This window comes from Grimontia sp. NTOU-MAR1 (assembly GCF_035758505.1).
Classification (GTDB): Bacteria; Pseudomonadota; Gammaproteobacteria; order Enterobacterales; family Vibrionaceae; genus Enterovibrio; species Enterovibrio marinus.
Window position 1 is genome coordinate 2762208 of record NZ_CP142108.1, and the last position, 230686, is coordinate 2992893.

General features: G+C 49.6%; 209 protein-coding genes, 10 tRNA genes, 4 rRNA genes, 1 other RNA gene, 2 pseudogenes and 1 riboswitch (2 of these 227 only partly in view). Of the genes and pseudogenes, 134 read left to right on the plus strand and 92 right to left on the minus strand.

What is annotated here, in order from left to right; translation table 11 throughout:
* The 29 genes from rplP to metA all read left to right on the plus strand — a co-directional run.
* Positions 1-187, plus strand: the 3' end of a protein-coding gene (rplP, locus tag VP504_RS12785; RefSeq protein ID WP_002541420.1) for a 50S ribosomal protein L16. The gene continues 224 nt to the left of window position 1, outside the view; 187 of the gene's 411 nt are visible here — the last part of the coding sequence; the start codon falls outside the window, past its left edge; it ends in the stop codon at positions 185-187.
* Positions 187-378: a 50S ribosomal protein L29 gene (rpmC, locus tag VP504_RS12790; protein ID WP_002541421.1), complete on the plus strand. Its 192-nt coding sequence runs from the start codon at positions 187-189 to the stop codon at positions 376-378. Before rplP ends, rpmC begins: the two co-directional genes overlap by 1 nt.
* Complete coding sequence (gene rpsQ, locus VP504_RS12795; RefSeq protein ID WP_325891506.1) at positions 378-632, plus strand: 30S ribosomal protein S17; 255 nt, start codon at positions 378-380, stop codon at positions 630-632. Before rpmC ends, rpsQ begins: the two co-directional genes overlap by 1 nt.
* A gap of 160 nt (positions 633-792) precedes the next feature.
* Complete coding sequence (gene rplN, locus VP504_RS12800) at positions 793-1164, plus strand: 50S ribosomal protein L14 (protein WP_002541423.1); 372 nt, start codon at positions 793-795, stop codon at positions 1162-1164.
* Positions 1165-1176: 12 nt separating this feature from the next.
* On the plus strand, positions 1177-1488 hold the full coding sequence (gene rplX, locus VP504_RS12805; protein WP_325891508.1) for a 50S ribosomal protein L24: 312 nt from the start codon (positions 1177-1179) through the stop codon (positions 1486-1488).
* Positions 1489-1509: 21 nt separating this feature from the next.
* On the plus strand, positions 1510-2049 hold the full coding sequence (gene rplE / locus VP504_RS12810; RefSeq protein WP_002541425.1) for a 50S ribosomal protein L5: 540 nt from the start codon (positions 1510-1512) through the stop codon (positions 2047-2049).
* 17 nt (positions 2050-2066) lie between these two features.
* Entirely contained in the window at positions 2067-2372 is a 306-nt protein-coding gene (rpsN, locus tag VP504_RS12815; protein ID WP_325891509.1) for a 30S ribosomal protein S14, read from the plus strand.
* A 23-nt stretch (positions 2373-2395) separates the two neighbouring features.
* Positions 2396-2788: a 30S ribosomal protein S8 gene (gene rpsH / locus VP504_RS12820; RefSeq protein ID WP_062667944.1), complete on the plus strand. Its 393-nt coding sequence runs from the start codon at positions 2396-2398 to the stop codon at positions 2786-2788.
* Between the two features lie 10 nt (positions 2789-2798).
* Positions 2799-3332, plus strand: a complete 534-nt coding sequence (gene rplF / locus VP504_RS12825) for a 50S ribosomal protein L6 (protein ID WP_325891510.1) — start codon at positions 2799-2801, stop codon at positions 3330-3332.
* A gap of 9 nt (positions 3333-3341) precedes the next feature.
* Positions 3342-3695 (plus strand): 50S ribosomal protein L18, encoded by a 354-nt coding sequence (gene rplR / locus VP504_RS12830; RefSeq protein ID WP_002541429.1) that lies wholly within the window; start codon positions 3342-3344, stop codon positions 3693-3695.
* A gap of 13 nt (positions 3696-3708) precedes the next feature.
* Positions 3709-4206, plus strand: a complete 498-nt coding sequence (gene rpsE / locus VP504_RS12835; RefSeq protein WP_002541430.1) for a 30S ribosomal protein S5 — start codon at positions 3709-3711, stop codon at positions 4204-4206.
* Between the two features lie 6 nt (positions 4207-4212).
* Positions 4213-4392, plus strand: a complete 180-nt coding sequence (rpmD, locus tag VP504_RS12840) for a 50S ribosomal protein L30 (RefSeq protein WP_002541431.1) — start codon at positions 4213-4215, stop codon at positions 4390-4392.
* Positions 4393-4397: 5 nt separating this feature from the next.
* The gene (gene rplO, locus VP504_RS12845; RefSeq protein WP_002541432.1) at positions 4398-4832 is read left to right on the plus strand and encodes a 50S ribosomal protein L15; all 435 of its coding nucleotides are present in this window, start codon (positions 4398-4400) and stop codon (positions 4830-4832) included.
* Positions 4833-4854: 22 nt separating this feature from the next.
* Positions 4855-6180 (plus strand): preprotein translocase subunit SecY, encoded by a 1326-nt coding sequence (gene secY, locus VP504_RS12850; RefSeq protein ID WP_325891511.1) that lies wholly within the window; start codon positions 4855-4857, stop codon positions 6178-6180.
* Positions 6181-6206: 26 nt separating this feature from the next.
* The gene (gene rpmJ / locus VP504_RS12855) at positions 6207-6320 is read left to right on the plus strand and encodes a 50S ribosomal protein L36 (protein WP_000868186.1); all 114 of its coding nucleotides are present in this window, start codon (positions 6207-6209) and stop codon (positions 6318-6320) included.
* Between the two features lie 147 nt (positions 6321-6467).
* Positions 6468-6824 (plus strand): 30S ribosomal protein S13, encoded by a 357-nt coding sequence (gene rpsM / locus VP504_RS12860; RefSeq protein WP_002541533.1) that lies wholly within the window; start codon positions 6468-6470, stop codon positions 6822-6824.
* Positions 6825-6843: 19 nt separating this feature from the next.
* On the plus strand, positions 6844-7233 hold the full coding sequence (rpsK, locus tag VP504_RS12865; protein WP_002541534.1) for a 30S ribosomal protein S11: 390 nt from the start codon (positions 6844-6846) through the stop codon (positions 7231-7233).
* 30 nt (positions 7234-7263) lie between these two features.
* Positions 7264-7884: a 30S ribosomal protein S4 gene (rpsD, locus tag VP504_RS12870; protein WP_002541535.1), complete on the plus strand. Its 621-nt coding sequence runs from the start codon at positions 7264-7266 to the stop codon at positions 7882-7884.
* Between the two features lie 23 nt (positions 7885-7907).
* On the plus strand, positions 7908-8897 hold the full coding sequence (locus VP504_RS12875; RefSeq protein ID WP_251877232.1) for a DNA-directed RNA polymerase subunit alpha: 990 nt from the start codon (positions 7908-7910) through the stop codon (positions 8895-8897).
* A 35-nt stretch (positions 8898-8932) separates the two neighbouring features.
* On the plus strand, positions 8933-9319 hold the full coding sequence (gene rplQ / locus VP504_RS12880; RefSeq protein ID WP_002541538.1) for a 50S ribosomal protein L17: 387 nt from the start codon (positions 8933-8935) through the stop codon (positions 9317-9319).
* A 951-nt stretch (positions 9320-10270) separates the two neighbouring features.
* Positions 10271-11821: ribosomal RNA gene (locus VP504_RS12885) — 16S ribosomal RNA — on the plus strand.
* 170 nt (positions 11822-11991) lie between these two features.
* Positions 11992-12067 (plus strand) — tRNA-Glu (locus VP504_RS12890).
* 2 nt (positions 12068-12069) lie between these two features.
* Positions 12070-12145, plus strand: a tRNA-Lys gene (locus tag VP504_RS12895).
* Positions 12146-12175: 30 nt separating this feature from the next.
* Positions 12176-12251 (plus strand) — tRNA-Val (locus VP504_RS12900).
* Positions 12252-12744: 493 nt separating this feature from the next.
* Positions 12745-15631, plus strand: a 23S ribosomal RNA gene (locus VP504_RS12905).
* Between the two features lie 245 nt (positions 15632-15876).
* A 5S ribosomal RNA gene (rrf, locus tag VP504_RS12910) occupies positions 15877-15992 on the plus strand.
* Positions 15993-16148: 156 nt separating this feature from the next.
* Positions 16149-16224: transfer RNA gene (locus VP504_RS12915), tRNA-Thr, on the plus strand.
* A gap of 14 nt (positions 16225-16238) precedes the next feature.
* Positions 16239-16354 (plus strand): 5S ribosomal RNA (rrf, locus tag VP504_RS12920).
* The 16S, 23S and 5S rRNA genes sit together here with 4 tRNA genes alongside, the layout of an rRNA operon.
* Positions 16355-16504: 150 nt before the next feature.
* Positions 16505-17458 (plus strand): homoserine O-acetyltransferase MetA, encoded by a 954-nt coding sequence (gene metA, locus VP504_RS12925; RefSeq protein ID WP_325891512.1) that lies wholly within the window; start codon positions 16505-16507, stop codon positions 17456-17458.
* Between the two features lie 41 nt (positions 17459-17499).
* Here metA and VP504_RS12930 read toward each other — a convergent pair whose 3' ends face one another.
* A complete protein-coding gene (locus VP504_RS12930; protein WP_325891513.1) occupies positions 17500-18834 on the minus strand; it encodes a cation:proton antiporter in 1335 nt (444 codons plus the stop codon).
* 194 nt (positions 18835-19028) lie between these two features.
* Here VP504_RS12930 and metH point away from each other — a divergent pair, with 194 nt between their 5' ends.
* A complete protein-coding gene (gene metH, locus VP504_RS12935) occupies positions 19029-22703 on the plus strand; it encodes a methionine synthase (RefSeq protein ID WP_325891514.1) in 3675 nt (1224 codons plus the stop codon).
* A 230-nt stretch (positions 22704-22933) separates the two neighbouring features.
* Here metH and lysC read toward each other — a convergent pair whose 3' ends face one another.
* Positions 22934-24283 (minus strand): lysine-sensitive aspartokinase 3, encoded by a 1350-nt coding sequence (gene lysC, locus VP504_RS12940; RefSeq protein WP_325891515.1) that lies wholly within the window; start codon positions 24281-24283, stop codon positions 22934-22936.
* 102 nt (positions 24284-24385) lie between these two features.
* Positions 24386-24561, minus strand: a riboswitch (Lysine riboswitch).
* Positions 24562-24779: 218 nt separating this feature from the next.
* Here lysC and VP504_RS12945 point away from each other — a divergent pair.
* Positions 24780-25898 carry a pyridoxal-phosphate-dependent aminotransferase family protein gene (locus tag VP504_RS12945; RefSeq protein WP_325891516.1) on the plus strand — a complete coding sequence of 373 codons (1119 nt, stop codon included), beginning with the start codon at positions 24780-24782 and terminating at the stop codon, positions 25896-25898.
* A gap of 49 nt (positions 25899-25947) precedes the next feature.
* Here VP504_RS12945 and VP504_RS12950 read toward each other — a convergent pair whose 3' ends face one another.
* From VP504_RS12950 to VP504_RS13045, 20 genes are all read right to left on the minus strand, one after another.
* Positions 25948-27600 carry a lipid A core--O-antigen ligase gene (locus VP504_RS12950; RefSeq protein WP_325891517.1) on the minus strand — a complete coding sequence of 551 codons (1653 nt, stop codon included), beginning with the start codon at positions 27598-27600 and terminating at the stop codon, positions 25948-25950.
* A 44-nt stretch (positions 27601-27644) separates the two neighbouring features.
* Positions 27645-30479 (minus strand): excinuclease ABC subunit UvrA, encoded by a 2835-nt coding sequence (gene uvrA / locus VP504_RS12955; protein WP_325891518.1) that lies wholly within the window; start codon positions 30477-30479, stop codon positions 27645-27647.
* A gap of 160 nt (positions 30480-30639) precedes the next feature.
* Positions 30640-31506, minus strand: coding sequence for a UTP--glucose-1-phosphate uridylyltransferase GalU (gene galU / locus VP504_RS12960; protein ID WP_325891519.1), 867 nt, complete (start codon positions 31504-31506; stop codon positions 30640-30642).
* Between the two features lie 140 nt (positions 31507-31646).
* Positions 31647-32960, minus strand: coding sequence for a flippase (locus tag VP504_RS12965; RefSeq protein WP_325891520.1), 1314 nt, complete (start codon positions 32958-32960; stop codon positions 31647-31649).
* A 9-nt stretch (positions 32961-32969) separates the two neighbouring features.
* Complete coding sequence (locus VP504_RS12970) at positions 32970-34688, minus strand: SLC13 family permease (protein WP_325891521.1); 1719 nt, start codon at positions 34686-34688, stop codon at positions 32970-32972.
* 3 nt (positions 34689-34691) lie between these two features.
* Positions 34692-35735, minus strand: a complete 1044-nt coding sequence (locus tag VP504_RS12975; protein ID WP_062705583.1) for a glycosyltransferase family 4 protein — start codon at positions 35733-35735, stop codon at positions 34692-34694.
* Positions 35735-36547, minus strand: a complete 813-nt coding sequence (locus tag VP504_RS12980) for a putative capsular polysaccharide synthesis family protein (protein WP_325891522.1) — start codon at positions 36545-36547, stop codon at positions 35735-35737. Before VP504_RS12980 ends, VP504_RS12975 begins: the two co-directional genes overlap by 1 nt.
* Positions 36544-37788 (minus strand): O-antigen ligase family protein, encoded by a 1245-nt coding sequence (locus tag VP504_RS12985; protein WP_325891523.1) that lies wholly within the window; start codon positions 37786-37788, stop codon positions 36544-36546. The genes VP504_RS12980 and VP504_RS12985 overlap by 4 nt, the downstream gene beginning before the upstream one ends.
* The gene (locus tag VP504_RS12990) at positions 37772-38824 is read right to left on the minus strand and encodes a glycosyltransferase (protein ID WP_325894045.1); all 1053 of its coding nucleotides are present in this window, start codon (positions 38822-38824) and stop codon (positions 37772-37774) included. Before VP504_RS12990 ends, VP504_RS12985 begins: the two co-directional genes overlap by 17 nt.
* Positions 38825-38882: 58 nt before the next feature.
* Positions 38883-40292, minus strand: coding sequence for a sulfate adenylyltransferase subunit CysN (gene cysN / locus VP504_RS12995; RefSeq protein WP_325891525.1), 1410 nt, complete (start codon positions 40290-40292; stop codon positions 38883-38885).
* 57 nt (positions 40293-40349) lie between these two features.
* A complete protein-coding gene (cysD, locus tag VP504_RS13000; RefSeq protein WP_325891526.1) occupies positions 40350-41267 on the minus strand; it encodes a sulfate adenylyltransferase subunit CysD in 918 nt (305 codons plus the stop codon).
* Positions 41268-41279: 12 nt separating this feature from the next.
* Positions 41280-42251 (minus strand): DHH family phosphoesterase, encoded by a 972-nt coding sequence (locus tag VP504_RS13005; RefSeq protein ID WP_325891527.1) that lies wholly within the window; start codon positions 42249-42251, stop codon positions 41280-41282.
* A gap of 30 nt (positions 42252-42281) precedes the next feature.
* The gene (locus tag VP504_RS13010) at positions 42282-44501 is read right to left on the minus strand and encodes a GumC family protein (protein WP_325891528.1); all 2220 of its coding nucleotides are present in this window, start codon (positions 44499-44501) and stop codon (positions 42282-42284) included.
* A gap of 63 nt (positions 44502-44564) precedes the next feature.
* Positions 44565-45089 (minus strand): polysaccharide biosynthesis/export family protein, encoded by a 525-nt coding sequence (locus tag VP504_RS13015; RefSeq protein ID WP_442788878.1) that lies wholly within the window; start codon positions 45087-45089, stop codon positions 44565-44567.
* Positions 45086-46294: an outer membrane beta-barrel protein gene (locus VP504_RS13020; RefSeq protein WP_325891529.1), complete on the minus strand. Its 1209-nt coding sequence runs from the start codon at positions 46292-46294 to the stop codon at positions 45086-45088. Before VP504_RS13020 ends, VP504_RS13015 begins: the two co-directional genes overlap by 4 nt.
* Before the next feature lie 10 nt (positions 46295-46304).
* On the minus strand, positions 46305-47702 hold the full coding sequence (locus tag VP504_RS13025; RefSeq protein ID WP_325891530.1) for an undecaprenyl-phosphate glucose phosphotransferase: 1398 nt from the start codon (positions 47700-47702) through the stop codon (positions 46305-46307).
* A gap of 412 nt (positions 47703-48114) precedes the next feature.
* Positions 48115-49407 carry an HlyD family type I secretion periplasmic adaptor subunit gene (locus VP504_RS13030; RefSeq protein ID WP_325891531.1) on the minus strand — a complete coding sequence of 431 codons (1293 nt, stop codon included), beginning with the start codon at positions 49405-49407 and terminating at the stop codon, positions 48115-48117.
* Entirely contained in the window at positions 49404-51113 is a 1710-nt protein-coding gene (locus VP504_RS13035; RefSeq protein WP_325891532.1) for a type I secretion system permease/ATPase, read from the minus strand. Before VP504_RS13035 ends, VP504_RS13030 begins: the two co-directional genes overlap by 4 nt.
* 126 nt (positions 51114-51239) lie before the next feature.
* Complete coding sequence (locus VP504_RS13040) at positions 51240-51650, minus strand: hypothetical protein (RefSeq protein WP_062705556.1); 411 nt, start codon at positions 51648-51650, stop codon at positions 51240-51242.
* A 268-nt stretch (positions 51651-51918) separates the two neighbouring features.
* Positions 51919-52596 (minus strand): LuxR C-terminal-related transcriptional regulator, encoded by a 678-nt coding sequence (locus VP504_RS13045; protein WP_062705554.1) that lies wholly within the window; start codon positions 52594-52596, stop codon positions 51919-51921.
* 355 nt (positions 52597-52951) lie between these two features.
* Between VP504_RS13045 and VP504_RS13050 the strand changes: the two genes are divergently transcribed.
* The gene (locus tag VP504_RS13050; RefSeq protein ID WP_062705552.1) at positions 52952-53482 is read left to right on the plus strand and encodes a single-stranded DNA-binding protein; all 531 of its coding nucleotides are present in this window, start codon (positions 52952-52954) and stop codon (positions 53480-53482) included.
* Positions 53483-53555: 73 nt separating this feature from the next.
* Here VP504_RS13050 and VP504_RS13055 read toward each other — a convergent pair whose 3' ends face one another.
* Positions 53556-54434, minus strand: a complete 879-nt coding sequence (locus VP504_RS13055) for a LysR family transcriptional regulator (RefSeq protein WP_325891533.1) — start codon at positions 54432-54434, stop codon at positions 53556-53558.
* 147 nt (positions 54435-54581) lie between these two features.
* On the opposite strand from VP504_RS13055, the gene csrD reads away from it, so the two are divergent.
* From csrD to tldD, 24 genes and pseudogenes are all read left to right on the plus strand, one after another.
* Positions 54582-56534: an RNase E specificity factor CsrD gene (gene csrD / locus VP504_RS13060; protein WP_325891534.1), complete on the plus strand. Its 1953-nt coding sequence runs from the start codon at positions 54582-54584 to the stop codon at positions 56532-56534.
* A gap of 136 nt (positions 56535-56670) precedes the next feature.
* On the plus strand, positions 56671-58131 hold the full coding sequence (locus VP504_RS13065; protein ID WP_325891535.1) for an MSHA biogenesis protein MshI: 1461 nt from the start codon (positions 56671-56673) through the stop codon (positions 58129-58131).
* The gene (pilO, locus tag VP504_RS13070; protein ID WP_325891536.1) at positions 58128-58784 is read left to right on the plus strand and encodes a type 4a pilus biogenesis protein PilO; all 657 of its coding nucleotides are present in this window, start codon (positions 58128-58130) and stop codon (positions 58782-58784) included. The genes VP504_RS13065 and pilO overlap by 4 nt, the downstream gene beginning before the upstream one ends.
* Positions 58768-59091: a hypothetical protein gene (locus VP504_RS13075; RefSeq protein ID WP_062705544.1), complete on the plus strand. Its 324-nt coding sequence runs from the start codon at positions 58768-58770 to the stop codon at positions 59089-59091. The genes pilO and VP504_RS13075 overlap by 17 nt, the downstream gene beginning before the upstream one ends.
* A 47-nt stretch (positions 59092-59138) precedes the next feature.
* Positions 59139-60707 (plus strand): pilus (MSHA type) biogenesis protein MshL, encoded by a 1569-nt coding sequence (gene mshL / locus VP504_RS13080; protein WP_325894048.1) that lies wholly within the window; start codon positions 59139-59141, stop codon positions 60705-60707.
* Between the two features lie 9 nt (positions 60708-60716).
* Positions 60717-61547 (plus strand): ExeA family protein, encoded by an 831-nt coding sequence (locus VP504_RS13085; protein WP_325891537.1) that lies wholly within the window; start codon positions 60717-60719, stop codon positions 61545-61547.
* Positions 61548-61553: 6 nt separating this feature from the next.
* Complete coding sequence (locus VP504_RS13090) at positions 61554-62636, plus strand: tetratricopeptide repeat protein (RefSeq protein WP_325891538.1); 1083 nt, start codon at positions 61554-61556, stop codon at positions 62634-62636.
* Positions 62626-64342 (plus strand): annotated as a pseudogene (locus VP504_RS13095) (GspE/PulE family protein). The gene VP504_RS13090 and the pseudogene VP504_RS13095 overlap by 11 nt, the downstream one beginning before the upstream one ends.
* The gene (locus VP504_RS13100; protein WP_325891539.1) at positions 64342-65559 is read left to right on the plus strand and encodes a type II secretion system F family protein; all 1218 of its coding nucleotides are present in this window, start codon (positions 64342-64344) and stop codon (positions 65557-65559) included. The pseudogene VP504_RS13095 and the gene VP504_RS13100 overlap by 1 nt, the downstream one beginning before the upstream one ends.
* On the plus strand, positions 65560-66165 hold the full coding sequence (locus VP504_RS13105) for a hypothetical protein (RefSeq protein ID WP_325891540.1): 606 nt from the start codon (positions 65560-65562) through the stop codon (positions 66163-66165).
* Positions 66162-66614 (plus strand): type II secretion system protein, encoded by a 453-nt coding sequence (locus VP504_RS13110; protein WP_062705532.1) that lies wholly within the window; start codon positions 66162-66164, stop codon positions 66612-66614. Before VP504_RS13105 ends, VP504_RS13110 begins: the two co-directional genes overlap by 4 nt.
* On the plus strand, positions 66595-67074 hold the full coding sequence (locus VP504_RS13115; protein WP_325891541.1) for a type II secretion system protein: 480 nt from the start codon (positions 66595-66597) through the stop codon (positions 67072-67074). The genes VP504_RS13110 and VP504_RS13115 overlap by 20 nt, the downstream gene beginning before the upstream one ends.
* Positions 67061-67666: a type IV pilus modification PilV family protein gene (locus tag VP504_RS13120; protein ID WP_325891542.1), complete on the plus strand. Its 606-nt coding sequence runs from the start codon at positions 67061-67063 to the stop codon at positions 67664-67666. Before VP504_RS13115 ends, VP504_RS13120 begins: the two co-directional genes overlap by 14 nt.
* A complete protein-coding gene (locus tag VP504_RS13125; protein WP_325891543.1) occupies positions 67666-68412 on the plus strand; it encodes a PulJ/GspJ family protein in 747 nt (248 codons plus the stop codon). The genes VP504_RS13120 and VP504_RS13125 overlap by 1 nt, the downstream gene beginning before the upstream one ends.
* Positions 68402-68839, plus strand: coding sequence for an MSHA biogenesis protein MshP (locus tag VP504_RS13130; protein WP_325891545.1), 438 nt, complete (start codon positions 68402-68404; stop codon positions 68837-68839). Before VP504_RS13125 ends, VP504_RS13130 begins: the two co-directional genes overlap by 11 nt.
* Complete coding sequence (locus VP504_RS13135; RefSeq protein WP_325891547.1) at positions 68836-71931, plus strand: DUF6701 domain-containing protein; 3096 nt, start codon at positions 68836-68838, stop codon at positions 71929-71931. The genes VP504_RS13130 and VP504_RS13135 overlap by 4 nt, the downstream gene beginning before the upstream one ends.
* Before the next feature lie 116 nt (positions 71932-72047).
* Entirely contained in the window at positions 72048-73091 is a 1044-nt protein-coding gene (locus VP504_RS13140) for a rod shape-determining protein (RefSeq protein ID WP_062705524.1), read from the plus strand.
* Between the two features lie 32 nt (positions 73092-73123).
* Positions 73124-74047: a rod shape-determining protein MreC gene (gene mreC, locus VP504_RS13145; protein ID WP_325891548.1), complete on the plus strand. Its 924-nt coding sequence runs from the start codon at positions 73124-73126 to the stop codon at positions 74045-74047.
* A complete protein-coding gene (mreD, locus tag VP504_RS13150) occupies positions 74040-74528 on the plus strand; it encodes a rod shape-determining protein MreD (RefSeq protein WP_039849728.1) in 489 nt (162 codons plus the stop codon). The genes mreC and mreD overlap by 8 nt, the downstream gene beginning before the upstream one ends.
* A gap of 12 nt (positions 74529-74540) precedes the next feature.
* Positions 74541-75128, plus strand: a complete 588-nt coding sequence (locus VP504_RS13155) for a Maf family protein (RefSeq protein ID WP_325891549.1) — start codon at positions 74541-74543, stop codon at positions 75126-75128.
* Positions 75125-76594, plus strand: coding sequence for a ribonuclease G (rng, locus tag VP504_RS13160; protein WP_325891550.1), 1470 nt, complete (start codon positions 75125-75127; stop codon positions 76592-76594). Before VP504_RS13155 ends, rng begins: the two co-directional genes overlap by 4 nt.
* A 17-nt stretch (positions 76595-76611) precedes the next feature.
* Positions 76612-80487, plus strand: a complete 3876-nt coding sequence (locus tag VP504_RS13165; protein WP_325891551.1) for a YhdP family protein — start codon at positions 76612-76614, stop codon at positions 80485-80487.
* A gap of 3 nt (positions 80488-80490) precedes the next feature.
* Positions 80491-81309, plus strand: coding sequence for a carbon-nitrogen hydrolase family protein (locus VP504_RS13170; protein WP_062705515.1), 819 nt, complete (start codon positions 80491-80493; stop codon positions 81307-81309).
* Between the two features lie 81 nt (positions 81310-81390).
* Positions 81391-82836, plus strand: a complete 1446-nt coding sequence (gene tldD, locus VP504_RS13175; protein ID WP_325891552.1) for a metalloprotease TldD — start codon at positions 81391-81393, stop codon at positions 82834-82836.
* Positions 82837-82880: 44 nt separating this feature from the next.
* Here the strand turns inward: tldD and yjgA are convergent, their stop codons facing one another.
* Positions 82881-83411, minus strand: a complete 531-nt coding sequence (gene yjgA, locus VP504_RS13180; protein WP_062705512.1) for a ribosome biogenesis factor YjgA — start codon at positions 83409-83411, stop codon at positions 82881-82883.
* A 137-nt stretch (positions 83412-83548) separates the two neighbouring features.
* Here yjgA and pmbA point away from each other — a divergent pair, with 137 nt between their 5' ends.
* Positions 83549-84889, plus strand: coding sequence for a metalloprotease PmbA (pmbA, locus tag VP504_RS13185; protein ID WP_325891553.1), 1341 nt, complete (start codon positions 83549-83551; stop codon positions 84887-84889).
* A 60-nt stretch (positions 84890-84949) separates the two neighbouring features.
* Here the strand turns inward: pmbA and VP504_RS13190 are convergent, their stop codons facing one another.
* The 13 genes from VP504_RS13190 to VP504_RS13250 form a co-directional block, all read right to left on the minus strand.
* Positions 84950-86002, minus strand: coding sequence for an acyltransferase (locus VP504_RS13190; RefSeq protein ID WP_325891554.1), 1053 nt, complete (start codon positions 86000-86002; stop codon positions 84950-84952).
* 236 nt (positions 86003-86238) lie between these two features.
* Positions 86239-87606, minus strand: coding sequence for a magnesium transporter (gene mgtE / locus VP504_RS13195; protein ID WP_325891555.1), 1368 nt, complete (start codon positions 87604-87606; stop codon positions 86239-86241).
* Positions 87607-87727: 121 nt separating this feature from the next.
* Positions 87728-88003, minus strand: coding sequence for an HPr family phosphocarrier protein (locus VP504_RS13200; RefSeq protein ID WP_062705498.1), 276 nt, complete (start codon positions 88001-88003; stop codon positions 87728-87730).
* Complete coding sequence (gene rapZ / locus VP504_RS13205; RefSeq protein ID WP_062705496.1) at positions 88000-88851, minus strand: RNase adapter RapZ; 852 nt, start codon at positions 88849-88851, stop codon at positions 88000-88002. Before rapZ ends, VP504_RS13200 begins: the two co-directional genes overlap by 4 nt.
* Positions 88852-88871: 20 nt before the next feature.
* Complete coding sequence (gene ptsN, locus VP504_RS13210; RefSeq protein ID WP_062705494.1) at positions 88872-89315, minus strand: PTS IIA-like nitrogen regulatory protein PtsN; 444 nt, start codon at positions 89313-89315, stop codon at positions 88872-88874.
* 2 nt (positions 89316-89317) lie between these two features.
* Positions 89318-89605, minus strand: coding sequence for a ribosome hibernation promoting factor (hpf, locus tag VP504_RS13215; protein WP_062705492.1), 288 nt, complete (start codon positions 89603-89605; stop codon positions 89318-89320).
* A gap of 26 nt (positions 89606-89631) precedes the next feature.
* Positions 89632-91122, minus strand: coding sequence for an RNA polymerase factor sigma-54 (locus tag VP504_RS13220; protein ID WP_325891556.1), 1491 nt, complete (start codon positions 91120-91122; stop codon positions 89632-89634).
* Between the two features lie 87 nt (positions 91123-91209).
* A complete protein-coding gene (gene lptB / locus VP504_RS13225; RefSeq protein ID WP_325891557.1) occupies positions 91210-91935 on the minus strand; it encodes an LPS export ABC transporter ATP-binding protein in 726 nt (241 codons plus the stop codon).
* A 6-nt stretch (positions 91936-91941) separates the two neighbouring features.
* Positions 91942-92451, minus strand: coding sequence for a lipopolysaccharide transport periplasmic protein LptA (gene lptA / locus VP504_RS13230; RefSeq protein WP_325891558.1), 510 nt, complete (start codon positions 92449-92451; stop codon positions 91942-91944).
* Positions 92432-92998 (minus strand): LPS export ABC transporter periplasmic protein LptC, encoded by a 567-nt coding sequence (lptC, locus tag VP504_RS13235; RefSeq protein WP_062705483.1) that lies wholly within the window; start codon positions 92996-92998, stop codon positions 92432-92434. The genes lptA and lptC overlap by 20 nt, the downstream gene beginning before the upstream one ends.
* On the minus strand, positions 92995-93552 hold the full coding sequence (gene kdsC, locus VP504_RS13240; RefSeq protein ID WP_325891559.1) for a 3-deoxy-manno-octulosonate-8-phosphatase KdsC: 558 nt from the start codon (positions 93550-93552) through the stop codon (positions 92995-92997). Before kdsC ends, lptC begins: the two co-directional genes overlap by 4 nt.
* Positions 93552-94517: a KpsF/GutQ family sugar-phosphate isomerase gene (locus VP504_RS13245; RefSeq protein WP_062705478.1), complete on the minus strand. Its 966-nt coding sequence runs from the start codon at positions 94515-94517 to the stop codon at positions 93552-93554. Before VP504_RS13245 ends, kdsC begins: the two co-directional genes overlap by 1 nt.
* An 11-nt stretch (positions 94518-94528) precedes the next feature.
* Positions 94529-95491 (minus strand): calcium/sodium antiporter, encoded by a 963-nt coding sequence (locus VP504_RS13250; protein ID WP_325891560.1) that lies wholly within the window; start codon positions 95489-95491, stop codon positions 94529-94531.
* Positions 95492-95891: 400 nt separating this feature from the next.
* Here VP504_RS13250 and mlaF point away from each other — a divergent pair, with 400 nt between their 5' ends.
* From mlaF to murA, 7 genes are read left to right on the plus strand one after another with little or no spacing between them, the layout of a single operon-like run.
* The gene (gene mlaF, locus VP504_RS13255; RefSeq protein WP_325891561.1) at positions 95892-96689 is read left to right on the plus strand and encodes a phospholipid ABC transporter ATP-binding protein MlaF; all 798 of its coding nucleotides are present in this window, start codon (positions 95892-95894) and stop codon (positions 96687-96689) included.
* Positions 96690-96697: 8 nt separating this feature from the next.
* Complete coding sequence (gene mlaE / locus VP504_RS13260) at positions 96698-97468, plus strand: lipid asymmetry maintenance ABC transporter permease subunit MlaE (protein WP_198159443.1); 771 nt, start codon at positions 96698-96700, stop codon at positions 97466-97468.
* 4 nt (positions 97469-97472) lie between these two features.
* Positions 97473-97949: an outer membrane lipid asymmetry maintenance protein MlaD gene (gene mlaD / locus VP504_RS13265; RefSeq protein ID WP_062705470.1), complete on the plus strand. Its 477-nt coding sequence runs from the start codon at positions 97473-97475 to the stop codon at positions 97947-97949.
* A gap of 4 nt (positions 97950-97953) precedes the next feature.
* Positions 97954-98601: a phospholipid-binding protein MlaC gene (gene mlaC, locus VP504_RS13270; protein WP_325891562.1), complete on the plus strand. Its 648-nt coding sequence runs from the start codon at positions 97954-97956 to the stop codon at positions 98599-98601.
* A complete protein-coding gene (locus VP504_RS13275; RefSeq protein ID WP_062705466.1) occupies positions 98598-98921 on the plus strand; it encodes an STAS domain-containing protein in 324 nt (107 codons plus the stop codon). The genes mlaC and VP504_RS13275 overlap by 4 nt, the downstream gene beginning before the upstream one ends.
* A 2-nt stretch (positions 98922-98923) precedes the next feature.
* Complete coding sequence (ibaG, locus tag VP504_RS13280; RefSeq protein WP_325891563.1) at positions 98924-99181, plus strand: BolA family iron metabolism protein IbaG; 258 nt, start codon at positions 98924-98926, stop codon at positions 99179-99181.
* 16 nt (positions 99182-99197) lie between these two features.
* A complete protein-coding gene (gene murA, locus VP504_RS13285) occupies positions 99198-100454 on the plus strand; it encodes a UDP-N-acetylglucosamine 1-carboxyvinyltransferase (RefSeq protein WP_325891564.1) in 1257 nt (418 codons plus the stop codon).
* Between the two features lie 71 nt (positions 100455-100525).
* Here murA and degS read toward each other — a convergent pair whose 3' ends face one another.
* From degS to zapG, 3 genes are all read right to left on the minus strand, one after another.
* Positions 100526-101590 carry an outer membrane-stress sensor serine endopeptidase DegS gene (gene degS / locus VP504_RS13290; protein ID WP_062705459.1) on the minus strand — a complete coding sequence of 355 codons (1065 nt, stop codon included), beginning with the start codon at positions 101588-101590 and terminating at the stop codon, positions 100526-100528.
* Positions 101591-101730: 140 nt separating this feature from the next.
* Positions 101731-103098, minus strand: coding sequence for a Do family serine endopeptidase (locus tag VP504_RS13295; RefSeq protein ID WP_062705457.1), 1368 nt, complete (start codon positions 103096-103098; stop codon positions 101731-101733).
* A gap of 87 nt (positions 103099-103185) precedes the next feature.
* Complete coding sequence (gene zapG, locus VP504_RS13300) at positions 103186-103599, minus strand: Z-ring associated protein ZapG (protein ID WP_062705455.1); 414 nt, start codon at positions 103597-103599, stop codon at positions 103186-103188.
* 181 nt (positions 103600-103780) lie between these two features.
* On the opposite strand from zapG, the gene zapE reads away from it, so the two are divergent.
* The 8 genes from zapE (at position 103781) to sspB (ending at position 110134) form a co-directional block, all read left to right on the plus strand.
* Positions 103781-104884 carry a cell division protein ZapE gene (gene zapE / locus VP504_RS13305; RefSeq protein WP_325891566.1) on the plus strand — a complete coding sequence of 368 codons (1104 nt, stop codon included), beginning with the start codon at positions 103781-103783 and terminating at the stop codon, positions 104882-104884.
* A gap of 233 nt (positions 104885-105117) precedes the next feature.
* Entirely contained in the window at positions 105118-105546 is a 429-nt protein-coding gene (gene rplM, locus VP504_RS13310; RefSeq protein ID WP_002537332.1) for a 50S ribosomal protein L13, read from the plus strand.
* A gap of 12 nt (positions 105547-105558) precedes the next feature.
* Entirely contained in the window at positions 105559-105948 is a 390-nt protein-coding gene (gene rpsI, locus VP504_RS13315) for a 30S ribosomal protein S9 (RefSeq protein WP_002537334.1), read from the plus strand.
* 392 nt (positions 105949-106340) lie between these two features.
* Positions 106341-106931 (plus strand): ubiquinol-cytochrome c reductase iron-sulfur subunit, encoded by a 591-nt coding sequence (gene petA, locus VP504_RS13320; protein ID WP_062705451.1) that lies wholly within the window; start codon positions 106341-106343, stop codon positions 106929-106931.
* Positions 106931-108196 carry a cytochrome b gene (locus tag VP504_RS13325; RefSeq protein WP_325891567.1) on the plus strand — a complete coding sequence of 422 codons (1266 nt, stop codon included), beginning with the start codon at positions 106931-106933 and terminating at the stop codon, positions 108194-108196. Before petA ends, VP504_RS13325 begins: the two co-directional genes overlap by 1 nt.
* Entirely contained in the window at positions 108193-108930 is a 738-nt protein-coding gene (locus tag VP504_RS13330) for a cytochrome c1 (protein WP_325891568.1), read from the plus strand. Before VP504_RS13325 ends, VP504_RS13330 begins: the two co-directional genes overlap by 4 nt.
* An 86-nt stretch (positions 108931-109016) precedes the next feature.
* The gene (gene sspA / locus VP504_RS13335; RefSeq protein ID WP_062665988.1) at positions 109017-109652 is read left to right on the plus strand and encodes a stringent starvation protein SspA; all 636 of its coding nucleotides are present in this window, start codon (positions 109017-109019) and stop codon (positions 109650-109652) included.
* Complete coding sequence (gene sspB, locus VP504_RS13340) at positions 109652-110134, plus strand: ClpXP protease specificity-enhancing factor (RefSeq protein ID WP_325891569.1); 483 nt, start codon at positions 109652-109654, stop codon at positions 110132-110134. The genes sspA and sspB overlap by 1 nt, the downstream gene beginning before the upstream one ends.
* A gap of 309 nt (positions 110135-110443) precedes the next feature.
* Here the strand turns inward: sspB and VP504_RS13345 are convergent, their stop codons facing one another.
* Genes VP504_RS13345 through VP504_RS13360 form a run of 4 tightly spaced genes read right to left on the minus strand, consistent with a single transcriptional unit; the run spans position 110444 to position 113782 of the window.
* Positions 110444-110992, minus strand: a complete 549-nt coding sequence (locus VP504_RS13345; RefSeq protein WP_325891571.1) for a BON domain-containing protein — start codon at positions 110990-110992, stop codon at positions 110444-110446.
* Between the two features lie 2 nt (positions 110993-110994).
* The gene (locus VP504_RS13350; protein ID WP_002537348.1) at positions 110995-111585 is read right to left on the minus strand and encodes a phosphoheptose isomerase; all 591 of its coding nucleotides are present in this window, start codon (positions 111583-111585) and stop codon (positions 110995-110997) included.
* A 3-nt stretch (positions 111586-111588) separates the two neighbouring features.
* On the minus strand, positions 111589-111957 hold the full coding sequence (locus VP504_RS13355; protein WP_325891572.1) for a YraN family protein: 369 nt from the start codon (positions 111955-111957) through the stop codon (positions 111589-111591).
* Positions 111941-113782, minus strand: a complete 1842-nt coding sequence (locus VP504_RS13360; protein ID WP_325891573.1) for a penicillin-binding protein activator — start codon at positions 113780-113782, stop codon at positions 111941-111943. Before VP504_RS13360 ends, VP504_RS13355 begins: the two co-directional genes overlap by 17 nt.
* 55 nt (positions 113783-113837) lie before the next feature.
* Here VP504_RS13360 and rsmI point away from each other — a divergent pair, with 55 nt between their 5' ends.
* From rsmI to lpxC, 17 genes are all read left to right on the plus strand, one after another.
* Positions 113838-114698: a 16S rRNA (cytidine(1402)-2'-O)-methyltransferase gene (rsmI, locus tag VP504_RS13365; protein ID WP_325891574.1), complete on the plus strand. Its 861-nt coding sequence runs from the start codon at positions 113838-113840 to the stop codon at positions 114696-114698.
* Positions 114699-114753: 55 nt separating this feature from the next.
* Positions 114754-115133: RNase P RNA component class A (rnpB, locus tag VP504_RS13370), an RNA gene on the plus strand.
* A gap of 295 nt (positions 115134-115428) precedes the next feature.
* Complete coding sequence (gene mraZ / locus VP504_RS13375) at positions 115429-115887, plus strand: division/cell wall cluster transcriptional repressor MraZ (protein WP_325891575.1); 459 nt, start codon at positions 115429-115431, stop codon at positions 115885-115887.
* Positions 115888-115899: 12 nt separating this feature from the next.
* Positions 115900-116853 carry a 16S rRNA (cytosine(1402)-N(4))-methyltransferase RsmH gene (rsmH, locus tag VP504_RS13380; RefSeq protein ID WP_325891576.1) on the plus strand — a complete coding sequence of 318 codons (954 nt, stop codon included), beginning with the start codon at positions 115900-115902 and terminating at the stop codon, positions 116851-116853.
* The gene (gene ftsL, locus VP504_RS13385; protein WP_325891577.1) at positions 116853-117167 is read left to right on the plus strand and encodes a cell division protein FtsL; all 315 of its coding nucleotides are present in this window, start codon (positions 116853-116855) and stop codon (positions 117165-117167) included. The genes rsmH and ftsL overlap by 1 nt, the downstream gene beginning before the upstream one ends.
* A gap of 1 nt (position 117168) precedes the next feature.
* Positions 117169-118917: a penicillin-binding transpeptidase domain-containing protein gene (locus VP504_RS13390; protein ID WP_325891578.1), complete on the plus strand. Its 1749-nt coding sequence runs from the start codon at positions 117169-117171 to the stop codon at positions 118915-118917.
* Complete coding sequence (murE, locus tag VP504_RS13395) at positions 118917-120404, plus strand: UDP-N-acetylmuramoyl-L-alanyl-D-glutamate--2,6-diaminopimelate ligase (RefSeq protein WP_325891579.1); 1488 nt, start codon at positions 118917-118919, stop codon at positions 120402-120404. The genes VP504_RS13390 and murE overlap by 1 nt, the downstream gene beginning before the upstream one ends.
* Positions 120401-121765 carry a UDP-N-acetylmuramoyl-tripeptide--D-alanyl-D-alanine ligase gene (locus VP504_RS13400; protein WP_325891580.1) on the plus strand — a complete coding sequence of 455 codons (1365 nt, stop codon included), beginning with the start codon at positions 120401-120403 and terminating at the stop codon, positions 121763-121765. The genes murE and VP504_RS13400 overlap by 4 nt, the downstream gene beginning before the upstream one ends.
* Positions 121759-122841 carry a phospho-N-acetylmuramoyl-pentapeptide-transferase gene (gene mraY / locus VP504_RS13405; RefSeq protein WP_002537368.1) on the plus strand — a complete coding sequence of 361 codons (1083 nt, stop codon included), beginning with the start codon at positions 121759-121761 and terminating at the stop codon, positions 122839-122841. Before VP504_RS13400 ends, mraY begins: the two co-directional genes overlap by 7 nt.
* Positions 122842-124194 carry a UDP-N-acetylmuramoyl-L-alanine--D-glutamate ligase gene (gene murD / locus VP504_RS13410; RefSeq protein ID WP_325891582.1) on the plus strand — a complete coding sequence of 451 codons (1353 nt, stop codon included), beginning with the start codon at positions 122842-122844 and terminating at the stop codon, positions 124192-124194. It begins immediately after the preceding gene.
* The gene (gene ftsW, locus VP504_RS13415) at positions 124191-125396 is read left to right on the plus strand and encodes a cell division protein FtsW (RefSeq protein ID WP_325891583.1); all 1206 of its coding nucleotides are present in this window, start codon (positions 124191-124193) and stop codon (positions 125394-125396) included. The genes murD and ftsW overlap by 4 nt, the downstream gene beginning before the upstream one ends.
* Positions 125374-126438, plus strand: a complete 1065-nt coding sequence (gene murG / locus VP504_RS13420) for an undecaprenyldiphospho-muramoylpentapeptide beta-N-acetylglucosaminyltransferase (RefSeq protein ID WP_325891584.1) — start codon at positions 125374-125376, stop codon at positions 126436-126438. The genes ftsW and murG overlap by 23 nt, the downstream gene beginning before the upstream one ends.
* Before the next feature lie 11 nt (positions 126439-126449).
* Positions 126450-127913, plus strand: coding sequence for a UDP-N-acetylmuramate--L-alanine ligase (gene murC / locus VP504_RS13425; protein WP_325891585.1), 1464 nt, complete (start codon positions 126450-126452; stop codon positions 127911-127913).
* Between the two features lie 207 nt (positions 127914-128120).
* A complete protein-coding gene (locus VP504_RS13430) occupies positions 128121-128897 on the plus strand; it encodes a cell division protein FtsQ/DivIB (protein ID WP_325891586.1) in 777 nt (258 codons plus the stop codon).
* An 11-nt stretch (positions 128898-128908) separates the two neighbouring features.
* On the plus strand, positions 128909-130165 hold the full coding sequence (gene ftsA / locus VP504_RS13435) for a cell division protein FtsA (protein WP_002537378.1): 1257 nt from the start codon (positions 128909-128911) through the stop codon (positions 130163-130165).
* A 33-nt stretch (positions 130166-130198) separates the two neighbouring features.
* Positions 130199-131380, plus strand: coding sequence for a cell division protein FtsZ (ftsZ, locus tag VP504_RS13440; RefSeq protein WP_325891587.1), 1182 nt, complete (start codon positions 130199-130201; stop codon positions 131378-131380).
* Positions 131381-131500: 120 nt separating this feature from the next.
* Complete coding sequence (gene lpxC, locus VP504_RS13445; RefSeq protein ID WP_039849731.1) at positions 131501-132418, plus strand: UDP-3-O-acyl-N-acetylglucosamine deacetylase; 918 nt, start codon at positions 131501-131503, stop codon at positions 132416-132418.
* Positions 132419-132490: 72 nt separating this feature from the next.
* Here lpxC and VP504_RS13450 read toward each other — a convergent pair whose 3' ends face one another.
* On the minus strand, positions 132491-132955 hold the full coding sequence (locus tag VP504_RS13450; RefSeq protein WP_325891588.1) for a DUF721 domain-containing protein: 465 nt from the start codon (positions 132953-132955) through the stop codon (positions 132491-132493).
* A gap of 431 nt (positions 132956-133386) precedes the next feature.
* On the opposite strand from VP504_RS13450, the gene secA reads away from it, so the two are divergent.
* Together secA and mutT are read left to right on the plus strand one after the other, a co-directional pair.
* Complete coding sequence (gene secA, locus VP504_RS13455) at positions 133387-136113, plus strand: preprotein translocase subunit SecA (RefSeq protein ID WP_325891589.1); 2727 nt, start codon at positions 133387-133389, stop codon at positions 136111-136113.
* A gap of 60 nt (positions 136114-136173) precedes the next feature.
* Complete coding sequence (gene mutT / locus VP504_RS13460; RefSeq protein WP_325891590.1) at positions 136174-136578, plus strand: 8-oxo-dGTP diphosphatase MutT; 405 nt, start codon at positions 136174-136176, stop codon at positions 136576-136578.
* 54 nt (positions 136579-136632) lie between these two features.
* Here the strand turns inward: mutT and yacG are convergent, their stop codons facing one another.
* The 8 genes from yacG to nadC all read right to left on the minus strand — a co-directional run bounded on the left by yacG (position 136633) and on the right by nadC (position 143752).
* Entirely contained in the window at positions 136633-136830 is a 198-nt protein-coding gene (yacG, locus tag VP504_RS13465) for a DNA gyrase inhibitor YacG (RefSeq protein ID WP_325891591.1), read from the minus strand.
* A gap of 15 nt (positions 136831-136845) precedes the next feature.
* Positions 136846-137586: a cell division protein ZapD gene (gene zapD / locus VP504_RS13470; RefSeq protein WP_325891592.1), complete on the minus strand. Its 741-nt coding sequence runs from the start codon at positions 137584-137586 to the stop codon at positions 136846-136848.
* A gap of 12 nt (positions 137587-137598) precedes the next feature.
* Positions 137599-138198 (minus strand): dephospho-CoA kinase, encoded by a 600-nt coding sequence (coaE, locus tag VP504_RS13475; RefSeq protein WP_325891593.1) that lies wholly within the window; start codon positions 138196-138198, stop codon positions 137599-137601.
* Between the two features lie 3 nt (positions 138199-138201).
* Positions 138202-139071 carry a prepilin peptidase gene (locus VP504_RS13480; RefSeq protein ID WP_325891595.1) on the minus strand — a complete coding sequence of 290 codons (870 nt, stop codon included), beginning with the start codon at positions 139069-139071 and terminating at the stop codon, positions 138202-138204.
* A 156-nt stretch (positions 139072-139227) separates the two neighbouring features.
* Positions 139228-140451, minus strand: coding sequence for a type II secretion system F family protein (locus VP504_RS13485; RefSeq protein WP_325891596.1), 1224 nt, complete (start codon positions 140449-140451; stop codon positions 139228-139230).
* 11 nt (positions 140452-140462) lie between these two features.
* Positions 140463-142157: a type IV-A pilus assembly ATPase PilB gene (pilB, locus tag VP504_RS13490; RefSeq protein WP_325891597.1), complete on the minus strand. Its 1695-nt coding sequence runs from the start codon at positions 142155-142157 to the stop codon at positions 140463-140465.
* 5 nt (positions 142158-142162) lie between these two features.
* Complete coding sequence (locus tag VP504_RS13495; RefSeq protein ID WP_325891598.1) at positions 142163-142624, minus strand: type IV pilin protein; 462 nt, start codon at positions 142622-142624, stop codon at positions 142163-142165.
* Positions 142625-142846: 222 nt separating this feature from the next.
* Positions 142847-143752, minus strand: a complete 906-nt coding sequence (nadC, locus tag VP504_RS13500) for a carboxylating nicotinate-nucleotide diphosphorylase (protein WP_325891599.1) — start codon at positions 143750-143752, stop codon at positions 142847-142849.
* Positions 143753-143956: 204 nt separating this feature from the next.
* On the opposite strand from nadC, the gene ampD reads away from it, so the two are divergent.
* The 5 genes from ampD (at position 143957) to lpdA (ending at position 151957) form a co-directional block, all read left to right on the plus strand.
* The gene (gene ampD / locus VP504_RS13505; protein WP_325891600.1) at positions 143957-144499 is read left to right on the plus strand and encodes a 1,6-anhydro-N-acetylmuramyl-L-alanine amidase AmpD; all 543 of its coding nucleotides are present in this window, start codon (positions 143957-143959) and stop codon (positions 144497-144499) included.
* Positions 144500-144834: 335 nt separating this feature from the next.
* Positions 144835-145608 carry a pyruvate dehydrogenase complex transcriptional repressor PdhR gene (pdhR, locus tag VP504_RS13510; protein WP_062705405.1) on the plus strand — a complete coding sequence of 258 codons (774 nt, stop codon included), beginning with the start codon at positions 144835-144837 and terminating at the stop codon, positions 145606-145608.
* Between the two features lie 96 nt (positions 145609-145704).
* Entirely contained in the window at positions 145705-148377 is a 2673-nt protein-coding gene (gene aceE, locus VP504_RS13515; RefSeq protein ID WP_325891601.1) for a pyruvate dehydrogenase (acetyl-transferring), homodimeric type, read from the plus strand.
* A gap of 14 nt (positions 148378-148391) precedes the next feature.
* Positions 148392-150317 carry a pyruvate dehydrogenase complex dihydrolipoyllysine-residue acetyltransferase gene (gene aceF / locus VP504_RS13520; RefSeq protein WP_325891602.1) on the plus strand — a complete coding sequence of 642 codons (1926 nt, stop codon included), beginning with the start codon at positions 148392-148394 and terminating at the stop codon, positions 150315-150317.
* 209 nt (positions 150318-150526) lie between these two features.
* Complete coding sequence (lpdA, locus tag VP504_RS13525) at positions 150527-151957, plus strand: dihydrolipoyl dehydrogenase (protein ID WP_062705399.1); 1431 nt, start codon at positions 150527-150529, stop codon at positions 151955-151957.
* Positions 151958-152007: 50 nt separating this feature from the next.
* On the opposite strand, the gene VP504_RS13530 is transcribed toward lpdA, so the two are convergent.
* Both VP504_RS13530 and VP504_RS13535 read right to left on the minus strand, forming a co-directional pair.
* The gene (locus VP504_RS13530; RefSeq protein WP_325891603.1) at positions 152008-153330 is read right to left on the minus strand and encodes an IS4 family transposase; all 1323 of its coding nucleotides are present in this window, start codon (positions 153328-153330) and stop codon (positions 152008-152010) included.
* Positions 153331-153465: 135 nt separating this feature from the next.
* Positions 153466-155374, minus strand: a pseudogene (locus VP504_RS13535) (methyl-accepting chemotaxis protein).
* Between the two features lie 79 nt (positions 155375-155453).
* Here VP504_RS13535 and VP504_RS13540 point away from each other — a divergent pair.
* On the plus strand, positions 155454-157724 hold the full coding sequence (locus VP504_RS13540; RefSeq protein WP_325891604.1) for a patatin-like phospholipase family protein: 2271 nt from the start codon (positions 155454-155456) through the stop codon (positions 157722-157724).
* A 227-nt stretch (positions 157725-157951) separates the two neighbouring features.
* Positions 157952-160549, plus strand: a complete 2598-nt coding sequence (acnB, locus tag VP504_RS13545) for a bifunctional aconitate hydratase 2/2-methylisocitrate dehydratase (protein ID WP_325891605.1) — start codon at positions 157952-157954, stop codon at positions 160547-160549.
* Positions 160550-160619: 70 nt separating this feature from the next.
* Here acnB and VP504_RS13550 read toward each other — a convergent pair whose 3' ends face one another.
* The 3 genes from VP504_RS13550 to VP504_RS13560 form a co-directional block, all read right to left on the minus strand.
* The gene (locus tag VP504_RS13550; RefSeq protein ID WP_325891606.1) at positions 160620-161771 is read right to left on the minus strand and encodes a glycerate kinase; all 1152 of its coding nucleotides are present in this window, start codon (positions 161769-161771) and stop codon (positions 160620-160622) included.
* 21 nt (positions 161772-161792) lie between these two features.
* A complete protein-coding gene (locus tag VP504_RS13555; protein ID WP_325891607.1) occupies positions 161793-163151 on the minus strand; it encodes a GntP family permease in 1359 nt (452 codons plus the stop codon).
* Between the two features lie 114 nt (positions 163152-163265).
* On the minus strand, positions 163266-164396 hold the full coding sequence (locus VP504_RS13560; protein ID WP_325891608.1) for a CdaR family transcriptional regulator: 1131 nt from the start codon (positions 164394-164396) through the stop codon (positions 163266-163268).
* Positions 164397-164555: 159 nt separating this feature from the next.
* Between VP504_RS13560 and VP504_RS13565 the strand changes: the two genes are divergently transcribed.
* From VP504_RS13565 to VP504_RS13590, 6 genes are all read left to right on the plus strand, one after another.
* Positions 164556-164933, plus strand: a complete 378-nt coding sequence (locus VP504_RS13565) for a YacL family protein (RefSeq protein WP_325891609.1) — start codon at positions 164556-164558, stop codon at positions 164931-164933.
* Positions 164934-165214: 281 nt separating this feature from the next.
* The gene (gene glnK / locus VP504_RS13570) at positions 165215-165553 is read left to right on the plus strand and encodes a P-II family nitrogen regulator (RefSeq protein WP_002537421.1); all 339 of its coding nucleotides are present in this window, start codon (positions 165215-165217) and stop codon (positions 165551-165553) included.
* 21 nt (positions 165554-165574) lie between these two features.
* Complete coding sequence (locus VP504_RS13575) at positions 165575-166804, plus strand: ammonium transporter (RefSeq protein WP_325891611.1); 1230 nt, start codon at positions 165575-165577, stop codon at positions 166802-166804.
* Positions 166805-166965: 161 nt separating this feature from the next.
* Positions 166966-167982: a Fe(3+) ABC transporter substrate-binding protein gene (locus tag VP504_RS13580; RefSeq protein WP_325891613.1), complete on the plus strand. Its 1017-nt coding sequence runs from the start codon at positions 166966-166968 to the stop codon at positions 167980-167982.
* Between the two features lie 59 nt (positions 167983-168041).
* Entirely contained in the window at positions 168042-169673 is a 1632-nt protein-coding gene (locus tag VP504_RS13585; protein ID WP_325891615.1) for an ABC transporter permease, read from the plus strand.
* Positions 169670-170698: an ABC transporter ATP-binding protein gene (locus VP504_RS13590; protein ID WP_325891616.1), complete on the plus strand. Its 1029-nt coding sequence runs from the start codon at positions 169670-169672 to the stop codon at positions 170696-170698. Before VP504_RS13585 ends, VP504_RS13590 begins: the two co-directional genes overlap by 4 nt.
* A 71-nt stretch (positions 170699-170769) precedes the next feature.
* Here the strand turns inward: VP504_RS13590 and VP504_RS13595 are convergent, their stop codons facing one another.
* Complete coding sequence (locus VP504_RS13595) at positions 170770-171375, minus strand: TetR/AcrR family transcriptional regulator (RefSeq protein WP_325891617.1); 606 nt, start codon at positions 171373-171375, stop codon at positions 170770-170772.
* Positions 171376-171621: 246 nt separating this feature from the next.
* Between VP504_RS13595 and hpt the strand changes: the two genes are divergently transcribed.
* On the plus strand, positions 171622-172155 hold the full coding sequence (gene hpt / locus VP504_RS13600; protein WP_325891618.1) for a hypoxanthine phosphoribosyltransferase: 534 nt from the start codon (positions 171622-171624) through the stop codon (positions 172153-172155).
* A gap of 71 nt (positions 172156-172226) precedes the next feature.
* On the opposite strand, the gene can is transcribed toward hpt, so the two are convergent.
* Positions 172227-172874, minus strand: a complete 648-nt coding sequence (gene can / locus VP504_RS13605) for a carbonate dehydratase (protein ID WP_325891619.1) — start codon at positions 172872-172874, stop codon at positions 172227-172229.
* Positions 172875-173214: 340 nt separating this feature from the next.
* Between can and VP504_RS13610 the strand changes: the two genes are divergently transcribed.
* From VP504_RS13610 to VP504_RS13620, 3 genes are read left to right on the plus strand one after another with little or no spacing between them, the layout of a single operon-like run.
* Positions 173215-174867 (plus strand): SulP family inorganic anion transporter, encoded by a 1653-nt coding sequence (locus VP504_RS13610; RefSeq protein WP_325891620.1) that lies wholly within the window; start codon positions 173215-173217, stop codon positions 174865-174867.
* Positions 174868-174884: 17 nt separating this feature from the next.
* Complete coding sequence (locus tag VP504_RS13615) at positions 174885-175808, plus strand: ABC transporter ATP-binding protein (protein WP_325891622.1); 924 nt, start codon at positions 174885-174887, stop codon at positions 175806-175808.
* Positions 175805-176575, plus strand: a complete 771-nt coding sequence (locus VP504_RS13620) for an ABC transporter permease (protein ID WP_325891623.1) — start codon at positions 175805-175807, stop codon at positions 176573-176575. Before VP504_RS13615 ends, VP504_RS13620 begins: the two co-directional genes overlap by 4 nt.
* Positions 176576-176637: 62 nt before the next feature.
* Here the strand turns inward: VP504_RS13620 and panC are convergent, their stop codons facing one another.
* The 8 genes from panC to thpR all read right to left on the minus strand — a co-directional run bounded on the left by panC (position 176638) and on the right by thpR (position 183131).
* A complete protein-coding gene (gene panC, locus VP504_RS13625) occupies positions 176638-177516 on the minus strand; it encodes a pantoate--beta-alanine ligase (RefSeq protein ID WP_325891624.1) in 879 nt (292 codons plus the stop codon).
* A 13-nt stretch (positions 177517-177529) separates the two neighbouring features.
* Positions 177530-178324 (minus strand): 3-methyl-2-oxobutanoate hydroxymethyltransferase, encoded by a 795-nt coding sequence (panB, locus tag VP504_RS13630; protein ID WP_325891625.1) that lies wholly within the window; start codon positions 178322-178324, stop codon positions 177530-177532.
* Between the two features lie 50 nt (positions 178325-178374).
* A complete protein-coding gene (gene folK / locus VP504_RS13635) occupies positions 178375-178857 on the minus strand; it encodes a 2-amino-4-hydroxy-6-hydroxymethyldihydropteridine diphosphokinase (RefSeq protein ID WP_325891626.1) in 483 nt (160 codons plus the stop codon).
* The gene (gene pcnB / locus VP504_RS13640; protein ID WP_325891627.1) at positions 178854-180221 is read right to left on the minus strand and encodes a polynucleotide adenylyltransferase PcnB; all 1368 of its coding nucleotides are present in this window, start codon (positions 180219-180221) and stop codon (positions 178854-178856) included. Before pcnB ends, folK begins: the two co-directional genes overlap by 4 nt.
* A 104-nt stretch (positions 180222-180325) precedes the next feature.
* The gene (gene gluQRS, locus VP504_RS13645) at positions 180326-181198 is read right to left on the minus strand and encodes a tRNA glutamyl-Q(34) synthetase GluQRS (protein ID WP_325891629.1); all 873 of its coding nucleotides are present in this window, start codon (positions 181196-181198) and stop codon (positions 180326-180328) included.
* 74 nt (positions 181199-181272) lie between these two features.
* Entirely contained in the window at positions 181273-181722 is a 450-nt protein-coding gene (dksA, locus tag VP504_RS13650) for an RNA polymerase-binding protein DksA (RefSeq protein ID WP_165013509.1), read from the minus strand.
* Between the two features lie 131 nt (positions 181723-181853).
* Complete coding sequence (gene sfsA, locus VP504_RS13655) at positions 181854-182564, minus strand: DNA/RNA nuclease SfsA (RefSeq protein WP_325891630.1); 711 nt, start codon at positions 182562-182564, stop codon at positions 181854-181856.
* A 30-nt stretch (positions 182565-182594) separates the two neighbouring features.
* On the minus strand, positions 182595-183131 hold the full coding sequence (gene thpR / locus VP504_RS13660) for an RNA 2',3'-cyclic phosphodiesterase (protein ID WP_325891631.1): 537 nt from the start codon (positions 183129-183131) through the stop codon (positions 182595-182597).
* Positions 183132-183211: 80 nt separating this feature from the next.
* Between thpR and hrpB the strand changes: the two genes are divergently transcribed.
* Both hrpB and mrcB read left to right on the plus strand, forming a co-directional pair.
* Entirely contained in the window at positions 183212-185668 is a 2457-nt protein-coding gene (hrpB, locus tag VP504_RS13665) for an ATP-dependent helicase HrpB (RefSeq protein ID WP_325891633.1), read from the plus strand.
* Positions 185669-185678: 10 nt separating this feature from the next.
* A complete protein-coding gene (gene mrcB / locus VP504_RS13670; RefSeq protein WP_325891635.1) occupies positions 185679-188024 on the plus strand; it encodes a penicillin-binding protein 1B in 2346 nt (781 codons plus the stop codon).
* Between the two features lie 103 nt (positions 188025-188127).
* Here mrcB and VP504_RS13675 read toward each other — a convergent pair.
* Positions 188128-188203, minus strand: a tRNA-Thr gene (locus tag VP504_RS13675).
* Positions 188204-188340: 137 nt separating this feature from the next.
* A tRNA-Phe gene (locus VP504_RS13680) sits at positions 188341-188416 on the minus strand.
* A 361-nt stretch (positions 188417-188777) separates the two neighbouring features.
* Here VP504_RS13680 and VP504_RS13685 point away from each other — a divergent pair.
* The 12 genes from VP504_RS13685 to VP504_RS13740 are packed head-to-tail and all read left to right on the plus strand — an operon-like array spanning position 188778 to position 200709.
* Positions 188778-189056 (plus strand): STAS domain-containing protein, encoded by a 279-nt coding sequence (locus VP504_RS13685; RefSeq protein ID WP_062705885.1) that lies wholly within the window; start codon positions 188778-188780, stop codon positions 189054-189056.
* 31 nt (positions 189057-189087) lie between these two features.
* On the plus strand, positions 189088-189447 hold the full coding sequence (locus VP504_RS13690; protein ID WP_062705882.1) for a response regulator: 360 nt from the start codon (positions 189088-189090) through the stop codon (positions 189445-189447).
* A 22-nt stretch (positions 189448-189469) separates the two neighbouring features.
* Positions 189470-191539, plus strand: a complete 2070-nt coding sequence (locus VP504_RS13695) for a chemotaxis protein CheA (protein ID WP_325891636.1) — start codon at positions 189470-189472, stop codon at positions 191537-191539.
* A 9-nt stretch (positions 191540-191548) separates the two neighbouring features.
* The gene (locus tag VP504_RS13700; protein ID WP_062705876.1) at positions 191549-192055 is read left to right on the plus strand and encodes a chemotaxis protein CheW; all 507 of its coding nucleotides are present in this window, start codon (positions 191549-191551) and stop codon (positions 192053-192055) included.
* A gap of 10 nt (positions 192056-192065) precedes the next feature.
* Entirely contained in the window at positions 192066-192539 is a 474-nt protein-coding gene (locus tag VP504_RS13705) for a chemotaxis protein CheW (protein WP_325891637.1), read from the plus strand.
* Between the two features lie 5 nt (positions 192540-192544).
* On the plus strand, positions 192545-194932 hold the full coding sequence (gene aer2 / locus VP504_RS13710; RefSeq protein WP_325891638.1) for an aerotaxis transducer Aer2: 2388 nt from the start codon (positions 192545-192547) through the stop codon (positions 194930-194932).
* Positions 194933-194934: 2 nt separating this feature from the next.
* Entirely contained in the window at positions 194935-195786 is an 852-nt protein-coding gene (locus VP504_RS13715; protein ID WP_325891639.1) for a CheR family methyltransferase, read from the plus strand.
* A gap of 44 nt (positions 195787-195830) precedes the next feature.
* On the plus strand, positions 195831-196472 hold the full coding sequence (locus VP504_RS13720; protein WP_325891641.1) for a chemotaxis protein CheD: 642 nt from the start codon (positions 195831-195833) through the stop codon (positions 196470-196472).
* Positions 196472-197515, plus strand: coding sequence for a protein-glutamate methylesterase/protein-glutamine glutaminase (locus VP504_RS13725; RefSeq protein WP_325891643.1), 1044 nt, complete (start codon positions 196472-196474; stop codon positions 197513-197515). The genes VP504_RS13720 and VP504_RS13725 overlap by 1 nt, the downstream gene beginning before the upstream one ends.
* A complete protein-coding gene (locus tag VP504_RS13730; RefSeq protein ID WP_325891644.1) occupies positions 197508-198689 on the plus strand; it encodes a methyl-accepting chemotaxis protein in 1182 nt (393 codons plus the stop codon). The genes VP504_RS13725 and VP504_RS13730 overlap by 8 nt, the downstream gene beginning before the upstream one ends.
* An 8-nt stretch (positions 198690-198697) precedes the next feature.
* Complete coding sequence (locus VP504_RS13735) at positions 198698-198997, plus strand: STAS domain-containing protein (protein WP_325891645.1); 300 nt, start codon at positions 198698-198700, stop codon at positions 198995-198997.
* A gap of 20 nt (positions 198998-199017) precedes the next feature.
* Positions 199018-200709, plus strand: coding sequence for a SpoIIE family protein phosphatase (locus VP504_RS13740; RefSeq protein ID WP_325891646.1), 1692 nt, complete (start codon positions 199018-199020; stop codon positions 200707-200709).
* A 177-nt stretch (positions 200710-200886) separates the two neighbouring features.
* On the opposite strand, the gene VP504_RS13745 is transcribed toward VP504_RS13740, so the two are convergent.
* The 7 genes from VP504_RS13745 to mutY all read right to left on the minus strand — a co-directional run bounded on the left by VP504_RS13745 (position 200887) and on the right by mutY (position 204073).
* A tRNA-Asn gene (locus tag VP504_RS13745) sits at positions 200887-200962 on the minus strand.
* Positions 200963-201002: 40 nt separating this feature from the next.
* A tRNA-Phe gene (locus VP504_RS13750) sits at positions 201003-201078 on the minus strand.
* Between the two features lie 35 nt (positions 201079-201113).
* A tRNA-Thr gene (locus VP504_RS13755) sits at positions 201114-201189 on the minus strand.
* Between the two features lie 73 nt (positions 201190-201262).
* Positions 201263-201338: transfer RNA gene (locus VP504_RS13760), tRNA-Phe, on the minus strand.
* Between the two features lie 136 nt (positions 201339-201474).
* Positions 201475-202593: a membrane-bound lytic murein transglycosylase MltC gene (gene mltC, locus VP504_RS13765; RefSeq protein ID WP_325894049.1), complete on the minus strand. Its 1119-nt coding sequence runs from the start codon at positions 202591-202593 to the stop codon at positions 201475-201477.
* 114 nt (positions 202594-202707) lie between these two features.
* The gene (locus VP504_RS13770; protein ID WP_062666114.1) at positions 202708-202980 is read right to left on the minus strand and encodes an oxidative damage protection protein; all 273 of its coding nucleotides are present in this window, start codon (positions 202978-202980) and stop codon (positions 202708-202710) included.
* 10 nt (positions 202981-202990) lie between these two features.
* Positions 202991-204073 (minus strand): A/G-specific adenine glycosylase, encoded by a 1083-nt coding sequence (mutY, locus tag VP504_RS13775; RefSeq protein WP_325891647.1) that lies wholly within the window; start codon positions 204071-204073, stop codon positions 202991-202993.
* 180 nt (positions 204074-204253) lie between these two features.
* On the opposite strand from mutY, the gene trmB reads away from it, so the two are divergent.
* The 3 genes from trmB (at position 204254) to VP504_RS13790 (ending at position 206843) form a co-directional block, all read left to right on the plus strand.
* Positions 204254-204970 (plus strand): tRNA (guanosine(46)-N7)-methyltransferase TrmB, encoded by a 717-nt coding sequence (gene trmB / locus VP504_RS13780; protein WP_325891648.1) that lies wholly within the window; start codon positions 204254-204256, stop codon positions 204968-204970.
* Positions 204971-205074: 104 nt separating this feature from the next.
* Positions 205075-205995 carry a glutaminase B gene (glsB, locus tag VP504_RS13785; protein WP_325891649.1) on the plus strand — a complete coding sequence of 307 codons (921 nt, stop codon included), beginning with the start codon at positions 205075-205077 and terminating at the stop codon, positions 205993-205995.
* A gap of 86 nt (positions 205996-206081) precedes the next feature.
* Positions 206082-206843: a DUF2884 family protein gene (locus VP504_RS13790; RefSeq protein WP_325891650.1), complete on the plus strand. Its 762-nt coding sequence runs from the start codon at positions 206082-206084 to the stop codon at positions 206841-206843.
* A 341-nt stretch (positions 206844-207184) separates the two neighbouring features.
* On the opposite strand, the gene VP504_RS13795 is transcribed toward VP504_RS13790, so the two are convergent.
* The 8 genes from VP504_RS13795 to VP504_RS13830 form a co-directional block, all read right to left on the minus strand.
* Positions 207185-209137 (minus strand): DUF3857 domain-containing transglutaminase family protein, encoded by a 1953-nt coding sequence (locus VP504_RS13795; RefSeq protein ID WP_325891651.1) that lies wholly within the window; start codon positions 209135-209137, stop codon positions 207185-207187.
* Between the two features lie 59 nt (positions 209138-209196).
* The gene (gene hemW / locus VP504_RS13800) at positions 209197-210348 is read right to left on the minus strand and encodes a radical SAM family heme chaperone HemW (protein WP_325891653.1); all 1152 of its coding nucleotides are present in this window, start codon (positions 210346-210348) and stop codon (positions 209197-209199) included.
* Between the two features lie 6 nt (positions 210349-210354).
* A complete protein-coding gene (locus VP504_RS13805; RefSeq protein ID WP_325891654.1) occupies positions 210355-210954 on the minus strand; it encodes an XTP/dITP diphosphatase in 600 nt (199 codons plus the stop codon).
* An 89-nt stretch (positions 210955-211043) separates the two neighbouring features.
* Entirely contained in the window at positions 211044-211478 is a 435-nt protein-coding gene (locus VP504_RS13810; protein WP_325891655.1) for a DUF4426 domain-containing protein, read from the minus strand.
* A gap of 94 nt (positions 211479-211572) precedes the next feature.
* Positions 211573-211884 carry a DUF167 family protein YggU gene (gene yggU / locus VP504_RS13815; RefSeq protein ID WP_325891656.1) on the minus strand — a complete coding sequence of 104 codons (312 nt, stop codon included), beginning with the start codon at positions 211882-211884 and terminating at the stop codon, positions 211573-211575.
* A gap of 3 nt (positions 211885-211887) precedes the next feature.
* A complete protein-coding gene (locus tag VP504_RS13820) occupies positions 211888-212454 on the minus strand; it encodes a YggT family protein (protein WP_062705825.1) in 567 nt (188 codons plus the stop codon).
* A 9-nt stretch (positions 212455-212463) separates the two neighbouring features.
* Positions 212464-213282 (minus strand): pyrroline-5-carboxylate reductase, encoded by an 819-nt coding sequence (gene proC / locus VP504_RS13825; RefSeq protein ID WP_046304352.1) that lies wholly within the window; start codon positions 213280-213282, stop codon positions 212464-212466.
* Positions 213283-213328: 46 nt separating this feature from the next.
* The gene (locus tag VP504_RS13830) at positions 213329-214033 is read right to left on the minus strand and encodes a YggS family pyridoxal phosphate-dependent enzyme (protein WP_325891657.1); all 705 of its coding nucleotides are present in this window, start codon (positions 214031-214033) and stop codon (positions 213329-213331) included.
* A 26-nt stretch (positions 214034-214059) separates the two neighbouring features.
* On the opposite strand from VP504_RS13830, the gene VP504_RS13835 reads away from it, so the two are divergent.
* Positions 214060-215097, plus strand: coding sequence for a type IV pilus twitching motility protein PilT (locus tag VP504_RS13835; protein ID WP_325891658.1), 1038 nt, complete (start codon positions 214060-214062; stop codon positions 215095-215097).
* A gap of 2 nt (positions 215098-215099) precedes the next feature.
* On the plus strand, positions 215100-216209 hold the full coding sequence (locus tag VP504_RS13840; protein ID WP_325891659.1) for a PilT/PilU family type 4a pilus ATPase: 1110 nt from the start codon (positions 215100-215102) through the stop codon (positions 216207-216209).
* Positions 216210-216260: 51 nt separating this feature from the next.
* Here the strand turns inward: VP504_RS13840 and ruvX are convergent, their stop codons facing one another.
* The 7 genes from ruvX to metK all read right to left on the minus strand — a co-directional run bounded on the left by ruvX (position 216261) and on the right by metK (position 221718).
* On the minus strand, positions 216261-216692 hold the full coding sequence (ruvX, locus tag VP504_RS13845) for a Holliday junction resolvase RuvX (RefSeq protein WP_325891660.1): 432 nt from the start codon (positions 216690-216692) through the stop codon (positions 216261-216263).
* Positions 216693-216701: 9 nt separating this feature from the next.
* Entirely contained in the window at positions 216702-217265 is a 564-nt protein-coding gene (locus VP504_RS13850; RefSeq protein WP_325891661.1) for a YqgE/AlgH family protein, read from the minus strand.
* 110 nt (positions 217266-217375) lie between these two features.
* Positions 217376-218323 carry a glutathione synthase gene (gene gshB, locus VP504_RS13855; RefSeq protein WP_325891662.1) on the minus strand — a complete coding sequence of 316 codons (948 nt, stop codon included), beginning with the start codon at positions 218321-218323 and terminating at the stop codon, positions 217376-217378.
* Positions 218324-218352: 29 nt separating this feature from the next.
* Positions 218353-219084 (minus strand): 16S rRNA (uracil(1498)-N(3))-methyltransferase, encoded by a 732-nt coding sequence (gene rsmE / locus VP504_RS13860; protein ID WP_325891663.1) that lies wholly within the window; start codon positions 219082-219084, stop codon positions 218353-218355.
* 75 nt (positions 219085-219159) lie between these two features.
* Positions 219160-219852 carry an endonuclease gene (locus VP504_RS13865; RefSeq protein WP_325894050.1) on the minus strand — a complete coding sequence of 231 codons (693 nt, stop codon included), beginning with the start codon at positions 219850-219852 and terminating at the stop codon, positions 219160-219162.
* 130 nt (positions 219853-219982) lie between these two features.
* A complete protein-coding gene (locus VP504_RS13870) occupies positions 219983-220474 on the minus strand; it encodes a SprT family zinc-dependent metalloprotease (RefSeq protein ID WP_325891664.1) in 492 nt (163 codons plus the stop codon).
* A gap of 89 nt (positions 220475-220563) precedes the next feature.
* Complete coding sequence (gene metK, locus VP504_RS13875) at positions 220564-221718, minus strand: methionine adenosyltransferase (RefSeq protein ID WP_325891666.1); 1155 nt, start codon at positions 221716-221718, stop codon at positions 220564-220566.
* A 385-nt stretch (positions 221719-222103) separates the two neighbouring features.
* On the opposite strand from metK, the gene tkt reads away from it, so the two are divergent.
* The 7 genes from tkt to gcvH all read left to right on the plus strand — a co-directional run.
* Positions 222104-224101: a transketolase gene (gene tkt / locus VP504_RS13880; protein ID WP_325891667.1), complete on the plus strand. Its 1998-nt coding sequence runs from the start codon at positions 222104-222106 to the stop codon at positions 224099-224101.
* A gap of 170 nt (positions 224102-224271) precedes the next feature.
* Positions 224272-225300 carry an erythrose-4-phosphate dehydrogenase gene (gene epd, locus VP504_RS13885; RefSeq protein WP_325891668.1) on the plus strand — a complete coding sequence of 343 codons (1029 nt, stop codon included), beginning with the start codon at positions 224272-224274 and terminating at the stop codon, positions 225298-225300.
* Between the two features lie 70 nt (positions 225301-225370).
* Positions 225371-226534 (plus strand): phosphoglycerate kinase, encoded by a 1164-nt coding sequence (locus VP504_RS13890; protein ID WP_325891669.1) that lies wholly within the window; start codon positions 225371-225373, stop codon positions 226532-226534.
* 220 nt (positions 226535-226754) lie between these two features.
* The gene (fbaA, locus tag VP504_RS13895; protein ID WP_325891671.1) at positions 226755-227831 is read left to right on the plus strand and encodes a class II fructose-bisphosphate aldolase; all 1077 of its coding nucleotides are present in this window, start codon (positions 226755-226757) and stop codon (positions 227829-227831) included.
* Positions 227832-228188: 357 nt separating this feature from the next.
* Positions 228189-229085: a small-conductance mechanosensitive channel MscS gene (mscS, locus tag VP504_RS13900; RefSeq protein WP_325891673.1), complete on the plus strand. Its 897-nt coding sequence runs from the start codon at positions 228189-228191 to the stop codon at positions 229083-229085.
* A gap of 244 nt (positions 229086-229329) precedes the next feature.
* On the plus strand, positions 229330-230163 hold the full coding sequence (mscS, locus tag VP504_RS13905; protein ID WP_325891675.1) for a small-conductance mechanosensitive channel MscS: 834 nt from the start codon (positions 229330-229332) through the stop codon (positions 230161-230163).
* Between the two features lie 255 nt (positions 230164-230418).
* Positions 230419-230686 carry the 5' portion of a glycine cleavage system protein GcvH gene (gene gcvH, locus VP504_RS13910; protein WP_325891676.1) on the plus strand. The gene runs 125 nt beyond the window's last position, so the window shows 268 of its 393 coding nt (coding positions 1-268); the start codon lies at positions 230419-230421; its stop codon lies off the right edge, out of view.

The window sequence follows — 230686 nt, forward strand, 5'->3', positions numbered from 1 at the left end:
CAAGCCTCTGGAAGTTCGTCAGGGTAAAGGTAAGGGTTCTGTGAGCTACTGGGTTGCACAAATCCAACCAGGTAAAGTCCTGTACGAGATGGATGGTGTTTCTGAAAGCCTTGCTCGCGAAGCATTCGAGCTGGCTTCTCGTAAACTACCTATCAAAACCACTTTCGTAACTAAGGCGGTGATGTGATGAAAGCACAAGAACTTCGCGAAAAGAGCGTAGAGCAGCTGAATGAAGAACTGTTGGGTCTGCTGCGTGAGCAATTCAACCTGCGCATGCAAGCGGCTACTGGTCAACTTCAGCAAACTCACACTCTGAAGAACGTTCGTCGCGATATCGCACGTGTTAAAACCGTTCTGAACCAGAAGGGCAACGCATAATGAGCGACAAAATCCGTACTCAACAAGGTCGTGTAATTAGCGACAAGATGGATAAATCTATCGTTGTTGCTATCGAACGCCAGGTGAAACACCCAATCTACGGTAAATTCATCAAGCGTACGACAAAACTGCACGTTCATGACGAAAACAACGAGAGCGCACAAGGCGATACCGTTGAGATCCGTGAGTGCCGTCCACTGTCTAAGACTAAGTCTTGGACTCTGGTACGCGTAGTTGAGAAAGCGCGCCTGTAAGGTAAGCTTTCCAGCGATAAAAAACAAAGCGGCTCCCTTTACGGAGCCGTTTATTTTTTATCTACCCATCTTCAAAAAATAGTGTTATTATTCGCCGCCCTTGTAATGAGGCAGCCCGACCCGAGATGGGTCTAGATGTAATAACAGCGGAGCACTAACAATGATCCAAATGCAAAGTATGCTGGATGCAGCCGATAACTCCGGCGCTCGCAGCGTAATGTGTATTAAGGTGCTGGGTGGTTCACACCGTCGCTACGCCCATATCGGCGACGTCATCAAAGTTACCGTTAAAGATGCAATTCCACGCGGTAAAGTTAAAAAAGGTGATGTCCTGAAGGCGGTTGTAGTTCGCACCCGTAAAGGCGTTCGTCGTCCAGACGGCTCTGTCATTCGCTTCGACCGTAATGCTTGTGTACTGTTGAATAACACTACTGAGCAACCAGTCGGTACCCGTATCTTTGGTCCTGTGACACGCGAACTTCGTGGCGATAAGTTCATGAAGATTGTGTCTCTGGCGCCAGAAGTTCTGTAAGGAGCGGTTAAAATGGCAGCTAAAATCCGTCGTAATGACGAAGTTATCGTTCTTGTCGGTAAAGACAAAGGCAAGAAAGGTAAAGTAAGTAAGGTTCTGACCACCGGTAAAGTTATCGTTGAAGGTATCAACCTGGTTAAGAAACACCAGAAGCCTGTTCCGGCTCTGGGCATCCAAGGCGGCATCGTAGAAAAAGAAGCTGCAGTGGACGTTTCTAACGTTGCTATCTACAACGCGGCAACTGGTAAGGCAGACCGTGTAGGCTTCCGATTCGAAGACGGCAAAAAAGTTCGTTTCTTCAAATCGAATGGCGAAATTATTTAAGTAATTCTGGAGTAGTACACTATGGCGAAACTGCATGATTACTACAAAGAGACTGTTGTAAAAGAACTGGCTGAAAAGTTCGAATACAAGAGTATCATGCAAGTCCCAAGGATCGAAAAGATCACCCTGAACATGGGTGTGGGCGAAGCAATCAACGACAAGAAACTGCTTGAGAACGCAGCATCTGACCTAGCATCAATCACAGGTCAGAAGCCGCTAATCACTAAAGCACGCAAGTCTGTTGCTGGCTTCAAGATCCGTGAGGGCTACCCAATTGGCTGTAAAGTAACCCTGCGTGGCGAGCGTATGTGGGAATTCCTAGAGCGTCTGATTTCAATCGCTCTTCCACGTGTGCGTGACTTCCGTGGCGTTAGTTCGAAATCATTCGACGGTCGCGGTAACTATAGCATGGGCGTTCGTGAGCAAATCATCTTCCCAGAGATCGACTACGACAAAGTAGATCGTATCCGTGGTCTTGATATTACTATCACGACTACAGCGGCGACTGATGAGGAAGGTCAAGCTCTGCTGGCTGCCTTTAACTTCCCATTCCGTAAGTAAGGTGAAGGGTTACTGTAATGGCTAAGCAATCAATGAAAGCGCGCGAAGTAAAACGCGCGAAGCTGGTAGCAAAGTTCGCTGAGAAGCGTGCTGCACTAAAAGCTATCATCAAAAACGTTAACGTGTCTGAAGAAGAGCGTTGGGATGCTGTCCTGAAGCTTCAAACTCTACCGCGTGATTCTGCTAAGTCTCGTCAGCGTAACCGCTGTAACCAGACTGGTCGTCCACATGGCTACCTGCGCAAATTCGGCCTGAGCCGAATCAAGGTTCGTGAAGCTTGCATGAAAGGCGAGATTCCGGGTCTGCGTAAGGCGAGTTGGTAATTGAATCACGGGAGTAAAGACTTATGAGCATGCAAGATCCGATTTCGGATATGCTGACCCGCATCCGCAACGGTCAGGCAGCAACCAAAGTTGCTGTTAAGATGCCTTCGTCAAAGCTGAAAGTGGCAATTGCTGAGCTGCTGAAAGCTGAAGGTTATGTGGCTGACTACGCTATTTCTGGCGAAGTAAAGCCTGAGCTGGAAGTTACTCTGAAGTACTTCGAAGCTAAACCAGTTATCGAGCAAATCCAACGTGTAAGCCGTCCAGGTCTGCGCATCTATAAGAAAAAAGATGAGCTGCCTTCTGTAATGGGTGGTCTGGGTATTGCTGTAGTATCAACTTCTAAAGGTTTGATGACCGACCGTGCAGCTCGCAAAGCGGGTCTGGGCGGCGAAATCATCTGCTACGTAGCGTAAGGAGTAGGAAATGTCTCGTGTTGCAAAAGCACCCGTAGTAATTCCTGCCGGCGTAGAGGTGAAACTGAACGGTCAGGAAATCACTGTTAAAGGTAGCAAGGGTGAACTGACCCGCGTTATCAACGATGCAGTGGAACTAAGCCAAGAAGACAACGCTGTGAAGTTCGCACCACGCGAAGGTATTGCTAAAGCTAACGCTCAAGCAGGTACTGCACGTGCACTGGTGAACAACATGGTTGTTGGTGTTACTGAAGGCTATACCAAGAAACTGATCCTGAAAGGTGTTGGTTATCGTGCAGCAATGAAGGGTAACTCAGTCGCTCTGACTCTGGGTTTCTCTCACCCTGTTGAACACGAACTGCCTGCAGGCATCAAAGCAGAATGCCCAAGCCAAACTGAAATTGTTATCACTGGTGTTGATAAACAAGTAGTTGGTCAAGTAGCTGCTGACATCCGCGCATACCGTCAACCTGAGCCTTACAAAGGCAAAGGTGTTCGTTACTCTGACGAAGTTGTGCGTACTAAAGAAGCTAAGAAGAAGTAAGGTAACACTATGGATAAGAAAATTGCTCGTATCCGTCGTGCGACCCGAGCGCGTCGCAAGATTGCTGAACTGGGTGCGACTCGCCTAGTGGTACACCGTACTCCACGTCACGTGTACGCACAGGTTATCGCGGCAAATGGCTCCGAGGTAATCGCAGCTGCTTCTACCGTAGAAAAAGCGATCCGTGAGCAAGTGAAGAGCACCGGTAACAAAGAAGCCGCAGCAGCAGTAGGTAAAGCTATCGCTGAGCGTGCGAAGGAAAAAGGCATCGAATCTGTTGCTTTTGACCGTTCCGGTTTCCAATACCACGGCCGCGTGGCTGCACTGGCAGATGCTGCCCGTGAAGCTGGTCTGAAATTCTAAGGTAGGCGGAAAGATGGCTAACGATAAACAACAAAGTGATTTGCATGAGAAGCTGATTGCTGTCAACCGTGTTTCTAAAACGGTTAAAGGTGGTCGCATCTTCAGCTTCACCGCTCTGACTGTAGTCGGTGATGGCAATGGTCGCGTAGGTTTCGGTTACGGCAAAGCCCGTGAAGTACCTGCTGCTATCCAAAAATCAATGGAAAAAGCGCGACGTAACATGGTTACTGTTGCGCTGAACGAAGGTACTCTTCACCACGCTGTTAAAGGCCGCCACACTGGTTCTAAAGTGTACATGCAGCCTGCTTCAGAAGGTACGGGTATCATCGCAGGTGGTGCGATGCGTGCGGTTCTAGAAGTTGCGGGTGTTCGCAACGTTCTGGCAAAAGCATACGGTTCTACTAACCCAATCAACATTGTTCGCGCAACGATCGATGGTTTGGGTGGTATGAAGTCTCCAGAAATGGTAGCTGCTAAGCGCGGTCTGCCAGTTAACGAAATTCTGGGGTAATTCGACATGGCTAAAACTATCAAAGTAACTCAGACTCGTAGCTCTATCGGTCGTTTGCCGAAGCATAAAGCTACCCTGCGTGGCTTGGGCCTACGTCGCATCAACCACACTGTTGAACTTGAAGATACTGCTTGCGTACGTGGCATGATCAATCAAGTTTACTACATGGTTAAAGTGGAGGAGTAATCACAATGCGTCTGAATACTCTATCTCCGGCTGCGGGTTCAAAGCCTTCTAAGAAGCGCGTTGGCCGTGGTATCGGTTCAGGCCTGGGCAAAACTGGTGGCCGCGGTCACAAAGGTCAGAAATCACGTTCAGGTGGTTCTGTACGTCCAGGTTTCGAAGGTGGTCAAATGCCTTTGAAACAGCGTCTGCCAAAATTTGGTTTTACTTCTCGCAAGAGCCTGACTGCGGCTGAAGTTCGCCTGAGCGAACTGGCTAAAGTTGAAGGTGACGTAGTAAGCCTTGAGACACTGAAAGCTGCAAACGTAATCACTAAAGACATCCGTACGGCGAAAATCGTACTGTCTGGTGAGATTGCACGCTCAGTGACTGTTAAAGGTCTTCGCGTTACTAAAGGCGCTCAAGCTGCAATCGAAGCTGCTGGCGGTAAAATCGAGGAATAATTAGCTCGAGGACGAGGTACAGATGGCAAAACAACCAGGACAAAATTTTAGTAGTGCAAAAGGTGGACTAGCGGAGCTGAAAAGCCGTCTACTCTTTGTGGTAGGTGCGTTGCTCGTATTCCGCGCCGGTTCTTTTGTGCCAATTCCTGGTATTGACGCTGCTGTACTTGCCGATCTGTTCGAACAGCAACAAGGGACCATCATTGAACTGTTTAACATGTTCTCTGGTGGTGCTCTTGAGCGTGCTTCTATCCTAGCGCTGGGCATCATGCCGTATATTTCGGCATCGATCATTGTCCAATTGCTTACGGTAGTTCATCCAGCCTTAGCTGAGTTGAAGAAAGAAGGGGAGTCTGGCCGTCGTAAGATCAGTCAGTACACCCGCTACGGTACGCTGGTATTGGCAACCTTCCAAGCGATTGGTATCGCTACAGGCTTGCCAAGTATGATTCCGGGTCTGGTTGTAAACCCAGGCCTTGGATTCTACTTTACCGCTGTTGTGAGCTTGGTCACTGGCACCATGTTCCTGATGTGGTTAGGTGAACAGATCACTGAGCGTGGTATCGGCAACGGTATTTCCATCATAATATTTGCTGGTATCGTTGCAGGATTGCCATCCGCTATCGGACAAACAGCCGAGCAAGCGCGTCAAGGTGAATTGCACGTGCTTCTTCTTCTGTTGATTGCGGTAATTGCATTTGCAGTAATTGCGTTCGTTGTGTTTGTAGAGCGTGGTCAACGTCGAATCGTTGTTAACTACGCGAAACGTCAGCAAGGCCGTCGTGTCTTTGCTGCGCAAAGCACACACCTGCCATTGAAATTAAACATGGCAGGCGTAATTCCAGCAATTTTTGCATCAAGTATTATCCTGTTCCCAGGCACACTGGCTCAATGGTTTGGCCAGAGTGAACAGTTGGGCTGGTTGGCGGATGTGTCATTGGCACTGAGCCCTGGTCAACCACTGTATGTAATTCTTTATGCTGCTGCGATTATCTTCTTCTGTTTCTTCTACACGGCGTTGGTTTTCAACCCGCGTGAGACAGCAGACAATCTGAAGAAGTCTGGTGCATTCGTACCTGGTATTCGCCCGGGCGAGCAGACTGCGAAGTACATAGATAAAGTAATGACTCGATTAACCCTAGCGGGGGCGTTGTATATCACCTTTATCTGTCTGATCCCCGAGTTCATGATGATTGCTTGGAACGTACGCTTCTACTTTGGCGGTACTTCCCTACTTATCGTAGTCGTGGTAATCATGGACTTTATGGCTCAAGTTCAGACACATCTGATGTCTCAACAATATGAGTCCGTGTTGAAGAAAGCCAATCTGAAAGGCTACGGCCGATAACAGATTGACATTTACGGAGTTTAGCAATGAAAGTTCGTGCTTCCGTTAAGAAAATCTGCCGTAACTGTAAAGTTATCAAGCGTAACGGTGTAGTTCGCGTGATTTGCAGTGAGCCAAAGCACAAGCAGCGCCAAGGCTAATAGCAGAATATTTTTCTTGCAAAATTTAGGCAGGCTGGCTACATTAGCCAGCCCACCTTTTGTGTGTGCAAAAGAAGTGGTATAGCCGCTGCGTATCCTAAACGGGCTCTGCAGCGGTTCTTCTTGATAAAGTACTAGGAGTGAATAGTGGCCCGTATTGCAGGCATTAACATTCCTGATCAGAAGCATGCTGTAATCGCACTGACTGCGATCTACGGTATCGGTAAAACCCGTTCAAAAGCTATCCTAGCTGAGACTGGTATTGCTGAAAGCACTAAGATCAGTGAACTAACTGAAGAGCAGATCGATCTACTGCGTGATGGCGTTGCCAAGTACACTGTAGAAGGTGATCTACGTCGTGAAGTTTCCATGAACATCAAGCGTCTGATGGACCTTGGTTGTTACCGCGGTTTGCGTCATCGTCGCAGCTTGCCACTACGTGGCCAGCGTACGAAGACCAATGCTCGTACCCGTAAGGGTCCGCGCAAGCCGATCAAGAAATAATCGGGGTAGGTAAAGTACTATGGCTAAACAACCAAATCGCGCACGTAAACGCGTACGCAAGCAAGTTGCTGACGGCGTAGCGCACATCCATGCGTCTTTCAACAACACAATCGTAACCATTACTGACCGTCAAGGTAATGCTCTAGCATGGGCTACTGCAGGTGGTTCTGGTTTCCGTGGTTCTCGTAAATCAACTCCGTTCGCTGCACAGGTTGCTGCTGAGCGTTGTGGTGAGATGGCTAAAGAATATGGCCTGAAGAACCTGGAAGTTATGGTTAAGGGCCCTGGTCCAGGTCGTGAATCTACTATTCGCGCACTGAACGCGGCTGGTTTCCGTATCACTAACATTGTTGATGCGACTCCAATCCCACATAACGGTTGTCGTCCACCTAAGAAACGTCGCGTATAACGCTGTTTCTTAGAATTCTGGAGAAAGATCATGGCAAGATATTTGGGTCCTAAGCTGAAGCTTAGCCGTCGCGAAGGTACTGACTTGTTCCTGAAGTCAGGCGTACGCGCGATTGATACCAAGTGTAAAATTGATAACGCCCCAGGCGTACACGGCGCACGTCGCGGCCGTCTGTCTGACTACGGCGTTCAGCTTCGTGAGAAGCAAAAAGTTCGTCGTATCTACGGCGTACTGGAAAAACAATTCCGTAACTACTATAAAGAAGCTGCTCGCATCAAAGGCAACACAGGTGAAAACCTGCTGCAACTTCTGGAAGGTCGTCTAGATAACGTAGTTTACCGCATGGGCTTCGGCGCAACTCGCGCAGAATCACGTCAGCTGGTAAGCCACAAAGCGATCCTGGTAAACGGTAAAGTGGTTAACGTTCCTTCTTTCAAGGTAACGGCCAACGACGTTGTTAGCATTCGCGAGAAAGCTAAGAACCAGGCACGCATCAAAGCAGCTCTTGAAATTGCTGCTCAGCGCGAGCTGCCAACTTGGATCGAAGTAGACAGCAACAAAATGGAAGGCACTTTCAAGCGCCTGCCAGAGCGTTCAGATTTGTCTGCTGACATCAACGAACACCTGATCGTCGAGCTTTACTCTAAGTAAGGCTAAACTAAAGAGAGGACACAATGCAGGGTTCTGTAACAGAATTTCTTAAGCCGCGTCTGGTTGACATCGAACAAGTTAGCTCGACGCACGCAAAAGTAACTCTTGAGCCGCTAGAGCGTGGCTTTGGTCACACCCTAGGTAATGCTCTACGTCGCATCCTACTGTCGTCTATGCCTGGTTGTGCGGTGACAGAAGTAGAAATTGACGGCGTGTTGCACGAGTACAGCACCAAAGAGGGCGTACAGGAAGATATCCTGGAAATCCTGCTTAACCTTAAAGGCCTTGCCGTTAAGGTAGAGGGTAAAGATGAAGTTATCCTAACCCTGAATAAGTCTGGTGCAGGCCCTGTTGTTGCAGGCGACATCACCCACGACGGTGGTGTTGAGATTGCGAACCCAGAACACGTAATCTGCCACCTGACAGATTCAAATGCTGAGGTCAGCATGCGAATCAAGGTAGAACGTGGTCGCGGCTACGTACCAGCGTCAGCGCGTATTCACACTGAAGAAGACGAGCGTCCAATCGGCCGTCTGCTTGTAGATGCAACGTTCAGCCCAGTAGACCGTATTGCTTATAATGTTGAAGCAGCACGTGTTGAACAGCGTACCGACCTCGACAAGCTGGTTATCGATATGGAGACTAACGGTACTCTTGATCCTGAGGAAGCTATCCGTCGTGCAGCAACTATTCTTGCTGAGCAACTGGACGCGTTCGTAGATCTGCGTGATGTACGAGTTCCTGAAGAGAAAGAAGAGAAGCCAGAGTTCGATCCGATCCTACTGCGTCCTGTAGACGATCTTGAACTAACTGTTCGCTCTGCTAACTGTTTGAAAGCAGAAGCGATCCACTACATCGGTGATCTGGTACAGCGTACTGAGGTTGAGCTTCTTAAGACGCCAAACCTTGGTAAGAAGTCTTTGACTGAAATTAAAGACGTGCTGGCTTCACGTGGTCTGTCTCTGGGTATGCGCCTGGAAAACTGGCCGCCAGCATCAATCGCTGAAGATTAATCAGATTCTGATTACTTAGTTAGAAGGATTAGGTCATGCGCCATCGTAAGAGTGGTCGTCAACTCAATCGCAACAGCAGCCATCGCAAAGCGATGTTCAGCAACATGGCTAGCTCGCTGGTAACTCACGAAGTTATCAAAACTACTCTGCCTAAGGCAAAAGAGCTGCGTCGCGTAATTGAGCCATTGATTACCCTAGCAAAGAACGACAGTGTTGCTAACCGTCGTCTTGCATTCGCTCGTACTCGTAACGACGAAGTTGTAGCGAAGTTGTTCAACGAACTGGGTCCACGTTTTGCCTCTCGTGCAGGCGGTTACACTCGCATTCTGAAATGCGGTGTACGTGCCGGCGATAAAGCCCCTATGGCTTACATCGAGTTGGTAGATCGCCCAGAGACAGCTGCAGAAGAAGCAGCTGAGTAATCTCTCGGTTCGTTCAAATAAGAAGCCAGGCTTTAGCTTGGCTTTTTATTTATCTACTCATTCATAAAACAGCCTACGCCCGTTTCTTTCTCTATAACTCTTGACGTCAAGGCTTCAGTTAAACAGTCTTTTCACTTCTACTTCTACTTCTACTTCTACTTCTACTTCTACTTCTACTTCTACTTCTACTTCTACTTATCTAATGACTGAACTGAATTCTCTAACGGATCTGAATTCATTGATTGGCTCAGTTAGTGAATAAGCAATATTGCAAACGTCAAATATGTGTGGGGAGCGGGGAGCCTGACGAGGCTATTACATGGTGCATAACACACTTATGCACAGACTCTTGTGTGTTTTGTGTGAGTAAAATGTGTGGAAATAAGGCTTTCGAGTGAAATATAGCCAAGTGAAGCGATTTTCATAAAAAACCTCAAAAAAGTCCTTGCCAGAATTTCAGACCTCCCTATAATGCCGCCTCACCGACACGGAGAGCGGCTCCCACAGCGGAAACGCCCACTCAAATCGGTACGGCGAAGGCCTCAAAAATTGAGTTGAAATAAACGCTTGACGCGCTGTTTCGAATCAGTAAAATGGCCGCCCGCTTCGGAGGGGAATTCACCCCGAGAGGCAAGTCAATAAGGTGTTTTGAGGGTTGCGAAAGCAACGCTGAAAAATCTCAAAATTTCTTCTTGACTTCATCGCCCGGCAGCGTAAAATTCGCAGCCCTGACGGTGAGAAGCGACGCTTCTTCAAGTCAACGTTCTTTAACAATTTGACCTATGCAATCTGTGTGGGCACTCGTGATTGATAGACAAAAGATTTATCGATGTTTACTGAGTGACCAAACGAAATAACTTCGGTTATATCGGCACAGTCAATTCGTTTTGCTTCTGCTTTTTTAAAAAGCGGAGACAAAACAACAACAGTATTTCATCGAGCCAAAAACTTTAATTGAAGAGTTTGATCATGGCTCAGATTGAACGCTGGCGGCAGGCCTAACACATGCAAGTCGAGCGGCAGCGACAATAAAGATTCTTCGGATGATTTATTGGGCGGCGAGCGGCGGACGGGTGAGTAATGGCTGGGAACCTGCCTGGTAGAGGGGGATAACCACTGGAAACGGTGGCTAATACCGCATGATGTCTTTGGACCAAAGAGGGGGACCTTATGGCCTCTCGCTACCGGATGGGCCCAGTTGGGATTAGCTAGTTGGTGGGGTAAAGGCTCACCAAGGCGACGATCCCTAGCTGGTTTGAGAGGATGATCAGCCACACTGGAACTGAGACACGGTCCAGACTCCTACGGGAGGCAGCAGTGGGGAATATTGCACAATGGGCGCAAGCCTGATGCAGCCATGCCGCGTGTGTGAAGAAGGCCTTCGGGTTGTAAAGCACTTTCAGCCGTGAGGAAGGCATTGTACTTAATACGTGCAGTGTTTGACGTTAGCGGCAGAAGAAGCACCGGCTAACTCCGTGCCAGCAGCCGCGGTAATACGGAGGGTGCGAGCGTTAATCGGAATTACTGGGCGTAAAGCGCATGCAGGCGGTCTGTTAAGCAAGATGTGAAAGCCCCGGGCTTAACCTGGGAAAGTCATTTTGAACTGGCAGGCTAGAGTCTTGTAGAGGGGGGTAGAATTTCAGGTGTAGCGGTGAAATGCGTAGAGATCTGAAGGAATACCGGTGGCGAAGGCGGCCCCCTGGACAAAGACTGACGCTCAGATGCGAAAGCGTGGGGAGCAAACAGGATTAGATACCCTGGTAGTCCACGCCGTAAACGATGTCTACTTGGAGGCTGTAGTCTAGAACTGTGGCTTTCGGAGCTAACGCGTTAAGTAGACCGCCTGGGGAGTACGGTCGCAAGATTAAAACTCAAATGAATTGACGGGGGCCCGCACAAGCGGTGGAGCATGTGGTTTAATTCGATGCAACGCGAAGAACCTTACCTACTCTTGACATCCACAGAAGCCGGAAGAGATTCTGGTGTGCCTTCGGGAACTGTGAGACAGGTGCTGCATGGCTGTCGTCAGCTCGTGTTGTGAAATGTTGGGTTAAGTCCCGCAACGAGCGCAACCCTTATCCTTGTTTGCCAGCACTCGAGTGGGAACTCCAGGGAGACTGCCGGTGATAAACCGGAGGAAGGTGGGGACGACGTCAAGTCATCATGGCCCTTACGAGTAGGGCTACACACGTGCTACAATGGCATATACAGAGGGCAGCGAGGCAGCGATGTGAAGCGAATCCCAGAAAGTATGTCGTAGTCCGGATTGGAGTCTGCAACTCGACTCCATGAAGTCGGAATCGCTAGTAATCGTGGATCAGAATGCCACGGTGAATACGTTCCCGGGCCTTGTACACACCGCCCGTCACACCATGGGAGTGGGCTGCACCAGAAGTAGATAGCTTAACCTTCGGGAGGGCGTTTACCACGGTGTGGTTCATGACTGGGGTGAAGTCGTAACAAGGTAGCCCTAGGGGAACCTGGGGCTGGATCACCTCCTTAACGATACTATTGATGCCAGTGTCCACACAGATTGTATAGGTTGAAAAAGTAAAGAGTGATCGAGGTTCCCAAACCTCGACATTGTGTTTTTCGGTATGATGTTGCTTCTCGCAAGCTCGTCACTCCACTAACACAACGTTAGCGAAACATGTTTCGCTGACAAACGTTGTGTCCCATTCGTCTAGAGGCCTAGGACACCGCCCTTTCACGGCGGTAACAGGGGTTCGACTCCCCTATGGGACGCCACTGGGTCGTTAGCTCAGTTGGTAGAGCAGTTGACTTTTAATCAATTGGTCGCAGGTTCGAATCCTGCACGACCCACCATCTTCACCACAGAGAATGTAAAACGTATGTGGGCGATTAGCTCAGTTGGGAGAGCACCTCCCTTACAAGGAGGGGGTCACTGGTTCGAGCCCGGTATCGCCCACCACATTTCCTTTATGCTACGTTGACGCTTTTCTCGTTTAGTGAACTAAACGTCGAAATACTTCGCCTTGCCTAAAGAAAAAGCACACTCTCTAATCATTTTCTGCAACGGACTCGCAGACCCTTTAAATAACATTTACAGGGTGCGATTTCTTGCCGCCCCAATTCGGGAAGAAAGTCATTAGAAAGTGGTTTTGTACCACGTTCTCTTTACGAGAAATGCTCTTTAAAAATCTGGAAAGCTGACTAAACAAACTGATTCAGTTTGTTTGTAAAAGTTCTCAAATGTTGATTCTTCGGAGTTAACACCAAACACATTCAAGTGTTCTTGGTTTCATCCTTCTCCTAGAGAGGTGATGAACAATATTTGAGTCCGGCGAAATCGTTCATCGCTTTATGTTTCCGCTTTTTAAGAAAAAGCAGAGGCAAAAAGGGTGAACATGTTCTTATAAGAACACCTTGGTTGTTTAAACCTACGAAACCTCTTGGGGTTGTATGGTTAAGTGACTAAGCGTACACGGTGGATGCCTTGGCAGTCAGAGGCGATGAAGGACGTAGTAACTTGCGATAAGCCCAGATAAGGCAGTAACAGCCATTTGAATCTGGGATGTCCGAATGGGGAAACCCACTGGCATAAGCCAGTATCCCACACTGAATACATAGGTGTGTGGAGGCGAACTCGGGGAACTGAAACATCTAAGTACCCGAAGGAAAAGAAATCAATTGAGATTCCGGCAGTAGCGGCGAGCGACCCCGGATTAGCCCTTAAGCGTTTTATGAGTTAGTGGAAGCCTCTGGAAAGTGGCGCGATACAGGGTGATAGCCCCGTACACGACGGCTTGTTTAACGTGAAAACGAGTAGGACGGGACACGTGTTATCTTGTCTGAAGATGGGGGGACCATCCTCCAAGGCTAAATACTCCTGACTGACCGATAGTGAACCAGTACCGTGAGGGAAAGGCGAAAAGAACCCCTGTGAGGGGAGTGAAACAGAACCTGAAACCGTGTACGTACAAGCAGTGGGAGCCTACGTGTTAGGTGACTGCGTACCTTTTGTATAATGGGTCAGCGACTTACGTTATGTAGCAAGGTTAACCGCATAGGGGAGCCGTAGGGAAACCGAGTCTTAACTGGGCGATGAGTTGCATGACGTAGACCCGAAACCGAGTGATCTAGCCATGGGCAGGTTGAAGATTGAGTAACATCAATTGGAGGACCGAACCGACTAATGTTGAAAAATTAGCGGATGACTTGTGGCTAGGGGTGAAAGGCCAATCAAACTCGGAGATAGCTGGTTCTCCCCGAAAGCTATTTAGGTAGCGCCTCGGACGAATACTACTGGGGGTAGAGCACTGTTAAGGCTAGGGGGTCATCCCGACTTACCAACCCTTTGCAAACTCCGAATACCAGTAAGTACTATCCGGGAGACACACGGCGGGTGCTAACGTCCGTCGTGGAGAGGGAAACAACCCAGACCGCCAGCTAAGGTCCCCAAGTTATCGCTAAGTGGGAAACGATGTGGGAAGGCTCAGACAGCCAGGATGTTGGCTTAGAAGCAGCCATCATTTAAAGAAAGCGTAATAGCTCACTGGTCGAGTCGGCCTGCGCGGAAGATGTAACGGGGCTAAGCGATACACCGAAGCTGCGGCAGATATTTATATCTGGGTAGGGGAGCGTTCTGTAAGCCGTAGAAGGTGGTCTGTAAGGGCTGCTGGAGGTATCAGAAGTGCGAATGCTGACATGAGTAACGACAAAGGGGGTGAAAAACCTCCTCGCCGGAAGACCAAGGGTTCCTGTCCAACGTTAATCGGGGCAGGGTAAGTCGGCCCCTAAGGCGAGGCCGAAAGGCGTAGTCGATGGGAAACGGGTTAATATTCCCGTACTGCTGATAACTGCGATGGGGGGACGGAGAAGGCTAGGTGGGCCTCGCGACGGTTGTCGAGGTTCAAGTGCGTAGGTGGGTGTCTTAGGCAAATCCGGGACGCTATACACTGAGACACGATGTCGAGTCACTACGGTGATGAAGTCATTGATGCCATGCTTCCGGGAAAAGCCTCTAAGCTTCAGGTTATCAGGAACCGTACCCCAAACCGACACAGGTGGTCGGGTAGAGAATACCAAGGCGCTTGAGAGAACTCGGGTGAAGGAACTAGGCAAAATGGTACCGTAACTTCGGGAGAAGGTACGCTGCCCATGGTGAAGTCCCTTGCGGATAGAGCTGAGGGCAGTCGCAGATACCAGGTGGCTGCAACTGTTTATTAAAAACATAGCACTGTGCAAAATCGAAAGATGACGTATACGGTGTGACGCCTGCCCGGTGCCGGAAGGTTAATTGATGGGGTTAGACTTCGGTCGAAGCTCTTGATCGAAGCCCCGGTAAACGGCGGCCGTAACTATAACGGTCCTAAGGTAGCGAAATTCCTTGTCGGGTAAGTTCCGACCTGCACGAATGGCGTAATGATGGCCACGCTGTCTCCACCCGAGACTCAGTGAAATTGAAATCGCAGTGAAGATGCTGTGTACCCGCGGCTAGACGGAAAGACCCCGTGAACCTTTACTACAGCTTGGCACTGAACATTGAGCCTACATGTGTAGGATAGGTGGGAGGCTTTGAAACACAGACGCCAGTTTGTGTGGAGCCGACCTTGAAATACCACCCTTGTATGTTTGATGTTCTAACTTAGGCCCCTTATCGGGGTTGAGGACAGTGCCTGGTGGGTAGTTTGACTGGGGCGGTCTCCTCCCAAAGCGTAACGGAGGAGCACGAAGGTGGGCTAATCACGGTCGGACATCGTGAGGTTAGTGCAATGGCATAAGCCCGCTTGACTGCGAGAATGACGGTTCGAGCAGGTGCGAAAGCAGGTCATAGTGATCCGGTGGTTCTGAATGGAAGGGCCATCGCTCAACGGATAAAAGGTACTCCGGGGATAACAGGCTGATACCGCCCAAGAGTTCATATCGACGGCGGTGTTTGGCACCTCGATGTCGGCTCATCACATCCTGGGGCTGAAGTCGGTCCCAAGGGTATGGCTGTTCGCCATTTAAAGTGGTACGCGAGCTGGGTTTAGAACGTCGTGAGACAGTTCGGTCCCTATCTGCCGTGGGCGTTGGATGATTGAGAGGGGCTGCTCCTAGTACGAGAGGACCGGAGTGGACGAACCTCTGGTGTTCGGGTTGTCACGCCAGTGGCATTGCCCGGTAGCTAAGTTCGGCATCGATAACCGCTGAAAGCATCTAAGCGGGAAGCGAGCCTCAAGATGAGTCATCCCTAGGACTTAAAGTCCTCTAAAGGGTTGTTGGAGACGACGACGTAGATAGGTCAGGTGTGTAAGCGCTGCGAGGCGTTGAGCTAACTGATACTAATTGCCCGTGAGGCTTAACCATACAACACCCAAGGGGTTTTGACGGACTCAGAGAGAACCTTGAATGTGCATAACGAGAACAAAGACAGTCACTTTTCAGATGATGGATTTATCCAGCTAGCGCCAAAACAGCGCAGGGATAAAGTACGAAAGCAAGGCATTTTGTGAGCCGAGCGAGGGAGTGTACGACTGTACATGAGCGAGTGAGGGAGCAAAGTAACGCCGCTAGCGTGCTTTATAGCCAGCGGGATAAAGCCACAGAATTTGCTTGGCGACCATAGCGTTATGGACCCACCTGACTCCATGCCGAACTCAGTAGTGAAACGTAACAGCGCCGATGGTAGTGTGGGGTCTCCCCATGTGAGAGTAGGACATCGCCAGGCTTTATTTGCCTATCTTGGTTATTGCTTGCATCTTTTGATACTTGCGATGCTCATGTGTTAACCCACACTGCGCTTCTCAGTTCAAAATCTGCTTCGCATAACATAAGATATCCTAAACAAAGCAGTTCGAATAAGACTTTGTTTGGGTGAATATTTGCTGATATAGCTCAGTTGGTAGAGCGCACCCTTGGTAAGGGTGAGGTCCCCAGTTCAAATCTGGGTATCAGCACCAGAATTTAAATTTTGTCTGGCGACCATAGCGCGATGGCCCCACCTGATCCCATGCCGAACTCAGTAGTGAAACGTTGCAGCGCCGATGGTAGTGTGGGGTCTCCCCATGTGAGAGTAGGACATTGCCAGATACCTCTTCAAACCCGTAGCGGAGACGCTGCGGGTTTTTTCATATCTGCCCCCTGATCAATCTCACAAATGTACTTGAACCGCTAAAGGGGATGTTATAGGGTTAATGGAATTCTAGACGTCTATACATCTTAACGAGGGAGTGATTTAAGATGCCGATTAAAATTCCTGATCAGTTACCGGCGGCCAGTACCCTGCGTCAGGAAAATATATTCGTGATGCCAGAGACCCGAGCTGAAAGCCAAAACATCCGTCCTCTGAAAGTGCTGCTTCTCAATCTGATGCCTAAGAAGATTGAAACGGAAACGCAGTTTATGCGCTTGCTCTCTAACAGCCCACTTCAGGTCGATGTCGAACTGCTGCGTATTGATGACCGACCGAGTAAGAACACTCCCACTGAGCACCTTGATACTTTCTACAGGCAGTTTCAAGGTATCCGTGAGCGCAATTTTGATGGATTGATCGTAACAGGAGCTCCTTTAGGTCTTGTACAGTTCGAGGATGTGATTTATTGGGAACACCTACAGGACATCATGAATTGGGCGAAAGAACATGTCACTTCGACACTTTATGTATGTTGGGCGGCGCAAGCGGGTCTGAAGCTGCTTTATGATTTGCCGAAGAAAACCCGCAGGGAAAAGCTATCCGGTGTGTATTGGCATAAAACGCATAAAGAGCACAGTAAAAACCCAATACTTCGTGGTTTTGATGACTCTTTCCTTGCGCCACACTCTCGCTATGCGGACTTCTCTCCTGAGTTTCTGGCCGAGCATACCGATCTCGATATCCTCGCGACCTCCGCAACTGCCGGCACTTACCTAGCGGCAACCAAAGACAAACGAAACGTGTTTGTCACCGGGCATCCAGAGTATGACTCTCATACGCTACATAATGAATACGTGCGCGATGTAGGGGAAGGTATGGAGCCTGCAGTCCCATCTAATTACTATCCGGATGATGATCCAACACAAGAGCCTTATGTCAGCTGGCGAAGCCATGGGCACATGCTTTTTGCCAACTGGCTTAATTACTGTGTTTACCAGCAAACGCCTTACGACCTCGATCACTTCTCCGAGTCAGCGTTTACCAAGGATGATGATGAATAATAGAAAAGCCTGCGATTGCAGGCTTTTTTGGCTTTTGAGGTTTAGTCCTGAATAACGTCTGTTCTTGGTTCGGTATCTTTATAACTGCTCGGTTTGATTTCCATGTCTCGCTCAGCAACCTTGGATTTCTCAATCATTTTTGTGATTGTTGAGCCTTGTACAAGGATAGAGAACACCACTACTGCATAAGTCATCACTAGGATGATTTCCCGTACATCAATATTCTTTTCAGGCAGTACTATATAGCCTGCAGGTACTGCCATTGCCATGGCTATTGCAAGGCCTCCGCGTAATCCCCCCCAAGTCAGGATTCGCACTGAGTAAGGGTTGTAGTCACGGTAGCGATTGAAGCCAACGTAACAAAGGCGCACGCTGAGATAGCGCGATACCAGCACCAGCGGCACGGCGAATGCCATGATGATCCAGTCTTCCTTATGAAAGCTGAATGTCAGCATGCTCAGGCCGATCAACAGGAAGAGGACACCATTGAGGAACTCATCGACTAACTCCCAGAAGTGGTCGAGATGATCTTCACTTTCTTTTGAAAAGCCGATGTAGCGCGTCCAGTTACCAATCATGATACCTGCAACGACCATGGCGAGCGGTCCAGAAACCCCAATCAGGCTGGCAAATACATAGCCGGCTGTTGGTATGCCTAAGGTTAGTAACAGCTCCATCGAGTGATCGTCGGTGTGGCAAATCAGGTAGTGGAACAGCAAGCCAAGTAAGAAGCCATACACGATGCCGCCAATCGCTTCATGCAGGAAGAGCTCAACGATACCCATCACGGTTGGAGCTTCGGTGCCGAATGCGACGGTGAAGAGAGTGATAAAAATCACCAGGCCAAAACCATCATTGAACAAGGACTCGCCCTCAATCTGCGTCGAGATACGCTTTGGCGCATTGAGCTTTTTAACGATGGCAAGGACAGCGATGGGATCAGTAGGAGAAATCAGGGCGCCAAACAGTAGGCAGTAGATGAAGTCGAATGGAATACCGATGAGCTGGAAGAAGAGCCAGGCGACACCACCGATAAAGAAAGTGGATACGAGTGTTGCTCCAAGTGCCAGCACTGTGATTTCCCATTTCTGGTCTGTAAGGTTGGGCAGTTTTACCCCAAGACCACCGGCGAAAAGTAAAAAACCTAATACGCCTTTCAACAAGAAATCATCGAAGTGAATTTCATTTAGGGTCTCGGCAGCGAGATCTTTTAAATCGAACCAGTTGTTGTGTCCTGAGATAACTATCCCAAGCGAGAGGATAAGGGCACCGGCAGTAATAGCGATAGTTGTCTGCATTTGGCCAATTTTGCTATTGATAAAGGCAATTAGCATGGCTGCTGCAGCGAGAAAGCAGAGTGTTGTATAGACGGTCATTGATGACCCCGTGTAGGCTGAGATTGTGATTCGGAAAGTTGTAACGAAATATAAATCCATGCGGCGCAGAAAACTACAACAAATGTGCGTCAGCGGAGAGGTTAACGCTGTGCTGAGTTTAATTAGACGTCTAGATTTCCATTTGGTCTGTGATACTATGCGAATAGCGAGAAATATAAGAAGGATCTGCGGTTGTGAGTAGTAAGGAAACACTGGAAAAACTGTTAGCGGAACGCATTTTGATCATCGATGGTGGCATGGGCACCATGATTCAGGGCTATAAGCTCGAAGAAGATGATTACCGCGGTGAACGCTTTGCTGATTGGCATTGCGACCTTAAAGGCAACAACGACCTTTTGGTACTCACGCAACCCCAGATGATTAAAGATATCCATGCCGAATATCTTGAAGCAGGCGCGGATATCCTTGAAACCAATACCTTTAACGCGACCACCATCGCCATGGCTGACTATGAGATGGAAAGCCTGAGTGAGGAAATTAACTTTGCGGCAGCCAAGTTGGCACGTGAAGTCGCTGATGAGTGGACGGCGAAAAATCCGGATAAGCCGCGCTTTGTGGCTGGGGTATTGGGTCCAACCAACCGCACCTGTTCGATCTCTCCCGACGTTAACGATCCCGGTTACCGTAATGTCAGCTTTGATGAGCTGGTAACCGCGTACTCGGAGTCTACCCGCGCGCTTATCAATGGCGGCGCTGATCTTATTCTGATTGAAACCATCTTTGACACTCTGAACGCCAAAGCCTGTGCTTTTGCGGTTGAGACCGTTTTCGAAGACATGGGCACCCAACTGCCAGTGATGATTTCCGGCACGATCACAGACGCATCAGGCCGTACCCTGTCAGGCCAAACGACAGAGGCTTTCTATAACTCTCTGCGTCACGTCAAACCGATCTCCTTTGGTCTGAACTGTGCGTTGGGCCCTGATGAACTGCGCCCTTACGTGGAAGAACTGTCACGCATCTCTGAAACCTTTGTTTCTGCGCACCCGAATGCCGGCCTTCCGAATGCCTTCGGTGAATATGATCTGTCTCCGGAGGACATGGCTGCTCATGTGAAAGAGTGGGCGGAAAGTGGCTTTCTGAACATGATTGGTGGCTGTTGTGGTACGGCACCAGAGCACATTCGCCACATGTATGAGGCGACCAAGACGGTTAAGCCCCGTGCATTACCAGATCTTCAGGTAGCGTGTCGCTTGTCAGGCCTTGAGCCACTGACCATTGAAAAAGAAACCTTGTTCATCAACGTTGGTGAGCGTACCAACGTGACAGGCTCTGCGCGCTTCAAGCGTTTGATCAAAGAAGAGCAGTACGATGAAGCGTTGGAAGTGGCACGTCAGCAGGTAGAAAACGGCGCGCAGATCATCGATATCAATATGGATGAAGGCATGTTGGATGCGGAAGCCTGTATGGTGCGCTTCCTGAATCTTTGCGCCTCCGAGCCTGAGATCTCCAAAGTGCCGATCATGGTCGACTCTTCCAAGTGGGAAGTCATTGAAGCTGGCCTGAAGTGTATTCAGGGTAAGGGCATCGTTAACTCCATCTCACTCAAAGAAGGTAAAGAGAAATTCGTTGAGCAGGCGAAGCTGATTCGTCGCTATGGTGCGGCCGTTATTGTTATGGCCTTCGATGAAGTCGGTCAGGCAGAGACCCGTGAGCGCAAACTCGAAATCTGTACCAATGCCTACCGCATTCTGGTGGACGAAGTTGGCTTCCCGCCAGAAGACATCATCTTTGACCCGAACATCTTTGCTGTGGCAACCGGTATTGAAGAGCACAACAACTACGCCGTCGACTTTATCGAAGCGGTTGCGGACATTAAGCGCGACTTACCGTATGCGATGATTTCAGGTGGTGTGTCGAACGTCTCCTTCTCGTTCCGCGGCAACAACTATGTCCGCGAAGCTATCCACGCTGTGTTCCTTTATCACTGTTTCAAGAACGGTATGGACATGGGCATCGTGAATGCCGGTCAGCTTGAAATCTACGATAACGTCCCCGAGAAACTTCGTGAAGCGGTGGAAGACGTGGTACTGAACCGTCGTGACGACAGTACAGAGCGCCTTCTGGATATCGCAGCGGAATACGCGAATAAAGGTGTCGGCAAAGAAGAAGATGCTTCTGCGCTGGAGTGGCGAACCTGGGCGGTAGAGAAACGTCTTGAGCACGCCCTGGTGAAAGGTATTACCGAGTTCATCGTTGAAGACACAGAAGAAGCCCGCGTTAATGCATCTAAGCCGCTTGAAGTGATTGAAGGGCCACTGATGGACGGCATGAACGTCGTCGGCGATCTCTTTGGTGAGGGTAAAATGTTCCTGCCTCAGGTCGTGAAATCAGCCCGCGTAATGAAACAGGCGGTGGCGCACCTTGAGCCTTTTATAAACGCTGAAAAACAGGCAGGCTCCACTAACGGTAAGATTCTGCTGGCAACAGTGAAAGGTGATGTTCACGATATCGGTAAGAACATCGTTGGCGTCGTACTCCAATGTAATAACTACGAAATCATCGACCTCGGCGTGATGGTGCCTTGCGAGAAGATCCTCAAAGTCGCCAAAGAAGAGAACGTCGATATCATTGGTTTGTCCGGTCTTATCACGCCATCGCTCGATGAAATGGTTCATGTCGCGAAAGAGATGGAGCGTCTGGGCTTCGACTTGCCGCTACTGATTGGCGGTGCAACGACCTCTAAAGCCCACACAGCGGTGAAGATTGAGCAAAACTACAATCAGCCCGTGGTGTATGTGAATAACGCATCACGCGCGGTGGGTGTGTGTTCGTCGCTGTTGTCTGAGAAGCTCAAGCCTGGGTTTGTTGAGAAGCTTCAAGCGGATTACGAAGTGGTGCGTGAGCAGCACGCACGTAAGCGCCCACGTACCAAGCCTGTGACGCTTGAAAAGGCACGTGAGAACAAAGTCGCTATCGATTGGGAAAGCTACACACCGCCAGCGCCAGCGAAACCGGGTGTTCATGTGTTTGAAGACTTTGACGTGGCTACTCTTCGTAACTACATCGACTGGACACCATTCTTTATGACCTGGTCATTGGTGGGTAAGTACCCGACCATTCTTGAGCACGAAGAAGTTGGGGAAGAAGCGAAGCGCTTGTTCAAAGATGCTAACGATCTGCTGGATCGCGTTGAACGCGAAGGCCTGATGAAAGCCAGTGGTATGTGTGCCCTGTTCCCGGCAGCAAGTGTGGGTGATGACATTGAAGTCTACACCGATGAATCACGTACCGAGGTTGCCAAGGTGCTGCATAACCTTCGCCAGCAAACGGAGAAACCGAAAGGCTTTAACTACTGCCTGTCTGACTACATTGCGCCAAAAGAGAGCGGTAAAAAAGATTGGATTGGTGCGTTTGCTGTCACAGGCGGTATTGGTGAACGTGAGCTTGCGGACGAATATAAAGCGCAGGGCGATGACTATAACGCCATCATGATTCAGGCGGTGGCAGACCGTTTGGCTGAAGCGTTTGCAGAATACCTGCATGCACATGTCCGTAAGGAGATTTGGGGGTACGCTGCGGACGAGAACCTATCGAACGATGACCTGATCCGTGAGAAATATCAGGGTATCCGTCCTGCTCCGGGTTATCCGGCTTGTCCTGAGCACACAGAGAAAGGCACCTTGTGGGAGTTGCTGAACGTAGAAGAGACCATTGGTATGTCGCTGACCACCAGTTACGCCATGTGGCCTGGTGCATCGGTATCTGGTTGGTACTTCTCGCATCCGGATTCGCGCTACTTTGCCGTTGCGCAGATCCAGGAAGATCAGCGCGACAGCTATGCCGATCGCAAGGGCTGGGATTTGATCGAAGCAGAGAAGTGGTTGGGGCCAAACCTCAACGGTTAATCTCTAATACCAATCACAGTAGGTAGGTGATCAGAAATAGCGCAGGAAAAATGCTCGAGAACAAGGCGAAAAATTTCGATAAGTAGTTCTTCTACAATCAAATTTTTCAACGCAGTTATCGAGCATTTTAACAAGCTAGGATGAGCAGATATTTACTACGATTGGTATAAGATAGTAAAAAGAAAAATGGCGCTCAGTGAGCGCCATTTTTGTATCCACAGAAGAAGAAATTAATCTTCGAACAACTCTTTGTGTAGCGCGCGGACAACTTCTTTAGATTCTGATGTGCTAGTCAGGAAGCAGAGGTTGTGGTTGCTTGCGCCATAACAAATCATACGTAGGTTGTAGTCTTCCAGCGCGCTGAAGATTTTGGCGGCTGCACCTTTTGATTCGCTCATATGGTTACCAATGAGCGCGACCAGACACATGTCTTGCTCGACGGTTACCTTACAAAGCGCAGCCAGTTCCTGTTCTGCCGCTTCAGGCAATTTAGGTGCACCACCTTTGGTGTTGGTTTGATCCAGTGTCAGAGAAACACTGACTTCAGACGTGGTGATGAGATCAACCGACACTTTGTGCTTTGCCAGAATGTTGAACACTTCCGCCAGGAAACCATAAGCATGGAACATATTCAGACTGGTGAGCGTCACCATGGTCTGGTTGCAACGCAGTGCCAGCGCGCGGAAAAGCGGAGATTTCTCTGCTTGATGACGAATCCAGGTACCGCCTTGTTCAGGGGCTTTAGATGAGCCAACGAAGACAGGAATGTCCTGACGCATTGCCGGGATAAGCGTCGCCGGGTGCAGGATCTTCGCACCGAAGTTTGCCATCTCTGATGCTTCACTGAAGCTGATTTCATCGATAGGACTCGCTGCCGGGGCGACGCGAGGGTCAGTACTGTAGATACCCGGAACGTCGGTCCAGATTTCCAGTGACGTTGCTTTTATGGCTTCAGCTAAAAGCGCTGCGCTGTAATCACTGCCACCGCGACCCAGTGTGGTGGTATTGCCTTGTGCATCAGAGCCGATAAAGCCCTGTGTCACAACAACCTTGTCTTCAAACAACGGCGTTAGCACGGTTTCAGCGTGGTGCGCTGTTTCAATCAAATCCGGGGTGGCTTTACCAAACACGTTGTCAGTTTTCAGCACATCGCGGACATCTGCGCGAACAGCATTGATGCCTTTATCGTTCAGCAGGTGGGTAAAAATATGGGTCGACATCAACTCGCCACAAGCGACGAGGGCGTCAGTAATTTTATCTGAAGGTGAAGTTTCTGCCGCCGCAGAGAGTGTTGCTACTTCATCGAGAATTGCATTCACACCTGATGCAACTGCCGGTGCTTCCGGAAGCTGTTTCAGAATGCTGAAATGAATATCGTGCAGTTTTGTCAGCACTTCCTGCTGCCTGTCATTGGCAACACCATTTGCCAGTTCAACCAGTAGATTTGTCACGCCAGAACAAGCGCTAATCACTACCAGTCGAGTGCTCAAATTCCCTTTAATCACCGCTGCACAGTTAGACATAGCTGTGTAGTCGGCTACACTCGTGCCGCCAAATTTTGCGACATTTAATGCGTTCACTTCCCTTCACCTCCCATAATCGCGAATGGAGTAATCCTGAATAAATAAAGTAATTAGTTGGGAGACAGATAGAGGGTGCGAGCGGGCAGGAAGAAAGGGTATTTCTCCAGAAGCGCTCCATCTCCGTTGAGATGACAATCCGAAGGATTCAACCTTCTAGACCGACAACCCAGCCCCCAAGGTCTGGTATTGCCTCGGCGTCTTACCCCCTCATCGGATTGCATTGGAGTTGGGGCTCCGCAATTCGACTACCTGGTAGACGCGCCTCTTCTGTCTCTGCAGAGCACAAACTGTGCTGAGCAAAAATTGCCCTCTATTGATAAATGTTTGTAATGTTATTGTCAACGTTTGTTTGAGTTTCAAGCACCTCTTTTCAGCCGGGTGAAGGACTTTTGCTTGATGATGCTTGGGTTTATTCAACGTTGAGATTTTAGCCAGCCCTATCCGGTGGTAGGGTAAATAGACCCAAGGAACAAAAGGCAATGGAGAGCAAATAATGACAATTTCACGCTTTATCCCACCACAACGTACCCTGATGGGCCCCGGCCCTTCTGATGTTTCGCCACGCGTATTGCAAGCGCTGGCCCAGCCAACGATTGGTCATCTCGACCCTCTTTTTGTGGGAATGATGGATGAAGTTAAATCACTGCTTCAATACGCATTCCAGACCGAAAACGCCTTCACCATTGCGGTGTCCGCCCCGGGCAGTGCAGGGATGGAGACCTGTTTTGTCAACCTGATTGAGCCAGGCGATACGGTGATTGTTTGTCGAAACGGCGTATTTGGCGAGCGTATGCGTGAAAACGTAGAGCGCTGTGGCGCAACAGCGGTAATGGTTGATGACGAGTGGGGCAAGCCTGTTGATCCTGCAAAGGTCGAAGCGGCTTTGAAAGCGAACCCAGAAGCATCGGTGGTCGCGTTTGTACACGCTGAGACATCGACCGGCGCACTCAGTGATGCGAAGACAATTTCGTCACTGGCGCGTGAGCATGGCTGCCTGACGATTGTTGATGCCGTAACCTCTCTTGGTGGTGTACCCCTGCTGGTGGATGAGTGGCAACTGGACGCAGTGTATTCTGGTAGCCAGAAATGTCTCTCCTGTGTACCGGGCTTGTCGCCAGTCACTTTCTCTCCGCGTGCGGTAGAAAAAATGCAGCAGCGTACTGGTAAGGTACAGAGTTGGTTCCTCGATCAAAGCCTGGTGCTTGGTTATTGGAGTGGTGAAGGCAAGCGTAGCTATCACCACACTGCACCAGTAAACAGCCTTTACGCCTTGCATGAGTCTTTGCTGATGCTGAAAGAGGAAGGTCTGGAGAATGCATGGCAACGTCACCGCGATATGCATGAGTTACTCAAAGCCGAACTGGAAGCGCTGAGTGTTAACTTCCTCGTTGATGCTGACCATCGCCTGCCGCAATTGAATGCTGTCGCAGTACCTGAAGGCGTCGATGATGCCGCGGTGCGTGCGAAACTTCTCAATGACTACAATCTGGAAATAGGTGCGGGTCTGGGAGCGCTGGCAGGTAAAGCGTGGCGTATTGGTTTGATGGGTTATGCGGCTAAACGTGAAAACGTAGCCTTATGTGCGAAAGCACTGAAGGATGTGCTTGGTTAAGCGGAATTGAATTGAGAAACGCCCCGCATGAATGCGGGGCGTTTTTGTTTTATTCCGCTGGAAGCTCAGAAAAGTCAGGCTGAAACGTTCGGTACGGGAAAAGCAGCGATGCCTCATCCTTCAACTCTTTGGCGACCGTTTTATGCCCGGTTAGCATCGCCAGCTCAATCAGCGATTGATAGCCGTCGGCATTCGGAGACGTTTCCAGTCGGGAGATTTGTTCCCGCAGGTACAACTCCTGCGCGCGTAGATCCCTGCTTTCAACACTTTCCAGAAACTCCCGCTTTCCTTCCTCTTGCTGATAGAAGTCATTCCACCAAGGGTGGGTTTGATACTGAGTCAGCTTACTATCACGTATTTGATAGGTACGAAGTGCCTGTTCGCCAAGATAGATTGAAGATAACACCAAAACCAGCGAGGTAGTCAGCACCGTGTTAGCAGCGACTTTCATCGGCCGTGGGTATGGCAAAAGTACGCGGCGGTATCTCGCGGTAAGGTTGTCTATCCAGTAAAGCAGCACCACAAACAGCATACCAAGTGCCAGGTTAGTCTCAATGTAGTCTGTCACCGCCATACCAATGAGGGATGGCACAATGATCGCAAGCAGCATCATGCGGGTGCCACTCGGCGCCTCCACCAACTTGCGAATTACCAGCATGAAGAGCAGACCAAAGCTCGCCCAGTAGGCAATCCCGCCCTGAATTAAATTTGCGAGCAGCCAACTGGGATACTTTTGCTGAAGCGGCAGAACATGGCTTTGCTCAACGCCAAACAACAGCTGTGCTCTATTGAGCTGCCCCAGACCTATACCTTCAAACTGAGCCTGTCCCAGTAATGCCCACGCCTGCGACAGCACCTCTAACTCCTTGGCTGAATAACGGGCTGCAAAAAGTGCCGATTGAGGAATACTTCCAAGCTTCCAAGCGATAGCAAAGCCTGCCAATACCGCTAAATTCCATAGACCATGGTGTCTTTTCTGACTGAAACGGAATAAGAATGGCTGACTGAAAATCACCAACACTAAAATCACGGTGATTAGCCAAGGCGATTTCAACGCAGCGAGAGCTGGAATGGTGAGCAGCGGCGTCGCAAGTAAAAGGGCATGAACCGGAATCCAGTTGCGCTTGTACGCTTTAGTCCGCGCTAGCAAATACGCTGACAGCATCAAAGAAGTCAGAAGAACGATGCCTAGTACGTCACTGTTGGTTTTGATGTCTGCAAGGCTCGATGACGAGATCTCACTGATGCTGGGAAGCAACAAAGGAATCGCCAGTAGCCAGCCGCTCAAAAGTGGTAGCCAGAGTAGATATTGCCTCTGAAGGTGATTGAAGCTGAACTGCTGCAGGGTACAGAAAAGCAGTAAAGACAACAGAACGCTAAACCCCTGCCATGCAGCCGAATGCCAGTCAGCGTGAAAATAAAATGATGGTATCAGGGCGAAACTTGCGCTCAGCGCCAGCCATCCAGTCATGATCGTGTGGCTGAAACGGCCTTGTCTTGCCGCTTCCCAAACCCCAAAGCAAACGATGGCAACCGCTAACAAGAGCGTTAAGGCTGTAGCTGGATGTTGAACACCGGAGAAAGCGAGCGGGATTTGGTTAAGAGGTAAGCAGAATAAAAACAGCACAGTCAGCGCGATTAGCACTGGCTTAACCAAAGGTTTTCTGGCCACTTTTGATGGCCAGAGGTTTTGAAATCGCATTGTTTGCATAGATTGTTTTTCACTGGCTCATGCCAGCATCCGCCCTATGATGCCTTTTGTTTGAGCAAAGGTTTCAAGAACCTCGCTGTGTGCGAACCTTTAACCAGAGCCACATCTTCCGGTGTACCTTCGGCTATGATCATGCCCCCGCCACTGCCACCTTCGGGGCCCAGGTCGACAATCCAGTCCGCGGTCTTTATCACGTCCAGATTGTGTTCAATCACCACAATGGTATTACCGTGATCACGCAGTCGATGCAGCACTGTCAGTAATTGCTGGATATCGTGGAAGTGTAGGCCCGTGGTTGGCTCATCCAGAATATACAGCGTCTTGCCGGTATCACGCTTGGATAGCTCACGCGCCAGCTTGACTCGTTGCGCTTCACCACCAGACAGCGTCGTAGCCGCCTGTCCTAGGCGGATGTAAGACAGGCCTACATCCATCAGGGTTTGCAGCTTACGCGCAATGGCTGGTACGGCATCGAAGAACTCGCGGGCATCTTCCACTGTCATCTCAAGGACTTCATCAATGGTTTTGCCTTTATAGCGGATCTCCAAGGTTTCACGGTTATATCTCTTACCTTTGCACACGTCGCACGGTACGTAAACATCCGGGAGGAAGTGCATTTCCACTTTGATAACGCCGTCGCCCTGACAGGCTTCACAGCGGCCGCCTTTCACGTTAAAGCTGAATCGCCCAACTTTGTATCCGCGTGACCGGGCCTCCTGAGTACCGGCAAACAGTTCACGGATTGGCGTGAAAATGCCAGTGTAGGTTGCTGGATTGGAGCGTGGGGTGCGTCCAATCGGGCTCTGGTCTATATCTATGACTTTATCGAAGTGACCCAGACCATCAATGTCCTTGAAAGGCGCAGGCTCACCTGTGGTTGCACCATTCAGTCTCTGGTGGGCAATTTTGTAAAAGGTGTCGTTGATAAGGGTCGATTTACCCGAACCGGATACGCCTGTGACACAGGTAAATAGACCGACCGGAAGCGTCAGATTGACGTTTTGCAGGTTGTTCCCGGTAGCGCCTTTTAGCTTCACGACTTTCTTCTTATCGTAGGTAAAACGCTTGGCGGGGACTTCAATCGCTTTTTTCCCGCTGAGGTATTGGCCTGTCAGCGAGTTTTCATTCTTGATGATTTCTTCATACGTACCTTCAGCAACTATGTGACCACCATGTACACCGGCACCTGGGCCGATATCTATAATGTAGTCTGCCGCGCGGATGGCATCTTCATCATGCTCAACCACCAGTACGGTGTTACCTAGGTTGCGAAGGTGCTCCAAAGTGGCGAGAAGGCGTTCGTTGTCACGCTGGTGAAGACCGATGGACGGTTCGTCTAACACGTACATCACGCCGACCAGACCCGCTCCAATCTGGCTTGCCAGACGAATACGCTGCGCTTCACCGCCTGAAAGAGTGTCGGCGCTGCGTGACAGGTTGAGATAGTTAAGACCGACGTTGACGAGGAAACTCAGGCGGTCATGGATCTCTTTGAGTACCTTATCGGCGATCTGTGCGCGTTGGCCTGTCAGCTCTAAACCTGCAAAGAAGGTCAGTGCTTCATGAATGCTCATTTCACACACGGCAGGGAGGTTGGTGTCACCCACAAAGACATGGCGAGCTTCTTCACGAAGGCGTGAACCGCCGCAGCTTGAACAAGGTTTGTTGGCGATGTACTTCGCCAGCTCTTCGCGAACAGCCATGGACTCCGTATCGCGGTAGCGGCGATTGAGGTTGTTTAAAATACCTTCGAACGGATGCTTACGCACGGTGATGTCACCACGATCGTTCACATACTTAAAGGCAATTTCGGTATTTCCAGAGCCGTTCAGAACCACGTTTTGGATGGTTTTCGGTAAATTCTGCCACGGAGTTTCAATGTCGAATTCGTAGTGATCGGCCAGAGAGCTCAGCATCTGAAAGTAGTAGAAATTTCGACGGTCCCATCCACGGATGGCACCACCAGCAAGGCTGACAGCTTCATTCTGAACCACGCGGTTTTCATCAAAATACTGCTGTACGCCGAGACCATCACAGGTTGCGCAGGCACCTGCTGGGTTATTGAAGGAAAATAGGCGAGGCTCAAGCTCTTGCATGCTGTATCCGCAATGCGGGCAAGCGAAGTTGGCCGAGAAGATGAGATCATCACCGTCACCATCCATAAAGCTGACCACGGCCGTGCCGCCTGTCAGTTCAATGGCTGTTTCGAAAGATTCAGCAAGGCGTTGCTGCAGATCGTCGCGTACTTTGAAGCGGTCTACGACCACTTCAATGGTGTGCTTTTTGTGAAGCTCCAGCGTCGGCGGATCAGAAAGGTCACACACTTCGCCATCAATACGCGCGCGGATAAAACCGTGGGCGACCAAGTTTTCCAGTGTTTTGACGTGCTCTCCCTTACGTTCCTTAACGATAGGGGCCAGTAGCATCATCTTGCTGCCTTCTTCAAGTTCCAGCACCTTGTCGACCATCTGGCTCACGGTCTGTGCTTCCAGCGTCACATTGTGTACCGGACAGCGCGGGTCACCCACACGCGCGTATAAAAGACGCAGGTAGTCGTAAACTTCTGTGATAGTGCCGACGGTTGAACGTGGGTTGTGGGACGTCGATTTTTGCTCGATGGAGATAGCAGGTGACAAGCCTTCAATATGGTCGACGTCTGGCTTTTCCATCAGGGAAAGGAACTGGCGTGCATAGGCAGACAGTGATTCTACATAGCGGCGTTGACCTTCTGCGTACAGAGTGTCAAACGCCAGTGATGACTTGCCTGAGCCTGAAAGGCCCGTGATCACTATCATCTTATCGCGTGGGATCGTCAGGTTAATGTTTTTCAGGTTATGGGTGCGCGCCCCTCTGACGTCTATCGTATCCATGTCTACCTTGCCCTTAGCTCTGAGGCTTGAAGCCTAAAGAAAAAACGAGTGGGGAAGTATCCCACATTATCGCGTAATGAAAAAGAAGAAGGCTGTATAAACATACAGCCTTCTTCAGTGTTGCGACATGTCATTTTAACGGTGGTTCAACCCGAATCGATCAGCCTGTTTTTACCGTTTTTTGAGGTTGGTTCGGTGCATCTGACTTCAGGTAGATATTTTCGTAGCAGTAGTTAGTTGCTTGGATGAAACCTTCTACGCTTCCACAGTCAAAGCGTTCGCCTTTGAATTTGTACGCCAGAACGCAGCCGCTTTGCGCTTGTTTCAGCAGGGCATCGGTGATTTGGATTTCTCCGTTTTTCCCTGGTTCTGTTTTCTCAAGGATATCGAAAATATCCGGCGTCAGGATGTAGCGGCCGATGATCGCTAGGTTACTTGGTGCGGTGCCTTGCTCTGGTTTTTCCACCATGTTGTCAACGCGGTAAAGGTTATCACGCATCTCTTCACCGGAAATTACACCGTATTTGTGGGTTTCATCTTCCGGCACTTCTTCTACCGCGACGATTGAGCAGCGGAACTGCTTGTACAACGCAACCATCTGGGAAAGAACACCATCTTCCAAGTTCACACAAAGGTCATCTGCCAGCACAACGGCAAACGCTTCATCACCTACAAGCTCACGACCAGTCAGGATAGCATGGCCCAGGCCTTTCATTTCTTTCTGGCGGATGTAAGTGAATGACGCAGCATCGATGGTGGCGCGAATATCTTCTAGCAGCGCTTCTTTATTGGTGCCGCTAATTTGATGCTCCAACTCGTAGTTTTTGTCAAAGTGATCCATCAGGCTGTGTTTACCACGACCGGTCACGATACACATACCAGTGATGCCTGCCTCAATGGCTTCGTCTACGCCGTATTCGATCAGTGGCTTGTTAACGATAGGCATCATTTCTTTTGGCATCGACTTGGTGGCAGGCAGAAAACGGGTACCGTAGCCAGCAGCAGGAAATAGACACTTCTTAATCATAGGTTGTCCTTAAAACATTTCATCCAACAATTTGGTCGGAAAGTTAAAAAATTTAGGCGGCAGGGATGTTAACATTAATCAGTTACAATTTGTCTCATTGTTTGATTAAGCGTGCAGAGCGAGTCTTCAACAATATAGGGTTATCCGATAGGCCAAAAGCCGAGTCGTTTTTCGACCTTACGCACAGCCAGAATGTTCTGTGTGCTCACTCCGATACTGACGGCCACCGCTGCGCCAATGATTCCCCATATTGACGTAAATACCAGTATCAAAGTCACGGTGATAGCCCCTGCAAATAGAGTGATATTACGCAAGTCTCTTTCATAGCCACACATGGTGAGAAGAAATCCGACAGATCCAGTCATCACATTGATGGTCTGGCCAACGGCCAGAATAACCAGAAGTTGACCTGATTGTGAAAACTCTTTACCGAACAGTGCCATGATGGTATCCGGCCAGATGAGAACAACCGTCAACACCGGGATAGAACACACTATCATCAGACGGGTAGAAAATTGAGCCAAACGTTTCAGCTCGTCGAGCTTATCTGCTTTGAATAGTGCCGAGAACCTCGGAGCAGCGACGAAATTAATGACCATCAACATAAAGCTGATGAGGAGGGACGTTCGTTGAGCTGCAGAAAAATAGGCGACTTCCTCAGAGGTCACAAACAGACCTACAAACACCACCGACGCCCAAGGTATTGCCTGACTGGTGGCCGAAATCAACCAAAGGTTAGGCACAGATTTCCAAAGTGCTGGCATCTTGCGGTCACTGGTATCGAGGTGATGTGCCGGCACTCGAAACCATAACCACATACCACTTAACACCACTAGCCCGGAGGCAATGACATAAAGCACAGATGCTGTGCCTGCCATTGGACTGGGCTGATAATGGGCGAGCAGCAAGAGAGCGGGTAGTGCAAGGACCGTCACACCAAGTTGCATGGAGCAGACAGAGGCAATGACTTTGCGCGTTGCTTGAAGCGCATAGCCGTTAAGAAAGAACAGGCTGACAAACGGTATCGCCAGAGAAAAATATCTCAGGCTTTCTGTCGCTTCGGGTTTACTAAACACATGGATTGCTAGCCAAGGTGCAGCCAAATAGGTCACTCCACCGACCATCGCTGAGAAGGGTAATACTGCAAACAGTGCATTGGTGAAGACTTGATTGGTTAAGTTCGCATTTTCCTGTTCTCCAGCTAGTCCAATAAACCGCAGAAGAGCGTTTTCCATCCCCATCAGGCAGAGAGTGCCCAGCAAAATCGCAAGACTCATACCAAGGAAAAACAGGCCTGATTGTTCTGCGCCAAGTACCCGTGCGGCAACCACGCTAAGTAAAAACGCCGCAGCAGCAGAGAGAACCCGGAAAATGGCTGCAAGAGCTGCGTGAAACAGAAACTGGCGGCGGGCAGGTTCCATGGATTGAATACGGTGAACAAGTTGAGAAATCATGGAACGGCCTTACCAGGGAAAGACGAAAGGAACAAGAGAAAGCACAAGCACACCATAAACCAGACTCAAAGGCAGCCCGGCTTTAAGGTAGTCTCTCGGCACATAACGACCTGCGGTATAAACCATCAGGTTGGTTTGGTACCCGAACGGTGAGAGGAAACTTGAGCTGGCTGCGAAAGCGACCGTCATGATAAATGGCATAGGATCAATTTGATATTGAGCGGCAATTGCCAAGCCAACCGGAAAGCTTATCGCTGCAGCGGCATTATTGGTGATAAGCTCGGTCATCAACCAGGTGGCAAGATACAAAATGACCAATGCCCCGAAAGCGCCGCCTGCCTGTCCGATGTTCATAATGAAGTTTGCAAGCGTATCTGCAAGCCCTGTCAGGGAAATAGCTTGCGCTAAACCCAAGGCCGAACCAATCACCAGAACCAGCTCAAACGGGAAGCGACGTCTTAAGTCATGAATAGACACCAGACGTGTTCCCACAGCAATGGCCAGCAGCAGAATCAAGCCCTTGTATAGTGGTAGCCAGTCCATAAAGCTAGCCACAAGCGCGGTGATTGCGCCGACACTGAAAAGAAGGGACTGAGAGTGCGAGAGCAGAGCATTGTTTTCCTGTTGCCCCACAAGGATAAAATTCTGAGCCAGGTTTCCCTGCGTGAAAAAATCTTCACCGACAGCCAAAACCAAGAGATCGCCACCTTGGAGTTTTATTTGACCTAAACCGCCACTCATTTGGACCTCACCACGCTTGACGGCGACCACGGCTGCACCGAATTGAGCCCGAAAATTGAGGGACTTTATTGTTTTTCCAGAGATGACTGCATTTGGAGTGACCACCACACTGATGAGGTTGTCAGAGGGAAGTTGTTCGCCCTGTGTTTTCAGCGATAGTCCCTTGAACTTATCTAGTAACGCGGTCGCCTCAAGATCGCCGGAGAAAACTAAGATGTCGCCACCTTGCAGATGTTCAGAGGGAGACACCGGTGAAATGATGTGTTCTCGTCGTACTATCTCGACAAGGAACAATCGCTCCAGATGGCGAAGTCCGCTTTGACCGACACTTTGACCGACAAGTGGTGAGTTTTCATCGAGCTGGGATTCTAAAAGATAAGCCTGGGAGGCTTCGTCCTCATTGCCGCTCCGGCTTGGCAACAGCTTGATGGAGATCAGGGTTATCACCATGACACCAAGGAGAAATAAGGGTAAGCCAATCAATGTGAAGTCGAAAAAGCCAATACCCGGTAATCCGGCATTGAGGGTAAAACCATTCACCAACAGGTTAGTGGAAGTGCCAATTAAGGTCATGGTGCCACCTAAAATAGCAGCATAAGAAAGTGGAATAAGAAGTTTGCTGGCCGGATACGCGCTTCTCGTCATAATTCGCATCAGGGTAGAGACCACGGCTGTATTATTGATAACAGCAGAAAGCAAACCCGCGGAAAGCGTGGTTTGGAATGCGACTTTCCTCAAACTACCACTGGTACACCAGCGACCAAGCGTACTGATAAGCGGTGTGCGCTCAAGTATCACTGAGACCATCACCAGCAATACCAGAGTGATCAGGGCGGTGTTGGTGAAGTTGTTGAAAAGCTGGATAGCAGGCACGATATCGAGCAGTAAGAGTGCAGTAAACACACCACCAAACACCAGAGCTGGACGCAGGTTGGTCAGCAGGAGTGTGATTAGCAGTCCTGCTATCAAAAGTGCTACCACCAACATTGGTCAGGCCTCATAAATCAAGAGCAGAGCATCACGTTGTTTTTCAGCACTGAAATCGTGGTTAAATGCATCAATAGCTTGCTGATAATCTGGATGATCAGGGCGCTGACAATAGGTGACAATTTGCTTGGCCATAGTATCCGGCGAGCTCGCCATAAACGGATAGTGTAGGTTTTGGGTGGCTCCGATAATGCGTAATACCATCGGAATACGAAGCTTTGCGGCTTCAAGAATGGTGAGAGGCATGCCTTCCCACGCGGCAGTATGAAGGTATAAATCGGCATTGTTCAGGGTTTGCATCAGCTGCATGTGGGGGATCATTCCGGTGACCTCCACACCCGCTTCACGAAGTGCTTTTTCCATGTCAGGATCGCCACCACCCAACCAATGCAGTTTGATTTGGGTGGCTTCTGGGTATTCGTTCAGACTGGTAATAGTATCCAGCAGAAACTGCGGGTCTTTTTGTGGTGAGATCCGCCCAACAACCATCACATTGTAGGGGGGCGTTTCATTGTCAGCCTCAAGTGATGCCAATTCCTTATCAAGGTCAGCATAGTTATTAAGGTGTACCGCTTTTTTGGCGCCAAGCGCAAAACCAAGCTCACATTCCCTCTCGCTGCAGCCAGCAATCATGTCGATACGGGATAAGCCTAGTTTCTCAAGGCGCATGTACACTTCCTGCATGAAATCAGAAATGTCCCGGCGTTCAAATGCGTAGCAATGCGGGGTGTAGACAATTGTGGTGTTGCCTTTTTTGGGTAGAAACCGACCCAGAAACCCGGCAAAGCTGGAATGAAGGTGGATCACATCTGGTTGCAGCTGAAGTACCGCTTTTCTCGCTTCACGGAAGAAAGCCAATAATCCCCCTTCCACGGTTTGAACATCATCGAAGAGGGTAGTGATCGCCATACCGGTATCATCATTGGTGCGTAGCCTGGCAAACAGATGATGACGAATCGGGGCCCCTTGGGTCGATTTCGCATAGCTGCAGAGCGCGGTTTGAATACCGCCGCCAAACGCTTCCGTAATATGGAGAACGGTTTTCATTACTGCCCCCATTTCTTCTTAAATTGAGTGATTTCCTCTTCACTGAAGACGGTGCGATACAAAGGCGCATCATAGAGATGGAACAAACGCTCAAAGGGATAGGTTTCTTTAAAGCGTTGATAAAGCGAGGAATACCATTTGTTGGACGCTTCATTGCTTGATTGCAGCTTGAAATCCGGCAGTTCAAGAAACTCACCCAGCACATCTGTTGATTGGTTAATCGCTTCACATTTCATTAGCAGCACATCGCAGCCACCTTGCTCGATACGCCAGTGCGTTTGCGATGGGTCCTGAACATGTTTAAGCACATCAATGTCGAACTGACGCTTTAGTTCCCTATCGAACCAATCGGTGAAGTAATCCAGACGCATCTGGGTTTCAAAGGCATCAGTCAGGTGGCGCAGTGTGGCATCCATATCGCCATGAATGGCTTCATTCTTTTTACCTGCAATGAACTGAATGTGCAGATCCTGGAAGAAACGGGAGACTACGGTAGCTATCGGGTCGCGCACCAGAGTGATGATTTTCAGGTGATCGCGCTTTTGCAAAATGCGTTTGCGGTGCGACAGGGTTAGTTTGTACGCCGCACGAATATGCCAGTCAAAGAAGCACGAAACATCGTCAGTGTTATGGTACATCTGGAACTCTTCGTTATCGTCGAAGGTGTGAATGTGCCAGCTGGGAATATTTGCATGCTCAAGGGATGCTTCAATAGACGATGAGCCAACCTTTCCCATTTGGTAAACCAGGACAAAATCCGGCGCGTTCAAGGTTTGGTCAAAAGCGCGCTGTCGGGCTAGGCTGAACTTCATTTTTTATCCTCTTGAAACTCGATGGTTGAAAGCGGCGTCAAGGCGTCCAGAGATTGCGTTGAAGAAATGGATGCTTCGGGTAAAGGTTTTGGAGCAGTGCGCGTATTGATGAAAAAGGGAAACAGGAACATCAGCATGATGGTGCTGTTTACAGCGACAAAGAGCACCATGGCGAGAATGTAAACCGCCAGCAGAAATGACACCGGGTTGATAAAGCGCTGCCGGAATAGGTGACGAAGACCCAGCAGGAAGCCACCAATAAGAATGGACAGTCCTACCAAGCCATATTCAATCGCCACATCGAGGGCAAAGTTATGGGTGTAGATAGCCAGTTCCTGATTTTGGAAATAGTTAGCGATATAGACCGGTAGCATTTTGGGCCCGACGCCGAATATTGGGTATTCCAGGAACAGAGCAAAACCATTGGCCAGCAGCAGTTTTCGCCATAACTCAGAATCCCAACGCGCCTCATGTTGGTCGGCGAAAAGAATGTCGAATTGGGTAAACTCAAACTTATCGAGAATGGCGTGTGTGCCAACCATATACCAGACAGAAAGCAGTGCCAGCACACAGCCCATCAATCCAAGCGTACCCAGTGCAAAGGCGGTTTGGCGCGAACGTGGATGCGACACGTCACGACAAAACAGCAGATCGCAGGCGATGAGCGCTGCAATGCCTAACAGGGCTTTACGTTCGCCGGACATCAATAGCATGACGGCTGCTACTGCAAGCAGGATATGACCAAAGCGAATCTGGTCACGCAGGATGTAGAGCAGGGCGCAGGTAAACCCGAAGAAATACTTGGTGTTTCCAAGCTTTTTGAAGTCGTTGTACTCGGGGTGCATTAAGTGCCACCCCGCCGTGTAAAGCGCTCCCATAAAGGTATAAATCGCAACAAGACACAGAAAACGAGGAGAAGCTAACAGCCCTGCTTGATGCAGTACACCGAGAAAGGCGGCCACAGAAAGCCACTGGATCATTTCGATAACGACAAGCTTCGGCGGCACACTGCTAATGATCCCGGTTAGCACGATGTAGGCGGCAAAGACAAAAATGAAGCCACCCGCACGCAAGGTCGATTGCAGCAGTTTTCCGCGAATAGCCGTAAGACCAAGAAAGCCGAGCGCAGCGATACCGACAAAGTCTGCAAGATAAAGACTGACACCGGCTACGCTGATTTTTGTGGGGACAAAAAACAGGACAACGGCGAGGGCTGCAGCATGTTCAAGCGATCTTGTCATCCGCTAGCTCCTGATAAGCTTGATAATATTGCTCGCGGAAAGTCTCCAGTTTATAGAGCTGGCAGCGTGACAAAGAACGTTGCGATGCCTGCGTGTATTTCTCAGGGTCTTCACAAATTGAAGCAATCTTTTGAGCAAGTGCTTCGTCATCACCCAAGGGAAACAGATATTCTTCAGTCCCGATCACCTCATCGATGCCTTGGACGTTCGATGCAAGAGCGGGCAATCCTGCGGCCATGCCTTCAACTGCAGCCAGGCCGAACCCTTCGATAATGGTGCTCTGAACATAGATGTTCAGCCCGTCCAAAAACACAGGAATATCAGAGCGCACACCGTGGAAGACCACCCTGTCTTCAAGGCCAAGCTCTTTAACCAATGCTTCATACTCGCTCCGGCGATCGCCATCACCAGCGAGGTGTAGCTCATAACGGGCTGGCAATCTGGCAAGCGCACGTATCAGCGTTGGGTGATCTTTATAAGGGTGGAGTCGGCCTGCCATGCCGATAAGAACAGGCGCATCTTCTGCAGGTGACTGCCTCTCTTGCATGGAAAATTTGCTGAGGTTTATGCCATTGAGGATCACCGAATAGTGCTTCTTCCAATGCGGGAGGAAATCTTCCAGCGCATTTTGTACCTGACCAGTGATGCACACGGTTTTCTGGTAGCGCCAGTAAAGCAGCCATTCGAAAGGCTTCATCCAGATGTGGTCGCGGCGTCGGTTATGTGAGTTGTGCTCGGTTTGAATTCGCTTCTTACCAAACGCTGTTAGCGCTACATAAATAGAGGGAAAGAGGTGGCTATGTACCACATCAGGCCATCTTAAAATTTGCCACTTTTCCTTTAGGGACAGCTTTTTCCAGACGATGCATTCCACACCGGCAGCTTCCAGCTCGCCGGACAGGTCGTTGATATCGTCCAAGATCACGATCTTGCTCTCGTATCCCTCAGGCGTTGGGCACACTAAATCGACGACAAAACGCTGCGCGCCGCCGTTTCGTGACAGATCATTAATAATGTGCAGTACTTTTACCGCCATGGTGGTGCTTCTCTCTTCCCTAGCCTTTAGCGTCAACGTATCCACGTTATCACCCCGATCATTCGACCGATTTGGTTTCCCATTCCGGGTAGTGCTCGCGGATGTAACGGTTCAACGCAATTTCTGCCGCGGTGTAGGTACGTTTTGCTTTTTGTTTATGTGGTGCGTGGAGTGCTTCCACCATGCCTGCTCCCACCGTGATATTGGTGAGACGGTCAATCACAATGAACGCGCCTGTTTTATGGTTAAGGCTGTAATTATCTGCCGCGACCGGTGCATTCAGACGTAAATCCACTTTGCCGATTTCATTCAGTGCCAACTCATTGGCAGACAGCGTTTCGAAGCTGTTGATATCGACTTTGTGTTCAATGCCGGTAATGCGACCTGTCACGTTATGACTGGTGAACTTGAAGTCATAGTCACGTTTGGTCTTCATGGTGTCCTGCGACATCCAGACAATGCTGGCGCTAAGGCTGTCTGTGACAGTAGGGGCGGTGTCTGGATGAACCAGCATGTCACCTCGGGAAATATCGATTTCGTCTGCCAGTGTTACCGTCACGGCATTTTTAGGTGCGACGGCATCAAGCTCGCTGTCATAGGTCACAATAGAGGTTACTGTACTCTGCTGACCAGACGGCATTGCCATCACAGTATCGCCCTTGCGCAGGATGCCGGAAGCAAGAGTGCCGCAGTAACCACGAAAATCGAGATTAGGGCGGTTCACAAATTGAACGGGGAAGCGCATCTGGTCGAGGTTCTGGTCGCGGCTGATTTCTACGCCTTCGAGCAGGCCCATTAAGGATGGTCCCTTGTACCAAGGTGTGTTTTCGCTGGCGCCGACGACGTTATCGCCTGCCAGCGCAGAAATCGGCACATAGCGGACATCTTTGATACCCAGCTGGGAGGCTATTGCCTGATATTCAGCCTGGATGGACTCAAACACGGTTTGGTCAAAGTTCACCAAATCCATTTTGTTCACAGCAACCACTACATGCTTGATACCGAGCAGGCTTACGATGTAGCTGTGACGACGGGTTTGGGTCAGTAGCCCTTTACGTGCATCGACCATCACAATCGCGAGTTCGCAGTTGGAAGCACCCGTCGCCATATTACGGGTGTATTGCTCGTGCCCTGGACAATCAGCGATGATGAATTTACGTTTTTCGGTTGAGAAATAGCGGTAGGCCACATCAATGGTGATGCCCTGTTCACGCTCAGATTGCAGACCATCAACCAACAGCGCCAGATCCAGCGCTTCCCCGGCATTACCGACGCGGGCATTGTCTTTGTGCAGACTGGTGAGGTGGTCTTCAAAAATCAATTTGGTATCGAACAGCAGACGACCAATCAGGGTCGATTTACCGTCATCTACGCTGCCGCAGGTCAGCAGGCGCAGCAACTCCTTGTTTTCATGCTGATGAAGATAGGCTTCGATGTCCGATGCGATCAGCGATGAGCTATGACTCATGAGTCACTCCTTGTGCAGGCAAGCAAATGTTTAAATGGTTTTCGAGGCTTATGGTTTTTAGAAGTAGCCTTCGCGTTTTTTCTGCTCCATGGAGCCCGCCTGATCGTGGTCAATTACGCGGCCTTGCCGCTCTGAAGTTTTGGTCAGCAACATTTCCTGAATAATCTCAGGCAGAGTGGCAGCCGTGGATTCCACAGCACCTGTTAACGGGTAGCAGCCAAGGGTGCGGAATCGCACAGATTTCATCTTCGGCTTTTCTCCTTTTTCCAAAGGCATACGGTCATCATCAACCATGATGAGAGTACCGTCGCGCTCAACCACTGGGCGTTTCTCTGCAAAGTACAGCGGTACAATGTCGATGTTTTCCAGGTAGATGTATTGCCAGATATCCAGCTCGGTCCAGTTGGAGAGCGGGAATACACGGATACTCTCACCTTTGTTCACACGGCCGTTGTATACGTCCCAAAGTTCCGGACGCTGATTTTTCGGGTCCCAGCGATGGTGCTTGTCGCGGAAGGAGTAAACACGTTCCTTGGCGCGGCTTTTTTCTTCATCACGGCGAGCACCACCAAAAGCCGCATCGAAGCCGTATTTATCCAGCGCCTGCTTCAGGGCTTGGGTTTTCATCATGTCGGTATGTTTGGCACTGCCGTGGGTAAACGGCCCCATACCCATGTCCACACCGTCCTGATTGATATGTACCAGCAAGTCGAGGCCGAGCTTTTTGGTCATTTGGTCCCGGAAGGTGATCATCTCCTTGAACTTCCACGTTGTGTCGACGTGGAGAAGCGGAAACGGCGGTTTACCTGGGTGAAACGCTTTCATTGCAAGGTGGAGCATGACAGCTGAATCTTTACCAATAGAGTAAAGCATCACAGGGTTGTCGAACTCTGCGGCCACTTCGCGGATGATATGAATCGACTCGTTCTCAAGCTGTTTAAGATGGGTTTGGTTTAGCGAAATCACATCCGCCATGGTTATTCCTTTTTACGTTGTCAGCTGGTAACGCTGGTGGAAAGCATCAATAAAATCGTTAAGCAACTCTGCCGGCAGGCAGTTAATGCCTGCCGCAGCTTTCCGACCACCGCCCGTTGGGAAAGAGGCTGCCAGTTCGTCAGCGCCGACGCGGTTTTTCAGCGGTGCACGGATGCTAACAAGATAATTACCGTCAGCCTTTGCCGTGATCACCGCGTTGGCGACCTCCGGGTCACGGTTGGTTAAGTCGTTGGAATAGACCCCGCTGATGCGGCGCGCCCAGGCTTCATCTGGCAGCATAAATATGCGGGATCCTGCTCGCTCGGAGTAAGGCATAATCGCCGCAGCTTTTTCGCTGTCACCGATAAAGCCGTCTTCGAGTGTGGCGTAAACGTCCGGACGCTCAGCAATGAAGTTAAACGGTGAAGGGTAGGCGGCCATCAGACGGTAAATCTCCGCCGGCGCGAACAGTAAATCGCTAAGCGAAGAGCCGTAACCGTTATAATTAAGGTAAGTACCAAACTGCATCAATTTGATGCGGTCCTGTCCGCACAGTCCTGACTTGTTCGCCAGTGTGTCGGCGGTGGCAATCATGTTGTCGCCATAGGCACCTACCAGTGCCCACTCGCGGTAACGGCCATCCAGCAGCTTGTCAACAATCAGGCTGGTACAGGTGTTTGCTGCCGTATTGATGTGTGTGGTCAACGAAGGATGGTCCGGCACTTCTCCAGGGTTGTGGTGGTCGGCATAAAATACACGCACACCTTGCGACAATAAGTTGTCCATTGCCGCACGGTTTTTTTCCATCGCGATATCCAGGACGGTCACATCTTGTGCGACAGCAGGGTCGACTTGTTTCAATAGAGCAATATCGCGCTTCACTCCAGTGATCAGTACACTGTCTTTTGGGGAGGCGAGACGAAGCTGAAGCAGAGCGCAAATCCCGTCAGCATCGCCGTTAAAAACATCAAAACTGGTTTTCATTGTTATCGTTAATCCTTGTTCTGAAAGCGATTAACCCGCTTTCAGTGTTTCATCATCCTGCTTGTTATTGTTGTAATAACCATAGTGCAGCTTGTATTTTTCCTCCGCATATTTGGCGGAGAGTTGGTTAAGCACCACACCATCGATGGCGATGTCATGACGAACAAGTTGGCTGATCGAACGATTGACCTGTTTCTCGGTGGTCGCTTCTGCTTTCACCACCAGAATCATGCCGCCGGCAAGACGTCCCAGAATCAATCCGTCACTGACCACCTGAATAGGAGTTGTGTCGAGAATGATTCGGTCATAGCTCTGTTTCAGCTGGTTTATCAGTGCTGAGAACTTAGTTGATCCCAGAAGCTCCTGCGGGTTTTGTGGTAACAGGCCAGCAGGCAAGATATCGAGTTGCGTTACACCATCATGATAGATGCACTCGGTCACTGGAACGCCCATCACCAGTACATTACTTAACCCTGCTTGGTTGCGTGGCAGGCCGTAGCGCTGACCGATAGCTGGCATCCGCATGTCGCAGTCAATCAGAAGTGTGCGTTCCATCTTGGCGAGTGACTGGGCAAGGCTCATCGCCACGGTGGTCTTGCCTTCAGACGGCAGTGAAGAAGTCACTGCAAGCACATTACGTTTGCTGTTGGTCAGCGTCAGCAGGATAGAAGTGCGTATAGTCCGAACCGACTCACTGAATAGCGCTTCGTCCGGATCTAGATAGATAGTGTGATCAAGCGGCGCGTTCTTGAATCGCTTCGCTTTCACTCGGGGCAGAAATCCTAGGTGCTGCAACCCCAGCTTCTCCTCAACATCGTCAGGTTTTTCAATGGTGTTGCGGTAAGCATCCGCTAAAAACGCACCAACGATACCGAGCAGCAGAGCGAATGCGGCGCTGATCACGATCAATTTGCCCGTCTGAGGGCTAGATGGATGTTGAGGGATAGTCGCACGATCTGTGAAGCGCGCGTTTACAGCATCGAAGTCACCAGCCACTGTGGTTTCTTTCTGGCGGTTCAGGAACAAATCGTAAAGTTGACGGTTAGAGTCAACGTCGCGCTTGAGTGACTCGTACTGTGCACGTTTTGCACTGATGTTCTGGTAATCGCTCTTCTTGCTTTCAAGCTCTGCTGCCAGTGCGCGTTCTTGCTGACGTGCACTGTTCAGTTCTTTTTCAATGCCTTGCGCCAGATTATTGATCACCGAGTACATACGCTCGCGGACCGAGTCCAACTGCGCCTGTGCCTGGATCATTTTGTCGTGTTTCGGGCCGTAGCGTTTGGCAAGCTCTGACACCCTGCGTTCGGCGTCGGTTTCGGCGTTTTTCACGTCCCGAACCTGTGGGTGGTTGGATATTTCCGGCACTGTCATCAGGCTGCCGCTGGCGTTGTTCTTCAGTTGGTCAAACAGGCTTTGCGCTGCAACGCGACGCTCACGGGCTTCGTTGACGCGGATAGACAGGTTAGTGAGTTCTGAGCCTGCCAACTGGTCGATGTCATCAAGCTCAATCAGCTGTTCTTCTTTCAGAAAGTTGGTCAGGGCAAGCTCGGCGGCATCCAGATTGTCTTTCAGTTCGGTGAGGCGCTCGGTGATCCAGAACGATGCGGTTTGGGTGGCTACCAAACGGGCTTCCAGATTGGACTCAATGTAAGCCTGACCAAGAGCATTGGCGACTTTCGCTGCCAGTTCTGGGTCGATCGAGCCAAAATGCACATGCACCAACTGGGTGTTGCGGATAGGCTCAATGGTCAGGTGTGATTTGAATTTGTTCAGTACGGCTTCACGTGCCGCTGCGTCATCCGCCATTTCTGATGGCGAAGGGGGCGTAGGCAAGAATTGCTGCAAAGGCCCAATTTGATAAAGGAAGCCGAGCAGTTTTTCGCGGCCTGAAAGCTCGCCAACCTCATTATTAAACTCGCGGATATTGGCAATACCTAGCTCATCAATCACTTTCTCTGCAATATGGTTGGAGCGAAGGATTTCAAACTGAGTCTGGTAATACTCTTTCTGGCTGGTATCTAGGGTATACACCTCTTCGATGGACACCGCTTTGTTGGCTTCTGATTCGATAAGCAGTGTCGCGGTCGCACGGTAAACCGGGGTTATAGCAAGGATCAGTATCGTTGCGATAAGGGTTACCGATGCCACAAACACAGCGATTGGCAGCCAATAACGCAAAATCACACCGGCATAGCGCTTGAGATCGAGGCGCGCTGGTTCACTGGCCGGGTTAGGCTCGATAAGTTTCATGATGTTAGTAGTCCTTTTAATCTTCCGTGCGCAAAAAAGAGCTGTATGGTTTGGCTGGCTTCTTTAAAAGAAGCTCTGATCCACAACGATAATGTCGCCGGGGCCAACAGCTTTTGACAGGCCAACGTTATTTTCTGTTTTGCCGCTCTTGGCTTCTGTCTGCTGAATTTTGTTTCTTGATGCGCGGTCAGTGAAACCGCCGGCAATGGCGATGGCCTTACCAATCGTCAAGCCGGGCTGATAGTCATAGCCGCCTGGGTGATGCACCTCACCGTTAACGTAAAACTTACGGAACTGAATCACATTGACTGTCACTTTTGGGTCAATGAGGTAGTCACCTTTCAAACCTTTTTGAATAATTTCCTGAAGCTGTCCGACTGTTTTTCCAGCTGCTTCCAACCTACCGAGATAAGGATAATCAAACCGCCCACGGGTGCTGAGAAGAATGTCCATGGAGAGGTCTTCTTCGCCATACACTTTGATAGAAATTCTGTCACCGTCATCGAGCACATACTGCTCATTATCAGCATATGCGGTGACTGAAAATGTCAGCAGGGCTACAAGAATAAAGCTAATTCGTTTGATCACAGGCTCACCTCCATGCCGAGAAAAAATCGTGTTTGATCATAACTATAGCCAGTCAACGTAGAGTCGCGCTCAAACCAGTAGGCGCCAGCAGTCATATCCCAGCAGCGGGCAATGCTGTAGGTTGCGCTCACTTCAAACTGGGTATCGTGATCTTTACGAATACCCGGATAGTTATTGGTTCCATATCTAACGGAGGTTGTTGTTGTCACTAGTGGGGTCCATTTATGCTCCCAGTCAAGCTTGATGGATCGATCCTTTACATAGTCAGCATTCAGGTTCGGGTCGCGCGCAAAGTCGCGCCCTTCAAAGCGAAACTCGCTGTAATCAGTCGGTTGCCATTTAAGTCTTAGCTGCCAGCTGAGACCCTGGAAGTTGGAGCGTTGGTCACTGTCGAAGTCTTTATTCTGGAAGCCAAGCAACAGGCGACCTTGAGTCTTACCAGTAACGTCCCAGTCGAGACCTCCATACAGGAAAGTATTTTTATTGTCACGGCTGCCGCCGGGACCCGTAAATAAATGATCGTAGGTGCGGATTTCATGGCGGAATATAGCCAGCGCATGAAAATAGCTCGAGACCGCGTAATAAAACTCTCCCGCCACGTAAGGCATGTCCCAGTTATAAAATTTGGTGTCTACAGTGACGCCATTGGTACGCATGAAAACTTCGTCATCATATTCTTTGGCTTCGAAGCCCAGAATGCCTACCAGACGGCCCGGTGCACCATTAGCGCCATACATATACCGAGCGTTGGCGTCATGACGCCTGAAACGCAAAGGGTCATCCACCCTCAGGCTGGAGCCTTCTGTTAAACCTGTTCCTCGTGCTTCACTGGCGATGCGGTACTTGTAATCAAGGCGAAGACGATGACGGATATCGAAAAGCCAGAATGCGTTGCCGTGCAACTCATGGTTTACGTAATCATCTTCGCTGCTATCAGTAAAACTCACCGCATCCAGTGTGTAATCAAACTGATAGGCTGAGCGGTGTGTTTCAAGTTGGGCAACTACTTCGGGGCTCACTCGGTACATGGCTGAGTCAACCGAATTGGTTTCTGTTCGGCGTACATTGTTATCATGGCCAGCACTGAATTGTAGTGTCGGAATAATGTCTATGCCGTTTTCCGTTTGATAGGTATGTGGCTCTACTGCCAATACAGAGAAAGGGGCAGTAAACAATGAGTAAAACAATACATTACGGCTTTTCACTCACTTCTCCCTAGTACGCCGTCTTGCTGACAAAGCCCTTAAACACGGTGGCGACAACAATCTTGATGTCCATCCACAGTGACCAGTTCTGGATGTATTCCAAATCGAACTGGATACGCTTTTCCATTTTGTCCAAGGTGTCAGTTTCACCTCGGTAGCCGTTGATTTGTGCCCAACCTGTAATACCAGGTTTGACTTTATGGCGCAGCATGTAGCGGTCAACAATGGCGCGGTATTGCTCGTTGTGTGCAACGGCATGGGGGCGTGGGCCCACGATAGACATCCTACCTTGAAGCACATTAAAGAACTGCGGTAGTTCATCAAGTGAGGTACGACGAATGAATACACCAAAAGGTGTGACACGTGGGTCGTCCCTTATGGCTTGCTTAATGTCATCACCATTGTCCATTACTGACATGGAGCGGAACTTCCATACATTGATTTTGTTGCCATCCAGCCCATAGCGATGTTGCTTAAAGATCACCGGACCTGACGATGAGAGTTTCACGCCAATGGCAATGACCAGCAAAACTGGGGAAATCAGGAGCAGGATCATGATGGAAAGTACAATATCTTCCAGACGCTTTGCCCAAGCTGCAATGCCGCTGAAGGGGGTATCGTGGACGCTTAGCGTATGAACATGCCCAATGGTTTGCCAGCGGCTGTGCAACAGGTTGTAAGTGAAAAAGTCCGGTACTAAGTATGTGGTTGTCGTCGTGTCCGCAAATTGATTCAAGTAGCGGGCAATGCGGTCTTTTGCATGCATCGGCATGGCGATGTAGACATGTTGCAACTTACCCTGACGGGCCAGTTCAAGTACATCACTGACTTTTCCCAGCATAGGAGCGGGTAGAGTGCCTTCAATACGATCGCTGTTTCGGTCTTCGTAAAACCCAAGCAATTTCACTCCAAGCGTTTGATTTTTAGTAAACTCATTCGCCAGCTCAATGCCGTTAGCTGTGGTGCCAATAATGACAGCATTGCGGATATTGAAGCCGTGATTACGCAGACGGCTAAGTGCTGCTCGCACGATAAAGCGCCAAAGGACAAGGCCTACTGCGGTGCCTGTAAACCAAAGCGTCATTACGACACGGGAAAACTCAATGCCACTTTTCGAAAAGAAGAAATAGGCAACAAGCAGAAAACAAGCGCCACACCATGGCAGTAATGTCGCGACCATTTGCCCTTGGAAGTTACTGATACGCCAAGAGCGATACAGGTGAGAGCTTTCAGCAAACAACAAGTAGAAAATACAAACTAGCGCTGCAAGATGAAGCCAAGCTTCACTTACTGACCCCAGATAGAGTTGGCTAACAATTGCGAGTGTGCCGCTGATAACGGCCAAGTCACACAGTCGATAGAGGATCGAAAACTCTGCGCCGTGTGTACGAATTTTTCTACTTTCCATTCTTTTGACTTTTTGTTGTGAGAAGCACCAGCCGCGAAATTGTCTGTTGCATTTCCCTTGTAAAGAAACGAGCCATTTATCCAAGACTTGCATTTGAATGAAAATCAATTACAAGTCGCCTAGATTATTGGATATAAGTAAAGCAGCATGTGATAAGCCAGAGAAGATTAAGTTTGTCCGATTTTTGCGTGTGACATTTTTATTATGCTGTTTTTAATGGGTTTTTTATAGTGTTGACGGGTATGGATAATGAGGGTGGGGAGTGAGCTTTGTTCCACAATAAGGATGGTTTTGTATGGTTAATAAGACCATGTATTAATTAGTCAGCGCTTCTTTCTCATTAAGATTTGGTCGCTTGTCATCACCACTCAGCTTTTAATTGTAAAAAAGACTGAGTGGCGGTTGATGAATATCATTGTTCACGGAATGCGCGATTAAAGCTCTCTGTGATTGGTTTCATTAGATATTCGATTGGCGTGCGGGGTTCGGTCAGCAGCATGACCTCTGCCTGCATACCCGGGTACAGCTCAATACCTTCTAATATGTCGCTAACATTATCAATGAGCCTGACCCGGGCAAGGTAGTAAGCGAGTCCCGATTGCTCATCAATCAGGCGGTCAGCGGACACTGTCAGGAGTTCACCATCTAACGGTTTGACGCTTCGCATACTCAGAGCGGTCAAACGGATCTGTGCTTTCATGCCAGAGCGGACCTGATCGATGTCGGAAGGGTCGACCTTGGCTTCAATCACCAAGCCCTCGTTGCTGGGTACAATGTCGAGTAAAGGCTGTCCCGGCGTGATAACCCCTTCTTCGGAAAAGACCTGCAGGTTCAGCACAGTGCCTGATAGTGGCGCGGAGATCGTGGTGCGGTTAAGGATGTCTTTCGCCGCTGCGATTTGTTCATCCAACGCGTAGCGCTCCTGTCGACTTTCACGTAGTCCTTCAACGATCTCTTTGATACGTTCCAGCTCCTGTTCTTTGAGCTGGGCTTGGTTCTCGGCGACATTCTGAGCCAGTCGGCTTGCATTTGCTTGTAATTGGCTAATGGTGCTGAGAATTTGGGCTTCTTCCCGCTCAAGTCTCAGTACCTGGGTCTTACTCACGTAACCTTTCTCCGCGAGTTGGCGGTTGCCGTCAATTTCTTCACCAATGATTGACAGACGACGCTTTTCGATTTCCAGACGCTTTTTCTGGCCTTTCAGCTCGGCATGGCTCTGAGCTAGCTGCTTATTGATGATCTCCTTCTGAGACTCAGAGAAACCACTTCGGGCAGTGAAGATTCGCATCTGGTTGATGAGCAGCTCTTCCACTTTTGGATTATCACGCTCAGCTTCAAGTTCTTGTGGAAAGGTGATAGTTGCAAGGTTGTCGCGCTCGGCGATCAGGCGGGCTTCACGAGCCAGCGCATTTCGCTGCCTAGAGGTTAATTGGTCCAACTGGGCTTGTGGCTGGGTTTTGTCGAGATAGATCAATGGCTGGCCTTTGTCGACAGTCGCCCCTTCAGTGACCAGCATTTTTTCAATTATGCCACCTTCAAGGTGCTGGACAGTTTTGCGCTGGCTATCGACTGTTACCACACCTTGAGCAATAGACGCACCTTCCAGTGGGCTAAAAATAGACCAAATGCCAAAGGTGCCGAAGAAAAGGGCAATCGTTCCCAAGCCGATGATAATCAGGCGGTTGGTGGATGGGATCTCATTCATTTTTGGCCTCCTTTCTGAGCGATGGCTGCACTTTGCTCAAGGAGGGGTTTCAGTACTTCGTCACGTTCACCGAACGCGCGGATTTGAGCATCCTGAAGAACCAATAGCTTGTCCATAGACTGCATCATGCTCGGTCTGTGCCCGACCAGTACGATGGTGGCCTTGCGGGACTTGAGGTACGCAATCGCGCGTTGCAGTGCGGCTTCACCGACACCATCGAGGTTGGCATTGGCTTCATCCAGCACAATCAAACTTGGGTTGCCATAAAGTGCACGGGCAAGAGCGATACGCTGGCGCTCACCACCGGAAAGTCCCAAGCCACGCTCACCAACGACTGTGTCATAGCCTTTTGGCTGGCGAAGAATAAGCTCATGGCAACCGGCCAGTTTGGCCGCATGGATGACCATATCCGGGTCACCTTCAGACATACGGGCAATATTCTGGCGAAGAGTGCCAGGGAAGAGCTCCACATCCTGGGGTAAGTAGCCGCAATGTGGACCTAAATCGTCAGGGTCCCACTTGGCTACGTCCATATTATCCAGACGCACGGTACCGGCTGTCGGTGTCAGGTTGCCAAGCATCAGACGCGCGAGCGTTGACTTGCCGGTTCCAGAAGGGCCGATAATGCCGAGCGCCTCGCCAGGGTCCAGCTTGAAATTAATACCGTGCAGCACAGGCTCAGCGCCGCCCTGATGGAAGTAAGTGACTTTCTCTACCGATATCAGGCCCTTTGGTTTTGGTAATGGCATAGATTTCGCGCGTTCCGGAAAGGCAGGGATCTGTTCTTTCAGGCGCTGGTAACTTTGACGCGCAGAAATCGCTGTCCCCCAGGCACTAATCGACTGTTCTACCGGCGCCAGCGCCCTTGCCATCAGGATTGAACCTGCAATCATGGCCCCTGCCGTCATTTCGTTTTGAATGACAAGGTATGCGCCCACACCCAGCATAGAGATTTGCAGTAACATACGTATGAATTTAGAAGTGGCGGTCAGCAATGCACCTTTAGAGTTCGCCGTGACTTGCCCCTGAATACTCTCGCTGTTGAGTGACGTCCAGCTTTTGATGAAGTTTGGCATGATGCCCATGGCTTCAATTGCATCTGCATTTCGCGCTGCAGACTCCGCCTGTTGCATCGCAAGGATGGACACCTCATTAGCCTTTTTGTGCGCCTGACGGGTCGCCATGTCATTGATGATGGCGATAGCAAACAGGATCAAAGCACCGACGGTCGCAATCACACCAAGGATAGGGTGAAGCAGGAAAACAAAGCCAAGGAACACAGGTGTCCAAGGCGCATCGAGGGCTGGAATGATGGCATTGCCACCGATGAAGGCGCGGATAGCTGCAATGTCCCGAAGACTTTGCACTGAAGCGGAAAGGCCCTGACGAAGCTGAAGGGCAATGCTGCCACTTAAGATATCTGGAGACAGGCTTTCATCAAACCAGGCCCCAATTCTCACCATCAGACGGGTTCGCACATTTTCGAGCACTGCCATGGTTAATAGGGCAAAAATGGTGATCATGCTGAGAAGCAGCAGAGTGTCGACGGAGCGGGAACTGATCACACGGTCATAAATCTGAAGCATGTAAATAGGCAAACAAAGCACCAGTATGTTGATAACAAAGCTGAATGCGATAACAAAAACCAGTGCCTTTTTACATTGCCCAAGCGTGTTTTCTAATTGCTTTTGTGTAGTGAGAGACATGTTTTATCCGATGACGTTGCATCGCTATACGTTTGGATACAGCCACGTAGCGAAAGGTTTAATGAGCCCCAAAAAAAACAACCAGCATAGGAAGATACTGGTTGCTTTGAGTATAGCTTGTCTAAATTAGGCGATAATAAAGTCATCTGCTGACCGGTCTGTCGCAGTGTTTAGGGTAAAGCTTGAGCCAAAAGCTAGATTAGCGAGGGTGTTATTGCCCACTTGAGAGCGATCTAGCGAAGCGAAATTAGTACCGGCGGTCAGCGTGTCGATACCCGCTTCGAAAACTATTGTACAACTATCATCATTGCCTTCGCCTAACAGGTACTGCAAAGAGAAAGAACCTGCGCTTTCACCGCCTTTCAGAAAATCTTCGCCTGTCTCCCCGATAAAGATACCTTTACCAACACCATGAAAGATCTCGTCATGACCAGCGGAGTCTAAGATTCGATTACGACCAAACAGACCGCTGATGGCATAAGCGTTGTTCGTTCTTTCCAGTGAATCTGGATTATTCGTTCCGACCATGTCAGCCATTACCATGTCCTTTAGATACGACCTACCTTTGTCTTTAAGATGTGCAGGTGATTTTTCGCTTCTTAGCATCTGCGGCTGACAGGCAGTTAAGGCTTTACCCAACAAGCCGCGATGTCACTTTGCAGGAATTGCGCTGAGAAATTTGTCTCAATAGTGAATTAATGGGCGAGGTTACTATCTGATCTGTACGACATTTTATCTGTAAAGTGTGAGGCTCAGTCTAGCATGTTAAGGTTTCGAGCTTAGGTGTAAGGGAGGTCAGGGAGATTTAGCCCTGATAGTCTAGGCCAATAACAGACAGATTGTTTTTGGCCCAAAACACGGCTTGAACACGGTTTTTCACATTGATCTTCTTAAAGATATTGTAAAGGTGCGATTTAACTGTGTGTTCCGACACAAACAAGCTGTCGGCAATTTCGCTGTTAGAAGCGCCTGTTACCAGCTTACGGAGGATTTGTTGCTCACGATTGGTGAGGCAAATCTCCGAATAGTCGATGGCGTTGTTATTATTCTGTTGGTAGTAGTGAATGAGCTCTGCCAATTTTTGACGTGGCAGCCAGTACTCACCTGACAGCATTTTTTCGATGCCGTGGCAGAGGTGCTCTAAATCGTCTTCTTTCTTGAATACGCCTTTGATAAAGGGCCAGCTAGCTAACTCTTTCGCGGAAAGGTCATGAGCATTAAACAGCGCAAAAACATGTTGCTCGCTGAAAGGGGCTAGGCTTTGCTTCACAAAGCTGACGGTATCGCCTTCAAATGAACTCAAGTCAATCAACACCAAACCGGAAGACGTAGAGAGTTTCTCACTGATTTCTTGTTTCTCTACCAAAGACACGGCGCTCTTAATTTCCTTCTCCAGACATGAAATCAGTGCTGTGATCGTCATGCTTGGTTCTGAAACAAGAAGTATCGTGTATTTGTCTGAGGTGGTTTCGATGTTCTGCATGTGTATCCTTAAATGCCTGTAACTGTGCGAATGGCTTCTTCGCGGTTTCTACCCGTTTATGAAAACGTATTCGCAGCATTCTAAAGCTCAATCACAAAGTGGTTCGTATCATTTTTAGAACTAACAACTGAAGCTTTGTGTGTAAACGTGCTCAAACTCTTTTTTAGTTTAATACAATTTGTTTTCAGACGCTTATTTCTGCGTAACAGATTTCATTCTTACATTGTAGATTTCATCAGGTTGCATTTCAGTCACACTGTTGACATTAAAGGTTGTGACGATTTTTTTAGCTTCTGCTATCATCGCCATTTACCGTCACCCACGTGATCAATAAATAAAGGTTTGGGAGCAAAATATGGCCAGCCGTGGAGTAAATAAAGTTATCTTGATTGGCAACTTAGGTAACGATCCTGAAGTTCGCTACCTGCCAAATGGTGGAGCGGTTGCTAATTTGACCGTTGCAACCTCAGAAACGTGGCGCGACAAAAACACGGGTGAAAACAAGGAAATGACCGAGTGGCACCGTGTGGTAATGTACCGTCGCTTGGCTGAAATTGCCGGTGAATACCTAAAGAAAGGCTCGAAAGTGTACCTGGAAGGTCGCCTGCAAACCCGTAAATGGCAGGGACAGGATGGTCAGGACCGTTACACAACGGAAATTGTTGCTAACGAAATGCAGATGCTGGACAGCCGTTCAGGTGGTGGCGTGGGTCAAGGTGCGCCAATGCAGCAGCAACCACAGCAAGGTGGTTGGGGTCAGCCGCAACAGCCTCAGCAGTCAAACTACCAGCCGCAGCAGCAACCTGCGCAACAGCAGCAGCCACAGCAACAGGCACCTCAGCAGTACAACGACATGCCAGATTTCGACGACGATATCCCGTTCTAGGCTGGCGAGATTGAAATATTTACAAACCCCGCTTCTTGCGGGGTTTGCTTTATCTGGTGCTTTGATAGTGTTTTCAGTGTCCGACTTTCTGCTTCAGAAAATCAATAAACAGCCGCGTTTTGGTGTGGTTGTACTCAAGCTTTGGGTAATAGGCGTAGGCGGCACTTTTTGGCTGACGCACGTCTGGCAGCACCGGCACCAGTAATCCCTGATCCAACTCCTTTCTAACCGTCACATCGCCTACCAGAATAATGCCAAGTCCAGCCACGGCTGCATTCACCAAGGCCTCTGGGTTGGGGGAGACGAAGTTTCCACTCAAACGCAACTTTCGCCCATGTTCAAATTCATGTTCTTGTGGGTGGCTGGTGGAGCCATATAGCAGACAATTGTGATGCAAGAGCTGCTCTTGATCGGCAATAGGTGGGTGTTGCGCGAGATAAGTCGGTGAAGCAAAAAAACGAGGCTGGAAATCAAACAGCTTAGTGGCGATAAAGCTCGCAGAGTTGAAATCTGCCAGCTCCCGGGTGATTACCACATCCAGGTTGGGGTCAGGCAATTGCCCCGGTGCAAGGGTGTGCAACTCTACCTGAATATTGGGATAGGCTGAAAGAAACTCACCGATATTGTTAACCAACAGCCGGCTTCCAGTCGCAAGCGGAGCGCCAATCCGCAGCACGCCGCTAACTCCACCGTAGGTGGAGGTGGTTTCAGAAACCAATTGTGTCCAATCGTCTAAAAGTAGTTTCCCGCGCTGATAAAAAAGTCGGCCTGCATCGGTCATGGTCAAAGTGCGGGTGGTGCGCTTTAACAGCTGAACGCCAAGCTGATTCTCTAGCCAGGCTAATCGCTTGGAAAGGGCGGAGCTCGATGTATTGAGCTTAGTTGCAGCTTGAGCCAGCGAGCCCATTTCTACCACAGTGACATAACTTTTCGCGCAGGTAATCCAATCCATTTATTGACTCATTTAACAACCGAGTATCGACTTTGCGTTCACTTTCATAACAGGAAGAACGATAATAACTAAATTGTTTGCGTGAAACAGTGTAAAGCCATCATTTTGCTGACAAGGGCTCAGCAAAAGCCTTCATTTGGATAGTACATGAGAAAAGTTGCCGGGATGAAGCTGACCAACCGATTGGTCGCTTTTGTAACGCTTATTGTTGTTTGCGCCATGTTCGTGCTTTTTATAGGTGGCGCTATTAGTTTTCGTAAATTGGGGACGGACTTTCTCTCCCATTATCTCAGTAAAGTTGTGGTTGAAATTGATCATGCGATTGCTAACCCAACATCCAATGAAAATATTGGCTTGTGGTTGCCTCAACTTTTAAAAGCCAGCGATATTGTCGAATTGGAAATCACCAGTAAGACGGGTCTTTTGTATCGTTACGAACAGATCCACACAACAGCCCAGCCCATGGAGATCATTGAAAACAGGTACGATCTTCCAAGTAATCCCGGTTTCTATATCAACATTAAATCTGTTCCTCCATATGCTGACTTTGCTTATTCCATCGGAGCAATGTCTTCACTGTCACTTGCGGTACTGGTCATTGTGCTCGCTCTTTCCTGGGGTATTCGCTGGCTTAGAATTCAGCTTCTCGGTGCTGAGCTTTTAGAGCACCGAGGAAGGTTAATTTTGGCTGGCCGGGCAGAAGAAGTGCATACCGGTGATGAGCGCGAATGGCCCGCAACGGCGAGCATTGCGCTTGACCAGATGATTGCTGAGCTTCGTGAGGCTCGTCAGGAACGAAGTCGCTTTGATACGTTTATCCGCTCCAACACCTTCCTCGATAAGCTGACGGGTGCGGCTAACCGCGTCATGTTTGATAACCGTCTCCAAACACTGTTGCAGGATAAGGGGGCTCAGGGGGCTGTACTGATCATTCGTATTGGCGATTGGGATACGTTAATGCATGAATCAGGCAAAGAAGGTGCTGATGAATGGGTGAAAGAAGTCGGGAGCGTCTTATCAAATGCTATTCTCCGTTTCCCTGATGCGGTGCTTGCCCGTTACTACGATACAGAATTTGCAGTATTGCTGGCGCACCAGTCGGCGAAAGATGCACGGTTATTCGCCACTCAATTGATGAAAGCACTGGAGCGCTTAACGCCGCCCGAATGTCTGGAAGAGGAAAACTGGGCGCACCTTGGTATGACTTTCTTCACCGCTGGAGAGCGCCGTGGTCGGTTGATGGAAGAAGCGGATATGGCGAAACGCAGCGCTGTACTGCAAAACAGTAACGGCTGGTATGCGTTTAAGAAAGATGTCGTGGCAGACGATGCCCGTGGCAGCGTTCGTTGGCGAACTTTGCTGACTCGAGTATTTGAGGCAGGAGGTCCAGATCTATATCGGCAGGTGGTGAAAGATACCAAAGGAGAGGATTTACATACTGAGCTGCTAGCCCGAATCAAAGATGAAAATGGGCTGATCATTAAAGCCTCGCGTTTTATGACGGGTATTGACCTGGTGGGTATGAACAGCACATTGGATCGGCGGGTGGTGGGGAAGGCACTGCATCTTCTACGAAAGGGGGATGGACGAGAGGTGCTTTCAATTAACGTGTGTGCAGGATCATTGGGTCAGCGTGCTTATCAGATTTGGTTACGAGATACCTTACTGCAAACGCCACGCAGTGTATTGAACCGTTTGCAAATTGAAGTTTCTGAAGCGCCGTTGGTGAAGCACTTCGATGCAGTAAGACCTACGCTTCGCATGGTTAGAGCGCTGGGTTGTGCTGTGGTCGTCGATCAGGCTGGCCGATCGGTGGTCAGTACCCACTACGTTAAAGATATCCAACCGAAATATATCAAACTCCACCGAAGCCTTATCCGTGATATTCACCAGCGCCCGGAGAATCAGTTGTATGTTCGGAGTATGCTGGGTGCATGTGACCCGACACCGACACAAGTACTTGCAGTAGGTATTGAATCCCAGCAGGAGTGGAAAGTCCTTCTACAACTTGGGGTTATGGGCGGGCAAGGCCGTTTTCTCGGTGCAGAACTCTCTTCCAGTCCTGCGACGCGAAAGCGCCAGCGATGGCGTAAACAATGAACTTGATCGAACGTTGTTTATAAAGCGATCAATTGCGTCATGAAACTGTCGCAAGAATACTTATTTTTTGGCGGGAAATTTGATAGAATATAGTGTACTTCAAACAATTTTTTAACATTTCCTGAGCAGAATTTAGATGCAGATGGCAGTTTCTACTCTTTTTGCAAAATTTTCCCCGGTTAAACAACGGGATATTGTCAGCCTAGTTGCATCCGCCGAACAGGTCGTGATCGCTTATCAAGATGGCAACGGAAAGACGCAACTGGACGCGCAAACCGTCACTCAATCAGATCTATGGATGGCAGCCACGCAGTTGATCGCCAGACATGGGATCAGCAAGGCAAACGTGCATCTGGTGCTGGGGCATGGCTTGTATCAATCCCTGCTGATTGATGACCCGGGATTGTCTGACGAAGACAAGCGCGCGGCGTTGCCATTCCAGCTCAAAGACTTCATCTCTGATTCGCCGGCGGACATTGTGGCTGATGGCTTCAGCTCACCGGTGGCTAACCGTTTCCAGGCGTTTGTTTGCCATAAACTGCCACTTATCCAGTTCAGTAAAGCACTGGAGAAAAGTCAGTGCCGACTCACCAACGTGTCTCTTGAAGACGCAGTGCTGCGCCATTGGACGCGATTGGATAAAACCGAGATGGTGCTGAGCCGTGACAGCTATGGCGTGCTGCAACTGGCTGCTTTCCATTTAGGGCGCCTTTGCTTCCAACGCCAAATCCGTGGTGTGATTCTGGAAGGACAGATGATGTCGCCCTCCGTGGTTGATGATTTAGCGCTTGAAGTTCAGCGTTCACTCGACTATTTGCGATCACAGTTAAAAAGTGCACAGGTGGCTGGGCTGGTCGTGAGTGTTCATGGCATCGACGACACCGAGCTGGCGTTTCAATTATCTTCCCGACTGTCTGTGGCTGTGCGTCCGCAACAGCTTTTTGAGACCGGAGCGCATCACCAACATATCGCAATCGCCGCGTTAAACTGCGATTACTCGCCGGATGTGAACCTGTTCAGCGATGATCTGTCACCAAAAGCGCCATTGCTGACCTTCGAGAAAATGTTGCTTGTATGGGGTGCAACCTCATTACTGGTGGTGTTAGTGGCCGCTTACCAACAGGTCTCGCTTGGGCAGGCAAAACAGTTCTTTTCAGCAGCAGATAGCGAACGTCAGAGTGCACAAAGCCTGTCTGATGAGCTCAATGAACAACTGGCTTTACATCTGCCGTCGATCAGTCTCACCAATGAAGTGAACGAGAAAAAGGCCTCCATCGACGCCAAGCGCAGAGCACTGACGGCGGTGAAAAAGCATGATGCGGCACTGCAGCAAGGGCACGCGGATACGTTCCGCGCATTGGCCTCGCTTTCACGTCGTGATATTTCCGTGTCTTCCATCTCTGTCAGTCAAAATGCGCTTGATTTGAAGGGACTGGCTTCAACGCCGTCTTCTGTGCCTGCATGGCTGCAATCATTTAGCACCCAGCCGTCGTTATCAGATCGCGTATTTGAACAAATGGCGTTGAGCCGAGATGAGAAAAACCGCCTGAACTTCAATTTAGTGTCCAAACGTGAAAACGGGGGGAGCGCGAAATGAATGCACTGCTAACCCGCGGTAAAAATGCCTTTGATGCACTGAGTATTCGAGAGCAATGGATGATTGCAGTCGCAGGTTGGGTTGCCATTCTCGGTCTGGGATTGTTCCTCTTTATTGAGCCAGCGAGCAAGGCGCTGGCTCAGCTTGAAACACAAACTCTTCAGTCAGAGCGAACGACTGATGACTTAGTCACGCTCAACCGTCTGAAGCAGGAAAAGCTGCATACTTCGCCAAACGCTGAACTTGAAGCTGAGCTGGCAAAACTCAGCAAAGAGATTGCTGAGCTTGATAGCGAAATGGCGCTTAAAGTCGATGGCTTGGTAACCGCTGCACAAATGTCCTCATTGATGGAAAGCGTGTTGAGACAGTCTGAGCGTTTGACCCTGATTTCAATGAACTCTTTGCCACCGCAGCAGCTGACGGATACCGAGGATGCGGGCTACTACATCCATCCTGTCGAAATTACGTTGGAAGGGCGCTACTTCGACATCGTTGATTACCTGAGTACTCTGGAAGCCTTGCCCGTTAAATACTACTGGCAAAGCGTGGATTACAGCGTGACGGAATACCCTATAGCGAAAGTGACCATTGCGGTTTACACACTGGGTGAAAGCCCGGTGTTTATCGGGGGTAAGAATGAAATTACTGAATAGCGTTCTGGTTTTGTTTTCGCTGTTGCTGCCGATAACGTCTTTAGCAAGCGGTGACCCGACGGCGCCGCTAGGTTTTACACCTCCAAAACAGTCTGCTAAGGCAAAGGTTTATCGTTTGCCTAAGCTGGATGCCATTTTGTGTGCGACCGATGGCATTTGTTCAGCTGTGCTGAATGGAAAAAACGTTGGGAAAGGGCAAAACATCAACGGCTATATCGTCAGCCAAATTAATGAAGAACGCGTAACGCTGAGCCGTGGAGGCAAGCGTTGGGCATTGACCGTATTTAACGAGCAGGTAGTAGAGTGAAGACACATCCATTACTGAGCAAAGGTTTACTGATCTTCGCCGCAGCGATGCTGTTGTCGGCGTGTCAAAGCATGGGGCATCAAAAGCCGACTGAAGTGCAGGAAGCGTTGAACGAGGCCTACGCACAGAGCACTTCCCAGCCATTGACTGAATTGCCAGACGCGGTCACTCAGGATTTGATGGGGGACTTCTCTGACACCTCTGGTAGTGGCGTGTTGACCGAAAAACGCCTGCGCATTAATGCTAACAATGTCGATGCCAAAGCTTTCTTTGGCTCTTTAGTGCAGGGCACGGATTTCAACTTGGTGATGCACCCGGAAGTGAGTGGCAAAGTCACTGTTTCACTAAAAGATGTCACCGTGCCTGAAGCGTTGGAAGTGGTCTCAGATATCTACGGCTACAACGTGGAAATGAATGGACGTCTTATTCAGATTTTCCCCGCTGTGTTGCGTACTGAAACCTTCCCGGTGGATTACTTGCAACTGCAACGAGCTGGAGTATCACTGACTTCTATTAGCACAGGTGCAGTTTCAACGGATTCCAGCTCTGGTAGCGGAGATGATGAAAAAACTGAGCGTACCTCGGTGCCAACGGGCGGAACCGTGATTGAAACCCGCGCGGAAAGCAATTTCTGGACGCAGCTCGAACGCGCTGTCGCAGCCATGATTGGCAATGGTGACGGCCGAAGCATCGTGGTTTCACCTCAGGCGAGTTTAATCACGGTGAAGGCATACCCGAATGAACTTCGCGAAGTGAAACGTTTCCTCGATGCATCACAAGCACGTCTGAAGCGTCAGGTGATCCTGGAAGCGAAAATCCTCGAAGTGACCTTGAGCGACGGCTATCAGCAAGGTGTTAATTGGTCGAATATTACGTCATCGATTGGCAGCGGTGGTGTTGAAATCACACGAGACGCGGCCGAACTTGCCGGCGACTTTATTTCCAATGTGATCGGTGGACAAACCAATATCACCATCACGGATGGCAATTTCTCCGCGGTGATGAACTTCCTGGATACACAGGGCGATGTGAATGTGCTGTCGAGCCCTCGTGTCACGGCAGCCAACAATCAGAAAGCGGTCATTAAAGTCGGTGGTGACGAGTATTTTGTCACGGATATTTCATCCAGCGACACATCGGGTGATAACTCAGACTCTGGCCCGAACATCGAATTAACACCGTTCTTCTCGGGTATCTCCCTGGATGTGACGCCACAAATCGACGATGACAATGGCGTACTCCTACATGTTCACCCAGCGGTGATTGATGTGGTGACAGAAGAGAAAACTATCCAACTTGGCACTTCATCACAGCCTTATGTGTTGCCGTTAGCTAAGACCTCTATCCGTGAATCGGACTCTATTATCCACGCCCAATCTGGCGATGTGGTCGTCATTGGTGGCCTGATGAAATCGAGCTACGAAGAAATGGTCTCTAAAGTGCCACTTCTCGGCGATATTCCGGGCCTTGGCCATTTGTTCCGTAACGTGAACCGCATGAAGCAGAAAACCGAACTGGTGATTTTGCTGCAACCTTCTGTGGTGGGTGAGCAAACCTGGCAGGAAGAGATCAATCGTTCACGTCAGCTGTTGAATGACTGGTTCCCAGAGAACTGAGATTAGCCGATGTATATGTCGCACTTTGGCCTAAAGGCCGCGCCATTTAGCCTGACCCCAGACACACGCTGCTTCTTTGGCGTGCGTTCGCACGTGGATGCGATAAACACCTGCGTCTCGGCGATGGAAATGGGCGAAGGCTTGGTCAAAGTCACGGGTGAAGTGGGTACAGGAAAAACCATGGTGTGCCGTTTGGTGCTCAAAGCATTGAGCGAAAGCTTCACCCTGGTGTTTCTACCAAACCCAGCTAATACGGTGGCAGGGTTGCATCGCCTGATTGCTGATGAACTTGGCATTGATGAACAGGTGACAGAAGACAAACTGCTTGGTGCAATCCAACAGGCAGCTATTGTGGCTGCACGAGATGAAAAGCCTGTCGTGATCCTTTGCGATGAAGCGCAGGCCATGCCGGATGAAGTGCTTGAAGCGATCCGCTTGCTGGGCAATCTGGAAACCGAGCAGCGTAAGCTGATTCAGCTGATTATGTTCGGCCAGCCAGAACTTGATGAGCGCCTGTCCCAGCACAATATGCGTCAGCTTTTGCAGCGCATCAGCTTTAGTGCAGGGTTAACTCCGCTGAGCTTTGCTGAGACATCAGCCTATATCGACCACAGATTAAAAGAACAGGGCGCTTCGCCACTGTTCTCTCCGTGGACAAAGCGCCGCATTTGGGTCGCGAGTCAGGGCATTCCGCGACTGGTGCATCAGCTTTGCCATAAATCGCTGTTATTGAGTTTTGGCAGGGGCAAACGCCGCGTCAGCGCGCATGCTGTTCGCCTTGCCATTAAAGATACACCTCTCGCCCGCAAGCACTCTGTGCTTCAGGCCGTTTGGGGGTAGGAAATCATGAGTGAATTAAACCGCATGTTGAGCGACCTTTCGTCGCAGCAAAACAGTGAGAAACGCCTCGCTGTTGCATCAATCCCTTCTGTATGGGGCTTTCGCTTTGCACGTGTAGTGCTGGCACTGGTGGCGACTTTAGTGGGTGCGACAGGTATTTCTTGGGCGGTATCAGTAGGCAGCGAGAAAGCCTTCTTAGCTACGCCAATGCTGACGCCGGAGCCTGTTTTCGTGGAGCCAGTGCCAAAAGCTCTACCTTCTCCTACTCAGAAAGTGGTGAAAAGTGAGGTCAGCTATGTGGCGATGAAAGCGACGCCTGTTGTTACTGCTGTTGAGCCAACCTTTGAAACCAAAGCCGAAACCAAAGCAACTGAACAAGTCTCTGAGCCCGTGCTGATGGCGAACGTTGAGACTGTTAAAGCAGCGCCTGTGCAAGAACAAGTGGAACAAGAAGCTTCCTTGTCAGTGGAAACCATTGAACTGACTGGCGAGCAGTTGGCGGATATTGCTTATGACAAAGCGCAGAAGCGCGCCCAAGTCGGTGATACACAAAAAGCCATCGCTTTTCTGCGTGATGCGGTGAAATACAACCCGAGCCACATTGCTGCCACCAACCAATTAGCGGGACTGCTGTATGGTCGCAGTCATTTGCGAGAGGCAGAAAGTGTGCTGCGTAAAGGCATCAGCACCAACCCGAATTCTGCGACATTGAAACTCACACTGGCGCGTATGTATCAGCAAAGTGGCAGCGAAGAATCTGCGCTGAATGTGCTTTCTTCTTCGGTGAACTTGCTGGATGGCGAGCAGGTACGATTTGTATCCATGCGCGCGGCTTTGGCACAAAAGCTGGGTAAGAACCTCGAAGCCAAGCAAAGCTATCAATGGCTGACAGAGCAAGAGCCGATGGACGGTCGTTGGTGGCTGGGGCTGGGTGTGTCTGCTGAGAAAACCGGTGCCAATACGGAAGCCGAAAAAGCTTATGGCAAAGCCGTTCAATCTGGCGGTTTGAGCAACCAGTCGGTGAACTTTGCCCGCCAGCGTCTGGTTTACCTCCAGAACCTGAAACAGGGAGCGACAGATGGCCGTTAAACTTCGAAAACGCCTCGGTGACCTTCTTGTTGAAGAGCACATCATCACTGATGCACATCTGAATGCTGCACTAGCTCGCCAGTCTGAAACCGGACGTAAGCTTGGCGATACCTTGATGGAGATGGGCATTCTGACCGAAAGTCAGATGCTGGATTTCCTTGCCCGTCAGCTTGGTGTACCACTGATTGATCTGAGTCTGACCCAAGTCGATCCAAGTGCTGTCAGCTTGCTGCCAGAGGTGCATGCTCGACGTCTTCGCGCGCTGGTGATTGGCCGTATCGGTAACACGGTTCGTGTGGCGATGTCCGATCCTGCGGATCTGGCTTCACAGGAAAGTGTGATGAACCAGCTTCATCAATATCAGGTAGAACTTCTGATCACCGCAGAACAGCCGCTGATCGACGCATTTGATCGCTACTACCGTCGCACCAGCGAAATTGCTTCGTTTGCTGAGCGTTTGCAGGCCGAACACGGCGTGAAGCTTGAGCAAAACTTCGGGGCAGACGAAGAGCAATCTGAAGAAGTCACCGTCGTTAAACTGATTAACTCGCTGTTTGAAGACGCAGTACAGGTGAATGCTTCGGATATTCACATCGAGCCAGATGCCGATGCCCTGCGAATTCGCCAGCGTATTGATGGCGTGTTGCATGAAACTTTGCTAGAAAGAGCGTGCGATTGCTTCTGCATTGGTGCTTCGCCTGAAACTCATGAGCGGCATGGATATCTCTGAAAAGCGTCTGCCGCAGGATGGCCGCTTCAACATCAATGTCCGTGGCAATGCCATCGACGTGCGTGTGTCGACGCTTCCTGTGCAATACGGCGAGTCTGTGGTGATGCGTCTTCTTAACCAGTCGGCCGGTGTGCTGCAGCTGGAAGAAGTCGGTATGGACGCTCAGATGCTGGTGCGTTTCCGCAACCAGCTTCGCCGCCCACACGGCATGATTCTGGTGACCGGCCCGACAGGCTCGGGCAAAACCACCACGCTTTATGGCGCGCTCAATGAACTGAATGTGCCGGGCAAAAAGATCCTGACTGCGGAAGACCCGGTGGAATACCGTCTGCCGCGTATCAGTCAGGTGCAAATTCAAAGCAAGATTGGCCTGAGCTTTTCTTCTGCGTTGCGTACCTTCCTTCGTCAGGACCCGGACATCATCCTGGTCGGTGAGATGCGTGACCTCGAAACCGTAGAAATCGGTCTTCGAGCGGCACTGACCGGTCACCTGGTACTTTCGACCTTGCATACCAATAACGCCATCGACAGTGCGCTGCGTCTTCTGGATATGGAAGCGCCGGGGTATCTGGTGGCGAGTGCTGTTCGCGCCGTGCTGGCGCAGCGATTGATCCGACGTATTTGTCCGGATTGTAAAGTGCCTCACGCCACTGACGATGTGGAGCAGGTTTGGCTGACAACGACTCGCCCGGAAATGGCAGGGCATGGCTTCTACAAAGGCCGCGGCTGTCAAAGCTGTAACTTTACCGGCTACAAAGGCCGAATTGGTGTATTTGAGCTTCTGGAAATTACCCCAGAATTGATGGATGCATTACGTGCTAACGACACTCAATTGTTCTCTGCGCTGGCGGAGCAACAAGCGGGTTATAAGCCATTGGTTCACAGTGCGCTGGATTTTGCCAAGCAGGGACAAACCTCGCTGGAAGAGGCGATGAAGCTTTCTGAAGCCGCGGCGATGTCGCTGATAGGTGCCTGATGCCAAGGTATCGCTACACCGCGCGCAAGCCGAACGGAAAACGTGTTTCGGCGATTATTGAAGCTGCCAGCGAGAGCGATGCGATCGCTAACGTGTCTGAGTCTGGTGTGGTGTTGTTGTCTCTGGAAATCACCAAAGCGCGGGCACAAAAAGCCAATGCGCCGCTGTTCCTGCCAAAGGTGAAACTGGAATCGCTGGTGATTTTCAGCCGTCAGGCATACAGCCTGATTAAAGCGGGTGTCCCGCTGCTACGTGCGATAAAAGGCTTGGCACAAAGCACCACGGATAAGCCATTGAAAGCCGCGCTTGAAAGCGTCGCCAATGAGCTTTCCAACGGTCGCCCGATGTCAGCAGCAATGCGCGACCACGAAAATGTATTCAGTGATTTGTTTGTCTCGCTGGTGCAGGTGGGTGAAAACACAGGTCGTCTCGATGATGCCATGCTCCAACTGGCTGAATACTACGAGCAGGAAATGGAAACCCGCCGCCGGATTAAATCGGCGCTGCGTTACCCAACATTTGTGCTGATGGTGATCATCGGCGCGATGGCGTTTTTGAACGTCAAAGTGATCCCGCAGTTTGCAGGCATGTTTGCCAAGTTCGGCTCTGATTTGCCGCTGCCGACCAAGATTTTGATGGCTACATCAAGCTTCTTTGTTGATTACTGGTGGCTACTGGTCTTCGGCACCGTTTGCTTGGTCGCAGGATTACAGGTGTGGAAAAGCACCGAGCAAGGCCGGATAAAGTGGGACAGATTCAAGCTGTGTATTCCGCTGGTTGGAAACCTGGTTAACCGAGCCTTGATGTCGCGCTTCTCGCGAACATTCGCCTTGATGCTGCGTGCAGGTGTGCCGCTCAATACTGCGCTGCAGATGTCTGGTGAAGCGCTGGAGAACCACTTTCTTGGCGGCGAAGTGGACAAGATGAAAGCGGCGATAGAGTCGGGGATTAACCTCAGTTCTGTCACGGCAGACAGCCAACTGTTTACGCCACTGGTGCACCAGATGATTCAGGTGGGCGAGGAAACCGGCCAGATTGATAACCTGCTTCTGGAAGCGAGCGATTTTTACGACCGCGAAGTGGATTACGACCTGAAAACCCTATCAGCCCGCATGGAGCCTATTCTGCTGCTGATTGTGGCGGGCATGGTGTTGATCCTCGCATTGGGTATTTTCCTACCGATGTGGAACATGCTCGACCTGATCCGCGGCGGCTAAATGCGCTGGATTTTTAGGTTCAGGGAAAGCAGTGCTGCTCAGTGGGCTTTGATCACCACGATTATCGGCATTGTCGTGATGGCAGCGATTCCCGCTTTTGAGCGTGTGATGCAGTTCGCTGATGAAGTGGAGTTTCGTTATCTCGCCAATGCGTTTGAAGGTTCGGCTAAGAATGTGCAATTGCGATCAGCTTTAAAAAACGATAGTAAACAAAAAGATATCGTTATTGTTGAGAATGTTAGTTTTCGCTTAAACGCAGAAGAAAACAACCAAACAGGTTTTCCTTTTGCGCTGGAAAATGGCGCAAAAACACTGACAGCACTACGCGCCGAAGATTGCGGTGCATTGTTGGAACAATTTACCGACCAGTCTTACTGGCTGGAAGACAGATTACAGGCTGCGGCAGAACAAATCTCGCAGCCAAAGATTCGCGCAATAGTGGTAAGGGAGAAAGGTATTGAAGCCCAGCCTTATTGCCGATTTGAAAGACCGGTACGCGCCGGTATTTGGAGTGATGACCCGTCAATTTCGGCGCGTCATGTTTTTGCTTACTACCCGGCATCGGGCCGCGTAGAAGTATTGAGAGAAACTGGAGAAGTAAAATGAAACGTCAAGGCGGTTTTACGCTGATTGAAATGATCGTTGTGATCGTAATTCTGGGTATTTTGGCGGTTACTGCTGCGCCTCGTTTTCTGAATTTCCAAGATGATGCACGCACCGCTGCACTTCAAGGTTTAAAAGGAGCGATCGATGGTGCAAACAGCGTGGTATATGGTCGCGCAGCTATCGATGGTCAAACAGGTGGTACCGGGGAAGTAAACGATATTGATCTTGTATGGGGATATCCAGATGCTTCTGAAACAGGTATTGGTGCTGCAGTCATTGGCCTAAACACTGATGATTGGGAAGCTCAATGGAGTACTCCTGCGGGAACATCTCGCTTTACTCTTTCAGGTGGTACATTTACCGCTACAGATCAGTGTGTCATCTTTGTACAGTCAACTGGCAATAATGTTGCACCAACTGTAACCATTGGTGCTTGTGCTACTCCGTAAGAGAGGCTTCACACTAATCGAGCTGATCACAGTGCTGGTGATCCTCGGTATTATTAGTGTGTTTGCCATACCGCGCCTGTCGGGGTCTGAAGCTTTTTCAGTCACCAGTGCGCGGGATACTGGCTTGTCTGTCGCCAGACAAGTCCAGCTCAGGGCAATGCAGCAGGAGAATCCATCTTCTGCCTGCAATGCCATGTACGTTGCTGCCTCCCGAATGGGGGGCAGTAGCGACTCAGCTTGTGGTTTTGGCGATTACCGCAGTGATGTGGTGGATCTGTCCGATTCACAGGTGCGCATTTCACCCGTTCAAACGATTTATTTTGATTTGCTGGGACGCCCGGTAAATGCAGTAGGTAGCCGCCTTTGCACTTCTGAACGGTGCGAGTTCACCTTCTCCCAAGGCGTTACAGAAGCCAGCATTTGCTTAAACAGCGAGGGCTATTTCCATGCCTGTAGCTGAAAAATCTTATCGAATTTCAAACCGTCAGCGTGGCTACACGCTGGTGGAATTAGTGATTGGCATTGTCGTGTTTGGCGTTGCCATGGTGCTGCTTAGTACCACCCTTTTCCCTATGTTCGCCAAATCTTCCAATCCGCATTATGAAGCCCGCGCGGCAGCGTTAGGGCAAGCGGTGATGAACGAGATCCTGGCACGTCAATTTGATAAAGAATCCGACCCTAACGGCAGCCGCTGGCGTTGTGATGAAGATGCTGATGCGGTTTTAGCGCAAGGTATTGTTGCACCGAATCCTATTAAGACCTGTTCTTCTCCACTTTCAGCAGGAACGGGCTTTGTTGCTGTTGAAGACTATATCGGGTGCTGGGGAGGAAACTCGGCCTGTACTCGAACCCACAGAGGCGATTTGAGCGCTTTGGTTGGAGGCTCTGCGTCGGATTACAAAGGCTTCACTGTCGATATCAATGTCGAGTACGACAACAGCACTTTTGCTGACAGCACCAACAATGCCAGACTCTATAAACGCATCGATCTGTACGTCGATACTGGCAGTTTTGGCCGGTACGACTTCACGGCCTATCGGAGTAACTTCTGATGGCTTTATTCACCCGCAAACCTCGCGGATTTACGCTGGTGGAGCTAATTGTCACCCTGACGATTTTGGCGATTGTTTCTGTTGGTATCTTTGGCTTTATCGAATCCAGCGCTTCAGGCTATGTGGAATCACGAAACCGCGAAGCGCTGCAATCTGAAGCCCGTTTTGCGGTTGAGCGCGTAGGTAGAGAGCTGCGACATGCGGTGCCAAACAGCCTTGCTGTTTATGCTGGTGGAGAATGTATGGTGTTTACACCGATTCGCTATTCCGGCACTTATCATCAATTGGTGGAGGGAGAAAATACACTCGACGCAGTGCTTTCAACCAAAGATACCCATTGGCAAAACAAGGTAAATGATGGGAATCATCGCATTGTGTTTTTGCCATCATCACCGACAGACTTGATTGGAGATAACAGCTATCTCATTACCGATGTTGCAGGCACTACGATAACGATCTCAAAAATGGCCGCTAACCCATGGCCTGCCGAGTCACCCTCCCGTCGTTTTTATATCTACGAAAACTCGGTCAATTTCTGCTTTGAAAACGGTGAACTTCGACGTCGTATCAACAATGGCACTCAGAACAGTACAACCTTGGCAATGAACATTGCTGCCGGCAGCGGATTTAATTTGGGCACCACATCTTTAGCCAGCGGTAACCTGATCGATATCACCTACAAGTTCAGCCAATCCGGCGAATCTTCGGTTTATAACCAACAAGTGCAGGTTCTCAATGCACCGTAAAGTTACTTCTCTCAAACATCAAAAAGGCAGCATGTTAATCATTGCGGTATTTGCGATGACAGCCTTGGCGGCTCTCGGTGCAGCGCTGATGCAAATCACCACCTCACAAAGCGATACCACTACCCGTGAAGTGTTGGGCACCCGTGCCTGGCTGGCGGCAAATAGCGGCACTGAAATGGCGATGGCGAGGCTATTTCCGCTAGCGAAAGATGCTAACAACTTACCTGTAGCAACGTGCAGCGAGGCACCTGTTGTAACGACTTTTAGTTCTGCTGGCCTTCGCGGCTGTTTGGTCTCAGTGACTTGCGAAACCATTGATGCTGGCGAGTTTGTTCAATACCACGTTGAGAGCAAGGGGCAATGCGGTAGCGGTGTGCACCAGGTTGTTAGGATTCAGGAAAGTTGGGGTAAGGGGATTTCCCGATGACGAGGATACTATTGGTTTTCATTTCTTTGGTATTCAGCCCAATGCTCTGGGCTTTGTCTAACAGTGTTTACTTCCCCGGACCAGCGCAGGCGCCGGCTCTTCCTGCAAGTGCCGGAAACGCGAAAAACTGTGGTGCTCACAATCCAAAAGATGCAAAGAACTGTCTACAAATCACAAGTATATCCACGATTTACCAGCCTGATAAAAACCCAGTTGAGGTAGGGTATGATCATGCATTTTATGGTAGTGGTGTCACCTGTAATGATTTTGGAGATGCTCCACGAAATGCATGTGTCAAGGTGGGCGATAGAGCAGAAGATAAGGGACTGACCGTTCTATTGAAAAAGAGTGCTGGTGGTGTGCTGGAAGATAATAAGACCTATCCGTTAGATCATACCCAGACGGTTCACTACTTTGACGATTCTACCCCCAACTATCATACGTTTTCTCTTCGCTATGGCAGCACAGTGACCTTTGAAGAAGGGAGCTATTACTTCGGCGACTTTTTTGTTGGAGAAAATGTTGATGTAACTATTAATGGTCCCGTGGAGATCCACGTCAACAAGCTGAAGTTGGCAGATAAGGTAAGGATAAACATCAAGGGGGATCCCAAGAACTTGATTTTCTGGGTGCATGAAGAGGAAAGTCAGGAGACTTTGTATAGTGCGCAAATCGGCTCAGACTCCATCATTTATGGATATGTTTATTCGGTGGGAACAGTAAAACTATCGGGCACAACACAGCCTGGGACATGGGGTACAACTATTTATGGAGCGGTTACGGCAAAATCACTCGTGCTGGCAAACGAATCTATTATCAAATTCGGAGGCTTTCTCGACAGCTACAACCTCTCATTAGATCCAGTATCTGATAGAGCTGATAGCTGCTCAGCTATTCCAATTACCTTCGAAGTGAAAGATGACAAAGGCGTTCTTCAGACCGATATCTCCGGCGACTTGACTGTTAATGCGATGAATTCTCCAGTAGCCTGCTGGCGAGAAAGTCCCAATGGTGGCTGCAATGGAAGCACATCAGGCACATTCGCTCTTAGTGGCGGAAAGCGCACCCTTTGGCTACAAAATAGAGCGATTGGCACTATTAACGCAGAAGCCACCTTCACCTCGAGTGAAACCGGAGAACTCAAATCCGAACAAGGCAATTACACCTTTGCTGCTGGTGGATTCCGTTTCTCTCCTTCGCCATTAAAAATGGTGGCAGGTAAACCGGAAAAGTTAACCATTGAAGCAGTTTATGGCGATTGTGATCCCACACCTATCCCTGAATATGAGGGGACAAAACAACTGAGTATTGGGAATGCAAACTATCAGCAACCCAACTACACCTCTGCAGGAGCACCACATAAACCGTCGGTAAATGGAACTGTCGGTGCACAAACCATCGAAGTGCTGTTTTCCAAAGGCGTAGCAAAAGATGCTCTGACCTTAAACTATTTAGATTCGGGTGTGCTCTCTATTCCCGTCTCTGAAGTTCAAAGTGCAAATGCTGCTGGCAGTAATAGCGCCACTGAAGTTGAAGAAGATTCGAAGAGTGTTGAAAGCAGACAATTAAATGGTGATATCTCTTTGCATGCGCGCCCGTACACTTTTGCTGTTTGCGGCAGCTTACCTTCACTTTCAGATGTGTCGAACCTGAAGGCTTTTGTCAAAGCTGGTGATCCGTTTACCGCCGCTTTGAAACCTGTCATATGGCAAAGCGGAGATTTGTCAGGAACTGCACTGACCAACGGAGGAGTCGTTCCACTCAAGCCAAATTTCTGTGGGCGAGCTACAACACCGAGCTTTTGGCATCAAAATGCGCCTGCTGCCACAGTGACCTTGGATGAAACTGCCTTTGTGGTCACGCCAGTTAACGGAAGTAATGCGTCTATAACCGGTATTGTTCCTCTTGCGCATACAGAAACGAATAATGCGAGTGATGTAAACAACGTTCGTTATCGATTTGTAGATGTCTCAGTTGATGAGGTCGGCGCATTTGGAGTTCGTTCAAAGCTGGCAGCAAACTACCTCGATATGGCAGTGAATCCAGGTGAAAGGCCATTAGGCCGTTTTTATCCTTCCCACTTCTCTGTTTCTGGTAGTTTAACTTCTGCTATCACTGCCAGTGAAGACAGCAGCGGTGATGGTTTTACTTACCTCAATCAGCCTTTTGATGGTCAATACACGGTTTATGCAATGACGGCCGATAACAAGCCGGTTAAGAATTACCATCTGTTTGGCGATGCATACAAAGCAGAGTTTGAAGACTATGTAATTAAACCAACATCGACGAATCCCGTTGCGGGTCAGGACCTTTCTGAACGTTGGGTAAGATCATCGCAAACCCAGTGGAAAGCAGGTGACGATGGAACAAGTCAACTGTCACTCACGTCTGAGCGAATGAGTGTTGGGAAAGGGAGCACCCCAGATTCACCATTTGATCCACTGCACTTTGCTGTTGGAGTGAGCAAAAACGATATCGATAACACCGACTTCATCTTTTGTGATGTTCAGAATATTGCTGGGTGTGAGACCAGAGTTGTTAGGCCAGTTAGCGGAGATAGACCATCAACAGATGGCGCTGAATTTTCTACGGGTGAATTCATGTTCGGCCGAATGCGCATTGAAGGCTTCACAGAAACTCATGATTTTTCTTCTGAACAAATCATGCCTGTTGTAGTCGAAGTCTTTGATGGTTTGAGATTTGTCACCAATACCCGCGATAATGCCTCGTTTGTTTCGACAGCGATTGGTGAGAAGGAAGTGCTGTTTAGTTCAAGTCAGGATGCTAATCAGCAAGCGCAGATATTACTGAAAGACGATGCTGGTAATGCGGTAATGAAGAAAACTGTTAAAAATGGCCGTTCTGAGTTCCGTGTGACCCCACCTTCCCAAAATGGACAATTAAACCGAGAGCAGTTCCGTTACTGGCAAAAGCTTGGAGAAGGTGTGCTGCCTCAAACCTGGTTGCAACATAATTGGCAGGGTAGGCAATTTGATGATGATCCCAGTGCAATTGGAACCTTTGGTTTTTACCGAGGGAGTGATCGTGTCATCTATAAAGGTGAAAAAAACATCACATTGACAGGGGAATGAAAAAAAAGACAGATCTCATTCAGGTTTGTAGATCATCGCCTTGCCGCGCCCCGTCAGCGTTGGTACATTTAGCGGAATTTGAAGAATTTTAACGCTTGCAGGATTAACCGAAGATTATGTTTAAGAAACTTCGTGGTATGTTCTCTAACGATCTGTCTATCGATTTGGGAACAGCTAACACTCTCATCTATGTAAAAGGGCAAGGGATCGTTCTGGATGAACCTTCTGTTGTCGCAATTCGTCAAGATCGTGCAGGCTCACCAAAAAGCGTCGCGGCAGTCGGTCATGAAGCAAAACAAATGCTGGGCCGTACGCCAGGAAACATCGCAGCTATTCGCCCAATGAAAGACGGCGTTATCGCTGACTTCTACGTGACTGAGAAAATGCTGCAGCACTTCATCAAAACGGTTCACGACCATAGCTTTATGCGCCCCAGCCCACGTGTACTGGTGGCAGTTCCTTGTGGTTCTACCCAAGTTGAGCGCCGTGCTATCCGCGAATCTGCACTGGGCGCAGGTGCGCGTGAAGTTTATTTGATTGACGAGCCAATGGCTGCTGCAATCGGTGCGGGTCTGCCAGTATCTGAAGCGACCGGTTCCATGGTGGTCGATATCGGTGGTGGTACAACGGAAGTTGCTGTTATCTCTCTGAACGGTGTGGTTTACTCATCCTCTGTACGTATCGGTGGTGACCGCTTTGACGAGTCCGTCATCAACTACGTGCGTCGTAACTACGGTAGCCTGATTGGTGAAGCAACTGCGGAACGCATCAAGCATGAAATCGGTTCTGCGTACCCAGGTGATGAAGTACGCGAAATCGAAGTGCGCGGCCGTAACCTTGCAGAAGGTGTGCCGCGTAGCTTTACTCTGAATTCGAACGAGATTCTGGAAGCGCTGCAAGAGCCGCTGACAGGTATCGTATCTGCAGTGATGGTTGCACTGGAGCAATGTCCACCAGAACTGGCATCCGACATTTCTGAACGTGGTATGGTGCTAACCGGTGGTGGTGCGCTACTTCGCGATCTAGATCGTCTGCTGACCGAAGAAACCGGCATTCCGGTTGTTGTTGCTGAAGAGCCGCTGACCTGTGTTGCCCGTGGTGGTGGTAAAGCGTTGGAAATGATCGACATGCACGGTGGCGATCTGTTCAGCGAAGATTGATCTTCTTCCATCAACAAACAGGTTGTAACTGAATGAAACCAATTTTTGGCCGTGGGCCATCGCTACAATTACGCCTGTTCTTCGCTCTTTTAATATCAGCCAGCCTTATGCTGGCTGATAGTCGTTTGGGTGCCTTCACCAATTTCCGTTATTTGCTGAACTCAATGGTAGCGCCGCTGCAATACGCATCTAACGTGCCGCGTGATCTTCTCGATAACGTTTTCCGTCAGTTTACTTCTCACCAACAGCTGTTGATTGATAACACCAAGCTCAAAGAAGAAGTGCTCATGCTGCGAAGCGGCCAGTTGATTCTTGATCAACTGGAGCAAGAGAATCAACGTCTGCGCGAGTTGCTGGGTTCACCGTTTGTGCGTGATGAGCGCAAAATGGTGGCGGAAGTGATGGCAGTGGACTCCGACCCTTACAAGCATCAGGTAATGATTGATAAAGGTCGTACAAACGGTGTGTACGAAGGCCAGCCAGTGATTAACGAGCGCGGTATTGTGGGGCAAGTTTCCTATGTCGGTGCGCACAATAGCCGTGTACTGCTTATCACTGACCCAACCCATGCGATTCCTGTACAGGTGGTGCGCAACGATATTCGCGTTATCGCTTCAGGTCGCGGTGATAACGACAATATCCAACTGGAAAATATCCCCAGCAGCACGGACATTGAGCCCGGTGATATGCTGGTTACATCCGGCTTGGGTGGTGTATTCCCTGAAGGCTATCCTGTGGCCAAAGTGACTTCGTTCTCATTTGATAACAAGCGCCCGTTTGCACAGGTAGATGCCAAGCCGGAAGTGCAGTTTGACCGTTTGCGATACCTGCTATTGGTGTGGCCAACTGACGTTGAGAAAAAAGAAGCGGTTGAAGAAGAAGGGCAAACACCTGCAAGTGAAGATGCCCAACCATCAACGGCAGAAGAACAAACCGAAGAGGTAAGCAATGGCTAATTCAAGCATGCGTGGCCGTGCGCTTATCTGGCTATCGTTTATTATCGCATTGATCCTTCAGGCCGCGCCGTGGCCGGGTGAGCTTGCGCCATTCCGCCCGTCTTGGGTGTTGCTGGTGGCGTTCTATTGGGTGTTGGCACTGCCGCACCGCGTGAATGTCGGTACGGCGCTGGTGGTTGGTTTACTCTGGGATTTGATGCTGGGCTCTACCCTCGGTGTACGCGGCTTGATGATGTCAGTGCTGGTTTATATCGTCGCACTGAACTTCCAGATGCTGCGTAATATGTCGCTTTGGCAACAGGCAGCACTCTTGTCTTTGCTGACGTTGGCAGGAAAAGTGCTAGAGTTTTGGGCGGAGTATTTAGTCTCCAACGTTCAGTTCGATCCCGCACAGCTATGGGCGGGTCTGCTCAACTTCTTATTGTGGCCTTGGCTATTTTTACTGCTGCGACGGGTACGCCGTCAGTTTTCGATCAAGTAATCTGGAGAAACCATGGCAGGTCTTCAACTTTATCTCGCGTCTGCCTCACCTCGAAGGAAGGCGCTGCTGGAACAACTCTCTGTCCAGTTCGAGATTTTACGTGTTGACGTTGAAGAGCAGCGCCAGCCTAATGAACAAGCGGCGGACTATGTCCGCCGCTTATCCTTTGATAAAGCCAAAGCTGGTGTAGATGTCGCACCCGAAGATCTGCCTGTACTCGGCTCTGATACGATCGTAGTCTGTGATGGCGAGGTGTTAGAAAAACCGACTGACCTTGATGTGTCGCGTGCCATGCTGCGCCAGTTGTCAGATCGCCAACATCAGGTGATGACGGCTGTCACGCTGGCTGACCGGAACCATTTTCTGACTACATTGGTCACAACAAATGTGTGGTTCAAACCCCTGAGTGATAAAGAAATCGAAGCCTATTGGCATAGTGGTGAGCCTTGTGACAAGGCGGGAAGTTATGCGATTCAGGGACTCGGTGGCAGATTCGTGACCCGTATCGATGGTAGCTATCATGCCGTTGTCGGTCTGCCACTTTACGAAACAGATACTCTGTTGAAAGAATTCAAAAAATTAAGCGGTAAAAACTTATGAACGCAGAGTTATTAATTAACGTCACGCCTTCAGAAACCCGGGTCGCCATGATTGAGGCGGGTAATCTGCAGGAAGTGCATATTGAACGCGAAGCGAAGCGCGGTATCGTTGGCAACATCTATAAAGGTAAAGTGAGCAGAGTGCTGCCAGGTATGCAGGCAGCCTTCGTTGATATCGGCCTTGATAAAGCAGCCTTCCTACATGCCTCTGACATCGTTCCTCACACCGAATGTGTGGCTGAAAACGAGAAGCAGCAATTTCAGGTGCGCGATATTTCTGAGCTGGTCCGTCAGGGACAGGATATTGTGGTGCAGGTGGTGAAAGACCCGCTTGGTACCAAAGGCGCGCGGCTGACCACAGATATTACCTTACCTTCTCGTTATCTGGTGTTTATGCCTGGGGCTTCACATGTGGGTGTATCCCAACGTATCGAAAGTGAAGAAGAACGCGAACGACTGAAGAATATTGTTTCTGACTACTGTGACGATCTGGGTGGCTTTATTATACGCACAGCGGCAGAAGGCGCATCAGATCAGGAAATGTCCCAAGATGCGGCTTTCCTCAAACGTCTCTGGAATAAGGTGTTAGAGCGTCGTGCCAAACGCCCTTCTAAGTCGATGCTCTATGGTGAGTTGGGTTTGGCACAACGCATCTTACGTGATTTTGTTGGTACAGAGCTCAACATCATCCGTGTTGATTCCCGTACGGCGATGGAAGCACTTCGCGAGTTTACCGAAGAGTTTGTGCCTGAGCTTTCTGGCAAGCTTGAGCTCTATACCGGTGAACAGCCAATTTTTGATATGTATGACACTGAAAACGAAATTCAGCGCTCGCTTGATCGTAAAGTGGGGCTGAAATCCGGTGGATATTTGATCATCGATCAGACTGAAGCCATGACGACGGTGGATATCAACACCGGCGCTTTTGTGGGCAGACGTAATCTCGAAGAGACCATCTTCAACACCAACACTGAAGCCACTCGTGCCATTGCGCGCCAACTTCGTCTTCGTAACCTCGGCGGTATCATCATTATCGATTTCATCGATATGAGCTCAGAAGAGCATCGCCAGCGTGTGTTGCAGTCACTGGAGCAGGCCCTGTCGAAAGATCGTGTAAAAACCAACATCAACGGATTCACTCAGCTCGGACTGGTAGAAATGACCCGCAAACGCACCCGAGAGAGTATTGAGCACGTTTTGTGTGGCCAATGCCCAACCTGTGAAGGTCGTGGTTCAGTGAAGACGGTCGAAACGGTGTGCTATGAAATTTTGCGCGAAATTACCCGTGTGAACCGAGCATACGAAGCCGACAAGTTTGTGGTATATGCGTCGCCGTCTGTAGGTGAAGCACTGGAAGGTGAAGAATCGCACGCGGTGGCGGAGCTTGAAGTCTTCATTGGGAAACAAGTGAAAGTGCATATAGAGCCGCTGTATACCCAAGAGCAGTTTGATGTAGTGATGATGTAAGTGAGACCGTTCTTTTAATGGCAAAATTTGCTCAACGTTTAGCAGTGACGGTGAAATGGCTTCTTGTTGTTTTACTGGTGAGTGCTGCGGTATTTACCGCAGCCATGCGTCTTGTATTGCCTAATCTTGATACGGCTAAAGCGCCGATACAGCGTTGGGCAAGTGAGACCTCTGGTTTTACTGTCGATTTCTCTACCTTCAAAGGGCACTGGCGTTATCTGGTGCCTTCTTTGTCTTTGAATGACCTAACACTTTCTACTGAAGCCTCCCATCTCGAAATTCTGACGGCTGAAAGCATCGACATGCAGTTCGATCTTTGGGCGAGTCTTCAGCGCCGTAAGCCGATATTTTCCAATGTGACCATCACTGGGCTAAATGTCGACCTAACCCAACTCCCTGAGCGAGATAACACGGGTAATGAAAGTCTGAAGTCCCAGTTGGAGCGCCTGTTTCTGGTCGGGCTTGGCCAGTTTGCTATTCATGACGCCAAAGTGACCTTGCTGTCGCCGTCTGAAGAGCGCAAAACCATAGATATTAACTCTCTGCTTTGGGATAACCGCGCAGGGACTCACCATGTTCAAGGTGTGGTGAGTGTTCAGGGAACATCACTCAATAAGCTGGATGTGCAGGGTGTGTTTACCGAAAACAACGGTTTGGGTTCACTCGATGGTGAGTTCTACGTGAAGGCAGACGATGTGTCGCTGAAAAGCTGGATCAACAAATTCATCAATCCTGACGTATCACTGGCGACTGCAAAAGTGGGTGGCGAAGCATGGCTGAAAGTAGATAAAGGTAACGTACGTTCGGCCCTTATCAGCTTGAATAACAGCGATATTGCCTGGTTCCCGAACGTTCCCGCATTACAAAGCCAGGCCAGCAGTACTCAATCGGTCAATATTCAGCGCGGACAACTCCTGGTTGAGCAATCCGGCGATAGCTGGCATATCGCCACTGATAACTTCGCGATTAAAACCGATGGCAAGCTCTGGCCCGAGCCGAACCTGCGTGCAGATATCAACGATGATGCTTGGCGGGTGAACCTTGGCTACTTTGACGTGCAGTTGTTGCTCCCTCTTCGAGAGTTGGTCGCGCTGCCCAAAGGGGTGGAAAACGCCATCAATGAATTGGCGCCAAAAGGCATGGCGCAGGATATTCGTGTTGAGCAACAAAAAGGCGGTGAGGTTCACTACTCCACAGCCCTGAAAAACGTTGGTTTCAAGCATTGGACCTACTTGCCGGAAGTACACAAACTGGATTTGACCGTGGCAGGTGTGGGTCAAAACGGCAAGGTCACGTTGGCAATGACTGAGGACATCCTGCCGTATGGAGAGTTCTTTCAGGCACCTCTCAATATCGAGCAGGGTAATGTGGTTGGTTATTGGCAGATGCATGAAGATAGCGTGACTATCTGGTCTGACAGCGTGGCTGTGCGTTCGCCTCATCTGGATGTGGTGGGAGAGTTCCGTCTGGATATCCCGTTTGATAACCGAAGTTCCTGGCTCGCTTTCTATGCCGAAGCCAGCCTGAATAATGCGGGTGAAACTTGGCGATACCTGCCTGCCTTAGCGTTGGATGAAGAGCTCACCGACTACCTTTCAGCTGCGATTCGCGGTGGACAAGCAGACCATGCCAAATTGTTGTGGTATGGCGACTTTGAAACTTTCCCGTACCCTGAGCATCAGGGCATTTTCCAAGCTTATGTGCCGCTCAAACGAGGCCAGTTTAGCTTCGATACCCAGTGGCCGACACTGACCGATTTGGAACTGGATCTGCTGTTCCAAAATGACGCCCTGTATCTTGATGCGTCCAATGTTGGCTTGATGGGTGCGCGTGGCTATGGATTGAAAGGGGAAATCCCTTCCTTCAGCGATGAAGATAGTGTACTGCTGATTGAGGCCAATATTGCCTCAAGTGGTGCAGACCTGCGTGACTACATGCTGGCGACGCCACTTATAGACTCTGTCGGTGCTGCACTGACTCATGTTCAGGTTGATGGAAAAGTGAATGGTAAAATTTCACTGAACATCCCGCTCAATGGTGATGATGTATTGACCAAAGGCAAGGCGACGATAAAAAACAGTACCGTCTCCATCGTTAGTCCTGAAATGACCTTCGAGAAGGTCAGCGGTGCCATCGAATTTGATAACGATGTGGTGTGGGCGAAAAAGCTGAAAGCCAAGTTGTTGCAGCAGCCCATCAATATAGGGTTTAAAGGTGAAACCGAATCCGATAACTATCTGGTTAACATTAACATTGATGGTAAATGGGAGGCAGACAAGCTGAAAGCTGCGTTGGACCAGCCAGATATGTCTTTCATTGAAGGGTATTCTGCATGGGATCTGAACGTTGGTATTGCACTAAAAGATGTGGGCTTTACCTATGACGTGAAGCTCGATGCTGACCTAACGACGTTGGACTTCAATTTGCCTGCGCCTTTAGATAAGCCCTCCTTCATCAAAGGCCAGGGGAGTATGAAAGCCTCTGGCGATGCTCAAAGTTTGGTTGGACAGGTAGAGTTGCCAAACGTGAAATATCAGGCCAATGTCGACATCAGTGGTGAGTTGCCTGTGGTGAAGAGAAGCCGCACTGTGATTGGTAAAGGCGAATTATCGTTGCAGCCACCTTCTGGTAATACGGTCAGTGTTGATGTACCTGTTTTGGATATAGATGCATGGAAAGAAGTGGTGGTAAAAGCTGAAGCAGCGCACCGTCATTCCAAAGATTCGATGCCCATTGTACTGCCAAGCCCGTCACGCCTGAATGTTAAAGGGGGCAAGGTGCAGGCTGGAGATCTGGTCTTCAATAACTTTTCCATGGCGGCGCGTAAGAAAAGCGATGGCTTCCATGTGTTGGTGGGCAGTGAAGAACTGTCGGGTGATGCTTGGTGGGATGAAGATAATTTCCTGACTGTTTCTGTCGATCACCTGTTTCTCAATGTGGATTTGGGCAAAGAGACGCCCGAAGAAGGTGCTGATCGCAAAGATACCCGACTGGCGAATGATGTGGACCAAGCCTTAATGCACTACATCCCATCGACTGATCTGATAATCAGGGAGTTGTGGCTGCAAGGGTACCGTGTTGGTAAGGTGGAAACCCAACTGCTGAAGCGGGGCAAGACGATCACCATGCCGAAGTTTGCCATCGAGAGCGGTGGCGCACGTATTCTTGCCAATGGTAATTGGTCTATATCGAATAAAGGCTTTAACCATTCAGAACTTACCTTTGATGTGTCGGCAAAAAACAGCAGCGATCTGATGGGACGCTTTGCTGTAACGGGTGGTATTCATGACGCGACGGTGAAAACCTCGGGTGAGCTTAGCTTTGATGGTGCGCCTTGGTCGGTGAATGTCGAGACCCTGAATGGCATGCTCGAAACCAAAATAGAGAATGGATATATCAGTGGCGTGGGTGGTGCTGGGCGGTTGCTTGGCCTGTTTAGCCTTGACTCCATCTTACGGAAAATACAGCTCGACTTCACCGGTGTATTTGAGGATGGTCTTGCTTTTGATGAGATAAGTGGCCGTGCTTCAATCACTAACGGGGTAATTGTCACGGATAATATCCAGATGAATGCGCTCGCAGGTGATATGTTTATTAGAGGGATAGCAAATCTTGCGAAAAATCAGGTTAATGCGGACGTAAGATTCGTACCTGATTTGACCTCTGGAATTCCGGTTTTGACCGCATTTGCTGTCACTCCTCAAACCGCTATCTATGTATTGGCAGTCACTACAGTGCTCTCGCCAGTTGTAGATGCGTTCACACAGGTTCGTTATCAGGTAGCCGGGACCATTGATGACCCCGTTGTCAGGGAAGTTTCGCGTAGCACAGGCGAAGTAACGTTGCCTGTGCAGGCCACCAAGCGCCTGCGGGAACAGCAGAAGGAGCAATGAGTAATGACCAAATTTGGCGTCGTACAAATGAATTCAGGGATGGATCCCGAAGCTAATCTGGAAGTGCTGGAAGGCCAGCTTAAGCATCTGAAAACACAAGGCGTAAGCTTGGTGTTGACACCGGAGAACTGTCTGGTGTTCGGCACAAAGGAAGATTATGACAAACACGCCGAAGTGTTGGGTCACGGTCCGCTCCAGAAGAAGCTTTCCCAACTGGCGTTTGAACTCGGTATTTGGCTGGTGATGGGGTCATTCCCTATCCGCAATAACGACGGTACGCTGAGCACGACTTGTTTGGTCTACGATGCTACAGGTAATCTCCGCGCTTCCTATGAGAAGCTGCACATGTTTGATGTCGATATTGCTGACAACCATCGCAGCTATCGTGAGTCTGATACCTTCAAGTCCGGTGACAACTTGGTTTTGGTAGATACGCCTTTCGGCACGCTGGGTCTTTCTATCTGCTATGACATCCGCTTCCCGCAGCTTTATTCGGCACTTCGCCAGCGCGGCGCGGACATCATTGTGGTGCCAGCAGCGTTTACGAAAGTCACCGGTGCGGCGCACTGGGAAGTGTTGCTGAGAGCTCGTGCGATTGAAACCCAATGTTGGGTGCTTGCAGCAGCACAATGTGGCAGCCATCAGGGTGGTCGAGAAACCTATGGTCACTCTATGATTGTTGACCCTTGGGGTCAGGTGGTCTCCGGCCTAAATGACCAGATTGGTGCCGCCTGGGCAGATATTGATTTGGCTTCAAACAGCGCCATTCGTAGCAAAATGCCTGTCATGCAACATGCCCGGTTGCAATGCGCGATGAAATAGCGCAGTCTCGAACTCATATCTTTCCCGCAATACACTTGATTGCTGGACATTATTTTTTTAGTGCTAAAGAGCAGTTTATTCATGAGCCTGGAACACGTGGAAGAAACCATGCTGCACCTTTCCGGTGTCAGTAAAAGTCAACTTAGCGAAACGCTTGAGCATTTAGCGGCAAGGAACATCGACTATGGTGATGTTTACTTCCAGTCGTGCTGGCACGAGTCGCTGGTGCTTGAAGATTCCATCATCAAAGATGGCTCATTTAACATTGATCGCGGTGTTGGTGTCCGAGCTATTGCGGGTGAAAAAACCGGCTTTGCTTATTCAGACCAGATCAATGCTGATGCCTTGATGCAAAGCGCGACCGCGGCGCGCGGAATCGCAGACAAAGGCGGAAAGCTAAAAGTGTCTGCGTTTACTTCCCGTCAGTATCCAATGATTTATCAAGCGACTGACCCGCTGCAAAGTATGTCCAAAGAGGAAAAAATCGCACTGCTGAAAGAAGTAGATGCTTATGTCCGTGCCAAAGAGCCTTTGGTGCAGGAAGTATCAGTCAGCATTGTGGGCGTGTATGAGCAGGTATTGATTGCTGCAACAGACGGTACTTACGCAGCTGATATCCGACCGCTGGTGCGTTTTTCTGTCAGCGTACTGGTGGAAAAAGACTGCCGCCGTGAGCGCGGCTCTGCTGGCGGTGGTGGCCGATTTGCCTATACCTACTTCACCTCAGAAGAAGACGGTAAAACCGTTGCGATGAATTATGCCGATGAAGCAGTCAGACAGGCGCTGGTGAATCTTCATGCCAAAGGTGCACCAGCTGGCACCATGCCTGTGGTGCTGGGCCCAGGTTGGCCAGGCGTCTTGCTGCACGAAGCGGTGGGTCATGGTCTGGAAGGTGACTTTAACCGTAAAGAGTCGTCTGTGTTTACCGGTCAGGTAGGAGAGCAGGTGACTTCTCCACTTTGTACCATCGTTGATGACGGCACTCTGCAAGATCGCCGTGGCTCGCTGAACATTGACGATGAAGGTGTGCCGGGTCAGTACAACGTGCTGATTGAAAATGGCATCCTCAAAGGTTATATGCAGGACAAGCACAATGCGCACCTGATGGGCGTGGCGCCAACGGGTAACGGCCGTCGTGAGTCCTACGCACATTTGCCGATGCCTCGCATGACGAATACCTACATGCTGGCGGGCAAAAGCACGCCGGAAGATATCATCAGCAGCGTGGAATATGGCCTTTATGCCCCTAACTTTGGTGGCGGCCAGGTGGATATCACCTCTGGCAAATTCGTGTTCTCTACCAGTGAAGCCTATCTAATCGAAAACGGTAAAGTGACGACGCCAGTGAAAGGTGCGACGCTAATTGGCAGTGGTATTGAAGCTATGCAGCAGGTGTCTATGGTCGGTAACGACCTGAAGCTGGATCGTGGTGTTGGCGTGTGTGGTAAAGCTGGTCAAAGTGTGGCGGTTGGTGTGGGTCAGCCAACCCTCAAGCTGGATGCAATGACGGTCGGCGGCACAGAATAATTGCTGCGGATTAAAGACTAAGAAGCCGGGTAAACCCGGCTTTTTTAGTCTTCAGACTCTGCTTTCAGCGTTTTCAGCATCTGGAAGATTTCGCGGTAAGCTTTTGGCGGCTTATTGCCTTCCTGTTCTTTCTTAGCCTGACGGGCTAATTGACGCAGTTTCTGACGGTCAGCGGTTGGGTACTGAGCCACTACATCGTTAATGGCAGCATCACCTTCTGCGACGACGCGATCACGAAGCTTTTCCATTTTGTGCAGCTCAATGGACTGTTGGCTGTGCTTGTTACGCAGCAAATCCAAAGCAGCCTGAATAGGCTCAGGATCGCGGGCGCGCATCAGTTTGCCGATGAACTGCATTTGCCGGCGCTTGGCTTCTTTGTCAAAGCGTTGTGCGTCAGAAATTGCTGTACGCAAATCGTCGTCCAGCGGAAACTTTGCCAGTACAGAAGGTTTTAAAGCAACCAGCTCTTCGCCCAGCTTCTGCAGTTCTTCCATGTCACGTTTCATTTCGGTCTTGCTGACCCAAATGATCTCTTCTTCCTCTTCCCAAGGCTCACGTTTGTTCTTACGGCCCATAATTCTTCCCGAGGTTGTTTGACTGTTTCGATAACGGCGTATCTTATCAAGAATGTCGAACTTTGCTGGTGTTTTTTAAGCATTGCGGCCCTCTCGAGTGGTATGCTTATCAGCAACACTCATTAATTTAAGACCTTATGGACGTGAAACAACAGGTTGCTCAGCAACGTACTGAGCTGGAAGCGGCGGTGACCCGTGCGCTGGAATTGGCGGGTAAGAAAGCGGATGGGGCAGAGGTGGCAATCACCAAAACCACGGGCATTAGTGTATCGACCCGCATGTGCGAAGTGGAAAACGTCGAGTTCAACAGCGATGGTGCGCTGGGTATTACTGTTTATCGCGGCAACCGTAAGGGCAGCGCTTCTACCTCTGATTTGTCTGAAAAGGCGATAGCTCAAACCGTTGAAGCGGCTTTGGATATTGCAAACTATACCTCAGAAGACCCGTGCTCAGGCCCTGGCCCGAGAGAGCTGATGGCGTTTGATTATCCAGATTTGGATCTGTTCCACCCGGATGAGCCAGAGCCGGATCACGCGGCAGAAAAAGCGATTACTGCTGAGCGTGCAGCGTTGGATTATGACAAGCGCATCAAGTTCAGCGATGGTGCAAGCTATGATAGCCACTACGGTGTGCGTGTTTACGGTAACAGCCATGGCATGCTGGGCAGCTATGCCTCCAGTCGCCACAGCATCAGCTGCAGCGTGATTGCTGAAGACAGCAAAGGCATGGAGCGCGATTACAGCTATACCGTTTCCCGTGACAAAGACGAACTATGGGTGCCGGAAAAAGTGGGTACCGAAGCAGCCAAGCGCACTCTCTCGCGCATGGAGCCGCGTCGTCTGGCGACTGGACAGTTTCCTGTGATGTTTGCTGCGGATGTGGCAACTGGTTTGCTTGGGCATTTAGTGATGGGGATCAGCGGTTCAAATCTCTACCGTAAGTCTTCTTTCCTGCTGGACAAGCTGGGTCATCAGATCCTGCCTGATTGGTTTGAAATCAACGAGCGTCCACACATTTTGAAAGGTATGGCGAGCGCACCGTTTGACAGTGAGGGTCTGGTGACCCGCGATTTGGATATTATCAAAGGTGGCGAGCTGCAAACCTATTTGGCAACCAGCTATGCGGCTCGTAAGCTGAACATGCAGCCGACAGGTCACGCTGGTGGCATTCACAACTGGTTTGTGAAAAACACCGGCCAGTCATTTGAGCAAATGCTGAAAGAACTGGGCACCGGCCTTATGGTGACTGAGTTGATGGGGCAGGGTGTGAATATTGTGACTGGCGATTACTCACGTGGTGCAGCGGGCTTCTGGGTAGAGAACGGTGAAATCCAATATCCTGTCAGTGAAATCACGATCGCAAGTAATCTGGAGGATATGTATAAGCAGATTGTGGCAGTGGGTGCAGATACGGAGTTCCGTAGCCAGATCCAGACCGGTTCAATCCTTATCGAGTCGATGAAAGTGGGCGGCGAATAAGCGCATTGCTGAATAGGCCGAGAGAAGAAAGCCACCTTAGTCAGGTGGCTTTTTTGTCGGCTAATAGCCAATGATATAGCGGGACTTCACTTTTCCTGTCAGGAGTTTGTTCAAGGCAATGGCAATCAACATGCTTAGGGTGATCACAACAAAACATGTCACGAGATAGTACGGAATATTCGTTGATTCCGGGTGATTCAGGAATGGCAGCCTTTTAATGGTGGTCAATACCCATGGATGGATAAAGAAAATCGCAAAGCTGGTATCGGATATCAGATCCGTTAATTTGGTTTTGAAAACGAAGGTTTCCAGTAAGAAATAAAGCCCAATAGATAAAAACATTTTCTGGATAAACATGATATCGATACCGGCATATTCGAAAATGTTTTTTGAGTAGCTCCCTACATGTCCCTGAATATATTGGTAAAATGCCAATATAACGGCAATTGAAAGAAGAATTAGTGATTTGATACCACAGTTTTTATTGATTTCTTCACGGTAAAGTGAAATGTAGATACCAGCCAGATAAAAAGGCGTGAAGTAAACCAACATCTGTATCGGGTTAATATTCTCATAAGATCGGTGTAGGAAAATAGAAATAACAGAGAATAAGGTAATGATTATGATTTGAGTACGTCGGGATAGTTCAATAAATTTAAAATGAAATGGAGAAACGAGGAATAAAAGAATGGCAAATGGAATATACCAATAAGCGGTCAGCATTCTTCCTGTTAAGTAATACTTAATAGCTGTCGTAAAGGAGCTGTCATCCTTAGAGAAAAATACAATTCTGTAATAGTCTGCATCCGCAGCGAAGAAGCCAGACTTGATTAAGTATACGAGTGGTATTGCGAGCGAAGTAAGAATCAGGTATGGGACGATAATTCTTTCAAACTTCCCTTTCATAAATAATTTGTATTGATATCTCTTATAGAAGATATGATGGAACATATAGCCAGAGATAAAAACAAAAAGTGCGGTGCCACCAGTAAGGATGTTTTTAATAACTGAAATAATTCCATCTGTATTAATAAAGCCATAAATATATGAGTGACTCATCACGATCGCGATGATTGCGACAGCTCTATAATTATGGATCGATTGTAAGAACATAATAAACTCCTTCTCCAGCATTAGGGCTGGATACTTCACTTTTGATAAGTTATTAATGGAGCCTAATTTTTAATTGTTCGTAAAAAATAAATAGTATGAAATTTTTGCAGTTTTAAAACTAAAAAAGTGTGTAAGTTTTATTTATGGGGAGAGCTTCATTTATTTAGAGATGAATTGGTTAAACTTGTGACAAAAAAACCTCCCGAAGGAGGTCTTTGTGAATAAACTGTTGCAACTTAAACAAGGAACAGCGTTGCCAGCCCTAAAAATACTGAGAGGCCAACCATATCTGTGATGGTCGTCAGTGCCATTCCTCCAGCGAGGGCTGGGTCGACTTTCATCTTCTTGAGCAATATCGGGACGGTCACACCTGCGACACCCGCAACCACTAGATTGGTCAACATGGCAGCAGCAATGATACCACCCAGCATCAAATTACCTTTCCAAAGCACGACCACTCCGCCGATGATACAGGCCCAGAGCACGCCATTTAGAAGGCCAACCAAAGCTTCTTTGTTTAGAAGCCACCGGGTATTGGAATCACCAATGTGACCAACAGCGAGACCTCGGATAACCAAGGCGACTGTTTGGTTACCGGCAACACCGCCCATGGAAGGGACGATAGTCATCAATACTGCGATGGCTGCCATTTGATCGAGAGTATTTTCGAAAAGGTTGGAGACAGAGGCAGCAGCAAGGGCGGCGAGTACGTTGGCGCCTAGCCAGATGCTGCGGCTTCGGGCTGATTTCAATACCGGCGCGAAGGTGTCTTCTTCGTCATCCAGACCCGCCATACTCATCATCGAGTGCTCCGCATCTTCACGGATGATATCAACCACGTCATCGATAGTGATACGGCCAACAAGCTGGTGTTCTTCATCGACAACAGGTGCCGAAACCCAGTTACGGCGCTCAAAGAGGCTGGCAACGTCACTGTCGCTCATATCGACAGGGATGGCGTCATCTACATCTTCCATCACTTCCAGTACTTCAGTATCAGGCTGGGAAGTGAGCAAGACGGTGATGGGTAATTCACCAATCAGTCTGCTGTTTTCATCGACAACATAGAGAGCGTCAGTGGCTTCTGGCAATTCGCCTTTCATACGAAGGTAGCGCAGTACCACATCCACAGTCACGTCTGAACGGATGGTCACCACGTCGGTGTTCATCATCCCACCGGCGGTTTCTTCCGGGTAGGCCAGAGCCTGCTCTACGCGCGCCCGATCCTGTGCATCCATCTGCGACAGAACGTCTTGGGAGACATTTTCCGGCAGGCTTCGGAGCAGGTAAGCCACGTCGTCGGTGTCCATACCTTCCGTCGCAGCAGCAAGCTGCTCGGGCTGCATTCGGACCATGATGCCGTCTTTGATGTCCTCAGAAAGCTCTTCGAGAATCTCACCTTGCTCTTCAGGATCGGTCAATTGCCATAGAACCAAACGGCTCTTTGGTGGGGACGCTTCCAGCAGGTGCGCAATGTCCTCGGGCTCCATGTCTTCCAGCATGCGACGGACATGAACGAACATGCCGTTTTCGAGGGCGCGACTCACTTCCTGCAGTGTTTGGTGCGTTTGGCTGGGTTGTTCTACTTCGTAATTCTCTGCCATGTGAGTGTCCGTATGACGGCGGGTAACGCAATGACATGAATATTAACGCAAACAGTCAAAGCTGTCTTTGGCGTTTAAGAAGGAAAAGGGTGGGAAATGAGATTATTTCTGTGAGAAAAGGTTAGTTCTCCTCGTCAAAGCCTGCTTCAATGAGGGCCGTGATAGCATCGAAGGCTTGTTGCGCTTCGGAGCCTTCCGCAGAAACCTTGATTTGTTCACCCTGACTGGAGTCGAGAAGCAGAATACCCATAACACTATCTGCCGTCACGGTTTGTTCGTTTTTGGTCAGCATGATCTGAGCATCAAAACTCTGTGCGAGTTCGACCAGTTTAACGGCGGCACGGGCATGTAGCCCCAGACGATTGCGGATTAGAACGTCCTTGCTGAGTTGATTCATACTTTCCCCTCCAGTGTACGGTGACGAACCTGAACCTGATGACCTGTCGCAGCGAAGTAATCCGCAAGATACTGAGCGATGTATACAGAGCGGTGTTGGCCACCTGTACAGCCAATGGCGACAGTCAGGTAACTGCGGTTGTTGTTTTCCAGTGCTGGCAGCCATGACTCAAGGAAGCTTTTCACCTGGGCAATCAGCATAGCGACGTCCTGCTCACCCGCAAGGAACATTTTTACAGGCTCATCCAGTCCGGTGAGTGGACGCAACGCAGGCTCCCAATGTGGGTTAGGCAAGAAACGGACATCAAACACATAGTCTGCATCAGATGGTAGCCCATGTTTGAAACCGAAGGATTCAAACACCATCACCAAGTCGCGGTTAGTGCGGCCAAGAACCAACGAACGCACAGCTTCACTTAAATCATGCACTGAGTGTTTGGAGGTATTGATAACTTTATCTGCACGCTCTTTGAGTGGGGTCAGCAACTGATTTTCACGCTCAATAGCTTGTTCAAGGGAGAGGTTATCTCGGCTCAGTGGGTGGAGACGTCGGGTCTCGCTGAAACGTTTAACGAGCTCTGAATCGTCGGCGTCGAGGAAGAAAATATCAATATCGACATCGCTTGGCAGCTTGGCCAGTGTGAGGGCGATTTCTTCTGGATCAGCTGGCATATTGCGGATATCGATACTGACAGCAATGAGGCTGTCTTGGTCGTTTTGAGCTGCAATAAACTGCGGCAACAGGTTCACGGGAAGGTTATCAACGCAGTAATAACCCAGATCCTCCAGAACCCTTAGTGCGACGGATTTTCCAGAGCCTGAACGGCCGCTGACAATTTTAAGCTGCATGATGCGCGTCCCTGAGCTGCTTAGCTTGTAATTATATCGTAGAGCTCTTGGTCTGAGCTTGCATGACGAAGTTGACGGCAAATCTGTTTGTCACCGAGCTTCTGCGCAATCAATGAGAGTGTTTTGAGGTGCTCCTTACACTGGTCATCCGGCACCAGCAGGGCGAATAGTAGATCAACAGGTTGGTTGTCGATAGCATCAAACTCGATGGGCTCTGCACACTTTACAAGCACGCCGACGGCATGGTCACTGTTGAAGATACGTCCATGGGGAATGGCGATACCATTTCCGATGCCCGTACTGCCCATTTTTTCTCGGCCAAGCATACACTCGAACAGCTTTTGCGGGTTTTGATCCAATTGGCTGGCAGCCAGTTCGCTAATCACTTCAAGTGCACGTTTCTTACTTGAACAAAGGACTGCACTTTTTGTGCAGTCCAATTTGAGTACGTCTTTGAGTTCCATGATTAATGGTGATTCATCTTTTCTTTGTGTTTAGTTAACTGTTTAATCAGCTTATCGGTCAGCGAATCGATCGCCGCATACATGTTTTCTGAGTCGGCTTTTGCGTGAATTTCACCGTTATTGACATGCAGGGTCGCTTCGGCAATCTGCTGCAGTTTTTCGACGTTAAGCACTACATGAACATTATTGATGTGATCAAAAAAGCGCTCAAGCTTATCAAACTTGGTTGTCACGTAGTCTCGGAGGGCATCTGTGACTTCAACGTGGTGACCGGTGAGATTGATTTGCATAAACATCTTCCTTCTGGTTAAGACGCCTAGATAAGGCGCTTGCGCTGATTTGACGGTGCAATTCCCAGAGACTCACGATATTTTGCTATCGTTCGTCGCGCGACCTGGATCCCTTGCTCCGCCAGAAGTGTGGCAATCTTGCTGTCGCTGAGTGGCTTGGCTGGGTTTTCGGCAGCAACCAATTTTTTCACTAGCGCGCGGATTGCCGTAGAGCTGCATTCACCGCCATTGTCAGTACTGACATGGCTTGAGAAGAAGTATTTCAATTCAAATATGCCACGAGGCGTGTGCATATATTTCTGCGTGGTAACACGGGAGATTGTGGACTCATGCATGTCCACGGCTAGCGCGATGTCGTTAAGGACCATCGGCTTCATGGCCTCCTCGCCGTATTCAAAGAAATCCTGTTGATGCTCCACAATGCAACGCGCTACTTTCAGTAGGGTTTCATTGCGGCTTTCGAGGCTCTTAATCAGCCATTTGGCATCTTGCAAATGACTGCGGATAAATTGACTGTCTGCAGCACTGCAGCCATTTTTGGTGAGTGCTGCGTATTGTTGGTTCACTTTAAGACGCGGCACTGCATCCGGGTTGATTTGCACCACCCATTTGCCACGGTCTTTAAACACGGAAACGTCAGGAATCACGTATTCCGCTTCATTGGTGACGATGAGATTACCCGGACGCGGCTCCAGACTGTGGATAAGACGCATCACTTCTTTGAGTTCAGGCTCGCGAAGCTTGGTATCTTTCATTAACTGGCGATAGTCACGGTTGGCAAGCAGATTCATGTGCTCACGAAGCACCATTCTCGCTTCTGCCAGCCAAGGCGTGTCTTCGGCAAACGCAGCCAATTGGATCAACAAACACTCCTGCAGTGAACGCGACGCGACACCTAATGGGTCAAACTGTTGAACTCGCTTGAGTACGGCTTCGACTTCATCAAGTTCAACTTCATCGTCCTCCGCACCAAGGCTTTCAAGAATGTCTTCTGCAGAAACGGTGAGATAGCCCTTGTCGTCGACAGCATCAATGATGGCGGTAGCAATGGCAAGGTCGACTTCGGTAAAGGGGGTGAGTTGTAGCTGCCAGTTGAGATAATCGTAAAGGGTTTCGGTGGTTTCACCTTGATAAACGGGTACATCGTCACTGACGGAAATTCCGGTACTTCCGGTATTGGCACTGTAGAAGTCGTCCCAAGTGGTGTCGACAGGCAAGTCGTCGTGCATTTCCTGCTGACCCAGTGCATCAGAACTGTCCATAGTGTCAGGGCCATCTGTTTCGGATTCTGACGCGGAGGCGCTGACTTTCTCTTCCCCCTCAAACTCCTGCGCGCTATCGCCGTCGATATTGTTATCGGCGTTTTCGTCTTGCTCGAGGAGTGGATTAGCTTCCAGCGCTTCCTGGATCTCCTGTTGCAAATCAAGCGTCGACAGCTGAAGCAGGCGAATTGCCTGTTGCAGCTGTGGAGTCATTGCAAGTTGTTGGCCAAGCTTGAGCTGAAGCGAGGGTTTCATAGTTATACTGGCACCTTTCCTTTTATCTATTATCAGTGCAAATGTCAGTGCATATATTGGAGCGATTCGCCAACCGTTCTTCCTTAACTATAGCCTGAACTGGTCTCCGAGATAGACTCGTTTTACATGCTCATCGTTGAGTACTTCATCAGGTGTGCCGTGGGCAATCAAGTGCCCTTGGCTAACAATATAGGCGTGTTCACAAACACTGAGTGTCTCACGTACGTTGTGATCAGTGATTAATACTCCCAGACCCCGATCGCGAAGATGCTCAATGATCTTCTTAATGTCGATAACCGAGATAGGGTCAACACCCGCAAACGGCTCATCGAGAAGAATAAACTTCGGATTTGCCGCCAGTGCCCGGGCGATTTCAACGCGGCGCCGCTCACCACCAGACAAGGCCATGCCCATGCTGTTACGAATGTGCTGAATGTTAAACTCATCCAGCAAATCCTCTGCTTTGTCCTGACGTTCTTCTTTGGTCAGGTCTGAGCGGGTTTGCAGCACAGCCATCAGATTATCGTAAACGCTGAGCTTGCGGAAAATGGATGCTTCCTGTGGCAGGTAACCGATACCCATTCGGGAACGGTTATGCATCGGCTGGATGCTGATATCTAAATCATCGATTTTAATGACGCCTTCGTCGCGGGCTACCAAGCCAACAATCATATAGAAAGAGGTGGTTTTACCTGCGCCGTTCGGGCCGAGCAGTCCAACGATTTCGCCAGACTTCACTTCCAGACTCACATCCGTAACGACCTTACGGCCGTTATAGCTTTTAGCGAGATTTTGAGCGGTGAGAATAGCCATGAAGGATTAGTTCTTCTCTTGTTTTGACTGTGGCTGCAATACTGTGGTGACACGACTGCTGTCGTCACTTTCTGCAACCAGCAATTGTTTGTCGATGTTGTAGGTAATCTTCTGGCCTTCTACTTGGTTACCGCCTTCCTGGATAAGCACAGCATTACGCTTCATGGTCAGGAAGCTTTTCCCGGTTTCATAACGAAGGTCGAAGGCCTCTCCGTTAATTTTCTTACCGTCATCCATGGTTTGCTCAAAAGTGGCTGGCTTACCGTAGGCATCGATCACTTCCACACCTTCCTCACCACTAGGGCGGGTGACGACGACCTTGTCCGCATTCAGGCGGATAGAGCCCTGACGTAGGTATACGTTACCAGTAAAAATCACGGTGTTGGTGTTCATGTCGAGGTTCTGCGAGTCGGAGTCAATGTAGATCGGCTGCTCTGAGTCCGTTGACAGTGCCATCGCAGTTCCAGAAAACAGCATCAATACCGCGGCAAAAAATTTAGTTCTTTTGTTGTTCATACCTGCTCTTCACTTGGTCAATCAGTTCCATTTGGTGGGAGCCAAAATTTCCTTTTACTCTCTCGCCACGAGTCTGCAGGCCCACACCGGTAATTTCGGTTTCGGTGTCTGACCAGAAATCACGTGTCACGAGGTCCAGAGTAAGTTCTTCGGTAGTGACGACTTTAATTTGAGCGTCAGGCAACAGGTTAAAGATCCTGACCCGACCTGTCATCACCAGAGTTTTCGTATCCTCAAGAACAGCGAACTCGGAACTGACACGCCACTCTTCTTCTTCCCCGTTACTGTATGTCCAAAGCACAGGCTCGTTAAAGTGGGTCTCGTCGAGTTGCTGATAGTTCTCTACATGCACAGATTCGATACGGTAGGTCCGGATACCTTGCATGTTGTATGTGGTTGAGTTGATATTATCAGCCGTAAACAGGGGCTTCTCAGCATCTGGCGCAACCTGTATCTCCGCTTCCCAGTAGTGTTGGGTCAGCAGGTAGTACCCTGTGTAACCACAGACTGCGAGAAGGGCAACGATACCAAGGCGTTGCAATATCATATACTGAGCCCGTTATGCGCATCGAGTTCTCCACGCGCTTCAAGAATCAAATCGCAGACTTCACGCACAGCACCGTATCCACCCGGAGTGCGGGTGACCACGTCGGCGCGTTTCGCCAAAAGAGGATGACCGTCACTCACACACACGGACAGACCTACCTGAGACATGACTGACCAGTCGATAAGATCGTCACCGATATACGCGGTTTGCTCAGCTGGCACGCCTAGGCGCTTGACGAGGTCTTTGTACGCTGAGGCTTTGTCGTCCTGACCCTGATAAATGTGCTGGATGCCAAGGGCCCTCATTCGACGTTCGACAATAGCGGATTTACGACCGGTAATGATCGCGATTTCCACGCCAGCATTCATCAGCGATTTTACACCGTAGCCGTCACGGGTATGGAAGGCCTTCAGTTCTTCACCGTCATTGCCCATGTATATCCGGCCGTCAGAGAATACACCGTCAACATCGCAAATCAGCAGTTTGATGTCACGGGCTCGTTCCACGAATTCAGTAGATACAGGGCCATACAGGGTTTCAGTCATGGGTTGCATTACATCACTCCAGCTTTCAGCAGATCGTGCATATTCAGTGCGCCAATCAGCTTGTCATTATCTGTGACCAGCAATCCGTTGATTTTCTTCTCTTCCATTAGCTTTAGGCCTTCAGCGGCCAGCACATCTGAGCCAATCAGTGTTGGTTTTTTGCCCATCACTTCGCCGATTTCGGTGGTGTGAACGTCTATGCGCTGATCCAGAAGGCGACGGAGATCGCCGTCGGTGAAAATACCGAGCACGCTGTCGCTGTCATCGACGATAGCGGTCATGCCAAGGCCTTTGGCAGACATTTCCAGTAGCGCATCACGGATGGAGTCGTTTGGCGCGACTTTTGGCAGTTTGTCGCCAGAGTGCATTACATCAGCAATACGCATCAATAGCTTGCGGCCCAACGCACCGCCTGGGTGGGACAGGGCAAAATCGTCGGCTGTAAAGCCTTTGGCTTGCATAAGCGCAACCGCCAGCGCATCACCCATGACGAGGGTTGCTGTGGTGCTGGAAGTGGGGGCCAGTCCAATAGGGCAGGCTTCTTTTGGCACTTTTATGCACAGGTTGATTTGCGCCAGTCGCGCCATGGTCGAAGAGGGATTGCTTGTCATGGTGATGAGCGCAATGCCACGGCGCTTCACCACAGGCAGCAGCGTAATGATTTCTGAAGCTTCACCGGAATTTGATATTGCCAGGACCACATCGCCTTTCTCAATCATGCCCAGATCGCCATGACTGGCTTCACCGGGGTGAACAAAGAAAGAGGGTGTGCCGGTACTTGCCAGTGTCGCGGCGATTTTGTTACCGATGTGGCCGGATTTTCCCATGCCCATCACGACCACTTTGCCTTTGGCTTTAAGGATGAGACTGCAGGCGTTTTCAAAGTCTTCGTTGATGTACTGCTCAAGTTGGACAATAGCATCCATCTCGGTTTTCAGTGTTGCAATGCCTGCCTGGCGAAAATCAAAAGTCATAATCGGTCCGGTTATGCCGCTAGATGAGAAAACAAGTAGCCTTGGTAGCCCACGAAGCAAACGAGAAGAGCAACGCCTTCCCAACGGTTAATCGTGCGCACTTTGCCGACAGCAAACAGGAATAGTAATACGGACAGTGCCAGCATGACGTAAAAGTCACGATCCATTGCCAGTGGGTTAATGGCTGATGGCGCTAGTATACCCGGAATACCCATGACCGCGAGAATGTTGAAGATGTTAGAGCCGATGATGTTTCCCACCGCCAGATCGTCTTCGCCTTTCATCACACCAGCAATCGATGCTGCAAGCTCAGGAAGGCTGGTGCCGACGGCAACGATTGTCAGACCAATCACCAGGTCGCTCATACCAAAGGCTTTTGCAATGATAACGGCAGAATCAACCACCATGTCTGCGCTGAAAATGAGAAGCACCAGACCAACGACAACCCAGATACCCGCAGACACGTTACTGACGCCTTCAGGAATTTCAGACTCCTGCTCAGCTAGCATAGGGTCTTCTTCTCCGCTTTCACGGCCAAACTTCATCATAAGAAGCAGGAAACCCGCAAAAAACACCGCGAGGAGAACACCTTCAAAAAAGCTCAGGTAGTTGTTCCACAAAATAGCACCTGCCAGCACCGTCACACCCAGCATCAGGGGTAATTCGCGGCGGAGAATGCCAGAACTGATAGCGAGGGGCTTTATAAGAGCTGTCACGCCAAGAATCAGTGCCATGTTGGCAATGTTTGAACCGAGGACGTTACCTACAGCAGTGTCTGTTTTCCCGCTAAGTGCGGCAGTTGCCGAAACCACCATCTCTGGCGCTGAACTTCCCATGGCTAGAATAGTCATACCGATGACAAGGGGAGAGATGCCCACATTACGGGCGATAGCGGCTGCTCCGTAGACGAGCCTGTCAGCACTCCATACCAACAAACACAAGCCCACGATGAGAATAGCGGTCGCTTCAAACATTTAGATACCTTCAGAATTAGCTGGGCTAAGAACAATACAAAAGCGCAATTTTGACCGCTAATTGAGGAAATGTGAAGGAAAAGGACGGATGAGTTTCGACGAGCTTTCCGCAAACCCCCTAAACAGTGAAGTGTTTTCCGCTGAATTACGCCGTCCCCAATTCACAAAATAATAAAAAATCTTACGAACAAAGGTAAAAACGGAGGGCAATTTCTAGCCTGAAATAGGTGATCTTAATTCCAGTGCTTGCATATAGGAAAAGACAGCGATTGTCTGAATATTGATAGGTTACTGATAAAGATTTTGCAAATGAATGGTGTACAATTACTTGTTTTGCCTTTGTCACCCTTCTATGATCGGGCAATTAACACTCAAGGAAATACAACGTCAAAGGGCCTTGATGAGTACTATAAACCTGGTTGAAGTGAACAACCTGACTTTCTCGCGCGGCGAGAGGGTGATTTTTGACAATGTCAGCCTCACAGTCCCTGTCGGTAAGGTCACGGCGATCATGGGGCCTTCAGGAATTGGTAAAACGACACTGCTACGACTGATTGGCGGGCAAATCCAGCCAGAAAGCGGCACTATCGAATTTTCGGGCCAAAATATCCCTACGCTCTCCAGAAGCAAACTCTACGAAGTGCGAAAGCGCATGAGTATGCTTTTCCAGTCCGGTGCGCTGTTCACCGACATGACTGTTTTTGATAACGTCGCGTTCCCCCTTCGCGAACACACTGAGCTTGCCGAATCTCTGATCAAAACCATTGTGCTGCTTAAGCTTGAGGCGGTTGGTCTGCGTGGCGCTGCTGATTTGATGCCAAGCAGCCTTTCTGGTGGTATGGCAAGGCGTGCGGCACTTGCTAGAGCGATTGCGCTTGACCCTGAGTTGATTATGTTTGATGAACCCTTTGTTGGTCAGGACCCTATCACTATGGGTGTTTTAGTTTCCCTTATCCGCAACCTTAATCAAGCATTGGGCTTGACCTCTATCGTGGTGTCGCACGATGTGCCGGAAGTCATGAGTATCGCCGACCACGTTTATCTGCTGGCGGATGGTAAGATCATCGCATCGGGTTCCCCACAGTCTTTGCGTGACAATCCTGATCCCCGTGTCAGTCAGTTCCTTCAAGGCGATGCTGACGGTCCTGTTCCGTTTCGCTATCCGGCTAAGGACATTAAACAGGAGCTTTTCTCGTGATTGTAAGCATGGTGCAGGCGATAGGTGCTCGCGCAATGGCTGTGTCCCAAACTATGGGACGTGCGACATTTGTCTTGCTAGGTGCCCTCATTGGCAGGCCTCAGCCAAAAAAAATGTTTCCACTACTGTTAGCCCAAATTTATTCGGTTGGCGTGCGCTCACTTGCGATAATCATGGTGTCAGGGCTGTTCATCGGCATGGTGCTCAGTCTTCAAGGCTACCTTGTTCTGGCCGATTTTGGTGCAGAGAGTTCCCTTGGGCAGATGGTGGCGTTGTCGCTACTACGTGAACTTGGTCCGGTCGTGACCGCACTCTTGTTTGCGGGCCGCGCAGGCTCAGCGTTGACCGCAGAAATTGGCTTAATGAAAACGACTGAGCAGCTTTCCAGCCTTGAGATGATGGCGGTTGACCCGCTGCGCCGAGTGGTTGCACCGCGCTTTTGGGCGGGTGTCATCTCAATGCCACTTTTGGCAATGATTTTTATGATGGTGGGCATCTGGGGCGGACAGCTCGTGGGTGTTGACTGGAAAGGTATTGATTACGGTAGCTACTGGGCGGTGATGCAGTCATCCGTTGAGCTGGGTTATGACATCGGACAGTCTTTTATCAAGAGCTTGGTGTTTGCCATTACCGTAACCTGGATTGCCTTGTTTAATGGTTATGATGCGATTCCCACTTCAGAAGGGATCAGCAGAGCCACTACACGTACTGTCGTGCATTCATCTTTAGCAGTGTTGGGATTGGATTTTGTCCTCACAGCACTGATGTTTGGGAGCTAATTAAATGCAACAAAACCGAAAAACAGAATTTTGGGTAGGCACTTTTGTCATTGCGGGGATTGCAGCAGTGTTACTGCTCATTTTCCAAGTCGCTGATGTTAAGAGCTTTTCGCGATCTGAGCACTACTCGCTTGAAGCCCATTTCGATAACATTGGTGGTTTGAAAGTTCGCTCTCCGGTGAAAGTAGGCGGGGTTGTTGTGGGCCGTGTTAGTCATATTGCTTTGACGGCACCGGACTATATCCCGACGGTAACAATGGATATTGAGCGCAAATACGGCTATTTCCCGGAAACCAGTTCGGCGGCGATTTTGACGTCAGGACTTCTGGGTGAACAATACATTGGCATTCGCCCAGGGTTTCTGGATGAAGACATAGATGTCCTACAGGATGGCGATTTGCTGGAAGATACACGCTCAGCGATGGTATTAGAAGATCTTATTGGTCAGTTCCTATACAGCGTCGGTGGGTCTGAGGAGTAAAGTAATGAAAAAGTGGTTTGTTACTGTGTTTGCTGCATTGACAGTGACGTTATCATCATTTTCTTTCGCTGCAGAGATTGACGCGAAAGACCCTTACTTTTTGATTAATCGTGTGGCAGAGAATGCTTTCAGCCGTCTCAAGGCCGACAAAGATCAATTCATTCAAAACCCCGAGCTATTACGTGTCGTGGTTAAAGAAGAATTGATGCCTTACATCAATGTCCGCTATGCCGCGATGAAAGTACTGGGCCCACAGGCACGCAAAGCCAGCAAAGAAGAGCGCGATCTGTTCACTGAGGCATTTTATGATTATCTGGTTGCTTCCTATGCCCAGATCCTGACGCAATATACCGATCAGGAAATCAGTGTGGAACCAGCAAAGAAAATTGATGCCAAACGTAAAGTAGTGTCTGTTCGTGTTGATATTCTAGATAAAGCCCGTCCTCCCATTCGTCTGGATTTTGCTTTGCGCAAAAACCGTAAAACGGAAGAGTGGCAAGGTTTCGACGTACAGGTTGAAGGTGTGAGCATGCTGGATACCAAAACCAGTGAATGGAGTAGTGAACTTCGCCGCAATGGCATTGAGGAAGTGTCCAAGCAATTGATTGAACGTTCAAAAACGCCAATTACCAGAGGTGAGACCACATCGTGAGTGAAGCATTATCACTTCAGCAACTCACAAACGGGCATTACTGCTTGTCAGGAGAGCTTGATCGTGACACAGTTCCAGCATTTTGGAGCCGACGCGCCAATTGGCTGCCTTCAGACAAGCAGGTTGTACTCGATCTGTCTTCGTTGAAACGCATCGATTCGGCGGGCATGGCAATGTTGCTCCACTTGCAGCAAGAGCTCAACAACAGTCAGCAAGCGCTTTTGTTGAGTAACACTCCTTCGCAGCTTAGCGTCCTGCTGCAGTTGAGTAACGTGGAAAGTCTTTTTACTGGTGTAAGTGCATCGGTTGACGGGGAATAGTTGTGGAACCTACTGAAATCAAAGCCATATTAGAACAAGCTCTGACGCTGGATGAAATTCATGTTAAAGGTGATGGCAGTCACTTCGAAGTGATCGCGGTTGGCGATATGTTTGATGGTATGCTGCGTGTGAAAAAACAGCAGACTATCTATGGCCCACTGATGGAACACATCAGAACCAATGCAATCCATGCTCTTAGCATCAAAGCGTTGACCCCGGCAGAGTGGGCGCGCGACAAAAAACTGATGCAACCGCTATAAGTTCACGAGGAACAGCATGCAAAAATTCCGTGTCCATGGTGGAGGCCCACTGCGTGGTGAAGTCACAATTTCCGGTGCCAAGAATGCGGCACTGCCTATTTTGTTTGCCGCGCTGCTGGCTGAAGAGCCTGTAGAGGTCGCGAACGTTCCTAAATTGCGTGATATCGACACCACTATGGAGTTGTTATCACGACTGGGTGCGAAAGTATCCCGAAACGGTTCTGTTCATGTTGATGCCAGTGACATCAACGAATTTTGTGCGCCTTACGATTTGGTTAAAACCATGCGTGCATCAATCTGGGCGTTAGGGCCTTTGGTGGCTCGTTTTGGTAAAGGCGAAGTGTCGCTGCCTGGTGGCTGTGCCATTGGCGCCCGTCCGGTTGATCTCCACATTCATGGTCTGGAGCAACTGGGTGCCACCATTACTCTGGACGAAGGCTACGTGAAAGCCTATGTAGACGGTCGCCTGAAAGGTGCACACATCGTCATGGATAAGGTGAGTGTGGGCGCGACGGTGACTATCATGTCAGCAGCGACGTTGGCTGAGGGCACGACTGTGATTGAAAACGCTGCTCGTGAACCTGAGATTGTGGACTGTGCGAAGTTCCTTAATATGCTGGGTGCGAAAATCACTGGTGCGGGTACCGATGCTATCACTATCGAAGGCGTTGAGCGTTTGGGTGGCGGCTATCATGAAGTGGTTGCGGACCGAATTGAAACTGGCACCTTCTTGGTAGGCGCAGCAGTATCTGGTGGTAAAGTGAAGTGCTACAATACCTCGCCGAAACTGATGGAAGCGGTACTGGCTAAGCTGGAAGAAGCTGGCGCGCAGGTGGAAAGCGGGGATGATTGGATATCACTGGATATGACGGATCGCGAGCTGAAAGCGGTGAACATCCGTACTGCTCCGCACCCGGGGTTCCCAACCGATATGCAAGCGCAATTCACGTTACTTAACCTGATGGCAAAAGGCACAGGCATTATCACAGAAACGATTTTTGAAAACCGCTTCATGCATGTGCCTGAGTTGCAACGCATGGGTGCCCACGCTGAAATTGAAGGTAACACTGTGGTATGTGGCGATTGCGATGGCCTGAGTGGTGCTCAGGTGATGGCAACTGACCTGCGTGCTTCTGCGAGCCTTGTAATTGCTGGTGCGATTGCGAAAGGTGAAACCATCGTTGACCGTATTTATCATATCGATCGTGGTTACGAACACATCGAAGATAAGCTCAAAAAGCTGGGTGTCAGCATTGAACGTTTCAGTGACTAATAGCAATAGATGAAGAGAAGGCCACTTTAAAAGTGGCCTTTTTGTATCTGTTGAACTGGTGGGTAGTGAGCTTACTGGAGTTTCTCTTCGCCGATCGTGACAATGATATCAATGGGTTGTCCGTTTCGTATTACTCTGAAAGGTACTTTAGTCCCAGGACGGATGTCGACCACGATATCCAACGCATTCCGGACGCTGCTTATTGGCTTTTCATTGATAGCAATAATCAAGTCATTGACCTTTAGCCCAGATTTTTCTGCTGGCCCATTTGGGTCCATGCTTCCAACCATCACCCCTCTTAACTGTTCCGCATCAAGAAGCCTTGCCATCACAGGGTTCACTTCGCGTCCTTCCACACCAATGTAACCACGGATCACGCGTCCATCGGCGATCAGCTTTTGCATGATCTTTAATGTGAGTGAGTAGGGGATAGCAAAAGAAATACCATAGGTGTCTACATCGGTAGCCTGCTGAAATGAGGCCGTATTGATGCCAACCAGTTCCCCGCGACTGTTGACCAATGCGCCACCGGAGTTACCTTTGTTGATTGCCGCATCGGTTTGCAAGAAGTCCTGTTGACGATTGAAGCTCATGCCCGGGCGGCCAGTGGCCGAAATTATACCGAATGTAGTTGTTTGGCCGAGGTTGTAAGGGTTTCCGATGGCGAGCACCACATCGCCGACATTGGGCTCATAGCTGTCGTTAAAGGGAATGACCGGTAGGTTTTCCAGCTCAATCTTTAGCACGGCAAGATCAGTACGTTGATCTTTACCTACCAGTTGAGCGGTACTGATACGACCATCCTGCAGAGCCACAATGACTTGGTCTGCACGTGCAACGACATGATAGTTGGTCACGATATAGCCCTTGTCACTCATGATGACACCGGAGCCCAAGCCTTCCGCACTCAGTTGAAGTCGATTTTCGCTGCTATAGCGGCGGGTATAAATGTTAACAACGGCCGGTGAGGCACGTCGGACCGCGTAGTTATAAGAAATGAGGTTGTTGTTGGTTTCAAACGCGGGGAGAGTGGCCTCCGGTAACAGCCGAGCATTTCGCAACGATGGAATGGCAACGAGCAGCACAGCAGCGACCAGAACGCCGTACACTACAGAACGTGCTAGAAAAGCCAGCATGCAATTCCCCATAAAACCATTAAATACAAAGCACCGAGAATATCATTGAATACTCGGTATGAGTAGTTGAAGAAAGCAAATAAAAAAGAGCCTGACAGTGTCAGGCCCCTGATTTGAAACACTTTGTGTAAAGCGTTTGGTTAACGGATCACCAAGTACATGGTAGAGTCACCGCGTAGGATGTTGAGCGCTAACACGGACGGTTTGCTCTCAAGTTGCTTGCGTAAATCGCCAAGGTTCTTCACCTTGTTTCGGTTCAGGCCAACAATCACATCATCTTGCTTCAAGCCGTAACGCGCAGCGATGGAGTCTTTTTCGACACTAGAAACACGAACGCCTGACACCTTGCCTTCTTTATAGTTTTCCAGCTCAGCGCCCTTCAGCGCTTCATGCAGCGTTTCTGCATTAGCTTTGGCTAGGCTTGCTTCTTTGAGCTTGGCGGTAACTGTCTTTTCTTTACCGTCACGAATGATGCCAAGCTCCACGTCTTTACCTGCGCCGAGCGTAGCAATTTTCGCACGAAGCTCGCCAAAGCTTCGGATCTCTTTTCCGTTTACCGAAACAATAATGTCACCGGCTTCAATACCTGCTTTCTCCGCAGCCGAATCGGGTACGATCTGACTGACGAAGGCACCATGGTTGGTTTCATAACCGAACGCTTCAGCCAATTCTGAAGTTAGCTCTCCACCTTGAACCCCCAGCACGCCGCGCTTCACTTCACCGAACTCTAGGATCTGGTCGACAAGATTTTTCGCCATGTTCGCTGGAATCGCAAAGCCGATGCCAACGTTACCGCCGTTTGGCCCCAAGATAGCCGTGTTGATACCCACCAGTTCACCATTTAGGTTTACCAGAGCACCTCCCGAATTACCGCTGTTAATTGCCGCATCAGTCTGGATGAAGTTTTCAAAGTTTTCGACATTCAGACCACTGCGGCCCAGTGCTGAAATGATGCCTGAAGTGACAGTTTGGCCAAGGCCAAACGGGTTGCCAATCGCAATGGCAAAATCGCCAACACGCAGTGCATCAGAGTCAGCCAGTTTGATTGCGGTGAGGTCTTCCGACTTCTCAAGTTTCAAAAGCGCAACGTCAGACATGCCGTCGCTGCCGATTAGCTCAGCATCGTACTCGCGGCCGTCGTGCAACTGAACGCGGATTTTGTTAGCACCATCGATCACATGATGGTTAGTGATTACGTACCCTTTGTCTGCGTCAATGATGACACCCGATCCCAAGCCACGGAATGGACGTTCTCTGACTTGCTCAGAAGGCATGTCCGGGCCAAAGAAGAAACGGAAAGATTCAGGAATGCGTTGTTTTGATGTGTGGCTGCCTTCCACCGCAATACTGACTACCGCCGGGCTGACGGCTTCGAGCATGGGCGCGAGGCTTGGCAGACTCTCACCAGCAACTGCGTTTGGTAACGCAGCAGTTGTTGGCAAGGCTGTCATGGTTGTACTAACGGCGAGTGCAATCGCACTCATAGCAAGCAAAGACTTCTTTTTCATAAACACACTCCCCTCTATAGGTACGTTTTAAGAGTGGGGGTAGGTCAAAAAAGTTCAATGCCCCATAAAGTGATATTTGTGATCGAGTTAACTCGCCTTGCTGGTTTCTTTCTGATCTTTGAGCAAGCCTGATGCGCCATCAGAATAATCACGGGGCGGTTCTTGAGAAGATGACGACTCTTCAGTGACTTCAGAAATTTTGCTGATACGTTTTGCGAATGGATTATCTTGCTCCGGCAGGTTTGGCATCAGCTCGGCGGATGTATTCGCCATATGTTGATAAAGCTTGCTGTAATCACGGGAAATATTGTCAAGTAATTCAGCGCTTTGTGCGAAGTGATCGACCAACTCTTGTCGGTACTGCTCCAATTCGTAGCGCGACTTTTCCAGTTCTTTTTTCAAGTCTTTTTGTTGAGAGTTATCACGCATTGTCAGACGGGCAATAATGAAGCCAATGACAATACCAATGATCACAAATACCAGTGTGTTGATCCAAGCCATAAGTGCTCCTTAACTTATTCCAACGGGTTGGATAAATTGCAGTTTTTTTGCCGATGAGATGGCGACGAAAAGAAAACTGCAAACCCCTTAATGCTCTTGGTTTACTATACATGCCAAGATAGACGCATGGTACTATTGATTTTGAGAACGCCACGGGTGCAAGTGAGAGCTAGGTTCAAGGATGACACCACTAGAGCAATACCATAACGACTTACAAAGACCGGATTTTTTTGAAGATGCTTCCCAACGAAATGCCGTAGAGAAGCTAGAAGATGTTTATCACCGTTTGGTAGCGAGGGCGAATGCGCCCGTCAAGAAGCCGGGCTTTTTAGAATCCCTATTCAAGAAAAAAATGCCGGTCAAAGTACCTGAGAAAGGCCTCTACTTTTGGGGAGGCGTAGGCCGCGGGAAAACCTATCTCGTCGATACATTCTTTGAAAGCCTGCCATTTGATAAAAAATTGCGAATGCACTTTCACCGTTTTATGCATCGTGTTCATCATGAGTTGGCACTACTTGATGGCGAACAGGACCCTTTGAAAAAAATTGCTGATAAGCTCGCCGACGAGGCTCGTATCCTCTGTTTCGATGAATTTTTCGTTTCAGACATAACAGATGCAATGATCTTAGGGACGCTGATGGAGGCTTTGTTTGAGCGTGGGATCTGTCTGGTCGCGACGTCAAATATTGTGCCGGATGAGCTATATCGCAATGGTTTGCAACGCGCCCGTTTCCTGCCCGCGATCGCCTTAATTAATCAACATTGTGAAGTCGTGAATGTTGATGCTGGCACCGATTATCGCTTGCGGACTCTCGAGCAGGCGGAGATCTTTCATTTTCCTTTAGATACCGCTGCAGGTCAGAATCTCAAAGAATATTTTTATAAGCTCGCGACTGAACCATGTTATGAATCCTTTGAAATTGAAATCAACAATCGAAAGCTGATCGCTGAGCGGGAAGCGGAAGGCATAGTTCAGTTTGAATTTACTACCTTGTGTGATAGCCCGCGCAGTCAGTCAGACTATATAGAGATAGCCCGTCTTTACCACACGGTTTTACTGGCAAACGTACCGCAAATGGGCCTATCAAAGGATGATGCTGCGCGTCGATTTATTGCGATGGTTGATGAATTCTACGAAAGACACGTGAAACTTATCATTTCGGCTGAAGTTACCTTGAATTCACTGTACACAGATGGGCGCTTGTCATTCGAATTCAAGCGCTGCATTTCGCGTTTGAAGGAGATGCAAAGCCATGATTACTTGGCTTTGGAGCATCTTCCATGACCAGCCTTGCGGTAATAACAGTATTGATAAAAATCTAATGGAGAAAAAGTCAGGACTTTTTTTGAAAAAAAGGTGATTTTTTCTCCACCCTTCCTTATAATCCTGCGACCCACCGTTACTGTTGAAAGGCTTCGGCCGAGGGAACCACCACTCGAAGGGGTGCTGAATGGGCTCTTAACAGTGGGAGCGAGAGCTCCTTAAGTGAAATCTAAATTTATCGGGTAATTATTAGCATGAAAACATTCGTTGCTAAACCAGAAACTGTAAAACGCGACTGGTACATTGTAGACGCAGAAGGTAAAACTCTGGGTCGTATCGCAACTGAAATCGCATCTCGTCTGCGTGGTAAGCATAAGCCGGAGTACACTCCGCACGTTGACACTGGTGACTACATCGTAGTTATCAACGCGGAAAAAGTTAAAGTAACTGGCGCGAAAACTACTGACAAGATGTACTACCACCACTCTGGTTTCATGGGTGGCATCAAGTCAATTAGCTTCGACAAACTGATCGCTAAGAAACCAGAAATGGTTATCGAGCTTGCTGTTAAAGGTATGCTACCACGCGGTCCTCTAGGTCGTGCAATGTACCGTAAACTGAAAGTTTACGCGGGCGCAGAGCACAAGCACGCGGCACAACAACCGCAAGTACTGGACATCTAAGGGGACTTCAAAATGGCAGAACAATACTACGGCACAGGTCGTCGCAAAAGCTCCGCAGCTCGTGTATTCATCAAGCCGGGCAGCGGCAACATCGTAATCAACAAGCGTTCTCTGGAAACCTATTTCGGTCGTCCAACCGCTCGCATGGTTGTTATGCAACCTCTTGAGCTGGTAGAGATGACTGAGAAGCTGGACCTGTACATCACCGTTGCTGGTGGTGGTATCTCTGGTCAAGCAGGTGCGATCCGCCACGGTATCACCCGTGCGCTGATGGAGTACGATGAGACTCTGCGTCCTGCTCTGCGTGCAGCTGGATTCGTTACTCGTGACGCACGTCGCGTTGAACGTAAGAAAGTTGGTCTGCGTAAAGCACGTCGTCGTCCACAATTCTCTAAGCGTTAATTCGCTTCCGGATTATCCGGGAATTCTGGTTCAAAAAGCCTGGCTTATGCCGGGCTTTTTATTATTTTCACTCAGGCATTTTCCCGCTCCGTCAACGCACGAACTGTGCGCTTGTCCCCAATTTCCTCATTTTAATATTTCCTCAAATTTTTTCTTTTTTGGCAGTTAGTTAAAAAAACGGTGTATACCTCACATTTGTTACAAAAAGGTAGCTTTATCTTGTCAAAAAGTGGGGTTTTCCTTATCATTTAGGCGACGTATTAATGGGTTTTTGTTGGATAAACCACCCGTTTCTACCTGAGAAAAATACTTAATTTGAGTTAGCCGTACGCTCCAAGGACGCATAAGGAAAGTTATAAGAATCCATGCGGGAGCACATGGGAGAATGTTGGATGAGCAATGCGCCAGTGAATTCCGGCCGACGCCGTTTCCTGACTCTGTCAACCGCTGTGGTTGGTGGTGTGGGTGCAGCAGCAGTCGCTGTACCTTTTATCAAGTCATGGAACCCTAGCGCCAAAGCTAAGGCTGCCGGTGCCCCGGTCGAAGTCGATATTAGCAAAATTGAAGAAGGTCAATTAGTCAGGGTGATTTGGCAGGGCAAGCCGGTCTGGATTGTTCGCCGTGGAGAACAAACGCTGGAAACGTTGAATGAGATTGGTGATCAACTACGTGACCCAGAATCTCTTGAACCACAGCAGCCTGAGTATATTGTTAATACTTACCGTTCAGTAAAACCAGAAATTTTTGTCGCAGTTGGTTTATGTACCCATTTGGGTTGTTCACCAACTTACTTGCCTGATAGCTTTGGCGAGCAAGTAGAAGGCGTCTCCTCCGGTTTCTTCTGCCCTTGTCACGGCTCCAAGTTTGATATGGCTGGTCGTGTATTCAAGAGTGTGCCAGCGCCACTTAATCTGGTTGTTCCACCTTATACGTACCTTAACGATAACCGCATTTTGGTTGGCGCAGATGAGGGGACAGCGTAATGGAAAACTTGCTTAACTGGTTTGAGAAACGCCTTCCAGCGATAAATGCTTACAAAAAGCATTTGTCTGAATACCCAATGCCGAAAAACTTTAACTTCTGGTACCTGTTTGGCTCTTTAGCCATGCTGGTACTAGTAAACCAGCTATTGACTGGCATTTGGTTGACCATGAGCTATAACCCTTCTGCGGAAGGTGCTTTTGCGTCTATTGAATACATCATGCGTGATGTAGAGTACGGGTGGCTGCTTCGTTATATGCACTCCACAGGTGCTTCTGCGTTCTTTGTCGTGGTTTATCTCCACATGTTCCGTGGTCTGATTTATGGTTCATACCAGAAACCACGTGAATTGCTGTGGATTTTCGGGATGCTTATCTTCCTGGCACTGATGGCTGAAGCCTTCATGGGTTACTTACTGCCATGGGGTCAGATGTCTTACTGGGGCGCACAGGTAATCATTTCCCTGTTTGGCGCGATTCCGGTTATCGGTGATGATCTGACACTTTGGATTCGTGGTGACTACGTACTGTCGGGTGCGACGCTGAACCGCTTCTTTGCACTCCACGTTGTCGCTCTACCTATCGTTATTTTGTTGCTGGTTGTACTACATATTCTAGCACTGCACGAAGTAGGCTCAAACAACCCTGACGGTATTGAAACCAAACTGCCAAAAGGCACAAAAGGTGAGGGTTACGAAACCCAGTTCCCATTCCATGAGTACTACACCAAAAAGTACGACATCATCGATTCTGTGCCTTTCCACCCTTATGGCACGGTGAAGGATCTGATTGGTGTGGGTCTGTTCGGTATCTTGTTTGCGTACGTTATATTCTTCAACCCTGAGATGGGCGGTTACTTCCTTGAGCCACCTAACTTCGAAGCAGCTAACCCGCTGAAGACACCTGAGCACATCGCGCCAGTGTGGTACTTCACTCCGTTCTACGCCATCCTCCGTGCAGTTCCTGATAAACTGCTGGGGGTTGTAATGATGGGTCTCTCCATCGCGGTTCTGTTCCTTTTGCCTTGGCTGGATCGCTGTAAGGTACGTTCTTACCGCTACCGCAGCAAAATCCATTTGGCAAACATTGCGCAATTCACTGTTTCTTTCATTGCGTTGGGTATTCTTGGGGCGCTGCCTGCAACCCCGACTTATACCTTGTTGGCACAGATCTTTAGCTTTGGTTACTTCATGTTCTTCGTAGCGCTGTTCTTCTACAGCAAAAACGAGGCGACGAAACCATTACCGGAGAGGGTGAACTACAAATGAAGAAGTGGATTGTAATTCTGTTCGCACTGTTACCTTCTCTGGTGATGGCAGCTGGTGCTAAGGTTCCACTGGACGCTGCGAACAATGACTTGTCTGACAAGGCATCATTACAAAATGGTGCGAAACTGTTCATGAACTACTGTTTTGGCTGTCACGCTACTCAGTATCAGCGCTATGAGCGTATTGCAGAAGATCTGGATATCCCTAAAGAACTGATGCTGGAAAACCTGGTATTTGACAGTAATGCAAAAATCGGTGATTTAGTGACTAACGCGATGACCGCAGAAGATGGTGCTACCTTCTTTGGTGGTCCAGCTCCAGACCTAACGCTCGTTGCGCGAGTTCGTGGTACAGATTGGATTTACACCTACCTGCGTTCTTTTTACCGAGACGATTCTCGTCCGTTTGGCGTGAACAACTCAGTATTCCCAAGTGTGGGTATGCCTCATGTGCTTGAAGAGCTTCAAGGCACGCCAGTCAAGCAGTACAAAACTGTGATGGTAGATGGTGAGCAAGTTCAGGAATTCATGGGGATCGAATCTCTGGGTAATGGTGAACTGAGTCCTGAAGAGTACGATGATGCAGTTCGTGATTTGGTGAACTTCCTTGAGTACTCGGGTGAGCCTAACAAGCTTGAGCGTCAGCAAATGGGTTACTGGGTGATTGGCTTCATCGTCATTTTCCTCATCCTTGCTGTACTGCTCAAGAAAGAGTATTGGCGTGACGTTCACTGATCGGTTAATCTAGTGAGTTGCTGATCCACAATGGGAGCAGGTGCTCCCATTGTTTTTTCTATAGATGAAACATTCTGGAGGGGTTAATGGCTGTTGCTGCCAATAAACGCTCGGTGATGACGTTGTATTCAGACGCATCAGACATGTATAGCCATCAGGTTCGCATCGTTCTGGCAGAGAAAGGTGTGACATACGAGATTGAGCTCGTTGATCCAACTAACCTGCCAGAGGATTTACTCGATCTGAATCCGTATAACTCGGTACCGACTCTGGTTGACCGTGAATTGGCGTTGTATAACGCGAATATCATCATGGAATACCTGGATGAGCGTTTCCCACATCCACCGCTGATGCCGGTTTACCCGGTAGCTCGTGGTAACAGTCGTCTGATGATGTACCGTATCGAACGTAACTGGTACACACTGGCTGAGAAAATTGAAAAAGGCAATGCAGAAGAAGCTGACAAAGCACGCCGTCAACTGCGTGAAGAGCTGCTGGCTCTAGCTCCTGTGTTTGCTGAGTACCCGTTCTTCATGAGCGAAGAGTTTAGCTTGGTTGATTGCTATCTGGCTCCGCTACTTTGGCGTTTGCCGGTAATGGGCATCGAATTGAGTGGTCCTGGCGCTAAAGAAGTGAAAACTTACATGGCGCGCGTGTTTGAACGTGATTCTTTCCTGGCTTCTTTGACTGAAGCTGAGCGTGAGATGCGACTGGCGCAATAATGAGCGACATCAACCTCAAGCCTCGACGCCCGTATCTCTTGCGGGCGTTTTACGACTGGTTACTCGACAACGATCTAACACCACATCTGGTTGTTGATGCGACTATGCCATACGTGAACGTACCGTTTGAGTATGTCCAAGATGGTCAGATCGTGTTGAACGTTGCCCCCCGTGCTGTAGGCAACCTAGAACTGGGTAACGACGAAGTCAGCTTCAATGCGCGATTCGGTGGCAGACCAATGCTGGTCACTGTGCCTATGTATGCTGTGATGGCAATTTACGCGCGGGAAAATGGCGCCGGTACCATGTTCGATCCAGAACCAGCATACGATGATGAGCTGGAACGCATCGAAGCGGAACCGGAACTCAATGCTGTAGAAGAAGTGCAGCAAGAAATTGAGAATGTTGTGGATACTGAGGGGCCAACTTCAGAGCCAGAGCAGAAACCGAAAGGTCGTCCGACACTAACCGTCGTCAAATGAAAAAAGCAGCCTAGGCTGCTTTTTTCATGTCTGAACCTAGGGGATGTTGACCTTTGGTGGTTGAATTTTGTTCTAGCCCTAAGCGTTTTAGGCGCGGCGAGGTTTGTGCCGCCTAGTCATTCTAAGCAAATACACCTCAACAAAGCATAAAACGCTTAGGGCATAACCCCTAGGGCAGCGTTTGTTGGGATTTTCTCCTGCGTTATCGGCTTCTCATGTAGGCTAGCTACACGTCGAAGCCTCTACCTCGAATAAAATCCCAACAAACTGCTGCAAAAATCATCACCAAAGGTCAACGGCCCCTAAAAATTATTCACTGCTTGCGCTTGGCTCATAATATTGAAAGCCTTTGATGACCTGCTTAACACCACTCAAGTTGCGGGCAATCTCCGTGGCTTCATTCGCTTGCTCACGGGTGACATAGCCCAGCAGAAATACCTCACTGTCTTCCGTGATGACTTTAATGTTCACGTTACGGAGCTTTTTACTGCCAATAAGGGCGGACTTTACCTTGGTGGTGAGCCAGGTGTCTTTGGATACATCACCTATAGACAAAGGCGCCTTGATGCGAATTTGGTCATAAACCGTCTCTATGCCATTCAGTTCTCGTACTTTGGTAACGATTGTGTTTTTGAGCGCTTCGGTTTTCGCTTGACCTATCAATAACAACTTGCCGTCATAGGAAACGGCATTAACACGGGTATCACCTTTAAAAGGGGCTTTGTTTACTATTCCGGCAACTTCCATTACTAGTTGGGTATCTTGCCATTCCGTTTTCGCGGTGCGGGTATCCTGCTCGTAAATCGCAGAACAGGCACTTAACCCTAAAACTGCTGCAAGTAAAAGCGCCTTTTTCATGGCTACTCTCCGTGTGTCGGGAACAGGTATTGATCGATAAGATCGCAAAGAGTATGCAAGGTGATCAGGTGAACTTCTTGTACGCGGGAAGTGCGCTGTGATGGGATGCGGATTTCCACATCCTGTTCACCCAAAAGACCGGCCATTTCACCGCCATCTTTACCGGTAAGCGCAACGATTGTCATGTCTCGGGTTACCGCGGCTTCCATTGCCTTGATGATGTCTTTGCTATTACCGCTGGTAGACAGCGCTAATAGCACGTCTCCGCCTTGTCCGAAAGCACGTACCTGCTTGGAGAAGACTTCATCGTGGTGGTAATCATTCGCGACCGCTGTCAGGGTCACGGTATCAGCCGTCAACGCTAGTGCAGGTAGACTAGGGCGCTCTGTTTCAAAGCGGTTAAGCAGACAGGAAGCGAAATGCTGAGCATTTGCTGCGGAGCCACCGTTACCACAACACAGGATTTTGTTGCCGTTCAACAGACACTGAACCATTACCATAGCAGCTTTGGAGATTTGCTCAGGCAAAGCCTCCGCAGCAGCAATTTGTGTCTGTATACTCTCGGTGAAACTCTCTTTGATGCTATCTAGCATTGATTACCCTTCAAATACGATATTTTTCATCCAGTTTACCGAGTTTACATCGCCTTCAAAAGTCACGGCATCAAATCTAAACTCGGTATGTGTCGCGGACAAGCCATTTTTCGCCAACCACAAATAAGCCGCTTTGAGCATACGTTGTTGTTTTTGTTTAGAGATACTGGCTGCTGCGCCGCCATAGGAGATCTGATTTCGATACTTGACCTCTACGAAGACGAGACAGTTTTTCTCCCGCATGATTAGGTCAAGTTCACCGCCCTTGAAGCGGGCATTTTTCTCGATGGTCTTCAGGCCCTGCCGTTCAAGGAAACGGCGGGCCTGTGTTTCATAGTGGTCGCCGGTTTGCTTTTTACTTAACTGAAACAATCCCCTGATCCCCAAACATCGCCCAGGAAACGCTGCGGTTAACCGTACAGTAATCGCCCAGAGACAATTCACCTGACAACCCTTCAAAGCGGTATTCCGGCAATGCCTGCATCTGAGGTAGCGCTTCAATCAGGGCATACGCATCCATCCCCAACGCATAAAGGCGAGTCATACCATTATCCAGTCCTGGCCAGAGTTGGTTAAAGCGCGCAGCGGCAGGGTTGTTAGGCTCAATCAGAAGTGGCACATCGCTGAATTCGATACCACGAAGTTCCCCAATTTCGCCAACGCCGTTCACTCGGTTGTTAGAACGTGAGCTTGAGTACAATTTCGGTGGTTGAACGTCCGGGTTGATGGCGACTTCGATAAATGGTTTAAGCAGCGTGAGTTCGCCTGCATTGGCGACCAGGTAAACTGCATCGACGTCGCGACGGCTGCGCTGCTCTGATTCCATTTCCAGCCCCAGAAGTTGCTGCATTTGCTGGATACGCCCCTGACTTTCTGTTAGGCCAAATACCCGTTGAACAGTCTTCTGCATAGCTGCGCGATTTTTGAAGAATTCGACTTCTGCAGGCTCACCGGTTTGCTCTTCCCATTGCTTGGAGAAAGCTTCACTAACGCGTCGGCCAAAGCCGTTATCAGGTGCAATCACCAATGGATACTTATGCTTGTTCTGAGCAATATGCAAGGCTGCCTGTTCTGCTTCCTGTTCGGGGGACAGCGTAAAGAAACAAGTGTTTGCCTCGCCATCTTCATCATTAGGAATGTTCAGGGCAAGCGTTGGAATAACGTTCTGGCTGACCGTTAGAAACTCTTCCACTTTATCTTTACGAAGAGGTCCGATAGCAAACTGGATACCGTCATCACGCATTTGGTTGACGATGTCAGTTGTCGAAAGTGCATTCGTGTCATAGAACATCACTGAGGGCGCAGTGTTTCCAGAATCATCGTCCAACAGTGCCTGAACCAGACCGTTACGGATAGCTTCACCCTGAGCAGCGAATTTGTCGCTCAATGGCAGCATCACACCAATGCGATCAGGACGGGTAATTTCCATCGATTGAAGCGCGGTTAGATCATTTGGCAGATAGCGATTTGCTGGATGTGATGGGTTTGCTGCAAGCCACTGATTCAAAGCCTCCTGCTGCTGCGCGGGACGACCGGAGTATCGGCGCAAGAGGTTAACCAGCTCTACCCAGCCATTCAGGACTGGGTTGGTGGTTGCAGACAGAGAACTCAGCTCTGAAGGTGGCATTTTCACCAGCAGTGTCCAAACGTTTTCCCAGTTTTGCTGCTTATCATAATTGTCCGTAATGTAAGGGGAGCCTTCAGCATAAGAGAGCACAGCGTCTGGCATGTTGCCCAGTGCTTCGTAAAGTTCACCTTTCAACAGGTAATAGCGCTCGTATTGAATGGCTGGAATACCCCAAGATGGCTGGAAGTTTAGGTTATCAACCGCGGTTTGCAGATCGCCCTTTTGCTGAGATAACAAGGCGCGATTCAGTTGCCATTCGGAAAGTTGCAGTGGGGTCAGTGGCAGTTTTGCCAAACGACTGACCAAAACATCCGCCTGTGCGTACTGTTTTTCTGTAATCAGTGCTTTTAACGCCAACAAATACCAGTCAGCTTTTGCTTCTCCGGTTTCGGTTTCTGCTTTGAGCAAATAGAAAGTCGATGACTCCAGCGCCGGCGCTGTGATGTCATATTGCGGTCCTTGCTCAACAGGTGTTGTGGTGGTACACGCCGAAAGCACCAATGCCAGCGCGATTGGTGGGAGAACTCGTGATACACTTTTACACTTATGGGTTATTTTACGCATGAACATCTTCTGTCCGTAACTTGTTGCCCTCTATATTAATCGCCGAAGGGTTGTGAAACAAATGACTGATGAAACTTCAACCATGGTTGACGTCTCAACTTTATATATCGTGCCGACACCGATCGGAAACCTGGGAGACATCACCCAGCGTGCTTTGGAGATTTTGCAGCAGGTCGACATCATCGCTGCCGAGGATACCCGCCACACTGGTAAACTACTGTCCCATTTTGGAATCACCACCCGAACTTTCGCGCTGCATGACCACAATGAACAACAGAAAGCAGACTTTCTGATTGAAAAATTGGCCACAGGGCAAACTATCGCGCTGGTGTCTGATGCGGGAACGCCGTTGATATCTGATCCAGGTTACCATTTGGTGACCCGTTGTCGTCAGGCGGGTGTCAAAGTTGTTCCCTTGCCGGGACCATGTGCAGTCATTACTGCCTTAAGTGCGTCGGGGTTGCCTTCGGATCGTTTCAGCTTCGAAGGTTTTCTGCCGCCAAAAAGCAAAGGCCGCCGTGATAAGTTTTCTGACATAGCCGAAGACCCGCGAACACTGATTTTCTACGAATCACCGCACCGTATTCTCGATACGCTTGACGATATGTTGACGGTACTGGGTACAGAGCGTCAGGTAGTATTGGCTAGAGAACTGACGAAAACGTATGAAACCATTCACGGTGCGCCGCTGGGCGAGTTGATTGAATGGCTGAATGAAGACAGTAATCGCATTCGAGGCGAGATGGTGCTTTTGATTGCGGGTCACCGTGCAGAAAAAGACGACTTGCCATTGGAAGCAACTAAAGCCGTCACCCTATTGGCGAAGGAGTTGCCACTAAAGAAGGCGTCGGCGATTGCGGCAGAGTTGTATAACGTGAAAAAAAATGCCCTCTATAAGTGGGGCTTAGAAAATCTCGAGTAAGAAGTCCGTTCTTTTCGCTGGATCCAAAGCGGTGAACTCTATATAATCCGCCGCCTGAGTTGGCCGGGTAGCCGCTGCTTCGTTGATGTCCTTTGGGAGACTGACGAGGGGGAGGAAAGTCCGGGCTCCACAGGGCAGGGTGCCAGGTAACGCCTGGGGGGCGCAAGCCTACGACCAGTGCAACAGAGAGTAAACCGCCGATGGCTCTTCGGAGATCAGGTAAGGGTGAAAGGGTGCGGTAAGAGCGCACCGCGCGACTGGCAACAGTTCGTGGCACGGTAAACTCCACCCGGAGCAAGACCAAATAGGTCCCCTTTGGCGCTGCCCGCGTTGGGGACGGGTAGGTTGCTGGAGCCTGTGAGCGATTGCAGGCCTAGACGAATGGCTACCACCGTTTTTACGGTACAGAACCCGGCTTATAGGCCGACTCACTAAATTAAATGGGCGAGTTTAGCGATAAACTTGCCCCAGAGAAGGCGAGCATTGGCTCGCCTTCTTTTGTTTTGGCTTCAGTAAAAGTTAGCCGCTGCCATAAGGGAATGTCATGCGGTTAAAAAATGAACGGCTTAGTGCGGTGTTCAAGCTATTGAAATAAAATGCGCTTCGCGATTACGTGATCTTTATCTCGCTCGATGCTTGCTTGACTTTCTTTTTGCCTGATACTTACACTTTCTAGTGGGAAAATGTGGAATAAAGTGGGTTATTCTGGTGGAAAAGGGTAGTCAGTGACATGTTGAGGGGCGTCAGCGCCATATCGCCCGACGCGAAAGGTCGCGTCGCATTGCCAAAGCGTTATCGGGAAGAACTCGATGCGTTATGCGATGGCGTGTTTGTCTGCACCATTGATCATCAGTTACCATGCCTGCTGCTTTACCCCTTGCCCGAATGGGAGCGCATCGAAGCCAAGCTATCCCGCTTATCCAGCCTCAATCCAGCCGAGCGTCGTTTGCAGCGATTGCTGCTTGGCCATGCGTTTGAGTGTGAGATGGACGGACAGGGGCGAATTCTGATTGCACCAACACTGCGCGATTACGCCGGTTTGAATGGTAAAGCCATGCTGGTGGGACAGCTCAATAAGTTTGAGATTTGGAACAGCGACAAGTGGCAGCAGCAGATCGACCAAGATATTCAACATCAAGCCGAATCAGCGGACGCGCTGAGCGACAGGCTCAGTAACTTATCGCTTTAGGTAGTCAAGATTATGTCAGAGCAGTTTTCACACATTTCCGTCCTCCTCCACGAATCTATCGAAGGTCTCGCACTCAAACCAGACGGCATTTATGTCGACGGTACGTTTGGCCGTGGTGGACATACCCGAGAAATTTTACGCCGTCTGGGTGAAGGCGGTCAACTATACAGTATCGACCGTGATCCACAGGCAATCGAAGAAGCGGGCAAGATTGATGATCCGCGCTTCAATATCATTCATGGGCCGTTTTCTGGCATTCAACAGTACATCGAAGAACGTGGCCTTAGCGGCAAGATTGACGGCGTATTGCTGGACCTGGGTGTCTCCTCTCCCCAACTGGATGATCCAGAACGCGGCTTCAGCTTTATGCGTGACGGCCCGCTCGACATGCGTATGGATCCAACATCTGGTATTCCAGCCTCCCAATGGATGGCTGAAGCAGAAGCCGATGACATTGCTTGGGTATTGAAAGAGTTTGGTGAAGAGCGTTTCGCCAAGCGCATCGCCCGTGCGATTGTGGCGCACCGTGAAGATGAAACCAAAGAGCCACTAACCCGCACTTTGCAGCTGGCAAATCTGATTGCAGCGGTATCGCCTTCCCGTGATCGTAAAAAGCACCCAGCGACCCGCTGTTTTCAGGCGATTCGCATTTACATCAACAGTGAGTTGGAAGAGATTGAAACGGCGATGCAAGGTGCGCTTGAAGTGCTAGCATCGGGTGGACGCCTATCCATCATCAGCTTCCACTCATTGGAAGACCGTCTGGTGAAACGCTTTATGCGTAAGCAAAGCAAAGGGCCGGATGTGCCACATGGCGTGCCACTCACCGAAGATCAAATCCGCGCACTGGGTCAGGCAAAAATGAAGCTAGTGGGCAAAGCATTGAAACCGTCTGATATAGAAGTCTCAGACAACACACGCTCCCGAAGTTCTGTATTGCGTGTAGCAGAAAAATTGGGTGGCTGATGTCTGCAGAGAATCCAGGACTGACAAGGCAAATTTTTCAGGATCTAACCAGTATCGGTCGGGTTCCTTTGTTGCTTTTGATCTTGGTTTTGGGTTCGGCATTGGGTGTGGTTTACGTCACCCAGCAGACGCGTGTTGCGATCGCGCATCATGATCAACTCTTGATGGAGCGAGAGCAACTGGAAGTGGAATGGCGTAACCAGTTACTTGAAGAGCACGCATTATCAGAACACAGCCGAGTCGAAGCCATGGCACGGCAGGACCAGAACATGATCCGTCCAGACAGTCGACGCGAAGTCATAGTGAGCCAATAGTGTGAAGGGAAAAACGAAACAGACCAATCAGCGAGCGAAAAAGCCAACACCGAATTTGATTCGGTGGCGCTTTGTCACGGTCTGTTTCTGTATTTCCCTTGCCATGGTCGCGTTGATTGCCCGCGCCGCATTTATTCAGGTCATCGAGCCGGATCGCCTTCTTCAGGAAGGCGACATGCGTTCTGTCCGTGTTAAAGCGCTTCACTCTGCGCGCGGTATTATCACTGACCGTAATGGCGAGTCGCTGGCCGTCAGTGTCCCGGTTGAAGCTGTGTATGTAGATCCGGTGACTGTATTTAAAAACGGCGGTCTGAAAGACATTGATCGCTGGTACGCGCTGGCTGATGTGTTGGGTATCGATCGTCAGGCGATGGTAAACCGCATCGAACGCAATAAAACCAAACGCTTTATTTACCTCCAGCGTCAGGTCGGTCCTGCTGTTGCCAACTATGTTTCCGGTCTCCGCTTACCGGGTATTGGCATGAATGACGAGTCCCGTCGTTTTTATCCGGCAGGTGAGGTTAGTGCTCACCTTGTAGGTGTAACCGGTATTGATGGCCGTGGTCTTGAAGGGATTGAACGCGGTTATGATGGTTGGTTGAGTGGCGAACCGGGCCGTCGTACTGTGCGCAAAGACCGTTATGGTCGCGTAGTGGAAGTGATTTCCAAAGAGGCCAAGGAAGAAGGCAAGCCACTTCAGCTCAGTATCGATCAGCGTCTTCAGGCGATTTCTTATCGCGCCATTAAGCAAGCGGTTGCGGACTACCGTGCGACCTCTGGCTCATTGGTCATGGTCGATGTGCGTACTGGTGAAGTATTGGCGATGGTGAATGCACCGTCTTACAATCCGAATAACCGCGCCGATCTGAAAAGCTTTAAAATGCGCAACCGCGCCATCACTGACGTTTTCGAGCCAGGTTCAACCATCAAGCCTTTGGTGGTGTTGGCAGCATTGGAAAATGGCGTGGCGGATGAGTCGACCATCATTGATACCGGCAACGGCGTGATGAGTATCGGCGGCGCGCGTGTCCGAGATGTTTCCAAAGTCGGTGAAGCAAACCTCCGTAAAATTCTCCAAAAATCCAGTAACATCGGTGTCAGTAAGCTGTCGCTTTCTATGCCCGTCGAAGCGCTGCTTGGTCTTTACAGCAGCTTTGGCATCGGTGACGCAACAGGTGTGAACCTGGTTGGTGAGTCTTATGGACTCTATCCGAACCGCCGTCGTTGGTCTGACTTCGAACGCGCGACGCTCTCCTTTGGTTACGGCCTATCTATTACGCCATCTCAGCTTGCCCGTGCTTATGCGGTACTTGGCGCGGAAGGTGTGAATCGCCCGCTGTCGATTTTGAAAACCGAATCCGTGGTACCGGGTAAACAGGTCGCGTCACAAGAAAATACCCGAAAAGTCCTCGATATGTTGGAGTCCGTGACGCAGGAAGGCGGGAGTGCCCGCCGTGCAGCGGTTGATGGATATCGCGTCGGGGCAAAAACAGGTACAGCGAAAGTTGCAGTGGCTGGTGGCTACGGTGATGAATATATCGGTTATACGGCGGGGATCGCACCCTTGAGCGAGCCGCGCATTGCCATGGTGGTGGTGATCAATGAACCCCAGGGCGATAAATATTACGGTGGTCAGGTTGCGGCCCCCGTGTTTTCTGACGTGATGAAGAGCGCGTTGCAGATCCTCAATATCGCACCGGACGCTCAGCAGCCATTTTTACAGATTGCTAATACGGACAATCGGAACTGATGCCGAACACGAGCTTTAAAGAATTATTGGCGCCTTGGTATGACGCCATCCCAGAGACACCTATTACCGGTTTGACGCTGGACAACCGCCAGATCCAACCGGGTGATGTATTTATTGCCGTTCAGGGGCACTCCCTGGACGCACGACGCTTTATTCCTGCTGCTATTGAAGCCGGCGCAGCAGCGGTGATTGCTGATGATGGTGATACTAACGGCCAGTTTGATGTCACTTTGCAAAATGGTGTGCCCGTCGTTGCCTTCCCTCACTTGAAATCCACTTTGTCGGAAATTGCTGACCGTTTCTATCAATCACCAAGCAAAATGATGAAGGTGATTGGTGTGACAGGCACCAATGGCAAAACCACGGTGAGCCAGTTAGTTGCGCAGTGGATTGATCTGCTTGAAGGTAAAGCGGCAGTGATGGGAACCACAGGTAACGGCTTCCTTGATGCATTAGAGCCAGCTTTAAACACCACGGGCAGCGCGTTGGATATTCAGCAGCAACTTGCGGCGTTTAACCATCAGGGCGCGACTCATGTGGCGATGGAAGTGTCTTCTCATGGTTTAGTACAAGATCGCGTGAAAGCCGTGGCTTTTGATGCTGCTATCTTCACTAACCTCAGCCGTGATCACCTTGATTACCACGGCACCATGGAAGCATACGCGGAAGCCAAGCTTCGCCTGTTTACCCACTATGGCTCAACGGTTTCCGTGATCAACGTTGATGATCCGGTCGGTGCTAACTGGGTCAGCAACATGCCGGAAGCGGTGGTGGTTTCACTTTCTGAAAGCAATGTCCACGGGCATCACGGACGCAAGCTTTGGCTAACATCTGTCGACTATGCGACAAGTGGCGTGACCATCAGCTTTGACTCTTCATGGGGCGCTGGCCAGTTCACTGCGCCGCTGGTGGGTGAATTCAATGTGATGAACCTTTTGGTCAGCCTGACGACACTTCTTGGGCTTGGCTACGAAAAACAAGCTCTGATGGCAGCTGCCAGCAAGTTGCAGGCGGTGATTGGGCGCATGGAAGTTTTTCATCGTGCTGACAAACCTATGTTGGTGGTGGATTATGCTCACACCCCCGATGCCCTTGAAAAAGCGCTGATGGCTCTTCGCCGTCATTGCGACGGTAAGCTTTGGTGTATTTTCGGCTGTGGTGGCGATAGGGATACAGGTAAACGCCCAATGATGGCAGACATTGCTGAAAGAATGGCTGATGTCGCTATCTTGACCGACGACAATCCCCGCTCAGAATCTCCGGAAGCGATTGTGGCTGACATGCTCAAAGGCATGGTCGATCCCGATCAAGCAATTATCCTTCATGATCGCGCGGAAGCGTGTGGCTATGCATTTGAAAATGCGTCAGGAAAAGACGTGATTCTGGTCGCAGGAAAAGGACACGAAGACTATCAAGTGCTGGCATCAGGTACTGTTCACTATTCCGATCGTGAGACCGTACGCCGTTTGTTGGAGGAAGAGGCATGATCCCAGTTTCATTGAAATCACTGCAGACTGTTTTAGACGCTGATCTGGTCGGCGAAGATGTGGTGATTGATGCCGTTTCCACTGACACGCGAACGCTTGGCAATGGCGCTTTGTTTGTCGCGCTGGTGGGCGAGCGATTCGATGCCCATGACTTTGTAGAAACTGCATATGAAAACGGCGCATCAGCGCTTTTGGTTTCCAAACCCGTCGATGTCGCACTGCCACAACTGGTTGTGAAGGACACCAAGCTGGCGCTGGGGCAACTGGGCGCATGGGTGAAATCTCAATGTGACGTGAAGACGATTGCGCTCACAGGAAGCTGCGGTAAAACCACAGTCAAAGAAATGCTGGCTGCCATTCTGTCTCCAAAAGGTCAGACGCTTTATACCGCCGGCAACTTCAACAATGACATCGGTGTGCCGCTGACCTTGCTACGCCTACAACCTTCCGATGAGTACGCGGTGATGGAGTTGGGTGCTAACCATATTGGTGAAATTGCTTATACCACGTCTTTGGTTAAGCCTGATCTGGCAATGGTCACCAATCTGGCGGCGGCGCATTTGGAAGGCTTTGGTTCCCTTGATGGGGTGGCCAAAGCCAAAGGTGAAATCTTCCAGGGGCTTGCTGACGGTGACTTGGCGATCGTTAATCAGGACAGTAATGGCGGCGCATTTTGGGATGACGTACTGAAAAGTAAGCAAGTACTTACCATGGCAGTGACTGGCAATCCTGCAGACTACCGTGCCGAGAATATTCATCGGGTCGATAACGGCTGCTATGCCTTCGATCTGGTTTCACCGCAAGGCACCTATCCGGTGACACTCAGCCTTCCCGGTGAACACAACGTTGCGAACGCGATTCTTGCTGCCATTGCTGCGACCAGAATCGATAGTAAGGTGACAATGGACGATGTGGTCCGAGGTCTCGCTTCTGTGTCGCCTGTCAAAGGTCGCGGTGCGATAAGCTTCCCGCGCCCCGGTCTTCGCCTGATTGATGACAGCTACAACGCTAGCCTCGCAGCGATGAAAGCAGCGGTGGATTTGCTGGATGGTTTCGATGGCGACAAAGTCATCGTCTTGGCTGATATGGGTGAGATGGGCGAACATTCCGAATCGGTGCATGGAGAAGTTGCAGAGCACCTCAGCAAGGCCTCTATCCAAACCGTAATTACTTATGGACCTGCCAGCGCCGCGATTAGCGAACGTTGCTGGGGTCAGCACTTTGAAGATAAAAGCGCATTGATTGCGCATGTAGTAGAACTGATGAAAACAAAACGCGAAGTATCCGTTTTGGTCAAAGGGGCCAACGGAATGAAGATGTCTGAAGTGGTTGCAGCAATAGAGGAGGCAGCCAAATGCTAGATTGGCTATCAGATATCCTAACCCAACACATTCCGTTTTTCCGACTGTTTGATTATCTGACATTCCGCGCAATCCTGAGCGTGTTAACTGCATTGACGTTGTCACTCTGGATGGGACCGCGCTTGATCGCTCGCTTGCAGATGCTGCAAATCGGTCAGGTAGTACGCAACGAAGGTCCGGAATCCCACTTCAGCAAACGTGGTACGCCGACCATGGGCGGCATCATGATTTTGACCGCGATTACGGTCACTGTGCTGCTGTGGGCTGACCTTTCCAACCCTTATGTTTGGGCAGTGCTATTCGTGACTCTGGGTTACGGTGCCGTTGGTTTTGTCGATGACTACCGTAAAGTGGTTCGCAAGAACACAGACGGCCTGATTGCCCGCTGGAAGTATTTCTGGCAATCCGCCATTGCGCTGGTGGTGGCCTTCGCGCTCTATATTCACGGTAAAGATACTGCTGCGACCCAACTTGTGGTGCCTTTCTTCAAAGACGTGATGCCGCAGCTTGGCCTGTTTTACATCGTCTTCACCTATTTCGTGATTGTTGGCTCAAGTAACGCGGTGAACCTTACTGACGGTCTTGATGGCTTGGCCATCATGCCAACCGTGATGGTGGCCAGTGGTTTTGCCTTTATTGCCTGGGCGACAGGTAACGTGAACTTTGCTGAATACCTGCACATCCCCTATATCAAAGATGCCGATGAATTGGTGATTGTCTGTGCGGCGATTGTCGGCGCAGGTCTGGGCTTCTTGTGGTTTAACACCTATCCGGCCCAAGTATTTATGGGGGATGTGGGCTCACTGGCACTGGGTGGTGCACTGGGCACGATTGCCGTGCTGGTGCGTCAGGAGTTCCTGTTGGTGATCATGGGCGGTGTGTTCGTGATGGAAACCTTGTCAGTGATCCTGCAAGTGGGCTCTTACAAACTGCGCGGTCAGCGCATTTTCCGCATGGCGCCTATCCACCACCACTACGAATTGAAAGGCTGGCCAGAGCCGCGCGTGATTGTACGATTCTGGATTATTACCCTGATGCTGGTTCTTGCAGGACTGGCAACATTGAAGGTGCGCTAAATGAAGACAGACGCCGCGAAAAACATTGTGGTGATTGGGCTCGGTATGACCGGGCTCTCTGTCGTTAATCATCTTGTGAGAAAAGATGATGGCGCGACCGTGAAAGTGATTGATACCCGTGCTAACCCGCCGGGCGCAGAGCAGTTACCGGAAAATGTGGCATTGCATGCCGGTGGTTGGAATACGGATTGGCTACTGTCAGCCGACCAGATTGTGGCAAGCCCAGGCATTGCGCTGGCAACGCCAGAGCTTCAGGACGCGGCTGCGAAAGGCATTGAGATTGTCGGTGACATTGAACTCTTCGCCCGTGATGTAAAAGCGCCTGTCATTGGTATTACCGGCTCAAACGGTAAAAGCACCGTGACCAGTCTGTTTGGTGAGATGGCTAAAGCAGCAGGCATCAATGTCGGTGTTGGCGGTAATATTGGCTTTGCAGCTTTGGATATACTTGCCAATGAGCACGCTCTTTATGTACTGGAGCTGTCGAGCTTCCAGCTTGAAACGACCTCCTCCCTGAATTTGGACGCGGCAGTGTTTCTCAACCTTTCAGAAGACCATATGGATCGCTACGAAGGGATGGATGACTACCGCGATGCCAAATTGCGCATTTTCGACCAAACCAAACTGTCGGTCTGGAACCAAGACGATCTCCAGACCAAAAATACGCAGAAGACGGGCGGCAATGTGCCTGCTATCAGCTTCGGCTTCACGTCAGGTGAGTACACACTGACCGAGAAAGACGGCGCAGAGTGGCTGACAGCAGAAGGCGAGCCTGTGATGGTGGTGTCTGATGTCGCGCTGGTGGGTCGTCACAACGTGGCTAACTGTCTGGCGGCGATGGCGCTGGCTGATGCTGTGGGTGTGAGCCGTGAAGCGCAATGTCAGGCAATGCGTGAATACCGAGGTTTACCTCACCGTTGTCAGCAAGTGATCGAACACAACGGAGTGCTTTGGGTGAATGACTCAAAAGCGACTAACCCCGCGAGCACTGAAGCGGCGCTTGATGGCCTGCAATTAGCGGGGCGTCTGCACCTTTTGGTGGGCGGTGATGGCAAAGGCGCAGATTTTTCTTCGCTGAAACCTATCCTCGACAAGCTGAACGTGACTTTGTATTGCTATGGCCGTGATGGTCATGCTTTTACAAATCTGGTTGCGTCGCCTGTGGTGATTGAAACCATGCAGGAAGCCATGGATATCGCGGCATCGACCGCGAACTCTGGCGACATGGTGTTGTTGTCTCCAGCATGCGCGAGCTTCGATCAGTTCACCAACTTTATGGTTCGTGGTGATTCTTTTGCTGCTTACGCAAAAGAAATAGCACAGCGAAGCGCAGAGGAGAGCGTGACGGAATGATGAGTGCGAAGTGGGACGACAACCGTTTGATGCGCTGGCTTTCGAATCCAGCGCCAACGGCATTGTATGACCGCCAACTGGTGTGGCTGTCATTCGGCCTGATGATGGTTGGTCTCATCATGGTGTCCTCTGCTTCCATTCCTGTTTCTGTCCGTCTGGTTGATGAGCCGTTTTATTTCGCCATGCGTCAGGGCGTCTATCTGGTAGGCGCACTTATCATTGCCGGCGTGGCCATGCAGATACCTTTGTCTCGTTGGCAACAACTCAGCATTCCTCTGCTTTTTATCTCGCTCGCACTTTTGCTGGCGGTTCTGTTGGTCGGTAAATCGGTAAACGGTGCATCCCGTTGGCTGCCTATGGGCTTTTTTAACCTGCAGCCAGCAGAAGTGGCCAAATTATCACTCTTCCTGTTTATTGCTGGCTACCTAGTGCGTCGCCATGGTGAGGTTAGAGAAAGCGTCACTGGCTTTTTAAAGCCATTGGCTGTGCTGGTGGTGATTGCAGGTCTTTTGCTGCTTCAGCCTGACCTTGGTTCTGTTGTCGTCATGTTTGTTACGACGGTAGGTATGCTGTTTATTGCCGGCGCCAAGCTATGGCAGTTCGGTGTCTTGCTGTTTACCGGTCTTGGGCTGGTGGGTCTTTTGATCATTGCTGAGCCCTACCGTGTCGCTCGTGTCACCTCCTTTCTGGACCCTTGGCAAGATCCGTTTGGTAGCGGCTATCAGCTGACGCAGTCTTTGATGGCCTTTGGCCGTGGCAGCTGGTGGGGACAAGGACTCGGTAATTCTATCCAGAAGCTTGAATACCTACCGGAAGCCCATACGGACTTTGTTATTGCGGTGCTGGCAGAAGAGCTTGGACTGATTGGCGTTACTGTCGTTTTGCTGATGGTATTCTCATTGGTTTTCCGTGCCCTCTTTATCGGGAAGCGTTGCCTCGAAGCGAATCAGTTATTCGGCGGCTTTCTGGCATTTGGTATTGGTATCTGGTTTGCATTCCAGGCACTGGTGAATGTCGGTGCCGCGGCAGGTATTATGCCGACCAAAGGTTTGACTTTGCCGCTGGTCAGTTATGGCGGCTCCAGTTTATTTATTATGTCGACGGCGGTGGCGTTACTTCTTCGCATTGACCACGAATACCGTTTGGAAACGGCGCAGGCGCACCAACGAATTGTCTCTCATGAAAAACGAACAAAAGCATAAACGATTATTGGTGATGGCCGGTGGAACCGGTGGTCATGTTTTTCCAGGACTTGCGGTAGCCAAAGAACTACAAGAGCAGGGATGGGAAATTCGCTGGTTGGGTACAGCAGACAGAATGGAAGCGGACCTAGTACCAAAACATGGTATTGAGATCGACTTTATTGAAGTTAAAGGGCTGCGTGGTTCGGGCTTTGCGCGTAAACTTCTCGCCCCTTGGATGGTGCTTAATGCTGTGATTCAAGCGCGGCACCATATCAAAAACTGGCAACCTAATGCCGTGCTGGGTATGGGCGGATATGTGAGTGGGCCGGGTGGTTTGGCTGCATGGCTAAGCGGTATTCCTGTTGTACTCCACGAGCAAAATGCCGTTGCGGGGTTAACAAACCAGTGGTTGGCAAAGATTGCCAAGCGTGTTTTGCAGGCTTTTCCCGGTGCATTTAACGGCAAAGAAGTCGTTGGCAATCCGGTAAGAAAGGATGTTTGCGCCTTGCCAGAACATAAGGCTTATGTAGATGGCACGCCGCTAAAAGTGCTGGTGATGGGAGGAAGCCAGGGGGCTCGAATCTTAAACCACACACTGCCTGAAGCGATGGTGAAGCTGAACCGTGAATTGGTGATTCGCCATCAGGCGGGTAAAGGCAACCAGGCTGACACGGCAGAGCGCTTCCAGAAAGCGGGTGTGGTGAATGCCGAAGTCACCGAGTTTATTGATGATGTCGCTGAAGCCTACGATTGGGCAGACATCCTGATTTGCCGCTCTGGTGCTTTGACAGTGTCTGAAGTGTCTGCGGCAGGTGTGCCGTCGATCTTCGTGCCTTTCCAGCACAAAGATCGCCAGCAGGCACTGAATGCTGAGCACCTCGTCGAGAGTGGCGCGGCGCTAATGATAGAACAACCGGATTTGAACGCTGACGCTTTGGCGGCGGCACTAGAAGATAAAGATTCATCTTCATTGATGGCGATGTCGAAGGCTGCTAAAGCCGCAGCAATTACCAATGCTGCAGAGCGTGTGGCCTGTGTCATCAAAGACGTAGCGAAGTAGAGAACAAAGTGATGGGCAAATTTGATAGTCATCAATTAGAAAAAATTCGAACCATGGTGCCGGAAATGCGCCGTGTGAAGCGTATTCACTTTGTGGGTATAGGCGGTGCCGGTATGTGCGGTATTGCGGAAGTACTGATCAACGAAGGTTATGAAATTACGGGCTCTGACCTCTCTGAGAATGCAGTAACTCAGCGTTTGGAGAGTAAAGGCGCTAAAGTTTTCTTCGGTCACGCCGAGAGTAATGTTGATGGTGCAAGCGTTGTAGTGGTATCGACGGCAATCCGTCAGGACAATCCAGAGTTAGTTGCAGCGAAAGCCGCACGTATTCCTGTAGTTCGCCGTGCAGAGATGTTGGCTGAACTGATGCGCTACCGCCATGGCATTGCTGTTGCAGGTACGCACGGTAAAACCACTACAACAGCGCTAACTACGTTGATTTATCAGGAAGCCGGGTTGGATCCCACGTTCGTCAATGGTGGACTAGTGAAAAGTGCAGGCACAAACGCACGTTTAGGTTGCAGCCGCTACTTGATTGCTGAAGCCGATGAAAGTGATGCATCCTTCCTGCATTTGCAGCCAATGGTGTCGATTGTCACCAATATCGAAGCTGACCACATGGATACCTATGGCGGCAACTTCGATAATCTGAAGCAGACTTTTGTCGACTTCCTGCACAAGCTGCCTTTCTATGGTCAGGCGGTCATGTGTGTGGATGATCCTGTGGTGCGTGAGCTTATTCCTAGCATTGGGCGACAGGTTATCACTTATGGTTTCTCTGAAGATGCCGATGTGCGTTTGAAAGATTATCGCCAGGAAGGCCAGAAAGGTATCTTCACTATTTTGCGAGACGGCAAACCGGAAGTTCATATCGAGCTAAATATCCCGGGTCGTCACAACGCGCTTAATGCTGCCGCTGCTGTTGCTGTGGCGACTGAGGATGGCGTGGAAGACGACGCTATCCTGCGCGCGCTGGCGAGCTTTGAAGGAACAGGCCGTCGCTTCGACCAACTGGGCCTGTTCCCTGTTGAAGACGGCCATGCGCTGCTGGTGGATGATTATGGTCACCACCCAAGCGAAGTGGATGTCACCATTCAGGCCGCACGTGCGGGTTGGGCGGATAATCGTCTGGTGATGGTTTTCCAGCCACACCGCTACAGCCGCACCCGCGATTTGTATGACGATTTTGCCAATGTGCTTGAGCAGGTTGATGTATTGCTGATGTTGGACGTTTACTCAGCCGGTGAAGCACCAATTGCGGGTGCTGATGGTCGTAGTTTGTGTCGCACCATTCGTGGTCGTGGAAAAATTGACCCGATCTTTGTACCGGATGTGGATGCTTTGCCTGCTGCGTTGGCTGCGGTGATTCAGCCAGGCGATTTAGTGTTGACACAAGGTGCGGGTGATATTGGTAAGGTGGCTAGAAAACTGGCCGAATTGGAACTGGATAAAAAGGCGTTGAGCGAGCAGGTATAAACCTGATTACATGCGGAATGACTGAACCCGGGCAGAGTGATGTCTAACTTTTAACCTGTTTTTGATGGTTTTGCATGTATTTGATCTCAGCTTCATCACTTCAGCGTCAAGAAGGGTTGGTGACCTGTCAAACTGACCGTTATAATCGGTCGGCTTTGTTGAAGCAAAGCCGCAGGTTGCCTGATGATAGAGAGGCAATAGCCTGATATGACAAATGTGACCGTTGAGGACATACCGGCTCAGCCTTCAATGTTGAAAGAGCATTGGGGGGGGCTGGTGTTTTTGCTGTTTGTCATTCTGGCAATTCTTTGGTCGCTGCTCAGGGTTATCGCCTGGATGGGGGACGAAGAGCAATTGCCGCTGTCCCAGATTGTTGTGCAGGGTGACCTAGAGCACTTAACACCGTTAGAAGTTCGCAATGCGGTGTTGCAACTCGGTGGTTTGAACAGCTTCATGATCCAGGATGTGGATGACATCCACAGTGCTGTTTCCGCACTGCCCTGGGTCGCGAATGTGGCAGTACGAAAGCAGTGGCCGGACACGATTAAAGTTAATGTGACTGAATACCAGCCCCAGGCAGTCTGGAATGGATCGTTTCTTTTAGATGTTGGTGGGAACGTATTTGGCGCGGATCCTGCTGAGGTAAAAGACTTGGGCCTAGTGTCACTCCATGGCCCAGATGGCAGTGAAAAAGAAGTGCTTGAAGCGTGGCGCGAAATGCGTGGCATTCTTGCACCAACAAAATTAGAAATTGCTGCCTTGGCGCTCAATGAGCGCCGCTCGTGGCGAATTGTCACTCGTGGTGGGGTGCGCATTGAATTAGGACGAGAGTCCCGCAACGAGCGACTAAAACGCTTTGTCACACTACTTGATGATTTCAAGTCGACCGACAGAGCGATTCAATATGTGGACTTGCGCTATGACACTGGCGCTGCGGTGGGCTGGAAAGCTCCGGAAGTAGAAGCCAGTGACGAGAATACCTGAGAGTAGGTGGAATGAAACAAACAACTGACAGACCGCTGATTGTTGGATTGGATATCGGAACCTCCAAGGTTTCTGTTCTGGTCAGTGAGATTTTACCTGACGGAGCGATCAATGTGCTGGGTGTGGGTTCTACGCCTTCACAAGGCATGGATAAAGGCGGTGTCAACGATCTTGAGTCTGTTGTTAAATCAGTGGAGCGCGCGGTTAACGACGCAGAGCTGATGTCTGATTGCAAGATTCGTTCAGTCTATCTGTCGCTATCAGGAAAGCATATTCATTGCCAGACCGAACGTGGTATGGGAACGATTTCCGATGAGGAAGTCACGCAGGATGACGTCGATATGGTCATTCACACGGCGAAGTCGGTGAAGATCAGCGACGAGCAGCGCGTACTGCACGTTATCCCGCAGGAATACAAAATCGACTATCAGGAAGGGATCAAGAATCCTGTTGGTCTTTCCGGTGTGCGTATGGAAGCCAGCGTACACCTTATCACTTGTCACAACGATACTGCGCGAAATATCGAAAAAGCAGTGGAACGTTGTGGCCTGAAAGTGGACCAATTAATTTTCTCTGGTCTGGCGGCAAGCCACGCAGTCATCACTGCAGACGAGAGAGAGTTGGGGGTATGCGTCGTCGATATTGGCGGCGGGACCATGGACATTGCCGTATGGACTGGCGGCGCTTTGCGTCATGCAGCCGTGATTCCTTACGCTGGAAATGTCATCACCAGCGATATTGCTTATGCCTTCGGTACACCTCTTAGCGACGCTGAGAAAATCAAAGTGAAGCATGGGTGTGCGTTAAGCGAGTTGGTGAATAAAGATGCCAAGGTCAATGTGCCAAGCGTTGGAGGTCGTCCTTCACGGAGCCTGCAGCGTCAAACGCTGGCCGAAGTCATTGAACCGCGTTGCAGCGAATTGCTGGGGTTGGTGCAGCAAGAGTTGGAACGTGTTCAGGAACGTCTGCGCGGACAAGGTGTAAAACACCAACTGGCTGCAGGTATTGTCCTTACGGGCGGTGCTGCGCAAATGCATGGACTGGTGGAATGCGCTGAGCGCGTCTTCCAGAACCAGGTACGCGTGGGGCTTCCTGATGGTGTTACAGGGCTGACTGACTATGTCAATGCAACCTATCATGCCACTGCAGTTGGGTTACTGCACTACGGCAAAGAAAACCTATTGAACGAATCGAGCGAGCCGGAGCCTAAAAGAACTGTATCAGGCATGTTCAGTAAACTTAGTGGCTGGCTTAAGAAAGAATTTTGAACCTGATGCGAACAGGAAAGACGGAGAGAACACATGTTTGAACCGATGATGGAAATGTCCAACGATGCGGTTATTAAAGTCGTTGGTGTTGGCGGCGGCGGCGGTAATGCAGTCGAGCACATGGTGCGTGAGTCAATTGAAGGGGTGGAATTCATCACCGTCAATACCGATGCTCAGGCGCTGCGCAAGACGGCGGTAAGCACTGTTATCCAAATTGGTGGCGATATCACAAAAGGTTTGGGTGCGGGTGCAAACCCTCAGGTAGGCCGTGAATCAGCCATGGAAGATCGTGAAGCAATTAAAGCTGAGCTCGAAGGTGCCGATATGGTATTTATCGCAGCAGGCATGGGCGGTGGTACCGGTACCGGTGCGGCCCCTGTGATTGCTGAGGTAGCGAAAGAGCTGGGCATTCTGACCGTAGCGGTAGTGACCAAGCCATTCAGCTTCGAAGGTAAGAAGCGTATGGCGTTTGCAGAACAGGGTATCGAAGAGCTTTCCAAGCATGTCGATTCTCTGATCACTATCCCTAACGAGAAGTTGCTAAAAGTTCTGGGTCGGGGCATCACCTTGCTGGATGCGTTTGCGAAAGCAAATGATGTATTGCGTAACGCAGTGCAGGGTATCGCGGAGCTGATCACCCGTCCCGGCCTTATCAACGTCGACTTTGCGGACGTCCGCACTGTGATGTCTGAAATGGGCCATGCCATGATGGGTAGTGGCGTTGCAACCGGTGAAGACCGTGCAGAAGAAGCTGCTGAAATGGCGATTTCAAGCCCACTGCTGGAAGATATTGATCTGGCAGGTGCACGTGGTGTTCTGGTGAACATTACGGCAGGTTTTGATATGCGACTGGATGAGTTTGAAACTGTGGGCAACACTGTTAAAGCGTTCGCCTCAGATAATGCGACTGTGGTTATCGGTTCGTCAATGGATCCAGAAATGAGTGACGAACTTCGTGTGACAGTCGTCGCTACAGGTATTGGTAATGAGCGTAAGCCCGACATCACTTTGGTGCCAGGCACACAGCAAAAACCTGCACCGGTAGAAAATAAGGCACAGCCTTTGCAAGAAACACCAAAGGCGGCGACGCCTGCGCAAGGTGGACGTCCTTCAGAACCATCTGTTCAACCACAGACTTCTAACGTTGCGCCGAAGCCGAAACAGGAACAAGACTACCTAGATATCCCTGCGTTTTTGCGTAAACAAGCGGATTAACAATAGGCAGTGCTTGGTTTGTATACAGCAGCATGGTACTATGCTGCCCGTTTTGCCTTAGTGTGACACTGTAATGAGTGATTTGGGGCGCAAAAAAACAAATTCAGTTGGGAATGGCAGATGATTAGACAAAGAACATTGAAAACTATTGTTCAAACGACCGGAGTTGGTTTGCACTCTGGCCGTAAGGTCACGTTGATCCTGCGCCCAGCTGCAGCGAACACTGGCGTGATTTATCGCCGTACCGACTTGAACCCACCGGTCGATTTTCCGGCGGATCCGGCGTCTGTGCGTGACACCATGCTGTGTACTGCACTGGTTAATGATGATGGCGTACGTATTTCTACCGTTGAGCACCTTAATGCTGCTCTGGCGGGAATGGGAATCGATAACGTGATTATCGAAGTAGATGCACCAGAGATTCCAATCATGGACGGCAGCGCAAGCCCGTTCATTTATCTGCTGCAATCTGCGGGTATTGAAACACTTAATGCTCCAAAACGTTTTGTACGCATTAAGAAACCTGTTCGCATCGAAGACGGTGACAAATGGGCAGAGCTGCTGCCGTATGACGGCTTCCGCCTCGACTTCGCCATCGATTTCAATCACCCGGCAATTGAAGCAGAGCAACAAAATCTGGTGTTGGACTTCTCGTCTCAGTCTTTCATCAAAGACATCAGCCGCGCACGTACTTTTGGTTTCATGCGTGATATCGAGTACCTTCAGTCGCGTAACCTGTGTCTGGGGGGGAGCTTTGATTGTGCAATCGTCCTTGATGATTACCGTATCCTGAACGAAGAAGGCCTGCGTTTCGACAACGAGTTGGTGAAACACAAAGTATTGGATGCCATTGGTGACCTTTACATGTGTGGCCATAACATCATTGGTGAGATGCGTGCATATAAGTCAGGCCATGCGTTGAATAACCAGTTGCTGCGTGCAGTGCTGGCTGATCAAGAAGCATGGGAATGGGCGACATTTGAAGACGAGCAGACGCTCCCAGTGACTTTCGCACAACCAGGTATGGTTCTGGCGTAAGCTAAACAGTAAAGAATAACGAAAAAACCGAAGCTCAGGCTTCGGTTTTTTTATATGTGTAGCAAAAGGTGGTTAGTCTTCCCGGTTAGACATAGCGGCGATAGCTTCAAGCCGCTTTTTAACCTTATCTGGAGCGCCTTCGGCGATAGCCTTAAGGTACACAGCTGCAATTGGACTTACCTTGCGCATCTTTTTCTCTGCTTCTTTGGCTTCTTCTTTTCTCTCAAGGTCGATGGCCAGCGCAGGGTTTACCTTAATCTCAATCGTCATCAGAGAGGGGAGTGTATCTCTTCGAAGTGCAGACATCAGGGTATGCCTGTCGTAGTTTAGCCGTGTTGCCCATGCTGAAGAGCCGCATTCCAGAATCAAAATACCATCGCGATAGTTTGCCACGCGGCACTGTTTTGCCGATTGGGCTGGAAGCAAAGCCTGAACCTGCTCATTGAGCTGGGAAAGTGCCATGGCTCGCTGGCGCACCTGTCCGGTCAATGAATTTTCCAGCAGTTCCTGGGCGGCTTGTGGTCGATGATCTCGCATTGATGTCTTTTATCCCCAATTGGCTTAGTTAAAGAGTATCAATTCCTAACTGTTCTCTCCATGTCATCCCTGCATAAACCTTGATGTGGCATAATAACTTTGCACCATAACTGAACATAAACTGCACTAAAAAGGTTCTAGTCAATGGACGGGTTCTAATTTTTGTCAACGAAACTTGATGAACCCTCATTACAGGTGGGATGAGCGATAGATATGCCTTATTATGATCATCCTTGAAGTACCTTAGCGTGATTAACTGATTCGCAGGCCTTGAAATCTGACTCCAAAGGCACAAGATCAACGCTATACAACGCATCGTTAATTCTTCCGAAAGAATTTTGGCAGAGGGATATGCTGATTCTTCTCTGCCGCGCAGGATCCAGGCTTTGGCCAATACGCTAAAGCGACAAAATGAGAGAAACGGCAAAGCCATGTTATCGAAACTAATTACCAAAGTAATCGGAAGCCGCAATGACCGCACACTGCGTCGCCTTCGCAAAGTTGTAAATGAAATCAACAACCTTGAACCTCAATTTGAAGCGCTCAGTGATGAAGAGCTGAAAGCCAAAACTGCGGAATACCGTCAACGTATTGAGCAAGGCGAATCGCTGGACGCTATCTTGCCGGAAGCCTTTGCAACCGTTCGTGAAGCGTCTAAGCGTGTTTACGGCATGCGTCACTTCGACGTTCAGATGATTGGCGGCATGGTACTGAACAATGGCCAAATCGCAGAGATGCGTACAGGTGAAGGTAAAACCCTGACCGCAACCCTGCCAGCTTACTTGCATGCGCTTACAGGTAAAGGCGTTCACATCGTCACAGTGAACGACTATCTGGCGAAACGTGATGCTGAAACTAACCGTCCACTGTTTGAATTCCTGGATATGACGGTTGGCGTGAACGTACCAAACATGCATCCGCAAGAGAAAAAAGAAGCGTACCTTACAGACATTCTTTACGGAACTAACAACGAGTTCGGTTTCGACTACCTACGCGATAACATGGCATTCCGTGCCGAAGATCGCGTCCAGCGTTCTCGCTACTTTGCCGTGGTGGATGAGGTCGACTCGATCCTTATTGATGAAGCGCGAACCCCTCTGATCATTTCAGGTCCAGCAGAAGACAGCTCTGATATGTATACCCGTATCAATGCGCTGATCCCGCAACTGGTTCGCCAGGACAAAGAAGACAGCGAAGAGTACCGTGGAGATGGTCACTTTACTGTTGACGAAAAAGGTAAGCAGGCTCACCTGACTGAAACTGGCCAGGAGTTTGTTGAAGAACTGTTGAAGAAAAATGGCCTGATGGAAGAGCATGATACTCTCTACTCTCCAGCCAATATTACTTTGCTTCACCACATCAATGCTGCACTGCGAGCACACGTGCTGTTTGAGAAAGACGTTGATTACATCGTGAAAGATGATGAAGTCATCATCGTTGACGAGCACACCGGCCGCACTATGCCGGGCCGTCGTTGGTCTGAAGGTCTGCACCAGGCTGTTGAAGCCAAAGAAGGTGTGAAGATCCAGAACGAAAACCAGACGCTGGCATCAATCACTTTCCAGAACTTCTTCCGTCTCTACGACCGTCTGTCAGGTATGACAGGTACCGCAGATACTGAAGCATTCGAGTTCCAGTCTATTTATGGTTTGGATACCGTGGTTATTCCAACCAACAAACCGATGGTCCGTGATGACATGGCGGATCAGGTTTACATGACTGAGCGTGAGAAGTTCAACGCGATCATCGAAGATATTAAAGCGCGTAGCGAAAAAGGCCAGCCTTCTCTGGTGGGTACGGTGTCGATTGAAAAATCTGAACTGCTGTCAAATGCACTGAAAAAAGCCGGTGTTAAGCACTCCGTACTGAACGCAAAATTCCACGCCTCAGAAGCAGATATCGTTGCTGAAGCTGGTGCGCCGGGTGCGGTGACCATCGCGACTAACATGGCGGGTCGCGGTACTGATATCGTGTTAGGTGGCAGCTGGCAGACAGACATTGCGAAGCTTGAAAACCCGACAGAGCAACAAATCGAAGACATCAAAGCGAAATGGCGTGAGCGTCACGACGCAGTGAAAGCGGCGGGTGGTCTCCACATCATTGGTACTGAGCGTCACGAATCACGCCGTATCGATAACCAGCTGCGTGGCCGTTCTGGCCGTCAGGGTGATCCGGGCTCAAGCCGTTTCTACCTGTCGATGGAAGATTCACTGATGCGTATCTTTGCTTCTGAGCGTGTGTCAAACATGATGAAGAAGCTGGGTATGGAAGAAGGCGAAGCGATTGAGCACCCATGGGTGAACAAGGCGATTGAAAACGCCCAGCGCAAAGTGGAAGGCCGTAACTTCGATATTCGTAAGCAACTACTGGAATTCGATGACGTAGCCAACGACCAGCGTAAGGTGGTTTACGAGCTACGTGATGAGTTGATGGAAAACAGTGACATTAGCGAAATGATCGAGCAAAACCGTGAAGACATCGTCAATGCGGTGATTGATCAGTATATTCCACCTCAATCTTTGGAAGAAATGTGGGACATCGCAGGGCTTGAAGGCCGTCTGAAAGCCGACTTCGATGTTGAGCTTCCTCTGCAGCAGTGGTTGGACAACGATGACAAACTTTATGAAGAGCAACTACGTGATAAGATCCTGAATAACATCGTCGATGTGTACAAATCGAAAGAAGCGGCAGTGGGTCCAGAAACCCTGCGTAACTTTGAAAAAGCGGTGATGCTGCAAACGCTGGATACGCTCTGGAAAGAGCATCTGGCGGCAATGGATCACCTGCGTCAGGGCATCCACCTGCGTGGTTATGCGCAGAAGAACCCGAAACAGGAATACAAACGCGAATCGTTTGAACTGTTCGAAGGCCTGCTGGAGTCACTGAAATCAGATGTGATCATGACACTGAGTAAAGTACGCGTTCAGCAGCCAGAAGAAGTGGATCGTATGGAAGAGCAGCGCCGAGCGCAGGCAGAAGCCGCAGCACGCCGTCAGCAAATGAATCACGCAGAAGCGGAAAACCAGTTGGCTGATGCTGAGACTCAAAGCGGAGCCTCAGAGACAGTAGTTCGTGATGGTCGTAAAGTAGGCCGTAACGAGCCGTGTCCTTGTGGTTCCGGTAAGAAGTTCAAGCAGTGCCACGGTAAGATTGACTAAGCTGAGGCGCTGAAAGAAAAGGCCGCTTAGCGGCCTTTTTTATGGAAGTGAGATAATTAAATGGAAAAGAAACGACTTCATATCGCTGCAGGGATCATTTTGAATCCTCAAGCAGATGCGATTTTCATTACCCAGCGTCCAGCCAAGGCCCACAAAGGCGGCTTTTGGGAATTTGCCGGTGGCAAAGTCGAACGCGGCGAATCTGCCCTCGAAGCGGTTAAGCGAGAGCTAGAAGAAGAAGTGGGGATTACCGCTAAGACTATTGAGCCGTTTATTTCATTGGCGCATGATTATTCCGACAAAGCGTTGGCTTTCGATTTCTTTCTTGTCAGAGAATTCGATGGTGAACCGTTTGGTAAAGAAGGGCAGCCAGGAGAGTGGGTGGCTATCAGCAAGTTGGAAAACTACACTTTCCCGGAAGCGAATGATCCGGTGCTGGAGAAAATCCGTGAGACACTGGGCTAAATGAATGTTTAAGTATGGGAAACAGGCTCCTAGGGCCTAGGAACCTGATCTTTTTCAGTTATCTTCCGACCAGCTGTCGCTATCTGACATATCTGGGGCACCGGCAATACGCTTCTCTTCATCGGCCCATTCGCCAAGATCAATCAGTTGGCATTTCTTGCTGCAAAACGGACGAAATGGGCTGACATCGCCCCAAACTACAGGGATGCCACATTGTGGGCAATTGACGATGGTTGGTTTTTCTTGACTCACAAAGACCTCTTAAAACTAACAAACAGCCAAAGACAGTGCCATCATGTCGGGGACAGGCTGACTCTCATCAAACGGCATAAAACGGATGGCAAAGCGTGACTTATGGCCGGATACCAGCGGAAAGGCATTGTATTCAGTAGAGACTTGAATGCGCAGTAAATTCGCCCCTTCTACATCCTGCTGATAGAACCCATTCACCACGGCACAAGACTGAAGACCTGCACTGCCGCGGGTAAGACGCAGCCAAAAGCTCAGCGCGTCCTCGAGTGGAGCCAGTGTCTGCTTCCATTGCTCTGCATTGGATTGCTTGTGTGCCAGTGGCAGATTCAGCCAGTGGTGCAGAGACGGCAAATCAAAACTGCAGGTACCACCTGGTATCGAAAAACGCTGGCGGATTGATGACAGAAACTTGTCTTCGCGAAGCTTTTGTCCAAGGCGTGAAGCTCGCAGCAATGCTTGCTGGATCTGGCGGCTTTCAAACAGTAAGGCTTTTAACTGCTCTGTATCTACATTCGGGACATCGAGCCAAGTTTCTAGCTTGGCGCGTTGTTTCTCTAAATCCTTGGCGAGGTCGCCTTTTACCTGTACCTGTTCCAGAATTTCAACTAAGTCAAACAGGCTGCGGAAAAATACTCGCCACTGACCATCGTCAGTCAGCGTCGAAGATTGGTTGATTTGATCGAGAAGGAACTCAAGACGCAGGTATACGCGAACCTGCTCAGTCAGGGGGTGCTCGTAAAGGGTTTCACTGCTCATCTTGCTTCCGGTTTATTGCGCCGCCAGATCGAGATACTGGTGGTGCAGTGTTTCTATCTGTTCTGACAACGCTTTGCTGTCATTCTCATTAAAGATGACATCGTCAGCGGCTTCTAGTCGCTGCTGGCGAGTTGCCTGTGCGGCGAGAATATTTTTTACCTGCTCAGGCGAAACCTGATCCCTTTGGGTAGTTCTGGTGACCTGTGTGGCCTCACTGACATCCACAACCAGCACACGCTGGCAGAGTGACTGCAGGCTGTTTTCCACCAGAAGAGGGATCACCAGCAGGCAATATAGTGACTTGGCCTGAGCGGTTTGGGTAATCATCTCTTGTCTGATTTTGGGATGCAACAGACCATTGAGCCAGTCTTTATCTTCTGGGTGCGAAAAAACGTGCTCGCGCAGCGCTCCGCGGTTCAGCGTACCGTCGTCATTGAGAATGAATGCACCAAATTTCTCTTCGATAGCTTTCAAGCCTTCAGAGCCAGGTTCAACTACTTGTCTGGCAATCACATCGGCATCAATCACTTCAATGCCTTTTTCCGCGAACAGGTTGGCAACCGTGGTTTTTCCACTGCCAATACCGCCTGTGACGCCTACCACGTATGCCATGAATCAGTAACCCAGATAAGAAGTTAAGTACCAGTCGATGATCTTATTGCCCCAGAGCAAACTGATCCACCCCGCAATCGCAAGATACGGTCCAAATGAGAAAGGTGTTTCTTTTCCGGTGCCTTTAACACGTATCATAATGATGCCGCCAATGGCACCAACAAACGAGGCCATCAGCACCACCATCGGCAGCGCTTGCCAGCCAAGCCAAGCGCCAAGAGCCGCTAAGAGCTTAAAGTCACCATATCCCATTCCTTCCTTGCCTGTCAGGATCTTAAACAGTTGGAATACCGTCCAAAGGGAGAGATAGCCCGCCATGGCACCGATAACCGAATCTTGCAGCGACACCGGAGAAATACCAACAAGCGCGAGCAAAAGACCTGCCCACATCAGAGGAAGTGTCATTTGATCCGGTAGCAGCATGGTGTCGAGGTCGATAAAGCAAAGGGCGACAAGTGTGAAAGTCGCGCCAATTACTGCTAATGACCAATACCCAGTCAAGGTGAACGCCACAAAGCCTGAGAGGACTGCTGTCAGGATTTCGATGAGAGGATAGCGAACGCTAATTTTAGTTTTGCATGAGCGGCATTTACCGCCAAGGATCAGCCAGCTCAACACAGGAATGTTGTCGATAGCGCGAACTGGCGTTTGGCAAGAAGGGCAATGAGATCGTGGCAAGCTCAGGTTGAAGATATCACTTTCCTTTGGAGCCGGCATGTCATCAGGAAAGCACTCATTGCACTCCTGTCGCCACTGGCTTTCCATCATTTTGGGAAAGCGGTAAATCACCACATTGAGAAAACTGCCCACGATCAGGCCAAACAGCGAGGCGAGAAATACATACAGACCCGGGGAGTCAAAAAGCCAGTCCATCAATCAATCCTGTGTAAACGGTGGTAGGGTCTGTTGAGCTTTGGTGGTTGACCATCATTAAAGGTCAACAGACCCTGGGTATGATAACGACTTGTGCCGCTTCGCTCCATGTGAAATGAAGCAGTTAGCGGCACAAAACAGAGAAGGGTCGGAGGCTTAGCCCATCACACTCATTAGATTGAACATCGGAAGATACATCGCCACCACCAGTGAGCCGATAAGCAGGCCCAAAGTGACAATGATCATCGGCTCGAGAATCTTACCGAGATTGTCGACCGTGTTATCGACGTCGGCCTCATAGATGCCGGCAACCTTGTTCAACATGTCATCTAGCGCACCAGACTCTTCTCCGATCATCACCATCTGGATCATCATGTCCGGGAACTCTCCGGTTTCCTTGATGGAGCGGTGAAGAGGGCGGCCACCAGACGTTTGCTTGTGCACTTCTTCGATAACCATTTTAAAGTGGCTGTTATTGGCCGTTTTCCCTGCGGCAGACAAGCCATTGAGGAGAGGAATACCTGCACTGAAGGTGGTCGCCAACGTACGGGTAAAACGAGAAATGGTGGCTTTGGTTAATACATCCCCAATCACAGGAATATGCAGTGAGAACTTGCTGACTTTCAGCCGGAAACTGTAGCTTTTGTTCACGCAGCCTTTGAAGGCGGCAACAACCAGAATGAGTACAACCAGCATATAAAGCCCGTAGTCCCGAATCGCATCTGATACGTTTAACACCTTTTGGGTAAACCAAGGGAGTTCTGCCCCGAAAGAAGAAAACACATCTTTGAAAGTTGGGATCACGAAGATCAGCATGCCGATGGTCACGGCTATGGCGATAACGCAGACTATCGAAGGATAGATCATCGCTTTAACCACTTTCGCCCTCGTTTCCTCGCTCTTCTCGCGATAGACACAAATGCGCGCAAAGATTTGCTCCAATCGACCGGTTTGTTCACCGGTAGCAACTAAATCGCAGTAAAACTGGTCAAACAGAGGTGAGCTCGCTTTCATCGATTGCGCCAGTGAGGAGCCCGCTTCAATGTGGCTGTAAATCTGGCTGATGATCAGCTTCATTTCCGCTTTCTTCGCGCTGGCTTTTAGCAGTCTCAGCGTTTCTCCCAGTGGCACACCCGCTTCTAGCATGGTTGCCATTTGGCGAGAGAAAAGGGTGATATCTTTGGCTGTCGCCGAGTTTCTGCGGCGAACCCAGGAAGAAGGTGAGCGCTTTTTGATTTTCTCCAAGCGGATGTGTTGTTCCTGAAGGGCTTGTCTGGCTTCCTGCTCTGAAAATGCCAGTGTCTGGCCTTTCACTTTGGCGCCTTTAGAGGTGACGCCACGCCACTGATAAGAGAAAAGTTTATTGGGACTGGTGGCCATGATATTTCCTTTTACAGACTGATCACGCGTTGCAGTTCTGCAAGGCTGGTGATGCCTTCATTGAGTTTTTCGATTCCAGATAATTGCAGCGTTAACATGCCATTGCCCATGGCAAGAGTTTCTAAACGGGAAGCTGACGCACCATTACCAATGGCTTCTGCCAAATCTCTGCTGACTGGCATCACTTCGTAAATGCCGACACGGCCAAGATAGCCATGGTTGCAGTGGTCACAACCTTCCGGAGAGGCTTGATAAACCAGCTCAGGTTTGAGCGATGGGTAGTGTTGGGTAAGCGCTGTCAGGTGATGGTCATCGGCGTCATGTGGCACTTTACAATGTGGGCAAAGTCGACGCCCTAAGCGCTGTGCGATAATCAATGTAAGCGAAGCGGCCAGATTGTAAGCAGCGACGCCCATGTTTGCCAAACGGGTGACACTTTCCGCCGCAGAGTTGGTGTGCAAAGTCGATAACACCAGGTGACCGGTTTGTGCAGCCTTGATACCGATTTCTGCGGTTTCTAAATCACGTATTTCGCCGACCATCACCACATCTGGATCCTGACGAAGAAAAGCACGCAATGCCTTAGCAAAGTCCAACCCGATATCATTGTTGATGTTGACCTGATTAATGCCGGGAAGGTTAATCTCAACCGGGTCTTCGGCGGTGGAGATATTGCGATCTGCCGTATTGAGATACTTCAGGCCGGTATACAAAGAAACGGTTTTTCCGCTGCCAGTTGGGCCTGTCATCAAGATCATTCCTTGAGGGCGGTTAAGCGCATTCAGATAATCTTGTTTTTGCTGGGTGTTATAACCCAGAGAATCGATATCTAACGCCACACTGCCGCCATCCAAAATCCGCAGTACCACCTTTTCACCCCAAAGCGTTGGTAAGGTGGAAACCCGCATATCGATGGATTTATCTTCGGACAAGTTCAGCTTAATCCGTCCGTCTTGTGGGAGTCGGCGCTCAGCGATGTTCAGCTTGGCGATGATTTTTAAACGGGTGGATAGTCGTCGTGAGATACCTGCAGGTGGCGTGCTATGGGTTTGTAAAATACCGTCCAAGCGGAAACGAATTTGGTAACTTTGCTCGAAAGGTTCGAAGTGGATATCGGACGCTTGTTTACGGACAGCATCCATCAGAACTTGTTGGATATAGCGGCTTACAGGGGCATCGTCAGAAAACAGGTCTTCGTTTTCAGCAATGTCATCGATGCTGTTACTCAGTGCCTCTAACTCAGAATCTGTGACGCTACTGGTACGAACCCTCTCTGTGACATTCTTACCATAAAGCCGTCGAATTGCCCCTTCAATTTGGGTATGTTCCAACAGTACGGGATTAACGGAATGGCCCGTGGCAAACTGGAAGTCGTCCTGAATATCAATGCGGGTGGGGTCGCTAACCCCTAAAAGCAGTTGCTGGTTGCGAATTTCTAAAGGGAGGCATTGGGAAGAGAGCACCAAATCCTTTTGGTTCAGTGTCGTGTTGGTGGCTTCCCAAGGGTAGTGTTTGATGTCCTGCAGAGGGTCACCAAAAACCTCAGAGACGGCTTTCGCCAGCTCTTCGCTTGACAGGATTTTTAAAGCGAGCAAAGCCGAAGGTGTGCTCACACCTTCGGCTTTTATTTTTGCTGTGACTTCTTGCTCTTGCGCCGAAGAGAGGTATTCAGCTCGGCGCAGTGCTACAGCAAGGTTGAATGTCATTGTTCTTATGGCGTAGCAGCTGTGTTACAGCCGTCGATAGCACCAGCTGTAGTCGTAATTGCGGAATCAGCGGCACAGTGCCAAACTTCGTCGTTCCTTGTGAAGGTTATTTTTTTGTTGCTAAATGAAGAATGAGCATTTGCGAAAGTAAATACTAACGTTCCCGCTGTTGCGTCATCACCTGTAGTGGCTGCTGTCCCTGTGATTTTTCCAAGAGCGCCAACTTTAAACTCTCCGTTGGCATTAGGGTCGAGAGCATCAGCGAAAGTGGCCAGGGTATTTCCATTCTTTTCAGCTAGGTGAAGCTCAGCTTTTGTAAGAAGATTCTTGACTGATGCAACGCCTGCCTTAGCATCTGACTCAAGTTTATATTTGCTATATGCAGGAACAGCAATTGCTGTCAGTGCACCAATAATCCCCACCACAATTAACAGCTCAATTAAGCTAAAACCCTTTTGCTTTTTCATGTCCATTACTCTCCGATTAATTTATATACGCAACTGTGCGCTTAAAGTGGTTCCAAGATACGGCGGATAGAGAGGGGAAAACAGCAGATAAAATTCGGGTTTCGAGCGGTGGATTGTCTTTTCTGTAATTAACCTTTTAATCAATTACTTTAATGTGAAGCGCGAAATAAAAAAGCAGGCGTTATGCCTGCTTCTATCAATTAGTCGATTGATATTAATGATTTACTTGAGTCTCATTGACAAGTCCATGGCGCGAATATGTTTGGTCAGTGCACCGACTGAAATGTAATCCACGCCGGTTTCTGAAAATTCGCGGATGGTATCAAGGGTAACGTTGCCAGAAACTTCCAGTGCTACCTGTCCTTTGTTGATCGCAACGGCTTCTCGCATCATGTCGGTGGTAAAGTTATCCAGCATCACAATGTCTGCGCCTGCATCGATTGCTTGTTGCAGTTCATCCAGAGATTCCGTTTCCACTTCAACCGGTTTGCCGGGATTCAGCTTTTTGGCTGTTTCAACGGCGCCTTGAATGCCGCCGCAGGCAATGATGTGGTTTTCTTTAATCAGGTAGGCATCATAAACGCCAATGCGGTGATTAAAGCCGCCGCCGCAGGAAACAGCATATTTCAGCGCATTGCGAAGCCCGGGGATGGTTTTACGGGTATCCAGTAGGCGGGTTTGGGTGCCAGCAATCTTTTCTACGTAGCGCGCAGTTTCTGTGGCACAGCCGGAAAGCGTCTGGATAAAGTTCATCGCGTTGCGTTCGCCCGTAAGCAGGGTGCGAGCTGGGCCTTTCAGTTCGCAAAGCACCTGATTCGGCTTGACCTTATCACCGTCTTCCACTTTCCAGTCGATGGTGACTGTGCTGCCAAGCTGGCGGAACACTTCATCAGCAAAAGCACGACCGCAAAACACGCCGGCTTCACGGGTGATGATGGTCGCTTCACCTTGAGTGTCGGCAGCAATCAGGCTGGCTGTGATGTCGTTGTCCGCATTAATCTCACCGCCCAAGTCTTCTTTCAACGTATCGGTAACGCAGCGAATCACATCTTCTTCGAGGTGTGCTTTGAGATAGACGATACGGCTTTGGCTATCGTGGACGCGTGAAGTATTTGAAAGATCGGACATGGTGGTTCCATCACTGTGAGTTCGGTTTAATTCAGGTTGGCCCTGAGTGATGGATGCAAGTTTACCGTCGGCAGGGGAAATTTGCGAGGTAAGACGTGAGTTCTCTGTATGTCGATTCGTTAGAAAGTTGTGCCTGTTTTGGCAGATGACGAGTTAGAATGGTTAAAGACCTGTTTCTTGTTTGCTGTTTTTGGCGAGTTTTTAATGTTAACCATCACCGATCATTTGTTGGACAGTGCCATTTATGTCCCTTCGCCTCACTTTAACGATCGCCCGGTTGAAGAAGACATTTCGCTGCTGGTGGTACATAACATCAGCTTGCCGCCTGGTGAATTTGGTGGCAGCTATATCGAAGATTTCTTTCAGGGAAAACTGACCTCTACAGCGCATCCCTTCTTTGATGAAATCCGCGATGTTCAGGTCTCAGCCCATTGTCTGATAAAACGTGATGGCAGTGTGGTGCAATTTGTTCCTTTCAATCAACGTGCTTGGCATGCTGGCGTGTCTTCATTCGAAGGTCGTGAGCAGTGCAATGATTTCTCGATAGGCATTGAGCTGGAAGGTACTGATGACCTGCCATACATGGAAGCGCAATATGCTGTATTAGCTGATGTGTCCCTAGCTATCATGAAGCATTATCCTGCCATTACTTCTGAGCGTATTACCGGCCATGAAAATATTGCTCCGGGGAGAAAAACCGACCCCGGTAAGGCATTTCATTGGGATAAGTTTAAATCACGCCTTTAGGTCACACTCAGGGCAAAGCGCCAAGCCAAGAAAATAGTGTGAATATGCGTAAAGGTGTGTTGACGGTTTGCTATACCACCTGAAACGACTTTGAGACTTACTGCACAGAATTCCAACCGCTGCCAAAATAATTGGTCTGACCATTATCTCTCCATTGATTAATAAATGCGCGACATCTAATTGTAACGTCTATGACTTAAATCAAGTTTACGGTGGACACTAAAGCCACATTCTGGTAACTTTTTACCGGTTTAATAATTGGTCTTACCAATTTACAAGACTAGAAAATGGGATAGGACGCGCAGGAATTCCGGCGCCAGATAAATAATAAAACGATGGCTATACAACGGATTCGTCAACCCAAACTGTCTGACGTTATAGAGAAAGAGCTTGAAAGTCTGATTCTGGAAGGAACTCTTTCGCCTGGGCAAAAGTTGCCCCCGGAGCGTGAGTTAGCGAAGCAATTTGATGTTTCCCGCCCCTCCGTCCGAGAAGCTATTCAGCGATTAGAAGCTAAGAAACTCCTTAATAGAAAGCAAGGTGGCGGCACATTTGTGAGTGAGCGTTTGTGGCAGCGTTTCTCTGAGCCTTTGATCGGCCTTTTGGCTGACCACCCTGAAAGTCAACTCGATTTGCTGGAATCCCGTCATGCGCTGGAAGGTATCTCTTCCTATTTCGCTGCATTACGTGGAACCAACGAAGATTTACAGCGAGTGTGTGATTGCCACGATAGCATTCGCGAAGCCCAGCAGCTTGGCGATTTAAAAGCCGAAGCCGCCGCCGTTATGAAATACCTGATTGCCGTTACCGAGGCATCACATAACGTGGTCCTACTGCATATCATGCGAAGCCTGGCGCCTTTGCTGGAGCAAAACATTTTACAGAACTTTGAGTTACTGAACCGACGTGAAGATGTCGTCGCGAAGGTAACCAAGCACAGGGCCAATATTGTTCAGGCGATTACCGCTGGTGAGCCGGAAAAAGCCCGCCAGGCATCGCATGCGCATTTGGCCTTCATTGAGGAAACCCTGCTGGATTTGGGTCGTGAGGAGAGCAGACGCGAACGCTCCCTGCGCCGGATACAGCAACGCAAGGACGAGTTGGAATAGCGGATCCCGACAGCTTTGAGGAGTTGTCAGGAACCGTTTTTTCAGCTGCGACAACATTAGTTTTGTACGAGTCAATCAACGAAAGGATAGATCGCCATGTCTGAAGTCATGAAAAATGACGTGGACGCACTAGAGACCCAAGAGTGGCTAGCCGCTCTTGAATCAGTCGTTCGTGAAGAAGGTGTAGAACGTGCCCAGTTCCTGCTTGAGCAAGTTATGGAAAAGGCGCGCCTTGACGGTGTTGATATGCCAACTGGCATCACCACCAACTATGTGAATACCATCCCTGCAGACAAAGAGCCTGCATACCCGGGTGATGTGAACCTGGAACGTCGTATTCGTTCTATCATTCGTTGGAACGCGATCATGATCGTGTTGCGCGCATCGAAGAAAGATCTGGAACTGGGCGGCCACATGGCGTCTTTCCAATCTTCAGCTGCATTCTACGAGACCTGTTTCAACCATTTCTTCCGCGCACCTAACGAGGTGGACGGTGGCGATCTGGTTTACTACCAAGGTCACATTTCACCGGGTATCTACTCGCGTGCATTCGTTGAAGGTCGTCTGACTGAAGAGCAACTGGATAACTTCCGTCAGGAAGTAGACGGTAAAGGTATCTCTTCTTACCCACACCCTAAACTGATGCCGGAGTTCTGGCAGTTCCCAACCGTATCTATGGGTCTGGGTCCAATCTCTGCTATCTACCAAGCACGTTTCCTGAAGTACCTGAATGGTCGTGGTCTGAAAGACACTACCAACCAGCGCGTATACGCATTCCTGGGTGACGGTGAGATGGATGAGCCAGAATCACGCGGCGCGATTTCTTTCGCAGCGCGTGAGAAGCTGGACAACCTGTGCTTCCTGATCAACTGTAACCTGCAGCGTCTTGACGGCCCAGTAATGGGTAACGGCAAGATCATCCAAGAACTGGAAGGTCTGTTCAAAGGTGCTGGCTGGAACGTAGTTAAGGTTGTTTGGGGTAGCGGTTGGGACAAACTGCTGGCGAAAGACACCACTGGTAAACTGCTTCAACTGATGAATGAAACCGTTGATGGTGACTACCAGACGTTCAAAGCAAAAGACGGTGCTTACGTTCGTGAGCACTTCTTCGGTAAATACCCTGAGACGGCTGCATTGGTTGCAGACATGACGGATGACGAGATCTGGGCACTGAAACGCGGTGGTCACGAGCCGTCGAAGCTATACGCAGCATTCAAGAACGCACAAGAAACCTCTGATCGTCCAACTGTGATCCTGGCGAAAACCGTTAAAGGTTACGGCATGGGTGAAGCGGCAGAAGGTAAGAACATTGCGCACCAGGTGAAGAAGATGGATATGAGCCATGTTCAGCACCTGCGTGACCGTCTCGGCCTGCAAGATCTGGTTTCAGACGAAGACATGGTTAATCTGCCATATCTGAAACTGGAAGACGGCTCAGCTGAGCATAAATACCTGCATGCCCGTCGTGAAGCGCTGCATGGTTACACACCACAACGTTTGCCTAAGTTCACTGAAGAACTGACGCTGCCACAACTTGACGCATTCCAGCCACTGCTGGAAGAGCAGAAGCGTGACATCTCTACCACCATGGCTTTCGTGCGTGCACTGAACGTGCTGCTGAAAGACAAAGGTGTTGGTAAGAACATCGTTCCAATCATTGCGGACGAAGCACGTACCTTTGGTATGGAAGGTCTGTTCCGTCAAATCGGTATCTACTGTCCTCATGGTCAGAACTACACGCCAGAAGACCGTGGCGTTGTTTCTTACTACAAAGAAGCAACTTCAGGTCAGGTGCTGCAAGAAGGTATCAATGAGCTGGGTGCAATGTCTTCATGGGTTGCTGCGGCAACTTCATACAGCACCAACGATCTGCCAATGATCCCGTTCTACATCTACTACTCGATGTTCGGCTTCCAACGTGTTGGTGACATGGCGTGGATGGCTGGCGACCAACAAGCACGTGGCTTCCTGCTGGGTGCAACTGCCGGTCGTACAACGCTGAACGGTGAAGGTCTTCAGCACGAAGACGGTCACTCACACATCATGGCGGGTACGGTTCCTAACTGTATCTCTTACGATCCAACCTTCGCATTCGAAGTTGCAGTGATCATGCAAGACGGTATCCGTCGCATGTACGGCCCTGATCAAGAGAACGTGTTCTACTACCTGACACTGATGAACGAAAACTACGCACAGCCAGCCATGCCAGAAGGCGCTGAAGAAGGCATCCGTAAGGGTATCTACAAGCTGGAAACAGTTGGTTCTGCACGTCGTAAGAAGAAAGTTCAGCTGATGGGCTCTGGTACCATCCTGAATGAAGTTCGCAAAGCAGCAGAAATTCTGGATGCGGATTTCGGTATCACTTCAGACGTATACAGCGTGACCTCATTCAATGAGCTGACTCGCGATGGTCAGGATTGTGACCGTCAGAACATGCTGAACCCAATGGATGAAGCGAAAGTTCCATACATTGCACAAGTGATGGGTACTGAGCCTGCTATCGTAGCGACTGACTACATGAAGAACTACGCGGACCAAGTTCGTGCGTTCATTCCTGCTGAGTCTTATCGCGTGCTGGGTACGGATGGCTTCGGTCGTTCAGACAGCCGTGAGAACCTGCGTCGTCACTTCGAAGTTAACGCTGGCTACGTAGTCGTTGCTGCGCTGACAGAACTGGCGAAGCGTGGCGATATCGAGAAATCAGTGGTTGTTGAAGCCATTGAGAAGTTCGGTATCGACACTCAGAAAGTGAACCCACTGTACGCGTAAGAGGCATATATCAAATGGCAATCGAAATTAACGTACCAGACATCGGTGCCGATGAGGTTGAAGTTACTGAGATCCTCGTTAGCGTTGGTGACAAAGTTGAAGAAGATCAGTCGCTGATCACCGTTGAAGGTGACAAGGCGTCGATGGAAGTACCTGCATCACAGGCCGGTGTGGTTAAAGAAATCAAAATCGCGGAAGGCGACAAGGTTTCTACCGGCTCTCTGATCATGATTTTCGAAGAGGCAGGCTCCCCTGCCGAGGGTGCAGCCTCTGCTGCACCTGCTCCTGCAGCAGAAGCCGCTCCAGCAGCGGCACCTGCTCCGGCAGCAGCGGCACCTTCTTCAGCGACAGAGCTGAAAGAAGTTCACGTACCGGATATCGGTGGCGACGAAGTAGAAGTCACTGAAATCATGGTAGCGGTTGGCGACAGCATTGAAGAAGAGCAATCTCTGATCACTGTTGAAGGCGACAAAGCATCAATGGAAGTACCAGCTCCTTTCGCTGGTGTTCTGAAAGAAATCAAAGTGGCAGCGGGTGACAAAGTGTCTACCGGCTCTCTGATAATGATTTTCGAAACTGCAGGTTCAGGCGCAGCAGCACCAGCTGCAGCGGCTCCAGCAGCAGAAGCGCCTGCGGCAGCACCAGTAGCCGGCGGCGTTAAAGAAGTTCACGTTCCGGATATCGGTGGTGACGAAGTCGAAGTGACCGAAATCATGGTAGCAATCGGCGACAGCATCGAAGAAGAGCAGTCACTGATCACCGTTGAAGGTGACAAGGCTTCTATGGAAGTTCCTGCACCATTCGCAGGCGTACTGAAAGAAATCAAAGTAGCAGCAGGCGACAAAGTGTCTACTGGCTCTCTGATCATGGTATTCGAAGTGGCGGGCGCTGCACCAGCGGCGGCTGCGCCAGCAGCATCTGCACCTGCAGCGGCTCCAGCGCCTGCGGCGGCACCTGCAGCAGCATCGGCGCCAGCATCTACTGGCGACTTCCAGGAAAACAACGAGTACGCTCACGCGTCTCCGGTTGTTCGTCGCCTGGCTCGTGAGTTTGGCGTTAACCTGTCGAAAGTGAAAGGTACTGGCCGTAAGAGCCGTATCCTGAAAGAAGACGTTCAGAACTATGTGAAAGACGCCCTGAAGCGTCTGGAATCTGGTGTGGCGGCTTCTGCTTCTGGTAAAGGTGACGGCGCAGCATTGGGTCTTCTGCCTTGGCCGAAAGTTGATTTCAGCAAGTTCGGTGAAACTGAGGTTAAACCTCTGTCCCGCATCAAGAAGATTTCTGGCGCGAACCTGCACCGTAACTGGGTAATGATCCCTCACGTGACTCAGTGGGACAATGCTGACATCACTGAGCTGGAAGCATTCCGTAAAGAACAAAATGCTATCGAAGCGAAGAAAGACACTGGCATGAAGATCACCCCACTGGTGTTCATCATGAAAGCTGTTGCGAAAGCGCTGGAAGCATTCCCAACGTTCAACTCTTCGCTGTCTGAAGACGGTGAGAGCCTGATCCTGAAGAAATTCGTTAACGTTGGTATCGCAGTAGACACGCCAAACGGCCTGGTTGTTCCAGTCTTCAAAGATGTGAACAAGAAAGGTATCTACGAGCTGTCTTCTGAGCTGATGGAAGTATCGAAGAAAGCACGTGCTGGCAAGCTGACTGCAGCTGACATGCAAGGTGGCTGTTTCACTATTTCCAGCCTGGGTGGCATCGGTGGTACTGCGTTCACGCCTATCGTGAATGCACCAGAAGTTGCAATCCTGGGTGTGTCTAAGTCTGAAATGAAACCTGTATGGAACGGCAAAGAATTTGCGCCTCGCCTGCAACTGCCATTGTCTTTATCGTATGATCACCGCGTGATCGACGGTGCAGACGGTGCACGTTTCATTACTTACCTGAACGAGTGTCTTTCAGACATTCGCCGTCTGGTACTGTAAGGCAACACTCCCTCGATCAGCGTTCGTCTGCATATGGCGAACGCTGATTTGATGTACAGCTCACAGGCTATGGGTTTTTATTTTTCAGCTTGTTAACACGGCTGTAAAATGTCAGGCCAAATGCGAGGCTAGACGTACCGCGCAGTGAAACAAATGGTTCAAAATAATAAAACTCTTAGTCAGGGATATAAGACTACAACGAGGTCAGAATGAGTAAAGAAATCAAAGCCCAAGTCGTCGTACTGGGTTCGGGTCCTGCAGGTTATTCAGCGGCGTTTCGCTGTGCAGACCTGGGTCTGGACACCGTTCTGGTAGAAAAATACAACACGCTGGGTGGTGTGTGTCTGAACGTGGGTTGTATCCCATCGAAAGCACTGCTGCACGTGGCGAAAGTTATCGAAGAAGCAAAAGCGATGGCTGACCACGGTGTTGTGTTTGGCGAACCAACTACAGACATCAGCAAAATCCGCGTATGGAAAGAGAAAGTTGTTAATCAACTGACTGGCGGTCTTGGCGGCATGGCCAAGATGCGTAAAGTAAATGTGGTTAACGGCTACGGTAAATTTACCGGCCCTAACACCATCGTGGTTGAAGGTGCAGATGGCGCGACCACTGTTAATTTTGACAACGCAATCATTGCAGCAGGTTCTCGCCCAATCGAACTGCCATTTATCCCGCATGAAGATCCACGCATCTGGGACTCTACCGATGCACTGGAACTGAAAGAAGTTCCTGAGAAAATGCTGGTTATGGGTGGCGGTATCATCGGCTTGGAAATGGGTACGGTTTATCACGCACTGGGTTCTCAAATCGACGTAGTTGAAATGTTCGACCAAGTTATCCCGGCAGCTGACAAAGACATCGTTAAAGTCTTCACTAAGCGTATCAGCAAGAAGTTCAACCTGATGCTGGAAACCAAAGTGACTGCGGTTGAAGCGAAGGAAGACGGTATCTATGTAACGATGGAAGGCAAAAAAGCACCTGCAGAGCCAACCCGTTACGATGCAGTACTGGTTGCTATCGGTCGTGTACCTAACGGTAAATTGATGGACGCTGAGAAAGCGGGTGTTGAAGTAGATGAGCGTGGTTTTATCAATGTAGATAAGCAACTGCGTACAAATATTCCACACATTCACGCGGTAGGCGATATCGTTGGTCAGCCAATGCTGGCACACAAAGGTGTGCATGAAGCGCATGTGGCGGCAGAGGTTATTGCAGGCAAGAAGCACTACTTCGATCCGAAAGTCATCCCATCCATCGCTTACACTGAGCCAGAAGTAGCTTGGGTCGGCCTTACTGAAAAAGAAGCGAAAGAACAGGGTGTCAGCTACGAAGTTGCGACTTTCCCGTGGGCAGCTTCTGGCCGTGCAATCGCGTCTGACTGTTCAGACGGTATGACGAAAATTATCTTCGACAAAGACACTCACCGTGTTATCGGTGGCGCGATTGTCGGTACCAACGGCGGTGAGTTGCTGGGCGAGATTGGTCTGGCTATCGAGATGGGCTGTGATGCTGAAGACATCGCCCTAACGATCCATGCTCATCCGACTCTGCATGAGTCTGTTGGTCTGGCTGCAGAAGTGTTTGAAGGCTCGATTACTGACCTGCCAAACGCGAAAGCGGTGAAGAAGAAAAAATAATTTCTGTCTTCATATTTAAAAAACGCCGCAATTGCGGTAATGCATGTGAATTAAGCTGAATGACGCTTTCTAGAAGGCCTAGTCGCATAGCGACTGGGCCTTTTCTTTACTGCTCTGGGATATGTCCTCTCCCGCCTCTCTGGAAGCACAAAGCTCTCTGCCATATCGAGGATATATCTGAGTACTTCTGGGTATCTGCCCGGCGCGACAGCCGGAAGCATCTGCAACTGACTCACCAAAAATATCGATGCCTGCTTAAAGCCTATTTGGTATGGCATCACCGTATTCAAGGAATACGCCATCTGGCACATCATAAAACGCAACAGGTTATAGGCGAGCAGCATTCCCCAAAGCTCCTGTTTCACTAACGCCGGCGTTTTACTTCTTAGCGTCAGGCTATTTTGAAGCATGGACTGTTTCATCTCTCGGTAGCCTAATTCGATTTCCCAGCGATGACTGTAGAGCTCTGCGATATCTGCACCTATATAACGCTTAGGGTCGGTCATGGAAGTCAGCAGTTTGACTTCTTTCCCTTTTATCTTGGTGGTAATGAGTCTGGCTTCCAGTGTATCCGGCGCATCTACCCACTTCTTTTTCGCTTGGGCAGTCAGGGAGAGCTCAACCAGCTCCTGACCGCGTCCCAGTTTTCTTAACGTCTTATATTGCGCCCCTTTACGAAGGGGAATTAGCCAGTGTCTTTCCTCTCCTTGGCTTTGCCAACGATGGAGAAGTCCCAATGCGTAGAAGCCTTTGTCAAACAGGGTAAGGCTATTGTCTTGGGCTTTGTCGATAAGCTGAGCGGTGAGGTCAATCTCACTGACCGAGACGGAGTCAAAGGCGGCACTGTTGAGCAGATGGCTCGTCAATTCCATGTGGCAGACCATGCGAACTTGGGGATAGTCTGACGTCGTTGTTTTATTACCTGTTCGACTAAACGCCTTATCATTGTCAGTCGTATCAGGTGTTCGCCAAACCACGCCATCGACGGCATGCAAAGTGAGCCCGTACCAATCGGGATGCGGGGTTTTCTCATGCCACAATTGCTGAGTTTGGTTGAACACCGCTTCTACGGGTTCATGTCCTAGTTTCTTACGGGCATGAATCACCGCGCTCGGCGCAACAAAAGGCTTCTTACCCGGAAGTAATATATCAAGCTGAGAGACCACCTTGCTCATCGATAGATGCCGATAAAGAGACATTCCCACCACGCTCCACACCATCAGTTCCATGGGGAGTCGACGCTTACGAATCGTGGCGACGCCCGTGTCTTCAAGACATTGATTAATCAGTGTGGGGCAAAGGAGATCTGATAGCCCATTGAGTTGGTCAGCAGAGAATTGGTGTATTCGGTCGAGCGCTTGCCTTAAGAACATAAAGAAATCCGAGTGCAGAGAAACACTCGGATTTTGACAGCCTATAAGGATCGTTCAACCGATCATTTATTGCTTAACTGATCGGCATTACCGCAATTGCGGCGTTTTTTTGTTTTCTCACTTAAGTGGATTCACTTAAAGCTTGAAGCGTTTTACCAACTCGCCCAGCCTGTGTGAAAGCTCACGTAACTCATCACTGGCACGGGCCATATTCTCGGCTGTATCAGCGGTTTGCTGGGTAGTCTCGTTAATGTCTTCGATGTTGCGGTTGATGTCAGCCACCACGGTCGCTTGCTCTTCCGTCGCTGTTGCGACTTGAGTGTTGATATCTGAAATCAGTACGATTTGTTCGTTGATTTGCATCAGTGCTGAAGAGGCATTCTGTGAAGCATCCGCGCCCTGGAAAGTCAGCTTGCTGTTCTCCATCGCCTTTACTGCCGACTGCGCTTCTTTCTGTAGATCATCAATCATCGTCTGGATTTCGTTAGTGGACTCCGCCGTGCGGCTTGCAAGGCTCCTTACTTCATCCGCAACCACCGCAAAACCACGACCTTGCTCTCCAGCGCGTGCCGCTTCGATCGCCGCATTCAGGGCAAGTAGATTGGTCTGCTCCGATACACCACGGATTACATCCAAAATACCGCCGATTTGCTGGGTATTACCTGCAAGCTTGCGGATCACTTCTGCCATGTTATTCATGTCCGTCGCGAGCTGTTGGATGTTGTCTTGCGCCGACATGACAACGCTCTGACCCGTCGCCGTTTCATTGGCTGCGTTGTTGGCGGAATCGGCGGCATGAGCAGCATTCGCTGCGATTTCATTTACCTTCGCACCCATTTCATTGATGGCGGTGACCACCAGCATAGTACGGTCACGCTGGCTTTGACTCTGGGTTTGGGTCATTTGTGCTTGAGCGGCAACGGTAGAAGCCGAGTTGTTAAGTGAATGACTTGTGGCCGCTACATCCCCCACCACCTGGTGAATTTTGCTGACAAAGCTATTGAACCCCTGCGCTAGTTGACCAATTTCGTCATTGCCCTTCACTTCAAGGCGTTGACGGAGATCGCCTTCACCTTCTCCGATATCTCGGAAGACTTTAGCCAGATCTGAAATCGGGCGTGTGATGGTGGATGCAAGGAAAACCGCAGCAATTGCAATCAAGGCACACACTAACATCGACAGCATAATGATTTGCTGCGCAGTACTGGTGAGCTCGTCGTAAACCTCGCCAGTTGGTACTTCGGTTACTACAAACCAATCCAAAGAAGGAATGTAGCTGGATGCCAAAAGGACATCTCGCTCATTGGTTGATGTCGTGATCAGGTTAAAGTCACGCTGAATTAACAAGTCGCGAACATTTCCCTGATACATCTGAGCGATATTGCTGGTGCCTGTGTAGGTACTGTTGCGGTGCAACTGCACCTGGCCATCGCGGGAAACCATAAACACAAAGCCGCTTTGCTCGATGGTGAATTGGTTCATGAAGTCGATCATGTTATCCATTGAACGGGACAGACCTACCAATAAGGGGCCGTTAAGCTGTTGATAGTTTACAAACAGCTTCAGGTCTCCATTTTCTTCGCGGAATACACTGTTAGTGCGTGCTTCGCCACTCTATACCAATTTGAAGAACCAGAGACTGTCTTGAGGTTTTAGCTGACGAAGAAACCATCTTGGTTCCAGTAGTCACCGTTTGCACAGTTAGAGACAGAGGCGTCCGTTAATTGATATTGTTGCCTCAGTGATTGAAGTGTTTCTGCGATCTCAGGTTTTTTACCTGGTTCTCCAGGCGCCTGAACAGCGGCCGCCATCATTGGCATGCCAGCGAGTTGTTCAGCGGCAGAGGCGAGTTGTGTGACACTTTGCTCCACTTCTTCGCGAATATTGGTGAGAAGTAATGGCAACTCGTTGTCGAGCAGGCGGGCCTCTACCATACCGTGGGCTTTGGCGAGACTCAGGAAACTGACGAGGGTTGTGGAAGCGATAACGCTGAGATTATCGCAAAAATGAGTTTCTGTTTTATAGTTAACCGATTGAAATACATTATTTTATCCGTGGTTCCGATATGCGTTCGGCGTCGTTATTACCGTTCATGGAACATTGAAATTGCAAGGCAGCAAAAAATGTTAATTAGTCTTCTAAAGGGCAGGTTGGTTACTGCAGCGGTACTGTTGTCGGCCATGCTGTCTGCATCTTTAGCGTTTGCAGGAAATAATTCTCAAAGGCCAACTATCGGTTTGGTGCTGGGGGGCGGGGGCGCGAAAGGTGCGGCTCACGTAGGTGTGCTCAAGGCTCTTGAAGAGATGCATATTCCTGTCGACTACATTGCCGGTACCAGTATGGGAGCCTATGTGGGGGGACTTTATGCAACGGGAATGAGCGCAGATGAAATCGGTGCCATGATGGAATCCATCGACTGGAACGAAGGCTATCAGGACAGGGTTTACCGGGGTGATCGCCGGATCCGTGATAAAAAACATGAGGACCGCTACAACCTCTCTACCAACCTTGGATTCGACTTCAAAAGCCTGAAAACCCCCCAGGGAGTTGTGCAGGGCCAGAACATGATCCGTATCCTTCGAGACTCGACGGGTAACCTGCCTTCCTTTGAATCTTTTGACCAAATGGTAGTGCCTTTCCGTGCAGTGGCTACAGACATCGAACGTCTCATACCTGTAGTGATTGGTGACGGGCAGCTTACCGAAGCTATGCTAGCGAGTATGGCGGTGCCGGGTGCTTTGCCTCCTGTAGAGCTCGAAGGGCATTATCTGGTTGACGGTGGTCCAGTTAACAACCTGCCCGTTGATGTGGCGAAAGCGCTGGGCGCAGATATCGTCATTGCCGTTGATATCAGTACCGACTATTACCCCGCAGAAGAGCTGGGCTCATACCTTCAGGTGATGAACCAGTTAGTGAACTTTATGGTTCGCCAGAGCACCGAAAATCAAATCGGTAACATGGACAAAGGCGATTTTTTGTTAACCCCGGATGTGGGAGGTATGGAAACCACTGAGTTTGACCGTGTGCCGGAAGCGCTCCAAAAAGGCTATGAAATTGCCATGTTAAATCGGCGTGCGTTGGAAACGATTAGCATGACTTCTGGAGATTATCAGGAGTACATAGAAGAGAAACAAAAGCGTCGTCGTATGATGTTGTACGGCGACACGCTTGACGTTGACCGTATCGTTATTAACAACGACACCAGCTTCTCTGATGAGGTACTAAAAGCGCGTCTTGATCTGCAAACCGGCAAAATGGATTCAGAAAATCTTGAGAAATCAGTGCAGAACCTCTACGCACTTGATCGCTTCGAAACCGTACGTTATCACCTGGAACAGGAGGGTAAGGAGAATGTACTGGTGGTGGACGTCACCGAGAAAAGTTGGGGGCCAAACTTTGTCGATTTTCGTTTCGCGTTGGAGGACAACTTCGAGTCAAGCACCAATTTCTCCGCGGGTGTCAGTATCAACACCACAGGTCTTTCAGATTATGGCGCAGAGTTGCGTTCAACGTTTGAGTTGGGGTCTGATAAAAAAGTGCAGGCAGAGCTATATTTGCCTTTCTCTGCGGAGCAGACATTCTTTGCTGAAATCCTTGGTGGCCTGGAAGTGAGAGAGCGCAACGTCTATTTGCGAGAAGCTGAACCTGTTCCGGGCAGTGATATATTTACCGTAGGAACTCGATACAGCGAGTTTATTGGAGACATCAGCATTGGCTGGCAACCACAGTTATGGGGTGAGTTTAAGCTCGGCTATCGCCATCTCATAGGCGAGGAGAAAATCGCAGGTGGCTTTGAAAATCAGGATTACGAGCGCGCCATGCCCTATTTATCTTTTACGCTAGACACGCTAGATAATCGGGTTTTTCCAAACTACGGTGCTTACATTGATGCTTCACTTGGTTATGCAAGGGATGAGGCTAAATATCAAGGAGAGTATTCTAACAGTGAGTCTGCAGTCCTCAATGTCGAAGGAATTTACGCCCAAAACTGGGGTAAACATACCCTCTACGGTAAGGCGAAATATGGCTCCATTAATGCCCGTGTAGGTAACGTACTGATTGAGCCGCACGAGTTAGGTGGCTTCCTCAACCTTTCAGGTATTCCACGAGATTCACTATGGGCAAACAATATCGCTTATAGTGCATTGGTTTATCGCTATCGTCTGCTGGATAACGACTTTGGGTTGTTTAAATCTCCCGTATATTTAGGTACTTCGCTTGAGTACGGTGGAGTGTGGAACAACCCAGATTTTTCACTAAAAGATATACCGTTTTACACGGCAGGCAGTATATTTGCTGGGGTCGATTCACCTCTGGGGCCAATCATTGTCGCCTATGGTCGTACAGAAAATGATCTCGATTCGTTCTATTTTATAGTCGGGTCCCACTTCTAAAGGACGCAGAGAACGAGGCGGCCGCTTCGTTCTCACTGATAAACCAATTGTTTCATTCCGTGCATGGAATTTAAAATTTGGTTAAAAAGTGATAACATGCCTGCTCCGTTACGCAGGGCACCATAGAAAGATAGCTACCTCCTACATTTCATCCGGTGCCTGCGAGCCGAGCTTTATTCCAAGGATGTCTGGCCGCGACGGCCGGACCGCAATATGAGGAAAACGTCGTGCTTGAAGCCTATCGTAAACACGTCGAAGAACGTGCTGCTCAGGGCATCGTCCCTAAACCACTTGATGCGGAGCAAACCGCAGCCCTAATTGAATTGCTCAAGAACCCACCAGCCGGTGAAGAAAGCACCATTGTCGATCTACTGGAAAACCGTATCCCACCGGGTGTTGATGAAGCAGCCTATGTTAAAGCTTGCTTTCTGGCAGCTGTAGCGAAGGGCGAAGATAGCTCTCCGCTGATTAGCCAAGAACGTGCGGTCGAACTACTTGGTACCATGCAAGGTGGTTACAATATCGAGCCGTTAGTCTCTCTGCTGGATGACGATAAGTTAGCGTCAATTTCGGCTAAAGCGCTTTCTCACACTTTGCTGATGTTCGATGCTTTCTATGATGTAGAAGAAAAAGCGAAAGCGGGTAACGCATTTGCCAAGCAGGTAATGGAATCCTGGGCAGAAGCAGAGTGGTTCCTCTCTAAGCCAAACGTTCCTGAAAAAGTCACCCTGACCGTATTTAAAGTGACTGGTGAAACGAACACTGATGACCTTTCACCTGCACCGGACGCATGGTCTCGTCCAGACATTCCACTGCACGCGCTTGCGATGCTGAAAAACGAACGTGATGGTATCAACCCTGACCAAGCGGGCGTTGTAGGTCCAATCAATCAAATCGAAGCGCTGAAAGAAAAAGGCCACCAACTGGTTTACGTTGGCGACGTTGTCGGTACGGGTTCTTCCCGTAAGTCTGCGACCAACTCTGTGCTTTGGTTCATGGGCGACGACATTCCAAACGTACCTAATAAGCGCGCTGGCGGTTTCTGTCTGGGCGGTAAGATTGCACCTATCTTCTTCAACACCATGGAAGATGCGGGTGCACTGCCAATCGAACTGGACGTTTCCAAGCTGAACATGGGTGATGTGATTGACGTTTATCCATTTAAAGGCGAGGTACGCAGCAACAGCACTGATGAAGTGTTGTCGACCTTCTCTCTGAAAACCGATGTACTGTACGATGAAGTGCGTGCAGGTGGCCGTATCCCATTAATCATCGGCCGCGGCTTGACTGATCGTGCGCGCGAAGCGCTGGGGCTGACACCGTCTGATGTATTCCGCCGTCCACAAGCCGTTGCGGATACAGGTAAAGGCTTTACGCTTGGCCAGAAGATGGTCGGTAAAGCATGTGGCGTTGAAGGTATCCGCCCTGGTACTTACTGTGAGCCTAAGATGACTACGGTCGGCTCTCAGGACACCACCGGCCCTATGACCCGTGATGAGCTGAAAGACTTGGCATGTCTGGGCTTCTCAGCTGACCTGACCATGCAGTCTTTCTGTCACACCTCGGCCTATCCTAAGCCAGTTGACGTAAACACTCACCACACGCTGCCAGATTTCATCATGAACCGTGGCGGTGTTTCCCTGCGTCCGGGCGATGGTGTTATCCACTCATGGCTAAACCGTATGCTGCTGCCAGATACTGTAGGTACTGGCGGTGATTCACACACCCGTTTCCCACTGGGCATTTCGTTCCCAGCAGGCTCTGGTCTGGTTGCATTTGCAGCAGCGACGGGTGTGATGCCTCTGGATATGCCTGAATCAATCCTTGTCCGTTTCAAAGGTGAAATGCAGCCGGGTATTACTCTGCGTGATCTGGTTCATGCGATCCCTTACTACGCGATCAAGCAAGGTCTGCTGACGGTTGAGAAAGCGGGCAAGATAAACGCATTCTCTGGCCGGATTCTGGAAATCGAAGGTGTTGAGCACCTGACCGTTGAACAGGCATTTGAGCTGTCTGATGCATCGGCAGAGCGCTCTGCAGCAGGCTGTACTGTTAAGCTGTCTCAAGAGTCAGTGAAAGAGTACCTGTCTTCCAATATCGTGATGCTGAAGTGGATGATCAGTGAGGGTTACGGTGACCGTCGTACCATCGAGCGTCGTATTTCTGCGATGGAAGCATGGCTGGCGAACCCAGAGTTGATGGAAGCTGACGCGGATGCAGAATATGCAGAAGTGATTGAAATCGATCTGGCTGAGATCAACGAGCCAATCCTGTGTGCGCCAAACGACCCGGACGATGCGCGTCTGCTGTCTGACGTTGCTGGCGACAAGGTGGATGAAGTATTCATCGGTTCTTGTATGACCAACATCGGCCACTTCCGTGCAGCCGGTAAGCTGCTGGATAAATTTGGCGGCACGCTGGAAACCCGTCTTTGGGTCGCTCCACCGACTAAGATGGACCGTGACCAGCTGACCGAAGAAGGCTATTACGGTATCTATGGCCGTGCAGGCGTGCGTATTGAAACTCCTGGCTGTTCACTGTGTATGGGTAACCAAGCGCGTGTTGCTGACAAGGCAACTGTACTGTCTACCTCTACCCGTAACTTCCCGAACCGTCTGGGTACAGGTGCGAACGTTTACCTGTCTTCTGCTGAGCTGGCATCTGTGGGTGCTATTTTGGGTCGCATCCCAACGGTTGAAGAGTATCTGGAATACGCGAAGCAAATCGATGCGACAGCGGCAGATACCTATCGATACCTGAACTTCCACCGCATGGATCAATACACCAAGAAAGCGGACGAAGTGATTATCCAAGCAGCCGTTTAATGCTTGAATAACAGAGAAAAGAAAGCCTCCCAATTGGGAGGCTTTGTTCGTTATAGGGGATACTGATTCTCTAGGTTCTAGACCCTAAGTTCAGGTTCAGTACCAGCATTCTTGCCACGTTCTGGGCGGTCAGTTCAACGTTCTCTTTCGCATTGGCCAGTGCATTTTCCAACGTACATGCGCCTGATACCACGCTAAATAATGCGTCTATGCCGTGGTCATACACTACGACGCTATCCTGAGTGATGCTGCCTGCGATGCCGATGACTGGAAGGCCAAATGTCTTGGCACAGCGGGCTACACCAATCGGGGTTTTACCGTGAATAGTTTGGCTGTCGATACGACCTTCACCTGTGATGACCAGATCGGCCCCTTTCAGCTGCTCGGAAAGGTTAATCGCATCCATCACAATCTCGATGCCAGGACGCAGAATGGCATTGAAAATACCCATCAATGCCGCGCCCATACCACCTGCTGCACCCGCACCCGCGCTGTTTTTTACATCACTACCAAGCTCTGATTTCATTACATTAGCGTAGTGATTAAGGTTGACATCCAGAGTTTTGACCATCTCCGGCGTTGCTCCTTTTTGCGGGCCGAAAATCGCTGATGCGCCTTTCTTTCCACATAGTGGGTTGTCGACATCACACGCGACTTCGAGTTTCACGTTCTTGAGGCGAGAGTCGACATCACTGCAATCAATGGTGTGAAGACTTGCTAGCGAACCGCCACCAAAGCCAATCGCTTGTCCGGCTTTGTCCAACAGCTTCGCGCCAAGTGCCTGAGCCATGCCCGCCCCACCATCATTGGTTGAGCTACCGCCGATACCAATAATCAGGTGGTTGGCACCATGGTCGAGTGCAGCTTTGATCAGTTCGCCAGTACCGAAGCTGGTGGTCAGTAGCGGATTGCGCTCAGAAGGAGAAACCAGATGAAGACCTGAGGCGGCAGCCATTTCGATGACGGCGGTTTCGCCATCACCCAGCAGGCCAAAGAAGCCTTCAACCGGTGTGCCAAGAGGCCCCGTTACTTCTACCTGAATAATACTGCCACCAGTGGCATCAACCAGTGATTGCACTGTGCCTTCGCCACCGTCTGCCATGGGCAGTTTGGTGAAGCGCCAAGCAGGAAGAACGGTCTTAAAGCCGTTTTCTATGGCCTGAGCGACTTCTGTGGCACTCAGGCTTTCTTTATAAGAGTCAGGGGCAATGACGACATGCATTCTTGGGCTCCAAAAAACAAATTACAGAAGTATTAAACTAAGAATATAGACGGTGATAATACCCGTCAGACCTTGTATAAGGGTGGCTATGGTTTGCGCTCTATATGCAGTGCTCACCGACATTTTGCTGAACTGGGTAACGACCCAGAAGAAGCTGTCATTGGCATGTGAGACTGTCATTGCTCCAGCTCCAATCGCCAGCACTGTGAGTACGCGTCCCATTTCGGTCGCTAATCCTAGGTCGCCTAGCATCGGTGCAACCAGTGCAGATGTGGTGACCAAAGCAACAGTTGATGAACCTTGCGCTGTTTTCAAAGCAGCGGCCACCATAAATGGCATAAATAGACCGATGCCCAGAGTAGAGAGCGCCTCGCCCAGTTGAGGCCCCACACCTGTTGCTTTAAGCACGGCACCGAATGCGCCACCTGCCCCTGTGATCAGCAGAATTGGAGCAGCAGTAGAAATCGCATCGGAAACCTGGGCAGTCAGTGCTTCACCTTTCGTTGGTTTATCTTCCGATGTTTTCACCAGTGGGAGGGCAATGAATAGGCCAACAACCAATGCATTAAGCGGTGAACCCAGGAAAGCCAATACGGTTTTTAATGTGCCGTCACCAAGTGGAGCACTTGGGTAATTGGCGATCGAACCGAGACAGATCAGGACTATAGGGATCAATATAGGGGAGAAGGCCTGAGCAGCTGTTGGTAATTTCCCGTAGCGGGCTTTGAGTGTTTCGTAACTCTCTGTTACTTCGTCATCTTCACCACACTCGTAGCGTGAAGATGCATAATTTGCCCAAGCCAGACCTGTCAGCGCAGTTGCTGCGGCCACAATCAGACCTAAACCAATGACCAGCCCTAAATTGTTTGTCAGATCGAGGTTACCGGCTGCGGCAATAGGGCCTGGAGTTGGTGGAACAAAAGTGTGTGTGGCATACAGGCCGGTTGCCAGCGCAACACTCATGCCGACAGCTGAGACGCCCATACGCTTAGTCATGGCGCGTTTCAGTGAGTTCAGAATCACATACCCTGAATCACAAAATACGGGAATGGATATCAGATAACCTATCAGTGACATGGTCAGTCTGGGAAAGCGATCACCAAGCAGTTTGATAATGGTATCTGCCATTGTGATAGCAGCGCCAGAGCGCTCAAGAATGGTACCAATGATGGTACCCAGCATGATCACCAGACCGATGTATCCCAGAATACCGCCAAAGCCACCACTGATGGTTTTAGCGATGCTACTCAATGGCAAACCTGAAAGTAAGGCTGTTAAAAAGGCGGCGCCAAGTAACGCGAGAAAGGGGTGAATTTTAAATTTGGACGTTGATAGCACCACAAATGCGATGGCTACCAATAACACGATAACGAGTTCCATGATTGAATCTCCTTGTAGGGTAATGGCATTTGTTATGTTGTTATCATGTTTATTTTCCAGACTGATATTGATGAAAACCATGTTCTAATTTACAAATTACCCAGCTCTATTTCGTTATTTTTTGTTTAAATTAACAATCCATTGTGAAGTCGGCCTTATAGTCAAAGCAGCATAAAGAAGCCCTTTATGCTGAAAATTTGTGAGTTCAAAACCGGTACATTCCTCAACCTGCCTCAGGCGGTAGCGCACCGTATTGGGGTGAATGGAAAGCGACGAAGCAGCTTTATCTATATCACTGTTCTGGAGAAACCACATTTGTAGTGTGCTCAGCAGAACCGGATTTTTATCGGTAATGGCTTGGAGAATAATTTCGACTTGTTCAAGTTGCCAAGTTTCGGAAATCGGATTAAGCAGGGCTGCCAGCGGGTAATCAGATATATTGGCTAAATGCACATTTTCCGGCAGACCATTCAGCAAAGAACATAATCCGGAAAAAGCACTGCGCACTCCACCAATGGAATGAGCTGGAGTGCTGAACACCCAGCGATATTTGTCAGTGCTTTTCATCTCTTTTAGCAGGCGCTTCTTACTTTTCTCCCAATGCGTGTGCAGCGTTTCCTGTTTCTTGCCTTGAAGGGGAAGAAGAATGACCAAAGTCATGCTGTTGCAACTGGCCTTGAGAATGTGTGGGTTAATCTGGGAGAGTTGTTTGGTGATAGTACGTTGGTCAATGTCAATCGGATGCTGCAAAAGTACAATACCATAGGGTGTGTCCATATTGACGTTGAGCTTGGCGGCAATTGAGCGCAAATGATCTTCGTTGGTTTCGTATTGTAACCACTGCTGAACAAATTCTTCTTTTCTGGTTTCACTCCACCTTAACAATTCCAATTCGTGTGCATGTTCAACCGTCATTTCGGCGGCCATTCTAACCAGCTCACCATACTGTCTGACATCCTCCAACCTTCCCGATATCCCAATTACCCCGATGGCTTGATCCTTAAAAAATATGGGCAGGTTAACACCGGGTTTTACGCCCCACATGTTGTGCTGCATTTCGTCAGTGATTTCGATAGTGCGCTTTTCGGATAGTGCCAGAATCGCGCCTTCGTGGCGTTGATGCAGCCTAGAATGATCGGTAGAGGCAATGATGTAACCATGTTCATCCATGACATTCAGGGCATTTTTTATGATCTTTATCGCGCGTTGGACAATGGCGTTGGCTAAGTCTGGCGTAATCTTCATGGATAGCTATGAAAGGATATTGATATTTCCCATAGATTACTTTTCGCAATGAGTAGCGTGCTTATTGTTGGTGAAATATGTGAACTTCATAAGTGAAAAAACGCGTTGCATCTTATTAGAGAATATAAACAATGGCCTCTCAATGATCGGAGGGTACACGTGGACTACGAATTTCGACGCAATACTTTAGACGATAGCTTTCATGCTGAGCTATCAATGGGACATGAGGCACTGGGGCGCTGGCTCGTTGATGAACTTGGGACAGACCATGATGCCATTGATGAAGTTTTGGAAAATCTGAAGCTGATGATGGAACAAGGTGGTGAATGGACACGCTCAGGTAAAGTGTTCCACTTGCAACTGACACAGGAAGAAGCCCTGGTGCAGGCCAATATCGTGCTCGAAGACAGCGAAGAAGATATGCCAGATGTTGATTTGCATACCTATGAAGAGGAAAGCGTGTCGCTTTGTGGACCAGAAGACCTCCTTTTGGTGCTTGAAGCCTGGCAAGATTTTATTCGTCGCTATGGTCGCTAACTAGCTGATATTTATAGATAACGGTAATGGATGACCGTTAGCCAAATCTTTTATCCTTCCCTTGTCTAACTTTCCTGACGCAACTTTTTGGTGCGTACACCTCAACTTTCCCCGGTATTGCCTGATTGCGGTGAATTTCACGCACCGTAATGGTGCATTGGAAATCTTTGAATTTGCAGCTTAACAGTAACTGTCTGAAAAATAACAAAATAAAAAACTGGCACGCCATTTGTTTATTACTTGACCAGAACACAATTAAATTCTGGTTCAAGGAGACGGTAATGAAATTGATCAACGCAATTATCAAACCCTTCAAGCTCGACGATGTGCGTGAAGCACTGGCTGAAGTCGGCGTAGATGGGATGACAGTGTCAGAGGTAAAAGGTTTTGGTCGTCAGAAAGGCCACACCGAATTGTATCGCGGTGCGGAATACCAAGTGGATTTTCTGCCTAAAGTGAAGCTGGAAATTGCAGCACACAGCGAAAACGTTGACGAAATTATTGAAGCCATCAGCAAGGCGGCACAGACCGGCAAGATTGGCGATGGAAAGATTTTTGTTTATGACCTCCAGCAAGCTGTACGTATTCGTACTGGCGAGATGGACGCAGAAGCGATTTAAGGGTTTAGGGGAGTAAGAAAGATGGAACTGACTACAACTGTGACAGAGCTGCGATACGCGCTCGATACCTTTTTCTTTTTAATTTCAGGTGCACTGGTAATGTGGATGGCGGCAGGTTTTGCCATGCTGGAAGCTGGTCTGGTGCGTTCTAAAAACACCACGGAAATTCTCACTAAGAACGTTTGTCTGTATGCAATTGCATGTACGACTTACCTGCTGGTGGGTTACAACATCATGTATGTTGACAACACGGAAGGCGGCTGGCTGCCATCGTTCGGTGCCTTGATTGGTACTCAAAGCGAAGGCGCGGACCACTCTCTTGAATCTGACTTTTTCTTCCAGGTTGTCTTCGTAGCGACTGCAATGTCTGTGGTTTCTGGTGCAGTAGCTGAACGTATGAAGCTTTGGGCTTTCCTGGTGTTCTCCGTTGTGCTGACAGCGTTTATTTACCCAATGGAAGGTTACTGGACGTGGGGCGGTGGCTTCCTGTCAGAAGCAGGCTTCAGCGACTTCGCAGGTTCAGGTATTGTTCACATGGCGGGTGCAGCAGCGGCATTGGCAGGTGTTCTTCTGCTGGGTGCACGTAAAGGCAAATACGGCAAAAACGGTCAAATCTACCCAATTCCAGGTTCAAACCTACCATTGGCAACCCTGGGTACTTTCATTCTGTGGTTTGGTTGGTTCGGCTTCAACGGCGGTTCACAGCTGATGGTGTCAGACTTTGAAAATGCAACTGCAGTTGGCCAAATCTTCCTGAACACTAATGCGGCAGCGGCGGCAGGTGCCATCGTAGCACTGGCGGTGTGTAAAGCGACTTGGGGTAAAGCAGACCTGACGATGGTACTGAATGGCGCGCTGGCTGGTCTGGTAGCCATTACTGCGGACCCACTGTCACCATCTCCAGTTGCGGCACTGACTATCGGTGGCCTGTCTGGTGCGCTGGTTGTTATCAGCATCGTTGGTCTGGATAAACTGAGGATTGACGATCCAGTCGGTGCTATCTCTGTACACGGTACTTGTGGTCTATTTGGCCTGCTGGCAGTACCTTTCAGCAACGCTGACGCGACCTTCGGTGCTCAAATCTTCGGTGCAGCAGTTATCTTTGCTTGGGTATTCGGTGCAAGCCTGGCGGTTTGGGCAGTGCTGAAAGCCACCATGGGTATCCGTGTAGGTGAAGAGGAAGAACTTGAAGGTATGGACTTCCACGACTGTGGTGTAGATGCCTACCCTGAATTTGTTAGCGTGAAATAATATGTAACACTTCTAGGCGCTTACCAAGCCCTGCATTCTTAGAATGCAGGGCTTTTTCGTATTTATCGGTTACATAACGTGTTGCGTGCACATTTTTGATGTGTATACTAATCGCATTGATAAACGTTCTCATTTGAATTTGCAGTCTAGGAAGGATGGATATGAAAAAGTTGCTGTCAGCATCAGCATTGATGCTTGGTGTTATGGGCTCTGGTATTGCGCATGCAGCGGAAGAAGTTAATGTGTACTCTTACCGCCAGCCGTTTCTGATTGAGCCAATGCTTGACCAATTCACCAAGGAGACAGGCATCAAGGTAAACGTGAAGTTTGCGAAGAAGGGTATGGCTGAGAAAGTAGAGCAGGAAGGCGAATACAGCCCTGCAGACGTTTTGCTTACTGTCGATATCTCTCGCCTAATGGAGTTGGTGAATAAAGAGCTGGTTCAACCTGTTGATAGCAATATCATTGATGAGAACGTACCTGCACAATACCGTGATAGCGATGACCGTTGGTTTGCACTGACTACCCGCTCTCGCGCAGTTTACTCTTCTCGTGACCGTGTCGGTCAACTGGGCGCGGATTTTGATTACATGGATTTGGCTAAGCCTGAATTCAAAGGAAAAATCTGTACACGTTCCGGTAAGCATCCGTACAATGTTTCCCTGATCGCTTCTATCATTGCTAACCACGGTGAAGCTGAAGCAAAAGCGTGGCTGGAAGGCGTGAAAGCGAATCTGGCGCGTAAACCTCAGGGCAACGACCGTGCACAAGTGAAAGCTATCTCTGAAGGTCTGTGTGACGTGTCTTTGGGTAACAGCTACTATTTGGGCAAAATGCTGGCAGACGAGAAGCAAATCCCATGGGCAGAGAGTGTATACCTGAACTACCCTGGCCAAAAAGCTGATGGCACCCACGTAAATATCAGCGGCATGGCGATGGCGAAGTACTCGCCAAACAAAGAAAACGCACAAAAACTGATGGAGTACCTGACGTCAGATGCGGCTCAAAAGATGTACGCGGAAGTGAACTACGAAGAGCCAGTTAAGCCGGGCGTTGCAAGCTCTGAGCTGGTGGCTTCTTGGGGTGAATATAACGCAGACGATCTGCCACTTGAAACCATTGCGGATAACTACGCAACAGCGATGAAGCTTCTTGATGAAGTGAAATTTGACCTGTAATGGTGAAGGGGGAGCTTGGTTCCCCCTTACTGCATTCTGACGCCATAATGTTGTAGGCAATGTTAGAACAGAATCGATTTTTGAAAGCCAGTAGTTGGGTGTTTTCCTTGCTGCTGGTTTTGCCTATTTTGGCAATCTTCTACGCTTCGGTTGGTGAGTCCGACGAAGTATTTGGCCACCTGATGTCGACGGTGATGGGGACTTACACACTCAACACCGCGTTATTGGTGATTGGGACTGTTTCCCTTTCCCTTTTGATGGGCATTCCTTCTGCCTGGTTGATGGCTAATTATGCGATTCCCGGTGATCGCTGGCTGCAGTGGGCCTTGGTGCTACCATTAGCGATGCCCGGCTATATCGTAGGTTACATCTATACAGATTGGTTTGATTATGCTGGCCCTATCCAGTTGTTTTTAAGGGATCTTACTGGCTGGACTTCGGCAGCACAATACTGGTTCCCTGATCTGCGTACCTTGCCGGGAGCCTGCTTTGTACTGGCGTTGGTGCTGTACCCTTATATCTACCTTCTTGCCCGCGCGGCATTTATGGAGCAAAGCCTCACACTGACTCAATCGGCACGTCTGCTGGGCTGCACCCCAACCCAGAGCTTTTTCCGAGTTTCCTTGCCTCTGGCCCGTCCCGCGATAGCAGTTGGCGCGTCGCTGGTTGCGATGGAAGCGCTTGGTGATTTTGGTACCGTTTCCTATTTTGCAGTGAGTACCCTGACAACGGCGGTTTATGACACTTGGTTGGGCTATTCCAACCTCAATGCCGCGGCGAAAATCTCTGCCATCATGCTAGTGGTGATTTTTGTGCTGATCAGCAGTGAGCGCTACAGCCGCCGTAAACAAAAGCTTTTCAGCCAGAATGTCACGCCGGACACCATTACCAAATCACCGCTTCGAGGGAAATACAAAGTGCTGGCGACATTATGGTGCTGGGGGCTTTTCACTATCGCGTTTATCGCGCCGCTTGGCCAACTTCTTATCTATGCGTGGGATTACCATTCCAGTAGTTCGGTGGAAGATTTTGCACAATACAGTGTGAACAGCCTTTATGTGTCGGCAGTTGCTGCCGTGGTGGCATTGATTATTGCGCTATTGGTGAACTTCTATAAGCGTCTGTCCGGCCGCGCTGCGAGTAATGTGCCTATCCGTATTGCTTCGATGGGGTATGCGGTGCCGGGTACTGTGCTGGCGATAGGTGTACTGATTTTTCTGACCAGCGCAGACCACATCATCAATGACATTGCAAAAGCTATGGATTGGGGAAGGCCGGGGTTGATTCTTTCCGGCACCATGTTCGCTATGTTGGCGGCATTTGTGGTACGTTTCAGTGCGGTTGCAATTGGTAGTGTTGAATCCAGCCTTGCCAAAGTGTCGCCTTCACTGGATATGGCTGCCCGTACAATGGGTTGTAACGTGCGCAGCATGATTCAGCGAGTGCAGTTGCCTTTGATTCGCCGTGGCTGTTTGATTGCTATGCTGCTGGTGTTTATTGAATCGATGAAGGAACTGAATGCAGCTCTGCTACTGCGCCCTTTTAACTTCGAAACGCTGGCTACATACGTATTTAACTATGCCTCTGATGAGCATCTCGAGTATGCTGCTCTGCCTGCGGTGTTACTGGTGTTGGTAGGACTTATACCCCTGATCATGATTAACCGTTCTTTGGAGCAAAGCCACTCATGAGTTGTGCACTGACTGTAAGCAATCTGATTTGTCGTTACAACGGCCAGGCAGTGCTTGATGATCTCACCTTCCGTGTCGAAAAAGGCGAAATCGTCTGCCTGTTGGGGGCGAGTGGCTGCGGAAAAACGACTTTGTTGAAAGCCATTGCGGGCTTATTGCCACTCGACAGCGGTGACATGATGATCAACTGTCGCCAGATTGTTGGACCTTCTTTGAATGTGCCGCCTGAACAGCGAAACATCGGCATGATTTTCCAAGATTACGCCTTGTTCCCGCACCTGACGGTTGCAGAGAATGTTTCGTTTGGCCTGAAAGGTTGGGATAAAGTTGCGGCAAAAGCACGCGTCAAAGAGATGCTGGCGCTGGTGAAACTAGACGGCTTGGATGCACGCTATCCACACCAACTTTCAGGTGGTCAACAGCAGCGTGTAGCGATTGCCCGTGCGTTGGCAGGCAAGCCAGATCTACTGCTATTGGATGAACCTTTTTCCAATATTGATACCCAAGTACGGCACAGCCTGATTAAAGAAATCCGCAAGATTTTTAAAGAGCAGGGTGTGACAGCGATTTTTGTGACCCACAGTCGTGAAGAAGCCTTCGCGTTCGCTGACAAACTGGCGGTAATGAACAAAGGCGTGATTGAGCAATATGGTGGAGCGACCGAGCTTTACTATCGTCCGAGTAGCCGCTTTGTCGCCGACTTCATGGGGCATGGCTCATACGTGCCTGTTTCTGTTAATGGTGACAGCAAGATGTATACGCCGCTGGGTGAATGGCCGGTCGAACAGGCGTCTAACGGTAGTGAGCTTGAATGGTTGATTCGTCCACAAAACCTCACTATTACCCCTGATGATGCAGGTAATGGGGTGGTGAGTGATGTCCAGTTTATGGGTGACAGTTGCCGATACCTAGTGGATGTCAACGGTCAAAGCCTGATGGTGTACTCTAACCAGTTGCTTGATATGGGGGACAAAGTCAGGCTCGATATCAGGCCGCACCCACCAGTGCTTTTCGAAGCCTCTTAAAGCCTACTGGGCGAGCCTAAACGGAATAGGGAAAAACCGGCTGATGCCGGTTTTTTTGTTGCTTTTAGTGCTTAATGACCGCAGAGCAAATCAATATAGCCATCAGCCTGACGAATTAACGCCTCTTTGTCAGGTTGCTGGTTAGACTGGAGGTAAAGAATGTAGCAAACACCGTCGAAGAGTCGCGCTAGTTCGAGCGCTGAGCGACGTTCTGGGATCAAACCCTCTTGAAGGCCATGGTTGAAAAGAGCGGTATATTGCTCCAGCACCACGTTTTTGCCTTCAACAAAGTTTGGCCAGATATCTTCGCGAATAGACGTGCTCCACTCATACCAAACTTTGAGCCATTCCTTATCTGCAAGCGCCGCATCGATAACGGCTGAAGTCACGAATGAGAGCGAATTACGGACGTGGTTTTTGCCCAAATGAAGGTGGCGCGAAATAATTTGTTGAAACTCTTTTTCTGCTTCTTTAAGTACTGCTTCGACGAGATCTTCCCGAGTAGGGAAATAATTAAATACTGTCGCTACAGAGACTTTTGCCATATCTGCGATATCAGCATGTCCTGCGCGGCCGATGCCACGTTTGGAAAAGACTTCCAGCGCATAGCCGAGCAGTTGTTCTTTTCTCTGCTCAGGCGACAAACGGGTTCTTGTACGTCCACTAGATGTAGTCATCCTGGTTCCTGCCAACTTTAAACGAGTTTGGGTTGCCTATAACTGGCAAACTTAAAATTTATGTAACATTTTATTTAACAACTGCTTGCGGAGTGTATAACAGCAACAAGTTGCTTAACAATGGCTTGGCTCTATTGAGCGTCGAAATTTTGACATGCATCGAGAGTAGGCTTGAGCAAGGAGCAGTGGTAGAATGACCGACCTCATTTACACAGGTAGTTTGGCGGATAGCCGTCGAGGATTAGAATGAAACATACCGTAGAAGTGCTGATTTCAGAGCAGGAAGTCCAACAGCGAGTAAAAGCTTTGGGTGCTGAAATCACTGAACACTATAAAGATTCTCAGGATCTGGTCATGGTTGGTCTATTGCGTGGCTCTTTTGTCTTTATGGCGGATCTGGCACGCGCGATTGATCTGCCTCATTCAGTCGACTTCATGACAGCATCAAGCTACGGCAACGCGATGGAAAGTACCCGTGATGTGCGCATCCTGAAAGATTTGGATGACGACATTAAAGGCAAAGACGTGCTGCTGGTGGAAGACATTATTGATACCGGTAACACTCTGAGCAAAGTATGCGAAATCCTGTCTATTCGTGAGCCTAAGTCTATTCGGATCTGTACGTTACTGGATAAACCAGAACGTCGTGAAGTGGATGTGCATGTAGATTGGTACGGCTTCAAAATCCCTGACGAATTCGTTGTGGGTGTGGGTATCGACTATGCTCAGAAATATCGCCATCTGCCTTATATTGGCAAAGTGGTTCCACTGGAAGTTTAATGCCTACAGCCATGAAAAAAGCGACCTTCGGGTCGCTTTTTTGTTTCACTGTGTCCAGAGTTTGTCTTGTGTCATTCAGGAACAAGCTCAGACATTGCAGATTCATATCCGGCTTCCAGCGTTTTAATGCTGTTAGCCATCATTCCCAAATCTTTCAGCACACCATCGCTGATGTCATAGAACCAGCCATGTATTTTGACGTCTTGTCCACGCTCCCAAGCTGCCCGCAATATGGTGGAGTTACCGAGATTGTAAACTTGTTCTGCTACATTGATTTCACAGAGCTTGTTACCCTGTTCTTCTATTGTGAGGCCACTTAGATAGCGTTTGTGTTTGCGATAAAGGTCTCGGATGTGTAGAAGCCAATTGTTGATGAGACCCAGTTCAGGGTTTTCGATAGCAGCATGAACACCGCCACAGCGGTAATGACCACAAACAATGATATGTTTTACTTGAAGGACATCGACAGCGTATTGGACGACAGAAAGACAGTTTAGGTCGGTGTGAACCACCTGATTTGCCACGTTTCGGTGCACGAACAGCTCTCCGGAGTCTAGTCCAGTTAGGCGCTCCGCCGGAACACGGCTGTCAGCACAACCTATCCATAGGTATTCAGGGTGCTGGGATTTTGCTAATTCAGCAAAATAAGCCGGATTGTCTTCCTTGATGGTTTTAGACCATTTTAGGTTATTGGAAAGAAGCTGCTTTATTTGCGCCATGGCACCCCCCTAGGAATTGTTGCGAGCAACTATACACCACAAAAGATCATATTTAGATACAATTTACCACTTTCTACTCAACATTTTAGCTCCTCCTACCAGCATTATGGTTGATATAACAGATCCCTGTTACCGTAATTGAACGGTATACTAGGGCGCGCTTTGTCTCCTCCCCGCTAACCATTTGGGAACAAAATGTTTACACCAACTGCAAAGCATCGCGGATGGTCTGGGAAAAGTTGTGTCTTTGGTTTTGGAGAGCACAATAAAGGAGATCCAATTGTCCATTTGGGGAATTGGGTAGCTTGCCGAAAAAGGAAGTATTAAAAGGAAGCAAGTTGTGAATTTTGACCGGTTCAAACACTGGAGCCTGAAAGGCGACGTTTTCGGCGGTGTTACTACTGCCATCATTTCTCTTCCCCTTGCGCTTGCATTTGGTGTCGCCTCCGGCGCGGGTGCTGAAGCAGGACTTTGGGGCGCTATTCTCGTTGGTTTGTTTGCTGCATTGTTTGGCGGATCTTCCACACTGATTTCTGAGCCAACGGGCCCGATGACAGTCATTATGACTGCTGTCCTTACGTCCATGATGGCGAGGTATCCGGAAACAGGAATGGCAATGGCCTTTACCGTTGTCATGATGGCCGGTGCCTTCCAGGTTTTGTTGGGCACACTGAAACTTGGGAAATATGTCACCCTGATGCCGTATAGCGTCATATCCGGCTTTATGTCAGGTATCGGTGTGATATTGATATTGCTACAAATCAGCCCTTTGATGGGGCAGGCAGCGCCCCCTGGTGGTGTGCTGGGAACCATTCAGGCATTGCCTGAAACGGTCTCTAACCTCAGCTTTAAAGAGCTTTTTCTGGGGCTTTTGACATTAGGTATTCTGTTCTACTTCCCGAAGAAATACCGTAAATACGTACCAGCACAGCTTGTTGCGCTGGTGCTGGTAACCTTACTGTCCATCATTTTCTTTGATATCGAGAGCATCCGACGCATTGGTGAAATTCCGACAGGTTTGCCATCGATCGTTTTCCCTACTTTTACCCCTGAACTTCTGACCACCATGGTTATCGATGCTTTAGTATTGGGTACCTTGGGCTGTATTGATACCTTACTCACGGCCGTGATTGCAGACTCGCTGACTCGTGAGGAGCATAACTCTGACAAAGAGCTTCGTGGCCAGGGCATTGCAAACATCATTTCCGGTATGTTCGGTGCGCTACCGGGGGCAGGGGCCACCATGGGTACCGTGGTGAACGTTCAGGTTGGCGCTCGCTCACCGTTGGCAGGTATTGTTCGTGCCCTTATTCTGGCGGCAGTGGTATTGGTTGCAGGCTTCCTGACAGAGCCGATTCCAATGGCCGTGTTGGCCGGTATCGCACTCTATGTGGGTATTAACATTCTTGACTGGAGTTTCCTGCAGCGCGCACACAAGGTCAGTAAGCACCAGACGGCTATTATGTACGGCGTGATGGCGCTGACCGTCTTTGTCGACTTGATTGTTGCTGTGGGTTTGGGTGTTTTCATTTCCAATGTCATTGTAATCGAAAGGCTTAGCCGAGAGCAGGCAAAGCAAGTCAAAGCTATCAGTGACGCCGATGACGATGATGTACCGCTTTCTGAAGAAGAAAGAGGTTTATTAGATAATTCTGATGGAAAGGTGTTGTTTTTCTATCTCTCCGGCCCAATGATCTTCAGCGTGTCAAAAGCCATCTCTCGACAACACACCAGCATTGGCGATTACCGCGTGATGATCCTGGATTTGAGTGATGTGCCCCTGATTGATATGACCGTGGGTCTCGCGCTGGAAAACGCCATTGCCGATGCCCGCGAAGCCAACTGTACTGTGTTCCTGCTTAGTCCACATGAGCAGACCACAGAGCAGCTGAAACGTCTTCATGTTGGCGACTGGGTCGCTGATACGCACATGTTCGACTCCCGTTATGATGCACTTAACGCCGCCAAGCGCTTAACGGAAGTTATGCCATAAAAGAAAAAACAACATTTATGAAAGCAATTGAAATCGACAATCTGATCAAGGTCTATGGAACAGATGTCAAAGCACTTAAAGGGGTGTCTTTAGCGGTTGAGGAGGGCGATTTTTACGCCCTTCTTGGTCCTAACGGTGCTGGAAAGTCCACGACGATTGGTATTGTCAGCTCTCTGGTTAACAAGACCTCTGGAAAGGTAAAGATTTTCGGTTATGATATCGACACTCAACTCGTAGAAGCGAAGAAACAAATCGGACTGGTGCCGCAGGAATTTAACTTCAACCAGTTCGAGAAGGTGGAACAAATCGTCGTTAACCAAGCTGGCTACTACGGTGTAGAGCGCGAGGAGGCCAAGCGACGCGCTAAAAAATACCTCACTCAGCTAGACCTTTGGGAGAAGCGCAACGAATCTGCCCGTAATCTTTCTGGCGGTATGAAGCGCCGTCTGATGATTGCCCGTGCCTTGATGCATGAACCTAAACTTTTGATTTTGGATGAGCCTACCGCCGGCGTAGATATCGAATTACGTCGCTCAATGTGGACCTTCCTACAGGAGATCAACAAACAGGGCATCACCATCATCCTGACGACGCACTATCTCGAAGAAGCAGAAATGCTGTGTCGTAATATCGGCATCATTAACCGTGGTGAGCTGATTGAAGACACCTCGATGAAAGCGCTTTTGAAGAAACTGGATGTGGAAACCTTTGTTCTGGATCTCGCGCCGGATAGCTTGGTAAAAAGTTTGGAAGGCGTGCAGTGGGTGCAAGTCGATGACCATACACTGGAAGTTGATGTGCATAAACACACGGGCCTGAACACGGTATTTGAGCAGTTGACCGCGCAAGGTATCCAGGTGCTTTCGATGAGAAACAAAGCCAACCGATTAGAAGAATTGTTCGTGACGCTGGTGCGTGAAAATGCGGAGGCCAAAGCATGAATAAACTTTACTGGGTGGCCTTTAAAAGCCTCATCATCAAGGAAGTGACCCGCTTTACCCGAATCTGGATTCAAACTCTGGTACCTCCTGCGATTACCATGACCTTGTATTTCATCATCTTCGGTAACCTGATTGGCAGTCGGATTGGTGAAATGGGTGGTTTCAGTTACATGGCCTATATTGTGCCTGGCCTTATCATGATGTCGGTGATCACTAACTCTTATTCCAACGTGGCCTCTTCCTTTTTCAGTGCCAAAATGCACCGGAACATTGAAGAACTGATGGTGGCGCCTGTACCGAACTACATCATGATCGCCGGTTATGTCGGCGGCGGTGTGGCAAGAGGCTTGGCGGTTGGGGTGATGGTCTCAATGGTGTCATTGTTTTTTGTAGACCTTAAAATTGCCCATCTTGGTGTGATTGTGGCTACGGTGTTCCTGACATCGGTCGTCTTTTCACTTGGCGGATTGATCAATGCAGTATTTGCAAAAAGCTTTGATGACATCAGTATCATCCCGACCTTTGTACTGACACCGCTGACGTATCTGGGTGGGGTGTTTTATTCGCTCTCCTTGCTTCCTGAATTCTGGCAGGGCGTGTCGAAGCTGAACCCTATCGTCTACATGGTGAATGCTTTCCGTTACGGCTTTCTTGGTGTGTCTGATGTGAATATCGTGACATCATTTGCGGTATTAAGTTTGTTTGTCGTCGGACTTTATACGTTAGCGTGGTATCTCATCAGTCGTGGTATTGGCCTTCGAAGCTAAGCGCAATATGAGTATAAAAAAACCGCCTTCCGGCGGTTTTTTACTATCTGAATGCGAGCGCATTACTCTTCGCTGTCGTCAGCGACCTGTGGAGTCAAATCAACAGTAAGGTTGTCGATAAGTCTCACCTGACTCAGGAAGGCTGCCGCGAGGATAACCGCTTTCGATGTATGCTCGCTGATCGGTTGCAGGGTGTTGGCATCACGGATGAAAATCTCGTCCGGCTCCAGACCAGCTGCGCGCAGCTGGTCGTTACCGTCAAGAACCAGTTCGCTGTAGTCGTTACGGCCACCACGCATTTGGCTACTGATCCAACGCAGGGTTTTTGCCAGCACTGGCGCACGTTGACGCTCATCGACGGTCAGACGGGTGTTACGGCTACTCATGGCAAGCCCATCCATTTCACGCGCTGTCGCAACAGGAATGATTTCGATAGGTAAGCAAAGATCGTCCACCATCTTTTTAATCACAGCCAGTTGCTGAAAGTCTTTCTCACCAAAGCAAGCCACATCTGGTTGAACCATATTGAACAGCTTGGAAAGAACGGTTGCTACGCCTTTAAAATGACCCGGACGCGAAGTCCCTTCGAGTACACCGGAAAGACTCGGAACGTCCACAAATGCGTGGTTGTCCATGCCATTGGGGTACATGATGTCCGCTGTAGGCGTGAACACCACTTCAACCCCTTCGGAATTCAATTTGGCAATGTCTTCATCCAGTGTGCGTGGATACGCGGCCAAATCGTCTGCTTTATCAAACTGCATTGGGTTAACGAAGATGCTAACAACCACTGCATCGGCATTCTCACGGGCTCTGCGAACCAAGGTGAGGTGGCCGTCGTGCAGGTGGCCCATGGTAGGGACAAACGCAATGCGCTGGCCTTCACGGCGCCATTGCTGAACCTGTTCACGGAGTGGGGCAATCTCAGCGATTACTTGCATTTATCGGCATTCCTCAGTTAAACGTCTGCTCTGGGCCAGGGAACTTGCCGCTTGCCACTTCTTCAATGTAACGGGACACAGCCAGACGCATATCGCCCGTTTCTTTCAGGTAGTTTTTAGAAAAACGTGGGATGTAGTTAGCAGAGATGCCAAACATGTCGTGCATCACCAGAATTTGACCATCTGTTGCATTACCCGCACCGATACCAATGACAGGTATGCGGACAGCGTCAGTGATGCGCGCAGCTAGCGCTTTTGGCACACACTCCAGCAAGATGACCTGAGCACCGGCTTTTTCAAGGGCCAATGCGTCTTGAACCATTTGCTCTGCTTTTTCCTCTTCGCGGCCCTGGATTTTAAAGCCACCGAAGATGTTGACTGACTGAGGAGTTAAGCCAAGGTGTGCACAAACAGGGACAGCACGTTGTGTCAACATGGTGATGGTATCAGCCAGCCAGGCGCCGCCTTCCACTTTCACCATGTTTGCGCCCGCCTGCATCAGAACAGCTGCGTTTTTGCAGGCTTCTTCCGGCGTGGCAAATGACATAAATGGCATGTCAGCCATCAAGAGGCTGTTTGAGCTTCCTGCACGCACGCTGCGTGTATGGTAAGCGATTTCGTCAATCGTGACTGAAAGTGTATCGCTCTTTCCTTGCAAAACCATGCCCAGCGAGTCGCCAACCAGCAACACAGGCATTTCCTGCTCTTCAAACAATTGGGCAAAACTGGCGTCATAAGCAGTTGCCGAAGCAAATTTACGTCCTTCCTGCTTCCATGCCATTAAGGTACTAATCGTAATTTTTTTCATATTGTCTCCCAAACCCTGCTTGTTTTGTTTCGGTGCCTAGGCAGGTGTGCTTACGCGAGGGCAGTCAGGCCGTTTTTATCCGTGACGGCGACCAGCTCTGCAACAGCACAGCCATCAGGCAGCTGCAAGTCAGGGGCTATTTCGGCGAGAGGGTAAAGTACGAACTCTCGCACTTTCATCCCGTAGTGTGGAACGGTTAACCGTTCACTTTCCAGCTGGAGATCCCCATAAAGCAGGATATCCAGGTCCAGAGTTCGTGGTCCCCAGCGTTCTTCTTTACGCTCGCGGCCAAACTCCAGCTCAATGCGCTGTGTATGATCAAGAAGATCTAACGGTTGAAGCTCGGTGTCAATGGCTGCAACCGCATTCACATAATCGGGCTGGTTGGCGGGACCCATCGGCTTGCTGCTATAGAGCGAAGATGTACAGACAAAGCGGGTACCCGGCAGATGTTTCAGTGCCTCAATCGCAAGTTGGGCTTTCTCTACCGGATGACCTAAATTACTGCCTATAGCAATGTAAGCGCGGATCATAATTCTGTATTCGACTTTGGTTTAGGCTTTCGGCTGCGAGGCTTAGTTTTACGGCGACGGCGAGTCTTTTTCGCTGCACTGGCCTTGTTAAGCACTTGCACCATGTCATGGCGATCGTCACGGTTCGCTTTTTGAAAGTCATCCCACCAGGTAGCAAGCTCTTCCAGTTGTCCACCTTCAATCTTGCCACGCATTTCAAGGAAGTCGAACGCAGCGCGGAATTTGTTTTGTTCCAGCAGTTTGTAAGCACGATTACCGGAGCGGCGGCTCAAGCGAAGCTGCAATTGCCAGATATCCCGGATCATTGCAGTAAAGCGGCGCGGGATCGCGATACTCTTTACTTGCTCATCCAGAATATCATTGGCCGCGACCATAAAAGCATCGTAGTAGCTAAGACCACTTTCGAAGGCGATTTCTTCTGCGCGGGTTTCCAGCGGATACCATAGCATGGCGGCATACATAAAGGCTGGATTAATGCGTTGGTCGTTGGCGACACGGTCATCGGTAGATTTCAGCACGTGCTCCAACATTTTCTCGCATTTACTGCTGCGATCTTCGGTGAAATGCTCATCCAAGATCGGGAACAGTGGCGAAAAGAGGTTGTAATCACGCAGCAGGCGATAGGTGTCCAAGCCGTTGCCGGATTGCAAAAGCTTGAGGCTTTCTTCAAACAGACGGGCGGCAGGAATATCACGAAGCAGGTGAGCCAGTGCAGGAATTGGCGCAGCCGTCGCATCGTTGATTTGCATGTCGAGTTTTGCGGCAAAGCGCACCGCACGCAGCATACGAACCGGGTCTTCACGGTAACGGGTTTCCGGATCGCCAATCAGGCGTATCACGCGGTTTTTCAGGTCTTCAACGCCACCTGCATAATCGCGTACCGAGAAGTCATCAATGTTGTAGTAAAGGGCATTGACGGTAAAGTCACGGCGTTCAGCATCTTCATCGATGGTGCCGTAAACGTTGTCACGCAGCAGCATGCCGTCATTCGACTGGCTGGCGGACTTATCAGCTTTACCACTGCCATGGTGACCACGGAAGGTTGCCACTTCAATTACGTCGCGACCGAAAAGAATGTGTGCCAGACGAAAGCGGCGGCCAACCAAGCGGCAGTTTCGGAACAGTTTGCGGACTTCTTCAGGCGTCGCGTTGGTCGCGATATCGAAATCTTTTGGCTGTTTATTCAGCAGCAAATCACGCACACCACCACCAACGAGGTATGCTTCAAAGCCTGCTTTATTCAGGCGATAGAGCACCTTCAGCGCATTTTCGCTGATATCTTTTCTTGATATACCGTGCTCTTGGCGTGGAATAACTTCTAGCTTTAGGTCATCAATCGCACGTGTTTTATTATCGCGATTCAATACCTTACGGCAAAAGCTGGTAACTCGATTAAAGATAACTCACCTCGTATCTGACAGGTCGGGCCATAAAAACGACGGCATATGATATATCACTGCTCTGTATTTTAGAAAGCTGTAATCACTTCCGTCTCATTTGGCAGCTTGTTTATCTGCCAGTTTTTTACTCCCCAAAGGAGTAGTTTTTGCACCGGTGCTCCTTGTAATTCAGCAGGAACAGGGTGCCCTAAAAACGTAAAGGCAGCCTCAAGGGCTGGGCTAGGATTGGCATTGTCGATAGCCGGTGCATGGTTTTGCTTAGAAAGCTTATTACCGTCGGCGTTGAGTGCAAGTGGTAAGTGCAAATAACTCACCTGAGGTGCCCCCAGTTTTTGATAAAGAGAAACCTGTCTTCCCGTCGGCTCAATGAGATCCGCGCCACGAACGACCTCTGTAATGCCCTGATGAATATCGTCCATTACCACTGCAAGGTTATAGGCATAAAGCCCATCACGGCGCTTAATAATGAAGTCTTCCGCCGCCATCGCTGGGTCAAGCTGCATCACACCATGTTTGACATCGACAAACTCTGTCACCGGATTATCAATGCAGACGCGAACGGCAGAGCCTTCAGCATCCAGGGTGCGGTGGCGGCAAGTACCGGGATAAATGCCACCCGCATCTTTTATCTGACGTCGCGTACATTGACAAAAATAGGCGTCACCATTCGTCAGCCAGCGCTCTATCTGCGCCTGATACGCATCGTAGCGGTCATGCTGGTAAAGGATGCCGTCATCCCAATGAAGGCCATAGGCATCCAGTGTTTTTAGAATGGCATCAACTGCCCCGGCGACTTCCCGTGGCGGGTCAATATCTTCGATGCGAACCAACCATTTACCCTGATGGGCTTTGGCTTGAAGGTAGCTTCCCAGCGCGGCCACCAAGGACCCAAAGTGCAGAGGGCCAGATGGCGAAGGGGCGAATCGCCCGACGTATTGCATTTTCTGTTTCTCTAAAAAAGGAAAAAGGGAGCCTTAGCTCCCTTTTTGCCATGAATCTCGGTAAAGCGGTAGGCTTAGCCTGCCATTTGCTTTTCTTTGATTTCTGCAAGGGTTTTGCAGTCAATACAGAGATCAGCAGTAGGGCGGGCTTCAAGGCGACGTACCCCGATTTCAACACCACAAGAGTCACAGAAACCAAAATCATCGTCTTCCAGACGTTGAAGGGTTTTGTCGATCTTCTTGATCAGCTTGCGTTCGCGATCGCGGTTACGCAGTTCCAGGCTGAACTCTTCTTCCTGTGCCGCGCGGTCAACAGGATCTGGGAAATTAGCTGCTTCGTCTTGCATGTGATGTACAGTACGGTCAACTTCTTCCCTGAGTTGATTACGCCACGCTTGGAGGATTTTACGGAAATGATCAACTTGTTGTTCATTCATGTACTCCTCGCCAGCCTTCTCTTGGTAAGGTTCTAACCCGGCCGTAGCCAGGATGCCCAGCGATTTTTTAACTTTGCTTTCTGGCATTAAGCGTTCTCCTAAATACACCCTGACCCGCTCGGTCAAAAGAGGGCGGTATCTATATCAGAAACCCTATACCGAGGCAATCATTGTTTTTGCCTCTTGTCATCCCAGTGTGAAGATGCCTACATTTTTTCTCAATTCTGGGAGAACGGGACCCGTTTGTTTATGCTCATATGGACTGATGAAAGTGCCGTTTGGTAACACAAAATTTCCACACCAAGTTCTTGAGCGTCTATAAGTAGCTGATTATAGACTGCATCTATGTGTTTTGCCGCTGATACCTTCTCAATCCCAGAATGAAGCACGGCAAAAAGTAACACCGCACGTTGTCCTTGCTGAGCGAGTATGCTCAATTCCCGTAAGTGTTTCTGACCCCTGGTGGTAATAGCATCTGGGAAAAAGCCTTGGCCCTTTTCTTCTAGCAAAGTGACACTTTTTACCTCTACATAGCAGTCTTCTTTTTCGGGTGATTGCAGCAGGATATCGATACGGCTTTTCTCTTCACCGTACGGTACTTCGGTACGGAGGGCTTCATAGCCCTGAAGTTCTTCCACCATCCCCTCTTTGATTGCTTCGACCACCAGACGGTTAGCCTGCGCAGTATTAACGCAAATTAGATGCCCATGTTGGGTTTCTGTCAGCTCCCAGCTGTTAGCATATTTGCGCTTGGGGTTATCAGAGGTGGAATACCATACTGTGTCACCCGGTGTGGCACAGCCTGTCATCGCGCCTGTGTTCGCACAGTGCATAGTGACTTCAGAGCCATCTGGTAATGTCACGTCAGCAAGAAAACGTTTGTAGCGCCGAATTAATGTCGCTGATTGCAAAGGTGGATCAAATTTCATGAGAGTCCTTGGATTTTATATCGATAAACATCAATGAGTTAATGTCCAACGATTCAGGCATCGGTAATACACGTCGCGCCCACTTTTATCAGGGATAGACGCATAGATGCCAAATTGATCGAAAGTGAGTGGCACTGAAAGCTGATGGAGGTTTTCTGTCACTTTGGTGCGGTGTAATAAAGAGATATGAGGAATGAAACGCTTCTCGGTCGGACGAATTAAGATGTCAGCGGCAAATCCTTGCAGGGAGGCGGCCAATGTATTCAGTGTGTCATCCAGATCTAAGCCGAGCCAGACAATACCTTGCTTGGAAAATTGTCCTGTTTCTGTGGTTTGGGTTGAGATAGCCGGAAGCGATATTTTATCCGCAGCATCACACAAAGCACGATAGGCTTGGCTGTCAACTTCGCCTAGAAACGCCAGAGTGATATGTAGGTTATCATTTGGCACAGGACGCCCCAGTGGCGATAAATGCTGTTTGAGTTCGATAATCTGCTGTTTACTCTCGGCATTGTCTGGATGAGCCAAGTCGAGTGCAAAAAACAGGCGCTGTGTATCCTTTCTCAAACCCCTTTATCCTTATGGCGTTGTTGCTCTCACCCCAGAGGGTATACTGTGCAAGTAATTCTGACACAAAGGTCTTTCCATTGTCACAGCTCCCTATCGACAGCGTCTTGGATGACGTGATCTCCACGCTGACTCAATCTTCGCAAGTTATCCTCAAAGCGCCGCCGGGCGCCGGTAAATCGACAAGATTGCCGCAGGCGTTGCTGCAGCAAAATGTCTTCGAAGGAAAAATCATCCTGTTGGAACCCCGTCGGCTGGCGGCAAGAAATATTGCCCGTTTCCTGGCTTCCCAGCGCGGCGAGAAAGTGGGCGAGACGATAGGATTGCGCGTGCGTGGTGAGACCCGTGTCACTGACAAAACCCGCCTTGAGATCGTCACTGAAGGCGCACTGACAAGAATGATCCAATCTGACCCAGAGCTCGACGGTGTGAGTTTGGTGATCTTCGATGAATTCCATGAGCGCAACCTTCATGCGGATCTTGCTCTGGCGCTCTCTTTGGATGTACAGGGCGCGCTTCGTGATGATTTAACCTTGTTGGTGATGTCAGCGACACTGGATGATGCGGCGCTAACGACCCTGCTGCCTGAAGCCAAGGTACTGACGTCCGAAGGCCGAAGCTTTCCGGTTGAAGTGCGTTATCAGCCGCTCGCCAAACAATATGGCTATGAGAGTTTAGTGGCGTCTGCCGTTGCTAAATTGATGCAGGAAGAAGAGGGTTCAGCGTTGGTGTTTTTGCCAGGCGCAGGGGAAATCACCCGCGTCGCTGAAGTGTTGGAATCGAAAGTACCCCATGGTGTGATGGTTTGCCCGCTGTTTGGTCAGATGAATGCTAAAGAACAACAAGCGGCGATCGCACCAGCATCGAAAGGCCAACGTAAGGTGGTACTTGCAACCAACATTGCTGAAACCAGTTTGACGATTGAAGGCATTCGCTTGGTGGTGGATTCAGGGCTTGAACGCGTGGCGCGCTTTAACCGCAAAACGGGCATCACCAAGCTCGAAACGGTGCAGATTGCGCGCTCGTCTGCGATTCAACGGATGGGGCGGGCAGGTCGCTTATCAGCGGGCCTTTGTCTTCGTCTTTACAGTGAAGACTCGTTCCAGCGGATGCGGGCAGTGCCAGATCCTGAAATCGTTACCAGTGACTTGATGCAACTGGTGCTGGAAATCGTGCAGTGGGGCTGTGCGCCGGAAGATTTGCAATGGCTTGACCTTCCGCCGACCCAACATTGGCAGCAAGCCGTTACCCTATTGCGACAGCTGGATATTCTCGATGAGCACAATGCGCTGACGCACAAAGGCAAGCAGGTGACTGAGCTGGGAACAGATGCCCGTCTTGGTGCAATGCTTATAGCGGCAAAGGCGTTTGATGATGAGGCCACTTCCACAGCATGCTGGTTTGCAGCATGGGCAGAAGAACCACCGCGGGGCAAAGCCGACCCTGATTTGCGTCTTCAATTGATGATGGCAATGAAAAAGCCGACCAGCCGCCAGCGTGCCGCGCAATTGGCTGCGAGAATGAAGTGCACACTGTCGGAGGATTTATCCAGTGACTGGCTGCCCATCCTTGCTGCCGCGGCATGGCCAGATCGGATTGCTAAATCTAGAGGTAATAATGGTCGCTTCTTGTTAAGTAATGGCCATGGGGCGCAAATCGATGCCGATCATCCGCTCTCAGGGGAAGAAGCGTTGATTGCCGTAGACTTAATGAGTGTTTCGCAAGGCGATAGTCGTATTTTTACCGCCGTCCGTATGGATTTTTCAACGTTGCAAACCCATCTGCCTTCACTGTTTTCTGAACGCGAATGGGTAGACTGGGACGAAAAGAAAGGTGCGTTGGTCGCAGAGGAACACCTTTGCTGCGGTGAAATCGTTGTCGCTAAAAAAGCGATAGTACGATTAAGTGATGACATGCTGATCCGTGCCCTGATTCAGGCGATTAAGCGAAAAGGCGAAACATCATTACCAATGTCAGACAAAGCAGTAAGCCTTTTGAACCGGGCGCGATGTGCGCAAAGCTGGGAATTAGCCATCTCGCTGCCTCCGCTTGATGAATCTGCGCTGTTGGGATCGCTCGACGATTGGCTGGCACCGTTTATGAACGGGGTTCGTAGCTTGAAGGATTTGAAGAAAATCGACTTCTTCGGTGCACTGGAAACCTGGTTTGGTTGGGACATCACCAAACAGATTAACCAATTGCTGCCGGAAACTTACGAAGTACCAACAGGCTCACGCTACGCTATTCGCTACCGACAGGGACAAAAGCCAGTATTGGCGGTCAGAATGCAGGAAATGTATGGACAAGCCACGTCGCCAACCATCGTTGATGGCAAAGTGACTCTGGTGGTTGAGCTATTGAGTCCGGCGCAAAGGCCGCTACAAATTACGCAAGACTTGGCAGGGTTCTGGCGAGGCGCTTACCGCGAAGTGCAGAAAGAGATGAAAGGGCGCTACCCGAAACATGTGTGGCCTGATGATCCAGCAAATCACCAGCCGACGCGATTAACCAAAAAACACTTTAAACCGGAAGCCTGAACCAGACTTCATGAAGAAAGAAACTAAGAACACCAAACCCCGCACGAGACGAAAAACGGCGAGCCCGCGCGGTGGCAAGAAGAAAACGGCTCCGGCGAAAAAAAGCTGGGGTAAAAAACTGCTCTCCTTTGGCTTTAAATGTACGCTGGTTGTAGTGGCAGTCATGGGGATTTGGGGGATTTATCTGGATAGCAAAATCCAGGAACGTTTTGATGGGCAAATCTGGCAACTGCCTGCGGTGGTGTATGGCCGCATTCTGCATCTTGCGCCCGGCGAATCGGTCACTATTGATACCCTGAAGCGCGAACTCGATATCTTGAACTATAAGCGTGTGCGCAACCCAAGCCGCCCTGGTGAGTATTCGGCTTCGAGGACCCGCGTCGAGATCATCCGCCGTCCTTTTGAATTTGAGGATGGTCCAGAGCAGGCGCAACACGTGATGATCTCCTTTTCTGGGGAAGGCGTGCAAAGCCTGAAGCAGCTCGACAGTGGCAAGCAACTGGGTTATCTACGAATCGAACCCAAGCTGTTAGGCACTATGGAGTCGAACACGGATGAGCAGCGTATTTTCCTGCCTCGTGAGCGATTCCCTGAGTTTCTGGTCGATGCGCTACTGACCACAGAAGACAGAGATTTTTACCACCATGATGGTGTTGCACCACTGGCCATTGTCCGAGCGCTGGTGGTCAACCTTAAAGCGGGCCGAACCGTGCAGGGGGGCTCAACCCTCACCCAACAGTTGGCGAAAAACGTGTTTCTCACCCGCGATCGCACCTTGTGGCGTAAAGCGCAAGAGGCCTATATCGCGGTGCTATTGGATTATCGCTACAGCAAAGACCGGCTTCTCGAAGCCTACCTGAACGAAGTGTATCTGGGTCAAGCGCGTGGCAAGGGCGTTCATGGTTTTCCTTTGGGAGCGCGCCTTTACTTCGGTCGCCCGATTGAAGAGCTCAGCATTGACCAGCTGGCGTTGCTGGTGGGGATTGTCAAAGGGCCTTCTTACTACAACCCATGGCGCTATCCAGAGCGTGTTCTGGAAAGGCGTGACCTTATCCTTCGTATGATGATGGAAAATGGCGTTATCTCTTCCGGCCAATATGCAGAAGCGGCCGCACGTAAGCTTGGTATTCAGAAATCCCCAAGTATTAACAGCCGACAGCCTGCTTATTTTGAACAACTGACCCGCGAAATCCGCGAGCGTGTTGGCAGCCAGTTCAATCCTGAAAGTGGCCTTCGTGTATTTAGTACACTGGATCCTTTGTCCCAATCTATCATCGACAAGACAGTGGTTAACAAGGTCAAGGAGCTAAAGAAAGTTGCAGGCAAAGATCTTGAAGCGGCTGTTGTGATTGCCGATCGCCAAAGCGGGGAGATCCGTGCAATGGTCGGCGGCAGCCGTCCAGGTTTTGCAGGCTTTAACCGTGCACTCAATGGTAGCCGTCAGATTGGCTCGCTTTCCAAACCGGCTGTGTATTTGGCGGCATTGTCTGTTCCTGACAAATACAATCTGGCGTCACCATTGGATGATAAACCCATCGTCCTCAAAGGCGATCAGGGCAGTGAGTGGAAGCCTCGCAACTACGACAGAAAATTCCGTGGACAAGTACCGCTTCTTAAAGCACTGGCGCACTCTTATAACATTCCAACCGTTAACCTTGGTTTGGCGGTAGGCTTGGGTACAGTGATTGATACCTATGAAGAACTGGGTGTCGATCCTGATCAAATAACCCGCGTGCCTTCACTGTTGCTTGGTACCTTTACTCTGACGCCGATTGAAGTGACACAAATGTTCCAGACGATTGGCAGCGGCGGGCGCAAAGCTGATTTAACGGCACTGCGTTCTGTGGTCACCCGCGATGGGCAGGTACTTTACCGAAACTGGCCAAAATCGAGCCAGACTGTGCCCAAACAAGCAAGTTGGCTGACGATGTACGCTATGAAAGAAGTGGTGCGAAGCGGTACAGGCCGTTATCTCAACCCTGCTTTCGGCTGGGCGGGGCTCGCTGGTAAAACCGGTACGACAGACAACAACCGTGACAGCTGGTATGTGGGTATTGATGGCCGTGAAGTAGTGACGGTCTGGTTAGGTCGCGACGATAACAAGTCGACCAAACTGACAGGTTCATCTGGGGCATTACGTTTATATGCCGATTACATCAAGGCAAGAAAGCCAGAGCCTCTGGTACTAAACTGGCCTTCTGAGTTGGCCAGCGTACCTTATCAGGTCAGGGAGGGGCAGTTTGTGACTGATTGCTTCAGCGATAGCAAGCTACCGGTGTGGGACCCGAAAGGCCATTGGCGCAAGCGGTGTGATAAGCCCGAACCAGTAGGTTGGCTGCAATCGATTTTTAATTAAATCCAGAAGGGGTTAGGCGGGAGCTTAGCCCTTTTTCTTTTGGCTGATGATAAATTGCAGGTACAAAAAAGCCTCGTCAATGACGAGGCTTTTTTGTTTTAGATGGTGCCGGCTACCGGAGTCGAACTGGTGACCTACTGATTACAAGTCAGTTGCTCTACCAACTGAGCTAAGCCGGCACACAAACCGTAGAAACGTTGCTGTTGTATCTGCACCATTTCACTTAACGCGTTGCCTGGAGGCGGAATTGACCGTGTCAGGCTAGGTACCGGCACATTTCCGCGAAGCGGAAAAGGTAGCAACACTTTCTTGAATTTGGTGCCTCGAGGCGGAATCGAACCACCGACACGGGGATTTTCAATCCCCTGCTCTACCGACTGAGCTATCGAGGCAACGGGCGCCATTAAATAGTAGTGCTGGGTTGATGTCAAAGTAATTTCTTACCCATATCGTTCGACTGCTGCTTTTTCGCCTAATTCGCGTTGAATTGCACCAAGCTGGTTTGGCTTTAACCAGTCACTAATGCGTTGATGTGGGCTTAACATTCCTTTACTGCTTTTATATGTCCTTAAAAACGTAAAACCTTTTTTTAAAAAGTGACTTATACTTTAGGCAGTAATGTCATTATTGCTATCAATTGTATCATTAAGGATACAATACTTTAAAAGCCTTCCTTTTTTCTCAATATTGCTACACTTATTGTTACGCAAAGCTTTTCGATGTAAGTCAATCGTTAGGGGAGGGAATTCTTCGATGGGATTCTCATTGGGAGAACAACTAGACATTACACAGGTGATGGACCTAAAAGATCGCCTGCAAGCCGAATTTGAGCAGTCTGACAGCTTGCTGATCGATGGTAGCAAAGTATCACGTGTTGATGCGCCAGGATTACAACTTCTACTCACCGCCAGAAACCTCTGCAACAACCAGTCTAAAGGTTGGAAGTGGGAAGGTGCGTCCGGTGAACTTGTAGGGGCAGCAAAAACGTTAGGGTTGGTTGAGCCGTTGGGCTTAGTCGATTTTGCTGAGTAAGTTTTTCAGGTAGTTCAATCAGGGTGACAGTATGCGAAAAATTCTAGCGGCGGACGATTCTGTATCTATTCGCCAAATGGTTAGTCATACGCTCAAAGAAGCGGGCTATCAGGTAGAAACGGCTAATGACGGCGCTGAAGCGCTGCTTAAAGCCAAGTCAGGCCAATATGATGTCATCATCTCTGACGTCAACATGCCAAACATGGACGGGCTTGAGTTTGTCCGTCAGGTACGTTCTGTACCGCAATACAAATTTACACCGATTCTGATGCTGACCACTGAAACGTCAGCAGAGAAAAAAAGCATAGGTAAATCAGCTGGTGCAACTGGCTGGATTGTTAAGCCTTTTAATCCCGATACGCTATTGAAGACCCTGCAACGCGTCATTTAAGTGTTGAACCAAGGAGAACACTATGGCTTTGGACATGGATCAACTGCGCCGGATTTTCTATGAGGAGTGTCGTGAGAACCTTGAAGTCCTGGAGCGTGAGCTGCTTGCCCTTGACCCGGATGCAGAGGTTGATCTAGACATCATTAACACGATTTTCCGGGCTGCTCATTCGATCAAAGGTGGTGGTGCGACCTTTAATCTCAATGAGATCAGCCAGTTTACTCATGTTATGGAGACTTTGCTCGACGAAGCCAGAGAGGGAAAGCGTCGTCTTGATGCTACTACCATTGATTTGCTCCTCAAAGGGGGCGATTGTATTAACAGCATGTTGGTGGCTTACGAAACTGGTACAGATTTCGACCATGCACTGAGAGATGCGTTGACTGACCAGCTTAATGAGTTGCTCAACGGCGGAGTCATATCTGGTGATGCAGTACCTACTGCCAACGCTGACAAACTTCAGCCTGAACAGGGCAGTAGTGCGGGTGACTGGATTATTCACTTTAAGCCCCATAAAGAGATGTTTTTCTCGGGTAATGATCCGGTTCGTATTCTTCGTGAGATGTTCGATCTCGGTGCCGAATGCGTGATCGAATGCGTTCAGGATACCTTACCAACGCTCAGCGAGATTGAGCCTGAAATGTGTTACCTCAGTTGGAAGATCACGGTAGATGGCGTAGTCACCCGTGACCAGCTTGAGGAAATCTTCGAGTGGGTTGAAGATGAGTGCGATCTTGAAATCACCCAAGCTGAAGGCGAGCAGGTTGAAGAAGTTGTTTTAGAGGATGCGCCAACAAAAGCTGAACCAGCACAAGAAAATAGTGTCCCCTCTCCGGTATCGGATAAACCTAAAGCTCCGACGAAAGCAACTGCATCTAAAGCCGATGCTGTCTCATCTATCCGAGTGGAAATCGATAAGGTAGATAACCTTATTAACCTCGTTGGTGAGCTGGTTATAACTCAATCAATGCTCACCGAACTTGGCCAAAACTTCTCTGAGAGCAAACTTGAACGCTTGCAGGCGGGGCTAGATCAACTGTTGCAAAACACCAAAGAACTGCAGGAGAGTGTATTGAACATTCGCATGCTGCCGATCAGTTTTGCATTCAATCGCTTCCCTCGTCTTATCCGTGACTTATCTTCCCAACTAGGTAAGAGCGTTGAGCTTATTATCGAAGGTGAGCAGACTGAGCTTGATAAGACCGTTCTTGAGCGCATCACTGACCCATTGGTTCACTTGGTGCGCAATGCCGTCGACCACGGTTTGGAATCGCCTGAAGTCCGACTTGAAAAAGGTAAGTCAGAAACAGGTCGTGTCAATCTCTATGCCTATCATCAAGGAGGCTCCATCGTTATTGAGGTGCGAGATGATGGTGCTGGCCTCAACAAAGAAAGAGTCTGGAAGAAAGCCATTGAAAAAGGCCTGCTCCATTCAGAAACCTCGATAGATGATCTGTCTGATCATCAGGTCTACAACCTGATCTTCGCACCGGGCTTCTCCACAGCAGAAGTTGTCTCGGATGTTTCCGGTCGGGGTGTTGGTATGGATGTAGTGAAACGGAACATTGAAGATCTTGGCGGGCATATCGAAGTAGATTCAAAAGCCGATGAAGGTAGTGTCTTCAGAATCAGTCTCCCACTCACACTGGCCATTCTTGATGGGCAATTGGTGAAACTCGCTGATCAGGTTTTTGTTGTACCACTCATTTCAATTATTGAATCCATTCAGATCGAATCGGACCGCGTGAAAGTGGCTACCGGAGGGGTGGAGCTATACCGCCTGCGTGATGAAAACATACCCATCCTTCGCTTAAAAGAAGAGTTCTGCCTCGGCGAATCTGGCGCACTAGACAAGCAACTGCTTTGTCTGGTGGAGGCAGGTGGAAATCGCATTGGCTTGCTACTTGACGAGATGCTCGGGCAGCAACAAGTCGTCATTAAGAGCCTTGAGTCGAATTACACCCGCGTAAATGGTATTTCAGGCGCGACCATTCTTGGTGATGGTTCGGTGTCGCTGATTTTGGATGTGCAAGGGCTGATGTCGGGCTTCCTCAGCCGTGTCAGCGATGCAAACAACCATATTGCGGCATAGGAGGAGTAAATGAGTGAGCAAGCTCTGGCTGCAGCGGAAAATAAAGACGAAATAGTCGACGGCGGCGACCGACTTAAAGGCTCTGACTTTCTGAGTTTCGATTTAGCGCATGAGCTTTATGGCGTCGATATCCAGAGAGTTGAAGAAATCCGAGTCTGGGAATCGCCGACACTGATCCCAAGGGCACCTGAATTTATCCTTGGCGTGATCAACTTGCGCGGAATGATCGTGCCCATTATGGATCTCCGCGTACGTTTCAATATCGGTAAGGTGGAATACCTGCCTACAACCGTTGTGTTAATCCTTAAAGCCGGTGAGAACGCTGGAAACCGCATGATGGGGATTGTTGTCGATGCTGTATCAGACGTGATCGATATGGGAGACAACAGCTTGATCCCGCCGATTGGTGATTCGGTCGTCATGCCGTTTGTTAGTGGCCTACTGAATGTTGATGCGCAGGTGATGAGCCTTCTGGATGTAGATGCGCTCCTCGATATCGACAACCTGGTGCATTGAGGAGTGAAAGATGTCTGAAGAAGTTATGGAATACCTCAGCTTCCTTATTGATGAGGAAGAGTACGGACTGAACATTCTTGATGTGAAGGAAGTTCGTGGTTGGTCGGAAGTGCGCAAGTTGCCCAACAGCGAGAGCTACCTGCTGGGAGTGTTAGAGCTTCGCGGTGAGTACATACCCATCGTCGATCTTAGGCAGCGCTTCAACATGGCACCGTCGGTTTTGAGCAAAACCACGGTGGTCGTTATTGTGCGGAATGCGAAAGGTCAATCCCTGGGTATTATCGTTGATGCGGTTGCTGAGGTATATCAGCTTTCCGAAAGCCAAATTAAGTCGGCACCCGGATTTGTGAAAATTGATGAGCGGTACATCGAAGGTATCGCATCTATCGAGGGCAAACACGTGGTGTTGATTCGTTTAGAAAAACTGTTCGATTTTGACGAGTTGCATGAAGTAACGCAGCCAGATCTGGTTAGCGAGGAATAACAATTATGTCGTGGTGGAAGAAAGAGCAAACAGCTCCAACTAAAAACACACAAAAAGATCAGGGACTAAAGGCGCATATTGTTTCCGCTCTGGACTCGGCGCAAACGGCGCTGATGATGGTCGATCGGGACTTCAAGGTGTTTTACGTTAACAACAAATCCATGGAATTGTTAAAGACGCATGAAGCCATGTTCCGATCTAAGTGGCCGAACTTCCGTGCTGAAAAAGAGTGGATCGTCGGGGCATGTATCGACATGTTCCATGCTAACCCGGCGCATCAGCGACAGCTGCTGTCAAACCCCGCCAATCTTCCCTACGAAACCAACATTCAGGTGGACGATGTTACTCTTCGCTTGGTGGTGGGAGCGGTCACCGATGACAAAGGTGATTACATCGGCAACACGTTGGAATGGGATGACATCACCGAAGCTTTGAAAGCGGACAACGAACGCGCTCGTTTACAGGCGGCGATTGATCAGTCTCTGACGGCGATGGTACTTATCGACCGAGACTTCGCCATTACTTATATCAACGAAGAAACTGTCAAGTTGTTCGAAACTCATCAAGCGTCATTCAAACAAGTTTGGCCCGGCTTCATGGCGACCAGAGATTGGCTGATGGGTCGCTGTATTGATGAATTCCACAAGAATCCAGCGCACCAGCGCCAGCTTTTGTCTGACCCCAACAACCTACCTTACAAGACCGACATTCAGGTCGCAGGGATTACCATTGAGCTTAATGTTGCCGCGATTGTTGATGCGAGAGGTAATTATATTGGTAACAGCCTTGAGTGGCGTGATGTGACGGCAGAACGTGAGCGTGAAGTGGAAGTTGGGCGCTTGGTTTCTGCTGTGGAAGGCATGACCACAAATATCATGATGGCTGACAAAGACGGCAACATTACCTATTACAACCCCGCATTGAAGAAACTCCTAGTTAGCAGGGAAAGTGAGTTACGAGGAATTTTCCCTGGCTTTCAGGCTGATGCCTTGGAAGGGAAGAATATCGATATTTTCCATAAGAACCCCGCTCACCAGCGCAGCATCATCAGTAACCCTGACCGCTTGCCATACACCGCTGAAATTAAAGTAGGGAACCTTGAGTTCTCTCTAACCTGTATTGCTATGTATGACACGGCAGGCAACTACATTGGCCCAGCTCTGCAGTGGGAAGATATTACCCAGCAAATGGCAGGCCAGCGTGATGTTCAAGGGCTTATAGAAGCAGCCTCTGAAGGACGCTTAGACACGCGTATAGACACCGCCAAATACACCGGCTTTATGGCAAACCTGAGTGGTGGCATCAATGGCTTGCTGGATTCTATGGTTGGACCACTAAATAACTGTAAAGACGTTATGTCCAAAGTCTCTGCGGGTAACCTCAAGGTGAACATGCCGGAAGACTACAAGGGGGAGTTTGCGTTGCTGAGTGACGCCGTCAATACCTCTATCACTAACCTTCGTGACATGGTTGAGAAGATCACAGCATCATCTTCCCGTGTCGCTTCAGCTTCGGGTGAAATTGCGGAGGGTAACTCAGACCTCAGCGAACGTACTGAAGAACAGGCTGCAAGTCTTGAAGAAACCGCTGCGAGCATGGAAGAGATGACTTCTACCGTGAAGCAGAATGCGGAAAGTGCTAATGCTGCAAACCGCCTGTCACTGGATGCCAGTACCAAGGCTCAGAAAGGTGGTGAAGTGGTGAAACAGACCGTGAAGGCGATGGGGGAGATTAACAAAGCGAGTAAGCGTATCTCCGACATTATTAGCGTGATTGATGAAATTGCCTTCCAGACCAACTTGTTGGCACTGAATGCCGCTGTTGAGGCGGCGCGTGCCGGTGAGCAAGGTCGTGGATTTGCGGTCGTTGCCGGTGAAGTGCGTAACCTGGCACAGCGAAGTGCAGGTGCGGCAAAAGAAATTAAAGATCTCATCAAAGACAGTGTTGAGAAAGTATCTGAAGGCTCAAGGTTGGTTGATGAGTCCGGTGAGATGCTGAATGAGATCGTCGATGCGGTGGGTGAAGTCAGTACCTTGATTAGCAAGATCAACTCCGCGAGTCAGGAGCAAGCAACTGGTATTGAAGAGATTTCTAAAGCCGTGGTCAAGATGGATGAGATGACTCAGCAGAACGCGGCATTGGTGGAAGAGGCCTCGGCGGCCAGCCAGTCATTGCGTGATGAAGGTAGTGAACTTCTCAACTTGATTGGCTTTTTCCAGGTGGACACTGCCAAGACTGGGTTAAGTGCAGCGAGAGAGCCAATTAAGAGCTTTTCCGGAAGTGCGCCTGCAGCGCCAAGGGCGTCAGTACCTGCACCTGCCAAGAAAGTGGCCAATGGAACAACGCCTGCAGTGTCTTCGAAGGCTGCTGAAGATGACTGGGAGGAATTCTAACGGTGGGCGCCATTCAGGCACTGAGCCAAATCGAAGAGCAACGTGAGTTTGAGTTCACCAATAAGGATTTTAATTATATTCAAGAGTTTATGCTCAGAGAAACAGGTATTTCTCTCTCTGAGCGAAAAAATTCCATGGTGTACGGACGGCTGGCAAGACGCTTACGACGCATGGGGCTTGATAACTTTCGGGACTACTTTGACTGTGTTGAAAGTGACCTGGATGAGCGGGTAGCGTTTATCAACGCCCTGACGACCAATAAAACCCAGTTTTTTCGCGAAAAGCACCACTTTGATTTTCTGGCAAACACGTTGGTAATAGAGTGGAAGCAGCAAAAGAAACGCCGGATCCGCATTTGGTCTGCAGGCTGTTCAACAGGAGAGGAACCCTACACCATTGCATCAACGCTGGCTGCGTGTGGTGTGCTAACGCCCAACTACGATTGCAAAATTCTGGCGACAGATCTCGATACACAGGTGCTGGAAGTGGCGAAAAACGGTACTTACGGTATTGATGCCATGAAAGCGATCCCAGACAAGATGCTACGGCATGGCTTTATCCGCGGTAAAGGGAAAAAACAGGAACTGCTTAAAGTGAAACCCTTACTTCAACAGGCGATCACGTTTAAGCAACTGAACCTGATGGGGAGTTGGCCCCATAAGGGTCCACTAGATGCCATTTTTTGTCGTAATGTCATGATTTATTTTGAGAAAGATGTGCAGCAGAAGCTTATTCAGCGTTATTGGGAAAAGCTTGGAAGCGGCGGCATTCTTTTTATCGGCCACTCAGAAAGCATCGGACAGATGGGAAGCCAGTTTGAGAACTTGGGTCAAACCATGTTTCGGAAACCCTAGGCTTCGGGGTCCCCGTCCTGCATTAACATCGAACAGAGCTCTGTATGCATAAGATTTTAGAGCTTACCGGTTGTCCTATCGGGGCAGGTGCACGGCGTTTCTACCACCCCGGTAAGCAAATGATGATGGTTAAGATTCAGCCCGGTGAGGTCTATGTGACCAACGAGCGTGAATTGATCTCAACAGGGCTGGGTTCATGTATCTCTGCCTGTGTTTGGGATCCTTTCGTCGAACTTGGTGGCATGAACCACTTTATGTTGCCATTCGGCGATGCGGACGATATTGAAGGTTGGGACCCCACCCAATGGCGCTCCAATGCTGCGCGATATGGCAACTATGCCATGGAGCTTTTGATAAACACCCTGATCCAGCAGGGGGGGATAAAAAGCCGCCTTAGAGTGAAACTATTCGGCGGGGGCACTGTGATGGGGAAGCAGGCTAATGTGGGTGAAAAAAATATCGAGTTCATCCGCAACTACATCAAAAACGAAGGGCTAACGCTGGTAGGGGAAGATTTAGGCAGTGAGTTTCCCAGAAAAGTAGTGTTTGAACCTATGACAGGCAAGGCCTGGGTAAAGAAGCTTCGTGGTTATCGTGGTGAGGTAGAAGCAGAAGAAAGCAGCTATAAACGCCGCTTGGTGAATGAGGCGAAACGACATGACGACGACAGTGCGGAGCTTTTTTAATGGGAAAAAGAGTACATAAGGTACTGATTGTTGATGACTCTGCCGTATTTAGAGCATTGCTCAGTGAAATTATTGATTCAGAACCACAGCTCGAGGTGGTGGGTGTCGCCGTTGACCCTTATGAAGCGCGAGAGAAGATCAAGAAGCTCAAGCCCGATGTGATCACTTTAGACATCGAAATGCCCAAGATGGATGGCGTCCAGTTCCTTAGAAACTTAATGCGTCTTTATCCTTTGCCAGTAGTTATGATTTCAACGCTTACACAACATGGGGCGGAAGCCACACTGGCGGCACTTGATTTGGGCGCGGTTGACTACTTCCCGAAACCTACGGAGAACGTGGCGGCAGAAATGGATAGCTATCGCCAGTTAGTCACAGAGAAAGTGAAGATGGCAGCAACAGCCAACATTGCTGCCGCGACACATCGTTCACAAGGTGAAATCAGCGTTTCTGGACGTAACTTCCGCTCGGACTTTGACATTATTGCCATTGGTGCTTCAACAGGGGGCACGGAAGCTGTTCGTAACTTATTGGAGGCGCTCCCTGAGATGATGCCACCGATTATCATTACCCAGCACATCAAAGCCGTATTCAGTAAATCCTTTGCAGAGAGGCTTAACCGGGCTTCCAAATTGCAGGTAGAAGAACTCTCTTCGGACAAAGCCCCGCTGGTTAACGGTCGTGTCTATGTTGCTCCCGGTGATGAACATATGCAGGTGATTAAACGCTCTGGTCGCTACTATTGCGTCCGCAATGACGGCGAGCCTGTTCAACGCCACAAACCATCGGTTGATGTGATGTTTTCCTCAGTTGCTGAAGCAGCAGGAAGCCGTGCAATGTCAATTCTTCTGACTGGTATGGGTAGGGATGGTGCGCAAGGCATGCTGAAAATGCGGCAAGCTGGTGCGGTGACGGTGGCGCAGGATGAGAAAAGCTCAGTTGTGTGGGGTATGCCAAGGGCTGCTGTAGAAATAGAAGCAGCGCAACATGTGCTGCCATTAGAAAAAATCGCAACGTACCTGGTAGGCAAAGTGTATGGATAGACAAAGTGTTAGATGGGTCATCGCGTTGTTGGGGATCGCCGCGGGTTTCTACCCGATGGTGGTGGCGCAAACACCTTTAACAGTGTCTGCAGCAGTCGCTGTTTCGTTGGCTATGTTGTTGTTAGTGAAGCAGAGAGAGAGTGCTGCAAGCGTTCAAGTTGTGTTGGGAACGGGCTATGAAGACACTCCTCAAGACGACAACACAGTCTCTTACGAGTCGACGGCGATTCTGCATAAGATTCACAGTATCCTGAATATTGAACTGATCCCCATCAGGGAGCAGCTTGACAGACAGCAGGAAGTGATTCACGACTCAGTTCACAATCTAAATTCCAGTTTTTTTGGTATGGAGCGTGCTGTTGGCGAACAGTCAACACTCGCAAAATACATGGTGACTGAACTTCTTAACAACGAAGACAGTGAATACAATCTCGCCAAAGTGTTACCGGAGACCGAACAAGCCATTGATCAGTATATTGATCTATTAGTGCAGGTTTCGGAGAAATCCATCACGGCGATTCACTGTATCCATGACATGTCAGAAAAACTCCAGGCGGTATTTGGCCTTCTTGATCAGGTTCAGGCAATGTCAGATCAAACCAACCTACTGGCACTTAATGCTGCCATAGAAGCGGCGAGAGCCGGTGAGTTGGGCCGTGGCTTTGGGGTAGTCGCGTCAGAGGTACGTGATTTGGCAAACCGGGCGTCGACATTGAACAGCCAAATTCATCGCGATATCAATCTCGCTCAGGACACAGTCAAACAAACCAGCGCGATTGTGGGGGAGATAGCTACGCTCGACATGACCACGTCCATTGAATCCAAAACGCGTATCGAATCGCTGCTGAAAGGGGTTCAGGAAGTGAATAACCAAGTCACTTTGGAAATTGGAAAAATGACCGAGCAAGGCGAGGCAGTTCGCGCAGAAGTATCCAAGAGTATTCAGGGTCTACAGTTTGCTGACATTGTGTCGCAGCAGGGCCAGCACGTGCTTAACAATCTCCATATTTTGGAAGATTTGAATGACCTGATCACTGAGAGTCTGGCATCAGGAAATGTGGATTGGATTGCCCTCCACAAAGCAGTAGATGATATTGAAAAAATGGCTGGCTCAGCTGAGCGGGCCCCGGCAAAACAAATGTCTGCAGATGAAGGCGACATAGAATTGTTTTAGGAGACATTATGGCCATCAATCGTGAAGAAAAAAGTGACGGTAAATCAGTGGTAATCCACGTCAATGGGCAGTTTGACTTTAGCGTTGTGCAGGAGTTTCGTGATGCCTATACGGATTGCCAGGGTAAGGACATTGTGGTCGATTTTCGGGGTACAGAATATATCGATAGTGCGGGGCTGGGTATGTTGCTTAACATGCAGAGCTTCCTCAACAAAAAGGAAGGGGATATCCGTCTTATTAACACGATGCCGCAGATCAAACGCGTGTTGGTGATCGCCCGTTTCGAGAAGAAATTTATTATCGAGTAATTCGATTCTCGAGGTGGCGGATGAAAGTGCTAATCGTTGAAGATGAAGTTTCGCTGCAGTGTTTCCTTGAATATGTGCTTAAGGATGAGTTTAACGAGTTACTGATTGCCGACAATGGTCAGATGGCGTTAGATATTCTCGAATCTCTAGAAGAGTTGCCTAATCTGATCATCATGGATGTGTTAATGCCAGTCATGGATGGTTTTGAGGCCGCTAAGCAAATTCGTATGCGTTACCGTAGCAGCTACCTCCCGATTATGTTTTTAACAGGGATCACGGATAACGACGCGTTCAATCGCTGCATGACACTGGGGGATGACTTCCTTGCTAAACCTATAAGTCGCACCACTATCGTCGCCAAAGTGCGTGCACATTGCCGGAACATTCGTTTATACAATGAAGTTTCCGAACAGCGAGATAAGCTCAAGCACTTTCAGGCGCACACCCTGTATGAGCATACGATGGCGGAAACCATCTTCAGTAACCTGATGCAAGCCTGTTATCAGGAAGCTGAGGGTGTTGAGTTTTACACCAGCTCCTACACCAATTTTAATGGTGATGTCGTTTTGGTGACTCCCCGGCCACAAGGCGGTATTTATGCCATGCTCGCGGATGCAACCGGCCATGGTTTGCCCGCCGCCATTTCTACCATTCCAGCGACTAAAGCCTTCTTTGCAATGACCAAAAACGGTTTCTCGCTTGGCGATATCGTCAAGGAAATGAATGAAACTCTGAAGAAGTTCCTACCGCCTGGCATGCTGGTAGCGGCAAACCTTGTTGAAGTGTCAGCTAACGGTTTGGAGGTGAACTGGTGGGGTGGTGGAATGCCAGATGGCTACTTGCTCGACAAACATGGGGAAATCAAAGTGCGTCTTCCTTCTGCACATATGGCGCTTGGTGCGATGGACTCAAACGATTTCGAAGCCAATCTTGTTGCTCTCCGAATGGAAGAGGGAGATAAGCTATTTTTCTTTACTGATGGTGTAATAGAAGCGCGAGATGCTGAGGGCAGGGAGCTAGGTGAAGAAGGGCTGGAAGTGATGTTTTCCGATAACCAGCCAAGCATTATTGAAGCCATTCGCGAACACGTGATCAACTTTACTCAAGGCGGTGGAGTAGGCGATGACATGTCGATGCTGGAAATGACCGCTCCAATCTTTAGCCGTGTAGAGTTGCAGCCTGGAGAACCTGAGTATTATGAGCGGCGCTCACCGGCTCAGTTAACGGTGTACTTTGGTGCAGACGAGCTTCGCAAGGTGAATCTGGTGGGGGAAATTCGCCGCATGCTCAAAGGCACATTGGGCAGTAATATCGATCTGGATTTGATGTGTACCATCATGTCTGAGCTTGCCAACAATGGGTTGGAACATGGACTACTGAAGCTTGCTTCAAATTTGAAAGTCGACGACGAAGGCTTCCTCGATTACTACATGGAACGTCAATCTAGGCTGGACGCACTTAACCGCTTTGCTTATCTGGAAGTGGGCATTTCGTTCAACCCGGGTAAGCGCGAACTAACATTCTATGTATCGCATAATGGTGAAGGCTTCTACTACGAAGAGGGTGACAGCACATTAGATGATTCTGTTGCTCGATGTGGCAGGGGGATCGCGCTGGTCACAGAACTTTGCGAAGACTTTTCATATCTTGATGAAGGACGCACCGCTCGCGGTACATTCCGCTTATCAGCTGGTATGGAATACAACGCTTGATATTGAGAGTTGTAAATCAAAGATGAAGAAAGTCCTCTGGCAATAGCGGGCTTTCTTGCATTATTCGCCGATGAATTCTAACCCGTGGCTTAGGCAGGGTGCCTACAGTGACATATTGGTGCAACGTGCCAACGTACAGACGAAAAAAAGCCCAGTCTTTCAACTAGGCTTCTTAAGTGGCTCCCCCTGCTGGACTTGAACCAGCGACATACGGATTAACAGTCCGCCGTTCTACCGACTGAACTAAGGGGGAATTGTCTGGCATTGATACGCTATCAATGACCATTCAAATATGGTGCCTCGAGGCGGAATCGAACCACCGACACGGGGATTTTCAATCCCCTGCTCTACCAACTGAGCTATCGAGGCGATGATGTCAGTGCAAAACTCTACATCAAAAAAAGTGGTGCCGGCTACCGGAGTCGAACTGGTGACCTACTGATTACAAGTCAGTTGCTCTACCAACTGAGCTAAGCCGGCACACAAACCGTGGAAACGTTGCTTCTTAATTGAGCCACATTCCCTAGTAACCGAACTATCGATTACTGAAATATGGTGCCTCGAGGCGGAATCGAACCACCGACACGGGGATTTTCAATCCCCTGCTCTACCGACTGAGCTATCGAGGCAACGAGGTGCATTAAACGGATTTTGAGGCTTACCGTCAACACCTTTTTTTAAAAAAAACGTCAAATAAGACCGTTTGATGGCTTTTTCACCTGTTTGGTTTAAAAAGCCCCAGACTTTCCAGTGTTTCCCGCATTTTTATTGCATAGAACGGAATTCTTTTTGGAACTTAGTGACCTTTTGTAGATAACGTCTCGACTCTGACGATGGGTGTTTTTTAGTTAAAGCCCAATACACCTGATTAGGATTTAAGCGGTTTAAATCACTCATTGCCCGTTTTCGGTCGGAGCGGTGGAAGGTTTTCAGCACATTGCCGGCTCCGCCGTTATAGGCAGAGATCATGCTGTAGTGTTTGGAAAGCGGATCACGCACGTCTTTGAGGTATCGCGTTTTCAGTATGTAGAAATATGCGGTACCCGCATCAATGTTCTTAGCCGGGTCAAACAAGTATTCGGGTGATGGTTCGCCTGGGCGCTTTTTCACCAGTTTAAAGACATCACGTCCAGCGGTTTTTGGTACCACCTGCATCAGACCATACGCATTAGCCCAACTCACTGCGTAAGGGTTGAAGCTGCTTTCGGTTTTGATGATGGCGTAAATCAGATCTTCTGAAATGCCATATCGACGTGAAGCATCACGGATAAGATCCGCATATTGGTAACGGCGCTTGCTAGAGTGATCTTTCACCATAGGGATTTCAACGTAGAAAACCTTCTGGAATCGTAGTGACTTGGTTTTGATTTTGTTGGCGAGAAGATAATCGGCATAACGGTTAGCTCGCCATTCCCACGCAATCTCTTTTCCGTCTTGATCGAGTATTTGTCCTTGTAGAAAAGGGGCGCCGGATAAGGGAACATCTGCGGCGGAATAAAGATCGACAGACGCGGGATCGTTGGGTGTCAAAAGGGTGGTGACGATCGCCTGCTTGAGATGCTGTTTTGGCTCGGTAGTGGCAACCGTTTCGATGGTGACCAGGCCGTTGGCGAAATCGACGCGGGCCCGGCTCATGTAGTTGTCGGTGTACTTAACATAATCGCGCTTACCGGAAATGTAGATTTCGTCTTTACCCCAACGCACTTCGATATCGCCGCTGAAACCGTTGATAAGCTTATCAAGCGCAGCGAAGTCTTTTTCAAACTGGCCCGGAAGGGGGGCGAGATTTTTGGCGAATCGATTAGTGGTTTCGTAACTGACTCCAAGTGTCGATTCAACCAATTCTCGGCTGCAGCCAGAAGTGATGATTACCAGAAGAAGCATTGTGAATAAGCGGCGCAAGATAATTTCCCGTGTAAAAACAAAAAAGCATCTCGATCAGCGTAATCAAGATGCTTTTAAATACAAACTAATAAGACAGATTGTGTGCAGAAAGCCTTACTCTGACGGTGGGGTGTAGCCTTCAATCACAGTATCGTGACCTTCAAACAGGAATTTTACCATTTCCTCTTCAAGCAGTTTACGGTGCTCGGGCTCCATCATGTTGAGCTTTTTCTCGTTGATCAGCATGGTTTGCTTGCTCTGCCACAGGGCCCAGGCTTCTTTGGAGATGTTGTCGAAAATGCGCTTACCCAGCTCACCCGGATACAGTTGAAAGTCCAGACCGTCTGCGTCTTTCTTCAGGCGCTGGCAAAATACAGTGCGGCTCATTATTAAGCTCCTAGTTATTATTTGAAAGTTCTAGCTCTCTGGTCAGGCTTTCCAGCAGTTTTTGTACCGGTGCTGCCAGCCCGACTTTTGCTGGTTGAGTTAAGTTATACCAAAGCCCGCGGTTACCTTCCATGATCCCGTTTTCCCCAATGTTACCGGGTTTACTGTATAACTTGACGCGAACAGGAACAATATCGAGGTGAAAGTGGCTGAAGGTGTGACGAAACGCCGTCAGATGTTCAGGTTTCTCAAAGCTGTTTGTCGCCAGTTTATAGGAGATAAAACCCTCAGCAGTTTGCTCTGTGGTTTCTGGCAGGCACCACAATCCGCCCCATAGACCTGCTGGTGGTCGCTGCTCAAGCCAGATTTGATCTTGATACTGGAACAAAACAAAACAGGTTTCTTTTTCCGGAATGGTTTTCTTGGGCTTCTTGCCGGGGAAATCTGCCTGACGTCCTTCTGCATTGGCTTCACAGCTGTAGTTCACCGGGCAGATATCGCACTTGGGTTTGCTACGGGTGCAGATCATCGCGCCCATATCCATCATCGCTTGGTTGTAGCGCTGAACACCCTCAGCTGGGGTGTTTGCTTCCGCATGTTCCCAAAGAAGGTTTTCGACGGGCTTTTTCCCCGGCCAGCCTTCAACTGCGAAGTGGCGGGAAAGGGTACGCTTTACGTTGCCATCTAAAATCGGATGATGTTGACCGAGTGACAGTGAAAGCACTGCACCGGCGGTTGAGCGGCCGATACCGGGTAATGCCATCACATCTTCAATGTTTGTGGGGAATTCGCCACTGAATTCCGTGACGATTTTCTGCGCCGCTTTGTGCAGGTTGCGGGCGCGGGCGTAGTAGCCAAGCCCTGTCCAAAGGTGCAGTACTTCATCGAGCTCGGCATTTGCCAAGTCCACAACCGTCGGAAAGCGCGCCATAAAGCGTTCGAAGTAGGGGATAACCGTCGCAACCTGTGTTTGCTGCAACATGATTTCTGACAGCCACACTTTGTAAGGTGTTTTTTCTTGCTGCCACGGCAGGGTTTTACGGCCGTATTTGTCATACCACGTCAAAATGGCATCGGAAAAAGGCTGACTCACTTTGCTTGCTCTTTGTTATCTTTATTGGCAGACAGTCTACTACGGTCGCTGCGTAAAAAAGACCACGTTTTCTGGAAAGATTTGTATAGCAAGCCTACAAGGCTTGCACCGAGGCGCAATCTTTGGATAATGCGCGATCCGCTTAACTTTTCTTCATTATTGAGTTGCAGGCATAACACCATGGCAGAAGTCATCAAAACCGAATTGAACGAAGACGGCAAAGTTATTCGTAAGATCAGAAGCTTTGTACGTCGCGAAGGGCGTTTGACCAAAGGTCAGGAGCAGGCAATGAACGATTGCTGGCCAACCATGGGTATCGACTTCGAAGAGAAGCAACTCAATTGGGCAGAAGTGTTCGGTAATGACAACCCAGTCGTGTTGGAAATCGGTTTCGGCATGGGAGCCTCTTTGGTTGAAATGGCAAAAAATGCACCGGCGAAAAACTTCATCGGTATTGAAGTGCACAGCCCAGGTGTTGGCGCATGTTTGATGGCAGCGCGCGACGCAGGTATCACTAATCTGCGCGTGATGTGTCACGACGCGGTTGAAGTGTTCGAGCACATGCTGCCTGTCGCTAGCCTTGAAACCGTTCAGCTTTTTTTCCCAGACCCATGGCACAAAGCACGTCACCACAAGCGCCGTATTGTTCAACCAGCATTTGTTCAAATGCTGCGTGACAAGCTGAAAATCGGTGGTATTTTCCACATGGCGACGGACTGGGAAAACTATGCTGAGCATATGGTAGAAGTGATGGATGTGGCGCCGGGTTACAAAAATACCGCGGTAGATGGTTTTTACATTCCACGCCCTGAAGAGCGCCCACTGACCAAATTCGAAGCCCGTGGTCACCGCTTGGGTCATGGTGTATGGGATATGAAGTACGCCCGCATCGATTAATAATAAAGTCATACTTTCTCAGTGCTTATATTATGTAATGTAGCGCTGAGTCTGAACGTTTAAAGCCAACCTCGTGTTGGCTTTTTTGACCACTGGAGATAGCAATGAAACCCACCCCAGAGCTTTTGAGTGGTATCTTGGAAGAAGTTCGTCCGCTGATCGGCCAGGGCAAGGTCGCTGACTATATTCCGGCTTTGAAAAAAGTATCCGCCTCTAAACTGGGCATCGCAGTGTGCTATAACGACGGCGAAACCATTACAGCTGGTGACGCTGAAGAAACCTTTTCAATACAGTCTATTTCCAAAGTACTCAGCCTCACGCTAGCCCTGCAAAATTACCAGCCGGAAGAGATCTGGCAACGTGTCGGTAAAGAGCCTTCCGGTCAGGCATTTAACTCTATGATCCAGCTTGAAATGGAACATGGTATTCCTCGCAATCCGTTTATCAATGCCGGTGCTTTGGTGGTGTGCGACATGCTCCACAGCCGCCTTTCTGCACCCCGTCAGCGTATGTTGGAATTTGTTCGTCGTTTGTCGGGCAACGAGCATATTTGCTATGACAAGGCCGTTGCGTCATCGGAAATGGATCACAGTGATCGCAATGCATCAATCGCTTATCTTATGCGGGCTTTCGGTAATTTTGACAATGATGTGATGCCGGTTCTGGCGAACTACTTTCACTATTGCGCGCTTCGTATGAGTTGTGTGGATCTGGCAAAGACCTTTAACTACTTGGCAAATAAGGGACTTCCTTTAGGCGCAGAAAAAACAATTGTCAGCCAGACTCAGAGTAAGCAGGTGAATGCGCTTCTCGCCACCTGCGGTTTGTACGATGGCGCAGGGGAGTTTGCTTACCGAGTTGGCATGCCGGGTAAGTCCGGCGTCGGTGGTGGGATCATTGCAATCGTGCCGGGCGAAATGTCTATTGCTGTCTGGTCACCGGAGCTGGATCCATCAGGTAACTCTCTCGCAGGCACAGCAGCACTAGAACTGCTGGCAGAGCGTATCGGCCGTTCAATCTTCTAGGGTCTGCTGTCAGATCCGAAGTGCTAGGACAGATGTGACTTAAAAATCCAGTTGCACCGTCCAAGCCTGAGATGCGGAGAAGAGGTATGGGAATGGTGAGTCTGACAAATATGATGAAAGTATCCTGCTTTTTGATGGCAACGCTGCCATTGTTCGTGACAGCTGAAAGCTGTCGTCCCGAGCTCCATGGCGACATTGAAATTAAATCTAACAGTATTTTTATCGAACAGAACAATAATACGTTCCGCATTGAGCCCAACGGTAACCTCTACGTCGATGTGCACCGTGTCAGCTTGTCTGATGCTCAGAAAGCGTCTCTTACTGCCTACAGTGAAAGGGTACGCGCCGATTTACCTTATTTCAGTAAATCACTATCTGATGAACTAAAAACCTCCTGGCGTGCGCTCGATGGCGTATTGGCGGCAGAGCTTGGTGAACAAAGTAGCCTTCGTGGTGAGTTCGGTCAGTTCCACCAATACCTTCAGCGTAGTGTGAGCGCCTCATTCCATGCAGAAGATCACTCGCCACAGCTCAACCACAAGGTCCTGACAAACACAGTACGTGAACTTGAAGCCAGTCTGCCTCATCTCATTGCGACAGTTTCAAGCCGGGGTTTGATGGATATTGCGGCACTCAGTGCAGGTCAGAATAACCGCATGGAGTTTATCTCTAACAAGATGGCAAGGCTTCAGAATAAGCTGGCTGATGAGGTTCGTGTACAGCGTAACCGAACGGTTGATGTTAGGCAGGAACTTTGTTCCCGTCTTGGCGTCTGGCAAGAGCAGGAGTCAGAGATTTCAGAACTTATCCCTGCGTTGAAGGGCTGGAAGACAGTGACAGTTAGGTAGGTTTCTCTTCTTAAACAAAAACAGCGCGGATTTCCACGCTGTTTTTGTATCCGGCTTTTCTACTAGGGGCTGTTGACCTTTGGTGGTTAAATTTTGTTCTAGCTATAAGCGTTTTAGGCGCGGCGAGGTGTGTGCCGCCTAGTACTCTAAGCAAATACGCCTCAACAAAGCATAAAACGCTTAGAGTACGGGACGCGCAGTCGAACCCTTCGGGCAGCGCTTGTGGGGAATTTCTGCTGCGTTATCAGCTTCTCATGTAGGCTAGCTACACATCGAAGCTTCTGCCTTACATAAAATCCCCACAAACTGCTGCAAAAGTCATCACCAAAGGTCAACAGCCCCTAAGGCCGATAGGTAAATTCGTAATCTACGTTTTGCCAAGCGTCATCGACGTGACGCATGTACTGACGAAGTTCCTTTGCCTCTACATGACGGGTCTTGGCTCGGTAATAGTAGTCTGCTTCTACATACGTATTGTCCAGCAGGACATTACCGGGTTCGGCAATCGTTCTTAAAGAGCTTTTGAACTCGAAGAATGGGTTATTCACTGTGCTTTCAGATTGCTCGATGCTCCAGTTTTCTGGGAGGCTCAATTTGATCTTCTGTCGTACAGCGCCATCGGTGCCAAAGCCGAAAGGGGTTTTGCGCCTTATTAAATCCGGTTTGGTGAGGTAATCATCAACAATGTCACCAGAGATCATGAACGAGTATGTGTCATCACTTTTCGACCAGAGATCGTCAATGATATAGGCTTCGTTAAGTGTCAGCTCGTTGAGATCTTTATCGTCACTCACTGACAAAGGACGCAGGAAATCGAGACCACTGAAGAAACCTGCGTAATAATTGGCGTATTCCTCACCAAGCTCTCTCAAGGGCTTGGATTCCAGATACCGTCGCCAGCGTTCTGCTTCCAATCCACGATAGGTGGTTTTGACTGCCAAATAGCTTTGCGCATTGGCGTGATTGACCACATAACGTTGCTCAATATCCTGGATGACAGGTATTTCCTGTGTCGACATCTGGGTGAGGTCGCTACTGTCGGGCTTGAGTATCAAGCCATAGCCTAGCCTTGATTGAGCGAGGGTATCAAGGCGGTTTCCCTGATGTGTACGGGTGGCATCAATCCAAATCCAATCGCCATCTTTCTTCATCGCCACAATCACGTGGTTAAAGCTGAATGGAGCGGCAGGCTGGTTAGCAAGTTGTTCACGCCAGAAGGTGTCGACTAGCGCGGGATAGGCTTCAACATCCATCGCCTCCAACATGGAAACCAGCAGTAAGGCTTTGTCTTTACAATCGCCATAGGCCTGGGAAATGATTTGCGCTGGCGGGCGTGGCTTGTGGGAGCCAATGCCGTTCTCTATACCGAGGTAGCGGATATTGTTCTGCACATAGTGAATAGCGGCAACGGCCTGCTTCTCTGCCGAATCGGGATAAGTTTGTTGAATATCTTGCACTAGCGCCAGCACTTCCTTGTCTTCTGGTCTGGCCTGATAAAGCGGCAGTGCCCAACTCACCACATCTTTCCATCCTGTGTAGCTCGATACATGAAGGTAAGGGTAGGGATTGTACCAGCGAGGCTGCTCTGGCTCGTCGAAATCATAAAGGCCGTTGGTTTGACGATAGGAGAAGGTGGTGACGCCATTTTTACGTGTCTGGCGGAAATCTCCCTGTCCTTTTCCGTCGAGGTTCGTCACAGAAATACCACTATTTGTAGGCGCCAGAATACGTGCATTCACCAGCGCCACTGTGCTTGCCCAGCCGGTTTTGATGTACCACTCGCGATGCTTGCCAAACACGGGATTGAAGCCGGTTATGGTGTAGCTGATGTCAATCACGTCGCCCACTTGTACATCATTGAGTACAATATGCAGGGTTTCATCACCGTTATAGAGCAATGAATCAAGATCAACCTCCCGTTTGAAGCGGTCGATCTCAGCGGTTTCTTTTCGATCCAGCACTTTGCCATCGCGCACCAGTTCTAGGCGGTGGATCGCGACTTTTTGATAAGAAGGATCGAAGTCTATCGAGATTTGGGAGCCGGACTCAACGCCTTCAATTGACACCACTTTGCTTGTGTAGCGTTTGTATTCGACGGGATCTGTCACGACAAGGTTAAGCTGCCTGTCCACGATCAGAAACTGTTGATCGTAATAGTGGGCGCTTTTTTCGATCTCTGGAATTTGGGAGATTGGCTCCACCCAATCTGGCAGAGCTGCATATAAGGCATTTTGAGCCAAAGCGAGTTGGGGAAAACTCGCCAGAGCGCCAAGGGCAATCAGATACTTCTTCATCTACTACGCTGTCCATTGCTATCGAGAACAAAAGGCAGCATCGCACAGGCTGCGGCTGCCTACTCGTTGATGAACCCTGCGAGTAGATCATTCAAGAACAATCGCCCTTTCTCTGTGACTTGCCAGTGGGTGTCAGTCTCTGTCAGCAAGCCTTCCTCAATCGCATGTCGAAGCGGCGTTTCCACAGTGTCGAGCGCCAACCCTGTTCTTGCCGGATAATCGGCTTTTGGGCAGGACTCCACCAATCGGAATCGGTTCATGAAGAACTCGAACGGCAGTTCATCTGCTTCCACTATATGCAATTCACTGAGGTAGTCTTTCTCAGGATCGAGATATCCGCGAGGATGTTTCACTTTTACTGTGCGCTGTACGGTATTGTTGTCGGAGGTAACTTTTCCGTGAGCTCCGCAACCGATACCCAGATAATCGCCAAAACGCCAGTAGTTGAGATTATGACGGCACTGGAATTCTGGTTTACTGTAGCCAGAGGTCTCGTACTGTACATAGCCCGCTGCTGACAGCATTTTATGGCCTTGTTCGAAAATGTCCCACAGGTCATCATCGTCCGGTAGCTTGGGCGGCTTGGAATAATACTGGGTGTTTGGTTCGATGGTGAGCTGATACCAGGAAAGGTGAGGCGGGTTAAGCTCAATCGCCTGCTTTAGATCATCCAAAGCGCCTTCGAGAGTTTGGTCAGGAAGGCCATGCATCAGGTCGAGGTTAAAGCTGTTGAGGTCAGCTTCGTGCGCCAAATTGGCAGCGCGCTTGGCTTCCTCCGCGCCGTGTATGCGGCCGAGACGGGTGAGCTTTTTGTTATCAAAGCTTTGTATGCCAATCGATATGCGGTTCACGCCGGCCTTGCGGTAAGCAATGAACTTATCGGCTTCCACGGTGCCCGGGTTGGCTTCCATGGTGATTTCAATGTCATCCGCAAAGGGGATCTGTGCTTCGATGCCCTGCAGTAAGCGAGTAATTTCCTCTGGCGACATCAGGCTCGGTGTACCACCGCCAATGAATATGGAATGCAGCTCTCGGCCACTCACGCCTTTAAATCGGTTGAGGTCTTTTCTTAAATCATCAAGTAAGGCATCGATGTAGTCGCGCTCCGGTACCTCGCCCTTGAGCGTGTGGGAGTTGAAATCGCAGTACGGGCACTTTTGCACACACCAGGGGATGTGAACATAAAGGCTCAGGGGAATGTGAACCGTCATCGGGGATTACTTCTTCTCTTTACTCAAGGCAGCAAACAGCTTCTTCAGCGCCTGACCGCGGTGAGAGATTTGCTTTTTCACCGCAGGCTCAATGTTTGCCAGCGTGCAGCCATGTTCTTCGACGTAGAACACTGGGTCGTAACCAAAGCCGTGTGAGCCCGACGCTTCACGGGCGATGGTGCCTTCAAATTTGCCATGGCAAACCAGTGGTGTTGGGTCATTGGCGTGACGCATATAAACCAGTACACAGTGGAAACGCGCGGTGCGTTTGTCATCCGGTACGTCTGCCATGTTTTCCAGCAGCTTTTCCAGATTCGCCTGATCGCCTTTTCCTTCGCCGGCATAACGCGCGCTGTAAACACCCGGCGCGCCGTTGAGGTAATCCACTTCCAAACCGGAGTCATCTGCGATGGCTGGCAGGCCAGTTTCTTTTGCTGCATGGCGCGCTTTGATGATGGCGTTTTCAATGAAGGTGGTGCCGGTTTCGTCAGCGTCTTTTACCGCGAACTCACTTTGTGCAAACACTTCCAGACCGAAATCCTGTAGCAGATCGGCCATCTCTTTGACCTTACCAGCGTTACCTGTTGCCAGAACCACTTTGCTCATTGTTCTCTCCTGAATTTTGGGGCGGCCGCGAATCGAAAACCCAAAAAAGGCGCCGCAATTGGGCGCCATGATACCTGAATAAACATGGGTCAGTCAGCGTAAAACGTCTGGTTAAAGGTCAGTTTTCCGCTGCGGTTTCCTTCAGCGCTGATATCAATAGTGAAGGCGTAATTTTCTTCGTTGGCAAACCTAAGCTCTGCCAGATAGTAAATTGCATCGCCTTCACGCACTTCGCGGAAGGTCAGTGGCTTTTTGGTTCCTAAAAGATTACGCGCTTCGCCAGTCAGTGTGGCTGTGAGTGCCGGTTTTCCTGCCTGTGCTTTATCTAAAATGGCGATGTTCAGGATGGCATTCACACCACTGCGTTTCAGATCATAGGCCTTGGCAACTTTTGGGGTAATAAACGTTGAGTTAAACGCCGAGTAATGCACTTCCAGCGTGCCGATATCTTTAGACTGACCAGCGTGAGCGAACGGGGAGAGCAGCATCAGTGCGCTTATCAGGGGGAGAACGAAACGTTTCATGACGGATATCCTTGTCGGGTGAAACCAGTGCGTCCATTTGCCTAGGCACCTAAGACCATTTGCTGAGCAGCCCAGGAAAGGACGCACCTTTTTATTACTGCTTAAGTGCAGGGATCAGATCACTGATGGCATCCGGACAAAGCGAAGGGCTATGAATGCGAACTTGCTTGTGTCTGCCAAGCTCACCTTTTTCGATATCAACCTGGCCTTTGGCCACTTTGAATTGTTTCGACAGGAATTTGGTGAGGTGGGCGTTGGCTTTGCCATCAACAGGTGGGGCGGTGATGGCGAGTTTAATTTCCTCGCCGTGTTGCCCCATCCATTGGTCCCTACTGGCCTTGGGCTGGATATAGAGCCTTAAGATAAGGTCATCGTTATCCAGCCAGGCAGGGCGTGGTGTGGTCATGACTTATAGCACGAACCACAGATTGCCGAAGTATGGGCTCAGTAGGTCGCCGATAAAGAAATTCAGGAACTGCAGCGCGATGAAGAGGAACAGGATGCTGAGATCCAGACCGCCCAGTGGTGGGATCACGCGGCGAATTGGCGCGACCAGTGGTTCTGTGAGTTGCACCATCACGTATTCAATTGGGCTGCGGCCTTGGCTCACCCAGCTCAGAATCGCGCGAAGGATCAGTACCCAAAACAGCAGGCCACCTGCTGCTTTCACCAATGCCACCAAACCAATCAGCAAGTAGCTGGAATCAAACACCAAGGTGCCTGAACCTACCAGTTGCAACGTGAAGAATTTCGCCACGCACAGCAGGTAAGCAAACAGCACGGTTGCCAAATCCAGACTGCCAACTGAAGGAATGATGCGGCGCAGCGGTGAAACCACTGGCTGGGTGGCTTTCACCACAAATTGGCTGAATGGGTTATAGAAGTCGGCACGTGCCCACTGCAACCAGACCCGAAGCAACACCACCATGATGTAAAGATCGAACAGTGTTGAAACGAGGAAATTCATCGAGTTCATAAGTTAGCCCTAAAATAGCGATTCCATCTCTTCGGCGCGGCGTACTGCAGCCTGCATGGCTTCAGAGACCGTTTCCGTGAGTTGTTTGTTATTAAATACGTTCAGTGCCTCAGCGGTGGTGCCGCCTTTGGACGTGACTTGTTCTCTTAAGGTTGCCAGTTCAATGTCTGGGTTGGCAACCACCATTTTAGCCGCGCCCAGTGCAGACTGTTGCACTAATAAGCGAGCTGTTTCCTTGTCAAAGCCTTGTCGCTCAGCTTCAGCCTGCATTGCTTCCATAAACAGGAAAAAATACGCAGGCGCACTGCCCGCTGCGGCGATAACAGCGTTAATTCCAGACTCTTCTGAAACCCAGCAAATTTCGCCTACAGCTTTCATCAGTTGTCCTGCGAACAACTTGTCTGCATCACTAACGAAGTCTGGCGCATAAAGACCGCTCATACCCTCACTAACTAGTGAAGGTGTGTTCGGCATCACGCGAACCAGTTTAAGTTGTGAACCTGCCATTTCACTGAGGCGAGCACTGGAAATGCCAGCAGCAATTGAAATCACGAGTTTGCTCGACCAATCTACACCTTCCATATTTTGGAGCAGTGTTTCCATATCTTGAGGCTTTACAGCCAGAACAACTACGTCGGCTTGCTTTGCGCTGGCAACAGCATCTTCGTTGGCTATGATGCCGTAAGCTTCTCTGTGTTTCGCACTGACTTCAGGGCTTCTATCGACAGCAATGAGTTTTTGAGCAGGATAACCTGACTCAAGTAGGCCGGCGATGATTGAGCGAGCCATGTTGCCCGCACCGATAAAAGCGACTGTACGTTGTTCCATCAATGATATCTCCTTTGAGAAGGTCAACAGACCCTAGATTAATTGGCTATTTGCGGTTGCTATAATCACGCGCACCGAAAATCGCGGTGCCGATACGCACCATGGTGCTGCCGGAAGCAATCGCTGCATCCATGTCGCCGCTCATACCCATCGACAGGGTATCAAATTGCGGTCGACCTGCTTTCATTTCTTCAAACAGCGCGGACAGCGGCGCGAAGGCTTCAAGCTGTTTCTGGTGATCGTCTTCCGGCTGCGGAATGCACATCAGGCCGCGAAGCGTCAGGTTTGGCAATGCATCGATTTCATCTGCCAGCGTTTTCACTTCTTCAAATCCGGTGCCGGATTTAGAGACCTCACCGCTGGTGTTCACCTGAATCAGCACTTGAAGTGGCGCTAATTCATCCGGACGCTGATCACTGAGGCGTTGTGCAATCTTGCTGCGGTCAATCGAGTGAACCCAATTGAAGTGCTCGGCAATCGGCCGGGTTTTATTGGACTGGATAGGGCCAATAAAGTGCCATTCAAGATCGGGGTGAATGGCGCTGAAATGGGTGATTTTTTCGACACCCTCCTGCACATAGTTTTCGCCAAACAGGGTGTGGCCTGCTTCCACGGCGTCTGCGATGGCTTCAATGGGTTTGGTTTTGCTGACAGCGAGTAATTGCACGCCAGAGGCGTCTCTCCCGCATTTTTGTGCGGCACTGTCTATTTGGCTGGTGACCTGTTCTAGGTTTTGTTTGATACTACACATGTTAGATTCTGCGAGGAAACGAGTTAATGGATATTACTGAATTACTGGACTTTAGTGTAAAGCATAACGCTTCAGATCTACATCTTTCTGCAGGGGTTCCCCCAATGGTCCGCGTAGATGGTGATGTCCGCAAGCTTAGCCTGCCTCCGCTAGACCACAATGCTGTGCACCGTCTTATTTTCGATATCATGAACGATGCTCAGCAGCGCGAGTTTGAACAGAACCTTGAAGTTGACTTCTCTTTTGAGCTTGCCTCTGTCGGTCGCTTCCGTGTCAATGCGTTTCACCAATCCCGAGGCTGTGCCGCGGTGTTCCGCAGCATTCCTTCGAAAATTCCAACACTTGATGCGATTAACGCACCAGCAGTGTTCCAACAATTTACCGAATATCAGAAAGGTCTGGTACTGGTCACCGGACCGACAGGCTCAGGTAAGTCGACCACGTTGTCGGCGATGATAGATAAAATTAACAGCAGTCAGCATCGTCACGTATTGACCATCGAAGACCCGATTGAATTTGTCCACGAACAGAAAAACTGTCTGATCAACCAGCGTGAAGTGCACCGCGATACCCACTCCTTCAACAATGCGCTCCGGTCGGCACTGCGTGAAGACCCGGATGTGATTCTGGTTGGTGAGCTTCGCGATAAAGAAACCATTAGCCTTGCGCTAACGGCAGCAGAAACCGGTCACTTGGTATTTGGTACGTTGCATACCTCCAGTGCGGCAAAAACCATCGACCGCATTATTGATGTTTTTCCAGGTGCGGATAAGCCGATGGTGCGCTCCATGCTGTCCGAATCGCTACGCGCGGTGGTTTCGCAAAAACTAGTGAAGCAGATTTCCGGCGGCCGTATTGCTGCTCACGAAGTCATGATTGCAACACCGGCTATCCGAAATCTTATCCGTGAAGACAAAATTGCCCAGATGTATTCGATGATCCAGACAGGCTCCAGTCTTGGCATGCTGACGATGGAACAGTCACTTCGAAATCTCACCATGCAAGGGTTGGTGGATACAGCTGAAGCAAATAAAGCACTGGATAATGCGGGAGTTGGCTTCTAACCATGCAGGACACGCTCCAAAAACTTCTGGATAAGATGGTGGCGCAGAAGGCGTCAGATTGTTATATCACGGTCGACGCTCCTAGTATGTTGCGGGTCGATGGCAGTTTAAAGTCTGTGGGAGAAGCACTTGATCTCGAAGGTGTGAAAACGCTTGTTAATGAAGCGATGGATGCCGAGACTGAACAGAAATTTTATGCTGACCGCGAAGCCAACTTTGCTTTGGTGACCGATAATGGACGATTTCGTGTCAGTGCGTTCTGGCAGCGTGATTTGCCGGGCATGGTGCTTCGTCGTATCGAAACTAAAATCCCTGAAATTCAGTCATTAGGCTTGCCTGATGTGATTCAGGATTTGTCGATAGCCAAACGTGGTCTGGTGCTGATTGTCGGTGCGACGGGGTCAGGTAAATCGACGTCGATGGCAGCGATGGTGGGTTTTCGTAACCGACACCGCAGCGGCCATATCCTGACGGTGGAAGACCCAATTGAGTTTATCCACCCACATGGCAAATGCATCGTGACCCAGCGTGAAATCGGCATTGATACCGACAGCTACGAAGTGGCGCTGAAAAACTCGCTGCGTCAGGCGCCGGATATGATCATGATTGGTGAGATCCGAACGCAGGAAACCATGGAATACGCCATGCAGTTTGCTGAAACCGGTCACCTTTGTATCGCAACCCTACACGCCAACAATGCTAATCAGGCACTGGAAAGAGTGCTGCATTTGGTACCGAAAGAGCGTCGCGAACAGTTCCTGTTTGATTTGTCGCTTAACCTTCGCGGTATTCTGGCCCAGCAACTGGTGCCAGACGTCAGTGGTATCGGACGTCATGGCGCATACGAGCTTCTGCTCAATACTTCCCATGTGTCGGATCTGATTCGCCGTGGTGAACTGCATGAGCTGAAAGAAACGATCCGCAAAGGCAAGAACGCGGGAATGTGTACCTTTGACCAATCCCTGTTTGAGTTGTTTCAGGCGGGCAAGGTTTCTAAAGACGAAGCACTCCACCACGCGGACTCGCGAAATGATCTCAAACTCATGATGAAAATGGCTGAGCAGTCATCTGCCGGACTTTCGCTGGCGAATGTCAGCATTGAGGGGCAGTAAATAAAGTTGTGGTTCGCAGATAAAAGAAAAGCGCCTGAGTGCGCTTTTCGTTCATTCACCGTATTGGTTTTCAAACCAGCTTTCAACAATGATGACCGCTGACTGGCTATCGATTTCCCCTTTGCCAAGTGCTTTATAGCCGCCGTATTCGAAAAGGGAAGACCGTGCTTCTGTCGTGGTCAGACGCTCGTCATGCAATTCCACATTCACGCCAAAACGGCCTTTCAGGCGGTTGGCAAATTTACGGGCGCGGGGCGTGATGCTTTCGAGTTCGCCCCCTCGTAAGTCTAAAGGCAAACCGACGACCACCAGATCTGGCACCCATTCTTTCAAGATAGCTTCAATGGCTTCCCAGCTGGGAATACCGTCTTTGGCCTTGAGAGCCTTTAGCGGACGGGCGGTGCCGGTAATGGCCTGACCGATAGCTACACCAATACTTTTTGTGCCGTAGTCAAAACCCAGCACAGTTTGAATGTTACTCATGGAAAACTCTTATGCGTGTCCAACGTCTGTGGACAGGTTCAAGGCATCTATGCCCATTTGCTTGAGGGCTTTTTCCCAGCGCTCGTTGATGGGGGTGTCGAAAATGACTTTGGGATCTGCTTCTATGGTTAGCCAACTGTTTTCTGCCAGTTCCTGCTCAAGTTGGCCAGCATCCCAACCCGCGTAGCCAAGCGCAACAATGAATTGCTCGGGCTCCTCAGTGGTTCCCAAGATACTGAGAATGTCTTTGGATGTCGTCACGGTCAGCTCATCAGAAAGCTGAACACTCGAGCCGAAAAGCTTCGGATTCTTGTGCAGGACGAAGCCTCGATCTTCCGAAACTGGACCGCCGAAAAGCACGGGCTGGTCAAGGCTGACCGGATGGGTAACATCCTGTTCACGCTCTACCTCGATTTGATCCAGCATGTTGGCAATGGAGATATTGATAGGTTGGTTGATCACCAGTCCCATGGCGCCATCTTCGTTATGTTCGCACATATAAACGACACTGTGCTGGAAGCGTTCATCAGCCATGCTGGGCATTGCGACCAAGAAATGATTTTTTAAATTCACTGTGTCTTCCACATTGCGCCCTTCATTGCGTATGAGCCTACTTTCATTATGAGCAGTAAGCTGCAGAATGTCAGATCCGGGCGAGCAGTTTCGCCCGGCTTGCCGTGCGGTTATTTTTGCAGGCGAACTTCGATGGCATCCATTAATTTGCCACTGATATTGATATCAAATGCAGCTTCAATTTCACGGATACAAGTCGGGCTGGTCACGTTAATTTCGGTCAACTTGTCACCAATGATGTCCAAACCTACGAAGATCAGGCCTTTCTCTTTCAGCGTTGGAGCCACTGCATGGGCAATTGCCCAGTCAGTGTCGCTGAGTGGGCGTGCTTCACCACGGCCGCCTGCTGCTAGATTGCCACGGGTTTCGCCTTTGGCTGGAATACGGGCCAGACAGTAAGGCATAGGCTCACCATCTACCACCAGAATGCGTTTGTCGCCATTGCTGATGTCTGGCACGAACGTTTGCGCCATACAGTAGTTGTTGCCAAGGCTAGTCAGGGTTTCGATGATCACAGAAAGGTTAGGATCGCCCTGCTGCACGCGGAAGATAGACGAGCCGCCCATGCCATCCAAAGGTTTCAGGATCACGTCGCCGTGTTTTTCCTGAAATGCTTTGATTTGATCTGCACGACGGGTGACCAGCGTGGTTGGTGTGTGCTCTGGGAACCAAGCAGTGAACAGCTTTTCGTTACAGTCACGCAGGCTCTGCGGTTTGTTGACGATAAGACAGCCTTCCACTTCCGCACGCTCTAGAATGTAAGTCGCGTAGATGTATTCGGTATCAAACGGCGGGTCTTTACGCATCAACACAGCGTCGAGATCTGCCAGTGCGATTTCCTGTTCGCTGACCACCTCAAACCATTTCTCCGGATTTTCTTCCAGCGAGACAATCTTGGTGCGCGCCAGCGCTTTGCCTTGCTCTAAAGACAGCTCATTCATTTGCATGTAATGAATTTCCCAGCCGCGCTTTTGCGCTTCCAGCATCATGGCAAAGGAGGAGTCTTTTTTGATGTTGATGGACTCGATTGGATCCATCACTACGCCCAGTTTGATCATTAATTTATCCTTATTAACCGAGGTCGTCGTTAACCCAGATCGCCAAAGCGAACCTGCAGGGCAGTGATTGCCGTCAGTGCTGCGGTTTCAGTGCGCAGAACACGTGGCCCCAATAGTATTTCCTCGAACCCGAACTCGCGGGTTCGCTCAATTTCTTCTGATGACAGGCCGCCTTCAGGGCCAATCAGCAATCGTACGCGGTTAACTGGCTCAGGTAGGGTATTGATTGAGTATTTTGCACGTGGGTGAAGGTTTAGCTTCATCCCGTCGAATGTCTCCTGCATCCACCCATCCAGCGACATTACAGAGCGGATTTCCGGCACCACATTACGGCCGCACTGCTCACAGGCTGCAATCGCGATCTTCTGCCATTGGTACAGCTTTTTGTCGAAACGTTCTGCATTGAGTTTGACGCCACAACGTTCGGAGATCAGGGGGGTGATGACGTTGACGCCCAGTTCCACTGATTTCTGGATGGTGAATTCCATCTTGTCGCCGCGGCTGATGACCTGACCCAAGTGCAAATCCAGCGGTGATTCGATGCTGCGTTCCACACGCTCAACAATGTCTACACTGACTGATTTTTTACCTGACTCGGCAATCACGGCAGGGAACTCTGCGCCGTGACCATCAAACAACAGTACTTCCTGACCTGTCTGCATACGAAGCACACGGCCGACGTGATTGGCTGCGTCTCCGCTCAGCGCAACACGGCCTGTGTCCGACAAGGATTCAGGATGAAAAATTCTTGGGATACGCATGGTGTTTTCATGAGTGAATAACAATAGGCAGCAGTGTATCACGCTGCTGCCTGTAGTCAGTAGTCCGGTGCGGAGTTATAGACCGGCCTTTTCGCAGGAAGCTTGCACAAAAGGATTGTGATTGCCTTGCTCGCGGGCGATGCGGCGGTCGCGCTCACACTCCCACTGGTTGACCGGATAGGTTTTGTCCCAGGCATCCATCAGCTTTTTCTGAGCGGATGCTAAACGAAAATCATACTTCTTGTTCATGTACTTATAAATACGAGCAATCGCACCACGACTCTCTGCAGGCGGTTCAAAAACGCGTTGCTTGAAGTTCACTTTGGCCGAGCACTGGCCGTAGAAAGCACCGTCGTTGCCATTCCATTGTGAGAAGCGGAAGTTAGAGCGGTCGCCGTTCACCTCACCAATGGCTGGTACAAGGTTGTGCAGGTCAGCTTCCATCAGTTTGAAAGAGACATCATTGCGGGTGCAGTTCTTGCGTCCACCCTCTTGCCAGCATTGGCGCTGGTGGCCGAATTGCCAAGCTGGAACCACATGCTCCCATTCAATACGGTTGGCACGCTTTTCCTGTTTGCGGACCTGATAGCCGCACTCTGAAAAATCGGGCACACCTTTTTTACCCTGCCATTCAATGTCACAGCCACAGTAAAATGAAGTGGGGTAGTCCTGATAAATTTTTTGCGCGATACGTTTGGCTTTACTGAAAGATTGCGGATGCTCAGCCGCTGACGTCATTGAGGGGATCAGCAGTGCTGAAAGCAGCATCAAAAATGTTCTCATGATGTGTTTAGCGCTCAGCGTTGGAATTGTGTAGTTTGATTATTACAGACTATTGCGAGATAAATCTCACTAAATTAGTGTTAATTGAATAGTTTGTCGATAAGTGCAATATTGCTTATGCAGATTGCGAAGTGAGGGTGAGAGGTTGTTTACAACGACGGCAAACGTATTGAACCTGGTCGCGCTGAACCTTGTTGTGACGTCGCACAGAAAGCTCAATGTGGTCGCAGGCACACTGGTAGGTAAAGGTTTTGCCTTGAACAGAGCTGATATCAAAGCTATGTGTGGTTTTTGGGGCGACACCAAACACCTGTGACATCACCGACTGCCACTCTTTGCCGTGTGGCCGCACTTTTCCAAAACGGGCATAGACAATCAGATGACTGATTTCATGCGGCACCACTTCGTCAAAAAACGCCTGGATGTTCTCTTCCAACAGAACTGGGTTAAACCTGAGTTGCCAGCGTTGAAGTAAGGCCATTCCTGCCGTTTTCCCACGAATATCAAACCGAATGGCAGGCACAGCAAAGTCACTCCCAAGCTTTTTGTTAGCCAGAGTGATGCATTCGCTGACGCGCTGGGTAAGACGATAATGGAGTTCGTTCATGTTCGGCAGTTTGGATTCAGAAGCCGACAGGGTAGGTAACAGAAACAAAAAAGGGAAGCTTAAGCTTCCCTTTTGCATGAAGGTTGCGATTACTTGATTTGAGCGAAATCGCGCAGTGCTGCCACTTTGTCGGTCTTTTCCCAAGGGAACTCTTCACGACCGAAGTGACCGTAAGCTGCTGTCTTCTTGTAGATAGGTTGTAGTAGGTTCAGCATTTCCTGAAGGCCGTAAGGGCGCAGGTCGAAGTGCTGACGAACTGCTTCGATAATGATGTCGTGAGACACTTTCTCAGTACCAAAGGTTTCAACCATGATAGACGTTGGATCCGCGACACCAATGGCGTAAGACAGTTGGATTTCACAACGGTCAGCCATGCCAGCTGCAACGATATTCTTCGCTACATAGCGCGCTGCATAAGCTGCAGAGCGGTCAACTTTTGATGGGTCTTTACCTGAGAATGCACCACCACCGTGACGTGCTGCACCGCCATAGGTATCAACGATGATCTTACGACCAGTCAAACCACAGTCACCCATTGGGCCACCGATAACGAAACGGCCAGTTGGGTTGATGAAAAAGTTGGTGTCTTTGTTGAGCCACTCTGCTGGCAGTACCGGCTTAATGATCTCTTCCATTACCGCTTCACGCAAATCTGGCGTAGAGATAGTGTCACAGTGCTGGGTAGACAGAACAACCGCATCGATACCGACAATCTTGCCCTGGTCGTACTGGAAAGTGACCTGCGACTTCGCATCTGGGCGCAACCAAGGGAGCGTACCGTTCTTGCGAACTTCAGCCTGACGTTGAACCAGACGGTGAGAGTAAGTGATTGGTGCCGGCATCAGTACGTCAGTCTCATTACATGCATAACCGAACATGATGCCCTGGTCGCCCGCGCCTTGCTCTTTAGGGTCAGTCCTATCAACGCCTTGGTTGATGTCTGGAGACTGCTTACCGATGGTGTTCAGAATGGCACACGAATCTGCATCAAACCCCATGTCAGAGTGGACATAACCGATTTCACGAACGGTTTCGCGGGTCAACTCCTCGATATCAACCCATGCTGAGGTTGTGATTTCACCACCTACCATCACCATGCCAGTTTTCACGTAAGTCTCACAGGCTACGCGTGCTTTTGGATCCTGTTCCAGAATCGCGTCAAGAACGGCGTCTGAAATTTGATCTGCGATTTTGTCTGGATGACCTTCTGACACTGACTCAGAAGTAAACAGGTGTTTAGCCATGTCTTTTCCCTAGCAATAATAAATGTTGGTTGATACCGAATCTTTGTTTGCAAAAGCACCTTTGGTGGTCTGACCGACTAACGGTATAGATGCTTTGCCATCTGGACGTCTATTCTACGCATAGACGTGTAGAAATCAACTTCACAAATGTCTAAGTTAATAAGTAAACGATTGCGTACGTATTGTTGGAGTTACAAATAGATGCAGAACTCTCCCGTTCTGAACAGACAGAATCCCAGAAAATCAGCCATGTAAAACGTTTGCAGAGCCGCCGGACTCTTGCGACAATACTTGCCCGCCGAATTCAGCAATCTGGCTAACTTGTTAACAAGTATTTAGCCAGATTGCCTATAACTCAAAACCTCTAATGATCTCAGGAGCAGACATGTCTTCTCGCAAGGTTTTAGCAAACGCGATCCGTGCCCTCAGCATGGACGGTGTACAACAAGCTAACTCTGGTCACCCAGGTGCCCCAATGGGCATGGCAGACATCGCCGAAGTCCTGTGGCGTGACCACATGAACCACAACCCACAAAACCCTGGGTGGGCAGACCGCGACCGCTTCGTGCTGTCAAACGGTCACGGCTCTATGCTGATTTACTCTCTGCTGCACCTGACCGGTTACGATCTGTCTATCGACGATCTGAAAAACTTCCGTCAACTGCACTCGAAAACCCCAGGCCACCCTGAGTATGGCTATGCGCCAGGTGTAGAAACGACGACTGGTCCTCTGGGTCAAGGCATCACCAACGCGGTGGGTATGGCCATTGCAGAAAGAGCACTGGCTGCTCAGTTCAACCGTGAAGGGCACGACATCGTTGACCACAATACTTACGTGTTCCTGGGTGACGGCTGTCTGATGGAAGGTATCTCTCACGAAGCGTGTTCGCTGGCAGGCACGCTGGGTCTGGGCAAGCTGATCGCGTTCTGGGATGACAATGGCATCTCCATTGACGGTCACGTTGAAGGCTGGTTCACTGATGACACGCCGAAGCGTTTCGAGTCTTACGGCTGGCACGTCATTCCAGCAGTTGATGGTCACGATGCAGACGCCATCAACGCAGCCATTGAAGCGGCGAAAGCAGAAACCGGTCGTCCGACTCTGATTTGTACCAAAACCATCATCGGTTTCGGCTCACCAAACAAAGCTGGCTCTCACGACTGTCACGGCGCACCACTGGGCGCAGATGAAATCAAAGCTGCACGTGAGTTCCTGGGTTGGGAGCACCCTGCGTTTGAGATCCCTTCTGACGTATACGGTCAGTGGGACGCGAAAGAAGCAGGCACCGCAAAAGAAGCAGCATGGAACGAGAAACTGGCTGCGTACGAAGCTGCACACCCAGAGCTGGCGGCAGAGTTCAAACGCCGCGTGAATGGCGAACTGCCAGCTGAGTGGGAAGAAAAAGCCAACCAAATCATTGCCGACCTACAAGCTAACCCAGCAAACATTGCGTCACGTAAAGCATCGCAAAACGCGCTGGAAGCGTTCGGTGCGATGCTGCCTGAATTCATGGGAGGCTCTGCCGACCTGGCGCCATCAAACCTGACCATGTGGTCTGGCTCAAAAGCGCTGACCGGTGAAGACGCGTCAGGCAACTATATCCACTACGGCGTGCGTGAGTTCGGTATGACTGCGATCATCAACGGTATCGCGCTGCACGGTGGTTTCGTGCCTTATGGCGCTACCTTCCTGATGTTCATGGAGTACGCCCGTAACGCGATGCGCATGGCGGCACTGATGAGAGTGCAGAACATCCAGGTTTACACCCACGATTCAATCGGTCTGGGTGAAGACGGCCCTACACACCAGCCGGTTGAGCAAATCGCTTCCCTGCGCCTGACCCCAAACATGAGCACATGGCGTCCGTGTGATCAGGTAGAATCGGCAGTGGCGTGGAAACTGGCGATTGAGCGTAAAGATGGTCCAACGTCGCTCATCTTCTCGCGTCAGAACCTGGCTCAACAAGAGCGTTCTGCTGAGCAAGTGGCAAACATCGCCAAGGGTGGCTATGTCCTGAAAGATTGCATTGGCACTCCTGAGCTCATTCTGATTGCTACTGGTTCAGAGGTTGAATTGGCTGTTGAAGCAAGCACTGAACTGTCAGCGCAGGGTTTCAATGTTCGTGTGGTGTCTATCCCATCAACTGATGTGTTCGACAAGCAAGATGCAGCATACCGTGAAGCGGTACTGCCATCAGACGTGACAGCACGCGTGGCTATCGAAGCAGGCATTGCGGACTTCTGGTACAAGTACGTGGGCTTGGACGGTCGCATCATTGGTATGCACACCTTCGGTGAATCTGCACCAGCAGGCGAGCTGTTCAAGATGTTCGGCTTCACCACAGAAAACGTGGTTGAGACAGCAAAAGAACTGTTGGCATAAGCACCCAATCAATACCGAAAACCCGCCAACTGGCGGGTTTTTTCTTTCCTGTTTTTTATCCAATCATTAAGAAACATTGATGAGAGACCAGTCACATTCTACGTGCGAAATTCACGTGCTTGAGATAGACTGTCAGCCGCATTTCATTAACGACACAGATCAGCAGGGATATGGCATTACGCGTCGCAATTAATGGATTTGGCCGCATTGGCCGTAGCGTGCTCCGCGCGCTGTATGAAAGTGACAAACGCGATCAGATAGAAGTGGTGGCGGTGAACGAACTGGCTGAGCCTGATGCTATGGCACATCTACTTCAGTACGACTCCAGTCATGGCCGCTTTTTCAAGAAAGTGACCAACAGTCAGGAGTCCCTGTTTGTCGGCGACGATAAAATTCGCATTCTGCACCTCAGTGATATCAATCTACTCCCTTGGCGAGATCTGGACATCGACATCGTGCTCGACTGTACGGGGGTGTTTGGCAACCGCGAACACGGTCAGGCACATTTGGACGCTGGCGCTAAGAAAGTGCTGTTCTCCCATCCAGGCAGTAACGATCTGGATAACACCATTATCTTTGGTGTGAACGAAGAAACTCTCAAACCGACGGATCGTATTGTTTCCAATGGTTCCTGTACCACCAACTGTATTGTGCCTGTAATTAAGGTATTGGATGAGCAGTTTGGGATTGAGTCAGGCACCATTACTACGATTCACTCTTCCATGAATGACCAGCAGGTGATCGACGCTTATCACCCAGATCTGCGACGCACACGCGCTGCCAGTCAGTCTATTATTCCGGTCGACACGAAATTACATTTAGGAATTGGAAGAATCTTTCCGAAATTTTCTGACAAATTTGAAGCAATTTCGGTTAGAGTGCCAACAATTAACGTCACAGCAATGGATTTGAGTGTTACTGTTCACACAAAAGTGAAAGTTAATGACGTAAATCAATCACTCGAGGAGGCCGCTCGGTGTACATTGGACGGCATCGTCGACTATACCGAGGCGCCACTTGTCTCGATAGACTTTAACCATGATCCCCACAGCGCCATTGTGGATGGCTCGCAGACACGAGTTAGTAATCATCATCTGATAAAAATGTTGATTTGGTGCGACAACGAATGGGGATTTGCCAACCGTATGCTCGATACAGCGTTGGCCATGGCAACAGTTACCAGTGGCTCGAAGGCTTGAGCCACGGCTTTCCGAAGTGGAGAAAGCCACAGCAAATTTTTGATTTTTGCAACTTAGAGAGAGGACGAAAATGTCTGTAATCAAAATGACCGATCTGGATCTGGCTGGCAAACGTGTATTTATCCGTGCCGATCTGAACGTACCAGTAAAAGACGGTAAAGTGACTTCTGACGCGCGTATTCTGGCGTCTTTGCCAACCATCAAACATTGCCTGGAAGCGGGCGCGAAAGTGATGGTTACTTCTCACCTGGGTCGCCCGACCGAAGGCGAGTACGCTGAAGAATTCTCTCTGCAGCCTGTCGTTAACTACTTGAACGACGCACTGGATTGTGACGTTAAACTGGCAAAAGACTATCTGGACGGCTTGGAGCTGAACGCAGGTGAGCTGGTTGTTCTGGAAAACGTACGTTTCAACAAAGGCGAGAAGAAAAACGAAGACGAGCTGTCTAAGAAATACGCGGCATTGTGTGACGTATTCGTGATGGACGCATTCGGTACTGCACACCGTGCGCAAGCATCAACCTACGGTGTTGGTGTGTTCGCTCCAATCGCATGTGCAGGTCCGCTGCTGGCAAACGAACTGGAAGCATTGGGCAAAGCGATGGACAACCCAGCTCGTCCAATGGTGGCAATCGTTGGTGGTTCGAAAGTTTCTACCAAACTGACTGTTCTGGAATCTCTGTCTAAAATCGCTGACCAACTGGTTGTTGGTGGTGGTATCGCGAACACCTTCATCGCAGCAGCAGGCCACAACGTAGGTAAGTCTCTGTACGAAGCTGATCTGGTTGATACTGCTAAGAAGCTGATGGACGAGTGTGCGATTCCAGTAGCGACTGATGTTGCATGTGCAAAAGCATTTGACGAGAACGCAGAAGCAGAAATCAAACACGTTTCTGAAGTTCAGGACGACGATATGATCTTCGACCTGGGTCCAGACTCAACGCAAGCGCTGGCTGAAGTCCTGAAGAATGCAAAAACCATTCTGTGGAACGGCCCAGTAGGTGTATTCGAATTCAAGAACTTCGAAGCAGGTACTAAAGGTATCTCTGAAGCGATTGCTGCTTCTGAAGGTTTCTCTGTTGCAGGTGGTGGTGACACACTGGCAGCTATCGACCAGTTCGGTATCAAAGCTGACGTTTCTTACATCTCTACCGGCGGCGGCGCATTCCTTGAGTTCGTTGAAGGTAAAGTACTGCCAGCAGTAGAAATGCTGGAAACTCGCGCGAAAGCGTAATGACGAACGGGGGGCGCTGCCCCCGTTTTTTATGCACCTTTGATAATTTTTTAATCATTGGAGTGCATATCTAAACACAAAAAATAATGTGTTTGGAATCACGTTTGGGTACAATGCGCAGCACTGTTCGCAAACGTTTGCCGAATTGAAACAAGTCGGTACGAAATACCGGCTTGGATAGGATTTCACTCAAGACAACAGAGTAAATAGGACTATTGTTATGTCTAAAGTTTTTGATTTTGTAAAGCCTGGCGTTATCTCTGGTGATGACGTTCAGAAAGTGTTTGAAATTGCTAAAGAGCACAAATTCGCTCTGCCAGCGGTAAACGTAGTAAACACTGACTCTATCAACGCAGTTCTGGAAGCAGCAGCAAAGGTTAAATCACCCGTTGTTGTTCAGTTCTCTAACGGTGGCGCAGGCTTCTTCGCTGGTAAAGGCCTGAAGCTGGAAGGCCAGGAGGCACAAATCAAAGGCGCAATCGCGGGTGCAAAATACGTTCACGCTATTGCTGAATCTTACGGTGTGCCAGTTATCCTTCACACTGACCATGCTGCCAAGAAACTGCTGCCATGGATTGACGGTCTGCTGGCTGCTGGCGAAGAGCACTTCGCTGCAACTGATAAGCCACTGTTCTCTTCACACATGATTGACCTGTCTGAAGAATCTCTGGAAGAAAACATCGAAATCTGTGCCGAGTACCTGGCTCGCATGGAAAAGATGGGTATGACTCTGGAAATCGAACTGGGTTGTACTGGTGGTGAAGAAGACGGCGTAGACAACTCTCACATGGACGCGTCTGAGCTGTACACTTCTCCAGAAGACGTTGCATACGCATACGAGAAACTGAACGCTATCAGCCACCGTTTCACTATCGCTGCGTCTTTCGGTAACGTACACGGCGTTTACAAGCCAGGTAACGTTGTTCTGACTCCAACCATCCTGCGTGATTCTCAAGCATATTGTGCAGAGAAATTCGGTATCGCACCTAACGCGCTGAACTTCGTATTCCACGGTGGTTCTGGTTCTTCTCAAGCAGAAATCGAAGAGTCTATCTCTTACGGTGTTATCAAAATGAACATCGACACTGATACTCAGTGGGCGACTTGGGATGGCATCCGTCAGTACGAGGCGAAAAACCACGATTACCTGCAAGGTCAAATCGGTAACCCAACTGGCGAAGACGCACCTAACAAGAAATACTACGATCCACGCGTATGGCTGCGTGCCGGTCAAGAAGGTATGGTTGCGCGTCTTGAGCAAGCGTTTAAAGATCTTAACGCGATCGACGTACTGTAATTCAAGTTTTATCTAAAAAATTTAATTACAAATCGTGTTGAAACCCGCTAAATTTAGCGGGTTTTTTTATGGCTGCTATTCAACCTGATTTATAGCAGCCAGATTCCCTAGCCACCTCAAGAGACAGAAAGCCTAAGATTGGCTTTCAACGTCTTGAGGTGGTTTGGTTTTTATATACCAATCACAGTAGGTAGCTGATCAGAAATAGCGCAGTAAAAATGCTCGAGAACAAGGCGAAAAATTTCGATAAGTAGTTATTCTACAATCAAATTTTTCAACGCAGTTATCGAGTATTTTAACAAGCTAGGATGAGCAGGTATTTACTACGATTGGTATTAGCCTTTGTGAGAGATGTAAATGACTGAGCAAAACGCTGTTGAGTCTGTTGAACAAACAGCAACTGAAGCGATGAACTGGTTGGCCTCCAACCAAGAATTGATGATCCAATATGCAGTGAACGTTGTGACTGCGCTACTTATTCTGTTCATCGGTAACTGGGTAGTGAAGAAAGTAGCAGGCTCTGTCGCTGCAGTATTGAAGAAACGCGATCTGGACCAAACGGTTGTCGATTTTATCGAGAACATGGTTCGTTATGTGATGTTCGCGATCGTGCTGATTGCGGCATTGGGTCGTGTCGGTGTTGAAACTGCGTCTATCGTTGCGGTTATTGGTGCGGCGGGTCTGGCTATTGGTCTGGCCTTACAAGGTTCACTTTCGAATTTCGCCGCAGGCGTATTGATCGTGACTTTCCGTCCGTTCAAATCCGGTGATTATGTAGAAGTAGGCGGCGTGGCAGGTTCTGTAGCGTCTATCCAGATCTTCTCTACTGTATTGACGACCCCAGACAACAAGATGGTAGTGGTTCCTAACGGCACAGTAATTTCGAGCCCAATCACCAACTACTCACGTCATGCGACCCGCCGTATCGATTTCATCATTGGTGTGTCTTATAAGGCTGATCTGCAGAAGACCAAAGAAGTGCTGACCCGTATCGTGAAAGCGGACGAGCGCGTACTGCAAGATCCGGAACCGACCATCGGTGTTCATGCGCTGATGGACTCTTCAGTAAACTTTGTTGTGCGCCCATGGGTGAAAACAGAAGATTACTGGTCAACCTACTTTGACCTGATGCAAGCCATCAAAGAAGGTCTGGATAAAGAAGGTATTGAAATTCCATTCCCACAAATGGATGTTCACTACCACTCAGCGGTAGCAAAAACAGTAGTCCCTGAAAAGGCCAAGCAAATCGCATAAGCGCATTGTTGGTCAAAGTTAATGCTGAAACCCCGTCTGGCGACGGGTTTTTTCTACATGTGGTACAGTGAATATACCAAAAAAACAGTGTTTTCGTTTTAAGTTTGAGACACTTCCTGTTGCTGCTTAAACTGTAAACTCTGCTCTGATTTTATCCGATCAGTTACGTCAGGAGTTTGTTGTACCGTCCTGTGGAACTCTAGGGAAAAACTAAAAACGGCATAAGAATACCAAGGAAAACGCAATGGAAAATGCTACTAACGAAGCGATGAGCTGGTTCAATGGCAATCAGGATCTGCTACTTCAATACGGTGTGAACATTATCTCCGCTCTCCTCATCCTCATTATCGGTAATTGGGTTGTCAAAGCCATTGCCAATGGTGTTGCCAAAGTCTTGCGCAAGAAAGAACTCGACGATACGGTTGTTGGTTTTGTGCATACTTTTGTCCGTTACCTGCTGTTCGTTATCGTACTTATCGCAGCATTGGGTCGCCTTGGCGTGCAAACCGCTTCCGTGGTTGCGGTTATCGGTGCAGCCGGTCTGGCTGTTGGTCTAGCACTGCAAGGTTCACTTTCTAACTTCGCAGCTGGTGTACTGATTGTTGCATTCCGCCCATTCAAGTCCGGCGATTATGTAGAAGTCGCTGGCGTTTCCGGCTCTGTAGATTCCATCCAGATTTTTTCTACCGTTTTGAAAACACCGGACAACAAAATGGTTGTCGTACCAAACGGCGCAATCATTTCTAGCCCCATTACTAACTATTCGAAACATGACACTCGTCGTATCGATCTCGTTATAGGTGTGTCATACAGTGCTAATCTGCAAAAAACCAAGCAGGTGTTGGCAGATGTACTGGCGAGAGAAACCCGTTTGTTGACCACCCCCGAACCAACAATCGGAGTGGTTGAACTGGCAGACTCTTCTGTGAACCTGGTAGTACGTCCTTGGGTCCGTACAGCAGATTACTGGGTAGTTTACTTTGACATCTTACAAGCGATAAAAGAAGCGCTGGATGCAGAAGGCATCGAAATTCCATTCCCGCAAATGGATGTGCACCTGAACAAAGTCGACGGCTAGCACCTGACAAATCCTTCAGAAAAACGCCAATGGCCGAAAGGTCGTTGGCGTTTTTTTGTTGTAAGGTTGTTTTGGGGACTAAGGCAATCCATCAGCGTTGCATTGAGCAAGGCTTGATCGAGTTAAAACTATTGCTTTTAGTGTGGTGATTTTTCTTGCGAAGTGTTCAAGGCTTTCCTAATTTGCGTATCTAACACCATGTGCTATCCCTATTTGTTGATCAACAAATATACGTATTGAGAAGGAATCTGATTTATGAGCAATATCCCATCTGAGCTGAAATTCACGACTTCCCACGAGTGGGTGAGACCAGAAGGTGACGATGTGTATACCGTAGGTATTTCCGACCATGCACAGGCTTTGCTGGGTGATATGGTGTTTGTTGATTTACCCGATGTGGGTGATACAGTCGATGCAGGTGACGATTGTGCAGTAGCAGAATCCGTGAAAGCAGCGTCAGATATCTACACACCGTTGACTGGCGAAATTGTTGCTATTAACGAAGATTTGGAAGGTTCGCCAG

What these genes read in the sequence shown, in the direction of transcription:
- rpmC (WP_002541421.1), top strand. Translation starts at nt 187, where the DNA reads ATGAAAGCACAAGAACTTCGCGAAAAGAGCGTAGAGCAGCTGAATGAA.
- rpsQ (WP_325891506.1), top strand. Translation starts at nt 378, where the DNA reads ATGAGCGACAAAATCCGTACTCAACAAGGTCGTGTAATTAGCGACAAG.
- rplN (WP_002541423.1), top strand. Translation starts at nt 793, where the DNA reads ATGATCCAAATGCAAAGTATGCTGGATGCAGCCGATAACTCCGGCGCT.
- rplX (WP_325891508.1), top strand. Translation starts at nt 1,177, where the DNA reads ATGGCAGCTAAAATCCGTCGTAATGACGAAGTTATCGTTCTTGTCGGT.
- rplE (WP_002541425.1), top strand. Translation starts at nt 1,510, where the DNA reads ATGGCGAAACTGCATGATTACTACAAAGAGACTGTTGTAAAAGAACTG.
- rpsN (WP_325891509.1), top strand. Translation starts at nt 2,067, where the DNA reads ATGGCTAAGCAATCAATGAAAGCGCGCGAAGTAAAACGCGCGAAGCTG.
- rpsH (WP_062667944.1), top strand. Translation starts at nt 2,396, where the DNA reads ATGAGCATGCAAGATCCGATTTCGGATATGCTGACCCGCATCCGCAAC.
- rplF (WP_325891510.1), top strand. Translation starts at nt 2,799, where the DNA reads ATGTCTCGTGTTGCAAAAGCACCCGTAGTAATTCCTGCCGGCGTAGAG.
- rplR (WP_002541429.1), top strand. Translation starts at nt 3,342, where the DNA reads ATGGATAAGAAAATTGCTCGTATCCGTCGTGCGACCCGAGCGCGTCGC.
- rpsE (WP_002541430.1), top strand. Translation starts at nt 3,709, where the DNA reads ATGGCTAACGATAAACAACAAAGTGATTTGCATGAGAAGCTGATTGCT.
- rpmD (WP_002541431.1), top strand. Translation starts at nt 4,213, where the DNA reads ATGGCTAAAACTATCAAAGTAACTCAGACTCGTAGCTCTATCGGTCGT.
- rplO (WP_002541432.1), top strand. Translation starts at nt 4,398, where the DNA reads ATGCGTCTGAATACTCTATCTCCGGCTGCGGGTTCAAAGCCTTCTAAG.
- secY (WP_325891511.1), top strand. Translation starts at nt 4,855, where the DNA reads ATGGCAAAACAACCAGGACAAAATTTTAGTAGTGCAAAAGGTGGACTA.
- rpmJ (WP_000868186.1), top strand. Translation starts at nt 6,207, where the DNA reads ATGAAAGTTCGTGCTTCCGTTAAGAAAATCTGCCGTAACTGTAAAGTT.
- rpsK (WP_002541534.1), top strand. Translation starts at nt 6,844, where the DNA reads ATGGCTAAACAACCAAATCGCGCACGTAAACGCGTACGCAAGCAAGTT.
- rpsD (WP_002541535.1), top strand. Translation starts at nt 7,264, where the DNA reads ATGGCAAGATATTTGGGTCCTAAGCTGAAGCTTAGCCGTCGCGAAGGT.
- VP504_RS12875 (WP_251877232.1), top strand. Translation starts at nt 7,908, where the DNA reads ATGCAGGGTTCTGTAACAGAATTTCTTAAGCCGCGTCTGGTTGACATC.
- rplQ (WP_002541538.1), top strand. Translation starts at nt 8,933, where the DNA reads ATGCGCCATCGTAAGAGTGGTCGTCAACTCAATCGCAACAGCAGCCAT.
- metA (WP_325891512.1), top strand. Translation starts at nt 16,505, where the DNA reads ATGCCGATTAAAATTCCTGATCAGTTACCGGCGGCCAGTACCCTGCGT.
- VP504_RS12930 (WP_325891513.1), bottom strand. Translation starts at nt 18,834, where the DNA reads ATGACCGTCTATACAACACTCTGCTTTCTCGCTGCAGCAGCCATGCTA.
- VP504_RS12945 (WP_325891516.1), top strand. Translation starts at nt 24,780, where the DNA reads ATGACAATTTCACGCTTTATCCCACCACAACGTACCCTGATGGGCCCC.
- VP504_RS12950 (WP_325891517.1), bottom strand. Translation starts at nt 27,600, where the DNA reads ATGCGATTTCAAAACCTCTGGCCATCAAAAGTGGCCAGAAAACCTTTG.
- uvrA (WP_325891518.1), bottom strand. Translation starts at nt 30,479, where the DNA reads ATGGATACGATAGACGTCAGAGGGGCGCGCACCCATAACCTGAAAAAC.
- galU (WP_325891519.1), bottom strand. Translation starts at nt 31,506, where the DNA reads ATGATTAAGAAGTGTCTATTTCCTGCTGCTGGCTACGGTACCCGTTTT.
- VP504_RS12965 (WP_325891520.1), bottom strand. Translation starts at nt 32,960, where the DNA reads ATGATTTCTCAACTTGTTCACCGTATTCAATCCATGGAACCTGCCCGC.
- VP504_RS12970 (WP_325891521.1), bottom strand. Translation starts at nt 34,688, where the DNA reads ATGTTGGTGGTAGCACTTTTGATAGCAGGACTGCTAATCACACTCCTG.
- VP504_RS12975 (WP_062705583.1), bottom strand. Translation starts at nt 35,735, where the DNA reads ATGAAAACCGTTCTCCATATTACGGAAGCGTTTGGCGGCGGTATTCAA.
- VP504_RS12980 (WP_325891522.1), bottom strand. Translation starts at nt 36,547, where the DNA reads ATGAAGTTCAGCCTAGCCCGACAGCGCGCTTTTGACCAAACCTTGAAC.
- VP504_RS12985 (WP_325891523.1), bottom strand. Translation starts at nt 37,788, where the DNA reads ATGACAAGATCGCTTGAACATGCTGCAGCCCTCGCCGTTGTCCTGTTT.
- VP504_RS12990 (WP_325894045.1), bottom strand. Translation starts at nt 38,824, where the DNA reads ATGGCGGTAAAAGTACTGCACATTATTAATGATCTGTCACGAAACGGC.
- cysN (WP_325891525.1), bottom strand. Translation starts at nt 40,292, where the DNA reads ATGAGTCATAGCTCATCGCTGATCGCATCGGACATCGAAGCCTATCTT.
- cysD (WP_325891526.1), bottom strand. Translation starts at nt 41,267, where the DNA reads ATGGCGGATGTGATTTCGCTAAACCAAACCCATCTTAAACAGCTTGAG.
- VP504_RS13005 (WP_325891527.1), bottom strand. Translation starts at nt 42,251, where the DNA reads ATGAAAACCAGTTTTGATGTTTTTAACGGCGATGCTGACGGGATTTGC.
- VP504_RS13010 (WP_325891528.1), bottom strand. Translation starts at nt 44,501, where the DNA reads ATGAAACTTATCGAGCCTAACCCGGCCAGTGAACCAGCGCGCCTCGAT.
- VP504_RS13025 (WP_325891530.1), bottom strand. Translation starts at nt 47,702, where the DNA reads ATGGAAAGTAGAAAAATTCGTACACACGGCGCAGAGTTTTCGATCCTC.
- VP504_RS13030 (WP_325891531.1), bottom strand. Translation starts at nt 49,407, where the DNA reads ATGAATGAGATCCCATCCACCAACCGCCTGATTATCATCGGCTTGGGA.
- VP504_RS13035 (WP_325891532.1), bottom strand. Translation starts at nt 51,113, where the DNA reads ATGTCTCTCACTACACAAAAGCAATTAGAAAACACGCTTGGGCAATGT.
- VP504_RS13040 (WP_062705556.1), bottom strand. Translation starts at nt 51,650, where the DNA reads ATGGCTGACATGGTCGGAACGAATAATCCAGATTCACTGGAAAGAACG.
- VP504_RS13045 (WP_062705554.1), bottom strand. Translation starts at nt 52,596, where the DNA reads ATGCAGAACATCGAAACCACCTCAGACAAATACACGATACTTCTTGTT.
- VP504_RS13050 (WP_062705552.1), top strand. Translation starts at nt 52,952, where the DNA reads ATGGCCAGCCGTGGAGTAAATAAAGTTATCTTGATTGGCAACTTAGGT.
- VP504_RS13055 (WP_325891533.1), bottom strand. Translation starts at nt 54,434, where the DNA reads ATGGATTGGATTACCTGCGCGAAAAGTTATGTCACTGTGGTAGAAATG.
- csrD (WP_325891534.1), top strand. Translation starts at nt 54,582, where the DNA reads ATGAGAAAAGTTGCCGGGATGAAGCTGACCAACCGATTGGTCGCTTTT.
- VP504_RS13065 (WP_325891535.1), top strand. Translation starts at nt 56,671, where the DNA reads ATGCAGATGGCAGTTTCTACTCTTTTTGCAAAATTTTCCCCGGTTAAA.
- pilO (WP_325891536.1), top strand. Translation starts at nt 58,128, where the DNA reads ATGAATGCACTGCTAACCCGCGGTAAAAATGCCTTTGATGCACTGAGT.
- VP504_RS13075 (WP_062705544.1), top strand. Translation starts at nt 58,768, where the DNA reads ATGAAATTACTGAATAGCGTTCTGGTTTTGTTTTCGCTGTTGCTGCCG.
- mshL (WP_325894048.1), top strand. Translation starts at nt 59,139, where the DNA reads ATGCTGTTGTCGGCGTGTCAAAGCATGGGGCATCAAAAGCCGACTGAA.
- VP504_RS13085 (WP_325891537.1), top strand. Translation starts at nt 60,717, where the DNA reads ATGTATATGTCGCACTTTGGCCTAAAGGCCGCGCCATTTAGCCTGACC.
- VP504_RS13090 (WP_325891538.1), top strand. Translation starts at nt 61,554, where the DNA reads ATGAGTGAATTAAACCGCATGTTGAGCGACCTTTCGTCGCAGCAAAAC.
- VP504_RS13100 (WP_325891539.1), top strand. Translation starts at nt 64,342, where the DNA reads ATGCCAAGGTATCGCTACACCGCGCGCAAGCCGAACGGAAAACGTGTT.
- VP504_RS13105 (WP_325891540.1), top strand. Translation starts at nt 65,560, where the DNA reads ATGCGCTGGATTTTTAGGTTCAGGGAAAGCAGTGCTGCTCAGTGGGCT.
- VP504_RS13110 (WP_062705532.1), top strand. Translation starts at nt 66,162, where the DNA reads ATGAAACGTCAAGGCGGTTTTACGCTGATTGAAATGATCGTTGTGATC.
- VP504_RS13120 (WP_325891542.1), top strand. Translation starts at nt 67,061, where the DNA reads ATGCCTGTAGCTGAAAAATCTTATCGAATTTCAAACCGTCAGCGTGGC.
- VP504_RS13125 (WP_325891543.1), top strand. Translation starts at nt 67,666, where the DNA reads ATGGCTTTATTCACCCGCAAACCTCGCGGATTTACGCTGGTGGAGCTA.
- VP504_RS13130 (WP_325891545.1), top strand. Translation starts at nt 68,402, where the DNA reads ATGCACCGTAAAGTTACTTCTCTCAAACATCAAAAAGGCAGCATGTTA.
- VP504_RS13135 (WP_325891547.1), top strand. Translation starts at nt 68,836, where the DNA reads ATGACGAGGATACTATTGGTTTTCATTTCTTTGGTATTCAGCCCAATG.
- VP504_RS13140 (WP_062705524.1), top strand. Translation starts at nt 72,048, where the DNA reads ATGTTTAAGAAACTTCGTGGTATGTTCTCTAACGATCTGTCTATCGAT.
- mreC (WP_325891548.1), top strand. Translation starts at nt 73,124, where the DNA reads ATGAAACCAATTTTTGGCCGTGGGCCATCGCTACAATTACGCCTGTTC.
- mreD (WP_039849728.1), top strand. Translation starts at nt 74,040, where the DNA reads ATGGCTAATTCAAGCATGCGTGGCCGTGCGCTTATCTGGCTATCGTTT.
- VP504_RS13155 (WP_325891549.1), top strand. Translation starts at nt 74,541, where the DNA reads ATGGCAGGTCTTCAACTTTATCTCGCGTCTGCCTCACCTCGAAGGAAG.
- rng (WP_325891550.1), top strand. Translation starts at nt 75,125, where the DNA reads ATGAACGCAGAGTTATTAATTAACGTCACGCCTTCAGAAACCCGGGTC.
- VP504_RS13165 (WP_325891551.1), top strand. Translation starts at nt 76,612, where the DNA reads ATGGCAAAATTTGCTCAACGTTTAGCAGTGACGGTGAAATGGCTTCTT.
- VP504_RS13170 (WP_062705515.1), top strand. Translation starts at nt 80,491, where the DNA reads ATGACCAAATTTGGCGTCGTACAAATGAATTCAGGGATGGATCCCGAA.
- tldD (WP_325891552.1), top strand. Translation starts at nt 81,391, where the DNA reads ATGAGCCTGGAACACGTGGAAGAAACCATGCTGCACCTTTCCGGTGTC.
- yjgA (WP_062705512.1), bottom strand. Translation starts at nt 83,411, where the DNA reads ATGGGCCGTAAGAACAAACGTGAGCCTTGGGAAGAGGAAGAAGAGATC.
- pmbA (WP_325891553.1), top strand. Translation starts at nt 83,549, where the DNA reads ATGGACGTGAAACAACAGGTTGCTCAGCAACGTACTGAGCTGGAAGCG.
- VP504_RS13190 (WP_325891554.1), bottom strand. Translation starts at nt 86,002, where the DNA reads ATGTTCTTACAATCGATCCATAATTATAGAGCTGTCGCAATCATCGCG.
- mgtE (WP_325891555.1), bottom strand. Translation starts at nt 87,606, where the DNA reads ATGGCAGAGAATTACGAAGTAGAACAACCCAGCCAAACGCACCAAACA.
- VP504_RS13200 (WP_062705498.1), bottom strand. Translation starts at nt 88,003, where the DNA reads ATGAATCAACTCAGCAAGGACGTTCTAATCCGCAATCGTCTGGGGCTA.
- rapZ (WP_062705496.1), bottom strand. Translation starts at nt 88,851, where the DNA reads ATGCAGCTTAAAATTGTCAGCGGCCGTTCAGGCTCTGGAAAATCCGTC.
- ptsN (WP_062705494.1), bottom strand. Translation starts at nt 89,315, where the DNA reads ATGGAACTCAAAGACGTACTCAAATTGGACTGCACAAAAAGTGCAGTC.
- hpf (WP_062705492.1), bottom strand. Translation starts at nt 89,605, where the DNA reads ATGCAAATCAATCTCACCGGTCACCACGTTGAAGTCACAGATGCCCTC.
- VP504_RS13220 (WP_325891556.1), bottom strand. Translation starts at nt 91,122, where the DNA reads ATGAAACCCTCGCTTCAGCTCAAGCTTGGCCAACAACTTGCAATGACT.
- lptB (WP_325891557.1), bottom strand. Translation starts at nt 91,935, where the DNA reads ATGGCTATTCTCACCGCTCAAAATCTCGCTAAAAGCTATAACGGCCGT.
- lptA (WP_325891558.1), bottom strand. Translation starts at nt 92,451, where the DNA reads ATGAACAACAAAAGAACTAAATTTTTTGCCGCGGTATTGATGCTGTTT.
- lptC (WP_062705483.1), bottom strand. Translation starts at nt 92,998, where the DNA reads ATGATATTGCAACGCCTTGGTATCGTTGCCCTTCTCGCAGTCTGTGGT.
- kdsC (WP_325891559.1), bottom strand. Translation starts at nt 93,552, where the DNA reads ATGCAACCCATGACTGAAACCCTGTATGGCCCTGTATCTACTGAATTC.
- VP504_RS13245 (WP_062705478.1), bottom strand. Translation starts at nt 94,517, where the DNA reads ATGACTTTTGATTTTCGCCAGGCAGGCATTGCAACACTGAAAACCGAG.
- VP504_RS13250 (WP_325891560.1), bottom strand. Translation starts at nt 95,491, where the DNA reads ATGTTTGAAGCGACCGCTATTCTCATCGTGGGCTTGTGTTTGTTGGTA.
- mlaF (WP_325891561.1), top strand. Translation starts at nt 95,892, where the DNA reads ATGAGTACTATAAACCTGGTTGAAGTGAACAACCTGACTTTCTCGCGC.
- mlaE (WP_198159443.1), top strand. Translation starts at nt 96,698, where the DNA reads ATGGTGCAGGCGATAGGTGCTCGCGCAATGGCTGTGTCCCAAACTATG.
- mlaD (WP_062705470.1), top strand. Translation starts at nt 97,473, where the DNA reads ATGCAACAAAACCGAAAAACAGAATTTTGGGTAGGCACTTTTGTCATT.
- mlaC (WP_325891562.1), top strand. Translation starts at nt 97,954, where the DNA reads ATGAAAAAGTGGTTTGTTACTGTGTTTGCTGCATTGACAGTGACGTTA.
- murA (WP_325891564.1), top strand. Translation starts at nt 99,198, where the DNA reads ATGCAAAAATTCCGTGTCCATGGTGGAGGCCCACTGCGTGGTGAAGTC.
- degS (WP_062705459.1), bottom strand. Translation starts at nt 101,590, where the DNA reads ATGCTGGCTTTTCTAGCACGTTCTGTAGTGTACGGCGTTCTGGTCGCT.
- VP504_RS13295 (WP_062705457.1), bottom strand. Translation starts at nt 103,098, where the DNA reads ATGAAAAAGAAGTCTTTGCTTGCTATGAGTGCGATTGCACTCGCCGTT.
- zapG (WP_062705455.1), bottom strand. Translation starts at nt 103,599, where the DNA reads ATGGCTTGGATCAACACACTGGTATTTGTGATCATTGGTATTGTCATT.
- zapE (WP_325891566.1), top strand. Translation starts at nt 103,781, where the DNA reads ATGACACCACTAGAGCAATACCATAACGACTTACAAAGACCGGATTTT.
- rplM (WP_002537332.1), top strand. Translation starts at nt 105,118, where the DNA reads ATGAAAACATTCGTTGCTAAACCAGAAACTGTAAAACGCGACTGGTAC.
- rpsI (WP_002537334.1), top strand. Translation starts at nt 105,559, where the DNA reads ATGGCAGAACAATACTACGGCACAGGTCGTCGCAAAAGCTCCGCAGCT.
- petA (WP_062705451.1), top strand. Translation starts at nt 106,341, where the DNA reads ATGAGCAATGCGCCAGTGAATTCCGGCCGACGCCGTTTCCTGACTCTG.
- VP504_RS13325 (WP_325891567.1), top strand. Translation starts at nt 106,931, where the DNA reads ATGGAAAACTTGCTTAACTGGTTTGAGAAACGCCTTCCAGCGATAAAT.
- VP504_RS13330 (WP_325891568.1), top strand. Translation starts at nt 108,193, where the DNA reads ATGAAGAAGTGGATTGTAATTCTGTTCGCACTGTTACCTTCTCTGGTG.
- sspA (WP_062665988.1), top strand. Translation starts at nt 109,017, where the DNA reads ATGGCTGTTGCTGCCAATAAACGCTCGGTGATGACGTTGTATTCAGAC.
- sspB (WP_325891569.1), top strand. Translation starts at nt 109,652, where the DNA reads ATGAGCGACATCAACCTCAAGCCTCGACGCCCGTATCTCTTGCGGGCG.
- VP504_RS13345 (WP_325891571.1), bottom strand. Translation starts at nt 110,992, where the DNA reads ATGAAAAAGGCGCTTTTACTTGCAGCAGTTTTAGGGTTAAGTGCCTGT.
- VP504_RS13350 (WP_002537348.1), bottom strand. Translation starts at nt 111,585, where the DNA reads ATGCTAGATAGCATCAAAGAGAGTTTCACCGAGAGTATACAGACACAA.
- VP504_RS13360 (WP_325891573.1), bottom strand. Translation starts at nt 113,782, where the DNA reads ATGTTCATGCGTAAAATAACCCATAAGTGTAAAAGTGTATCACGAGTT.
- rsmI (WP_325891574.1), top strand. Translation starts at nt 113,838, where the DNA reads ATGACTGATGAAACTTCAACCATGGTTGACGTCTCAACTTTATATATC.
- mraZ (WP_325891575.1), top strand. Translation starts at nt 115,429, where the DNA reads ATGTTGAGGGGCGTCAGCGCCATATCGCCCGACGCGAAAGGTCGCGTC.
- rsmH (WP_325891576.1), top strand. Translation starts at nt 115,900, where the DNA reads ATGTCAGAGCAGTTTTCACACATTTCCGTCCTCCTCCACGAATCTATC.
- ftsL (WP_325891577.1), top strand. Translation starts at nt 116,853, where the DNA reads ATGTCTGCAGAGAATCCAGGACTGACAAGGCAAATTTTTCAGGATCTA.
- murE (WP_325891579.1), top strand. Translation starts at nt 118,917, where the DNA reads ATGCCGAACACGAGCTTTAAAGAATTATTGGCGCCTTGGTATGACGCC.
- VP504_RS13400 (WP_325891580.1), top strand. Translation starts at nt 120,401, where the DNA reads ATGATCCCAGTTTCATTGAAATCACTGCAGACTGTTTTAGACGCTGAT.
- mraY (WP_002537368.1), top strand. Translation starts at nt 121,759, where the DNA reads ATGCTAGATTGGCTATCAGATATCCTAACCCAACACATTCCGTTTTTC.
- murD (WP_325891582.1), top strand. Translation starts at nt 122,842, where the DNA reads ATGAAGACAGACGCCGCGAAAAACATTGTGGTGATTGGGCTCGGTATG.
- ftsW (WP_325891583.1), top strand. Translation starts at nt 124,191, where the DNA reads ATGATGAGTGCGAAGTGGGACGACAACCGTTTGATGCGCTGGCTTTCG.
- murG (WP_325891584.1), top strand. Translation starts at nt 125,374, where the DNA reads ATGAAAAACGAACAAAAGCATAAACGATTATTGGTGATGGCCGGTGGA.
- murC (WP_325891585.1), top strand. Translation starts at nt 126,450, where the DNA reads ATGGGCAAATTTGATAGTCATCAATTAGAAAAAATTCGAACCATGGTG.
- VP504_RS13430 (WP_325891586.1), top strand. Translation starts at nt 128,121, where the DNA reads ATGACAAATGTGACCGTTGAGGACATACCGGCTCAGCCTTCAATGTTG.
- ftsA (WP_002537378.1), top strand. Translation starts at nt 128,909, where the DNA reads ATGAAACAAACAACTGACAGACCGCTGATTGTTGGATTGGATATCGGA.
- ftsZ (WP_325891587.1), top strand. Translation starts at nt 130,199, where the DNA reads ATGTTTGAACCGATGATGGAAATGTCCAACGATGCGGTTATTAAAGTC.
- lpxC (WP_039849731.1), top strand. Translation starts at nt 131,501, where the DNA reads ATGATTAGACAAAGAACATTGAAAACTATTGTTCAAACGACCGGAGTT.
- VP504_RS13450 (WP_325891588.1), bottom strand. Translation starts at nt 132,955, where the DNA reads ATGCGAGATCATCGACCACAAGCCGCCCAGGAACTGCTGGAAAATTCA.
- secA (WP_325891589.1), top strand. Translation starts at nt 133,387, where the DNA reads ATGTTATCGAAACTAATTACCAAAGTAATCGGAAGCCGCAATGACCGC.
- mutT (WP_325891590.1), top strand. Translation starts at nt 136,174, where the DNA reads ATGGAAAAGAAACGACTTCATATCGCTGCAGGGATCATTTTGAATCCT.
- zapD (WP_325891592.1), bottom strand. Translation starts at nt 137,586, where the DNA reads ATGAGCAGTGAAACCCTTTACGAGCACCCCCTGACTGAGCAGGTTCGC.
- coaE (WP_325891593.1), bottom strand. Translation starts at nt 138,198, where the DNA reads ATGGCATACGTGGTAGGCGTCACAGGCGGTATTGGCAGTGGAAAAACC.
- VP504_RS13480 (WP_325891595.1), bottom strand. Translation starts at nt 139,071, where the DNA reads ATGGACTGGCTTTTTGACTCCCCGGGTCTGTATGTATTTCTCGCCTCG.
- VP504_RS13485 (WP_325891596.1), bottom strand. Translation starts at nt 140,451, where the DNA reads ATGGCCACCAGTCCCAATAAACTTTTCTCTTATCAGTGGCGTGGCGTC.
- pilB (WP_325891597.1), bottom strand. Translation starts at nt 142,157, where the DNA reads ATGACATTCAACCTTGCTGTAGCACTGCGCCGAGCTGAATACCTCTCT.
- VP504_RS13495 (WP_325891598.1), bottom strand. Translation starts at nt 142,624, where the DNA reads ATGAAAAAGCAAAAGGGTTTTAGCTTAATTGAGCTGTTAATTGTGGTG.
- nadC (WP_325891599.1), bottom strand. Translation starts at nt 143,752, where the DNA reads ATGTCCGATCTTTCAAATACTTCACGCGTCCACGATAGCCAAAGCCGT.
- ampD (WP_325891600.1), top strand. Translation starts at nt 143,957, where the DNA reads ATGTTAACCATCACCGATCATTTGTTGGACAGTGCCATTTATGTCCCT.
- pdhR (WP_062705405.1), top strand. Translation starts at nt 144,835, where the DNA reads ATGGCTATACAACGGATTCGTCAACCCAAACTGTCTGACGTTATAGAG.
- aceE (WP_325891601.1), top strand. Translation starts at nt 145,705, where the DNA reads ATGTCTGAAGTCATGAAAAATGACGTGGACGCACTAGAGACCCAAGAG.
- aceF (WP_325891602.1), top strand. Translation starts at nt 148,392, where the DNA reads ATGGCAATCGAAATTAACGTACCAGACATCGGTGCCGATGAGGTTGAA.
- lpdA (WP_062705399.1), top strand. Translation starts at nt 150,527, where the DNA reads ATGAGTAAAGAAATCAAAGCCCAAGTCGTCGTACTGGGTTCGGGTCCT.
- VP504_RS13530 (WP_325891603.1), bottom strand. Translation starts at nt 153,330, where the DNA reads ATGTTCTTAAGGCAAGCGCTCGACCGAATACACCAATTCTCTGCTGAC.
- VP504_RS13540 (WP_325891604.1), top strand. Translation starts at nt 155,454, where the DNA reads ATGTTAATTAGTCTTCTAAAGGGCAGGTTGGTTACTGCAGCGGTACTG.
- VP504_RS13550 (WP_325891606.1), bottom strand. Translation starts at nt 161,771, where the DNA reads ATGCATGTCGTCATTGCCCCTGACTCTTATAAAGAAAGCCTGAGTGCC.
- VP504_RS13555 (WP_325891607.1), bottom strand. Translation starts at nt 163,151, where the DNA reads ATGGAACTCGTTATCGTGTTATTGGTAGCCATCGCATTTGTGGTGCTA.
- VP504_RS13560 (WP_325891608.1), bottom strand. Translation starts at nt 164,396, where the DNA reads ATGAAGATTACGCCAGACTTAGCCAACGCCATTGTCCAACGCGCGATA.
- glnK (WP_002537421.1), top strand. Translation starts at nt 165,215, where the DNA reads ATGAAATTGATCAACGCAATTATCAAACCCTTCAAGCTCGACGATGTG.
- VP504_RS13575 (WP_325891611.1), top strand. Translation starts at nt 165,575, where the DNA reads ATGGAACTGACTACAACTGTGACAGAGCTGCGATACGCGCTCGATACC.
- VP504_RS13580 (WP_325891613.1), top strand. Translation starts at nt 166,966, where the DNA reads ATGAAAAAGTTGCTGTCAGCATCAGCATTGATGCTTGGTGTTATGGGC.
- VP504_RS13585 (WP_325891615.1), top strand. Translation starts at nt 168,042, where the DNA reads ATGTTAGAACAGAATCGATTTTTGAAAGCCAGTAGTTGGGTGTTTTCC.
- VP504_RS13590 (WP_325891616.1), top strand. Translation starts at nt 169,670, where the DNA reads ATGAGTTGTGCACTGACTGTAAGCAATCTGATTTGTCGTTACAACGGC.
- VP504_RS13595 (WP_325891617.1), bottom strand. Translation starts at nt 171,375, where the DNA reads ATGACTACATCTAGTGGACGTACAAGAACCCGTTTGTCGCCTGAGCAG.
- hpt (WP_325891618.1), top strand. Translation starts at nt 171,622, where the DNA reads ATGAAACATACCGTAGAAGTGCTGATTTCAGAGCAGGAAGTCCAACAG.
- can (WP_325891619.1), bottom strand. Translation starts at nt 172,874, where the DNA reads ATGGCGCAAATAAAGCAGCTTCTTTCCAATAACCTAAAATGGTCTAAA.
- VP504_RS13615 (WP_325891622.1), top strand. Translation starts at nt 174,885, where the DNA reads ATGAAAGCAATTGAAATCGACAATCTGATCAAGGTCTATGGAACAGAT.
- VP504_RS13620 (WP_325891623.1), top strand. Translation starts at nt 175,805, where the DNA reads ATGAATAAACTTTACTGGGTGGCCTTTAAAAGCCTCATCATCAAGGAA.
- panC (WP_325891624.1), bottom strand. Translation starts at nt 177,516, where the DNA reads ATGCAAGTAATCGCTGAGATTGCCCCACTCCGTGAACAGGTTCAGCAA.
- panB (WP_325891625.1), bottom strand. Translation starts at nt 178,324, where the DNA reads ATGAAAAAAATTACGATTAGTACCTTAATGGCATGGAAGCAGGAAGGA.
- folK (WP_325891626.1), bottom strand. Translation starts at nt 178,857, where the DNA reads ATGATCCGCGCTTACATTGCTATAGGCAGTAATTTAGGTCATCCGGTA.
- gluQRS (WP_325891629.1), bottom strand. Translation starts at nt 181,198, where the DNA reads ATGCAATACGTCGGGCGATTCGCCCCTTCGCCATCTGGCCCTCTGCAC.
- dksA (WP_165013509.1), bottom strand. Translation starts at nt 181,722, where the DNA reads ATGCCAGAAAGCAAAGTTAAAAAATCGCTGGGCATCCTGGCTACGGCC.
- sfsA (WP_325891630.1), bottom strand. Translation starts at nt 182,564, where the DNA reads ATGAAATTTGATCCACCTTTGCAATCAGCGACATTAATTCGGCGCTAC.
- mrcB (WP_325891635.1), top strand. Translation starts at nt 185,679, where the DNA reads ATGAAGAAAGAAACTAAGAACACCAAACCCCGCACGAGACGAAAAACG.
- VP504_RS13685 (WP_062705885.1), top strand. Translation starts at nt 188,778, where the DNA reads ATGGGATTCTCATTGGGAGAACAACTAGACATTACACAGGTGATGGAC.
- VP504_RS13690 (WP_062705882.1), top strand. Translation starts at nt 189,088, where the DNA reads ATGCGAAAAATTCTAGCGGCGGACGATTCTGTATCTATTCGCCAAATG.
- VP504_RS13695 (WP_325891636.1), top strand. Translation starts at nt 189,470, where the DNA reads ATGGCTTTGGACATGGATCAACTGCGCCGGATTTTCTATGAGGAGTGT.
- VP504_RS13700 (WP_062705876.1), top strand. Translation starts at nt 191,549, where the DNA reads ATGAGTGAGCAAGCTCTGGCTGCAGCGGAAAATAAAGACGAAATAGTC.
- VP504_RS13705 (WP_325891637.1), top strand. Translation starts at nt 192,066, where the DNA reads ATGTCTGAAGAAGTTATGGAATACCTCAGCTTCCTTATTGATGAGGAA.
- aer2 (WP_325891638.1), top strand. Translation starts at nt 192,545, where the DNA reads ATGTCGTGGTGGAAGAAAGAGCAAACAGCTCCAACTAAAAACACACAA.
- VP504_RS13720 (WP_325891641.1), top strand. Translation starts at nt 195,831, where the DNA reads ATGCATAAGATTTTAGAGCTTACCGGTTGTCCTATCGGGGCAGGTGCA.
- VP504_RS13725 (WP_325891643.1), top strand. Translation starts at nt 196,472, where the DNA reads ATGGGAAAAAGAGTACATAAGGTACTGATTGTTGATGACTCTGCCGTA.
- VP504_RS13730 (WP_325891644.1), top strand. Translation starts at nt 197,508, where the DNA reads ATGGATAGACAAAGTGTTAGATGGGTCATCGCGTTGTTGGGGATCGCC.
- VP504_RS13735 (WP_325891645.1), top strand. Translation starts at nt 198,698, where the DNA reads ATGGCCATCAATCGTGAAGAAAAAAGTGACGGTAAATCAGTGGTAATC.
- VP504_RS13740 (WP_325891646.1), top strand. Translation starts at nt 199,018, where the DNA reads ATGAAAGTGCTAATCGTTGAAGATGAAGTTTCGCTGCAGTGTTTCCTT.
- mltC (WP_325894049.1), bottom strand. Translation starts at nt 202,593, where the DNA reads ATGCTTCTTCTGGTAATCATCACTTCTGGCTGCAGCCGAGAATTGGTT.
- VP504_RS13770 (WP_062666114.1), bottom strand. Translation starts at nt 202,980, where the DNA reads ATGAGCCGCACTGTATTTTGCCAGCGCCTGAAGAAAGACGCAGACGGT.
- trmB (WP_325891648.1), top strand. Translation starts at nt 204,254, where the DNA reads ATGGCAGAAGTCATCAAAACCGAATTGAACGAAGACGGCAAAGTTATT.
- glsB (WP_325891649.1), top strand. Translation starts at nt 205,075, where the DNA reads ATGAAACCCACCCCAGAGCTTTTGAGTGGTATCTTGGAAGAAGTTCGT.
- VP504_RS13790 (WP_325891650.1), top strand. Translation starts at nt 206,082, where the DNA reads ATGGGAATGGTGAGTCTGACAAATATGATGAAAGTATCCTGCTTTTTG.
- VP504_RS13795 (WP_325891651.1), bottom strand. Translation starts at nt 209,137, where the DNA reads ATGAAGAAGTATCTGATTGCCCTTGGCGCTCTGGCGAGTTTTCCCCAA.
- hemW (WP_325891653.1), bottom strand. Translation starts at nt 210,348, where the DNA reads ATGACGGTTCACATTCCCCTGAGCCTTTATGTTCACATCCCCTGGTGT.
- VP504_RS13805 (WP_325891654.1), bottom strand. Translation starts at nt 210,954, where the DNA reads ATGAGCAAAGTGGTTCTGGCAACAGGTAACGCTGGTAAGGTCAAAGAG.
- VP504_RS13810 (WP_325891655.1), bottom strand. Translation starts at nt 211,478, where the DNA reads ATGAAACGTTTCGTTCTCCCCCTGATAAGCGCACTGATGCTGCTCTCC.
- yggU (WP_325891656.1), bottom strand. Translation starts at nt 211,884, where the DNA reads ATGACCACACCACGCCCTGCCTGGCTGGATAACGATGACCTTATCTTA.
- VP504_RS13820 (WP_062705825.1), bottom strand. Translation starts at nt 212,454, where the DNA reads ATGAACTCGATGAATTTCCTCGTTTCAACACTGTTCGATCTTTACATC.
- proC (WP_046304352.1), bottom strand. Translation starts at nt 213,282, where the DNA reads ATGGAACAACGTACAGTCGCTTTTATCGGTGCGGGCAACATGGCTCGC.
- VP504_RS13830 (WP_325891657.1), bottom strand. Translation starts at nt 214,033, where the DNA reads ATGTGTAGTATCAAACAAAACCTAGAACAGGTCACCAGCCAAATAGAC.
- VP504_RS13835 (WP_325891658.1), top strand. Translation starts at nt 214,060, where the DNA reads ATGGATATTACTGAATTACTGGACTTTAGTGTAAAGCATAACGCTTCA.
- VP504_RS13840 (WP_325891659.1), top strand. Translation starts at nt 215,100, where the DNA reads ATGCAGGACACGCTCCAAAAACTTCTGGATAAGATGGTGGCGCAGAAG.
- ruvX (WP_325891660.1), bottom strand. Translation starts at nt 216,692, where the DNA reads ATGAGTAACATTCAAACTGTGCTGGGTTTTGACTACGGCACAAAAAGT.
- gshB (WP_325891662.1), bottom strand. Translation starts at nt 218,323, where the DNA reads ATGATCAAACTGGGCGTAGTGATGGATCCAATCGAGTCCATCAACATC.
- rsmE (WP_325891663.1), bottom strand. Translation starts at nt 219,084, where the DNA reads ATGCGTATCCCAAGAATTTTTCATCCTGAATCCTTGTCGGACACAGGC.
- VP504_RS13865 (WP_325894050.1), bottom strand. Translation starts at nt 219,852, where the DNA reads ATGCTGCTTTCAGCACTGCTGATCCCCTCAATGACGTCAGCGGCTGAG.
- VP504_RS13870 (WP_325891664.1), bottom strand. Translation starts at nt 220,474, where the DNA reads ATGAACGAACTCCATTATCGTCTTACCCAGCGCGTCAGCGAATGCATC.
- metK (WP_325891666.1), bottom strand. Translation starts at nt 221,718, where the DNA reads ATGGCTAAACACCTGTTTACTTCTGAGTCAGTGTCAGAAGGTCATCCA.
- tkt (WP_325891667.1), top strand. Translation starts at nt 222,104, where the DNA reads ATGTCTTCTCGCAAGGTTTTAGCAAACGCGATCCGTGCCCTCAGCATG.
- epd (WP_325891668.1), top strand. Translation starts at nt 224,272, where the DNA reads ATGGCATTACGCGTCGCAATTAATGGATTTGGCCGCATTGGCCGTAGC.
- VP504_RS13890 (WP_325891669.1), top strand. Translation starts at nt 225,371, where the DNA reads ATGTCTGTAATCAAAATGACCGATCTGGATCTGGCTGGCAAACGTGTA.
- fbaA (WP_325891671.1), top strand. Translation starts at nt 226,755, where the DNA reads ATGTCTAAAGTTTTTGATTTTGTAAAGCCTGGCGTTATCTCTGGTGAT.
- mscS (WP_325891673.1), top strand. Translation starts at nt 228,189, where the DNA reads ATGACTGAGCAAAACGCTGTTGAGTCTGTTGAACAAACAGCAACTGAA.
- mscS (WP_325891675.1), top strand. Translation starts at nt 229,330, where the DNA reads ATGGAAAATGCTACTAACGAAGCGATGAGCTGGTTCAATGGCAATCAG.